Annotated in this window: 208 protein-coding genes, 1 tRNA gene and 1 other RNA gene (2 of these 210 only partly in view); 111 read left to right on the forward strand and 99 right to left on the reverse strand. The window is 61.8% G+C overall.

The features are described 5' to 3' along the window. On the forward strand, positions 1–1,264 hold the 3' portion of the coding sequence (locus EFB14_RS16120) for an esterase-like activity of phytase family protein (RefSeq protein ID WP_126826970.1). The gene continues 224 nt to the left of window position 1, outside the view; 1,264 of the gene's 1,488 nt are visible here — the last part of the coding sequence; the start codon falls outside the window, past its left edge; its stop codon occupies positions 1,262–1,264. An 80-nt stretch (positions 1,265–1,344) separates the two neighbouring features. Here the strand turns inward: EFB14_RS16120 and ssrS are convergent. The 3 genes from ssrS to EFB14_RS16135 form a co-directional block, all read right to left on the reverse strand. After that, a non-coding RNA gene (gene ssrS, locus EFB14_RS16125) (6S RNA) lies at positions 1,345–1,503 on the reverse strand. Between the two features lie 59 nt (positions 1,504–1,562). Further along, complete coding sequence (locus EFB14_RS16130; protein WP_125847082.1) at positions 1,563–1,940, reverse strand: cell division protein ZapA; 378 nt, start codon at positions 1,938–1,940, stop codon at positions 1,563–1,565. A 15-nt stretch (positions 1,941–1,955) separates the two neighbouring features. Further along, positions 1,956–2,231 (reverse strand): DUF4164 domain-containing protein, encoded by a 276-nt coding sequence (locus EFB14_RS16135; protein WP_125847080.1) that lies wholly within the window; start codon positions 2,229–2,231, stop codon positions 1,956–1,958. 333 nt (positions 2,232–2,564) lie between these two features. On the opposite strand from EFB14_RS16135, the gene tkt reads away from it, so the two are divergent. The 8 genes from tkt to EFB14_RS16170 all read left to right on the forward strand — a co-directional run bounded on the left by tkt (position 2,565) and on the right by EFB14_RS16170 (position 12,373). Then, positions 2,565–4,538, forward strand: coding sequence for a transketolase (gene tkt, locus EFB14_RS16140; RefSeq protein WP_126826973.1), 1,974 nt, complete (start codon positions 2,565–2,567; stop codon positions 4,536–4,538). 82 nt (positions 4,539–4,620) lie between these two features. After that, positions 4,621–5,631, forward strand: coding sequence for a type I glyceraldehyde-3-phosphate dehydrogenase (gene gap / locus EFB14_RS16145; RefSeq protein WP_126826976.1), 1,011 nt, complete (start codon positions 4,621–4,623; stop codon positions 5,629–5,631). Between the two features lie 224 nt (positions 5,632–5,855). After that, entirely contained in the window at positions 5,856–6,170 is a 315-nt protein-coding gene (locus EFB14_RS16150) for a hypothetical protein (RefSeq protein ID WP_126826980.1), read from the forward strand. Positions 6,171–6,337: 167 nt separating this feature from the next. Further along, the gene (locus EFB14_RS32925) at positions 6,338–6,514 is read left to right on the forward strand and encodes a hypothetical protein (RefSeq protein WP_164737539.1); all 177 of its coding nucleotides are present in this window, start codon (positions 6,338–6,340) and stop codon (positions 6,512–6,514) included. Positions 6,515–6,906: 392 nt separating this feature from the next. After that, positions 6,907–8,781, forward strand: a complete 1,875-nt coding sequence (locus EFB14_RS16155; protein WP_126826983.1) for a potassium/proton antiporter — start codon at positions 6,907–6,909, stop codon at positions 8,779–8,781. 70 nt (positions 8,782–8,851) lie between these two features. Further along, entirely contained in the window at positions 8,852–10,054 is a 1,203-nt protein-coding gene (locus EFB14_RS16160; protein ID WP_183604864.1) for a phosphoglycerate kinase, read from the forward strand. A 224-nt stretch (positions 10,055–10,278) separates the two neighbouring features. Then, positions 10,279–11,304 (forward strand): class I fructose-bisphosphate aldolase, encoded by a 1,026-nt coding sequence (locus tag EFB14_RS16165; RefSeq protein ID WP_125847068.1) that lies wholly within the window; start codon positions 10,279–10,281, stop codon positions 11,302–11,304. Positions 11,305–11,449: 145 nt separating this feature from the next. After that, entirely contained in the window at positions 11,450–12,373 is a 924-nt protein-coding gene (locus EFB14_RS16170) for a PhzF family phenazine biosynthesis protein (protein ID WP_126826989.1), read from the forward strand. A gap of 28 nt (positions 12,374–12,401) precedes the next feature. On the opposite strand, the gene EFB14_RS32930 is transcribed toward EFB14_RS16170, so the two are convergent. Further along, positions 12,402–12,566: a hypothetical protein gene (locus EFB14_RS32930; RefSeq protein WP_164737540.1), complete on the reverse strand. Its 165-nt coding sequence runs from the start codon at positions 12,564–12,566 to the stop codon at positions 12,402–12,404. Between the two features lie 173 nt (positions 12,567–12,739). On the opposite strand from EFB14_RS32930, the gene EFB14_RS16175 reads away from it, so the two are divergent. From EFB14_RS16175 to rcdA, 3 genes are all read left to right on the forward strand, one after another. Further along, the gene (locus EFB14_RS16175; RefSeq protein ID WP_126826992.1) at positions 12,740–14,038 is read left to right on the forward strand and encodes an MFS transporter; all 1,299 of its coding nucleotides are present in this window, start codon (positions 12,740–12,742) and stop codon (positions 14,036–14,038) included. A 192-nt stretch (positions 14,039–14,230) separates the two neighbouring features. Then, positions 14,231–14,422: a DUF1192 domain-containing protein gene (locus EFB14_RS16180; protein ID WP_008533098.1), complete on the forward strand. Its 192-nt coding sequence runs from the start codon at positions 14,231–14,233 to the stop codon at positions 14,420–14,422. Positions 14,423–14,813: 391 nt separating this feature from the next. Beyond that, on the forward strand, positions 14,814–15,329 hold the full coding sequence (gene rcdA / locus EFB14_RS16185; RefSeq protein WP_126826995.1) for a protease adaptor protein RcdA: 516 nt from the start codon (positions 14,814–14,816) through the stop codon (positions 15,327–15,329). Positions 15,330–15,469: 140 nt separating this feature from the next. On the opposite strand, the gene rpmE is transcribed toward rcdA, so the two are convergent. Next, complete coding sequence (gene rpmE, locus EFB14_RS16190; protein ID WP_008533100.1) at positions 15,470–15,691, reverse strand: 50S ribosomal protein L31; 222 nt, start codon at positions 15,689–15,691, stop codon at positions 15,470–15,472. A gap of 193 nt (positions 15,692–15,884) precedes the next feature. On the opposite strand from rpmE, the gene EFB14_RS16195 reads away from it, so the two are divergent. From EFB14_RS16195 to EFB14_RS16210, 4 genes are all read left to right on the forward strand, one after another. Next, entirely contained in the window at positions 15,885–17,687 is a 1,803-nt protein-coding gene (locus EFB14_RS16195; RefSeq protein WP_126826998.1) for an ABC transporter transmembrane domain-containing protein, read from the forward strand. Positions 17,688–18,098: 411 nt separating this feature from the next. Next, a complete protein-coding gene (locus tag EFB14_RS16200; RefSeq protein ID WP_027683183.1) occupies positions 18,099–18,287 on the forward strand; it encodes a YegP family protein in 189 nt (62 codons plus the stop codon). A gap of 271 nt (positions 18,288–18,558) precedes the next feature. Continuing rightward, a complete protein-coding gene (locus tag EFB14_RS16205; protein ID WP_126827002.1) occupies positions 18,559–18,897 on the forward strand; it encodes a YciI family protein in 339 nt (112 codons plus the stop codon). Positions 18,898–18,904: 7 nt separating this feature from the next. Next, positions 18,905–20,155, forward strand: coding sequence for an RNA polymerase sigma factor (locus EFB14_RS16210; protein ID WP_126827005.1), 1,251 nt, complete (start codon positions 18,905–18,907; stop codon positions 20,153–20,155). Here EFB14_RS16210 and EFB14_RS16215 read toward each other — a convergent pair whose 3' ends face one another. The 13 genes from EFB14_RS16215 to EFB14_RS16280 form a co-directional block, all read right to left on the reverse strand. After that, positions 20,156–21,187, reverse strand: coding sequence for a peptidoglycan -binding protein (locus EFB14_RS16215; RefSeq protein WP_126827008.1), 1,032 nt, complete (start codon positions 21,185–21,187; stop codon positions 20,156–20,158). Between the two features lie 3 nt (positions 21,188–21,190). Continuing rightward, entirely contained in the window at positions 21,191–22,294 is a 1,104-nt protein-coding gene (locus EFB14_RS16220; protein ID WP_126827010.1) for a MotA/TolQ/ExbB proton channel family protein, read from the reverse strand. 112 nt (positions 22,295–22,406) lie between these two features. Beyond that, a complete protein-coding gene (locus EFB14_RS16225; RefSeq protein WP_126827013.1) occupies positions 22,407–23,207 on the reverse strand; it encodes an inositol monophosphatase family protein in 801 nt (266 codons plus the stop codon). Positions 23,208–23,405: 198 nt separating this feature from the next. After that, complete coding sequence (locus tag EFB14_RS16235; RefSeq protein ID WP_126827016.1) at positions 23,406–24,503, reverse strand: protein-glutamate methylesterase/protein-glutamine glutaminase; 1,098 nt, start codon at positions 24,501–24,503, stop codon at positions 23,406–23,408. Positions 24,504–24,636: 133 nt separating this feature from the next. Further along, complete coding sequence (locus tag EFB14_RS16240) at positions 24,637–25,491, reverse strand: CheR family methyltransferase (RefSeq protein WP_126827018.1); 855 nt, start codon at positions 25,489–25,491, stop codon at positions 24,637–24,639. Between the two features lie 31 nt (positions 25,492–25,522). Next, positions 25,523–26,005 carry a chemotaxis protein CheW gene (locus tag EFB14_RS16245; protein ID WP_008533121.1) on the reverse strand — a complete coding sequence of 161 codons (483 nt, stop codon included), beginning with the start codon at positions 26,003–26,005 and terminating at the stop codon, positions 25,523–25,525. Next, a complete protein-coding gene (locus EFB14_RS16250; RefSeq protein ID WP_126827021.1) occupies positions 26,002–27,819 on the reverse strand; it encodes a methyl-accepting chemotaxis protein in 1,818 nt (605 codons plus the stop codon). The genes EFB14_RS16245 and EFB14_RS16250 overlap by 4 nt, the downstream gene beginning before the upstream one ends. Before the next feature lie 167 nt (positions 27,820–27,986). After that, positions 27,987–30,044, reverse strand: a complete 2,058-nt coding sequence (locus EFB14_RS16255) for a HAMP domain-containing methyl-accepting chemotaxis protein (RefSeq protein WP_126827023.1) — start codon at positions 30,042–30,044, stop codon at positions 27,987–27,989. 340 nt (positions 30,045–30,384) lie between these two features. Next, positions 30,385–32,091: a methyl-accepting chemotaxis protein gene (locus EFB14_RS16260; protein WP_126827026.1), complete on the reverse strand. Its 1,707-nt coding sequence runs from the start codon at positions 32,089–32,091 to the stop codon at positions 30,385–30,387. Positions 32,092–32,122: 31 nt separating this feature from the next. Continuing rightward, a complete protein-coding gene (locus tag EFB14_RS16265; protein ID WP_126827030.1) occupies positions 32,123–32,635 on the reverse strand; it encodes a chemotaxis protein CheW in 513 nt (170 codons plus the stop codon). Continuing rightward, the gene (locus EFB14_RS16270) at positions 32,632–34,683 is read right to left on the reverse strand and encodes a chemotaxis protein CheA (protein ID WP_126827032.1); all 2,052 of its coding nucleotides are present in this window, start codon (positions 34,681–34,683) and stop codon (positions 32,632–32,634) included. Before EFB14_RS16270 ends, EFB14_RS16265 begins: the two co-directional genes overlap by 4 nt. Beyond that, a complete protein-coding gene (locus tag EFB14_RS16275; protein WP_126827035.1) occupies positions 34,680–35,048 on the reverse strand; it encodes a response regulator in 369 nt (122 codons plus the stop codon). The genes EFB14_RS16270 and EFB14_RS16275 overlap by 4 nt, the downstream gene beginning before the upstream one ends. After that, entirely contained in the window at positions 35,045–35,374 is a 330-nt protein-coding gene (locus EFB14_RS16280; RefSeq protein WP_126827038.1) for an STAS domain-containing protein, read from the reverse strand. The genes EFB14_RS16275 and EFB14_RS16280 overlap by 4 nt, the downstream gene beginning before the upstream one ends. Positions 35,375–35,715: 341 nt before the next feature. On the opposite strand from EFB14_RS16280, the gene EFB14_RS16285 reads away from it, so the two are divergent. Beyond that, positions 35,716–37,458 carry a chemotaxis protein gene (locus EFB14_RS16285; RefSeq protein ID WP_126827041.1) on the forward strand — a complete coding sequence of 581 codons (1,743 nt, stop codon included), beginning with the start codon at positions 35,716–35,718 and terminating at the stop codon, positions 37,456–37,458. 52 nt (positions 37,459–37,510) lie between these two features. On the opposite strand, the gene EFB14_RS16290 is transcribed toward EFB14_RS16285, so the two are convergent. Together EFB14_RS16290 and EFB14_RS16295 are read right to left on the reverse strand one after the other, a co-directional pair. Next, a complete protein-coding gene (locus EFB14_RS16290) occupies positions 37,511–38,593 on the reverse strand; it encodes a tetratricopeptide repeat protein (RefSeq protein ID WP_125847023.1) in 1,083 nt (360 codons plus the stop codon). A gap of 10 nt (positions 38,594–38,603) precedes the next feature. After that, positions 38,604–39,257, reverse strand: a complete 654-nt coding sequence (locus tag EFB14_RS16295) for a thiamine phosphate synthase (protein ID WP_125847021.1) — start codon at positions 39,255–39,257, stop codon at positions 38,604–38,606. Positions 39,258–39,364: 107 nt separating this feature from the next. Between EFB14_RS16295 and EFB14_RS16300 the strand changes: the two genes are divergently transcribed. Together EFB14_RS16300 and EFB14_RS16305 are read left to right on the forward strand one after the other, a co-directional pair. Further along, entirely contained in the window at positions 39,365–40,129 is a 765-nt protein-coding gene (locus EFB14_RS16300) for a sulfite exporter TauE/SafE family protein (RefSeq protein WP_125847019.1), read from the forward strand. Positions 40,130–40,237: 108 nt separating this feature from the next. Beyond that, on the forward strand, positions 40,238–40,498 hold the full coding sequence (locus tag EFB14_RS16305; RefSeq protein ID WP_125847017.1) for an ArsR/SmtB family transcription factor: 261 nt from the start codon (positions 40,238–40,240) through the stop codon (positions 40,496–40,498). 203 nt (positions 40,499–40,701) lie between these two features. Here EFB14_RS16305 and EFB14_RS16310 read toward each other — a convergent pair whose 3' ends face one another. Beyond that, complete coding sequence (locus tag EFB14_RS16310; RefSeq protein ID WP_009996782.1) at positions 40,702–40,875, reverse strand: YdcH family protein; 174 nt, start codon at positions 40,873–40,875, stop codon at positions 40,702–40,704. Positions 40,876–41,103: 228 nt separating this feature from the next. Between EFB14_RS16310 and EFB14_RS16315 the strand changes: the two genes are divergently transcribed. The 6 genes from EFB14_RS16315 (at position 41,104) to EFB14_RS16340 (ending at position 45,080) form a co-directional block, all read left to right on the forward strand. After that, positions 41,104–41,307, forward strand: a complete 204-nt coding sequence (locus EFB14_RS16315) for a YdcH family protein (protein ID WP_125847015.1) — start codon at positions 41,104–41,106, stop codon at positions 41,305–41,307. Between the two features lie 17 nt (positions 41,308–41,324). Beyond that, the gene (purE, locus tag EFB14_RS16320) at positions 41,325–41,819 is read left to right on the forward strand and encodes a 5-(carboxyamino)imidazole ribonucleotide mutase (RefSeq protein WP_126827043.1); all 495 of its coding nucleotides are present in this window, start codon (positions 41,325–41,327) and stop codon (positions 41,817–41,819) included. Further along, positions 41,816–42,892 (forward strand): 5-(carboxyamino)imidazole ribonucleotide synthase, encoded by a 1,077-nt coding sequence (locus EFB14_RS16325; RefSeq protein ID WP_126827046.1) that lies wholly within the window; start codon positions 41,816–41,818, stop codon positions 42,890–42,892. Before purE ends, EFB14_RS16325 begins: the two co-directional genes overlap by 4 nt. Positions 42,893–43,056: 164 nt before the next feature. Further along, on the forward strand, positions 43,057–43,182 hold the full coding sequence (ykgO, locus tag EFB14_RS16330; protein WP_003582204.1) for a type B 50S ribosomal protein L36: 126 nt from the start codon (positions 43,057–43,059) through the stop codon (positions 43,180–43,182). A gap of 111 nt (positions 43,183–43,293) precedes the next feature. Further along, complete coding sequence (locus EFB14_RS16335) at positions 43,294–43,908, forward strand: tetratricopeptide repeat protein (RefSeq protein WP_126827049.1); 615 nt, start codon at positions 43,294–43,296, stop codon at positions 43,906–43,908. Between the two features lie 116 nt (positions 43,909–44,024). Next, positions 44,025–45,080, forward strand: coding sequence for an alpha/beta fold hydrolase (locus EFB14_RS16340; protein ID WP_126827052.1), 1,056 nt, complete (start codon positions 44,025–44,027; stop codon positions 45,078–45,080). Positions 45,081–45,134: 54 nt separating this feature from the next. On the opposite strand, the gene EFB14_RS16345 is transcribed toward EFB14_RS16340, so the two are convergent. Next, on the reverse strand, positions 45,135–45,851 hold the full coding sequence (locus EFB14_RS16345) for an SDR family oxidoreductase (RefSeq protein WP_126827055.1): 717 nt from the start codon (positions 45,849–45,851) through the stop codon (positions 45,135–45,137). A 116-nt stretch (positions 45,852–45,967) separates the two neighbouring features. Between EFB14_RS16345 and EFB14_RS16350 the strand changes: the two genes are divergently transcribed. The 3 genes from EFB14_RS16350 to EFB14_RS16360 all read left to right on the forward strand — a co-directional run bounded on the left by EFB14_RS16350 (position 45,968) and on the right by EFB14_RS16360 (position 49,719). Further along, positions 45,968–46,822 (forward strand): helix-turn-helix transcriptional regulator, encoded by an 855-nt coding sequence (locus EFB14_RS16350; protein WP_126827058.1) that lies wholly within the window; start codon positions 45,968–45,970, stop codon positions 46,820–46,822. A 75-nt stretch (positions 46,823–46,897) separates the two neighbouring features. Further along, a complete protein-coding gene (gene ggt / locus EFB14_RS16355; protein ID WP_126827061.1) occupies positions 46,898–48,634 on the forward strand; it encodes a gamma-glutamyltransferase in 1,737 nt (578 codons plus the stop codon). 110 nt (positions 48,635–48,744) lie between these two features. After that, positions 48,745–49,719 carry a threonine ammonia-lyase gene (locus tag EFB14_RS16360; protein ID WP_126827065.1) on the forward strand — a complete coding sequence of 325 codons (975 nt, stop codon included), beginning with the start codon at positions 48,745–48,747 and terminating at the stop codon, positions 49,717–49,719. Between the two features lie 57 nt (positions 49,720–49,776). Here the strand turns inward: EFB14_RS16360 and EFB14_RS16365 are convergent, their stop codons facing one another. Then, positions 49,777–50,574 carry an SDR family NAD(P)-dependent oxidoreductase gene (locus EFB14_RS16365; RefSeq protein WP_126827068.1) on the reverse strand — a complete coding sequence of 266 codons (798 nt, stop codon included), beginning with the start codon at positions 50,572–50,574 and terminating at the stop codon, positions 49,777–49,779. Between the two features lie 116 nt (positions 50,575–50,690). Here EFB14_RS16365 and EFB14_RS16370 point away from each other — a divergent pair, with 116 nt between their 5' ends. Beyond that, on the forward strand, positions 50,691–51,626 hold the full coding sequence (locus EFB14_RS16370; RefSeq protein WP_126827070.1) for a GlxA family transcriptional regulator: 936 nt from the start codon (positions 50,691–50,693) through the stop codon (positions 51,624–51,626). A gap of 36 nt (positions 51,627–51,662) precedes the next feature. On the opposite strand, the gene EFB14_RS16375 is transcribed toward EFB14_RS16370, so the two are convergent. Continuing rightward, positions 51,663–52,466, reverse strand: a complete 804-nt coding sequence (locus EFB14_RS16375; RefSeq protein ID WP_126827073.1) for a phytanoyl-CoA dioxygenase family protein — start codon at positions 52,464–52,466, stop codon at positions 51,663–51,665. A gap of 230 nt (positions 52,467–52,696) precedes the next feature. Continuing rightward, positions 52,697–53,587, reverse strand: coding sequence for a LysR substrate-binding domain-containing protein (locus tag EFB14_RS16380; protein WP_126827076.1), 891 nt, complete (start codon positions 53,585–53,587; stop codon positions 52,697–52,699). A 116-nt stretch (positions 53,588–53,703) separates the two neighbouring features. Between EFB14_RS16380 and EFB14_RS16385 the strand changes: the two genes are divergently transcribed. Genes EFB14_RS16385 through EFB14_RS16395 form a run of 3 tightly spaced genes read left to right on the forward strand, consistent with a single transcriptional unit; the run spans position 53,704 to position 55,069 of the window. Next, entirely contained in the window at positions 53,704–54,123 is a 420-nt protein-coding gene (locus EFB14_RS16385; RefSeq protein WP_126827079.1) for a tautomerase family protein, read from the forward strand. Continuing rightward, positions 54,120–54,521, forward strand: a complete 402-nt coding sequence (locus EFB14_RS16390) for a cupin domain-containing protein (protein ID WP_126827082.1) — start codon at positions 54,120–54,122, stop codon at positions 54,519–54,521. The genes EFB14_RS16385 and EFB14_RS16390 overlap by 4 nt, the downstream gene beginning before the upstream one ends. Then, entirely contained in the window at positions 54,518–55,069 is a 552-nt protein-coding gene (locus tag EFB14_RS16395) for a DUF4865 family protein (RefSeq protein WP_126827085.1), read from the forward strand. The genes EFB14_RS16390 and EFB14_RS16395 overlap by 4 nt, the downstream gene beginning before the upstream one ends. Positions 55,070–55,077: 8 nt before the next feature. Here EFB14_RS16395 and EFB14_RS16400 read toward each other — a convergent pair whose 3' ends face one another. The 3 genes from EFB14_RS16400 to EFB14_RS16410 form a co-directional block, all read right to left on the reverse strand. Further along, positions 55,078–55,713 (reverse strand): LysE family translocator, encoded by a 636-nt coding sequence (locus EFB14_RS16400; protein WP_126827088.1) that lies wholly within the window; start codon positions 55,711–55,713, stop codon positions 55,078–55,080. Between the two features lie 180 nt (positions 55,714–55,893). Further along, entirely contained in the window at positions 55,894–57,333 is a 1,440-nt protein-coding gene (pyk, locus tag EFB14_RS16405) for a pyruvate kinase (RefSeq protein WP_126827091.1), read from the reverse strand. Next, the gene (locus EFB14_RS16410) at positions 57,333–57,818 is read right to left on the reverse strand and encodes a DUF1036 domain-containing protein (protein WP_088683157.1); all 486 of its coding nucleotides are present in this window, start codon (positions 57,816–57,818) and stop codon (positions 57,333–57,335) included. Before EFB14_RS16410 ends, pyk begins: the two co-directional genes overlap by 1 nt. Positions 57,819–58,020: 202 nt before the next feature. On the opposite strand from EFB14_RS16410, the gene EFB14_RS16415 reads away from it, so the two are divergent. The 3 genes from EFB14_RS16415 (at position 58,021) to EFB14_RS16425 (ending at position 59,484) form a co-directional block, all read left to right on the forward strand. Then, on the forward strand, positions 58,021–58,809 hold the full coding sequence (locus tag EFB14_RS16415) for an N-formylglutamate amidohydrolase (protein WP_126827410.1): 789 nt from the start codon (positions 58,021–58,023) through the stop codon (positions 58,807–58,809). A gap of 15 nt (positions 58,810–58,824) precedes the next feature. Next, a complete protein-coding gene (locus tag EFB14_RS16420) occupies positions 58,825–59,130 on the forward strand; it encodes a DUF1244 domain-containing protein (protein WP_126827094.1) in 306 nt (101 codons plus the stop codon). 90 nt (positions 59,131–59,220) lie between these two features. Continuing rightward, positions 59,221–59,484, forward strand: a complete 264-nt coding sequence (locus EFB14_RS16425; RefSeq protein ID WP_008533181.1) for a DUF2312 domain-containing protein — start codon at positions 59,221–59,223, stop codon at positions 59,482–59,484. A gap of 57 nt (positions 59,485–59,541) precedes the next feature. Here EFB14_RS16425 and EFB14_RS16430 read toward each other — a convergent pair whose 3' ends face one another. The 3 genes from EFB14_RS16430 to EFB14_RS16440 form a co-directional block, all read right to left on the reverse strand. After that, positions 59,542–60,024: a GNAT family N-acetyltransferase gene (locus EFB14_RS16430; protein WP_245438250.1), complete on the reverse strand. Its 483-nt coding sequence runs from the start codon at positions 60,022–60,024 to the stop codon at positions 59,542–59,544. 255 nt (positions 60,025–60,279) lie between these two features. Continuing rightward, on the reverse strand, positions 60,280–62,124 hold the full coding sequence (locus tag EFB14_RS16435) for a peptidoglycan L,D-endopeptidase MepK (RefSeq protein ID WP_126827097.1): 1,845 nt from the start codon (positions 62,122–62,124) through the stop codon (positions 60,280–60,282). 178 nt (positions 62,125–62,302) lie between these two features. Continuing rightward, positions 62,303–63,847, reverse strand: a complete 1,545-nt coding sequence (locus EFB14_RS16440; RefSeq protein ID WP_126827100.1) for a sigma-54-dependent transcriptional regulator — start codon at positions 63,845–63,847, stop codon at positions 62,303–62,305. Positions 63,848–64,055: 208 nt separating this feature from the next. Between EFB14_RS16440 and EFB14_RS16445 the strand changes: the two genes are divergently transcribed. From EFB14_RS16445 to EFB14_RS16500, 12 genes are all read left to right on the forward strand, one after another. Beyond that, positions 64,056–65,909, forward strand: coding sequence for a M3 family oligoendopeptidase (locus tag EFB14_RS16445; protein WP_126827103.1), 1,854 nt, complete (start codon positions 64,056–64,058; stop codon positions 65,907–65,909). Positions 65,910–66,087: 178 nt separating this feature from the next. Further along, a complete protein-coding gene (locus EFB14_RS16450; protein WP_210302846.1) occupies positions 66,088–67,194 on the forward strand; it encodes an aminodeoxychorismate synthase component I in 1,107 nt (368 codons plus the stop codon). Then, complete coding sequence (locus tag EFB14_RS16455) at positions 67,191–67,820, forward strand: aminotransferase class IV family protein (RefSeq protein WP_126827108.1); 630 nt, start codon at positions 67,191–67,193, stop codon at positions 67,818–67,820. Before EFB14_RS16450 ends, EFB14_RS16455 begins: the two co-directional genes overlap by 4 nt. 2 nt (positions 67,821–67,822) lie before the next feature. Next, positions 67,823–68,107, forward strand: coding sequence for a YciI family protein (locus tag EFB14_RS16460; protein ID WP_126827111.1), 285 nt, complete (start codon positions 67,823–67,825; stop codon positions 68,105–68,107). A gap of 17 nt (positions 68,108–68,124) precedes the next feature. After that, the gene (locus EFB14_RS16465; protein ID WP_126827114.1) at positions 68,125–68,490 is read left to right on the forward strand and encodes a nuclear transport factor 2 family protein; all 366 of its coding nucleotides are present in this window, start codon (positions 68,125–68,127) and stop codon (positions 68,488–68,490) included. 154 nt (positions 68,491–68,644) lie between these two features. Continuing rightward, positions 68,645–70,096: a homospermidine synthase gene (locus EFB14_RS16470; RefSeq protein WP_126827117.1), complete on the forward strand. Its 1,452-nt coding sequence runs from the start codon at positions 68,645–68,647 to the stop codon at positions 70,094–70,096. 170 nt (positions 70,097–70,266) lie between these two features. After that, a complete protein-coding gene (gene omp10, locus EFB14_RS16475) occupies positions 70,267–70,635 on the forward strand; it encodes an outer membrane lipoprotein Omp10 (RefSeq protein ID WP_126827120.1) in 369 nt (122 codons plus the stop codon). A gap of 36 nt (positions 70,636–70,671) precedes the next feature. Next, on the forward strand, positions 70,672–70,992 hold the full coding sequence (locus tag EFB14_RS16480; RefSeq protein WP_125847239.1) for a hypothetical protein: 321 nt from the start codon (positions 70,672–70,674) through the stop codon (positions 70,990–70,992). Between the two features lie 171 nt (positions 70,993–71,163). Next, positions 71,164–73,113, forward strand: coding sequence for a bifunctional metallophosphatase/5'-nucleotidase (locus tag EFB14_RS16485; RefSeq protein ID WP_126827123.1), 1,950 nt, complete (start codon positions 71,164–71,166; stop codon positions 73,111–73,113). Positions 73,114–73,236: 123 nt separating this feature from the next. After that, positions 73,237–74,271: a ferrochelatase gene (gene hemH, locus EFB14_RS16490; protein WP_126827126.1), complete on the forward strand. Its 1,035-nt coding sequence runs from the start codon at positions 73,237–73,239 to the stop codon at positions 74,269–74,271. A 175-nt stretch (positions 74,272–74,446) separates the two neighbouring features. Further along, on the forward strand, positions 74,447–75,478 hold the full coding sequence (locus EFB14_RS16495) for an SPFH domain-containing protein (protein WP_126827128.1): 1,032 nt from the start codon (positions 74,447–74,449) through the stop codon (positions 75,476–75,478). A gap of 3 nt (positions 75,479–75,481) precedes the next feature. Then, on the forward strand, positions 75,482–75,937 hold the full coding sequence (locus EFB14_RS16500) for an NfeD family protein (protein WP_126827131.1): 456 nt from the start codon (positions 75,482–75,484) through the stop codon (positions 75,935–75,937). A 14-nt stretch (positions 75,938–75,951) separates the two neighbouring features. On the opposite strand, the gene EFB14_RS16505 is transcribed toward EFB14_RS16500, so the two are convergent. Then, the gene (locus EFB14_RS16505; RefSeq protein WP_126827134.1) at positions 75,952–76,947 is read right to left on the reverse strand and encodes a KpsF/GutQ family sugar-phosphate isomerase; all 996 of its coding nucleotides are present in this window, start codon (positions 76,945–76,947) and stop codon (positions 75,952–75,954) included. Positions 76,948–77,093: 146 nt separating this feature from the next. On the opposite strand from EFB14_RS16505, the gene EFB14_RS16510 reads away from it, so the two are divergent. Continuing rightward, a complete protein-coding gene (locus tag EFB14_RS16510; RefSeq protein WP_126827137.1) occupies positions 77,094–78,629 on the forward strand; it encodes an outer membrane beta-barrel protein in 1,536 nt (511 codons plus the stop codon). Between the two features lie 114 nt (positions 78,630–78,743). Here EFB14_RS16510 and galU read toward each other — a convergent pair whose 3' ends face one another. Then, complete coding sequence (galU, locus tag EFB14_RS16515) at positions 78,744–79,634, reverse strand: UTP--glucose-1-phosphate uridylyltransferase GalU (RefSeq protein WP_126827140.1); 891 nt, start codon at positions 79,632–79,634, stop codon at positions 78,744–78,746. A 203-nt stretch (positions 79,635–79,837) separates the two neighbouring features. Between galU and EFB14_RS16520 the strand changes: the two genes are divergently transcribed. Then, positions 79,838–81,061: a lytic murein transglycosylase gene (locus tag EFB14_RS16520; RefSeq protein WP_126827142.1), complete on the forward strand. Its 1,224-nt coding sequence runs from the start codon at positions 79,838–79,840 to the stop codon at positions 81,059–81,061. 159 nt (positions 81,062–81,220) lie between these two features. Then, positions 81,221–82,462: an SGNH/GDSL hydrolase family protein gene (locus EFB14_RS16525; RefSeq protein ID WP_183604863.1), complete on the forward strand. Its 1,242-nt coding sequence runs from the start codon at positions 81,221–81,223 to the stop codon at positions 82,460–82,462. Between the two features lie 40 nt (positions 82,463–82,502). Here EFB14_RS16525 and EFB14_RS16530 read toward each other — a convergent pair whose 3' ends face one another. The 3 genes from EFB14_RS16530 to gltB all read right to left on the reverse strand — a co-directional run bounded on the left by EFB14_RS16530 (position 82,503) and on the right by gltB (position 89,815). Beyond that, entirely contained in the window at positions 82,503–83,132 is a 630-nt protein-coding gene (locus EFB14_RS16530) for a hypothetical protein (RefSeq protein ID WP_126827146.1), read from the reverse strand. Positions 83,133–83,421: 289 nt separating this feature from the next. Continuing rightward, positions 83,422–84,876: a glutamate synthase subunit beta gene (locus EFB14_RS16535; protein ID WP_126827414.1), complete on the reverse strand. Its 1,455-nt coding sequence runs from the start codon at positions 84,874–84,876 to the stop codon at positions 83,422–83,424. A gap of 217 nt (positions 84,877–85,093) precedes the next feature. Further along, on the reverse strand, positions 85,094–89,815 hold the full coding sequence (gltB, locus tag EFB14_RS16540) for a glutamate synthase large subunit (RefSeq protein WP_126827148.1): 4,722 nt from the start codon (positions 89,813–89,815) through the stop codon (positions 85,094–85,096). A gap of 541 nt (positions 89,816–90,356) precedes the next feature. Between gltB and EFB14_RS16545 the strand changes: the two genes are divergently transcribed. After that, positions 90,357–91,409, forward strand: a complete 1,053-nt coding sequence (locus EFB14_RS16545) for a threonine aldolase family protein (protein WP_126827150.1) — start codon at positions 90,357–90,359, stop codon at positions 91,407–91,409. A 53-nt stretch (positions 91,410–91,462) separates the two neighbouring features. Here EFB14_RS16545 and EFB14_RS16550 read toward each other — a convergent pair whose 3' ends face one another. After that, positions 91,463–92,317 (reverse strand): LysR family transcriptional regulator, encoded by an 855-nt coding sequence (locus tag EFB14_RS16550; protein WP_126827153.1) that lies wholly within the window; start codon positions 92,315–92,317, stop codon positions 91,463–91,465. Positions 92,318–92,410: 93 nt separating this feature from the next. Between EFB14_RS16550 and EFB14_RS16555 the strand changes: the two genes are divergently transcribed. Further along, entirely contained in the window at positions 92,411–93,415 is a 1,005-nt protein-coding gene (locus EFB14_RS16555; RefSeq protein WP_126827155.1) for a bile acid:sodium symporter family protein, read from the forward strand. A gap of 81 nt (positions 93,416–93,496) precedes the next feature. On the opposite strand, the gene EFB14_RS16560 is transcribed toward EFB14_RS16555, so the two are convergent. Further along, positions 93,497–93,967, reverse strand: coding sequence for an Hsp20 family protein (locus tag EFB14_RS16560; RefSeq protein WP_126827157.1), 471 nt, complete (start codon positions 93,965–93,967; stop codon positions 93,497–93,499). 517 nt (positions 93,968–94,484) lie between these two features. On the opposite strand from EFB14_RS16560, the gene EFB14_RS16565 reads away from it, so the two are divergent. Beyond that, the gene (locus EFB14_RS16565) at positions 94,485–95,459 is read left to right on the forward strand and encodes an alpha/beta fold hydrolase (protein ID WP_126827159.1); all 975 of its coding nucleotides are present in this window, start codon (positions 94,485–94,487) and stop codon (positions 95,457–95,459) included. A gap of 6 nt (positions 95,460–95,465) precedes the next feature. On the opposite strand, the gene hisN is transcribed toward EFB14_RS16565, so the two are convergent. Together hisN and EFB14_RS16575 are read right to left on the reverse strand one after the other, a co-directional pair. Then, entirely contained in the window at positions 95,466–96,239 is a 774-nt protein-coding gene (gene hisN / locus EFB14_RS16570) for a histidinol-phosphatase (protein ID WP_126827161.1), read from the reverse strand. Positions 96,240–96,490: 251 nt separating this feature from the next. Next, a complete protein-coding gene (locus tag EFB14_RS16575; RefSeq protein ID WP_126827163.1) occupies positions 96,491–97,372 on the reverse strand; it encodes an N-formylglutamate amidohydrolase in 882 nt (293 codons plus the stop codon). Between the two features lie 188 nt (positions 97,373–97,560). On the opposite strand from EFB14_RS16575, the gene cpdR1 reads away from it, so the two are divergent. The 5 genes from cpdR1 to EFB14_RS16600 all read left to right on the forward strand — a co-directional run bounded on the left by cpdR1 (position 97,561) and on the right by EFB14_RS16600 (position 101,082). After that, a complete protein-coding gene (gene cpdR1 / locus EFB14_RS16580) occupies positions 97,561–97,923 on the forward strand; it encodes a response regulator CpdR1 (protein ID WP_003542883.1) in 363 nt (120 codons plus the stop codon). 84 nt (positions 97,924–98,007) lie between these two features. Beyond that, positions 98,008–98,082, forward strand: a tRNA-Val gene (locus EFB14_RS16585). 100 nt (positions 98,083–98,182) lie between these two features. After that, complete coding sequence (locus EFB14_RS16590) at positions 98,183–98,464, forward strand: hypothetical protein (protein ID WP_126827165.1); 282 nt, start codon at positions 98,183–98,185, stop codon at positions 98,462–98,464. 675 nt (positions 98,465–99,139) lie between these two features. Beyond that, positions 99,140–100,183 carry a porin gene (locus tag EFB14_RS16595; RefSeq protein ID WP_126827167.1) on the forward strand — a complete coding sequence of 348 codons (1,044 nt, stop codon included), beginning with the start codon at positions 99,140–99,142 and terminating at the stop codon, positions 100,181–100,183. Positions 100,184–100,587: 404 nt separating this feature from the next. After that, complete coding sequence (locus EFB14_RS16600) at positions 100,588–101,082, forward strand: hypothetical protein (RefSeq protein WP_245438251.1); 495 nt, start codon at positions 100,588–100,590, stop codon at positions 101,080–101,082. Positions 101,083–101,158: 76 nt separating this feature from the next. On the opposite strand, the gene EFB14_RS16605 is transcribed toward EFB14_RS16600, so the two are convergent. The 3 genes from EFB14_RS16605 to EFB14_RS16615 all read right to left on the reverse strand — a co-directional run bounded on the left by EFB14_RS16605 (position 101,159) and on the right by EFB14_RS16615 (position 102,474). Then, on the reverse strand, positions 101,159–101,875 hold the full coding sequence (locus EFB14_RS16605; protein ID WP_126827172.1) for a hypothetical protein: 717 nt from the start codon (positions 101,873–101,875) through the stop codon (positions 101,159–101,161). A 156-nt stretch (positions 101,876–102,031) separates the two neighbouring features. Then, entirely contained in the window at positions 102,032–102,211 is a 180-nt protein-coding gene (locus tag EFB14_RS16610; protein WP_125848657.1) for a hypothetical protein, read from the reverse strand. 44 nt (positions 102,212–102,255) lie between these two features. Then, positions 102,256–102,474, reverse strand: a complete 219-nt coding sequence (locus tag EFB14_RS16615; protein ID WP_125848655.1) for a hypothetical protein — start codon at positions 102,472–102,474, stop codon at positions 102,256–102,258. A gap of 351 nt (positions 102,475–102,825) precedes the next feature. Between EFB14_RS16615 and EFB14_RS16620 the strand changes: the two genes are divergently transcribed. After that, positions 102,826–103,917: a DUF475 domain-containing protein gene (locus EFB14_RS16620; protein ID WP_126827174.1), complete on the forward strand. Its 1,092-nt coding sequence runs from the start codon at positions 102,826–102,828 to the stop codon at positions 103,915–103,917. Positions 103,918–104,023: 106 nt separating this feature from the next. Here the strand turns inward: EFB14_RS16620 and EFB14_RS32935 are convergent, their stop codons facing one another. From EFB14_RS32935 to EFB14_RS16660, 9 genes are all read right to left on the reverse strand, one after another. Next, positions 104,024–104,194 carry a hypothetical protein gene (locus EFB14_RS32935; protein ID WP_164737541.1) on the reverse strand — a complete coding sequence of 57 codons (171 nt, stop codon included), beginning with the start codon at positions 104,192–104,194 and terminating at the stop codon, positions 104,024–104,026. 152 nt (positions 104,195–104,346) lie between these two features. Continuing rightward, positions 104,347–105,864: a tripartite tricarboxylate transporter permease gene (locus tag EFB14_RS16625; RefSeq protein WP_125848651.1), complete on the reverse strand. Its 1,518-nt coding sequence runs from the start codon at positions 105,862–105,864 to the stop codon at positions 104,347–104,349. 92 nt (positions 105,865–105,956) lie between these two features. After that, positions 105,957–106,448: a tripartite tricarboxylate transporter TctB family protein gene (locus EFB14_RS16630; RefSeq protein ID WP_126827176.1), complete on the reverse strand. Its 492-nt coding sequence runs from the start codon at positions 106,446–106,448 to the stop codon at positions 105,957–105,959. Next, the gene (locus EFB14_RS16635; RefSeq protein WP_126827179.1) at positions 106,445–107,389 is read right to left on the reverse strand and encodes a Bug family tripartite tricarboxylate transporter substrate binding protein; all 945 of its coding nucleotides are present in this window, start codon (positions 107,387–107,389) and stop codon (positions 106,445–106,447) included. Before EFB14_RS16635 ends, EFB14_RS16630 begins: the two co-directional genes overlap by 4 nt. A 304-nt stretch (positions 107,390–107,693) precedes the next feature. Further along, positions 107,694–108,740 (reverse strand): ABC transporter substrate-binding protein, encoded by a 1,047-nt coding sequence (locus EFB14_RS16640; RefSeq protein WP_126827416.1) that lies wholly within the window; start codon positions 108,738–108,740, stop codon positions 107,694–107,696. Between the two features lie 104 nt (positions 108,741–108,844). Further along, positions 108,845–109,321: a chemotaxis protein CheW gene (locus tag EFB14_RS16645; protein WP_126827181.1), complete on the reverse strand. Its 477-nt coding sequence runs from the start codon at positions 109,319–109,321 to the stop codon at positions 108,845–108,847. Further along, a complete protein-coding gene (locus tag EFB14_RS16650; protein WP_126827183.1) occupies positions 109,321–111,282 on the reverse strand; it encodes a methyl-accepting chemotaxis protein in 1,962 nt (653 codons plus the stop codon). Before EFB14_RS16650 ends, EFB14_RS16645 begins: the two co-directional genes overlap by 1 nt. 339 nt (positions 111,283–111,621) lie before the next feature. Continuing rightward, positions 111,622–112,506 (reverse strand): ornithine carbamoyltransferase, encoded by an 885-nt coding sequence (locus EFB14_RS16655; protein ID WP_126827185.1) that lies wholly within the window; start codon positions 112,504–112,506, stop codon positions 111,622–111,624. Positions 112,507–112,557: 51 nt separating this feature from the next. Then, a complete protein-coding gene (locus EFB14_RS16660; RefSeq protein ID WP_126827187.1) occupies positions 112,558–113,643 on the reverse strand; it encodes a MerR family transcriptional regulator in 1,086 nt (361 codons plus the stop codon). A 338-nt stretch (positions 113,644–113,981) separates the two neighbouring features. Between EFB14_RS16660 and EFB14_RS16665 the strand changes: the two genes are divergently transcribed. The 14 genes from EFB14_RS16665 to EFB14_RS16730 all read left to right on the forward strand — a co-directional run bounded on the left by EFB14_RS16665 (position 113,982) and on the right by EFB14_RS16730 (position 137,998). Continuing rightward, complete coding sequence (locus tag EFB14_RS16665) at positions 113,982–115,850, forward strand: adenylate/guanylate cyclase domain-containing protein (RefSeq protein ID WP_126827189.1); 1,869 nt, start codon at positions 113,982–113,984, stop codon at positions 115,848–115,850. A gap of 95 nt (positions 115,851–115,945) precedes the next feature. Then, positions 115,946–116,623 (forward strand): response regulator, encoded by a 678-nt coding sequence (locus EFB14_RS16670; RefSeq protein WP_126827191.1) that lies wholly within the window; start codon positions 115,946–115,948, stop codon positions 116,621–116,623. Continuing rightward, positions 116,620–118,002 (forward strand): sensor histidine kinase, encoded by a 1,383-nt coding sequence (locus EFB14_RS16675; protein WP_126827193.1) that lies wholly within the window; start codon positions 116,620–116,622, stop codon positions 118,000–118,002. Before EFB14_RS16670 ends, EFB14_RS16675 begins: the two co-directional genes overlap by 4 nt. Before the next feature lie 102 nt (positions 118,003–118,104). Then, positions 118,105–121,431: a transglutaminase family protein gene (locus tag EFB14_RS16680; protein WP_126827195.1), complete on the forward strand. Its 3,327-nt coding sequence runs from the start codon at positions 118,105–118,107 to the stop codon at positions 121,429–121,431. A gap of 38 nt (positions 121,432–121,469) precedes the next feature. Further along, on the forward strand, positions 121,470–123,890 hold the full coding sequence (locus EFB14_RS16685) for a circularly permuted type 2 ATP-grasp protein (protein ID WP_126827197.1): 2,421 nt from the start codon (positions 121,470–121,472) through the stop codon (positions 123,888–123,890). Positions 123,891–123,895: 5 nt separating this feature from the next. Next, positions 123,896–124,774: a transglutaminase family protein gene (locus tag EFB14_RS16690; protein ID WP_126827199.1), complete on the forward strand. Its 879-nt coding sequence runs from the start codon at positions 123,896–123,898 to the stop codon at positions 124,772–124,774. Between the two features lie 113 nt (positions 124,775–124,887). Further along, positions 124,888–126,117 carry a TadE/TadG family type IV pilus assembly protein gene (locus EFB14_RS16695; RefSeq protein ID WP_126827201.1) on the forward strand — a complete coding sequence of 410 codons (1,230 nt, stop codon included), beginning with the start codon at positions 124,888–124,890 and terminating at the stop codon, positions 126,115–126,117. Between the two features lie 277 nt (positions 126,118–126,394). Then, positions 126,395–128,857: a glycogen/starch/alpha-glucan phosphorylase gene (locus EFB14_RS16700; RefSeq protein ID WP_126827203.1), complete on the forward strand. Its 2,463-nt coding sequence runs from the start codon at positions 126,395–126,397 to the stop codon at positions 128,855–128,857. Further along, positions 128,854–131,061 carry a 1,4-alpha-glucan branching protein GlgB gene (gene glgB / locus EFB14_RS16705; RefSeq protein ID WP_126827205.1) on the forward strand — a complete coding sequence of 736 codons (2,208 nt, stop codon included), beginning with the start codon at positions 128,854–128,856 and terminating at the stop codon, positions 131,059–131,061. Before EFB14_RS16700 ends, glgB begins: the two co-directional genes overlap by 4 nt. A gap of 18 nt (positions 131,062–131,079) precedes the next feature. Then, positions 131,080–132,342, forward strand: coding sequence for a glucose-1-phosphate adenylyltransferase (gene glgC, locus EFB14_RS16710; RefSeq protein ID WP_126827207.1), 1,263 nt, complete (start codon positions 131,080–131,082; stop codon positions 132,340–132,342). Positions 132,343–132,345: 3 nt separating this feature from the next. Beyond that, positions 132,346–133,788 (forward strand): glycogen synthase GlgA, encoded by a 1,443-nt coding sequence (glgA, locus tag EFB14_RS16715; RefSeq protein ID WP_126827209.1) that lies wholly within the window; start codon positions 132,346–132,348, stop codon positions 133,786–133,788. 6 nt (positions 133,789–133,794) lie between these two features. Further along, positions 133,795–135,426 (forward strand): alpha-D-glucose phosphate-specific phosphoglucomutase, encoded by a 1,632-nt coding sequence (locus EFB14_RS16720; RefSeq protein WP_126827211.1) that lies wholly within the window; start codon positions 133,795–133,797, stop codon positions 135,424–135,426. 12 nt (positions 135,427–135,438) lie between these two features. Continuing rightward, positions 135,439–137,418 carry a glycogen debranching protein GlgX gene (gene glgX, locus EFB14_RS16725; protein WP_126827213.1) on the forward strand — a complete coding sequence of 660 codons (1,980 nt, stop codon included), beginning with the start codon at positions 135,439–135,441 and terminating at the stop codon, positions 137,416–137,418. Positions 137,419–137,509: 91 nt separating this feature from the next. Continuing rightward, positions 137,510–137,998, forward strand: coding sequence for a MaoC family dehydratase (locus EFB14_RS16730; RefSeq protein WP_125848609.1), 489 nt, complete (start codon positions 137,510–137,512; stop codon positions 137,996–137,998). Between the two features lie 17 nt (positions 137,999–138,015). Here EFB14_RS16730 and EFB14_RS16735 read toward each other — a convergent pair whose 3' ends face one another. From EFB14_RS16735 to EFB14_RS16755, 5 genes are all read right to left on the reverse strand, one after another. Further along, entirely contained in the window at positions 138,016–138,414 is a 399-nt protein-coding gene (locus EFB14_RS16735; RefSeq protein ID WP_126827215.1) for a VOC family protein, read from the reverse strand. A gap of 48 nt (positions 138,415–138,462) precedes the next feature. Next, positions 138,463–139,011, reverse strand: coding sequence for a sarcosine oxidase subunit gamma family protein (soxG, locus tag EFB14_RS16740; protein WP_126827217.1), 549 nt, complete (start codon positions 139,009–139,011; stop codon positions 138,463–138,465). Then, positions 139,004–141,997, reverse strand: coding sequence for a sarcosine oxidase subunit alpha (locus EFB14_RS16745; protein WP_126827219.1), 2,994 nt, complete (start codon positions 141,995–141,997; stop codon positions 139,004–139,006). Before EFB14_RS16745 ends, soxG begins: the two co-directional genes overlap by 8 nt. Continuing rightward, positions 141,994–142,335, reverse strand: a complete 342-nt coding sequence (locus EFB14_RS16750; protein ID WP_126827221.1) for a sarcosine oxidase subunit delta — start codon at positions 142,333–142,335, stop codon at positions 141,994–141,996. The genes EFB14_RS16745 and EFB14_RS16750 overlap by 4 nt, the downstream gene beginning before the upstream one ends. A gap of 109 nt (positions 142,336–142,444) precedes the next feature. Further along, entirely contained in the window at positions 142,445–143,698 is a 1,254-nt protein-coding gene (locus EFB14_RS16755) for a sarcosine oxidase subunit beta family protein (RefSeq protein ID WP_126827223.1), read from the reverse strand. 308 nt (positions 143,699–144,006) lie between these two features. Between EFB14_RS16755 and EFB14_RS16760 the strand changes: the two genes are divergently transcribed. Further along, positions 144,007–145,059 carry a FecR family protein gene (locus tag EFB14_RS16760; RefSeq protein WP_126827225.1) on the forward strand — a complete coding sequence of 351 codons (1,053 nt, stop codon included), beginning with the start codon at positions 144,007–144,009 and terminating at the stop codon, positions 145,057–145,059. A 5-nt stretch (positions 145,060–145,064) separates the two neighbouring features. Here EFB14_RS16760 and EFB14_RS16765 read toward each other — a convergent pair whose 3' ends face one another. Then, on the reverse strand, positions 145,065–147,236 hold the full coding sequence (locus EFB14_RS16765; protein ID WP_126827227.1) for a CHASE2 domain-containing protein: 2,172 nt from the start codon (positions 147,234–147,236) through the stop codon (positions 145,065–145,067). Between the two features lie 247 nt (positions 147,237–147,483). Between EFB14_RS16765 and EFB14_RS16770 the strand changes: the two genes are divergently transcribed. From EFB14_RS16770 to EFB14_RS16790, 5 genes are all read left to right on the forward strand, one after another. Further along, complete coding sequence (locus EFB14_RS16770) at positions 147,484–149,094, forward strand: adenylate/guanylate cyclase domain-containing protein (protein ID WP_126827229.1); 1,611 nt, start codon at positions 147,484–147,486, stop codon at positions 149,092–149,094. Positions 149,095–149,250: 156 nt separating this feature from the next. Continuing rightward, a complete protein-coding gene (gene rpsU / locus EFB14_RS16775; RefSeq protein ID WP_003585885.1) occupies positions 149,251–149,463 on the forward strand; it encodes a 30S ribosomal protein S21 in 213 nt (70 codons plus the stop codon). Between the two features lie 135 nt (positions 149,464–149,598). Further along, positions 149,599–150,465: a tetratricopeptide repeat protein gene (locus EFB14_RS16780; protein WP_126827231.1), complete on the forward strand. Its 867-nt coding sequence runs from the start codon at positions 149,599–149,601 to the stop codon at positions 150,463–150,465. A gap of 399 nt (positions 150,466–150,864) precedes the next feature. Continuing rightward, complete coding sequence (locus tag EFB14_RS16785; RefSeq protein WP_126827233.1) at positions 150,865–152,517, forward strand: sensor histidine kinase; 1,653 nt, start codon at positions 150,865–150,867, stop codon at positions 152,515–152,517. 159 nt (positions 152,518–152,676) lie between these two features. Beyond that, the gene (locus EFB14_RS16790) at positions 152,677–153,159 is read left to right on the forward strand and encodes a DUF992 domain-containing protein (protein WP_126827235.1); all 483 of its coding nucleotides are present in this window, start codon (positions 152,677–152,679) and stop codon (positions 153,157–153,159) included. Positions 153,160–153,223: 64 nt separating this feature from the next. Here the strand turns inward: EFB14_RS16790 and EFB14_RS16795 are convergent, their stop codons facing one another. From EFB14_RS16795 to EFB14_RS16820, 6 genes are all read right to left on the reverse strand, one after another. Then, positions 153,224–154,618, reverse strand: coding sequence for an NAD(P)(+) transhydrogenase (Re/Si-specific) subunit beta (locus tag EFB14_RS16795; protein ID WP_126827237.1), 1,395 nt, complete (start codon positions 154,616–154,618; stop codon positions 153,224–153,226). 7 nt (positions 154,619–154,625) lie between these two features. Further along, the gene (locus EFB14_RS16800) at positions 154,626–155,024 is read right to left on the reverse strand and encodes a proton-translocating transhydrogenase family protein (protein WP_126827240.1); all 399 of its coding nucleotides are present in this window, start codon (positions 155,022–155,024) and stop codon (positions 154,626–154,628) included. Beyond that, positions 155,024–156,172: a Re/Si-specific NAD(P)(+) transhydrogenase subunit alpha gene (locus EFB14_RS16805; RefSeq protein WP_126827242.1), complete on the reverse strand. Its 1,149-nt coding sequence runs from the start codon at positions 156,170–156,172 to the stop codon at positions 155,024–155,026. Before EFB14_RS16805 ends, EFB14_RS16800 begins: the two co-directional genes overlap by 1 nt. Before the next feature lie 155 nt (positions 156,173–156,327). Further along, positions 156,328–156,552: an aa3-type cytochrome c oxidase subunit IV gene (locus EFB14_RS16810; RefSeq protein ID WP_126827244.1), complete on the reverse strand. Its 225-nt coding sequence runs from the start codon at positions 156,550–156,552 to the stop codon at positions 156,328–156,330. Positions 156,553–156,785: 233 nt separating this feature from the next. After that, positions 156,786–157,538: an N-acyl amino acid synthase FeeM domain-containing protein gene (locus EFB14_RS16815; RefSeq protein ID WP_126827246.1), complete on the reverse strand. Its 753-nt coding sequence runs from the start codon at positions 157,536–157,538 to the stop codon at positions 156,786–156,788. A 145-nt stretch (positions 157,539–157,683) separates the two neighbouring features. Next, positions 157,684–159,987, reverse strand: coding sequence for a putative bifunctional diguanylate cyclase/phosphodiesterase (locus tag EFB14_RS16820; RefSeq protein WP_126827248.1), 2,304 nt, complete (start codon positions 159,985–159,987; stop codon positions 157,684–157,686). A 328-nt stretch (positions 159,988–160,315) separates the two neighbouring features. Here EFB14_RS16820 and EFB14_RS16825 point away from each other — a divergent pair, with 328 nt between their 5' ends. Together EFB14_RS16825 and EFB14_RS16830 are read left to right on the forward strand one after the other, a co-directional pair. Continuing rightward, the gene (locus EFB14_RS16825; protein ID WP_126827251.1) at positions 160,316–160,855 is read left to right on the forward strand and encodes a TRAP transporter small permease subunit; all 540 of its coding nucleotides are present in this window, start codon (positions 160,316–160,318) and stop codon (positions 160,853–160,855) included. Positions 160,856–160,876: 21 nt separating this feature from the next. Next, the gene (locus tag EFB14_RS16830) at positions 160,877–162,367 is read left to right on the forward strand and encodes a TRAP transporter large permease (RefSeq protein WP_125848572.1); all 1,491 of its coding nucleotides are present in this window, start codon (positions 160,877–160,879) and stop codon (positions 162,365–162,367) included. An 87-nt stretch (positions 162,368–162,454) separates the two neighbouring features. Here the strand turns inward: EFB14_RS16830 and EFB14_RS16835 are convergent, their stop codons facing one another. Further along, positions 162,455–163,561 (reverse strand): TRAP transporter substrate-binding protein, encoded by a 1,107-nt coding sequence (locus tag EFB14_RS16835; RefSeq protein WP_126827253.1) that lies wholly within the window; start codon positions 163,559–163,561, stop codon positions 162,455–162,457. Positions 163,562–163,853: 292 nt separating this feature from the next. On the opposite strand from EFB14_RS16835, the gene EFB14_RS16840 reads away from it, so the two are divergent. After that, positions 163,854–164,633, forward strand: a complete 780-nt coding sequence (locus tag EFB14_RS16840) for a gamma-glutamyl-gamma-aminobutyrate hydrolase family protein (protein WP_126827255.1) — start codon at positions 163,854–163,856, stop codon at positions 164,631–164,633. Positions 164,634–164,706: 73 nt separating this feature from the next. Here EFB14_RS16840 and EFB14_RS16845 read toward each other — a convergent pair whose 3' ends face one another. The 7 genes from EFB14_RS16845 to EFB14_RS16875 form a co-directional block, all read right to left on the reverse strand. Then, positions 164,707–165,486 carry a VWA domain-containing protein gene (locus EFB14_RS16845; protein ID WP_126827257.1) on the reverse strand — a complete coding sequence of 260 codons (780 nt, stop codon included), beginning with the start codon at positions 165,484–165,486 and terminating at the stop codon, positions 164,707–164,709. 2 nt (positions 165,487–165,488) lie between these two features. Further along, positions 165,489–166,520: a hypothetical protein gene (locus tag EFB14_RS16850; RefSeq protein ID WP_126827259.1), complete on the reverse strand. Its 1,032-nt coding sequence runs from the start codon at positions 166,518–166,520 to the stop codon at positions 165,489–165,491. A 16-nt stretch (positions 166,521–166,536) separates the two neighbouring features. Beyond that, positions 166,537–167,247, reverse strand: coding sequence for a TerD family protein (locus EFB14_RS16855; protein ID WP_126827261.1), 711 nt, complete (start codon positions 167,245–167,247; stop codon positions 166,537–166,539). A 23-nt stretch (positions 167,248–167,270) separates the two neighbouring features. Continuing rightward, positions 167,271–168,446, reverse strand: a complete 1,176-nt coding sequence (locus EFB14_RS16860) for a toxic anion resistance protein (RefSeq protein WP_126827263.1) — start codon at positions 168,444–168,446, stop codon at positions 167,271–167,273. A gap of 204 nt (positions 168,447–168,650) precedes the next feature. Beyond that, positions 168,651–169,607 carry a 2-hydroxyacid dehydrogenase gene (locus tag EFB14_RS16865; RefSeq protein WP_126827265.1) on the reverse strand — a complete coding sequence of 319 codons (957 nt, stop codon included), beginning with the start codon at positions 169,605–169,607 and terminating at the stop codon, positions 168,651–168,653. Between the two features lie 28 nt (positions 169,608–169,635). Continuing rightward, positions 169,636–170,658: a LacI family DNA-binding transcriptional regulator gene (locus EFB14_RS16870; protein ID WP_126827267.1), complete on the reverse strand. Its 1,023-nt coding sequence runs from the start codon at positions 170,656–170,658 to the stop codon at positions 169,636–169,638. A 119-nt stretch (positions 170,659–170,777) separates the two neighbouring features. Next, positions 170,778–171,290 carry a MarR family winged helix-turn-helix transcriptional regulator gene (locus tag EFB14_RS16875; RefSeq protein ID WP_126827418.1) on the reverse strand — a complete coding sequence of 171 codons (513 nt, stop codon included), beginning with the start codon at positions 171,288–171,290 and terminating at the stop codon, positions 170,778–170,780. A gap of 85 nt (positions 171,291–171,375) precedes the next feature. Here EFB14_RS16875 and EFB14_RS16880 point away from each other — a divergent pair, with 85 nt between their 5' ends. The 5 genes from EFB14_RS16880 (at position 171,376) to cysE (ending at position 175,841) form a co-directional block, all read left to right on the forward strand. Next, on the forward strand, positions 171,376–172,164 hold the full coding sequence (locus tag EFB14_RS16880; protein ID WP_126827269.1) for a creatininase family protein: 789 nt from the start codon (positions 171,376–171,378) through the stop codon (positions 172,162–172,164). A 148-nt stretch (positions 172,165–172,312) separates the two neighbouring features. After that, a complete protein-coding gene (locus EFB14_RS16885) occupies positions 172,313–173,401 on the forward strand; it encodes a CobW family GTP-binding protein (protein WP_126827271.1) in 1,089 nt (362 codons plus the stop codon). After that, a complete protein-coding gene (locus tag EFB14_RS16890) occupies positions 173,401–174,390 on the forward strand; it encodes a WD40 repeat domain-containing protein (protein ID WP_126827273.1) in 990 nt (329 codons plus the stop codon). The genes EFB14_RS16885 and EFB14_RS16890 overlap by 1 nt, the downstream gene beginning before the upstream one ends. Before the next feature lie 16 nt (positions 174,391–174,406). Further along, entirely contained in the window at positions 174,407–174,904 is a 498-nt protein-coding gene (locus EFB14_RS16895) for a GNAT family N-acetyltransferase (protein ID WP_126827420.1), read from the forward strand. 118 nt (positions 174,905–175,022) lie between these two features. After that, the gene (cysE, locus tag EFB14_RS16900; RefSeq protein WP_126827275.1) at positions 175,023–175,841 is read left to right on the forward strand and encodes a serine O-acetyltransferase; all 819 of its coding nucleotides are present in this window, start codon (positions 175,023–175,025) and stop codon (positions 175,839–175,841) included. A gap of 206 nt (positions 175,842–176,047) precedes the next feature. On the opposite strand, the gene EFB14_RS16905 is transcribed toward cysE, so the two are convergent. Beyond that, entirely contained in the window at positions 176,048–176,638 is a 591-nt protein-coding gene (locus tag EFB14_RS16905) for a GNAT family N-acetyltransferase (protein ID WP_126827277.1), read from the reverse strand. Positions 176,639–176,732: 94 nt separating this feature from the next. Next, on the reverse strand, positions 176,733–177,866 hold the full coding sequence (gene odc2 / locus EFB14_RS16910; protein WP_126827279.1) for an ornithine/lysine decarboxylase: 1,134 nt from the start codon (positions 177,864–177,866) through the stop codon (positions 176,733–176,735). Positions 177,867–178,397: 531 nt separating this feature from the next. Here odc2 and EFB14_RS16915 point away from each other — a divergent pair. The 3 genes from EFB14_RS16915 to EFB14_RS16925 all read left to right on the forward strand — a co-directional run bounded on the left by EFB14_RS16915 (position 178,398) and on the right by EFB14_RS16925 (position 181,128). After that, entirely contained in the window at positions 178,398–179,291 is an 894-nt protein-coding gene (locus tag EFB14_RS16915) for a LysR family transcriptional regulator (protein ID WP_126827281.1), read from the forward strand. A gap of 125 nt (positions 179,292–179,416) precedes the next feature. Further along, positions 179,417–180,058 (forward strand): DUF1007 family protein, encoded by a 642-nt coding sequence (locus EFB14_RS16920; RefSeq protein WP_126827283.1) that lies wholly within the window; start codon positions 179,417–179,419, stop codon positions 180,056–180,058. Beyond that, positions 180,052–181,128, forward strand: coding sequence for a nickel/cobalt transporter (locus tag EFB14_RS16925; protein WP_126827285.1), 1,077 nt, complete (start codon positions 180,052–180,054; stop codon positions 181,126–181,128). Before EFB14_RS16920 ends, EFB14_RS16925 begins: the two co-directional genes overlap by 7 nt. A 2-nt stretch (positions 181,129–181,130) precedes the next feature. Here the strand turns inward: EFB14_RS16925 and EFB14_RS16930 are convergent, their stop codons facing one another. The 4 genes from EFB14_RS16930 to EFB14_RS16945 all read right to left on the reverse strand — a co-directional run bounded on the left by EFB14_RS16930 (position 181,131) and on the right by EFB14_RS16945 (position 183,560). Next, positions 181,131–181,337 (reverse strand): hypothetical protein, encoded by a 207-nt coding sequence (locus EFB14_RS16930; RefSeq protein WP_126827287.1) that lies wholly within the window; start codon positions 181,335–181,337, stop codon positions 181,131–181,133. After that, a complete protein-coding gene (locus tag EFB14_RS16935; RefSeq protein WP_126827289.1) occupies positions 181,334–182,029 on the reverse strand; it encodes a GNAT family N-acetyltransferase in 696 nt (231 codons plus the stop codon). The genes EFB14_RS16930 and EFB14_RS16935 overlap by 4 nt, the downstream gene beginning before the upstream one ends. A gap of 63 nt (positions 182,030–182,092) precedes the next feature. Beyond that, a complete protein-coding gene (locus EFB14_RS16940) occupies positions 182,093–182,812 on the reverse strand; it encodes a tellurite resistance TerB family protein (RefSeq protein WP_126827292.1) in 720 nt (239 codons plus the stop codon). A 109-nt stretch (positions 182,813–182,921) separates the two neighbouring features. After that, positions 182,922–183,560 (reverse strand): 2-dehydro-3-deoxy-phosphogluconate aldolase, encoded by a 639-nt coding sequence (locus EFB14_RS16945; protein ID WP_126827294.1) that lies wholly within the window; start codon positions 183,558–183,560, stop codon positions 182,922–182,924. Positions 183,561–183,714: 154 nt separating this feature from the next. Here EFB14_RS16945 and EFB14_RS16950 point away from each other — a divergent pair, with 154 nt between their 5' ends. Genes EFB14_RS16950 through trhO form a run of 3 tightly spaced genes read left to right on the forward strand, consistent with a single transcriptional unit; the run spans position 183,715 to position 186,079 of the window. Next, positions 183,715–184,203, forward strand: a complete 489-nt coding sequence (locus tag EFB14_RS16950; protein WP_126827296.1) for a CYTH domain-containing protein — start codon at positions 183,715–183,717, stop codon at positions 184,201–184,203. Further along, entirely contained in the window at positions 184,181–185,089 is a 909-nt protein-coding gene (locus EFB14_RS16955) for a CHAD domain-containing protein (RefSeq protein WP_126827298.1), read from the forward strand. Before EFB14_RS16950 ends, EFB14_RS16955 begins: the two co-directional genes overlap by 23 nt. Before the next feature lie 60 nt (positions 185,090–185,149). After that, positions 185,150–186,079, forward strand: coding sequence for an oxygen-dependent tRNA uridine(34) hydroxylase TrhO (gene trhO, locus EFB14_RS16960; protein ID WP_125848679.1), 930 nt, complete (start codon positions 185,150–185,152; stop codon positions 186,077–186,079). A gap of 47 nt (positions 186,080–186,126) precedes the next feature. Here trhO and EFB14_RS16965 read toward each other — a convergent pair whose 3' ends face one another. The 7 genes from EFB14_RS16965 to EFB14_RS16995 form a co-directional block, all read right to left on the reverse strand. Next, a complete protein-coding gene (locus EFB14_RS16965; RefSeq protein ID WP_126827300.1) occupies positions 186,127–188,340 on the reverse strand; it encodes a putative bifunctional diguanylate cyclase/phosphodiesterase in 2,214 nt (737 codons plus the stop codon). Between the two features lie 151 nt (positions 188,341–188,491). Then, entirely contained in the window at positions 188,492–189,865 is a 1,374-nt protein-coding gene (locus EFB14_RS16970; RefSeq protein WP_126827302.1) for a GH1 family beta-glucosidase, read from the reverse strand. Positions 189,866–190,266: 401 nt separating this feature from the next. After that, complete coding sequence (locus EFB14_RS16975; protein ID WP_126827304.1) at positions 190,267–191,454, reverse strand: Gfo/Idh/MocA family protein; 1,188 nt, start codon at positions 191,452–191,454, stop codon at positions 190,267–190,269. A gap of 231 nt (positions 191,455–191,685) precedes the next feature. Continuing rightward, positions 191,686–192,741 (reverse strand): sugar phosphate isomerase/epimerase family protein, encoded by a 1,056-nt coding sequence (locus EFB14_RS16980; RefSeq protein ID WP_126827306.1) that lies wholly within the window; start codon positions 192,739–192,741, stop codon positions 191,686–191,688. Between the two features lie 249 nt (positions 192,742–192,990). Next, on the reverse strand, positions 192,991–193,938 hold the full coding sequence (locus EFB14_RS16985; RefSeq protein WP_126827308.1) for a substrate-binding domain-containing protein: 948 nt from the start codon (positions 193,936–193,938) through the stop codon (positions 192,991–192,993). A gap of 85 nt (positions 193,939–194,023) precedes the next feature. Next, complete coding sequence (locus EFB14_RS16990; protein ID WP_125848521.1) at positions 194,024–195,028, reverse strand: ABC transporter permease; 1,005 nt, start codon at positions 195,026–195,028, stop codon at positions 194,024–194,026. 73 nt (positions 195,029–195,101) lie between these two features. Beyond that, positions 195,102–196,628, reverse strand: coding sequence for a sugar ABC transporter ATP-binding protein (locus EFB14_RS16995; protein ID WP_126827310.1), 1,527 nt, complete (start codon positions 196,626–196,628; stop codon positions 195,102–195,104). 270 nt (positions 196,629–196,898) lie between these two features. Here EFB14_RS16995 and EFB14_RS17000 point away from each other — a divergent pair, with 270 nt between their 5' ends. Beyond that, positions 196,899–197,930, forward strand: coding sequence for a LacI family DNA-binding transcriptional regulator (locus EFB14_RS17000; RefSeq protein WP_008533377.1), 1,032 nt, complete (start codon positions 196,899–196,901; stop codon positions 197,928–197,930). A gap of 67 nt (positions 197,931–197,997) precedes the next feature. Here the strand turns inward: EFB14_RS17000 and xylA are convergent, their stop codons facing one another. The 5 genes from xylA to EFB14_RS17025 all read right to left on the reverse strand — a co-directional run bounded on the left by xylA (position 197,998) and on the right by EFB14_RS17025 (position 205,037). Next, on the reverse strand, positions 197,998–199,308 hold the full coding sequence (xylA, locus tag EFB14_RS17005; RefSeq protein ID WP_126827312.1) for a xylose isomerase: 1,311 nt from the start codon (positions 199,306–199,308) through the stop codon (positions 197,998–198,000). Between the two features lie 180 nt (positions 199,309–199,488). Continuing rightward, positions 199,489–200,943, reverse strand: a complete 1,455-nt coding sequence (xylB, locus tag EFB14_RS17010; protein WP_126827314.1) for a xylulokinase — start codon at positions 200,941–200,943, stop codon at positions 199,489–199,491. A 19-nt stretch (positions 200,944–200,962) separates the two neighbouring features. Then, complete coding sequence (locus tag EFB14_RS17015) at positions 200,963–201,988, reverse strand: LacI family DNA-binding transcriptional regulator (protein ID WP_126827422.1); 1,026 nt, start codon at positions 201,986–201,988, stop codon at positions 200,963–200,965. Positions 201,989–202,196: 208 nt separating this feature from the next. Continuing rightward, complete coding sequence (locus EFB14_RS17020; RefSeq protein WP_126827317.1) at positions 202,197–203,798, reverse strand: DHA2 family efflux MFS transporter permease subunit; 1,602 nt, start codon at positions 203,796–203,798, stop codon at positions 202,197–202,199. A gap of 24 nt (positions 203,799–203,822) precedes the next feature. After that, positions 203,823–205,037, reverse strand: a complete 1,215-nt coding sequence (locus tag EFB14_RS17025; protein ID WP_126827319.1) for an HlyD family secretion protein — start codon at positions 205,035–205,037, stop codon at positions 203,823–203,825. A 153-nt stretch (positions 205,038–205,190) separates the two neighbouring features. Here EFB14_RS17025 and EFB14_RS17030 point away from each other — a divergent pair, with 153 nt between their 5' ends. From EFB14_RS17030 to lysS, 5 genes are all read left to right on the forward strand, one after another. After that, a complete protein-coding gene (locus EFB14_RS17030; RefSeq protein WP_126827321.1) occupies positions 205,191–205,871 on the forward strand; it encodes a TetR/AcrR family transcriptional regulator in 681 nt (226 codons plus the stop codon). A gap of 110 nt (positions 205,872–205,981) precedes the next feature. After that, positions 205,982–206,821, forward strand: a complete 840-nt coding sequence (locus EFB14_RS17035) for an AraC family transcriptional regulator (RefSeq protein ID WP_126827323.1) — start codon at positions 205,982–205,984, stop codon at positions 206,819–206,821. Positions 206,822–207,040: 219 nt separating this feature from the next. Continuing rightward, positions 207,041–207,796 (forward strand): TerC family protein, encoded by a 756-nt coding sequence (locus EFB14_RS17040; RefSeq protein WP_126827325.1) that lies wholly within the window; start codon positions 207,041–207,043, stop codon positions 207,794–207,796. Positions 207,797–208,041: 245 nt separating this feature from the next. Further along, positions 208,042–209,496, forward strand: coding sequence for a glutamate--tRNA ligase (gltX, locus tag EFB14_RS17045; RefSeq protein WP_126827327.1), 1,455 nt, complete (start codon positions 208,042–208,044; stop codon positions 209,494–209,496). A 22-nt stretch (positions 209,497–209,518) separates the two neighbouring features. Beyond that, entirely contained in the window at positions 209,519–211,015 is a 1,497-nt protein-coding gene (gene lysS, locus EFB14_RS17050) for a lysine--tRNA ligase (protein WP_126827329.1), read from the forward strand. Between the two features lie 62 nt (positions 211,016–211,077). Here the strand turns inward: lysS and EFB14_RS17055 are convergent, their stop codons facing one another. Beyond that, a complete protein-coding gene (locus EFB14_RS17055) occupies positions 211,078–211,815 on the reverse strand; it encodes a hypothetical protein (protein ID WP_126827331.1) in 738 nt (245 codons plus the stop codon). 179 nt (positions 211,816–211,994) lie between these two features. On the opposite strand from EFB14_RS17055, the gene EFB14_RS17060 reads away from it, so the two are divergent. The 7 genes from EFB14_RS17060 to EFB14_RS17090 all read left to right on the forward strand — a co-directional run bounded on the left by EFB14_RS17060 (position 211,995) and on the right by EFB14_RS17090 (position 218,998). Next, on the forward strand, positions 211,995–212,903 hold the full coding sequence (locus tag EFB14_RS17060; RefSeq protein ID WP_125850057.1) for a LysR family transcriptional regulator: 909 nt from the start codon (positions 211,995–211,997) through the stop codon (positions 212,901–212,903). Between the two features lie 117 nt (positions 212,904–213,020). Then, positions 213,021–214,181, forward strand: a complete 1,161-nt coding sequence (locus tag EFB14_RS17065) for an ABC transporter substrate-binding protein (RefSeq protein WP_126827424.1) — start codon at positions 213,021–213,023, stop codon at positions 214,179–214,181. A 214-nt stretch (positions 214,182–214,395) separates the two neighbouring features. After that, positions 214,396–215,382, forward strand: a complete 987-nt coding sequence (locus EFB14_RS17070) for an ABC transporter ATP-binding protein (protein ID WP_125850061.1) — start codon at positions 214,396–214,398, stop codon at positions 215,380–215,382. Next, positions 215,379–216,341 (forward strand): ABC transporter permease, encoded by a 963-nt coding sequence (locus EFB14_RS17075; protein WP_125850063.1) that lies wholly within the window; start codon positions 215,379–215,381, stop codon positions 216,339–216,341. The genes EFB14_RS17070 and EFB14_RS17075 overlap by 4 nt, the downstream gene beginning before the upstream one ends. Next, positions 216,331–217,143, forward strand: a complete 813-nt coding sequence (locus EFB14_RS17080; RefSeq protein WP_125850065.1) for an ABC transporter permease — start codon at positions 216,331–216,333, stop codon at positions 217,141–217,143. Before EFB14_RS17075 ends, EFB14_RS17080 begins: the two co-directional genes overlap by 11 nt. A gap of 13 nt (positions 217,144–217,156) precedes the next feature. After that, complete coding sequence (locus tag EFB14_RS17085) at positions 217,157–218,584, forward strand: gamma-aminobutyraldehyde dehydrogenase (protein WP_125850067.1); 1,428 nt, start codon at positions 217,157–217,159, stop codon at positions 218,582–218,584. Positions 218,585–218,824: 240 nt separating this feature from the next. Further along, positions 218,825–218,998 carry a DUF1328 domain-containing protein gene (locus EFB14_RS17090; protein WP_003582429.1) on the forward strand — a complete coding sequence of 58 codons (174 nt, stop codon included), beginning with the start codon at positions 218,825–218,827 and terminating at the stop codon, positions 218,996–218,998. Positions 218,999–219,059: 61 nt separating this feature from the next. On the opposite strand, the gene EFB14_RS17095 is transcribed toward EFB14_RS17090, so the two are convergent. From EFB14_RS17095 to EFB14_RS17105, 3 genes are read right to left on the reverse strand one after another with little or no spacing between them, the layout of a single operon-like run. Beyond that, positions 219,060–219,506: a DoxX family protein gene (locus tag EFB14_RS17095; protein WP_183604868.1), complete on the reverse strand. Its 447-nt coding sequence runs from the start codon at positions 219,504–219,506 to the stop codon at positions 219,060–219,062. Positions 219,507–219,564: 58 nt separating this feature from the next. Then, positions 219,565–220,029: a tetratricopeptide repeat protein gene (locus tag EFB14_RS17100; protein ID WP_183604861.1), complete on the reverse strand. Its 465-nt coding sequence runs from the start codon at positions 220,027–220,029 to the stop codon at positions 219,565–219,567. Positions 220,030–220,041: 12 nt separating this feature from the next. Further along, on the reverse strand, positions 220,042–221,016 hold the full coding sequence (locus EFB14_RS17105) for an MBL fold metallo-hydrolase (RefSeq protein ID WP_126827333.1): 975 nt from the start codon (positions 221,014–221,016) through the stop codon (positions 220,042–220,044). A gap of 299 nt (positions 221,017–221,315) precedes the next feature. Here EFB14_RS17105 and EFB14_RS17110 point away from each other — a divergent pair, with 299 nt between their 5' ends. Together EFB14_RS17110 and EFB14_RS17115 are read left to right on the forward strand one after the other, a co-directional pair. Then, the gene (locus tag EFB14_RS17110; protein WP_183604867.1) at positions 221,316–222,068 is read left to right on the forward strand and encodes a sigma-70 family RNA polymerase sigma factor; all 753 of its coding nucleotides are present in this window, start codon (positions 221,316–221,318) and stop codon (positions 222,066–222,068) included. After that, the gene (locus EFB14_RS17115) at positions 222,065–222,859 is read left to right on the forward strand and encodes an anti-sigma factor family protein (protein WP_126827337.1); all 795 of its coding nucleotides are present in this window, start codon (positions 222,065–222,067) and stop codon (positions 222,857–222,859) included. Before EFB14_RS17110 ends, EFB14_RS17115 begins: the two co-directional genes overlap by 4 nt. A gap of 4 nt (positions 222,860–222,863) precedes the next feature. Here EFB14_RS17115 and EFB14_RS17120 read toward each other — a convergent pair whose 3' ends face one another. Both EFB14_RS17120 and tal read right to left on the reverse strand, forming a co-directional pair. After that, positions 222,864–223,532, reverse strand: coding sequence for a DUF1345 domain-containing protein (locus EFB14_RS17120; protein WP_126827339.1), 669 nt, complete (start codon positions 223,530–223,532; stop codon positions 222,864–222,866). A gap of 93 nt (positions 223,533–223,625) precedes the next feature. Continuing rightward, positions 223,626–224,591, reverse strand: coding sequence for a transaldolase (tal, locus tag EFB14_RS17125; RefSeq protein ID WP_126827341.1), 966 nt, complete (start codon positions 224,589–224,591; stop codon positions 223,626–223,628). A 425-nt stretch (positions 224,592–225,016) separates the two neighbouring features. Here tal and EFB14_RS17130 point away from each other — a divergent pair, with 425 nt between their 5' ends. Further along, positions 225,017–226,042: a sugar-binding transcriptional regulator gene (locus EFB14_RS17130; RefSeq protein ID WP_126827343.1), complete on the forward strand. Its 1,026-nt coding sequence runs from the start codon at positions 225,017–225,019 to the stop codon at positions 226,040–226,042. A gap of 82 nt (positions 226,043–226,124) precedes the next feature. Here the strand turns inward: EFB14_RS17130 and EFB14_RS17135 are convergent, their stop codons facing one another. Both EFB14_RS17135 and EFB14_RS17140 read right to left on the reverse strand, forming a co-directional pair. Next, positions 226,125–226,997, reverse strand: coding sequence for a methylated-DNA--[protein]-cysteine S-methyltransferase (locus tag EFB14_RS17135; protein WP_125850083.1), 873 nt, complete (start codon positions 226,995–226,997; stop codon positions 226,125–226,127). Between the two features lie 84 nt (positions 226,998–227,081). Further along, positions 227,082–227,579 carry a DUF2244 domain-containing protein gene (locus EFB14_RS17140; RefSeq protein ID WP_126827430.1) on the reverse strand — a complete coding sequence of 166 codons (498 nt, stop codon included), beginning with the start codon at positions 227,577–227,579 and terminating at the stop codon, positions 227,082–227,084. 22 nt (positions 227,580–227,601) lie between these two features. Between EFB14_RS17140 and nth the strand changes: the two genes are divergently transcribed. Beyond that, positions 227,602–228,384: an endonuclease III gene (gene nth / locus EFB14_RS17145; protein WP_126827345.1), complete on the forward strand. Its 783-nt coding sequence runs from the start codon at positions 227,602–227,604 to the stop codon at positions 228,382–228,384. On the opposite strand, the gene EFB14_RS17150 is transcribed toward nth, so the two are convergent. Further along, complete coding sequence (locus EFB14_RS17150; protein ID WP_126827347.1) at positions 228,349–228,927, reverse strand: TetR/AcrR family transcriptional regulator; 579 nt, start codon at positions 228,925–228,927, stop codon at positions 228,349–228,351. The genes nth and EFB14_RS17150 overlap by 36 nt on opposite strands. 84 nt (positions 228,928–229,011) lie before the next feature. On the opposite strand from EFB14_RS17150, the gene EFB14_RS17155 reads away from it, so the two are divergent. After that, a protein-coding gene (locus EFB14_RS17155; RefSeq protein WP_126827349.1) for a VOC family protein crosses the window boundary here: on the forward strand, positions 229,012–229,310 show its 5' portion. It continues 127 nt past the right edge of the window; only the first 299 of its 426 coding nucleotides appear in the window; the start codon lies at positions 229,012–229,014; the stop codon falls past the right edge of the window.

Below are 229,310 nucleotides of genomic sequence, written 5' to 3' on the forward strand. Positions count from 1 at the left end.
GAGCCGCGACGGCGCCAGCTACAAGGGCACGCTCTACCTGCTGCCCGACCGCGGTTACAACGTCGCCGGCACCGTCGATTATCGCCCTCGCCTGAACACCATCTCGATTGGCCTGACCCCGACCGCTCCGGGTGCAGCACCCGAGGCCGGCAAGGAACAGTCGGGCGTCGACGCAAAGCTTGCCGATTCCATGCTCTTCCTCGATGACAAGGGTGGGGACATGACTGGTCTCGATCCGGAATCCGGTGTCCGCCCCGCTGCCGGCAGCTTCCCGCCGCTGCCGCAGGCGGTGAACGGCAAGATCGCGCTCGACAACGAGGCAATCATCCGCATGGCCGACGGCACCATGTTCGTCAGCGACGAATACGGCCCCTACATCTATCGCTTCTCGGCCGACGGTCATCTGCTCTCGGCCACCCAGCCGCCGAAGTCGCTTTTGCCGATGCGCAAGGGCGCACTGAGCTTTGCCTCCAACAATCCTGGCCCCGGCGCCTCCGCGCCCGATCCGAAGGACCCGGAGACCGGCCGCCAGAACAATCAGGGTCTCGAAGGCATGGAGATGACGCCTGATGGTAGGTTCATCATCGCTGTACTTCAGTCGGCGGCCCGCCAGGACGGCGGCGATTCCAGCTCGACCCGCCAGAACACCCGCGCCATGGTCTATGACGCCGCCGACCCCGATCATCTGAAGCTGGTGCACGAATATGTCGTGCCGCTGCCGGTCTTCAAGGATGCCAAGGACAAGACGACGGTCGCCGCAGAGAGCGAAATCGTCGCCCTTTCCGACAAGACCTTCCTGATGCTCTCCCGCGACAGCGGCAACGGCCAGGGCGTGAAGGGTGACACCTCGCTCTACCGCAAGATCAACGTCGTCGATCTTTCCGCCGCAACTGATATCGCCGGCAGCGATTTCGACGCCGGCAAGCCGATCGCGCCGAAGGGCGCCATCGATCCCTCGCTGACGCCGGCAACGCTGACGCCCTTCATCGACCTCAACGACAAGGCTGATCTTGCCCGTTTCGGCCTCCACAATGGCGCACCGAACGACAAAAACAATTTGTCGGAAAAATGGGAAGCCATGGGTCTCGCAAGCGTTCTCGATCCGAACCTGCCGGACGACTATTTCCTGTTCGTCGCCAATGACAACGACTTCCTGACGCAGGACGGCTTCCAGGTGGGCGCAGCCTACAAGGCGGAGGGCGGCGCCAACGTCGATACAATGTTCCAGGTCTTCCAGGTCACGCTTCCGGGCCTGAAGAAGTAATAGACGCGTTGAAAGGGGCGGACGCGCAAGCCGCGTTCGCCCGCCACATCAGGCGTATTTGCCGACGATAAAAGGGAAGGGTGCGATCCACGACCACCGGTGGATGTTTACGATCCTGGGTGCCTACAAACGTAGGTGGGCGCCGTGTGTCCAGGCCCACAGGCCTGGCCAGGGACAGCTCCCTTTGGATCGAGTATGGCCCCAGGGATTGTGGTTCCTGTCGAGAGGCGCAGACCGCATCGCGATATATAAGGTCGTTTGCGCTGACGCGCCAGTGGCGACGGCAGGCCGTCCCTATTTAATTGAGTTCGGGCGCCGCGCGGCCATTCAGCTTGTCGGTGATGCCGCGGATTCGGCTTGACACTTCGCTCAACGCCGCAGCCAGGTTTTCCTCCGTGCGTGCTGTCGCGGCAAGCACGGTGTCGCGATTGCCGCGCAGCGACTCGAGTTCGGATTCCAGCCCGGCAACGCGGCGCGTCAGCTCGGAAATCTCGTCCATGATCATGATGCCGGCCATGACGGTGATCCTGAGATCGCCGATTTCGCCGAACTGACCCTTGAGATGGGCGACATAGTGGTCGAAGCGGATGGCGAGATCGGTCAGGTGTTCCTCCTGCCCTTCCTCGCAGGCCATGCGATAGGCCTTGCCGTCGATCGTTACCGTCACCTGCGCCATGCCATACTCTTTCTATCAGCGATCCAGAACAGCGCGGATCGTTTCCATCGCCGTCACCAGCCGCCGCGACACCTCGCGGTTGACCTCCTCCAGCCGGTTGGCACGGAATTCAGCCTGGTCGAGCTCCTGCGCCAGCCGCGAACGGTCGGCATGCACGCGCCGAACCTCGCCCTCGATCTCGCCCTGCTCACGCTGCCGCTCGATGCGCATGTCGACGGCATTTTCGAGGTTCGAAATCGCCTGTCTCAGCTCGTTGAGCGCTGCTTCCATGGTTTTGCCCGTGGGCGTCATGCCTTTTCGATTCCCGTGCAGGATCTGCGAATCGGCCCTCTGCGCCGATCCTGTCATATCAAGAGGATATGCAGCTCGCCGACGGCCCGTCAATAAATCCCGTCATCTGCCCACCGGCCTATCTTGTGGATGAATGCTTTCCGCACGTCCGCGACGCAAGATTCGACTTTTGTGCAACCGCGCGATCAAATGTCAAAAAACACTGCGGGCCACCCGGATTTGGCCCGCCATTTATTGACTTGCCAGCCCCAACTGCTATGTCTCAGCCGCTTTCACTCGATGGTCTTGGAGGCTCGAGGCCATCCCCCGACACCCGGAGTTTGCAGAAAAGCCATGACCTCTCTCCAACAAAATGACCGGATGGCGAATGCGATCCGCTTCCTCGCCATGGATGCCGTTGAAAAGGCGAATTCCGGCCACCCTGGCATGCCGATGGGCATGGCTGACGTGGCAACGGTCCTTTTCACCAAGTATCTGCGCTTCGACCCCAAGAAGCCGCATTGGCCGAACCGCGACCGCTTCGTTCTTTCCGCCGGTCACGGCTCGATGCTGCTCTACTCGCTGCTGTATTTGACCGGTTACCCCGACATGACGGTCGAGGATCTGAAGCAGTTTCGTCAGCTCGGCTCGAAGACCGCCGGCCATCCGGAATACGGTCATGCCACGGGCATCGAAACCACCACAGGCCCGCTCGGCCAGGGCATTGCCAATGCCGTCGGCATGGCGATCGCTGAGCGTAAGCTGCGCGAGGAATTCGGCGCGGAGCTGCAGGATCACTATACCTACGTCATCAATGGCGACGGCTGCCTGATGGAAGGCATCAGCCATGAGGCGATCGCGCTTGCCGGCCATCTGAAGCTGAACAAGCTGATCCTCTTCTGGGATAACAACTCGATCACCATCGACGGCGCCGTCTCGCTGTCGGACTCCACCGACCAGATCGCCCGCTTCAAGGCTGTTCACTGGAATACGATCGAGATCGACGGTCACGACCAGGCCGCCATCGCCGCTGCGATCGAAGCCGCCCACAACTCCGACCGCCCGACCTTCATCGCCTGCAAGACGATCATCGGCTTCGGTGCTCCGAACAAGCAGGGCTCCCACAAGGTGCACGGCAACCCGCTCGGCGCCGAGGAAATCGCCGCCGCCCGCAAGGCGCTGAACTGGGATTACGAGCCCTTCGTCATCCCCTCCGATCTTCTTGAGGAATGGCGCGCAGCCGGCACTCGTTCCGACAATATCGTCAAGGCATGGGAAGAGACGCTTGCCAAGTCGCCTGCCAAGGCCGAGTTCAGCCGCCGTTTTGCCGGAGACCTGCCTGAAGGCTTCGACAAGGCCATCGACGACTACAAGAAGAAGCTTGCCGAAACCAAGCCGACGATCGCCTCCCGCAAGGCATCCGAAGACGCACTTGAAGTCATCAACGGCTTCGTGCCGGAAACGCTCGGCGGCTCCGCCGACCTGACGCCGTCGAACAATACCAAGACCAGCCAGATGCACTCGATCACGCCGACGGATTTCGCCGGTCGTTACATGCATTGGGGTATCCGCGAGCACGGCATGGCCTCGGCCATGAACGGCATCGCTCTGCACGGTGGTCTCATTCCCTACGGCGGCGGCTTCCTGATCTTCTCCGATTATTGCCGTCCGCCGATCCGCCTCGCCTCGCTCATGGGCATCCGTGTCATCCACGTGCTGACCCACGACTCGATCGGCGTCGGCGAGGACGGGCCGACCCATCAGCCGGTCGAACAGATCGCCGGCCTGCGTGCGGTGCCTAATCTGCGCGTCTTCCGCCCGGCCGACGCAGTCGAAACCGCGGAATGCTGGCAGATCGCCATGAAAAGCAAGGATCATCCGTCCGCTCTGGCTCTGACACGTCAGAACCTGACGACCGTCCGCACCGAGTACAATGAGAAGAACCTCTGCGAACTCGGCGCCTATACGCTCGCGGGTCACGCCGACGCCAAGGTCACGATCTTCGCATCCGGTTCGGAAGTGGAACTCGCCGTTGCCGCCCGCGCAACGCTGGAAGGCAAGGGTGTCAGCACCCGTGTCGTATCCGTTCCCTGCACCGAACTGTTCTTCGATCAGCCGGAAGCCTATCGCAAGGAAGTCCTCGGCAACTCGCCGGTGAAGATCGCCGTCGAAGCCGCCGTCCGCGAAGGCTGGGATGCCTTCATCGGTCCGGAAGGCAACTTTGTCGGCATGAAGGGCTTCGGCGCTTCCGGCCCTGCGAAGGATGTCTTCAAGCATTTCGGCATCACCGCCGACGCCGTCGTTGCGGCTGCCGAAGCAAAGCTTTAATGAGAGCGCCTTGAGGCGCTCTCCATCTCCTCAATTCCAGGCCCTGCTCTATCGGGCCCTACTCTATCGGGAGTGAATGAACATGACAGTCAAGGTTGCCATCAACGGTTTCGGCCGCATCGGCCGCAACGTCCTCCGCGCTATTGTCGAATCCGGCCGCACCGACATCGAAGTCGTCGCCATCAACGACCTCGGCCCGGTCGAGACCAACGCCCATCTGCTGCGCTACGACTCCATCCACGGCCGCTTCCCGGCAGAGGTGAAGGTCGAGGGTGACACGATCATCGTCGGCAACGGCAAGCCGATCAAGGTCACCGCGGTCAAGGATCCGGCAACGCTGCCGCACCGCGAACTCGGTGTCGACATCGCCATGGAATGCACCGGCATCTTCACCGCCCGCGACAAGGCCGCCGCTCACCTCACGGCCGGCGCCAAGCGCGTCATCGTCTCGGCTCCTGCCGACGGCGCTGACCTGACGGTCGTCTTCGGCGTCAACCATGACCAGCTCACCAAGGAGCATCTGGTCATCTCCAACGCGTCCTGCACCACCAACTGCCTGGTGCCGGTCGTGAAGGTTCTCGACGACGCCGTCGGCATCGACCACGGCTTCATGACGACGATCCACTCCTACACCGGCGACCAGCCGACGCTCGACACGATGCACAAGGATCTGTATCGCGCCCGCGCTGCCGCTCTCTCGATGATCCCGACCTCGACGGGCGCTGCCAAGGCCGTCGGCCTCGTTCTGCCGCACCTCAAAGGCAAGCTCGACGGCACCTCGATCCGCGTTCCGACGCCGAACGTTTCCGTCGTCGACTTCAAGTTCGTTGCCAAGAAGGCCACCTCCGTCGGCGAAATCAACGAAGCGATCAAGGCTGCTGCAAACGGCAAGCTGAAGGGCATCCTCGGCTACACCGATGAGCCGCTCGTCTCCCGTGACTTCAACCACGACAGCCACTCCTCGATCTTCGCAACCGATCAGACCAAGGTCATGGAAGGCAACTTCGTGCGCGTGCTGTCCTGGTACGACAACGAGTGGGGCTTCTCCAGCCGCATGTCCGATACGGCAGTCGCGTTTGCCAAGCTGATCTGATAGCGCTTGAAGCATCGATATGCGGGCGGCCCGGGAAACCGGGCCGCTTTCTTTTGCCGCACCAAGGCAAAAACAGGCCGATCTTGCGCACCCCATCTTTTCGCCCATTGTCGGGCCGGGATCTGGTAGGATAGGTCACCTTGAAGCATCGCGTCGAACAACCGATGTGGCCACGCCAATATCCTGCGGCAGCGCTGTCGCCCGCATGAAGATGAGAGAGATGGATGGACTATTTTACCGTTGAAATCGCCGGCCGTGCCGTTGCCAGTTTTCGCTCGCGAAACCATGAGGAAGCGACGCACTTCTTCGAGGCGGAAGATTTTCGCGACGACCTGACCATTCTCGAATCCGAGGGCAAACCCCTGTGGGACCGCAAGGCGACGCTCAGCCTGCGCAAGGCAACCGCTGAGGAAGCAAGCGAAGTCGAGCACGCCTATGAATTCGACGACGATCCTGAAAGGACCATCGACGACGAGTTCGTCGTTTTCCTGGTCCCGGTCGAAGATCTGACCGACGAGGGCGAGGACACCGAAGGCTGACAGTCGATCCGCATCGGTCTTCCGGTTTTAGAGGCCATCTCGAAACGACGGGTTCGGTGTGGCCACAAGGATGGAATCACGGTTGGCAATCCGTTGGCCAGCCGTGATAAACTGAGGAAATACATAGCGCTGTACAACGGCTGAAATGATCCAGGCGGAGGCGATAAATGGCAGAGGCGCAAAAACGCTTGTCCCACACCACCCTCAAGCGGCGGCAGCGGTTTCACCCCAAGCGGGATGTGAGACCTGCCGTGTTGGCAAAGGCCAATCGTCTGGTCATCTCGGTTGCCGCGTTCATCGGTCTTTCGTTTCTCGCCGTCGTCATCCTTCAGGCAGTGTTCTGATAGCGGAGCAATGGCCGGCCACTTCCGGCACAAAGCTGCATCTGGCTTCATCGCCGGGCAGACGGCCTGTCTTTCTTGCCCGATATCGAAAAATCTCCGCGTTGGCAGATACCGTCAGTAAAAATCGATCTTCCTGCCTTTCGCCCTGCTCTTGCCTGATTTGCCCATACATTCTTTATAGTGAATTTCTCCCGTAGCATTTCCGTGTCGGTGGCCGTCCGGCAGCCGTTCAGCAGCATGATGCAGCACGAGACGAGGTTAAGCCGCAAGGCCTACCCTTCTCTGCCTTTTTGCCGTTTACTGATGGATCGTCGCGTTTGGCGGAGGGGTTGAGAGGGCGGATCGGCCGGGGATGGCCGTATCCGCGAAGCAGTCGATGGAAAGGGGTGGGCATGGAAGCGTTCTATATCGTGGTGCTGGTCTCGACGGCGCTCGTGCTTCTTGCCGCTTTTTCGAGCCTGCTCGCTTTCCGCTTCGGCGCCCCCTTGTTGCTGCTTTTCCTGATGATCGGCCTTGCCGCCGGCGTCGATGGCCTCGGCATCGAGTTCAGCAACAATTACCTCGCCTATATTCTCGGCTCCATTGCGCTTGCCGTCATCCTGTTCGATTCCGGCTTCGGCACGCCGATGCAGGCCTTCCGGCTCGCAGCCGTGCCCTCGCTCGCGCTCGCCTCGGTCGGCGTGCTGATCACCGCCTCGCTCTTTGCCGTCGCAGCCATGTGGCTTTTGAACTTCACCTGGCTCGAAGGCCTGCTGCTCGGCTCGATCGTCGCATCGACCGATGCCGCCGCCGTCTTCTTCCTGCTGCGCATCGGCGGCATCAATATCCGCGACAAGGTACGCTCGACCCTGGAAGTCGAATCCGGCACCAACGACCCGATGGCGATCTTCCTCACCATCGCGCTCGTCGAGGTGCTGGCGAGCGGCGAGCGTTACGCCGGCATCAATATCGGCATGCTGGCGATGTTCGTGCAGCAGATGGGCCTCGGCGTCATTCTCGGCCTGCTCGGCGGCATGATGATCGTGCTGATCGTCAGCAAGCTCGATACCGAGCGCGGCCTGACGCCGATCTTCGTGCTGGCGCTCGCCCTCCTCGTCTTCTCGTTCACCGGCGCGGTCGGCGGCAGCGGCTTCCTTGCCGTCTATGTCGCCGGCATCTATGCCGGAAACCGCAAGATGCAGGCGATCGGCACCATCAAGCGTTTCCAGGACGGCATGACCTGGCTGGCGCAGATCATCATGTTCCTGGTGCTCGGCCTGCTGGCGACGCCCTCGCAATTTCCCGTCATCATCGTGCCTGCCATCCTGCTGGCCCTCTTCCTGATCTTCGTTGCCCGCCCATTGGCGGTCTGGCTGTCGCTGCTTCCCTTCGATTACACGCAGCAGGAGATCGGCTTCGTCGCCTGGGTCGGCCTGCGCGGCGCCGTCTCCATCCTGCTTGCGATCATGCCGATCCTCGGCAAGTTGGAAAATGGCCAGATCTATTTCAATACCGCCTTCATCATCGTGCTGGTCTCTCTGCTCGTCCAAGGCTGGACGATCAAGCCGGTCGCCAAGAAGCTCGGCCTGATCATTCCGCCCCGCATCGGCGCCGTCGACAAGGTCGAGGTCGACCTGCCGGGTGCCGCCAACCATGAACTGCTCTCCTACCGCGTCATCAAGGACAGCCCAGTCCTGCGCGGCGAGCGCATTCCGCGCTGGGCCACGCCCTCGCTTGTCATTCGCGACGGCAAGTCGATGCGCTATCAATATGCCGGGCGGCTTCGTGAGAACGATCTCGTCTATCTCTTCATCGTGCCGAGCTATTCCCGCCTGCTCGACCGGCTCTTTGCCAGCCGCGCGCCGGTGGATGAGGACGATGCCGAATTCTTCGGAGCCTTCGCGCTCTCCCCCGCCCGGCCCGCCGCCGACCTCGACGCCGCCTATGGCCCAGGGCTTCTCAACGAGTCGGAAAAGGGTCTGACGATCGCCGAATTGATGCGGCAGCGCCTCGGCGGCAAGGCCGATTATGCCGACCGCGTCCGCCTCGGCTCGATCATTCTCATCGTCCGCGACCTCGACGAGCACGATCACGTCACCTCCGTAGGCATGTCGCTGGAAGCGGTCGAGCCGGCAATCACGCTGCCGATCTTCATCAATCTCAAGGACATCATCCAGCGCATCCGCGGCCGGCTGAAAGGACGCAGGAACCGCGAAGCCGCCGCCTCTGAAAGCGCTGAGAAAGCGCCGGCCGGACGCGACGAAGCCACACGCGAAAACGGCCATTGAGCGCCTTGCGTCTCGGATGATCCTTGCTATGGTCGGCGCGATTTCCGCCAACCAAGACTGGATCCTCCCCATGCCTTCTTTCAAGACCCTCGACGATCTCACTGACATCAGCGGCAAGCGCGTTCTCGTCCGTGTCGACCTCAACGTCCCGGTCAAGGACGGCAAGGTCACCGATACGACGCGCATCGAGCGTGTGGCGCCGACGATCCTCGAATTGTCCAATAAGGGCGCCAAGGTCATCCTGCTTGCCCATTTCGGCCGGCCGAAGGACGGCCCGTCGCCTGATCTCTCGCTGTCGCTGATCGCCCCTTCCGTCGAGGAAGTGCTCGATCACGCCGTGCTGACGGCCGGCGATTGCATCGGCGAGGCCGCCGCCTCCGCCGTCGCGGCGATGAATGATGGCGATATTCTGCTTCTGGAAAACACCCGCTTCCACAAGGGCGAGGAAAAGAACGACGCAGACTTCATCAAGGCGCTTGCCGCCAACGGGGATATCTATGTCAACGACGCCTTCTCCGCCGCCCACCGCGCCCATGCCTCGACGGAAGGCCTCGCTCACCACCTTCCGGCCCATGCCGGCCGCACCATGCAGGCCGAACTGGAGGCACTGGAAAAGGGTCTTGGCGATCCGGCCCGCCCGGTCGTTGCAATCGTCGGCGGCGCCAAGGTTTCCACCAAGATCGACCTCCTGATGAACCTCGTGAAAAAGGTCGATGCGCTCGTCATCGGCGGCGGCATGGCCAATACTTTCATCGCCGCCCGCGGCACCAATGTCGGCAAGTCGCTCTGCGAGCATGACCTCGCCGAAACCGCCAAGCAGATCATGATCGAGGCCGCGACCGCCGGCTGCGCCATCATCCTGCCGGAAGACGGCGTCGTCGCCCGCGAGTTCAAGGCCGGTGCGGCCAATGAGATCGTCGACATCAACGCCATTCCCGCCGATGCCATGGTGCTCGACGTCGGCCCGAAATCCGTCGAGGCCATCAAGGCCTGGATCGAGCGTGCCTCGACGCTGGTGTGGAACGGCCCGCTCGGCGCTTTCGAGATCGAGCCCTTCGATGCTGCAACGGTCGCCGCCGCAAAATATGCCGCCGAGCGCACCGTGGCCGGCAAGCTGACCTCCGTTGCCGGCGGCGGCGACACCGTCTCGGCGCTCAACCATGCCGGCGTCACCGACGATTTTTCCTATGTCTCGACCGCCGGCGGCGCCTTCCTCGAATGGATGGAAGGCAAGGAACTCCCCGGCGTCGCGGTGCTGAACGCCGGCAAATAACCCAAACCCGATTTGACAGGTTTTACATGTGGATAGACCGCGGGTGGCGAGGAGCTTTCCGCGGTCTTTTGCTCAGAGCGCGGAAAAAATCCCATCTTTTCAAACGATTGAATTGATTTCAATCGTTTCAATGACTTAGCCTTCCATTTTCCTCTCTATAAACTTCTGTTATCGCCGTCCTATATCCTTAAACTGCCGATGTTTAATGCTGTGGAGAGAACGAGATGAGCGAACGACTGGAAGACATTGCAGTGCAGATGGTTGCAGGCGGCCGGGGACTGCTTGCGGCTGATGAATCGACCTCCACCATCAAGAAGCGTTTCGACACGATCAATCTCGAATCGACCGAAACCAGCCGTCGCGACTACCGGGAAATGCTCTTCCGCTCCGACGAAGCGATGAAGAAATACATCTCCGGCGTCATCCTCTATGAAGAGACACTCTTCCAGAAGGCCGCCGACGGCACGCCCTTCGTCGACATCATCCGCGCCGCCGGCTCCATCCCCGGCATCAAGGTCGATACCGGCGCCAAGCCGATGGCCAAATATCCCAACGAAACCATCACCGAAGGCCTCGATGGCCTCGGCGAGCGCCTTGCCCGATATTACGAAGCCGGCGCCCGCTTCGCCAAGTGGCGCGGCGTCATTGCCATCTCGTCGACGCTGCCGACCCGCGGTTCGGTCCGGGCCAATGCTCAGGCGCTCGCCCGCTATGCGGCTCTCTGCCAGGAAGCCAAGATCGTTCCGATCGTCGAGCCGGAATGCCTGATGGACGGCAAACCGGGCGACCATAATATCGACCGTTGCGCTGAGGTGACCGAATCCACGCTGCGCATCGTTTTCGAGGAACTGGCCGATGCCCGCGTCAGCCTCGAGGGCATGATCCTGAAGCCGAATATGGTCATTGACGGCAAGAATGCCCGCAAGGCCTCGGTCGCCGAAGTCGCCGAACGCACCGTGCAGGTGCTGAAGCGCACGGTTCCGTCAGCCGTCCCGGGCATTGCCTTCCTCTCTGGCGGCCAGACGACCGAAGAAGCGACGGCGCACCTTTCCGCCATCAATTCCACGGCCGATCTACCCTGGCTCGTCACCTTCTCCTACGGCCGCGCCCTGCAGGACAGCGCGCTCAAGGCCTGGAACGGCAAGCAGGAAAACGTTGCCGCAGGCCAGCGCGAATTCACCCACCGCGCCGAGATGAACAGCCTCGCCGCCAAGGGCAGCTGGAAAAAAGACTTGGAAAAGGCCGCCTGATCTTTCCCACTTGAGATTTGGGCAGGACGCGGCAACTGCAGCGTCCTGCCCTTTCTGTTTCTCTCATTGTCTCGGCGACAAGAAACCGCTTCGTCCCGCGAAAAATCGTGATTATTCATAACGGCCCGCTGCAACAGGAGCCGCTATGCACACCATCTCCTACGTCACCGTCGATGTCTTCACGTCCACGCGTTTCGAGGGCAATCCGCTTGCCGTCATCTCCGATGCGCGCGGCCTCACCGATGCGGCGATGCAGAAGATCGCCACCGAGTTCAACTATTCCGAAGTCACCTTCGTCCTGCCGCCGGATGATCCCGAGAATTCGGCCCGTGTGCGCATCTTCACCCCGACGATGGAAATACCCTTCGCCGGCCATCCGAATGTCGGCACCGCCTATGTGCTCGGCCAGCGGGCGGAGATCTTCGGCAAGCCGGTCGGCGACGGGCTGCGCTTCGAGGAAAAGGCCGGCATTGTCGAAATCAGCCTGAAACGCAGCGGCGGAAGGGTTACGGCAGCAGCGATCCGCGCGCCGCAGCCGCTGACGATCGGCGATGCCATCGCCGAAGAAACCATCGCCCGCTGCGTAACACTCGATCCGGGCGTCATTGTCACGACCACCCACGCCCCGGTCTTTGCTTCCGTCGGCCTCAACTTCGCCATCGCCGAATTGAACGGGCTTGAAGCGCTGGCCGCCGCCCGCCCGAACCTTGCCGGCTTCCACGCGGCAGCCGGCCGCCAGGCGACGAGCGGCCACGACTTCTCGCTCTTCCTCTATGTCAGAGCCTCCGAAGACCCGTGGCATATCCGCGCCCGCATGTTCGCGCCGCTCGATAACGTGCCTGAGGACCCGGCGACCGGCAGCGCTTCGGCCGCACTTGCCGCCTATCTCGTCTCGCTGGCGCCGGACGCCGATATGAATATCCGCATCACGATCGAACAGGGTGTGGAAATGGGCCGCCGCAGCGTCATCGCCCTCGATGTTGCGAAATCCGCCGGCATCGTCACCGACGTCGTCATCTCCGGCAGCTGCGTTCCCGTCATGCGCGGAGAAATCTTGCTTCAGGACTGAACTCGCGGATCGGGGCGACGCGGTCCGTCTACATCAGGAAATCGCGCGAAAGCAGTGCCACCGCCCAGATACCGAAAGCGATCAGCGCGATCCTCCAGAAATCCATGCGTCGTCTCAGGCCGGGAAGCCCGAGCGGCTTGATCACCTGTATCGCCATGGCAAGGATGAGCAGCAAGGCTATCAGCTTTGTCATGCTTTATTTTTTCCGTTTTTCGGAATGTCACAGGACGGACATTTTTCCGCGCGAACAAGGGATCTCGACACGCCGTAAAGACATTCCGGGGCACAATCAATCATCTTGAGGCTAGGCAGACGCAGGTCTTGCCTTATGTCCATTTTTAAATCGCTGAGACCGAGTCTGGGGAAATGAAGAGAAATCTGCTGTCCGTCGCCGCGCTGCTCTTTGGCACGCTCTTCCTTTTCATGGGCAACGGCCTGCAGGGCATCCTGCTTCCGGTGCGGGGCAATCTCGAAGGTTACGCAACCACGACGCTCGGCCTGCTCGGCACCTCATGGGCCGGGGGCTTCGTCATCGGCTGCCTGGTGGCGCCGAAGCTGGTGCGCCGTGTCGGCCATATCAGAGCCTTTTCCGGCTTCATCTCGATCATCGCCATCATCGCGCTGGTCAGCGGCATCATTATCGATCCGTTCTGGTGGGTGGTGCTGCGCGCCGTCACCGGCTTCTCTACAGCCGGAACCTCGATGATCATCGAAAGCTGGCTGAACGAACGCGCCAGCAACGAGAGCCGTGGCGCGATCTTCTCGCTCTATATCGGCATCACCCTGCTCGGCGTCGTCGGCGGCCAGATGATGATCCCGCTGGAAGACGTGCGCACGCCGGTGCTCTTCATGATCTGCGGCATCTTCTACTGCATCGCCATGCTGCCGACGACGCTGTCGACCGCTGCATCACCACAGCCGCTGAAGGCGGTCCGCCTCGACCTGCCGGCGCTCTACCGCAACTCGCCGGTTTCCTGCCTCGGCATTCTGCTCGTCGGCATCGCCAACGGCGCTTACGGTACGCTCGGCGCCGTCTTCGGCGCCGGCGCGGGCCTCTCCGACGCCAGCATCGCCATCATGATGAGCGCCACCATCTTCGCTGGCGCGGTGATGCAGCTGCCGGCCGGCCGGCTTTCCGATCGTATCGACCGGCGCTACGTGCTCGCCGCCATGTCGGCGATCGCCGCCGTTGCCGGACTGCTGATCTTCCTGCTCCACCCGACCTCACCCACCTTCCTGATCGGCCTCGTCATCCTCTATGGCGCAGTGGCGAACACGCTCTATCCGATCGCCGTCGCCCATGCGAACGACTTCGCGACCTCAGAGGATTTCGTCAAGGTCTCCGGAGGCCTGTTGCTGCTCTATGGCATCGGCACGGTCATCGGCCCGACGATCGGCGGCCCCGTCATGTCGATGATCAGCCCACATGCGCTCTTCCTCGTCACCGCCGTCGCCCATGTGCTGATCACCGGTTACGCCATCATCAGAAGCCGCATCCGCGCCGCCGTTCCGGTCGGCGACCGCGATGCCTACACGACGATCCCGACCGGCACCTCGCAGATGCTGACGCCGCAGAGCATGTCGCTTGCCGACCGCGGCACCGGCAAATCTGCTGAAACCGCGAAGTCTCCCGAAAGCGGTGATCCTGCCGTAAAGTTCGGCTGAGCAATTCCAGGAAAACTGCGAAGCGGTTTTACAAGGCAAAGCACGAAGCGCTTTTGCCGGGAGTTGCGTAAAACAAGACGTGAGAGCGATTTTACGCTTCCATGAAAAGCTGAACCGCTCTAGCGCATCGGCCCTAAAATCGGAATCGATTTTGGGAAGTACGATGCCCTGGGCAGCAACGGAGGACGAACCATGAGCTTCATCGATGACGACCGGCCGCAGAAGAAGGCCGTCCATGAGATCGGCGCCGATCTCTCCATGCTTTCGGTGGACGAGCTGAAAGCGCGGGTGGAATTGCTGAAGGCGGAGATCGCTCGCCTCGAAGCCGAGGCCACCCGCAAGGCCTCCGGACGGCAGGCGGCTGAGAGCTTCTTCCGCTCGTAATCGCCGAAATCCCTAAAAAACAAGAGTCTAGGCGAGAAAATGAGGCGGCCTCAAGTCTTAATCCGGCACAATGTTAATAAAATATTAAGCTTTATAAGGTATTACTGTACTCATCCGGATCTTTTCTGGATCTCAGACAGTTTTCCATGCGGTGAATTGGTCTGATTTTTCTCCCTGTTTTACCTTGAGAGCCGCTTTTGCGGCTCTTCTTTTTACTTGCAGCCGGCACACTTCCACGAAACTGTGGAGATTAACCCTTTCTTAAGAAACGGCTTGCGCATTTGCGCTAATGATACCATCTTAAAGTCATAAAGACCGGGCTTGGAAACTTTTCCGTCGGCGCCGGCGTTACCTGACCATTAAGTAGCTGCGTGCAACAGGGACTATTGCGATGTCGGAAGTTGGATTGAACACGATCAGTTTTGCGGGCCGCGCGGCTGCATCCTCGCAGTTCAAGGCGCTTTACGCGGAAGGCATGTCACTGGTCGAAGAGACCGCAGCCTATCTCGACGGCCAGGGCCGCACCGCCTCCAAGGTTTTGCCGCGGATGGCCTCGGTCCTCTACGCAGCGGAATCCATGCGCCTCACCACCCGCCTCATGCAGATGGCCTCCTGGCTGCTGCTGCAGCGCGCAGTCAACAACGGCGAAATGTCCCGCGACCAGGTCCTGGCGGAGAAGAACAAGGTTCGCCTCGACGGCTTCAACGTCGACCGCGCCGCACCCGGCTGGGGCGACCTGCCGGAATCCTTCCGTGACCTCGTCGAGCGTTCGCTGCGCCTGCAGAACCGTATCGCCCTGCTGGACCGCGAAATCTACCGCCCGTCTGAAGCTGTGATCGTCCACGACAACCAGAACAGCGTCCAGGCCCAGCTTTCCCTGCTGCAGACCGCCTTCGGCAACAACTGATCCGGATTTAGAGAATTCCACATGAAACCGGCTGCGCTCCGCGCAGCCGGTTTTTTGTTTACCTGTGACCGCTGGCATCCCACAAACGCAAAAAGCCCGGCAAAACCGGGCTCTTTTCAAATTCCGTCGAGCAGAAGCGATTAGAGGCCGAGGCCGCCGAAACGCTTGTTGAACTTGGAGACGCGGCCACCGCGATCCATGAGCTGCTGGTTGCCGCCGGTCCAGGCCGGATGCGACTTGGAATCGATTTCGAGGTTCATGACAGCGCCTTCCGAACCCCAGGTCGAGCGGGTTTCGTATTCGGTGCCGTCGGTCATGACAACCTTGATCACGTGATAGTCGGGATGGATGCCTGCCTTCATAACAATCTTCCTGCGATACCGGAGTTCAATTTGCCGCATGCAGTTGCGGGCAACGAACCGATTGAATAAATGAAGCCGCAGTCGTGATGGCTACGGCTTCCCATTAGGATGCGGTGCCTATACATGAAGGACGCCGGGATAACAAGAGCCTACAGGCCGCATTGCGCGGGTCTTGCAGGCGATCGGAGACGATTTGGCAGAGCAGGCACAGGCAGAAGAAAAGAAGAGACGATCGCTGCGGCCGCTCGGCAGGCTGACGCCCTATGTCATGCGGTATCGCGGCATGGTGGCGGGCGCGCTGATTTCGCTATCGCTTGCCGCCGTCACCTCGCTGGCGCTGCCGCTCGCCGTGCGCCGCATGATCGATCACGGATTTACCCACTCCGACGGCCGCTTCATCAACAGCTACTTCGCCATGCTGATGGTCATGGCGGTGGTCCTCGCGATGGCAAGCGCGCTGCGCTATTATTTCGTCATCACCATCGGCGAGCGCATCGTCGCCGATCTTCGTCGCGACGTCTTCGCCCATGTGACGCGGCTGTCGCCCTCTTTCTTCGACGTCAACCAGTCCGGTGAGATCGTCTCGCGCCTGACCGCCGATACGACGCAGATCAAATCCGCCGTCGGCGCCACAGCTTCGGTGGCGCTCAGGAACCTCATCCTCTGTCTCGGCGCAATGGGCATGATGATCGTCACCTCGCCGAAGCTCTCGAGCCTCGTCATCGGCGCGATCCCGCTGATCGTCTTCCCGCTTGTTGGCTTCGGCCGCTCGGTGCGCAAGCGTTCCCGCGCCGCCCAGGATACACTCGCCGAGGCTTCCGCCTTTGCCAACGAGACGGTCGCCGCCACCCGCACGGTACAGGCCTTCAACGGTGAGGATGCCGCAGCGGCACGTTATGGCGCCGCCGTCGAATCCGCCTATGAGGCGGCCCGCGCCGCCATCCGCTCCCGCGCCCTGCTGACGGGCATCGCCATCACGCTGATCTTCGGCAGCGTCGTCGCCGTGCTCTGGGTTGGCGCGCACAGCGTGCTTGCCGGCACGCTCTCTGCCGGAACGCTCGGCCAGTTCCTGCTTTATGCCGTCATCTCCGCCGGCTCGCTGGGCGCGCTCTCGGAGGTCTGGGGCGAACTCTCCCAGGCAGCGGGCGCTGCCGACCGCCTGACCGAGCTTCTCGACGAGGTCTCGCCGATCGCAGCCCCGGCCAACCCGCAGGCCCTCCCTTCGCCCGGCCGCGGCCGCGTCGAATTTTCCGGCGTGCATTTCGCCTATCCCTCGCGCCCCGGCAAATCGGCGCTGCACGGCTTAAGCTTCGCGATCGCGCCGGGTGAGACGGTCGCCATCGTCGGCCCTTCCGGCGCCGGCAAGAGCACCGTCTTCTCGCTGCTGCTGCGTTTCTACGATCCGCAGCAGGGCAGCGTAAAGATCGACGAGGTCGACGCGCGGCTGACGACGCCGGACGAACTGCGCCAGCGCATCGCCATCGTGCCGCAGGACGTCACCATCTTTGCCGCCTCGATCCACGACAACATCGCCTTCGGCCGCCCCGGCGCTTCGCGCGAGGAGGTCCGCGCCGCAGCGCTTGCCGCCCAGGCCGACGAATTCGTCTCCCGCCTGGACAAGGGCTATGAAACCGAGGTCGGCGAGCGCGGCGTGACGCTTTCCGGCGGCCAGCGCCAGCGCATCGCCATTGCCCGCGCCATCCTGAAGAACGCCCCTGTCTTGTTGCTCGACGAGGCGACCTCAGCGCTGGATGCCGAAAGCGAGACGCTGGTGCAGAAGGCGCTCGACGGCCTGGTGGACGGCCGCACAACGCTCGTGATCGCCCATCGGCTGGCAACCGTGCTGAAGGCCGACCGCATCCTCGTCATGGACCAGGGCCGCGTCGTCGAGGAAGGCACCCATCAGAGCCTGATCCGCCAGGGCGGCATCTATGCGCGACTAGCGCGTCTGCAATTCGACGCCGCCAACGAAGATGTGCTCGCTACCGCCAAATAGCCGGCAAGCGCTTATTCGTCGACACGACGAAAGCCTGACCTTGACCGCACCTCCCTGCGGTTGTCTTTCGCGCGCCCTGCCCTAAGCTCCTTATGCCCTGGGTGGGATATTGCTGTTGAAATCCTCGGGAGGAGATAGGAATGGCGCTTTCCGATATCACCCGACGCGCGGGCCTTGCGCTCGTTCTCGGCCTGACTGCGACGCTCGGTCTCGGCGCGATGTCCGCTGCGGCGGACTTTCCCGATCGTCCGTCACCATGAGAACAGGCCCCGCATTCGCTTGCGCCCAATGGAAATGGTGACAATTGGACGCTAAGCAACCGAATTCTAATTAAGGCAGTGGAAAAGCTCGTCATTTTGATCTAGCCTCCACTAAGCTGATGGTTGCAATTCAGCGTTTCGGGAGACATCCATGTATAAATTCGAAGTTTATAAGGATAAGGCGGGCGAGTTCCGCTTCCGCTTCAAGGCATCGAACGGCGAAGCCATGTTCTCGTCCGAGGGCTACAAGGCGAAGGCGTCCGCCATGAGCGCCATTGAATCCATCAAGAAGAACACGCCCGGTGCCGAAGTCGTCGATCAGACGAAGGCCGAATCCTGAATCCGATCGGCAGGGGCGGTGTCAATGCCACCCCTGCCCTTTCGCGCCCTTGAGCAGCGCCGGTGCCGTTGAGCCCGGCCCGCTTGCTCCTGATTTTCGGCGCCATTTTTTCTTTTTCGCATATTTTTTGAAAGCCATGTCGAAACGATCGGTGGCCGCGCCTCATTGTATCGGAACGGCTCGCCGCTCCGCCGGGCTTCACAGCTTTCGGATATCGGTCCCCGATATCGGCATGCCCGGATCAACGCCAACACGAGATCAGGAGTTTTCCATGCAATATGCCCTCATCATCCGCGAAGGCGCCGAGGATTTTGCTCGGCGCAGCGACCCTGCCTATCGCGACGGCTGGATCGCCTATAGCAAGGCGCTTGCCCAGGCAGGGATCATGACCGGCGGCGCCGGGCTGACTGGCCCGGAAACCGGCACGATCGTGCGCCGCAAAGGCGAGGACCACGATGTTCAGGACGGCCCCTATCCGGAGGGCAAGGAACTGCTCGGCGGCTTTTATCTGATCGAAGTTCCCGACATGGATACCGCGCTCGAATGGGCGACACGCGTTCCGATCTCCGACAAGGGTTCGGTCGAGGTACGCCCGCGCCTGCAGATGTGAAACGACGATGCCGCCCGATGCCGGACGCGCTGCCGAACAGGTGGCGCGTCAATCCTATGGCAAACTGATCGCCTTTCTCGCCGCTCGCTCGCGCGACGTGCCGGCGGCGGAAGACGCATTGTCGGAAGCGCTGGCTGCGGCCCTTCGTGTCTGGCCAGACCGCGGCGTTCCCGGCAATCCGGAAGCCTGGCTGCTGGTCGCCGCACGCCGCAACCTCATGCAGGCGGCCCGCCACCGCACCGTCCAGGCCAACGCGCAAGCGACGCTATCGCTCGCCTTTGAGGAGGCCGAGGAACGCATGAACGAACCCGACAAATCCGTCTTTCCCGATGAGCGGCTGAAGCTGCTTTTCGCCTGCACCCATCCCGCCATCGACAGCTCCGTGCATACCCCGCTGATGCTGCAGACCGTTCTCGGCATCGAGGCGAAGACCATCGCGCGAGCCTTCGTCGTTTCACCGGAAGCGATGAGCCAGCGGCTGGTACGGGCCAAGATGAAGATCCGCGATGCCGGCATTCCCTTCGCCGTTCCCCCTCGCCCCGCCCTATCAGGTCGGCTTGCCGCCGTTCTTTTGGCGATCTACGCCGCCTATGGCCTCGGCTGGGACGGCCTCGACGGCGAGGAGGAGCGTCATTCGCTTGCCGGCGAGGCGATCTGGCTCGGCCGCGCGCTTCTCGCCGTCTTGCCCGACGAACCGGAAGCGATCGGTCTCCTCTCGCTGATGCTTCACTGTGAAGCCCGCCGCAGCGCCCGGCGCGACGACAGCGGCCGATATGTGCCGCTGGACGAACAGGATACGGCGATCTGGAACGCGATCATGATCGCGGAAGCCGATGCGCTGCTGCGCAAGGCCGGAGGTTTCGATCGTTTCGGCCCGTTCCAGTGCCAGGCGGCGATCCAGTCCGTGCACGCGGCGCGCCGGTTCTCAGGAGCGACCGACTGGCAGGCGCTGGCGACACTCTACGCCGCGCTTGTGACAATGAAGCCCGCGCTCGGCGCGCGCGTCAGCCAGGCTGCGGTGATCGGCAGGGCGTTGGGTCCGGCCGCGGGCCTGGAGCAACTCGACAGGCTCGATCCGCGCGACATCGCCGCTTATCAGCCTTACTGGGCAGTGCGGGCCTTTCTTCTGGCAAGCGCCGGCGACGACACCGCCGCAACCGACGCCTACATGGCGGCAATCGGCCTCAGCGACAGTCCCGCCGTGCGCGACTTTCTCACCCGCCGGCTGGAGCAGGCGCGCCGGGTGCCCTCAGGCTGATCATTTCTCGGTCAGCTTCAGCTCGATACGGCGGTTGGTGGCGCGCGCGTCCGGCGTATCGCCCGGTGCAATCGGCTGGAATTCACCGAAGCCGGCGGCAACGAGCCGGTCAGCCGGCACGCCCTGCGCGATCAGGAACTTGACGACCGAAATCGCACGCGCCGAGGAAAGCTCCCAGTTGTCGCGATAGCGGCCCGTTCCGGCAAGCGGCACATTGTCGGTGTGGCCGTCGACGCGCAGCACCCAGTTGATCTCCGGCGGAATTTCCTTGGCGAGATCGAGAAGGGCTGCGGCAAGCTTTGCCATCTCCGTCTGGCCATCCGGATTGAGATCGGCACTACCCGAGGGAAACAGCACTTCCGACTGGAACACGAAACGGTCACCGACGATGCGGATATTCTCGCGGTCCGAGAGGATTTCGCGCAGCCGGCCGAAGAAGTCGGAGCGGTAACGGTTCAGCTCCTGCACGCGCGCGGCAAGCGCCACGTTGAGGCGGCTGCCGAGATCGGCGATCTTCGTCTGCGAGACCCGGTCTTTCTCTTCCGACGCCTGAAGCGCTGCTTCGACGGCGGCGATCTGGCTGCGAAGCGCTGCGATCTGCTGGTTCAAGAGTTCGACCTGGCTGAGCGCCCGTTCGCTCACCTGCTTCTGCTCGTCGAGCTCCTGCGTCATCGTGCCGATCCGCTTTTGCGCCGCATCCTGGCCGCCCGAACCGGCGTTCAGCAGCGCCTGCAGCCGCGAACGCTCGCCTTCGGCATTGGAAAGCGATGCCTGCAGGTTGGCGACCGAATCCTGGAGATCCTGGTTGCTGCCCTTTTCGAGCGCCAGAAGCTGGGTCAGCTCGTTGATCTGGCTGTTGAGGCGATTCAGCACCTCGTCACGGCCCGTGATTTCGCGGCTGAGAATGAACTGTCCGACGACGAAGACCGTCAGCAGGAACATGATCGAGATGAGCAGCGTCGACAGGGCATCAACGAAGCCCGGCCAGTAATCCACCGTGCGTTCGCGGCGGCGGTTGCGGGCAAGAGCCATGGCTTATTTGCCCTCGCTCTTCTCTGTGTGGCTCGCCCGGTCGCGCGGGCGTTCGGTCCTGTCGCCCCCGCGCTCCTGCAGACCGATGCGTTCCGCCAGCCGGTCGAGCGTGCGGCGCATCGCCTTCGCTTCGTCCTGTTGCGCCTCGATCCAGTCGCGCAGCATCTGCTGCTCGTTGCGCATGTTCTTGACGAGCCCCTGAATGCCTTCGGCAAGGCTCGCCATGGCGGCGACCGAGCGCTGGCTACCGACGCCGCCCTCTTCGGAGACCTTGCGCAGATAGTCGGAAAGCGCGCGCATGTCTTCCGAGGATGCGCCGGAAACGGCTTCGAGGGCCGGCGCAAGATCGGAGCCGACATCGGTGACGGAGGAGAGCCAGTTTTCCAGCTCCATATAGAAGCGGTTCTGCGCGCGGCCGGCCTGCAGGTCGAGGAAGCCGAGAATGAGCGAACCGGAAAGGCCGAGCAGCGAGGAGGAGAAGGCCTGGCCCATGCCCGAAAGCGGCGTGGAAAGCCCTTCCTTCAGCGCCGAGAGCACATCCCCCGTGCCGTTCGAGCTGGCATCGAGCGACTGGATGACGATGCTGATCGAGCCGATGGTGCCGATGAGGCCCCAGAACGTGCCGAGCAGGCCGAGGAAGACCAGGAGGCCGATCAGGTAGCGCGAAACGTCGCGCGATTCGTCGAGGCGGCTGGCGACGGAATCGAGGATGGAGCGCAGCGCCGTCGTCGACAGCGCCATGGACGTTTTACGGCTGCCGATCAGCGCCCGCATCGGCGCGAGCAGCTTCGGATTGCGGCTGACCTTGTCGGCGCTGCCGGCGGCGCGGAACGAATTGAACCAGCGCACCTCGGGGCGAAGTGCCAGCACATGATTGAAAACAAGGATGATTCCGACCGCGAGAACGCCGAGGATCAGGCCGTTGAGGCCCGGATTATGCATGAAGGCGGTCTGCGTTTGCCGGAAGAGGATGGCGGCGATGAAACCGACGATGACGAGGAAAAGCAGCATCGTCCAGAGGAAGGGCATGGGGCTCGAAAGCCTGTAGGCATAACCACCGGGCGCCTTTTCGGTGGAGCCGATCTCCGCCACATTCACATTTTCCATAGGTGCAGCAGCCTCCGAACTCATTGCTGGCGGAGACTAGATCAACATTGTGCCGAATTGAAGTATGCCGGGGCGAAAACCGTGACTTTACAACAGCCGGTTTTCCGTTCGGTCACTTGGCGGGGATCGGCCGCTTGATGACCTCGAGCAGCGCCTTGTGGATGGCTTCGTTGCCGGCGACGATCGCACCGCTCTCCAGAATGGTCGCTCCGCCGTCCCAGTCGGTGGCAAAACCGCCGGCTTCGCGGATGAGCAGGATGCCGGCCGCCATGTCCCACGGCGCAAGCTCGGCTTCCCAGAAACCGTCGAAACGACCGGCGGCGACATAGGCGAGATCAAGCGTCGGCGAACCGAGGCGGCGGATGCCGGCCACTTCGCCCATCACGTGGCGAAGCTCGACCAGGAACTTGCCATGGTTGCGTTTGCCAAGCGCCGGCACGCCGCAGCCGATGACGCAATCCGACAGCGCGCGACGCGCGGCGACGCGCAGGCGCCGGTCGTTGAGGAAGGCGCCGCCGCCGCGCTCGGCGGTATAAAGCTCGTCGGTCGCCGGATTGAAGACCACGGCGGCGACGATCTCGCCGTTGCGTTCGAGCGCGATCGAGACTGCGAAAGCCGGAATGCCGTGCAGGAAGTTCGTCGTGCCGTCGAGCGGGTCGACGATCCAGCGATGCGCGCCGTCCGTGCCCTTGATCTCTTCGCTTTCCTCGCCGAGGAAGCCGTAAGTCGGACGGGCTTTCATCAGCTCCTCCCGGACGATCTTCTCAGCCTTGCGGTCGGCGGTGGAAACGAAATCGCCCGGTCCCTTCACGGAAACCTGCAGGTTCTGCACTTCGCCGAAATCACGCCCCAGCGATTTTCCTGCCTTGAGGGCAGCCTGAACCATGACATTGAGAAGAGCTGAACGGGCCATCTGCGCATTTTTCCTTGGGACTGATATGGGGCGCGCGCTGCCAGGGGCGGGAAATGTCCCTGAACATGCATGACAGGCAGCGCTGCAAAGATTGGCGGCCTCAAGACCACAAAATCACGGAAATTTCAAGGGGAGGCGCGCATGGCTGCCCTGCGGCGCCGGAAACCGCTCGCTTTGCCCAGCCCGTTGGGGTCGGCCTCAGAATTTCTGCTGTGTCATCAGCACTTCGCGGGCGATCTGATCGAGCGGCAGGACACGGTCGACACCGCCCTTGGCGATCGCTTCCTTCGGCATGCCGAAAACGACGGAACTCGCTTCGTCCTGCGCCACCGTGTAGGCCCCGACCTCGTGCATTTCCAGCATGCCGCGCGCGCCGTCGTCGCCCATGCCGGTCATGATGATCCCCATCGCGTTCGAGCCGGCCGAACGCGCCGCCGAACGGAAGAGCACATCGACGGAAGGCCGGTGGCGGGAGACCAGCGGCCCGGTCTTCACGCTCACATAATAGCGCGCTCCCTGGCGTTCGAGCAGCATGTGCTTATCGCCGGGAGCGATCAGCACATGGCCGCGCAGCACCGGGTCACCGTCGGCGGCTTCCTTGACCTCGACCTCGCAGAGCCCGTTCAAACGCTTCGCGAAGGCAGCAGTGAATTTCTCCGGCATATGCTGGACGATCACCACGCCTGGAGCATTGGCCGGCAGTTCTTCCAGGAATTCGCGCAGCGCCTCGGTGCCGCCGGTGGAGGCGCCGACGCAGACGACCATCTCCGTCGTCTTTGCCATCGCCCGTCCCGTCGGCGGCGGCAGCATCGCATCCGCCGTCAGCTTCTTGGTCGGCCCCTCGGCGGAAGCGGAGCGAATGGTTCCGGCGGCGCGGCGCACGGTGGAGAGCCGCGCGTATGAAGCGCTCTTGACGACTTCGCGAATGCGTATGGCGTCATCGGCAAGGCTGTCGGCGGCTCCGATCTTCGATTTCAGAATGACATCGACGGCGCCTGCCTCCAGCGCCTGAAGCAGCGTTTCCGAACCCGCCTCCGTCAGCGACGAGCACATCACGACGGGGATCGGCCGCTGCGACATCAGCTTGCGAAGGAAGGTGATGCCGTCCATGCGCGGCATCTCCACGTCGAGCGTGATGACATCGGGGATTTCCTCCTGCAGCTTCCGCGCCGCCACAAAAGGATCGGATGCGACCCCCATGATCTCGATATCGGGATCCTGCTCCAGCACATGGCTCAGCGTCTGTCGGATGCTGGCGGAATCGTCGATGATAAGAACGCGGATTTTCTTACGCATGGATGCCTCCAGAGCAATTCCAGCAAAAGTGTGTAACGGTTTTGCCAGGCAAAGCGTGAAACGCTTTTGCCGGGAATTGCGTGAAAACAGAGAGATAGTGCATTTTCGCGATTCGGAGAAAAGCGGAAATGCTCTAGATACGCTGAAACACCGTATTCGAAACCTGTTTCAACGGCAGGTCGAAGCCGGTGATCGACTCGGAATGGCCGATGAACATGTAGCCGCCCTTCGCCAGGCAATTGCAGAGACGGTTGAGCACACCGGCCTGGGTTTGCTTGTCGAAGTAGATCAGCACGTTGCGGCAGAAGATGATGTTCATCAAGTCGCCGACCGGGTATTTATCGTCCATCAGGTTCATTCGGGCAAAACCTACCCTGCTGCGCAGTTTCGGTGTGATGCGCACCTCTTTGCGGCCCGGCTGTTTGGCGACCAGCACGTATTTGCGCTGCAGGTCTCGCGGCACAGGCGCGATGATGTCTTCCGTATAGATGCCCCGGCGCGCCGTCTGCAGCACGTCGGTGGAAAGATCGGTGGCAAGCACGCTGTAGGAGACGTCATTGCGGCTTTCGGCAAATTCCGCCAGCACCATCGCCATCGTGTAGGGTTCGGCCCCCGTCGAGCAGGCCGAGCTCCAGGTGCGGACGGTGCGCACGCCGCTGTTGGCGATCGCCGGCAGTGCCACCGTCTGCATGTAGTCGAAATGCTTGGCTTCCCGGAAAAAATCCGTCTTGTTCGTCGTCACCACGTCGATGAGATAGACGGTTTCCTGGGCGAGGCCGTCATGATTGAACAGGAAGTCGCAATAATCGTCGAAGGTCGAATGATTGGTCGCGCGAAGACGGCGCCTCAACCGCCCTTCGAGCATCGTCAGCTTGGTCGGCGGCATCTTGATGCCGCTATAATCGTAGATGAACCGGGCAAGCTTGTCGAAATTGCGCTTGCTGATCCGGTCGCCGGGCAATTGGGTTTCCACCGCTGCCATACTCATAGAACGCAGTACTCCAGATTTGACTTGGGCGTCAGGCCGCCGATTGCAGTGCCGAGGCATCCTCGCGTGACAGCAGCCGTGCAAGATCGATGATGACGACGAAGCCGTTTTCGCGGCGAACGACGCCGGCGATATAATCCGAGCGCCAGCGCACGCCGATGTCGGGCGCCGCCTCGATCTGGTCACGCCGGAACGGCGTGACCTCGAAGACGCGGTCGGCGACGAGGCCGAGGGTGAGCAGCCGGCTTTCCATCGGCACGTCGAGGACGAGCACCCGCGTGTGCGGCGTCGGCACGGTCTTCGTCATGCCGAGCTTCAATCGAAGATCGATCGTCGGCACGCCCTGCCCGCGCACGTCGCGCAGGCCGAGCAGATAGTCGGGACCGTTCGGAATCTTGAAAGCTTCCGCATAGTCGAGGATTTCCCGCACTACCTCAACCGGCACGGCGAAAATTTCGTCGCCCAGGCTGAAGGTCACGAATTGCGCTTCCAGAGATGTCGTGGCCATGATCATGCACTTTCCTTGAATTCGGCGTCCCCGTCATCTGGGCCGCCCATGGAGAGATCGAGAGCGAAACCTTTCACCCGCGCCTGTTGAGCAGCGACGGCGTTGGCGGCCGGTTTCTTGGTTGCAGGCTTGCGGATGGCGGCCGGAGCGGGGCTCCGCACCGTCATCCTGGCAGCCGGCGCGCGCTCGCGAGGCCCACCGGCCATATCGACCTTGAAGAAGGCGATCGAGGTCTGCAGCTCTTCCGCCTGCGAGGCAAGTTCCTCGGAGGTGGCCGACATCTGCTCGGAAGCGCCGGCATTCTGTTGCGTCACCTTGTCGAGCTGCTGGATCGCCTCGTTGATCTGCGAGGCACCGATATCCTGTTCGCGGCAGGCGGCGCTGATCTCGGAGACCAGTTCCGCCGTCTTGCGGATGTCGGGCACCAGGCGGCCGAGCATGTCGCCGGCTTCCTGGGCGGCGGTCACGGTATCGCTCGACATGGCGCTGATTTCGGCTGCCGCCGACTGGCTGCGTTCGGCAAGCTTGCGCACTTCCGATGCGACCACCGCAAAACCCTTGCCATGCTCACCCGCACGAGCGGCTTCGACAGCGGCATTCAGGGCGAGAAGGTCAGTCTGGCGAGCGATTTCCTGAACGATGCCGATCTTCTGGGCGATCGTCCGCATTGCCTGCACGGCGCGTGTCACCGCGTCCCCACTGGCTTCCGCATCCTTGGCCGATTGACGCGCAATCTTCTCGGTCTGGGCCGCATTGTCGGCGTTCTGCTTGATGTTGGCTGCCATCTCTTCCATCGCGGCGGAGGCTTCTTCTGCGGAAGCCGCCTGCTCCGTGGCGCCCTGCGACACCTGCTCAGAACTTGCCGAAAGCTGCTGGCTGCCGGCCGAAACATTTTCGGCAGCCGAGATCGCGTCGGCGACGACGCCGCGCAGGCGCTCGACCATCTGCTCGAGCGCAATGCCGAGCATATCCTTTTCCGAGAGCGGCTTCGGAGAGACCATCAGGTCGCCGTTGGAGATCTGGTTGGCAATCGTCGCGGTATTGCGCAGGTTCGCGGTCATCCGGCTCATCGAAACGACGAGATCACGGATTTCGTCGTTGCTCTTGTGCTCGATATTCTGTTCGAGGTCGCCGATGCTGACGGCATCGGCAAGGTTGACGGCGCGCTTCAGGCCTCGGGAGATATTGAGCAGGATCCAGATGGCAGCCGCCGACGAGACGATGATCAGGCCGATCGTCATCATGACAAGCATATTGCGGGACTGCGCATACTGGTCGTTGGTGGCGGCATCCGTTTCGGCGACGTTGCCGGTCACGGTGTCGTTGAGCTTGGCAAGGATGCCGAGAAGCTGGGTCGTCACCTGCTGGCCGTCGCCCATCGAGATGACGCCGGCCTGCGCGTTGGTTTCCGTCGTGTTCTGCGTTGCGAGATCGGCAATATGATCCTGCAGCGCCGTCCATTTGCCGTAGAGATCGCCGAACTGCGCCATCGCCGTCTTGATCTCCGGATCGTCGGAGGCGGAAAGGCGGCCATGGAGCGTTTTGATCAGGTCACGCTGCTGCGAGATCTCATCGACATAGCCGCCGATCTTGCTGGCATCGGTATTGATGATCGCGTCCTTTTCGGCGCGGATGGAACGCATCACGGCATCGGAAAGATCGCCGGAATCGCGCAGGTTGGCGACCGGACCGGCGACCATGATCGAGATGTCGCTGTTCAGCGACGAGAGATTGTAGATCGAAAGACCTGCCATGGCGCAGGTCAGGAGAACGATGAAACCGAACACCAGGCTCAGTTTGAGTTTGATCGTGAAACGCATTCTAACACCCCTTAGAATTGCTGTGGATTTCCTGCGAATTTCAAATTGCGCAGTGGTGAAGACGCGTCATGCGTTCACGACTCTGCCGGCATTCCCCGGCGCATCTTTGCGTCGGTCATATTCGAGAGGCCGCCGTAACAGCTCCCCGTTCTGCACCGGGGAAAGCGCTATGCGCTCTCCCGGAATTCGTCGTCCGACGTATCGGGGCCGCCCATCGACATATCGAGAGCAAACCCCTTCGCCCGAGCCTGCTGGCTGGCAACGCTGTTGGCGGCTGCCCCCTTGCCTGCCGGTTTGCGCGCCGCGGCCGGGCTTCGCGTGGTCATTTTGACCGCCGCGCCGCGGCCCTGCCGACCGCTCGTCGCCGCCTTGCCGTTGTCTGCCATCTCGATCTTGAAGAAAGCGATCGAGGCCTGCAGCTCTTCCGCTTGGGCGGCGAGTTCTTCCGAAGTCGCAGACATCTGCTCGGAGGCTCCCGCATTCTGCTGCGTCACCTTGTCGAGCTGCTGGATCGCCTCGTTGATCTGGGCAGCCCCGATATCCTGCTCACGGCAGGCGGCACTGATCTCGGAAATCAGTTCCGCCGTCTTGCGGATGTCGGGCACCAGGCGGCCGAGCATGTCGCCGGCTTCCTGGGCAGCCGTCACGGTATCGCTCGACATAGCCCCGATTTCGGCAGCGGCCGACTGGCTGCGTTCGGCGAGCTTGCGCACTTCCGATGCGACGACCGCAAAACCCTTGCCATGCTCACCCGCACGCGCGGCTTCGACGGCGGCATTAAGAGCCAGCAAATCGGTCTGGCGAGCGATTTCCTGAACGATGCTGATCTTCTGGGCGATCGTGCGCATCGCGTCGACGGCCCGGGCAACGGCGCTTCCGCTCATCTCCGCATCCTTGGCGGACTGACGGGCGATCTTTTCGGTCTGGGCGGCGTTGTCGGCATTCTGCTTGATGTTGGAAGCCATCTGCTCCATCGAGGCGGAGGCCTCTTCGGCAGAAGCCGCCTGTTCGCTGGCGCCCTGCGAGACCTGTTCCGAGCTCGCCGACAATTCCTGGCTGCCGGCCGATACGCTCTCGGCAGCGGCAATCGCATCAGCGACGACATCGCGCAGGCGCTCGACCATCTGTGCGAGCGCAATACCGAGCGTGTCCTTGGCCGAAAGCGGCTTGGGAGACACCATCAAATCGCCGTTTGCGATCTGCGTGGCAATCTCGGCGGTGACGCGAAGATTGGCAACCATGCTCTGCATGGCGATGCCGAGCGTATCCTTGGCCGAGAGCGGCTTGACGTCGACGGAAAGGTCGCCTTCGGCAATCTGGTTGGCGACATTGGCGGTGGCGCGCAGATTGTTCACCATGCCGAGCATGGCGATGCCGAGCGTATCCTTGTCGGAAAGCGGCTTCGGGGTGACACTGAGGTCGCCATTGGAAATCTCGTTTGCGATCTCCGCGGTAGTGCGGAGATTGTCGGTCATCACGTTGATCGTGTTCACGAGATCCTTGATCTCGTCGTTGCTCCTGATCTCGACCTTCTGGTTCAGGTCACCGATGGCAACGGCGCTGGCGACGTCCATGATCTTGCGCAGACCGCTGCTGACACCGAGGGCGATCCAAAGCGCCGCGGCGAAAGCGATCAAGGACGCGCCGATCGCGATGCCGATCAGCATGTTCTTCGTGGAACTATAGAGGACGTCGTTATCGTTATCGGCTTGCGTCATCGCCTTCTGTTGAAGCGCGACGAGCGTCTCGAAAACGTCTTCCAGTTCCATGACCAGGGCGCGAACCTCTCCCGACGAAAGGGCGGCGGCACCTGCCCTGTCGCCGCTCTCCTGCAAGGAGGCGACCTTGTTTGAGTCTTCAGTGAAGCGTTTGGAAAGCTCTACCAGCCGGTCCCAGGTGGGCTTGCCTTCGGCGGTTGCGAGCTGCTGGCCGCCCGTCGCAAAGGCGAGCATGTCTTCCATGCTTTTTGCCGAGTTCTGGTAGTCCTTCGTGACCACTTCGGGATTCATTTCCAGAAGGGCGTTCTTCTGCCAGCGAACGGCATTAAGCTCTGCAGCCTTGGCTTCGAGAGCCAGTTCCAGCCTTTTTGCAGGCCCCGATACAAGGTTGCCGACGGCGTCGTTCAATGAGCCCAGGCTGAGGATTCCGTAGACGGCGCTACCCACCAATAACAATATGACAAAGCCAAATGCGGCTGCGAGTTTAAGTTTAATCGTAATACGCATCTCAATATTCCTCTGTGAGAGCGAGGTAATCAATTTGGACCGGGGGCGCGGCATCATGCAGCAATAAATTCCGTGGGCGAAAACATGCCACGGATAGAAATTCGAGGACTTCTGTGCGCGGCATCGGCGGCCGCCCGGAAGCTTGCGAGACGTCCCGTCCACGGAGCGTCATGTGTCTGAAGGGGGGAAAGCGACTACATTCACTTCCCGGCAGCCGGACATCTATCGGTCGCAGCGCCAACGCCTACACGCGTTGGGGATATTTCAGCCTCGGGCCGCCGAAGCAGCCCGAGGGATCGCATGAGGGCAAAGGCGCTCGGACGCCCCGCCGGGGGAGCGCTTAGGCGCTCTCCCTGAAGTCGTCGTCGCCGGCATCAGGACCGCCCATCGACATGTCGAGAGCAAAGCCCTTGAGACGCTGCTGCTGAGCCGAAACCGTCTGGCCCCGACCCTGTCCGTGGGCCGGCGGAGCGGATTTGCGAACAACAGCCGGGGCCTTCACTTTGGACGCACCTTTCGGCTGCGTCTTCTGGGCGACGGTCCGTATGCTGCCTGCCGTATCGACCTTGAAGAAGGCGATCGAGGTCTGCAGCTCTTCCGCCTGCGAGGCAAGTTCTTCGGAGGTGGCCGACATCTGCTCGGAAGCGCCGGCATTCTGTTGCGTTACCTTGTCGAGCTGCTGGATCGCCTCGTTGATCTGCGAGGCGCCGATATCCTGTTCGCGGCAGGCGGCGCTGATCTCGGAGACCAGTTCCGCCGTCTTGCGGATATCGGGCACCAGGCGGCCGAGCATATCGCCCGCATCGGCAGCAGCCTTGACCGTATCGCTCGACATGGCGCTGATTTCGGCAGCGGCAGACTGGCTGCGTTCGGCAAGCTTGCGCACTTCGGAAGCCACGACCGCAAAACCTTTGCCATGCTCGCCGGCGCGTGCTGCTTCGACGGCAGCGTTAAGAGCCAGCAGATCGGTCTGGCGGGCGATTTCCTGCACAATGCTGATCTTCTGGGCGATCGTGCGCATGGCGTCGACGGCACGCGTCACCGCTTCGCCGCTGGCTTCCGCATCCTTGGCCGACTGGCGGGCGATCTTCTCCGTCTGGGCGGCATTGTCGGCATTCTGCTTGATGTTGGCTGCCATCTCTTCCATCGAGGCGGAGGCCTCTTCGGCGGAAGCGGCCTGCTCCGTGGCGCCCTGCGACACCTGCTCGGAACTCGCCGAAAGCTGCTGGCTGCCGGAAGAGACGTTTTCGGCGGCCGACAGCGCGTCGGCGACGACGCCGCGCAGGCGCTCGATCATAATGTTGACGTTCCCCAGAAGTTCGCCGATTTCGTCATGGCCGGTGATCTCGGCCATCTTCGTCAGATCGCCTTCAGACACTTCGCGAACCACGGTGTTGGCCCGATTGAGACCCTTGCTGATCGTGCCGGCGATCCAGAAAGCCGTGAGGGCAGCGATCACCAGGGCGACGGCGGCGACGGCAACCATCATCGTGCGCGTCGTCTCGTACTGTGTTTGGGCGCCATCATCAGCAGTCTTCATGCGCTGCTTTTCGAGCGCCAGGATTTCGGAGAGCGTCGAGTCGATACTATTGGCGGCAGCGCGCGCCGTCGTGATGGAGATATCGTTTGCACCATCGGTATTGCCGGCCTTCACATAGGCGCGGATCTGATCGTCGGCGGCAACGAAGGTCTTGGAAAGTTCGGCGATACGCGCCCAGCGCGCCTTGCCCTCTTCGGTCGCAAGCGCCTGTACCTGATTGAAGGCGTCGTCGAATTCCTTGCGGGCCAGATTGCCCTTCTCGATCGCGCCGGCCATATCATCGGCGTTACGCGCCGTGAGCAGGTTCTTCTGCTGGCGGATCGCTTCCAGCTGGGCGATGTTGATCTGCTGAGCCAAATCGAGACGAGCTGCCGGGCCGGAAAGGAGCCTGTCGATCGTGTCGTTCAGCGATCCAAGGCTGAGGATGCCGTAAGCGGCGGTGCCCACGAGCATCAGAATAGTGAAGGTGAACGCGGTCACCAATTTCGTCTTGATTGTCAATCGCATCGGTCTAACCCCAATTTGAATTCATCCGGCGTCAATTGACGGCGCCCGCCGCATCATGTCGCGATGAAAAGATCGCCTGCAGATTCGGGAGAATGATGAACTCTCCGCCCCTCTTCACCAGGCAGTTGATGTAGTCGGCGCGCCAGCGCATGCCGACGCTGGGCGGTGCCTCGCTTGCGGTCTTGGCGAGCGTCGTCACCTCGTTCACCTTGTCGGTGCGCAGACCGACGAGCGTCTGTTCGCCCTGTAGGTCGATCTCGATGACGATGAAGCGGCTGTCGATCGTGGCCTCCGCCGCCTCCATCCCGAAGGCGAGACGCAGGTCGGCGAGCGGAATGACCTTGCCGCGAAAATTGATGACGCTTGCGACGAAGGGCTGGCTGCCCGGCACCGCGGTCTCCGGAAGCAGGTCCAGGATTTCCTGGACGATGACCGCTTCCAGCGCGAAGGTTTCACCGTTGAGATCGAAGGTCAGCACTTCGACTTCCTCGGCATAGCTCCAGTGATTGTCGAACCGTTCGACGGTTGCTGCCGTTGCACTCATCCTGCTACCCGCAATTGCGCCTCCTGTTGCTGACCCGCGGCAACCAGGTGCCCGACGTCGAGAATGAGAGCGACGCTACCGTCGCCGAGAATGGTCGCACCCGAGAAGGTCGCCACATCGTTGTGGAGTTTCGACATCGACTTGATGACCGTCTGGTGGTCGCCGATGATCTGGTCGACGACGAGGCCGACCCGCTCCGTGCCGGTCGAGATCACCACGACCTTCTGGTGCACGTCGGGTTTCGTGCCGGTGCGGAAAAGATCGCGCAGGCGCAGGAACGGCACCAGGCTGTCGCGCAGCGAGATGAAGCTGCGGCCGCGCGAGCGGAGATCTTCCTCGAGCGATAGTTCGAGGCATTCCTCGACCGCCGAGAGCGGAATGACGTAGCGGCCGGAGCCGACGCGCACCAGCAGGCCGTCGATGATGGCAAGCGTCAGCGGGATGCGCAGCGATACTTCCGAACCCTGTCCGGGCACGCTGACGATATCGATTGCGCCACGGAGCGCTTCGACCGTCTTCTTGACGACGTCCATGCCGACGCCGCGGCCGGACAGATTGGTGATCGCCGCCGCCGTCGAAAAGCCGGGAGCGAAGATCAGCTGCAAGAGCTCGGAGTCGGAAAGCGGCTGGCCGGGATGGATGAGGCCGGAGGATTCCGCCTTGGCGCGAACCCGTTCACGATTGATGCCCCGGCCGTCGTCCTTGATCGAGATGATCACCTCGCCGCCGGCCTGGCGAGCTGACAGCGTCACCGTGCCGGCTTCGGTCTTGCCGGCGGCAAGGCGGTCGGCAGGTGTTTCCAAGCCGTGGTCGATCGAGTTGCGCACCAGATGCACCAGCGGATCGGCCAGGCGCTCGATGACTGTCTTGTCGACTTCGGTGCTCTCTCCCTCGGTCACCAGCTCGATCACCTTGCCGGTCTCGCGGGCGAGATCATGGACAAGACGGCGGAAGCGGGAGAAGAGAGTTGCGACCGGCACCATGCGCAACACCATCATCGTGTCGCGGAGTTCGCCGGAGAGCCGTTCGATTTCTTCCGAGACGGAGCGCAGCGCGATATCGGTGCTGGCGCTGGCGAGCTGGCTGAGGCGCGATTGCGCAATGACGAGTTCGCCGACCCGGTCCATCAGCTCGTCCAGGCGTTCGGCCGGAACGCGCACATTCTCGGCAGCCTTCGCCTGGCTGGCGGCGGCTGGCGCCTCGCGTTTGGCCGGAACCGCCTCGACAGGGCGGAACTCCGGCACGGCAGCCGGCGGAACGGGCGCGGGCGAAGCCGCTGCGGCAGGGGCAGGTGCCGCCTTTGCCTCGACGGGAGCGGCGGTCGCCGCTGCCGCGGCATCGATCTCCTCGACGCTGAGTTCCATGTCGTCGAGCACGAAGATGAAGACGTCGTCGATCGCCGAGCGGTCCTGCTCGCTGGTCAACGTCACATCCCAGGAAATGTACAATTCCGTCGGAGCGAGCTCGTCGAGAGACGGAATGTCTGATGTGTTGGCGCGCACGGTGCATTCGCCGAGATCGCGCAACTCGTCCAGCAGGCCGAGCGGATTGGTGCCGTTCGCCATCGCATTGGCCGGCAGGCTGAAGCGGATGCGCCAGCTGTTCTTCTTTTTCGCCGGAGCTTCGCGCACGACGGCGGGTGCGGAAACAGCGACCGCCGCTGGGGCAGGCGACTTGCCGCCGACGGCAGCCTGCAACTGCGCCAGAAGCTTATGCCCGGTGTCGCCGTGATCGGCGTCCGGCTGGTCGACGAGGGCACGCATATGGTCCTGGGCTGCGAGGACGGCGGCGACGAGTTCGCTGGTCGCCGCGACCTCGCCCTTGCGGACCCGGTCGAAGGCGGTTTCGCAATGATGGGTGAAGGCGGCGAGCGCCTCGAAACCGAACATCGCGCCCGAACCCTTGAGCGTGTGGAGCCCGCGGAACACGGCGTCGACGAGATCCTTGTTGTCGAGCTGGTGCGTCAGGTCGAGAAGACCGGCCTCGATCGCTTCGAGGCATTCGGCAGCTTCCATGCGGAATACGGCAACGGGATCGAGCGTGTTCATCTTCCTAAGACCTTCTTGACGATCTTCACGAGGTTCTCGGGGTCGAACGGCTTGGTCAGCCATCCCGTCGCGCCGGCGGCCTTGGCGCGGGCCTTGAGATCGGCATCCGATTCCGTCGTCAGGAAGATGATCGGAACACCGGCCTGCGCCGGCAGCTTGCGCAGCTCTTCGATCATCGTCAGCCCGTCCATGACAGGCATGTTGAGATCGGTCACGATCAGATCGAAGCTGCTGCCCTTGGCTGCCGCGAGGCCCTCTGCCCCGTTGACCGCCTCGGTCACACTGTAGCCGGCATTGGTCAGCGTGACCTTGGTGGTCAGGCGAATGCTGGCGGAATCGTCAACGGTCAGGATATTTGCAGTCATAACTTCACCTCTTTATGCAACCAGAACTTTGCGTCTTCTTGATCAAATGATTCAATGAAACCTGCGCGTTCAAGTACCTTCAGGACCGAGCCGCTGGCTGGCGAAGAAAGCTTGAACGTCTTCCCCTTGGCTTTTGCTTGAAGGCGCGAGGATTCGATGAGTTGAACGAAACTCAGATCCGCTTCTGCGCCTTCGGGAATGCTGATGATGATTGTATCACGGTTATGAAATTCGTCGGTAATCTTGGAATATAATTCGGACACATGGCGAATACTCAGCGCATCAGGCAAATTTATAGATTCGCAATATTGTTTCGGAGTATCCAATGCAGCCTCCTGGGCCAGAGAAATACTTGATGACCCTTAAAGGACTCTCACGACAGCGTTAATGGCGGGTAAACAGCGGTTGTAGAAAGCTGCTGCACAGCCAATCCCGCGACTCCCATTTCTCATCCAGGAAAAGTTGTATTTCCCTCTCAGAATTTGAAGATAAATCGAGAGAAAACAGTATGTTGGATAATAATCGCCAGCTATGCAGCTTCTGCCGGCACCGCCTCCACATCTTTCGTTAATCACAACGTAGGCGAGTCTGGCGCGTTTACCGGTCGTTTCCATCCTGCCCGTAAAAATAGAGTCAAATTGCCTGCGTTTGAAGAAAAGGTATAAAATTGGCACACGCTCGGGTATCACCGCACGCTGCAACCTACACGTCAGGGCGGGACATCAGTCAGACCCTGGAATCCGCCCGCAGCCAGGTCGAGGAACGGTTCCTCGAAGGCGGAACGGTGCTGCTCTCGGTGATGGATGTCCTCAACCGGCTGCTGAACTCGCTCGAAAGCGTGACCAAGGCGCTCGACAACAAGGAGTCGAGTGACACCAGCGCCGATCTCCACGCCACGGTCGAGAGCCTGACGGCGCTGCCGGTCACCGAGGAAAACCGTCAGCAGGCGCTGGTCTCGCTGGCGCATACAGGCAAGGAACTGCGCAAGCATGTCGCCGACATGCAGGAGACGATGCGCTACCTCAGAACCTTCGCCGTGACCGTGAAGATCACCGGCGCCGGGCTAGCCGAATTCGCCGGCTTCGCCCAGGAAATCCTGGAGCGCATCTATTCCGGCACGGATGAAGTCAACCGTTTCGCCGCCCATCTCGACAGCCTCGAAAAGGAGGTCAAACTTGCGGCTTCCCTCGGCGCCAGCGTCTCCAGGGGATATGCCGATACCGTCCCGGCCGTTGCGGCAGCGCTCCGCGATGATGCTGCAAAGATCGCCGGGCACCGCAAGGATCTGGGCGTCATCGCCCGCGAGGTCGGTGCGATTGCCCGCGGCGTCCAGGGCAAGGTCGCCTCGACATTGTCCGCCCTGCAGATCGGCGATATCACCCGCCAGCGCATCGAGCATGTGCAGGCCACCTTTTCGTTGCTCGAAGATTTCCTTGCGGGCGAGGATGGCGCCCGGCTCGACGCGGGCGCGCGCCAGCGCCTCCAGAACGTCATTCATCATCTGACCGCGGCGCAGATGAGCGAGATGTGCGCCGATTTCCAGCGGGATTCGGAGAGCGTCGTCAAGACGATCGCAAGTTTCGACCACGACACGAGAGATATCCTCAAGCTGCGCGATCAGATGAGCGGCGAGAACGGCGAGGCCGGCGGCAACTTCATGCGCGCGCTGGAATCCAGCGTTTCGGCCGCCCACGAAATCGTCAAGCAGGTCGATACGGCAAGCCGACAGGCCGACCAGGTGAGCCAGTCGACGATCGGCACGGCCGCCAAGCTCTTCGAGGCGATCGGCAACATCCGCGCCGTCAAGACCGACATCCATTACATGGCCTTGAATACCAACCTGCGCTGCAGCCGTTTGGGCGAGGAAGGCAAGTCGATCAACGTCGTCACCGCCGAGTTGCGCATATTCGCCGGCAAGCTCGACGATTCCGCCGACGCGATCGTCAACGGCCTGCCTACGCTCGAAGCCGCAGCCGGCCGTGTCGCCCCGGCAACCGATGCCGGAGCTGGCGGCCTGGGAGAGAGCCTGACATCGGCCGTCGGCAACATTCGCTTAGCCGCCAACGTGATGGAAAACGAACTCAAGGTGCTTGCCGAAAATGGCCGCGAGGTCGCCACCAAGATCAACCTGTTGATCGGCAAGCTCGATTTCCAGCATGATCTCGGCGACGTGCTCGCCCGCTGCGCCGATGTGCTCGACGGCGTTGCCGGAGCCGAGGTTGCCGACATCTCCGATCTCACGGAGACGATCGCACCGCTCGACCGCAAGATCTTCAAACTCTACACGATGGTCCAGGAGCGCAATACCCATCGCGATATCATCCCGGCGAGCGAGGGGAGCACAGCTCCTCCCGCCGAAACGCCGAAAGCCGAAAACGACGAGGATCTTTTCGCCGACGCGCTTTTCTGATGCGCGGCGGCGCGAGCGTCGGGCAGCCTCAAGCCCGTAGGCGAGCCACGGCCTATCGCCGCCGGAACTTGTTGGCGGCGTCGATCGCAGCCTTCTGCTGATTGTCTTCGATGCCGAGATAGAAATCCTCGAGCGACGGATCGGCAAGCCCGGCACGGCGCGACAGCACATACCATTTCGCCGCCTCGATCGGGTTCGGCGGCGTGCCGATGGCATTGATGTAGAGATGGGCGAGCTTGTTCTGCGCGACGACATTGCCGCCGTTGGCGGCAAGTTTCAGCCACTCGAAACCCTTGACGTAATCCTTCGGCCCGCCGACGCCGTTGACGAGCCAGATGCCGAGATCGAGCTGGGCGGTATCGAAACCGGCGCGCGCGGCGCGCACCATCCACTCGCGGGCAAGCTGCTTCTTTTCCTCCGGCAGGTCCTTCAGTGACGCATAGATCTGCGCCACGGCATACTGCGAGTCGGCAACACCCTGCTCGGCCGATTTCTCGTAGAAGGGCAGCGCAAGCTTCAGGCCCTTCTCGCCGGGATTGTCGGCAACGAGAATCTGCGCCCAGTTGAATTCCGCCGACGAATTGCCGGCTTCGGCCGCCTTGCGCATGTAGTCGTCGGCCTTGACCTTGTCACGCTGGACGCCCTCGCCCTCCATCAGCATCAGCGCATATTTGAACATTGCCGCCGCATCGCCGCCATCGGCAGCCTTGCCGTACCAGAAGGCGGCGTTCTTCACGTCCTTCTTGACCCCCAGTCCCTGCGATAGGATTTCGCCGATCAGCGTCTGCGCTGCGGGATCGCCGAGCTGGGCGCGCGGCAGCGCCTTGTCCATGGCGGTCAGATAATAGCCGCGCTGGTAGGCGCCGTAAGCTTCGTCGATCGGCCCCTTGTAATCCTTCTCCGGCGGCAGATCCGGTAGCTTCGCTCCCATGCGGTCGAACACGCCGACACCGTCGGAGGGTTTAACACCCGGACCGGTCGGCCGGTCGGTCCGGAAGGTGGAAGCCGGCGCCGTACCCGGCTGGCTGATGACGCTGTCGGGCGCCTGTGCCAGGACGGTCTCCGGACCGGCCACAGTCAGGACCGCCATGCTGGCGAGGAAATATTTCAAAAGACGGGCGGGCGGGATCGGCATGAGCGCGATTTCAATCCTCAAACCGTGGCGCTTTTTCGTCAAGCATCGCGTTGATTTCGGCAACGACGGCGGGCGCCCGGCCGGGCTCGCCGAAGACTGCCAGCCGCAGCGCCACGAACTCCGCCCCGGTCTCCGCGACGGCAAGCGCCGACGACGGATCGGTGCCGCCCATGACAATGCACGGGATCTCGATCATCGAGGCCCACCATTCGCCGAGCGCAAGGTTCTTCGGATGAGCCTCCGGCTTGATATCGCCGTCGAGCTTGCCGAAGAAGATATAGTCCGGCCGGGCTTCGCCGATCTCCAGCGCATGATGCCGGTCAGCGGCGTTGCCGCCGCCGACGATCAGCTTCGGCGCGTGTTTCTCGATCGCTTCCGAAAGCGCCTCCGCATTGCCGGAAAGGTGCAGGCCATCGGCCTTCGCCCGGCCCGCTACTCGGCTGTCGCCGGCAATCAGTGCCGCCGCTCCGGCATCCTGGATCAGCGGCACCAGCTTCTCGGCATGTTTCTGGAAGGCGCCGTCGTCGAGCCCGTATTGCGGCACGATCACGGAGGCGACGTCGCCGCCCTTCAGTGCGTCGGCGACGATCTTTGCCCGCTCATCGGCATCGGCGATATCGGGTACGATGAGCACAAGGCGGCAGCGGTTTTCCGGTTCGGTCATGGGGTCTTTCCGTTTCCTGCGAATTCCCCCGCGAAATGGCGGATCCGCACTCGTTTTGTGTGAGTAGTTCCGTTAGAGGAGGCTTGCAAGAGGAGGACGTCGAAAGCATGCCGCAGGACTTATCATTCTATTACGCTGCCGTGCCTGCCGTTCTGCTGGTGGGCCTTGCGAAAGGCGGCATGGGCGACGCTTTGTCGCTGATCGGCCTGCCCTTCCTCGCCCTTGTCGTCTCGCCGGTCGAAGCGGCGGCTATCCTGTTGCCGATCCTGGTTTTCATGGACATGATCTCGCTCGTCATCTGGCGCAAGCATGGCGACTGGGCGACGCTGAAGATCATGCTGCCGGGCGCGATCTTCGGCATCGGGCTCGGCTGGGCGACCTCGGCGCTCGTTCCGGGCAATATGCTGCGCATCGTCATCGGCGCGGTGACCATCCTCTTCTGCCTGCGCTATTTCTGGAACAATTTCGGTCCCGGCGCGGGAAAGGTAATCCCGCCGCGCGGCCAGCGGCCGGTGGCCGCCAGCCTCTGGGGCACGTTCTCAGGCTATGGCAGCTTCGTCGCCCATGCCGGTGGTGCCCCGTTCCAGATCTATGCCCTGCCGCTCAAACTGCAGCCGCGCGAATATACCGGCACCAGCGCGCGCTTCTTCGCGATCCTCAACGCCATCAAGCTTATCCCTTATTTCGCGCTCGGCCAGCTCGACACGCAGAATCTTGCGACGTCGGCGACGCTCCTGCCCTTCGCCCCGCTCGCGACCATCGCCGGCGCCTGGTGCGTGCGCCGCATGAAGCCGGAAATATTCTATCCCTTCATGTATGCGATGGCCTTGATCGCCGCTTTCCTGATCGTGCGCGAAGGCCTTGGCTGGTAGAAGCCCTGCAGTGCCGCGTCTTTTCAGGCGCGCAAAGGACATTGCAGCAATACGCTGCAATGCACAATTTCCTTGCTGGAACGGCCGGTTTGACGTAGCGTTCCCGCCATGTCGACCACGGACCCCTTCTCTGCGATTTCCGACCCGAACCGGCGGTTTCTGCTGGAGGAATTGCGTCGCGCTCCAAGGACGGTCAACGAACTCGCCGAAGGCCTGCCCATCAGCCGTCCGGCTGTGTCGCAACACCTGAAGGCGCTGCTCGACAGCAACCTCGTCTCGGTGACCTCGGAAGGCACGAGGCGCATCTACACGGTCAACAACCGCGGCTTCGACAAGCTCAATCTATGGCTGGATCAATTCTGGGCCTGATGCATCTTCCCTAAGACCGTGGGAAGCGATGCGGATCATATGATATTTTTGAAGAGTGATGCTGCAAAAACGCCAGCCGCGATGCCGCATGCATCGGACTGGCGCATATCTGGTGTAGATCACCGGTTCTTGCTAATTCTCGGCGGAATGGATGGATTTACCTCTTCTAACGCAAGATGATCGGCCGGCGACCCTTGGGAAGATCAGTGGACGGATGACTTGAGACGCTGGATCTCGTCCTTGATGCGCAACTTGCGGCGCTTGCATTCGGCAATTTCAGTATCGGAGATTGAGGGAGCTGTTCTGAGCGCGTGCAACTCCTCCTCGAGTGCTACATGCTTTTTCTGGAGTGATTCAAGATGAGCTTGAACTGTCATTTGACCCTTCCTTCCTCTTACCCTTCCCCGGCCATCGTCGTCGGGGAACAAGGTGTCAACCGGCGGACTGTGACACATTTTTGAAGGCTTGTCGAAGGCCAAAAGATGAAGACTAGATGGCAAATTCATGATCAAGACTAACTAGCCGTTACCTGTATTTGGTGATAGGAGCTTGCGGAAATCATCGGCAGATCGGACAAGATCCGAGGACGATAACGGGGAATGCATATGGCCGATCAGGAACAGGCGGATGTCAGGCTCATGGTGGCGCGTCTGCGCCAGGAGCACGAGGATTTCGACGCCGCGATCAATGCCATGATCCAGATGGGATGCGATGCTCTGCGGATCCAGCGCATGAAGAAGAAGAAGCTCGTCATCAAGGACAAGCTCTCCAAGCTGGAAGATCAGATCATCCCTGACATCATCGCCTGAGAGGGACCGCAGCAACGATGACAGACAGACCACCCGTCGCCATCATCATGGGCAGCCAGTCCGACTGGGAGACCATGAAGAACGCCGCCGACACGCTGGAGGCGCTGGAAATTCCCTATGACGCGCGCATCATCTCGGCGCACCGCACAGTCGACCGGCTGGTCAATTTCGCCAAGGGCGCACGCGCGGAGGGCTTCAAGGTCATCATCGCCGGCGCCGGCGGCGCTGCCCACCTGCCTGGAATGACCGCCGCGCTGACGCCGCTGCCGGTGTTCGGCGTGCCGGTCCAGTCGAAAGCCCTGTCCGGCCAGGACAGCCTGCTTTCCATCGTGCAGATGCCGGCAGGCATTCCTGTGGGAACGCTCGCCATCGGCAAGGCGGGCGCGGTAAACGCCGCCCTTCTCGCCGCCGCCGTGCTCGCCCTTTCCGACGAGGAAATCGCCGACCGGCTCGATGAATGGCGCGAGCGCCAGAGTGCCAGCGTCGCCGAATACCCGATGGACGACCTATGACAGCAGCAACGATCGGCATTATCGGCGGCGGCCAGCTCGGCCGCATGCTGGCCATTGCCGCCGCCAGATTGAATTTCCGCACGATCATCCTCGAGCCGCAGGCCGACTGCCCCGCCGCCCAGCTCGCCAACCGGCAGATCGTCGCCGCCTATGACGATCCGGCGGCGCTGGCCGAACTCGCGACCGCCTGCGATCTCGTCACCTACGAATTCGAGAATGTGCCCGTCTCGGCCGCCGAGACGCTCGCCGCGCGCGTCCCCGTCTATCCGCCTGCGAAGGCGCTGGAGGCCGCCCAGGACCGGCTCGTCGAAAAACGCTTCCTCAATGGCTGCGGCATATCAACAGCCCGCTTCCATGCGGTCGACAGCCAGGCCGATCTCGAAGCCGCACTTCAGGATTTCGGCGGTCAGGGCGTGCTGAAGACCCGCCGCCTCGGCTATGACGGCAAGGGACAGAAGGTTTTCCGATCGGCAGCCGACAGTCCTGACGGCGCCTATGCTGCGCTCGGCGCCGTGCCGCTCATCCTTGAAAGCTTCGTCGCCTTCGAACGCGAAATCTCGATCATCGCCGCGCGCGCCACCGACGGTGCCGTCGTCTGTTTCGATCCTGCCGAGAATGTCCATCGCGACGGCATCCTCCACACCTCGACGGTTCCAGCCGCGATCCCCGCGGCGACGGCCGGCGCCGCGCGCCGATCGGCCGAAAAGATCCTCGCCGCGTTGAACTATGTCGGCGTCATCGGCATCGAATTCTTCGTGCTCGCTGATGGCAGCCTCATCGCCAACGAGATGGCTCCGCGCGTGCACAATTCCGGCCACTGGACGGAAGCCGCCTGCGTCGTCAGCCAGTTCGAACAGCATATCCGGGCCGTCGCCGGCCTGCCGCTCGGCAATGCCGAGCGCCACTCCGACTGCGTCATGCAGAACCTGATCGGCGACGACATCCTTGCCGTTCCCGACTGGCTGCGACGCGCCGACACGCTGGTTCATCTCTACGGCAAGAGCGAATGGCGCCCCGGCCGCAAGATGGGCCATGTCACCACTTTGACGCCGAAATCGCCGATTTCACCGTGAGAAAACGCGGCCAAGCCCCGGGAAAAACACCTTCATGCGGTTGACATGATGGAGGTGACGGGGTATCTGCTCCCCCACCTAAGAGCGCGCCCCGACGGCGCGCTTTTGATTGTTAAAGATACGGGCGAATGTGAATTCCCCCATAGAGATCGCGGATCAGAAAAATGAAGATCAAGAATTCGCTCAAGTCGCTCAAGGCTCGTCACCGTGACAACCGTCTGGTTCGCCGCAAGGGCCGCATCTACATCATCAACAAGCTGAACCCGCGCTACAAGGCTCGTCAGGGCTGATTTCGCGTATCCGGATTGCCTTGCCGCGCAAGCTGCGCATGCAACCATATCCGGTGGGTCGCTGCGGTGATCACGTCAAATTCGTTTGATCTTCGGCACTGGCGGGCTAATATGTCCGCCATGCGCATTTTTGCTTTGACGTCAGCGGCACTGCCGCTCGCTCTGATCCTGCTCACCTCCGCCGTTCCGGCCGCTGCCGCGGAAAAGGACGTCATCGTCGAGCAGACGAATGTCGACACTTCGCCGAAGCAGCGCCTCGACCAGCTCTTCAGCCAGTTGAAGCGCGAGCGTGATCCGGAAAAAGCCAGCGGCATCGCCAACGAAATCCGTCTGGAATGGAACGATTCCGGCAGTGCCACCATCAATCTGCTGATGCAGTGGGCCGATAAGGCGATCGAAGAAAAGCGCAATCCCGCCGCGCTCGACTTCCTCGACGAGGCGATCACGCTGAAGCCGGATTACGCCGAGAGCTGGAACCGCCGCGCCACGCTGAATTTCATCATGGGCAACTACCGCAAGTCGATGTCCGACATCGAACACGTGCTGGATCTCGAGCCGCGCCATTTCGGCGCGCTCTCCGGCATGGCGGCGATCCTCAGCAATGCCGGCAACGATCAGCTGGCCTTGAAGGCCTGGGAGCAGTTCCTCAGCATCTATCCGGCCGAACGCACGGCGCAGGAACAGGTCAACACGCTGTCGGAAAAACTCGCGGGCAACCGCACCTGATTCCGGTTCGCCGATCTTGACGAGCCGCCTGTCCGCGCAATTTTAGAATGTTGGGGAAACGACGCAACGCTTCGTCCACCCCGCAGGAGCCGCCGCAATTATCGCCTGTTAAGATCATGTTTGCAGAAGTTTCCGCTCTTCTCGCCCCGCTCGCCGCCGCCATCGGCTATTCTTCCTATAAGGCGCGGCAATTCGAACAGGCATATCCGAATATCGGCGAACTGACGGATGTCGGCGGCTACCGCATGAACGCCGTCCATGTCCCCCGCCCCGAAAATGCGGATCTGCCGGCACTCGTCTTCATTCACGGCGCCAGCGGTAATCTGCTCGATCAGCTCCTCGCTTTCCGCGCAGCGCTCGAAGGCCGGGCCGAAATGCTGTTCGTCGATCGCCCCGGCCACGGTTATTCCGAACGCGGCGGCCCTGAAAACGCCGTTCCCTCCGGCCAGGCCGATGCGATCGCCCGATTGATGGAGAAGCGCGGCATCGAGAAGGCTGTTATCGTCGGCCATTCCTTCGGCGGCGCGATCACCGCCGCCTTCGGTCTTCGCCATCCTGATAAGACCGCCGGCCTGCTCTTCCTCGCACCCGCCACCCATCCCTGGCCGGGCGGCATCGACTGGTATTATCATGTGGCGACGACGCCTGTTATCGGCTGGCTCTTCAATCATGCGGTCGTCGTGCCGCTCGGGCTGCGCAGGCTGGAGCGCGGTACCCTGAACGTCTTCCGCCCCAATCCACGCCCGGCCGACTACATCGAAAAAACCGGTCCGTCATTGGTGCTGCGACCCAACGCTTTCCACAACAACGCAGCCGATTTCAAAAGGCTGCTCGCCTATGTGAAGGAACAGTCGCCGCTTTATTCACAGATCACCGCGCCGACCGTCATCATCACAGGCGACCGCGACGAGATCGTCTGGGAGCACCTGCATTCGCGCGGCCTTGCCCGCGACATAGCAGGCTCCGAACTCATCACCGTTCGCGGCGTCGGCCATAAGCCGGATTATCTCGCAACCGATGTCGCCACCGCCGCGATGGAGAAGATATCAGGCAAGCCACGCGACCTGCAGGCGGCAGCTCGCCGGGCCGAGGAGAGGCTCGCCGCCGCTTCGCGCGATCGGACGGTCGCAACCGCACCGTCGCTGGCGCCGGGCGCATTGCACGGCGCCTGACCTCCGCGGTCTGGAATTTTCCGCCGACGATCGGCAGCCCGCCGGAAATCTACCTCAGGCGCTGAGACGCACACCGCCGTCGCAGGTCACGACATGGCCGCTCATAAAGCCGTTTCCGATCAGGAAGGCAATCGCCTGCGAGATATCCTCCGGCCTGCCGACACGGCCGACCGGCGTACGGCCGGCGAAATCCGCAAAGACGTTGCCGCGCTGCTCCGGCGGCAGGAAATTCCACCAGGGCGTATCGATAACTCCGGGTGAAACGCCGTTAACACGCAGCGGCTTCAGCTCGGCGGCAAGCACCGGCACCATCGCCTCGATGCCGGCATTGATCGCCGCAAGCCCCGCCGTGCCGGGCATCGCGGCCTGCGCGCTGACCGCAGAAACGAAGGTGATGCTGCCGCCCGGTTGGAGAAACGGCAGCGCTGCCTGGGCCGCCGCCGCATGCGGAATGAGCTTGGTTTGGAATCCGGCAAGCAGATCCGCCATGCCGAGTGTCGCGAAGGGTCCGGCGCCGTGGCCGCTGCCCATCGCCAGCACGAGATGACCGAACGCGCCGATGCCGGCGAAAGCCTCCCCGAGACTGGAAAGCTGCGTCGCATCGAGCACGAGGCTGCGCGCATCACCGTCGAGCGAGGCCTTCGCCGCCGCAAGCTTTTCACCGTCGCGGCCCGTAATGGTGACCGTATATCCCTGTTTCAAAAGTAATTTCGCCGTGGCAAGGCCGATGCCGGAAGAACCGCCGATGACGACCACATGCTGTAATGACATGATGCTGCTCCTTGAATTGATCGAGCCGCAGGCGATGGGACCACCTGCGGCATCTCCATCATGTGCGGCCTGAAAACGGCAAACAGTTCCAGTTTTATCCTGGTATCGATACTGATATGATCGGCTCCATGGACCAGAGAACCGACGCATTCGAAGCACGCCGCCGCGAATTCGCGGCCTTCCTGCGCTCCCGCCGCGAGCGGCTGGCGCCCTCCGATGTCGGCCTGCCCGAGGGCTTTCGTCGGCGCACGCCGGGTCTGAGGCGCGAGGAACTCGCCATGCTCGCCGGAGTTGGCACCACCTGGTACACATGGCTGGAGCAGGGCCGCGACATAAGACCCTCCGCACAGGTACTCAACGCTCTTGCCGGTGCACTGCGCCTCGATGAAGCCGAGCGGCAGCATCTCTTTACTCTCAGCAACCGTCACGCACTGCAGGCAATATCCTCAGCACCCGAATGCGTCGACGAGCCGCTGCAGCGCATGCTCGCCAACCTGACCCAACAGCCGGCCTATGTGCTCGGCCGCCGATGGGATGTGCTTGCCTGGAATCGTGCCGCCGAGGTGCTTTTCGGTGGTTACGACACGCTCGACCGCGACGAGCGCAACATCATGCATCGCCTCTTCGCCGATCCGGCGCATCGCAAGTTGCTCGTCGATTGGGAGACGGTTGCCCGCGTGTCGCTGGCGATGTTCCGCGCCGACAGTGCGCGTTATGCCGGCGATCCGGATTTCGAGCGGCTGATCGCGCTGCTGAAGAAGGTAAGCGACGAGTTTCGGGATTGGTGGCAGCGCCACGAGGTCGTCAGCCCGCTATCCGGCATCAAACGCATCGATCATCCGGCAAAAGGCCGCATGTCCTTCGAGCATACCGGACTGACCGTGACGAACCGGCCGGAGATGAAGCTCATCGTCTATACCCCGCTCGATGACGACGGCACCAAGAGGAAACTCGCCGAGCTCCTCGCATAAAAGCAAATCCTTTGCATTGCCTCGGGCTCACGCGGCCCCATATGTTTTCCATCATTGTCCATAGGAGGGGAAATCATGGGCCGCCTGCATATCGGGACGATCTCCGTCATTGCAGCACTGTCGCTGAGCCTGACTTCGGCCTTCGCTGCTTCGCCGGCGCCTGTTGAGGCCGAGCACGGCATGGTCGTCACGGCTCAGCACCTGGCGACCGATGTCGGCGTCGAGGTGCTGAAGGGCGGCGGCAATGCGGTCGATGCGGCGGTCGCTGTCGGTTATGCGCTGGCGGTCGTCTATCCCTCGGCCGGCAATCTCGGCGGCGGCGGCTTCATGACCATCCGCCTGAAAGACGGCACGAAGACCTTTTTCGATTTCCGCGAACGCGCGCCGCTCGCCGCGACGAAAACCATGTATCTCGATGCCAAGGGCGATATCGTGCCGCGCGCCAGCCTCGACGGTTATCTCGCCGTCGGTGTGCCGGGCTCCGTCATGGGCTTTGAGACTGCGCGCGAAAAATATGGCACCAAATCCCGTCAGGACCTGATCGCACCGGCGCTCCACTTCGCCAAGGAGGGCTTCACGCTGGAACAGGGCGACGCCGCCAGTTTCGCCGAGAGCGCCAAGCGTCTCGCCAAGGATGAAGAAGCGGCAAAGATCTTTCTGAAGCCGGATGGCAAACCCTATCTATCCGGCGAGAAACTTGAGCAGCCGGATCTTGCCGCGGTGCTTTCAGCCATCTCCGAAAAAGGCCCCGACGCCTTCTACAAGGCCGCGCCCGCCGAGGCGATCGTCAAGGCCAGCCAGGCCAAGGGCGGCATCCTCGCCAAGGAGGACTTCGAGCAATATGCGGTGCGCGAACTGAAGCCGATCGAGTGTAATTACCGCGGCTACGACATCATCTCGTCGCCGCCACCCTCCTCCGGAGGCGTCATCATCTGCGAGATCCTCAATGTTCTGGAGGGATACCCGCTCTCCTATCTCGGCTACAACTCGGCCGAAACGGTCCACGTCATGGTCGAGGCGATGCGCTACGCCTATGTCGACCGCAACGCTGCGCTCGGCGATCCCGATTTCGTCAAGAACCCGGTCGAAAAACTGCTCGACAAGGCCTATGCCAAAGAGATCGCAGCGAAGATCGACCCCTACAAGGCCGGCACCTCGGCAAACCTGAAGCCGCTCGGCGGCAAGGAAAGCACCGAGACGACGCACTATTCGATCATCGACGACGAGGGTAATGCCGTTGCCGTCACCTATACGCTGAACGGCTCTTTCGGCGCGGCCGTCGTGGCGCCGGGCACCGGCGTGCTGCTCAACAACGAGATGGACGATTTCACCTCCAAGCCTGGCGTGCCGAACCTCTATGGCCTCGTGCAGGGTGAGGCGAACGCCATCGCGCCGAAGAAGACCCCGCTCTCCTCAATGAGCCCGACGATCGTCACCCGCGACGGCAAGCCCTTCATGGTGATCGGCAGCCCCGGAGGTTCGCGCATCATCACCATCACGCTGGAGGCGATCCTCAATGTCGTCGATTTCGGCATGGATATCAGCCAGGCGGTCAATGCCCCGCGTTTCCACCACCAATGGCAGCCCGACAAGATCTATCTCGAGCCCTACGCGCTTTCGCCGGACACGGAAAAGACGCTCGCAGCCATGGGCTACAGCTTCGACGGCGGCAATGACGCGCCGGCCTGGGGCCGGGCGGCCGGCATCCTCGTTGGCGGCAAGAGCCTCGCCGCCATCGAAAAGGGCGGCGGCGCCCGCTATAATGGCGCCATGGACAGCCGTGCGGCGGAAGGTTCTGCCAACGGCTATTAACGCCGGCAACGGGCGTAACACCATTCGTGTCACGGTGACAAAGTCGCCGTTCACAAACAGCTTGCCCCGCCCTATGCATGATTGAATTCCGCAAGCAGGACGATTCCCGAATGGCCAGCATTGAAATGATCGTTGCCGCCCGCGCCCGCCTGCGCGGTCACGCACGCCGCACACCGCTTCTCTCTTCCCCCTTCCTGAACGAAATCGCCGGCCGGCGCCTGTTCGTGAAGGCGGAATGCCTGCAGCATTCCGGTTCGTTCAAGTTCCGCGGCGGCTGGTCCGCGGTCTCCGGCCTCGATCCGGCCGTGCGCATGCGAGGCGTCATCGCCTTTTCCTCCGGCAACCATGCCCAGGGCGTTGCCCTTGCCGCCAAGCTGCACGGGGTGCCCTCCGTCATCATCATGCCGAGCGATGCGCCGAAGCTGAAGATCGCCAATACCCTCGCCTTCGGCGCCGAAGTCGTGCTTTACGACCGCGCCAACGAGGATCGCGACGAGATCGGCGCAAGGCTTTCGGCAGAACGCGGCCTGACGCTGATCAAACCTTTCGACGAGCCGCTGGTCATTGCCGGCCAGGGCACGACCGGCCTCGAAATCTCCGAACAGGCCGAAGAGGAAGGCGTTACTTCTGCGGAGGTCCTGGTTCCCTGCGGCGGCGGCGGACTGACCTCGGGCATCGCACTCGCCCTCGAAGCCAGCGCCCCCGGCTTCCGCGTTCGGCCCTGTGAGCCCAGGGACTTCGACGATACCACCCGCTCGCTCGCCTCCGGCAGGATCGAACGCAACGCCTCGATGTCGGGTTCGATCTGCGACGCGATCCTCACGCCGCAGCCTGGCAATATCACCTTTCCAATCCTGAAGCGCCTCGCCGGCGCCGGCATCGTCGTTACCGACGAGGAAGCGCTTCGCGCCATGGCGCTCGCTTTCGTCAGGCTGAAGATCGTCGTCGAGCCTGGTGCTGCAGTGGCGCTTGCCGCCGCCCTCTTCCATGGCAAGGATCTGGAAAGCGACACAATCGTCGCCGTCACCTCGGGCGGCAATGTCGATCCCGATATTTTCACCACCGCCCTGGAACGCTTCGGTTGAGAGAAGTGCTCCCGCCATCCGCAGCATATGCCGCGGATGGTCTTCGCCGGCAAACCGTCATGCCAGCTCATAACGTTTGGCCGGCGTGCTGCGAGACAGGTTCGGCATCAATGCCTGGCGCGCCTGCTCGTAGGCCGAAAGCAAGCCGGCATCTTCAAGCGCCGGAATGGTTGCGAATTCACCCTGCTCAAGGCCGGCGAGCGATGCATCGACCATGTCTTCCGCCGACATCACGATCTCGTTCGGCAGATGCTCGATCGGCGTGCCGGCAATGCCCCAGAATTCCGTCGCCGTGGCGCCAGGCAGCACGGCCTGGATTCGGATGTTCTTTTCCGTCAGTTCATGCTTCAGCGACTGGCTGAAGGCGAGCACGAAGGCTTTCGTGGCGCCGTAGACGCCGTTCAGGCGCTCGGGCGCGATCGCGACGATGGAAGCAATGTTGATGATCGTGCCGCCGCCGCGGGCAACGAAACCGGGAACGGCGGCATAGGTCAGCCGCATCAGCGCCGTGACGTTGAGGTCGATCATCTTCTGCATCTTGTCGACATCGGCGGCGAGCAGCGGCGCCGTTCCGCCGACGCCGGCATTGTTGACCAGAAGCGTGATGCTCCGGTCCTGCTTCAGCACGGCTTCGACACGGGCGAGGTCAGCCGCGTTGCCAAGGTCGGCCACGACGGTCTCGACCGTCCTGCCCGTCTCCTCGGTCAGCCCACTCGCCAGGGCCTTCAGCCGCTCGCCGTTGCGGGCGACGATGATCAGGTCGTAACCCTGCTTGGCCAGCCTGTGCGCATAGACTGCGCCGATGCCCGAGGATGCGCCGGTGACAAGCGCAGTACCCTTGTATTCCTGTGTCATGATCCATCTCCTTCAATTACGCCGGCCTCTGCCCTGCGCCTGAAGAGAGTCATACTCCTGATTGTAAGCGTCCTGAATGTCATATATACCACCTTTTAGGACATTGGAGCTTAGCTATGCAGACCGTCGCTTTCCTGCTCTACCCCGGCTTCCAGATCATGGGCCTGGCCGCCGTGTCGGCCTTCGAATTCACCAATCTGCATTTTCGCGAGAAGGTTTACGACATCTGCTACCTCTCGGAAGCCGGCGGCTCGCTGTGCACCTCGCTCGGCATGACGATCGAGACCGAACCCTTCGGTGATCCCGGATTCGATACGCTGATCGTCACCGGCGCGCCCGGCATTGCGTTGCCAAGCCCCGGTGAAAGCGACTTCGTTCGCGCGGCTCTCGGCGCCTCTCGCCGCGTCGCTTCGATTTGCACCGGCACCTTCTTCCTCGCCGAAGCCGGCATTCTCGACGGCCGGCGCGCGACGACACACTGGTGTCTCGCCCGCGAAATGAAGGCGCGTTATCCAAAGATCAAGGTGGAAGAGGACCGCATCTTCATCATCGACGGTTCGGTCTGGACATCGGCCGGCATGACGGCCGGGATCGACCTGGCACTCGCCATGGTCGAGAAGGACCACGGCATCGAGGTCGCCCGCGCCGTGGCCCGAATGCTTGTCGTCTATCACCGCCGGTCCGGCGGCCAGTCGCAATTTTCCGCGCTGCTGGAGCTGGAGCCGAAATCCGACCGTATCCAGAAGGCGCTCGACTTTGCCCGCGGCAATCTGAAATCGCAGCTTTCGGTCGAAGAACTGGCGGAGGCCGCCCATCTCAGCCCCCGCCAGTTCAGCCGGGCCTTCCGCGCCGAAACCGGGCAGTCGCCTGCCAAGGCCGTGGAAAATCTGAGACTCGAAGCCGCCCGGCTGATGATGGAGCAGAGCCGCCATCCGATCGACGTCGTCGCCGATGAGACCGGCTTTGCCGACCGCGAGCGCATGCGCCGCGCCTTCCTGCGCGCTTTCGGCCAGCCGCCGCAGGCCATCCGCCGCAACGCCCAGCAGATGTAAGCACCCGGCCTGCGACGGCCGGGTGCTTTCTGTTCGCTACCGCTGAAGTGCCCGGCGGATTGCGATCTCGACCGGCGAATAGGCGCCGTCCTCCCGTTCGAGCCGAAGAGGTTCGGAAGGCGCAAGGCCTGGCTGCGCCATGAAGCGCGGCTCCGTGCCGCGGTGCATCTGCGCTGCATGGATGAGGAACGGATGGCATAGATATACCGTGCCTGCCGGACCTGTCGCCAACGCCACCGGTCGGTCCTCCCCCACATGCTCCAGCCAGAGATGCGCCATTCCCGCCTCGCCCGCCGGTGCCAGCAGGCGTGCGATATCCTTGTGCGAACCGACGCGGATGCGGGTCGGTGCATCCTCCTGCCCGACATCCGAGAATAGAAAGAGCATCAGGAGCGCCCGTCCGCGCGAGGTGATGTTCACTCGCCAGGCGGAAAAGTCCCGTTGCTCATTCGGATCGGAATGCTCGCCGGGAAAGCTCACATCGACATGCCAACCGGCATCGCCCGGATCATCGGGATGGGGAAAGCGGACTGGAAAACTGCCGAGCCCATTGCGCGGCTCCCAGCGCCCGGCGCCAACGAGCTGGTCGAAAGCGGAATGCAGAACGGGTGTATTCACGGCCTTCTCGAAAGGCCCACCGCCATAGCCGGCAAGCCGCACGACCGGCTGCGTCCAGGTCTTTGGATCATTCGCATCAAAGGGAATGTCGCGCCACATGATGGCGCGGGCTTCTTCGACCAGTGTGCTGGAAAACGCATCATCGATCCTGACGAAACCATTCTCGATGAATTGCTCGATCTGCACAGCGCTCAGCGCCGGCGGATAAACAGCTGATGTCATGAAAATATCTCTCTATTGCCAAACCTGCGGGGCTCTTCTTTGGCCGGATGCAGGTGGTTACAGTCCACGGCAATACACCAGCCGTGAAGGCTGGATGCGGCCGCGTCTTCCATACGCCCGAAGGCAGCGCCGTTAGCGGCTCAAGAAGAAGACCGAAGCGATATTGAGAGTGAGCATCGTCATAGTGCTTCGAGGCTATAGGCATGCGTCCGAAGGGTCAATGCCGGGAATCAACTTGCCTCTCGCACGGCGCCCTGCACCGATTGCAGCACGAGCGCGGCGAGACGCGCTGCGGCCGGCTGCGGTTCGGCTTCCGCCCGATGCAGGACCAGGCCGAGCTTCGGCAGATCAGGCAAGCCGATAGCCTCGGGTTCCAGCGGCCGGACCTTCGCCGGCAGGCCGATCGGCGTGCGGATGGTGAGACCGAGGCCTGCGGCCGTCGCGGCCCAGAGGCCGCCGAGGCTGGGACTGACGAAAGCGAGCCGCCAGGAAATGCCTGCCTCATCAAGTGCCCGGGTCGCGGCACTGCGCAGCAGGCACGGCGCCTCCAGCGAGGCGAGCGGCATCGGTTCGCCACTTGCGGCGTGCCAGCCGGGGCCCTCGGCAGGCCCGATCCAGCGCATCGGCACCTCGCCGATCGTCTCGCAATGCGCCGTCAACGTGCCATCGCTCCAGGCGAGCGCCAGATCGAGCTTGCCCGAGGTCACGCGTTCGAGCAGTTCGGCATTGCGCACCACCCGCGCCTCGATGCGCACCTTCGGATGGGCGCGCGCGAAACGGCCGAGCACTTCGGGCAGCAGGGTCTCGCCGAAATCCTCCTGCAGGCCGAGCCGCACCCAGCCCTCCAGTTCGACGCTGTGCACGGCCGCCGCCGCCTCATCGTTGAGTTCCAGCAGCCGTCTGGCATAGCCAAGCATCGTCTCGCCGGCATCGGTCAGCGTCAGCCCACGCCCCGCCTTGCGGAAGATTGGTGTGCCGGCCTGCTCCTCCAGCTTCTTCAACTGTGCGCTGACCGCGGAGGTCGACCGCCCGAGCTTTTCTGCGGCCTTGGCAAAATTGCCGAGCTCCATGCCGGTGGAAAAAGTTCGAAGCACATCGAGGTCGAAGATCGTCCGTCGCATCACACAGTCCTGATTTTCAGGATCGTCTATCCACAAAATTCTGATTTTCAGCATTATCGTGCTGTGCAATGGTTTCATTGTCAAGGCCGGTGAACGGCTAGAACATGGAGATCCCGATGCCCTTCGTTCGCATTTCTCTTCGCAAAGGCAAGTCGCCGGACTATCTTGTGGCCCTCGCCGACAATATCCAGCGCGCCCTGGTCGAGACTTTCGACGTTCCCGAAAACGATCGCTTCCAGGCCATCCACCAGCATGACGAGAACGAGCTGATCTTCGACCGCAGCTATCTCGCCGGCCCGCGCTCCGACGATTTCGTCTACATCTCGATCACCATAGGCAGACCTCGCCCGGCAGAGATGAAGGCGGCGCTCTATCGGCGGCTCACCGATCTCCTGGCGGTCTCGCCGGGCCTCCGGCCGGAAGACGTCATGATCGTCATCAGCACCAGCGCGCCTGATGACTGGTCCTTCGGCAACGGCATCGCCCAGATGACCGATCCGGATTGGCGGCTTCAGGCGGTCGGAGGCCGGCAATGAGCCCTTCGAACCCGAAGACGATGACCGTGAGCCATCCCGGCAAGGCGGTCCGCTCGCCGGAGGGCGTGGCAACGGCGCCCTTTTGGGTGGAGATGCTGCTCGAAGGCGGCGACGGCGAGAACACTGCAATGCGCGCCACGCTCGATCCCGGCACGATCACCCGCTGGCATACGCACCCCAAGGGCCAGTTGCTCTATGTGCTTTCGGGACGGGGACTTGCGCAGAACGAGGGCGGTCCCGTCGAAAACTTGCGAGCCGGCGACGCGGTTTGGTTCGCACCCGGCGAGCGCCACTGGCATGGCGCGGCCAATGACAGCCCGTTCAGCTATGTCAGCATCCAGCCTAGTGAAAACGGCAGCGCCGTCGAATGGCTGGATCATGTGGAGAGACGGCCATGATCGCCATGCAATACGGCTTCACACTGCCCGCCGATTACGACATGTCGATCATCGACCGCCGCATCCGCGACAAGGGACCGCTCCTCGACGGCTTCCCCAATCTCGGCTTCAAGGCCTATCTCAGCGCCCGCAGGAACGAATTCGGCAGCCGCGACAATCTCTATGCGCCCTTCTATCTCTGGCAAAAGCCGGAAGGGGCAAGCGACTTTCTCTGCAGTCCCGGATTCCAAGCGCTCACCGGCGCCTTCGGCTGGCCGCAGGTCAGAACCTGGATCGTCTGGCGGGCTGATATCTCGCCCGAGATCGCTGCGGCCAGGTTCGCGACCTGCACTATTCTGCGAACGGAGGCCTACGCGCCGCTCGCCGAGATCCGTCATGCCGAGAGCGCTGAGGCCGAAGCCGATCTCGCGACAGGCAGAGCGCTCGCCTTCGTCTCCGGTTTCGAACCGACGACATGGACGCGAGTGCGCTTCAGGCTATGGAAAGATATGCCCGAAATCGACGAGCGCATGCAGGCCTATCGCGTCGGCCATCTGTCCCTGCCTTGATTCTGAGCTCAGGCGGTCGCGCGGCGATAGAAGGCGAGCGAGCCGGCAAGCGCCAGCAGCGCGCCGCCGCAGGCCCGTTCCAGCCACAAGGCGCCCGACGTCTTCAGGAAGCGCACCGCCTGCGAGCCGAAGAAGGCGTAGCCGAACATGATGATGAAATCGAGCGCGGCAAAGACGAGCGCGAGCAGCGCATATTGCCTCGCCTGCGGTTGGGTCGGATCGATGAACTGCGGCAGGAAGGCCGAGAAGAACAGATAACCTTTCGGGTTCGTCGCCGCCACCATGAAGCTCTTGAGCCCGATCGAAAAGGTCGATCTCGCGCCCACCGACGCACCGGCGTTCAGCGCCGCATCGATCGTGCCCTTCGAGCGCAGCAGCATGATGCCGAGAAAGGCGAGATAGGCAGCGCCGGCCCATTTCAGCATCGAGAACCAGAATTCCGATGCCGCAAGCAGCGCGCCGAGCCCGATCGCCACGGCGCCAATCAGCACGAAATCGGAAAGCACCGCGCCGATCATGCCGGCAACCGCCCGGCGCAGGCCATGCCGCGAACCGTTGGTCAGCGCCAGCAGCACCGTCGGCCCCGGTGTGGCGATGCCGACGAAGGAAACGGCTGCAAAAGCCAGAAGCGTGACGATATCCATATGCCCCTCCCAACCGGAGCACGATACCGAAAAGTGTGAGCGGTTTTCGGTCTCGTGCTCTATTTCTTTGATCTGGGAATCGAAACTTGCACGCTCCGCAGTTCCTGGCAATGCCGATCCCATGAACAAAAAAGCCCGCCGCCTCTTCAGGCAGCGGGCTTCCCAAGGGATGCGGTCGAATCAGATGCCGCTCTGGCCGTCGGAACCGATATAGGCGATGCGGATCATATTGGTGGCGCCGGGCGTGCCGAGCGGCACACCGGCCGAGATGATGATGCGGTCGCCCGGCTTGCCGAAGCCTTCGTCCGCGACGATGCGGCAGGCGCGGTTGACCATGTCGTCGAGATCGGTCGCATCATGAGTGACGACGCAATGCAGGCCCCAGACGATGGCAAGGCGGCGCGCCGTCTTGATGATCGGCGACAGCGCCAGGATCGGAACCTGCGGGCGTTCGCGCGAGGCGCGAAGGCCCGTTGTGCCCGACGAAGTGTAGCAGACGATCGCCGACAGCTTCAGCGTCTCGGCAATCTGGCGGGCGGCGAGGGAGATCGCATCGGCGCCGGTCGCTTCCGGCTGGGCACGCTGGGCATAGATGATGCCGGGATAATGCGGCTCGCGCTCGATGGCGCTGGCAATCGAGGCCATGGTCGCGACGGCCTCGACGGGATAGTCCCCCGAGGCCGATTCAGCCGAGAGCATGACGGCGTCAGCACCTTCGAAGACGGCGGTGGCAACGTCGGAGACTTCGGCACGTGTCGGCACCGGCGCGGAGATCATCGATTCCAGCATCTGCGTGGCGACGACCACCGGCTTGCCCGAACGGCGGCAGGCGCGGATCAGCTGCTTCTGGATACCGGGAACGGATTCGAGCGGCATTTCGACGCCGAGATCACCGCGGGCGACCATCAAGGCGTCGGAAAGCTCAATGATCTCTTCGATGCGCTCGAGAGCCTGCGGCTTTTCGATCTTCGACATCAGGCCGACGCGGCCGCGGGCGATCTTGCGGACTTCGGCAAGGTCGTCGGGACGCTGGACGAAGGAAAGCGCCACCCAGTCAACATCGTCGGTGGCGAGCACGGCGTCGAGGTCGGCACGGTCCTTGTCCGTCAGCGCGCCGACGCCGAGCAGGGTGTCGGGAAGGCTGACGCCCTTGCGGTCGGAGATGCGCGTGCCCGAAATGACGGTGGTGACGATGCTCTTGCCGTCGCACTTTTCGGCACGCAGCGCGAGCTTGCCGTCGTCGATCAGCAGGCGATGGCCCGGCTGCACCGATTCCAGGATCTCGGGATGCGGCAGATAGACGCGCGTGGCGTCGCCGAGCGCTTCGTTGTTGTCGAGCGTAAAGGTCTGGCCGGGTTTCAGATCGACCTTGCTGTCGGCGAATTTGCCGACGCGCAGTTTCGGTCCCTGCAGGTCGGCCAGAATGCCAATCGGCCGGCCGGAGCGCGCTTCGACCGAGCGGATGCGCTGGATGAGCGTACGCATCAGGTCGTGGCTCGCATGGCTCATATTGATGCGGAAGACATCGGCACCGGCCTGGTGCAGCTTCTCGATCATCGATTCCTCGGAGGAGGCGGGCCCGAGGGTGGCGAGGATTTTAATTTTGCGATTACGCTTCATCAATTCTGGCTTTCTTGCGTCCCTGGGGTGTCGGAGAGTTGAACCATCCAGCTACCCTGGCGGCCCGTATCGTATTCCTTGAATCCCATCTTCTGGTAACCCCGGGCATAACAATCCTGCACGCCCGTGATCTTGAATTCGTTTTCCGCCACGCACATCTGCACGTCACCCGTCCATCGTCCTCCCCGGGCGGCGTCCTCTGCGTAGAGGTAATAATAGCGCGACTGCAACTCTCCCTCGATCAGCGTGGCGCAGGTGGTGGCCGGCACCTGCCACCAGCCTTCCGTTATCCAGCCGTCCTTGGCCCGGTATCCGATCGCGACGCCGACGAGATTCTGCGTTCCGTTGCAGACGCGGAAATCCGCGCGCGCAGCATCTGCGATGAAGAACGGCATGGCGGCTGCAAGAGCGAACAAAGCGAGACGGACCAGCGGCCCGGACCGCGTGAGGAAACTTGGCGCGGCTTGGATCAACACGGCTCCCAAATAGCTCCACGGTTATTCGTATCCGTGTCTTCTTGCGCCGCCATCAGGCGAAAGTCAACGCAATGCTAATCGATTATATTTCCTTTCATAACACTGTTCGCTGACGGTTCATATCCGCCTCACGCCGCCGCCGCGCTTGAACCTGCCGCAGGCACATGCGATCACTGAGCCCGACTGCGCAATGACGAACGGCAATTCCTTCATGGACGACTTCCAATCCTTCGAAATCCTATCCGGAAAACATGACAAAGGCATGGTGATCCTCGCCGATCACGCGATGAACCGTCTTCCCGCCCGATATGAAAGGCTCGGCCTGCCGGAACAGGCCTTCACCCGCCACATCGCCTATGACATCGGCATCGAGGGGCTGACGCGACAGCTTTCGGAAAGGCTCGGCGTGCCCGCCGTGCTCGGCGGCTTCTCGCGGCTGCTGATCGACCCGAACCGCGGCGAGGACGATCCGACGCTGATCATGAAAATATCAGACGGCGCCGTCATATCAGGCAACCATCCGATCACCCCGCAGGAATGGGATTACCGCATCGAAACCTTCCATCGCCCCTATCACGGCGCCGTGGCCGAAACGATCGACAAGGTGGCGAACGCCACCGGCCGGGCGCCGCTGGTGTTGTCGCTGCATTCCTTCACGCCGGCCTGGAAGAGCGTCCCCCGCCCCTGGCACGCTGCGGTCCTCTGGGATAGCGACCGGCGCGCCGTCGGCCCTTTGCTCGACATGCTGCGCGCCGATCCTGATCTCGTCGTCGGCGACAATGAACCCTATGACGGCGCGCTGAAGGGCGATACCATGTACCGTCACTGCATGATCACAGGCATTCCGCACGCGCTGCTCGAGGTGCGCCAGGACCTGATCTCGGACGAGGCCGGCATATCGGCATGGGCTGAGCGCCTGGCGCCGATCTTTGCGGCGATGAATGCCGATCCCGCCTTGCACGCATATGACGTGCACCTGTCGCGCACCGGCCCCTATTGATCGAAAGGAAGCGAGATGACAGCGCTCAGCAAGGAACAGCAGACCGAATTCGAGGCCGCCGCCTTTCGCCGTCTCGTCGCACATCTTCGTGAACGCAGCGACGTCCAGAACATCGACCTGATGAATCTGGCCGGCTTCTGCCGCAACTGCCTGTCGAACTGGTACCGCGAAGCCGCCGAGGCCGAAGACGTCGCGATCAGCAGGGACGAATCACGCGAGATGGTCTACGGCATGCCTTACGAGGACTGGAAAAAACTCCACCAGAACGAGGCCTCGCCTGTGCAAAAGGCTGCTTTTGAACTGAACAACCCACACAAATAGCTCAGGCGGCCGCGAACAGGCTTGACCGGGACGCCGCTTTCGCGGCAGTCACTGGCATCCAAAAATTGATCATCCAATCAGGAGAACACGATGTCTGATGCTCATGGCGTCGCCCGCGATCAGCTTCGCGCTTTCATCGAGCGCATTGAACGCCTGGAAGAAGAAAAGAAGACCATCGCCGACGACATCAAGGACGTCTACGGCGAAGCCAAGGGAATGGGCTTCGATACCAAGATCCTGAAGAAGGTCGTGGCACTGCGCAAGAAGGACGAGCAGGAGCGTATGGAAGAGGAAGCGATCCTCGACACCTACCTGCACGCGCTCGGCATGATCGAGGCGCCGCCGGAAGGCTGATCCGCCGACACTGCAGATGTCGACAAGCCGCTGGAGCGATCCAGCGGCTTTTCTTTCTCAGGCTGAACCACCGTTAAGCTGCTTGCTCAAGTCCAATTGCATCACCACGTCAGTCTGCGGGTCCTCGCCAACCATGAATGTGGTGCTGCCTATCGCAGCAAATCCGGCCCGCTTGTAGAACGCCAAGGCTCGGCTGTTCCGTTCGAATACCGTCAGTTCCAAATGCGTTGCGCCACGCTGCCCGGCCTCGCCGACAACGGCGTCGAGAAGACCGCTGGCCAATCCGCTCCCCCTCCACTCGGCGTCGACGTAAATTCGATTGAGACGAGCAGAGCGTCCATCGCCCGAGCGCGCGACGACATGCGCATATCCAATGATCAGATCATCGGCCATCGCGACAAAAACGGCGGCTGAGGGGTCGGCGATCTCGTCCTCCTGGCGTTCCGCGCTGAAATTCTTGCCGATATAGGATTCGAGATCGGACGCTTCCGTGCTGCTGTCGTAGGTGTCTCGGAATAGTCGCGCTGCGAAGCTGGACAAGGCTCTAGCGTCGGATCGGCGCGCGCGTCTAATCATCGATGCGGCTGGCATGGCACACTCTGTCACAACGTTCTCTCCCGTTGATCCCCAAGAGGCTTGAGCGCGCAGAATGCTTCAGGAAGGTATTTTCGGCAAGGATAATGGCTGCGGCGTTCCAGCTCGAGCGGGCCACGCGCTATTGCGTCCATGGAACCGGCAATTGGCTAGAAGCTGCCGATCGCCTCGGCAGCTTCTATACTTCAATGATCGGCAAGCTCAATTGGTGTTGAACTTGCGTACTTCCATGAAATTGACGGCCGTGCCGCTGAAGCGGGCTGGATCGACCGAGGCGGTCTTGACGTTGAAGCCCTCGGCATAAACGGCGGTCGGCTGGGCACGCATCGTCTGGCTGACGAAGCGCGGCGCCTTGACCTGCTTGGAAGCCATTTCGAGGCGGGCATTGGTCAGCGCCCACTGCGAGATCATCTTCTGCGTCAGTTTCGGCTCGGTACGAACAGTCGCGCGGCTGGCATCCGCTACGGCGGCTTCCTTCTGCGTCGGGCGGCCACCCTTGGTCGGGAGGCCCTGCGCTGCGGCGCCTTCGGCAGCCGGCGCGTCAAAGCCGTCGCCAAAGCTTGCCGATTTCGTCACCGGCGCCAACGCAGCGACCTGCAGTGTCGGCTTTGCGGCGGGCGCCTTTTGCGGCATCGCGGCGGCGATTGCCTGCTCCACGCTCATCTGCGGCTGATGCGAGGCAACTTCGCTTTGCGCAGCCTTGTTGTTCTGCTGCTCAAGCGCATCTGCGACAGCAGGAGAGAGCTCATCCTGATCGGCCTCGTCGGCCTCCGCTTCCGGGTCGGCATTGGCGGCGGCAAGCAGGTTCTCAGCAACGGCGGGGCGTTCAACCGGCGTCGGAACCGGCAGTCCGTTCTGCATGTTCGGATCGATCGACGCGACCTCGGCGTCGCCAGGCGCGCGGCGCTGACCAAGCAGCGAAGGAACCGGAATGCTATAGGCGCTGAGATCGGCAAACTGCTGCGGTTGAGCATCGGTGGGAAGCGCTGCGGCAAGGGCCTGCTGGGCGGCATTACCCGACGACGGCGCTACGAGCGCGCTCGCCACTTCGCTGCCGGCCGGCTGGTTGCTGAATGCCGGGCGAACCTGCGGCACCGGTGCGTTCAGATCGGCGACCTCGGTCTGCTGCGGTTCCGCAGGGACGGGAGCGGGTTCGGCCTTCGGCGGCGTCGCCTTGGCGACGGCCACGGGAGCGGAATCATCCGAATCGTCTTCCTGCTCGTCCGCCCCACCGCCAAAGAGCGCTTCAAACAGCGTCTTGTGCTTCGGCGACGATTCTGAAGCGCTGGCGATCTCGATCTGCGTACCGCTGACGCGGCGCTTATAGTCGGCCATCGCCTGCTGGTAGCCCGGCAGCGGCTTGCCGTCGGCCGGAATATGAATCGTGTTGCCGTTCGGGAAAAGCTGGACGAGTTCGTCGCGGCTCATGCGCGGCCAGGCGCGAACGCCGCCGACATCCATATGCACGAAAGGAGAGCCCGATTTCGGATAGAAGCCGACGCCGCCGACCTGCATTTTCATGCCGATGCCGCGCAGCGTCGCGAGTTTGACGTCGGGAATGAAGAAGTCCATCGCCTTGCCGAGCATGTGCTGGCTCTTTTCGGCGACGCCCGAGTTGCGCGAGCGGCCGCGCAGCATCTCGTTGGTCGCCGGCGAACGGAAGCCGCAGACGACGTTGATGTAGTCCCTCGAACCGCTCTGGCGATAGACTTCCCAGATCAGGTCGAACAGGCGCGGATCCATCTTCGTCGGCTGGTTCTTTCGCCAGTCACGCAGGAATCGGTTCAGCTGCTCCAGACCCTTGGGGTCGAACTTGCCGTTGCGCTTGTAAGTGATGACGGCCTTTTCGCCGGTATGGATGAAATAGAGCTTGAGGCTGCGGGTGTCGCCCGCTGCCTGCGAAGGCGTACCAACGAATACTGGTGAGGAAACTGCAAGCGCAAGAAGGGCGGCCGCTGCCGTCCTCATTGCCTTTCCGCAGATGTCGGCGCACAAAGAACGCCAGCTCAAGCGCGAAGGCTTGGAATTCCCATTCAGATTCGGCAACTCGATCCCCGTCAGACAGACAATGTCCCGTACTGTCCCAGATGACTGTCAAATGCGGTCACACGATGGCAAAAATGCCACACATGATCAACCTTTTCTTTACATAGTGAACGAGCCACTAACAAGTGGTTTATGATCAGTAACAAATCGTGGTTGCCTTAGTCTTAACAAAAAGCGCTTAAGCCGCATCTTTCTGGGGATTGTCGGGGTCTATACCGTAATCCTTGAGCTTGCGATAAAGCGTGGACCGACCGATGCCAAGTTTGCGCGCCACTTGACTCATCTGGCCACGATAGAATTTGAGTGCGAATCGGATGAGTTCCTCCTCGACATCGGCAAGCTTGCGCACGTCGCCCGAGGGATTGACGCTGGCGATCGCATTTCCGGAGGGCTCAGGCAGGCGGTGGTGCACCTCCCCCTGCATAGACGCCCTGTAGTCCTCCCCATAGGCCTCCTCTGGATCGAGACCGGTATTGTCGGCAACGAGTGCCAGGTGATCCACCACGTCATATTCCGGAAGCTGGGCGGCAATCTGCGGGAAATCGGCCTCCGTCAGTTCCGGCCCTTCGGCCAGAACGACCGCGCGGAAGATCGCGTTTTCGAGCTGGCGGATATTGCCCGGCCAGTCATAGGCGGTCAGCAGCGCCAGCGCGCCGGCGTTGACCGTCATGCGGCGGCCGTTCTTCTGCTCGCTGGAGAAACGGTCGGCGAAAACGCGAACCAGATGCGGAATGTCTTCCTTGCGCTTGCGCAGCGCCGGAATGGTGATCGGGAAGACGTTGAGGCGATAATAGAGATCCTCACGGAAATGACCGTTCTTGACCTCCTCGATCAGATCCTTGTTGGTCGCCGAAATCAACCGGACATTAACCTTGTGCGCGGTGCGCGCGCCGACGGTCTCGATCTCGCCCTGCTGCACGGCGCGCAGAAGCTTCACCTGAACCTCGAGCGGCAGGTCGCCGATTTCGTCGAGGAAGATGGTGCCGCCGTCGGCTTCCATGAATTTGCCGATATGACGCTCGGTCGCGCCGGTAAACGCACCCTTCTCGTGGCCGAAGAGGATGCTCTCGACGAGATTATGCGGGATGGCACCGCAATTGACGGTGACGAACGGCTTGTTCGAACGGTCGCCGCCGGACTGGATGGCGCGCGCCACCAGCTCCTTGCCGACGCCGGATTCGCCTTCGAGCACGACGGGAATGTTGGATTGGGCCGCCCGCTGGGCGAGATCGATGACGCGGAGCATCGCCGGGCTTGCCGAAACGATATCGTCGAAGCCGACGGAGCCCGAGCGTGACCGGCGTCCGGCCCGCGCTTTCACCTCGCGCTGGTCGAGCTTCATTGCATTCGAGATCGAGGTGGCGATCCGTTCGGGCGAGACCGGCTTGACGACGAAATCGAAAGCGCCGGCGCGCATCGCCTGCACCACGGTTTCGATACCGCCCTGTCCCGTCTGCACGATGACGGGGATCTGCGTGCCGAATTCATGGAGCGCGTCGAGGAATTCGAGGCCCGTCATCTCGGGCATCATCAGGTCGAGCACGATGACGTTGAACAGGCCGCTGTCTCGTTTGACCATTTCAAGGCCGATACGGCCGTTTTCCGCCTGGTGCACGACATGGCCGTGACGCTCGATTGCGTTCTTGAGCAGGCGGCGCTGCACGGGGTCGTCCTCGACCACGAGGATTTGTCCTGCTCCCTTGAGCTCATTGTAACCGGTCATTGTCGCCTCACTTCATGCGAAACCATGAAGCGCACTCTGACAGGAAGGCTTGAACATCCAGTTTTGAGAAATAATTGCATTTTAACGATCATAACGGGTCGTTTTCGTGCCGAAGCGAGGCCTTTCATGCTTCGAAAGCCCCTTGATGCCGGGCCTTTGCGCGCTTAGACAAACAGACCTGTTATAAAAGTGGAGAGGAATTGCGCCCATGAAAATCAAGCTCCCGCACGCCGGCCTTCTCTTGTCGGCAGCAGTGCCAGCTGGGGCCGCCGATCCCGCGCTTGGCGACCTGCCGGTCTGGAAGCTGCAGGATCTCTATCCCTCCGCCACCTCCACCGCCTTCGTCGCCGACATGGAAAAAGCCGGCAAGGCGGCAACCGCCTTTGAAGAAAAGTGGAAGGGCAGGCTCGCCGAAGCGGCGACGAAAACCGGCGACGACGGCATCGGCGCCGCACTGAAGGAATATGAGGCGCTTGATGATCTGATGGGCCGCCTCGGCTCCTTTGCCGGCCTCACCTATTTCTCCGACACCACCAACCCGGCAAACGGCAAGCTCTACGGCGACGTGCAGACCAAGATTACCGAATTTTCCGGCCATCTGCTGTTCTTCGCGCTGGAACTGAACCGCGTCGACGACGCCGTGATCGACGCCTGCATGGCCAATGACCCCGCCGCCGGCCATTATCGCCCATGGCTGGTCGATCTCAGGAAAGACAAGCCCTACCAGCTCGACGACAGGCTGGAGCAGCTCTTCCTCGAAAAGTCGATGACCTCGGCCGCCGCCTTCAACCGGCTCTTCGACGAAACCATGGCGGAACTTCGTTACGAGATCGATGGCGAAAAACTGCCGCTCGAAGTGGTTCTCAACATGCTGCAGGAGAAAGATCCCGAGGTGCGCCGCCAGGCGGCCATGGCGCTCGCCGAAACCTTCAAGGCCAATATCCGCGTCTTCACGCTGATCACCAACACGCTCGCCAAGGACAAGGATATCTCCGACCGCTGGCGCGGCTTCGAGGATATCGCCGACTCCAGGCATCTCGCAAATCGCGTCGAGCGCGAGGTCGTCGATGCACTGGCTGCGGCCGTCCGCGAAGCCTATCCCCGCCTTTCGCACCGCTATTACAAGATGAAGGCGAAATGGCTCGGCATGGAGCAGATGAATTTCTGGGACCGCAACGCGCCTCTTCCGGAAACCTCAACCGCCGTCATCTCCTGGCCCGAGGCGAAAGACACCGTGCTTTCCGCCTACGGCAATTTCGCCCCCGAGATGGCTGATATCGCCAGGCGCTTCTTCGACGAGCAGTGGATCGACGCGCCCGTCCGCCCCGGCAAGGCACCCGGCGCCTTCGCCCATCCGACGGTTCCCTCGGCCCATCCCTATGTGCTCGTCAATTACATGGGCAAGCCGCGCGACGTAATGACACTCGCCCATGAACTCGGCCACGGCGTCCACCAGGTTTTGGCCGGCGCGCAGGGCGCATTGATGTGCCAGACGCCGCTGACGCTTGCCGAAACCGCTTCCGTCTTCGGTGAGATGCTGACCTTCCGCGCGCTCCTGGAAAAGACCACCGACAAGCGCGAGCGCAAGGCGATGCTCGCCCAGAAGGTCGAGGACATGATCAATACGGTCGTGCGCCAGATCGCCTTCTACGAATTCGAGCGCAAACTGCACACCGCCCGCAAAGCAGGCGAACTGACTGCCGACGACATCGGCGAACTCTGGCTCTCCGTCCAATCGGAAAGCCTCGGGCCGGCGATCAACATTTCGGAAGGATATGAGACCTACTGGGCCTATATCCCCCACTTCATCCACTCGCCCTTCTATGTCTATGCCTATGCCTTCGGCGATTGCTTGGTGAATTCGCTCTATGCCGTCTACCAGAAGGCCGAGAAGGGCTTTCAGGAAAAGTATTTCGAGCTGCTGAAGGCCGGCGGCACCAAGCATCACTCGGAACTCTTGAAGCCTTTCGGCCTCGACGCCACCGATCCGTCGTTCTGGAGCCAGGGCTTGTCGATGATCGAAGGGCTGATCGACGAACTGGAAGCTTTGGATAAGAGCTGAAATTCTCTTCGCCAAGAGCGGAAAGGGCAGCTGCGAGTCTCTTCTCCCCTCGGGGAGAAGAGAGAAAATGTCTCACGCTCCCAATCGCATTTTGGGCAATGAGAGCAGAACAAACTGAAAGCGTTGCGTGGCTGACCAACCCTATATTCTCTTCCGCGACGACGCGACCGGCCAGGTGATGCTTTTCGCCGAGCCGGCTGAGATCATCATCGCCAGGACGCGCGCTGAATTCTTTGCAGGCCTTGTCAGGATGGAAGAGGCCAAGACCGAGGGCAAATGGCTTGCGGGCTACATGGCCTACGAGGCCGGATACTTCTTCGAAGAAAAACTCGCTCCCTTCGCCGAGCAGGATCGCGAAACGCCGCTGCTTTGTTTCGGCGTCTTTGACGCCCCGCAGCCGAGTACGCATCCTCTTGCTCAGCCCAAACAGCGTTTGGAAAACGAGGAATTCCTCACCGCGCCGAAAGCCGCCTGGGATTTCACTATATATAAAGAGCGCTTCGACCGCCTCCACGAACACCTGCGGCTCGGCGACGCCTATCAGGCGAACCTCACCATGCCGGTCGAGGCTCGGTGGAATGGCGATCCCCGCGCCGCCTTCTGGTCGCTGATCGAACGCCAGCCGGTCAAATACGGCGCGCTCGTCGATCTCGGCGGCCCGGTCATCCTGTCGCGGTCACCCGAACTCTTCTTCCGCATCGACGAAGAGGGCTGGATCGAAACCCACCCGATGAAGGGAACGGCAAAACGCGGCGCCACCCCCGCCGAGGATGCCGAAATCATCGCGGCCATGCGTGCCGATATCAAGACGCAGGCCGAAAATCGCATGATCGTCGATCTCCTGCGCAACGATATCTCCCGCATCACCGAAGTCGGCACGCTCGACGTCCCGAAGCTCTTCGAAGTCGAGACTTATCCAACCGTCCACCAGATGGTGAGCCATGTGCAGGCAAGGCTGCGCCCCGGGCTTTCGATCCGCGATATCTTTGCCGCCCTCTTTCCCTGCGGTTCGATCACCGGCGCGCCGAAGATCCGGGCAATGGAAATTCTCCACGCCCTCGAAGATGCCCCGCGCGACGCCTATTGCGGCGCGATCGGCATGATCTCGCCAAGCGGCGCCATGCGTTTTTCCGTCGCCATCCGCACCGTCACGCTTTTTGCAGGCGGTAGGGCGGTCTTCAATGTCGGCGGCGGCATTGTCTTCGATTCGACCGCCGAGGCCGAATATGACGAATGCCTGCTCAAGGCCCGCTTCGCCGTCGGAGACCAATGGATCGCTCGATGACCGATTTTTCGCTGATCGAAACGCTGCGCTGGCAACCTGACGAAGGCTTCATCCGCCTGCACCTGCATCTCGCCCGGCTGTCCCGCTCCGCCCGCCGCCTCGGCTTCCCGCAGCCGATCGATGCGGCAGCAAAGCTCGATGAAGCCGTAGCAGAGGCGGTGGCTCCGCTGCGCGTCCGCATGACTTTCGACCAGCAAGGCCGCATCGCGGTGACGAGCGCCCCCTTCGTCCCGCTGGCGCCGGAGGCCGTTTGGACCGTCCGTATCGCCAGGACCCGCCTTGATTCCTCTGATAAGCTGCTGCGCGTCAAGACCACGCGCCGCGCCATCTATGAAAGCGCCCGCGCTGAATATACGGCACCCGAAGCCGATGAGGTCATCCTTTTGAATGAGCGCGGCGAAGTCTGCGAGGGCACCATCACTTCCATCTTCCTGGACAACGGTAGCGGCATTCTGCGCACGCCGCCCATCTCCTGCGGTCTACTCGCTGGCGTGCTGCGCACCGAACTCATCTGTGGGCGCAAGGCTCGTGTCGGCCGATTGACACCTGCCGATCTCGATGACGGCGGGCTTTATGTCGGAAACTCGTTGCGCGGCTTGATCCGTGCAAATCTCATCAGGAGCTGATCATGTTCATCCTCTCCCTCACCTATCTCAAATCCAACGACGAAGCCGACAGGCACATGGATACTCACATGGCATGGGTAAGAGAAGGATACGACAAGGGCTGGTTTCTCGCCTCCGGCCGCAAGGTGCCCCGCACCGGCGGCGTGGTCCTGGCGATCGGCGAGCGCGCCGCGATCGAAGCCTATGTCGCCGCCGACCCCTTTACCATCCACGGCGTCGCTGAATACGAGATCACAGAGCTCGCCGTGACGACGGCGGTCGAAGGGCTGGAGATCTTGAAGCGCTGAATTGACCGGAGCCGATCATGGACGCCCTTACCGCCCATCTGAAGGAACTCGAAGAAAAACTCTTCGAGCCCTCCGTTCGCGCCTCACGCGAGATGTTGACGGCACTGCTCTCGCGCGACTTCCGTGAAATCGGCAGCTCGGGACGACTCTATACCTTCGACGTCATCGTATCAGCGCTTCTGGCCGAGAAACGAACGGGTACGTCACGCGGCGAGCACTTCGAAACCCAAAGACTCGCCGAGCACATTGTGCTCCTTACCTATCGCGCCATCTACACCGATGCCGACGGAAGCGAAAGACGAACGCTGCGCAGTTCGATCTGGCGGCTGGAGGAGGACGGGCACTGGCGCATGCTTTTCCATCAGGGCACGGTGATAGCATAGCGTCTCACCCGCCCGATATTTGACCCTTTCCCCGTCAACGCCCTTTATTGTGACGCCGTTTTGTGGTTAGAGCCGGTCACCTCGCAATTTCTGCGGCAATTTCAAAAGAATTCTTCAGGCTGAACGCCTTCGTCCCCTTCCACAGGAGAAAAGAATGACGGAACACAACTATCCGGTATATGCCGAAATTACCGGTCCGATCGTGATGATCGGCTTTGGCTCCATCGGCCGCGGCACCCTGCCCCTGATCGAGCGCCACTTCAAATTCGACAAGAGCCGGATGGTCGTCATCGACCCGCGCGAAGAGCCCTCCGACATGGAGATCCTGAAAAAGCACGGCGTCCGCCACATCAAGGAATATGTCACCAAGGAAAATTACAAGGAACTGCTGAAGCCGCTGCTGACGGAAGGCGAAGGCCAGGGTTTCTGCGTCAACCTCTCGGTCGATACCTCCTCGCTCGACCTCATCAAGCTCTGCCGCAAGCATGACGTGCTCTACGTCGACACCGTCGTCGAGCCCTGGCTCGGCTTCTATTTCGACAAGGGCATGAGCAACGCCGACCGTACCAACTACGCGCTGCGCGAAACCGTGCGCAAGGAAAAGGCGAAGAACCCGGGCGGCGCCACGGCTGTCTCCACCTGCGGCGCCAATCCGGGCATGGTCTCCTGGTTCGTCAAGCAGGCGCTCGTCAACCTCGCCAACGATACCGGCCTGAAGTTCGACGAGCCGGACCAGCACGATCGCGAGGGCTGGGCCAAGCTGATGAAGAAGCTCGGCGTCAAGGGCGTCCATATCGCCGAACGCGACACCCAGCGCACCAAGCACCCGAAGCCGCTCAACGTCTTCTGGAACACTTGGTCCGTCGAAGGCTTCATCTCCGAAGGCCTGCAGCCGGCCGAACTCGGTTGGGGCACGCATGAAGAGTGGATGCCGAAGAACGCCAAGAAGCACAAGAAGGGCAACAAGGCGGCGATCTACCTGGAGCAGCCGGGCGCCAACACCCGCGTGCGCACCTGGTGCCCGACCCCCGGCCCGCAATACGGCTTCCTCGTTACCCATAACGAGTCGATCTCGATCGCCGACTACTTCACGGTCCGCGACAAGGACGGCGAAGTGACCTTCCGCCCGACCTGCCACTACGCCTATCATCCGGCCAACGACGCCGTGCTCTCGCTGCACGAGATGTTCGGCAACGGCGGCACGCCGCAGCCGGTCCATCACGTTCTCGATGAGGACGAGCTGGAAGACGGCATCGACGAACTCGGCGTCCTGCTCTACGGCCATGAGAAGAATGCCTATTGGTATGGCTCGCGCTTGTCGCTGGAAGAAACCCGCCGCATCGCTCCTTACCAGAACGCCACCGGCCTGCAGGTGACCTCCGCCGTTCTCGCCGGCATGGTCTGGGCGCTTGAGAACCCGACCGCCGGCATCGTCGAAGCCGACGAGATCGATTACAAGCGCTGCCTCGAAGTGCAGATGCCCTATCTCGGTCCAGTCGAAGGCCACTACACCGACTGGACCCCGCTCGACGGCCGTCCGGGCCTCTTCCCCGAGGATATCGACACCAAGGATCCCTGGCAGTTCAAGAACATCCTCGTTCGCTGAGACTGTCAGTGCAACTTTGACGATGCCCGCCGCAAGGCGGGCATTTTTGTAACGCCGGCTGTATAAATGCCGGCCGCCACCTTCCAAGACTTGCCATCCGGGCGGGCGCACGCCATGTTTTGCCCGAACTGAAGCGGGGTCCGCCGCGACGATTCGCCGGGAGAAGCCTTATGAAAATCAGAACTGGTCTCGTTCTTGTCGGTGCAACTGCAGCCCTTGCCGCCTGCGTTGGGCCAGGACCACGCCCCCTGCCGGTTGCAACTGCGCCCGCTCCCAGCGGCGTCGAAGGCAGCTGGAGCGACCCGAACGGCATCGTCTCCACCTTCCAGGGCGGTAGCTTCACCACCCGCACCACCGACAGCAACCAGCTTCTCGCCTCCGGCACCTATATCAACACCTCGCCGACGTTGGTGGAGATCAATATGACCTCACTGGTGCGCAAGACCCAATCCAAGGTGAACTGCGCCCTGGTCAATCCGAGCCAGCTTAACTGCACCTCGGATTCCGGCGCGCAGTTCACGCTTTCCCGTCGCGGCTGAGGAAGAGACGAGGCGATAGGCTTGCGGGGTAGCACCATCCAAGCCTTCGCCGGTTACCTCGTGCTTCTGATCGCAATGCCGCTTGCGGCCCTCGCGGTCGTTTTGCCGGCCAATGTCTATCGCGCCCAGGGTATCGCCGCTCCCGATTGCGATGGTCCGCTGCAAGTCTTGATCTTCGCCCTGCCGGCCGTCCTGATCTATGGCGCAGGCGCATTCCTCGCCTATCGAGCGGGCGGGCGCCTTCATCGCGCCGTTTCCCTGATCTGCCTCATCGTCGCACTCGCCACACTTCCCAATATCGCCGAGGCGGCACATGAACTCTACCGAAACGCCGCCGACGGCGAATGCCTGGGATAACCCGCCTGCTTTTTTGCCCCGCCCCTCTTGGAAAGCACCGCTTCTGGCCCAGCTTTTCCTTGCGGCCATACACCGTCTGGTGGAACATCCGCACGCTGGGTATCGCTCCGGCGGATTATGGAAGGGATCGGCGAGGATCAGGGGGATTTTCGCCTCAATAGGAGAACAGGGATGACGAAGTCTTTCAGCTTCGGTCTTTTGACCGCGTCCATGCTGACGCTGAGCGCGGGTGCCGCCTTTGCGGATTACGAACTCAATATTCTTCATATCAACGATTTCCATTCACGCATCGAATCGATCAACAAGTTCGACTCGACCTGCTCGGCCGAGGAGGAGGGCAAGAAGGAATGCTTCGGGGGTGCTGCCCGTCTGAAGACCGCGATCGACCAACGCCGTCAGGCGCTGTCGGGCAAGAACGTCCTTCTCCTGAATGCCGGCGATAATTTCCAGGGCTCGCTCTTTTACACGACCTACAAGGGCGCGGCCGAAGCCGAATTCCTCAACCTGATGAAGTTCGACGCCATGACCGTCGGCAACCATGAATTCGACGACAGCGAGGACGGGCTTGCGACCTTCCTCGACAAGGTGCAATTCCCGGTCGTGACGGCGAACGTCAAGGCCGCGGCGGCCTCCAAGCTCGGCGACCGGATCAAGCCTTCGCTGGTTCTCGATGTCGGCGGCCAGAAGATCGGCATCGTCGGCGCCGTCACCAACGATACACCCGAACTGTCCTCCCCCGGCCCGAACGTTACGATTGCCGACGACGTCCAGAGCATCACCGCCGCCGTTCAGGATCTGAAAGGCCAGGGCGTCAACAAGATCATCGCGCTGACCCATGTCGGTTATCCCCGCGATCTCGCTCAGATCGCCAAGATCCCGGATGTCGATGTCGTTGTCGGCGGCCATTCCCACAGCCTGCTCTCCAATACCGACCCGAAGGCCGAAGGTCCTTACCCGACGATGGTCGACAATCCCGGCGGCTATAAGGTGCCGGTTGTCCAGGCTGCCTCCTACAGCAAGTATCTCGGCGATCTCGTCGTCAATTTCGACGACAATGGCGTCGTCAAGGACGCCAAGGGCGACCCGATCCTGATCGATTCCACCTTCACGCCCGATCCGGCTGTCATTGCCCGTGTTGCCGAACTGGCAAAGCCGATCGAGGAACTGCGCAAGAAGGTGATCGGCTCCTCCGAAGGCCCGATCGAGGGCGACCGCAAGGTCTGCCGCGTCAAGGAATGCTCGATGGGCAATCTGGTGGCCGATGCCATGCTCGACCGCACCAAGAACCAGGGCATCACCATCGCCTTCCAGAATGGCGGCGGCCTGCGCGCCTCGATTGACGGCGGCGACGTCACCCAGGGCGAGGTGATCACCGTCCTGCCTTTCCAGAATACGCTCGCCACTTTTGAGGCGACCGGCGCTGATATCGTCAAGGCGCTTGAAAATGGTGTCAGTCAGATCGACCAGGGCGCCGGACGTTTCCCGCAAGTCGCCGGCCTGAAATTCTCCTTCGACCAGTCGAAGGCCGTCGGCAGCCGTGTCAGCGATGTCCAGGTGAAGGAAGGCGACAACTTCGCTCCAATCGATCCGGCCAAGACCTACAAGGTCGCCACCAACAACTTCATGCGCGGCGGCGGCGACGGCTATTCGATCTTCAAGGAAGGCAAGAATGCCTATGATTACGGTCCGGATCTTGCCGATGTGACCGCCGAATATCTGGCGGCCCACTCGCCCTATAAGCCCTACACCGACGGCCGCGTCACCGAAATTGCCGCAGCTGCGGCGCCGGCGCCCGCTACCGAACCGGCTGCTCCCGCCCCCGCGCCGGCGGCACCTGCACCAACCGCCGCGCCCGCTCCCGCACCAACTGCACCCGCACCGTACACCGAGCCTGCGCCTGCGGCACCAGCAGCATCCGCGCCCACTGTGGCTCCGGCAGCCTCCGCGCCTGCCGCAACGACGCCGTCCACCCATGTCATTGCTGCCGGCGATACCTTCTGGGATCTCGCCGTCACCTTCTATGGCGATGGCACGCTGTGGCGGAAGCTTTCGGATGCCAACGGCAAGCCGAACCCGCATCATCTGACGATCGGCAAGGAGATCGAGGTTCCTGCCAAGTAAGACGATTTGTCCCGATGACATCGGCCGGTCCGGGGTTTCCCGGGCCGGCTTTTCTTTCTATAGGGTGAACCATGATCCCGAGGCTGCGTATGAGCCGATGGGACAAAGAGCGTTGGGGCCAGAATGACAGCAGATATTTCACTCCGTCCTGCCGACCATCCGACCGTCAAATCAGGCAAGGTCGGTGTCCTGCTGGTCAATCTCGGCACGCCTGACGGGACCGATTACAAGTCTATGCGCCGTTATCTCAGGGAATTCCTGACTGATCGCCGCGTCATCGAATGGTCGCCATGGAAGTGGTATCCGATCCTGTTCGGCATCGTGCTCAACAGGCGCCCGCAGAAGGTCGGAAAGGCCTATGAGCTGATCTGGAACAAGGACAAGAACGAAAGTTATCTGCGCACCTACACGCGCAACCAGTCGGAACTGATGGCCGAGCGCCTGAAAGATCTTCCCAACGTCAAGGTCGACTGGGCGATGCGTTACGGCACGCCGTCGATCGCCTCGCGCGTCGAGGTGCTGAAGGAAGCGGGCTGCGACCGCATCGTGCTTTTCCCCCTCTATCCGCAATATGCGGCGGCAACGACAGCGACTGTCAACGACAAGGCCTTCCAGAAGCTGCTGACCATGCGCTGGCAGCCGGCGCTGCGCACCGTGCCCGACTATCATGACGACGAGACCTATATCGAGGCGCTCGCCCGATCCGTGGAAAGCCACCTTTCAACGCTCGACTGGAAGCCGGAGATGCTGCTCGCCTCCTTCCACGGCATTCCGATGTCCTATTTCAAACAGGGCGACCCCTATTACTGTCAGTGCCAGAAGACCGGCCGGCTGCTGCGCGAACGGCTCGGGCTGACCAAGGAAAGCTTCATGGTCACCTTCCAGTCCCGCTTCGGGCCGGAGGAATGGCTGCAGCCCTATACCGACAAGACGGTGGAGAAGCTCGCCAAGGACGGCGTCAAGCGCATCGCCGTCATCAACCCTGGCTTCGTCTCAGACTGTCTGGAGACGCTGGAGGAGATCGCCGAACAGGCCGCCCATTCCTTTCACGAGAACGGCGGCGAGAAGTTCGCGCATATTCCCTGCCTCAATGACGGCGAGGACGGCATGAAAGTGCTGGAAAAGGTCGTCCGCCGCGAATTGCAGGGCTGGGCCTGAGAGCCTTCCTTCAGAAAGCAGCGCGGCTGGCAACAGCCCAATGATCTTGCCGAAACGGAAGCTCCTTTTTGCTTGGAGCCCGGACGGTTGCGCCCGCATTTCTTCCTCGCAAATAACGTGCTAACTCACCACATGAGTTGGGCGGGCGCGCATGCGCCGATAGGAGGAATTCTTCATGCTGTTCGGCGGCTTCGACATCGTCGTGATCGTGCTTGTTATCTTCGTCATCATGGTACTCTTCGCCGGGATCAAGACCGTGCCGCAGGGCTATCGTTATACGATCGAGCGCTTCGGCCGTTATACCCGCACGCTGGAGCCCGGCCTGAACCTGATCACCCCCTTCATCGAGCGTGTCGGCGCCAAGATGAATGTGATGGAGCAGGTGCTGAACGTGCCGACCCAGGAGGTGATCACCAAGGACAACGCCTCGGTCTCGGCCGATGCGGTCTCCTTCTATCAGGTGCTAAATGCCGCCCAGGCCGCCTATCAGGTTTCCAACCTCGAAAACGCCATCCTCAATCTCACCATGACCAATATCCGCTCTGTCATGGGCTCGATGGATCTCGACGAACTGCTCTCCAATCGCGATGCGATCAACGACCGGCTGCTGCGCGTCGTCGACGAGGCCGTGCATCCCTGGGGCATCAAGGTCACCCGTGTCGAGATCAAGGACATCCAGCCGCCGCGTGACCTCGTCGATGCGATGGCCCGCCAGATGAAGGCCGAGCGCGAGAAGCGCGCCCAGGTGCTGGAAGCCGAAGGCTCGCGCAACGCGCAGATCTTGAGAGCCGAAGGCGCCAAGCAGTCCGCCATCCTGCAGGCCGAAGGCCAGCGTGAAGCCGCCTTCCGCAACGCCGAAGCCCGCGAACGTCTTGCCGAGGCCGAAGCCAAGGCGACGAAGATGGTCTCCGAAGCGATCGCCGCCGGCGACATCCAGGCGATCAACTATTTCGTCGCCCAGAAATACACCGAGGCTCTCGCCTCGATCGGTTCGGCGCCCAATTCCAAGATCGTGATGATGCCGATGGAAGCCTCTTCGATCCTGAGCTCGCTCGGCGGCATCGGCGCCATTGCCCGCGAGGTCTTCGGCGATGCCGGCAATCCGCCGCCGCCCCCCGCGCCGCGTCCGCGTCCCGCGCCGGTCCGCTCGACACCGCCGATCAATCCGCCGAGCCCCAATCCTTTCAACCCCGATCCGGAGCGATAAGCCATGCTGGCGAAGATCATCGCGGAACTCGGTCCGTGGAGCTGGTGGGTCGCCGGCCTCGTGCTGCTCGCCGCGGAAATGATCGTTCCCGGCTTTTTCCTGGTCTGGATCGGCCTTGCCGCGCTGATCGTCGGCGCCCTGTCACTGCTCTTCTGGGACAGCGCTTTCTGGGTCTGGGAGCTACAGGCGATCCTCTTTGCGCTGCTCGCCGTCGCCACGACCTTCGCCGGCCGCCGCTTGACGCTGCGCAACGCCGAAACCGACGAGCCTTTCCTCAATCAGCGCGGCGAGAGCCTCGTCGGCCGCACGGCAACGCTGCACGAGCCGATCCGCGAGGGCCGCGGCCGCATCCGCCTCGACGATACGCTGTGGCAGGTGATGGGGCCTGATCTTCCCGTGGGAACGCAGGTGAAGGTGGTTTCGTGTCACGGCCGTGACCTGAGGGTCGAGCCAATCTGATCAAAGAAGCCTGATCAGGCGACGCCGATCCGCAGCAGATCGTGGAAATGCACCAGCCCGAGCGGCCGGTTGTCGTCATCGACAACGATCAGCGCGCCGATGTGGTGCTGGTTAAGCAACGCCAGTGCGGCGGTCGCCAGCACCGTCGGCTTCACCGTCTTCGGCGTCCTGGTCATGATGTCGTCGACGGCGAGCTCGGCAAGATTGCGCGTCAGGTTGCGCGCCATGTCGCCTTCGGTGACGATGCCGCAGAGCCGCCCATCCTCATCAAGCACGCCGACGCAGCCGAAATGCTTGCGCGACAGCACCGTGATCGCCTCCGGCATCGGCGTTCCCCTGGCAACAAGCGGCAGCCGCTCGCCGATATGCATGATATCAGCAACATGCATCAGGCTCGCACCCAGCTTGCCGCCGGGATGGAAGACGTGGAAGTCCGTCGCGGTAAAGCCGCGCGCCTCCAGGAGCGCCACAGCCAACGCGTCGCCGAGCGCAAGCTGCATCAGCGTCGAAGTCGTCGGCGCCAGCCCATTGGGGCAGGCCTCCTGCTCGTTCGGCACCAGAAGAACGATATCGGCGGCGGTCGCCAGCGAAGACCGTTCGCTGCAGGTAATCGCAATCAGCGGGATGGAGAAGCGCCGCGTGAAGGAGATGATGCTCTTGAGCTCCGCGCTCTCGCCGCCTTTGGAAATCGCCAGGACAACGTCGTCGCGCGCGATCATGCCGAGATCGCCGTGATTGGCTTCGGCCGCATGCACGAAAAAGGCAGGCGTGCCTGTTGAGGCGAAGGTGGCCGCCAGCTTGGCGCCAATATGGCCACTCTTACCGACACCGGTGACGATGACGCGTCCGGAGATGTCGCCGATGACTTCGACGGCCCGTGCGAAGGGACCGGCCAATCCATCGTCAAAAGCCCGCTCGAGCGCTTCAAGACCGCGTTTCTCGGTTTCTATCGTGCGTTTTGCCGATTCGAGAACGCTGTTTTCGATGAGTTTTATCGCTCTTCTGTTCATGGAAATGCGTTAGACCTTTTCACTTTCCGAGTCCACCCTGCACAATTTCCGAATTATGAACAGCACCTGCCTGCGGCAACGAATGATTAACCACAAGGCTTTACCTTTGGGTAAGAACCGAAGAGCATGTCAGGCACGAATTGTATATGGGCCAGCGAAATCAGACGAGCAGTGTGACGCCGCTCCGCGCCATGAGCCGTGCCATGTCTGTCGTCGCGCTCGGAGGCCTGCTTTTCGGCCAGGCGGCGTTCGCGCAGTCCGCCTCGTCACAGTCTTCAAGCAGCAGCTCCTCGGCCTCGCAGGGCGATCGCACCACGAATAATGCTGCGTCCTCAAGTTTCGACGACGAGACCGACGATTCCACCATCCCCTCCGCAACAGGCACAAGCACTGGGAATACGGAGGATGCCCAGCAGAAGGCCATACCGGATGCGCAATCCGACGGTGACGTTACCGGCTCCATTCTCGACGACGACATACGCCGGCTAAACACCCGCGAAGCGCCGCTCGACGAGGCGCTGCCGCGCCGTAAGGGCGCCGAAAGCGCCTCGACGGCGCAAACGCCGGGCATTCCGATCGGTACTTTCGTGCTCCGCCCGAGCGTTACCCAGAGCATCAACACCGAGACCACCAAGGACGGCAATAACAGGCAACGGCGCGCCTTTCTCGAAACCGATGCCGCCGCGACCTTGACTTCCGACTGGGGCCGGCACCAGCTGAGCGTCACCTCGGAAGGCGCCTGGCAGAGGAATATCAGCGGCGAGGGCGAGGAGCAGCCGTCCTTCAAGATCAATGGCGACCTCAGGCTGGATCTTTCGAGCGATACGGTCGCGCACCTCACCGGCGGTTACAATTTCTACCGCGAGGATACGGACGATCCCGACGCCATTGCCGGCGCGACGCAGCAGTCCGACGTACAGGAATTTTCGGCCGGCGCCTCCATCCAGCGCGATTTCGGCATTCTGCGCGGCACGACGGCGCTGGCGCTGACCCGCTCGGTCTATTCGGATGCCACGCTCGCAAACGGCACCACCGTCGCCCTCAGCGATCGCAACCAGACGACGGGCACGCTGCGCGGCCGCATCGGCTACGAGCTGTCTCCTGCACTCATCCCCTTCATCGAAGCCACAATCGGCCGCACGCTCTATGATGAGACGCGTGATTCCGCGGGCTACGAGCGTTCGGGCCATAGCTACGGAGCCAAGGCAGGTGTCGAGGTCGATCTCGGCGAGAAGCTCAAGGGTGAAGTCGGCGTCGGCTACGAGATGGCGGACTTCGAGGACAGCCGGCTCTCCTCGATCGATGCGGCCACGCTGGATGCGAGCCTGCTCTGGTCGCCGATCCGCGGCACCGATGTCAATCTCGACCTGCAGACGAGCATTCAGCCTTCGACGACAACGGGCGAGAGCGGCTACGTCTCGCATGCGCTGACGACGACGGTCACCCAGCAGCTGCGCGACAATCTGGTGGGGACGATGATCGGCGGGGTGACCTGGCGCGACTATCCCTCGGACAGCACCATCAACGATGAGCTCGTCTATACCGCTGCGACCGGCCTGACCTGGAACATCAACCGCTATCTCGATTTGACCAGCACGCTCGGCTACGAGCTGACGGCACGCAAGGAAGGCACCGACTCGCAGCAATGGCGCGCCGGCGTCGGGCTCAAGCTGAAACGCTGATGCATGTCGTCTGAAAGATGTGCAGCGGTTTGGGACAACGACATCCATAAAATAAAAACGCCGCGCCTCCGATGGGAGGCGCGGCGCACTATCACTGATCGCTAAGCGAAAGCCTTACCTCAGGCCGGCAAGCAGTTCCTTGAAACCGCCCTCGACGGAGGGGCGGATATCGGCACGCTCGAGTGCGAAGGCAACGTTGGCCAGGATGAAGCCGTCCTTGGCGCCGCAGTCGTAGGTCGCGCCGCGGAAGTGGTAGCCGGCGAAATCCTGTTCCTTCAGCAGCTTCAGCATGCCGTCGGTGAGCTGGATCTCGTTGCCGGCGCCGCGCTCCTGGGTTTCGAGGATCTTGAAGATCTCTGGCTGCAGGATGTAGCGGCCGTTGATGAAGAAGTTGGAAGGCGCCGTGCCCTTGGCAGGCTTTTCCACCATGCCTGTGATGCGGAAGCCTTCGCCGATCGCCTCGCCGACACCGACGATGCCGTACTTATGCGCCTGGTCTGGAGCACATTCCTCGACGGCGATGATATTGCCGCCACTCTGGCCGTAAAGGTCGATCATGCCCTTCATGCAGCCCTTGCCGTCGCCCTTCATGATCATGTCGGGCAGCAGCAGCGCAAAGGGCTCGTCGCCGACGATCTCGCGGGCACACCACACGGCATGACCGAGGCCGAGCGGCTCCTGCTGGCGGGTGAAGCTCACCGTGCCGGCCTTCGGCAGCTGCTGGGCGAGAAGGGTGATTTCAGCCTTCTTGGCGCGCTCGCGCAGCGTCTGCTCCAGCTCGAAATGAATGTCGAAATAATCTTCGATGACGTGCTTATTGCGTCCCGTGACGAAGACCAGATGTTCGATCCCGGCCTCGATCGCCTCATCGACGACATATTGAATGATTGGTTTGTCGACGACGGTCAACATTTCCTTCGGAACAGCCTTTGTCGCCGGAAGGAATCGTGTCCCCAAACCGGCAACCGGGAATACTGCTTTACGAACTTTGCTGTGTTGAGCCACACCGGCCTCCTGCTTCGATCATATCGCTTTGGAAATAGAGCTTTTTAGCTTCACCTAGTATAGAATTGCTACTGTTTTGCAAATGGTGACCGCAGCGGATCGCCATGGTAAAGAATTTGTTGACTCCGTTCCTGTAGTCTCGGGTTTGGGCGGACATGATGCCCCGCTGCACCGGAAACTGAAGACGTGGGATACGACTGTCGATGACCCAGAATCACAAATACTCCCTTCGTGGTCTTGCTCTCGCACTCATTGTCGCAGCCCAGGTGGGGCTGGTCCCCGACAATGCGAAAGCTGATTCCCGCTTCCAGAAATGGATCGCGGATTTCTATCAGACTGCCGCTCAGAGTGGCATCAGTAAGGCAACCTATCAAAAGGCTTTTTCCGGGGTGAGCGAGCCCGATCCGACCGTGCTCGAAAAGGCGGCTTACCAACCGGAATTCACCTCGAAGATCTGGGACTATGTCGATTCCCGCGTCAACCCCTATACGGTCAAGATCGGCCGCGAGATGGCCATCAAGCATGCAAAGACGCTCGATGCAATCGAGCGTCGTTTCGGCGTCGACAAGACGATTCTGCTCGCCATCTGGTCGATGGAATCGAATTACGGCGCGATCCTCAATAAGGACGACCGGCTGCACTACGTGCCGCGTGCGCTGGCAACGCTTGCCTATGCCGATCCGAGCCGCGCCAAATTCGCCAAGAAGCAGCTGGTCGCCGCGCTGAAGATCCTGCAGAACGGCGATGTGCCGGCACGCGAAATGACCGGCTCCTGGGCCGGCGCGATGGGCCACACCCAGTTCATCCCGACGAGCTACCTGCTCTATGCGGTCGATGCCGACGGCAACGGCCATCGCGACATCTGGAACTCGGTGCCGGATGCGCTGGCGACCTCGGCCAATCTCTTGATGAAAAACGGCTGGGACACCGGCAAGACCTGGGGCTACGAGGTCGTCGTTCCCGCAGCCGTCGCCAAGCAGGTGGGCAAGACCCATACACTGGCCCAATGGGCGGCGCTCGGTCTGACACGCCCGAACGGCAAAGCCTTCCGCGACGGCGGGACAAAAGCCATGCTGAAGATGCCGGCTGGAGCCGGCGGCCCGGGCTTCCTGATGACCGGCAACTTCTTCACCATCAAGAACTACAATGCTGCGGACAGCTACGCGCTTGCCGTCGGCCTGCTGGCCGATCAGATCGCCGGCTATGGCGGCTTGCAGCAGCGCTGGCCACGCCCGGACGGCGCGCTCGACATCACCGAGAAATTCGAGCTGCAGACCCGTCTCAAGACGCTCGGCTATTACAATGGCGAGGTCGACGGCAATTTCGGCTCCGGTTCGAAAGCGGCGATATCGGCCGTGCAGGAGCGCATCGGCATGCAGCCGGACGGCGAACCCTCGCTGCCACTTCTAAACGCGCTTCGCCGCTAGTTTTCCGCCCCGGCTTGGAATCATGCAGGACGCTTCAGGTCTGTGTCTCATGCGGCTCGCCCAGAATCGCCGCATGGTTTTAGGCGACTTGCAATGGAAGCGGCAGAACCGTGACCTAGATATGAGTGGGAGTGGACGCTGGCCTACCCAGAGTGCAAGATGCCGGCAGATGCGGAACTGCCCATGACGAAGAAAACTGATCGGACTCGTAAACTCCGTTGGCTGATGCTCGCCCTGACGGCGGCTTCGTTGTGCCTCGGCGTGGCTGCCCCGGTACATGTCGCCGAAGCCCAGGAGCAGCATTACCAGCGCCGCTCGATCCTCGATTTCTTCCTGGGCCGGCGCTATCTCGACGATTCCCCGCAACCACCTGACGTCCAGCAGCCGCGGCGCCAGCAGCACAAGCGCCCGCCGGCGCAGAAAGCCATCGTCAATACCCGCACCGCCCCTCCGGCCCGCGCCCCCATGCAGGATGAGGAGCCGGCCGTGCAGAAGCTTGCCGACGCGCGCAAGATCCTGATCGTCGGCGATTTCCTTGCCAGCGGCCTCGGCGACGGCCTCACCGCCGCCTTCGAGACTTCGCCGGGCGTCGTCGTCGAAGCCCGCGGCAACGTCTCCTCGGGTCTCGTCCGCGACGACTATTACGACTGGCCGGAACAACTGCCGAAGATGATCGACGAGATGAAGCCGGCCATGGTCGTCGTCATGATCGGCGCCAACGACCGCCAGCAGATGGTGACCGACACCGCCAAGGAGAAGTTCCACACCGATGGCTGGTTCGCCGAATACCGCCGCCGCGTCCTTTCTTTCGGTAAGGAGGTCACCGACCGCAAGATTCCACTGCTCTGGGTCGGTCTTCCCGCCTTCGAATCGGATTCGATGACGGCCGATGCCGTCCAGATGAACCAGCTCTACCGCAACCAGGTCGAAAGCATCGGCGGCGAATTCGTCGATATCTGGGATGCTTTCGTCGATGAAAATGGCTCGTTCATTGTCACCGGTTCGGATGTGAACGGCCAGCAGGTGCGCCTGCGTACTTCCGACGGCATCAACCTGACCCAGGCTGGCCGGCGCAAAATTGCCTTCTATGTGGAAAAGCCGGCCCGGCGCATTCTCGGCACCCAGGCAAGCCCTGATCTGGTCCGCCTCGACTCCAGCAATCTGCCCGGTCTCGGCCTCCCCGCCAATCCCGTCGAGCACACCGTGCCGATCAGTCTCTCCGACCCCAATCTCGATGGCGGCGCCGAGTTGCTCGGCGCAAGACCGCCGCCTGTGACGCTGGCGAAATCGCCGCGCGACCTTCTGGTCGAGCAGGGGGAAATGACGCCCGCCCCATCCGGCCGCGTCGACGACTACCGCCTGTCGGCGACAAAGGCGCCGGCGGAAGTCTCGGTCAAATGATGAAGGCCGCCCGAGGCGCGCCCCTTTTGCTTCATGCAGCTTATGCCGCTGCCTGCGGCCAGCTCAGATAATAGTAGTTCGAGCCGATCAGACCGAAGTAGGCGTTGCTGTTGTTCGTCTGGTCGACATAGCTGCCATTCTGCTTGACGAAGGTGCCGCCGGCGCCGCGCTCCAGATGCGCGTCGAGGAAGTCGCTCCAGCCGCTGACGTCGATCGCCTTACCGGTCTTGCTGTCCGTATTGGCTTCGTCGGGATCGTCGACGTCCCAGGCGGTGATCGATACGCCCTGCGTCGGATCGGAGATGGTGAGCGTGCCGGCCTCCAACGCAGCCAGCATGTCGTGAGCCTTGCCGCTCTCGCCTTCGGCTGCAGCTGCATCCTGCAACTGCTTCTTCAGCATCGACATGAAGGAGGCGCTGGTTACCTCGGCGCTGTCGCCGGTCGCGTTGGCCTCATCAGACGTGTCGCCCTTGGCCGACAGCGTGTCGAGCAGCCCCGACAGGGCCTGGTTGGAAAGAAGCGAGGCCGAACTCGAATCGAGCCCGTAGCTGCTCAGGATGTTGGCCACCGACGAACTTTGCGCATCCTGCGAGCTGTCGTCGGAGCTGCGAAGGTTCTTCAGGGCATATTGGGCCGAAACCATCCTGGTATTATCAAGTGCGGAAACCATTTGAAAAATCCTTGTCGATCCTTCGCGGCGGCTAGCCGCGGCCGATGGTGAAATGCTTGCGCAACAGAAACGGCGGGGCACGTCCGCTCCGGTCGCCGCCGGCTCTTCCTGAGCCTGCGTCCGATGGAAAGTCTTGTCTCCCGGCATTGCTTGAGGCTTGCGGCGCAGCCTGGCGCGTCAAGCGGTCGCACCAGCAATAGGGCGCCCTGTCGGACGCCGACGCTCGATAAAAAAACTCCGCCGGAGAGGCGGAGTTCTTGTCTTATAGGGAACGTGTGTTCGGCCGCGATCAGGTCGGCAGGACGGTCGAGCCCATCAATGCCTCATCGATGGCGCGCGCCGCCTGGCGGCCTTCACGGATCGCCCAGACTACCAGCGACTGGCCGCGGCGCACGTCGCCCGCCGTCCAGAACTTATCGATGGAGGTCTTGTAGTCGCGGTCGTTGGCGACGACATTGGTCGAGCCGCGCTTGTCGGTGTTGAGCGTCAGCTTGCCCTCGAGTTCCTTCAGCACGCTTGTTGTGAACGGGCCGCGGAAGCCGATGGCGATGAAGGCAAGATCGGCGCGGATCACGAATTCGGTGCCCGGAACCGGCCGCCGGCGCTCATCGACTTCGCAGCACTTGACGCCGGTCAGCACGCCGTCTTCGCCGACGAATTCGAGCGTCGCCACCTGGAATTCGCGCACGGCGCCCTCGGCCTGCGAGGAGGAGGTGCGCATCTTCGTCGCCCAGAAGGGCCAGACGGCCAGCTTGTCTTCCTTCTCCGGCGGTTGCGGCCGAATGTCGAGCTGGGTGACCTTGACGGCCCCCTGGCGGAACGCCGTGCCGACGCAGTCCGAAGCCGTATCGCCGCCGCCGACGACGACGATATGCTTGGCGCCGGCAAGGATCGGGTCCGACGGCCAGCCGACGCTGTCGATGTTCTCGCGCCCGACACGACGGTTCTGCTGTACGAGATAGGGCATCGCATCATGCACGCCGGCAAGATCCGTGCCCGGAATGCCCGCCTCGCGCGGCGTCTCGGAGCCGCCGCAGTAAAGAACGGCGTCGTGATCTGCGAGCAGCTGCTCGACCTTGACGTCGACGCCGACATTGACGCCGCAATGGAAGGTGACACCCTCGCCCTTCATCTGCTCGACGCGGCGGTCGATGAAGTTCTTCTCCATCTTGAAATCGGGAATGCCGTAGCGCAGCAGGCCGCCGGGCTTCGTCTCGCGCTCATAGACATGAACGTCGTGGCCGGCGCGCCCGAGCTGCTGGGCAGCCGCCATGCCGGCGGGGCCGGAACCGATGACGGCAACCTTCTTGCCGGTATGGACCGTGGCCGGCTGCGGCCGGATAAAACCGAGCTCATAGGCCTTGTCGGCAATCGCCTGTTCGACCGTCTTGATGGCAACGGGCGCATCTTCGAGGTTCAGCGTGCAGGCTTCCTCGCAGGGCGCCGGGCAGACGCGGCCGGTGAACTCAGGGAAGTTGTTGGTCGAATGCAGGTTCTGGATCGCCGCTTCCCAGTTGTTGTTGTAGACGAGGTCGTTCCAGTCGGGAATCTGGTTATGCACCGGGCAGCCGGTGGGGCCGTGGCAATAGGGGATGCCACAGTCCATGCAGCGCGCGGCCTGTTTCTGCACTTCCGGGTCCGACATCGGGATCGTGAACTCACGGAAATGTCGGATACGATCCGACGCCGGCTGATACTTCGCCACCTGCCGGTCGATTTCCAGAAACCCTGTTACCTTACCCATATCTTCGTCCCTTACCCTCATGACCGCCTCGCCCGCGGCCAGTTGTCTGTCATCAGTCCCGGTATCCCGGGCGGGTTGCTTTCTCTCGACCGTCATTGGCGCATATCCCCTGAAGGATCCCGCGTGATCTGGATGGCTTTCCGCCATCGTCACGGGTCATCGAGATATTCGCCATCCGTCACACCAGCTCAGCAGGTGACGGATGGCACCGTGCAAATCACTCCGCCGCAATGCCCATCCGGCTGCGTTCCATTTCCTCGAGCGCACGCCGGTATTCGACCGGCATGACCTTGCGGAACTTCGGACGGTAGTCGGCCCAGTTGTCGAGGATCTGCTTGGCGCGGGCGGAGTCCGTGTAGTGCAGATGGTTGGAGATCAGCTGGTAGAGGCGCTCTTCATCATGGCGGGTCATGTCACCGGAGACGTCGACACGCCCCTTGTGCATGAGATCGCCGCCGTGATGATGCAGCTTCTCCAGCATATCATCCTCCTCGGGAACCGGTTCGAGCTCGACCATCGCCATGTTGCAGCGGCTGGCGAAATCGCCGGTTTCATCGAGCACATAGGCGACACCACCGGACATGCCGGCCGCGAAATTGCGGCCCGTGGCACCGAGCACGACGACGACGCCGCCGGTCATGTATTCGCAGCCATGGTCACCGACACCTTCGACGATGGCGATCGCGCCCGAATTGCGCACGGCGAAACGTTCGCCCGCCACGCCGCGGAAATAGCATTCGCCCTCGGTCGCACCGTAAAGCACGGTGTTGCCGACGATGATCGAGTTCTCGGCCACGATCCTCGAATTCTCCGGCGGCCGGATGATGATCTTGCCGCCCGAAAGCCCCTTGCCGACATAGTCGTTGCCGTCGCCGATCAGGTTGAAAGTGACGCCGCGCGCCAGGAAGGCGCCGAAGCTCTGCCCCGCCGTGCCACGAAGCGTCACATTGATCGTGTCTTCCTTCAGCCCGCGATGATTGAAGCGCTTGGCGACCTCGCCGGAAAGCATCGCGCCCGCCGAACGGTCGACGTTCCTGATGCCGACCTCGAAGGCAACGGGGGTCTTGGCGGTCAGCGCCGGCTGAGCCTGCTCGATCAGCACACGGTCGAGAATATCGTCGATCGGATGCTGCTGCCGGCTCGTCCAGAACGTCTCCTGCTTCGGAGCATCGACCTTGTGGAAGATGCGGCTGAAGTCGAGGCCCTTTGCCTTCCAGTGCGCCAGCATCTCGTCCTTCTCCAGGAGCTCCGAGGCGCCGATGATGTCGTCAAGCCGGGTGAACCCGAGCGAGGCGAGGATTTCGCGCACTTCGTTGGCGACGAAGAAGAAGTAGTTGATGACGTGCTCCGGCGTGCCCTTGAAGCGCTTGCGCAGCACAGGGTCCTGCGTCGCCACACCCACCGGACAGGTGTTGAGATGGCACTTGCGCATCATGATGCAGCCGGCCGCGATCAGCGGCGCGGTGGCGAAGCCGAACTCGTCGGCGCCGAGCAACGCCCCGATGATGACGTCGCGGCCGGTCTTCAGGCCGCCGTCTACCTGCAGCGCGACGCGCGAACGCAGGCCGTTCAGCACCAGCGTCTGCTGGGTTTCGGCAAGGCCAATCTCCCAGGGACTGCCGGCATGCTTCAGCGAGGTCAGCGGCGAGGCACCCGTGCCGCCGTCGAAGCCGGCAACGGTGATATGGTCGGCGCGCGCCTTGGCGACACCAGCTGCAACCGTGCCGACGCCGACTTCCGAGACGAGCTTGACCGAAACGTCAGCGGTCGGGTTGACGTTCTTCAGGTCGTAGATCAGCTGCGCCAGATCTTCGATCGAATAGATGTCGTGGTGCGGCGGCGGCGAAATCAGGCCGACGCCCGGCGTCGAGTGGCGGGTCTTGGCAACGGTCGCGTCGACCTTGTGGCCCGGCAGCTGGCCGCCTTCGCCCGGCTTTGCGCCCTGCGCCACCTTGATCTGAAGCACATCGGCATTGACGAGATATTCGGTGGTGACGCCGAAGCGGCCCGACGCGATCTGCTTGATCGCCGAGCGTTCCGGGTTCATCGAACCGTCGTGCAACGGCATATAGCGGTCGGATTCCTCGCCGCCCTCGCCGGTGTTCGACTTGCCGCCGATCCGGTTCATGGCGATCGCCAGCGTCGTATGCGCCTCCCTCGAGATCGAGCCGAAGGACATCGCCCCCGTCGAGAAACGCTTGACGATATCGACCGCCGGCTCGACCTCGTCGATCGATACTGGCTTGCGGCCGAGCGCCTCGGCGCTCTTGATGTTGAACAGCCCGCGGATCGTGTTCATGCGCAGCGCCGAGTTGTTCACCATGTCGGCGAATTCGCGGTAGCGGTCCTCGGCATTGCCGCGCACGGCATGCTGGAGGGCGGCAACCGCATCCGGCGTCCAGGCGTGGCTTTCGCCGCGCATGCGGTAGGCATATTCACCGCCGATATCGAGCGTCGTCGCAAGCAGCGGATCCTTGCCGAAGGCTGCGGTATGACGGGCGACGGTCTCTGCGGCGATCGCTTCAAGGCCGATGCCTTCGATCATCGTCGCAGTTCCGAAGAAATACTTGTCGACGAGTTCCGATGCGAGGCCGATCGCATCGAAGATCTGCGCGCCGCAATAGGACTGATAGGTCGAGATGCCCATCTTCGACATGACCTTGAGGATACCTTTGCCGACCGCCTTGATGTAGCGGTAGACGACCTCGGAGGCATCCACTTCCTTCGGGAATTCGCCCTTGGCATGCATGTCGAGCAGCGTGTCAAAGGCGAGATAAGGGTTGATCGCCTCGGCGCCGTAGCCGGCAAGCAAGCAGAAATGATGCACTTCGCGCGGCTCGCCGGTCTCAACCACGAGACCGACCGAGGTGCGAAGCCCCTTGCGGATCAGGTGGTGGTGCACGGCAGCGGTCGCCAGCAGCGCCGGAATGGCGATCCGGTCAGGCCCGATCTGACGGTCGGAAAGCACGATGATGTTGTAGCCGCCCTTGACCGCCGCCTCCGCACGCTCGCAGAGCCGGTCGAGCATCTCAGGCATGCCTTCGGCGCCACGCTCGATATCATAGGTGAAATCGAGCGTCTTGGTGTCGAAACGGTCTTCCGTATGGCCGATCGAGCGAATCTTTTCGAGATCGCCGTTGGTCAGGATCGGCTGGCGCACCTCGAGGCGCTTGGCGTTCGCCATGCCTTCATGGTCGAGAATGTTCGGACGCGGGCCGATGAAGGAGACAAGGCTCATCACCAGTTCCTCGCGGATCGGATCGATCGGCGGGTTGGTCACCTGCGCGAAGTTCTGCTTGAAATAGGTGTAAAGCAGCTTCGGCTTTTCCGACATCGCCGAGATCGGCGTGTCTGTGCCCATCGAGCCGATCGCCTCCTGCCCCGTCGTCGCCATCGGCGACATCAGGATGCGGGTATCCTCGGTCGTGTAGCCGAAGGCCTGCTGACGGTCGAGCAGCGACACGTCGCGGCGCAGCGCCCGCGGCTCCACCGGCTTCAGCTCTTCGAGGATGAGCTGGGTGCGATCGAGCCAGCTGCGATAGGGATGCGCCGTCGCAAGCTGCGACTTCACCTCGTCGTCGGAGATGATGCGGCCTTCTTCCATGTCGATCAGCAGCATCTTGCCCGGCTGCAGGCGCCACTTCTGGATGATTTTTTCTTCCGGAACGGGCAGCACGCCGGCCTCGGACGCCATGATGACACGGTCGTCGTCGGTGACGAGGTAGCGCGCCGGCCGCAGGCCGTTGCGGTCGAGAGTAGCACCAATCTGCCGGCCGTCGGTGAAGGCGACGGCAGCCGGGCCGTCCCACGGCTCCATCAGCGCAGCGTGATATTCGTAGAAAGCCTTGCGTTCGGCGGCCATCGACTGGTTGCCGGCCCAGGCCTCCGGGATCAGCATCATCACCGCATGCGCCAGCGAATAACCGCCGCGCACCAGGAATTCGAGCGCATTGTCGAAGCAGGCCGTGTCCGACTGTCCTTCGTAGGAAATCGGCCAGAGCTTGGAGATATCCTCGCCGAACAGCGGCGAGGAGACCGACGCCTGCCGCGCCGCCATCCAGTTGACGTTGCCGCGCAGCGTGTTGATCTCGCCGTTGTGAGCGACCATGCGATAGGGATGCGCAAGCTTCCACGATGGGAAGGTGTTGGTCGAGAAGCGCTGGTGCACGAGAGCGACCGCGCTTTGGAAACGCGGATCCGAGAGGTCCTTATAATAGGCGCCGACCTGATAGGCCAGGAACATGCCCTTGTAGACCACCGTCGCCGACGACAGCGATACCGGATAAAAGTTGCTCTCCTCGCCGTCGAACTCATCATAGATGCGATTGGAGATCACTTTGCGCAGCGTGAACAGCCGGCGCTCGAACTCGTCGTTGTTTTCGGCATCCTCACCGGCGCCGATGAAGACCTGCACGTGGTGCGGCTCGGTCGCGGCGATGTCAGGCGCCTTGGAAAGCGAGGAGTTATCAACAGGCACATCGCGGAAACCGATGAAGACTTGGCCTTCTTCGACGATGACGTCCTTGATCACCTTCTTGAAGTGCTCGATCTGCTTTTCGTCGCGCGGCATGAAGATATGGCCGACGCCATATTCGCCGACCGGCGGCAAGGTGATGCCCTGCGCGGCCATCTCCTCGCGGAAGAACCCGTCGGGGATCTGCACCAGAATGCCGGCGCCGTCACCCATCAGCGGATCGGCGCCGACGGCGCCGCGATGCGTCAGGTTCTCGAGGATGAAGAGACCGTCCTTGACGATCTGATGCGACTTCTCACCCTTCAGATGCGCGACGAAGCCGACACCGCAGGCATCATGTTCGTTGCGCGGATCATAGAGGCCTTGTTTCTTCGGCAGGCCGGAGGCGGATTTGGACATATTGGCCGTCGCGCGCACCTTGGCAGCAGCGAACCGGTCAAATTCCATGGATGGCGTCTTCGTCATCGTCTTTCCTCCTGTCGAAGCCCGCGGGGCTGCGGGCGGCTTTTCGTCCCGCGCCGCAACCCGAAAATAGGTCCGGCGCATGACAGCGCTGTTGCATTGTGAAGATCGGTCGCAGACATCTGCTTGGGAAAGCAAACCGTCGCGTTCCGCGCCTGCCATTCGCCTCCGCGCGCCGCCCGTCCATGGGGTTTGGCGCTCGGAAGAACTATAGCGTGAAAGCCGTTCTGTTCCAGGGCTTTCGGCGCTTCTTCGGCCGCAAAGGCCAAAATAGGACAGCAACACTGTCCTAATTCATCTGTTCTATGCCAGAAAGCATCCGGCTCCGCAAGAGCGCGCCATCAAAAAACGTCAATTTGCGACGGAAGATTACCGCAGCAGCATGTCAGGCGAAATAAAATTACGAAAAGCATGATCATTTTGTTTTTTGATTGCGTAGTTCAATTTCTGTGATGTGTCTGGAGAGACGACCTTGATCCTGTGAAGCTTTCGCTTAATCTCCGCTCCCGAACCCGCCCGACCCTTCCTTTCCACGGTTTCCCCCATGTTCTTTGCTTCCGATAATTGGGCCGGCGCCCACAGATCCATTGCCGAACGCCTGCTGACGGAATCGAGCGGCTTTGCCCCAGCCTATGGCGCCGGTGACCTCGACAAGAAGGTCGAAGCCCGCTTTTCCGAAATCTTCGAGCGTGAGGTTTCCGTTTTCTTCGTCGCCACCGGCACCGCCGCCAATTCCCTGTCGCTGGCAAGTGTCCAGCGCCCCGGCGGGATCACTTTCTGCCATGCGGAATCTCATGTGATCGAGGATGAATGCGGCGCACCGGAGTTCTTCTCCGGCTCCGCCCGCCTCGTTGCCGTCGATGGCGAAGCCGGCAAGATCGATCCGGCCAAGCTTTCCGCAAGGATCGCGAACTTTCCCGAGGACGCCCTCCGCCATGGCCGCGCCAGCGCGGTGACGATCACCCAGGCGACCGAGATCGGCACCGTCTATTCGCTGCCGGAGATCGGCGAGATCGCCGCCATATCAAGAAAGCGCAATCTGCCGCTCCACATGGACGGCGCCCGCTTCGCCAATGCGCTGGTGGCGCTTGGCGCAACGCCGGCCGAGATGACCTGGAAGCGCGGCGTCGACATGCTTTCTTTCGGCGGCACCAAGAACGGCTGCTGGTGCGCGGAGGCGATTGTCTTCTTCAATCCGGATCAGGCAAAGGAAATGCCCTTCATCCGCAAGCGTGCCGCCCAGCTCTTCTCCAAGTCCCGCTTCATCGCCGCCCAGTTCGATGCCTATTTTGAAAACGGCCTCTGGCTCGATCTCGCCCGCCATTCGAACGGCATGGCCGACCGGTTGCGCGCCGGCATCGGCGCAAGCAGTGCCGCCCGCCTTGCCTGGCCGACCGCATCCAACGAAGTCTTTGCCATCGTCAGCAAAAGCGCTGCAAAGACCGCGGAGGAAAGGGGTGCCAAATTCTATGAATGGCCCATCCCCGCAGCAATGCCGGAACTCGCTTCCAAAAGCGAGGCTCTGATCCGCCTCGTCACCAGCTTCGCGACGACGGAAGCCGATGTGGACAGCTTCCTGAAGTGCCTCTCCGCCTGAGCGCCAGTCGAAATGGCCTGCCGGCGCGGCGAGTGTTTCGGTGACGGCAAGGGTCACCCTGACTTCAATCTTCGCACCTTCTGCAGGATATCTTCCGAAAGCGCCGAGACCAGCGCCTGATCGGCTCCCTTGCGCGGCACCAGCACGAATTCCACATCCTCCAGCAGCGGCAACTTTCCCGCGGCGATCTCCTTCAGCCCTGACGGCGCCATGCTGCGTGGCTGCACCAGCACGCCCATGCCGGCTCGTGCCGCCGCCGTCAGCCCGCTCAGGCTGCCGCAGGTGCAGACGATCCGCCACGCCACGCCATTTCGTCCGAGCGCCTCCAGCGCGATCGCCCGTGTGACGCTTGGCGGCGGAAAGGCGATGAGCGGCAGGAGACCGGAGGCGAGCACATGCTCCGGATCGCGCGCCAGCCAGACGAGCGGCTCGCGATAGACCAGTTTTCCCCGCGCATCGCCAAGCCGGCGCTTGGCGAGCACCAGATCGATCTCGCCATTGTCCTGCATCTCGTAAAGGACGCCGGAAAGCGCCACGGTCAGCTCCAGGTCGACGGAAGGATGTGAACGAACGAAATCCTCCAGCACTGCCGGCAGCTGGCTGGTGACGAAATCCTCCGACACGCCGAGCCGCAGGCTGCCGCGCAGGCTGTTGCTCCTGAACAGCGACTGGACCTGGCCCTCGATCTGAAGCATGGCGCGCGCATGCGAAAGCAGCGCCTCGCCGTCACCGGTCAGCATTACCTTGTGTGTGTCGCGCGCGAGAAGCCTGCGCCCGAGCGTGGTCTCCAGCCGCTGGATGTGCTGGCTGACCGTCGATTGCCCGAGGCCCAGCCTTTCTGCGGCGAGCGTGAAACTGCCCATCTGTTCGACGGCGATGAAACTGCGAAGTTGCGAAAGATCCAGCATAGAAAATCCAGTTTCTCGATAACTGTTATTCCTTGCATCCTGGATCATAATGGACGACAGAACAATGACTATTTACTATGCCGCGAGACCGCCATGCGCCGCTTTCTGCCCGATACCTTCACGATCCTGCTCGTCTGCACCGTCATTCTTGCTTCGCTGCTTCCGGCGCGCGGCAGTTTTGCAGGCTATTTCGGCATCGCCACCGATCTTGCCATTGCGGCACTGTTCTTCCTGCATGGCGCGCGCCTGTCGCGTGACGTCGTCATTGCTGGCCTCCTGCACTGGCGCCTGCATCTCGTCATCCTGCTGACGACCTTCGGCATTTTCCCGCTGCTCGGCCTGGCGCTCGGATTGGTCCCCGATACGATCCTGCCGCAGCCGCTTTATCTCGGCATCCTCTTCCTCTGCGTGCTGCCGTCGACGGTGCAGTCGTCCATCGCCTTCACCTCGATGGCGGGCGGCAACGTGCCTGCGGCCATCTGCTCCGCCTCGGCCTCCAACATCTTTGGCATGTTCCTGACGCCGTTGCTCGTCGGCCTGCTCTTTTCCGTCGGCGGCCATGGCGGCTTCTCCTTCGATGCGCTGCAGCAGATCCTGCTGCAGCTGCTTGCGCCCTTCATCGTCGGCCAGATCCTGCAGCCCTGGATCGGCGACTGGATCCGCGCCAAGAAGAAGATCCTGATGCCGGTCGACCGCGGCTCGATCCTGATGGTCGTCTATCTCGCCTTCAGCACCGCCGTCGTCGAAGGGCTGTGGCACACCTTCTCGATCGCCGACATCGCTGTCGTCATCGTTGCCGACATCGTCCTTCTGGCGTTTGTCCTTGCTTTGACGATGTTCGGCAGCCGCTGGCTGGGCTTCAACAAGGCTGACGAAATCACCATCACCTTCTGCGGCTCGAAGAAAAGCCTTGCGAGCGGCGTACCGATGGCCAACGTCATCTTTGCCGGCCAGTCGATCGGCGCAATCGTTCTTCCCCTGATGCTCTTCCACCAGATCCAGCTCATGGCCTGCGCCGTCATCGCCCAGAAATATGCCGCCGCCGCGGCCCGGCGCGCAACCGAACAGCAGATGACGGATGCCGCCAGCCCGGCCTGAACGACTAGGCCCGCTGCAGCGACAAGAAAAAACGGCGCCCCGATGGGAGCGCCGTTCGTTTTACCCGTAAGGGAACGATGATCAGCCGTTGATGACCTGCGCCTCGATGGCCTTCGGAGCCTCGACAGGCTCGGCGGCAATCGCGATCTTGCGGGGCTTCATGGCCTCGGGAATATTGCGCAGAAGGTCGATGTGAAGCAGGCCGTTCTTCAGCGAAGCGGCGATCACCTCGACATGATCGGCAAGCTGGAAACGGCGCTCGAATGCGCGCTTGGCAATGCCGCGATAGAGGAATTCGCCACCTTCCGGGGTTTCCTCGTTCTTTTCACCCTTCACCGCCAGCACATGGGCATGAGCCTCGATCGAGAGTTCGGTCTCGTCGAAACCGGCAACAGCCATGGTGATGCGATAGGTGTTTTCACCGGTGCGCTCGATATTGTAGGGCGGATAGGTCTGCGCCTGCTCCGGCTGGGCAAGGCTGTCGAGCATGGTGAAGAGCCGGTCGAAACCGACGGTAGAGCGATAAAGGGGAGAGAAGTCTACGTGACGCATGATGTCCTCCTGTGGAAGCGACGTGTTGCGATAAAATGCCCCTGAAACCCCATTTTTGGCGGCCTCGGGACGGCTGAACGGGCCCTTTTGGCACCCGCAGGATGGAGATGGTGATGGGATTTGACGAGTTCAAGACCTTCGCGAAATTGCCGCCTTCGGCCCGGTGAACCCGGCATGAACAATCGGTTCGGAAGGCGTTCAGGCGCATTCGCCTAGGAATCTGGCGTCGGGGAAATCTGGTCCCGATGGCTGAAGTGCATCGTCCCTTCTTCTTCAGTCTTAAACTCGGCCGGCTGCGGGCACCCTCATGCTCCTGCCGGCCCTTTTCCCCCGCGCGTCCGAAAGGACGCGCAAAGGACGCTGCAACACTTTGAAATACTGCATAATTTTATCCTCAAATCGATCCCGATTTGAGGAATTATGCAGTCGGCCGCGCCGGCGCCACCGCTTTCCAAGCCGGATGCCATGCGCTATCCCTGATAAGCGAAGCAGTCAGCAGCGGCGCATTGGCAAAGTCATGGATCAGGTTCTTTATTCGACGCCCGACAATCCCGCCCCGGAAAACCGCACGGAGGGGTTCTTCGAAACCCATGACGGCTACCGGCTGCGTTACGCGGTTTTCCGTTCCAGTGCGCAGGTCGCTAAGGGCACGGTCGTCATCCTCCAAGGACGCAACGAATATATCGAGAAATATTTCGAGACGATTCGCGACTTGACCGCCAGGGGTCTCTGGGTCGCGACCTTCGATCTGCGCGGCCAGGGCGGTTCGTCGCGGCTCCTCAAGCGCCGCAACCACGGCCACATCCGCCACTTCACCGACTACGAGCGCGATCTCGACACCTTCCTCGAAAAAGTGGTGCTGCCGGATACCCGCCTGCCCTTCTATCTGCTCGGTCACTCGACGGGCGGGCTGATCGCGCTGTCGGCGGCTCCCTATCTCACCACCCGTATCGATCGCATGGTACTATCCGCTCCCTTCATCGGCCTGACGAGACAAGCGGCCTCGCCCCGCGTCATCCGCACGCTCGCCGGCACGCTGACGGCCGTCGGGCTCGGCTTCATGCCGCTGACATCGAAACTGAAGGAACCGGATTTCCGCGACAACCCGCTGACCTCGGACGAAGCCCGCTTCGAGCGCAATGTCGCGATGATGAAGGCCCATCCCGAGCTGACGGTCGGGCCACCCACAGCCCGCTGGCTGACCGAGGCCTTCCGCACGCAAGAGCGCGTCACCTCGCCCTACCATCTCTTCTCGATCACCATCCCCACCGTCGTCATCGCCCCGACGCGCGACGGCGTCGTGCCCTATACGGCGCAGGAGCGGCTCTCTCGCTATTTCCGCGCCGGCCAGCTGGTGCCGATCAACGGCGCCCGCCACGAGATCTTCCAGGAACGGGATGTTTACCGCGCGGCAGCGCTCGCCGCCTTCCACGCCTTCATTCCCGGCAGCGATGCCGAAGAGAACCAGGATGTCGCCGCCCTCGGCACGTAAACGGCCTCAGCGCTGCAGGATGGCAATCGCCTGCTCGTAGACCGCCCGGCTGCCGGCAGCGATGATCGAGCCACCATTTTCCGGCCGTCCGCCGTCCCAGGTGGTGATGATGCCCCCCGCCCCTTCGATGACGGGAATGATGCCGCCGACGTCATAGGGTTTGAGACTGTTTTCCACGACGAGATCGATATGGCCGGCGGCCAGCAGCGCATAGGCATAGCAGTCGCATCCGTAGCGGAAGAGCCGCACCTGGCTCTCGATCTCCCGGTATTTCTCCATCTCCTGCCCGGTGAAGAGATGCGGCGACGTCGTGAAGAGAATGGCGTTGGAAAGTGAATCGCACCGGCGCGTCGCCAGCCGCCGCTCGCCTTCCGGCCCGGAATAGATTGAGCCGTTCTGGTCGGCGAAATATCGTTCGCCGGTAAACGGCTGCTCGATCATGCCCATGATCGCCCGGCCTTGCTTCTGTAGGCCGATCAGCGTCCCCCATACCGGCACGCCCGATATGAAGGCGCGCGTGCCGTCGATCGGATCGATCACCCAGACATATTCGCGATCGAGCCCGACATTGCCGTGCTCTTCGCCGAGAATGCCGTGGTCCGGAAAATTCTCCTCGATCAGCGCCCGGATGGCGAGTTCGGCCGCCCTGTCGCCCTCCGTCACCGGATCGAAACCCGAGGAAAGCTTGTTCGTGACATCGAGGCCGGAGCGGAAGCGCGGTAGCGTCTCGGCCTTGGCGGCCTCCGCCAGGCGGTTGAAGAACGAGCGGTCAGGAAGCATGGTGGCACCGTTTGGCTGGCGGGAGTATCGCCTTCATAGCGAAAAGCAGCAGGAATGCAATTATGGCCCAAATGCCCAAAGATATCGCAGCGCAATATATTGCTTGACATTTGTGCAATGCAATAGTAGCCTCTTCAGTACAGTCTTCTGACTGTAAATACCCTCCTTGGGTGTTTCCTCCCTAGACTAGCCGCGCTCACAAGCGCGGTTTTTTTTGACCAGGGGAAACGAAGTCGTAGGGATAAGCGGCTTTATTCGGCGGCCAGCGCCCGATCGCCGGCGAATTTCTCGACATATTCCGCCATCTGCCGCATGAAGCTGGTGACTGCCTCGGCCACCGCAGCAAAATCCTCGCGCTTCTCCAGCGTCACCTCATCGACATAGATCGCCCGGTTCACTTCGATCTGCAGCGCATGCAGTCCGCGTGAAGGCCGGCCGTAATGCTCGGTGATGAAGCCGCCGGCATAGGGCTTGTTGCGGATCGCCGCGAAACCCATTTCCTCGAGGATGGCGATCGCAGCGCGCGAAAGCTCAGCCGAAGCGCTGGTGCCGTAACGATCACCGATGATGAAATCGGGCCGCGCGGTGCAACCGGCGACTCGCACATTGCCGGGCATCGAGTGGCAGTCGATCAGCACGCCGAAGCCGAACTGCACGTGGGTTCGCGCAATCAGCCGGCGCAGCGCCGCATGATAGGGCTTGTAGACCGCCTCGACCCGATCGAGGCCCTCCTGCACCGGCAGGCGCCGCGCATAGATTTCCATGTTCTCCGCGACGATGCGTGGAATGGTGCCGAGCCCGCCGGCGACCCGCAACGAATTGATGTTGGCATAGGGCGGCAGCAGCCCGTCGAACATGCGCGGATCAAGCTCGTAGGGCTCGCGGTTGACGTCGAGATAGGCGCGCGGAAAGTTGGCCGCAAGCAGCGGTGCGCCAAGCGCTACCGCCGAGCCGAAGAGCTCGTCGACGTAATGATCCTCGGAACGGCGAATCGCGATGCCCTCGAGCCTGGACTGGGCGATGAATTCCGGTGGATAAATCCGGCCGCTATGGGGAGAGTTGTAGACGAAGGGAATGGTCTGCGACACGGGCTCATGAACCTCAAAAAGCTCGTATTCCCGTATTTCCGGCACTTTCGGCCCTCTTTACCATGTCATGAACTGACTGCTTCGCCCATGTTGCCAGTTGCCTCGCCTCAAGTCCATACTATGTAGAAGGGATGGCGGTCGCAGACAGGCAATTCACCGGTTGTTTACCGGGTAAAGACTAGTGTAAACGGCTGGCAGCCCACCCAAAACCTATTCATCAGCGGTCTGGATTAATGACTCAGAAGATACTTCTCGCCGAAGACGACAACGACATGCGCCGTTTCCTGGTGAAAGCGCTCGAAAAGGCCGGTTACAAGGTCCTTTCGTACGACAACGGCGCCAGCGCCTACGACCGGTTGCGCGAGGAGCCGTTTTCCCTGCTGCTGACCGATATCGTCATGCCCGAAATGGACGGCATCGAGCTGGCGCGCCGCGCCACCGAACTCGACCCGGACCTGAAGGTGATGTTCATCACCGGCTTTGCCGCCGTGGCGCTGAACCCTGATTCGAAGGCGCCGAAGGATGCCAAGGTCCTTTCCAAGCCTTTCCACCTGCGCGACCTCGTCGACGAGGTCAACAAAATGCTTGCCGCATAAGGCTTGCCGGGCGGTGCGTCACAAAACTGAAAAAAGCCTATTGACGGCTCCGAAGGTTTTGTGATCTATGCGCCGCCATCGGATGGGCGTGTAGCTCAGCGGGAGAGCACTACGTTGACATCGTAGGGGTCACAGGTTCAATCCCTGTCACGCCCACCATCCAGTTTGCTTGATCTACAAGGCCTTTCGAGAAATCGAGAGGCCTTTTCACATCGTGGTTCACAGGTTTGATAAACCTGTCCGATAGGAGTTCTTCAGCGTGGCGCAGGTCATCAAACGGCGTAAGACTCTTGTAGTTTCCAGCGACAAGATTTCCCTGGCAAAAGGTATCAGCCTTCCGCAGGGACGTTACTCCGTCACCACCGAATATGTCGTATCCCACATGCGGGGCAGGCCGGTCGAGCAAGCCGGCCGTGTCATGCTCCACCTGACGCGACAGAACCTCATTGACTATGGCGTCGATCTAACCGGCAACACGATGCTCGGTATCGACATCGACGTGAGCGGCAATATTGCGCGCAAGGAAGCCATCCTGGAGTAATTCCTGGAGCAGGTCGCACGAAAGTGTGTAGCCGCTTGCGATCACGACATGCCTAGAAACAAAGACCTGAAGCGTGAGGAGCGAATCTGAAAGATTGCGACGCGCTTTAGGGCACAGGCAGTTGCGGCCACTGCCCTATCACCGGGATGCGCTCCCTGCCGGCGAAAGTGCCAAGCTCGTCGTCGTCAGGTCGACGCCACCAAGGGACGAGCTTGCGGGCGCCACGCCGGTCAACGGCTCGGTCCCTTTCATCTTCACTTCGACTGTAATGCTCGTCTGCCGCTAAACCTCACAACCGGGGGACCGGCGCCTTCCTCGATTCATGCGGATCGCGGTGATGGCGCTTTCGCGTATGAGGATATGCTCATGCGAGCATCGATTGCATACCGCCGCGAAGGTTCAGCCCCTCATTGTTCAAGCATCCAGGAGCGCGGCTTTTGGGAAGGCCAGATGACAGTTTTGTGACAAAAATTGTGTTGTTTCAGCAACATAGCGAGTGCGGCCCAATGTCACAATCGATTATGCCGTTGCAGTGCAGCATCCCCTATGTAACTTCCGCAGCGAGGCAGGCGCCGAGCCAAAAAGGTGCCGCTTCGATCACACGGGGTGAAGATACGTAGGGACTGCCATTGGCAACGGTCTTCATCCTATTGCATTTGAACTGGAGGTTATTCCATGAACATCAAGAGCCTTCTTCTCGGCTCCGCTGCTGCACTTGCAGCAGTATCCGGCGCTCAGGCTGCTGACGCTATCGTTGCTGCCGAACCGGAACCGGTTGAATACGTTCGCGTCTGCGATGCTTACGGCACCGGCTACTTCTACATCCCGGGCACCGAAACCTGCCTCAAGATCAACGGCTACATCCGTTTCCAGGTTGACGTTGCTCCGCACGCCAGCTCGATCGGCGCTGGCGGTGGTGGTTCAGTCGCCAACGACTCGGACTGGGACGCACGCACGCGTGGTCAGGTTCAGTTCACGGCCAAGAGCGACACCGAATACGGTCCGCTGACCGGCGTTATCGTCATGCAGTTCAATGCTGACAACGCTTCGGCCCAGAAGGCCCAGCTGGACTCGGCCTATCTCGATATCGCCGGCTTCCGCGCTGGTCTCTTCTACAGCTGGTGGGACGATGGTCTTTCGGGCGAAACCGACGACATCGGCTCTCCGGTAACGCTGCATAACTCCATCCGTTATCAGTACGAAACCGACGCCTTCTACGCTGGCATCAGCGTTGACGAGCTGGAAGACAGCCCGTTGTACAATGGCGAAAAGGCTAACAACTTCGGCGTTGCCGTTGGTCTCGGCGGCAAGGCTGGTATCTTCAGCTACCAGATCACTGCCGGCTACGATGTAGACAACGAAGAAGGCGCCATCCGCGCTATGGGTACGGCTGCTGTCGGCCCGGGCACGCTCGGCCTCGCAGTTGTCTACGCGACCAACCCGAACGCCTACTACAACAAGGCTGAATGGGCTGTTGCTGCTGAATACGCCATCAAGGCGACCGACAAGCTGAAGATCACCCCGGCTGTTCAGTACTACGACAACTACGGTGTCACCGCTGGCGAGTTCAACGACGACGTCAACGCCTGGAAGGCCGGCGTCACGATCGACTACCAGATCGTCGAGAACCTCTCGGCAAAGGTTTCGGTTCAGTACCTCGATGCGGACAATGCCGACGACGTAACCTCGGGCTACTTCCGCCTGCAGCGCGCATTCTGATAAAGGGCTGCCGGTCACTTTGCGCGTCTGAAAAGACGCGCGGCGCTGTAGACCGGCAGCGACCAATTCCTGATCTGACTTGACCTCCGATCGGGAAAGAATGGGCCTGGACTTCCCTGCCTGGGCCCATTCCCCTTGACGAGAAGTGCATCCGAGACGGCAGGCGCTCGACGAGCGCCTTGCCACTGTCGTGCGCATCGGTTCGTTGCCGATATATGCAGAATTTGCCGTTGCAGGACCTTGCAACCAGCTCATCCGCGGCCGATCGCCGAGCCCGCTTGGCTGCCGGCGAAATCTTTGTCCCACAGGAATAACGAAACCAAATTCGGACACAGAGCCATGCCATGGCGAACTGGGGGCGAGGTAGCGATTCGCCTCGCTAGGACATGGGGTTTGAGATCGAAATGAAGTTATCCGCGCTTGTTGCAGCCGCAATTTTTTCCGCCGCCTTCGCCTTGCCGGCCTCTGCCGCGCCGGCGCCTGCCCCCGAGACATTTCCCGGTGCGCCCGGCGTCATTACGCTTTCCGGCAAGTGCGCCAAGCTCGTCGTCGCCAAGTTCGATGCCACCAAGGGCTGCAAGAGCGAGCTTGCCAGCGTCACGCTGGCCAACGGCACGGTGACCTTCATCTTCACCTCGGACGGCAAGGCGCTCGGCTTCCAGGGTGACGGCAGCGGTATCAAGCCCGCCTCCAACGGCAATGCCCGCCTGCCGCTGAGCCTCGTCACCACTGGTGTTGGCAACAAGATGACCGGCCAGGTCAAAGTCGCCGGTTTCTGCACCTTCGGCAATCCTTATGCCGGCAAGCCGTTCGCCATCGAATGCACCGCTGAAAGCAAGGATTCCGCCTTCACCGGCAGCTTCCGCAGCGGCGGCAAGCTGGTGAAGAAGGACAAGTAAGCAGGGCTATTCCGGCAAAAGCGCGGGAATGAAGAGGGCGTTTCCTCCGCATTTGCGAACCGGAAACGCTCCAGCGTCAGGCGCACCAGGCGCCGCCGGCAGCCCCGGGCTTGCGCGCCAGCCCCTCGTTGATCAGTTGCGTGCCGAACGAGCGCCCGTCGCGCGAGACGACGCGCGGCGCGCCGGAGGGCTCGGTCTTGCCCGCCGCATTCATGGTGAAGGGTCCGGCGTTCAAAAGCGCCAGCAGACGCGCCTTGGCGGCAAAGGCGACCCTGCGCTCGTCATCGCAGCGCGCCCGGTCGACGATCGGGCTTGCCATGTCGGCGATCACGATCTTTTCGCCCTTATACCAGAAGACGCCGCCGTCACCGACGCAGTTGATATGGGCACCCTGCCCACAATAGCCGAAAGCGGCTGTCCCTGTCTCCGGCGAGGCGGGAGAGGAAAGGGACGGCGTCGCCTTGACCGGCTGGACGGTCGGTGTGGGAATGGCAGCCGGTGGCAGCGGCCCCGCCGTCGCCGGCGCGACCTTTGGCGCCGGCGCGGCGAGCGCGACCTGCTTCGGCGGCGCATCCTTCCTGACGGCGGACTTCTCCTCCGCCATTTCCCGAATCACCGCAGCGGGTTGCCTGGCGAGCATCGGCTTGATGCTCTTCCAATTGTCGAAGGCGGCGATGCCGGCAATCGCGGCAACGCCGATCACCGTCCATGGCAGCAGCCCGCTGCCGCTGCGCGCCCTGCTCTTTCCTCTCGCCGGCGCCTTGCGGCGGCTTCGTGTCGCTGTCTTGGCCATCTGTCCGATTCCCGTGAGGCCGGGATTATCGCCGCCCAATCCTTTCCGAAAGGTTGGCGTGGCCCATCATCTTTGAGGGCGATCGGCATGAACCTCGATAGAAAAGCAAAACGCCCGGCACTATGTCGGGCGCCCATATCATTAACTGCCTGTTGCTCATTCGGTGCGTGCGGCCGAAATTTCGCTTTTCCCAACCGACGCCGGGAGACCAATCGAGGAAGCAGGCTGCTTTGGACGCTGGCCGATATCGATGCGTTCGTCCGCCGCCTCACGGACAGCCTTCCATTCATTCTCGTGCCGGATGAAGATCTCGCGGGGCACAAAATTCACGGTCATATGTTTCTCACCCTGTTTCAAATCTGGAGACTTGCGAAAACCTGTTATTTCTTGCCCTTGATGTCGGGACCGCCCTTGGAAAGATCCGCGCCGGTGACATGGGCCGGCACATGAATGTCGTGGTAGACGCCGGGCGTAAGCGTCAGGTCGACATGATGTGGCGGCAGCACCTGCGCCTTCTGCATCCGGTTCGGTCTCGCCCGCTTCATGCGGTCGGATGCCTCGGTGCGTTTGTCGGGAAGATGGGTCGAAGTGTGCATCATCGGCCTCCTTTTTTAAGCTCAACCGATGCCTAACGGGCGGGCTGCCGGATGGTTCCCCAAAAAATGCCAATTTCCGTGTGGTGGGCGGCCTTGACTGGCCCGGGAAGTTGATTACCTAGAGCCTGTCCCGCAGCCTTCCAGACATCGGCTGCGGGAAACTTTGGTGCCGGGCCCCTCTGGCGAGAGTTTTTACGGCGCTCTCGTGATGTCGGTACCGCCTGCAGCCTAGCCGGCGGATTTTTCATCGATGAAACAGCTCACCATGCTTTGTCAGCATGCCCGTTGTGGCATGCCGCATTTTTCCACCCTATCGATCATCTCCAACCCGCTTTGCGGCCGCGAGGTGCGGTCATGAACCAGCCTCAGACCTCCAAATCCTCGCTCGGCTATTTCCGCTGGGCTTTCATCGTCACGGCCCTTGGCCTTGTTCTTGGCGCCGTGCTCGGCTGGCAGACGACAGGCACGATCGGCGGCATGGCGACCGTCTTCTTCATCTGCACCGTGCTTGCGGTACTGGAGATCTCGCTCTCCTTCGACAATGCCATCGTCAATGCCAACAAGCTAAAGGAGATGACGCCGGTCTGGCAGAAACGCTTCCTCACCTGGGGCATCGTCATCGCGGTCTTCGGGATGCGTATCGTCTTCCCGCTGGCAATCGTCGCGATCGCGGCGCAGATCGGTCCCTGGGACGCGCTTGTTCTGGCCGCCCGCGAACCCGATGAATATGCCCGCATCATGAACGATGCACATCTGCCGATCGCAGCCTTCGGCGGCACCTTCCTGATGATGGTCGGCCTCAGCTATTTCTTCGACCATAAGAAGGAAATCCATTGGCTTCCCGGCCTGGAAAGGGTGATGGCGCGCTCCGCCACCATCAAGGGCATCGAGATCGCCTTCGTGCTGGCGCTGATGCTGGTTTTCTCCTGGCTGATCAGCGGCGAGGAAGCCACCGTCTTCGTCCACTGCGCCATCTACGGCCTGCTCACCTTCCTCGCGGTCGAGGTGGTCGGCGGGCTGCTCGATGCTTCGCAGCAGACGATGAGCGCTGCCGTTAAGGGCGGTCTCGGCGCCTTCATCTATCTGGAGGTCCTGGACGCCAGCTTCTCTTTCGACGGGGTCATCGGCGCCTTTGCGCTGACGCAGAACCTCTTCGTCATTGCGATCGGCCTCGGCATCGGCGCCATGTACGTGCGCTCGATGACGATCATGCTGGTGGAGAAGGGAACGCTTGCCGAATACCGCTACCTCGAACACGGCGCCTTCTACGCCATCCTGATCCTCTCGGTGATCATGTATGCGCAGACCTTGGTGCATATCCCCGAGGTGATCACCGGCCTCGGCGGCGCAGCCTTGATCGGCCTGTCCCTCTGGTCGTCCATCCGCCACAACAAGCGTGAACGGATGGAAGATCAGGTCGAACGGCGCGAAGAGCTTCACGCCTGACGATTCCATGCCGCAGCGCCCGGCGTTGCGGCACCACCGCCCAGACAAAAATAAAGCCCGCGAACATCCGGTTGCGGGCTGCTTCGTTCAGGCATGCCTGAAGGTCTTAGCGGATGACCTGGCCGAAGGAGATCGGGTCGATGCCGAGTTCCTTGAGGTCACGGGCTCGCGGACGGCGGCCGGCTTCGACAGCGGCACTGACGGCATTTGCGGCGCCGAGCGCGGCGAATGCACGACCAAGGAAACCGGTATGGATGGCACTGCGGATAGCGGACATTGTCTTTTTCTTTCGCTCTGTGATTGATCTCCTACAGGTGGGAACGCCTGGAGACCTCGACAACGCACGGAACATCACCTCAGCCATGCAAAAAAGAAGAGGCCGGCCCATGTTTCCATGGCCGGCCCTGAGGGAGGGGTCGGTTGGTCTTTTTAGTCTTCGTTTGCGGCCAGCTGCGACAGCACCTGGCCACGGCCGCGAAGCCGCAGGATCAGCGGGATGAGGAAGGCGGCAGCTGCAACGATGAGCAGGCCCGCCGCAATCGGCGACATCACAAGCGTCGTGACGTCGCCCTGGCTGATCGCCAATGCCCGGCGCAGCTGCTGCTCGGCGAGCGGGCCGAGGATCAGGCCGACAACGGTGGGCGCGATCGGATAGCCGAAGAGCCGCATCCCATAACCGAGCAGGCCGAAGGCCAGCAGCATGCCGAGTTCGAACACCGACGGGTTGGCACCGATCGTCCCGAGCGTGGCAAACAGCAGGATACCGGCATAGAGCCAGTGCTTCGGGATCGTCAACAGACGAACCCAAAGGCCGATCATCGGCAGATTCAGCACCAGCAGCATCGCGTTGGCGATGAGCAGGCTGGCGATCAGGCCCCAGACGAGCTGCGGATTGGTGGCGAAAAGCAGCGGCCCCGGCTGCAGCCCATATTGCTGGAAGCCGGCAAGCATGATCGCCGCCGTTGCGGATGTCGGCAGGCCGAGCGTCAGCAGCGGCACCAGCGTGCCGGCAGCCGAAGCATTGTTGGCAGCCTCGGGTCCGGCAACGCCTTCAATCGCACCGCGACCGAATTCCTCAGGGTTCTTCGACAGCCGCTTTTCGGCGGCATAGGAAAGGAACGTGCCGATTTCCGCGCCGCCTGCCGGCATGGCGCCGATCGGAAAGCCGATAAGCGTGCCGCGCAGCCACGGCTTCCATGAACGCGCCCAATCCTCGGCAGTCATCCAAAGCGAACCCCTGACGGCTTCCACCTTGTCCTCGCCGCGTTTGCCTTGGGCGGCGATATAAAGCGTCTCGCCGATTGCGAACATGGCGACGGCCAGCGTCGTCACCTCGATACCGTCGAGCAGATCGGGGATGCCGAAGGAAAGCCGGGCCTGACCCGTCTGCTGGTCGATGCCGACCATGGCGAGCGCAAAGCCGATGAAGAGCGAGGTGAGACCACGCAGCGCCGAATCCCCGAACGCCGAGGAGACGGTGACGAAGGCGAGCACCATCAGCGCGAAATATTCACGCGGTCCGAAAATCAGCGCCAGCTTGACGATATAGGGCGCGATGAAGGCCAGCCCGAGCGTTGCGATCAGGCCAGCCACGAACGAGCCGATGGCCGCCGTCGCCAGCGCCGGTCCACCGCGGCCCGCACGCGCCATCTTGTTACCTTCGAGCGCAGTGACGATCGAGGCGCTTTCACCCGGTGTGTTCAGGAGGATCGAGGTGGTCGAACCGCCATACATGCCGCCGTAATAGATACCGGCGAACATGATGAGCGAACCGCCCGGATCGAGCTTGTAGGTGGCGGGCAGCAGCAACGCCACGGTCAGCGCCGGGCCGATGCCCGGCAGCACGCCGACGGCGGTGCCGAGAGTAACGCCAACGAGGGCGTAGAGCAGGTTGATCGGTTGCGCCGCAACCAGAATGCCCTGCCAGAGGAATTCGAATGTGTTCATGTCTTCGTCCCAAGCGGAGGTTCCTGCGGGGGAACAGACCGTCCGCGCAAAAAGCAAAGGAGCCGAAAGCGCCCGACCCGTTGAGGGCGCTATCAGAAGAACAGGTGTTCGAGCGGACCAGCCGGCAGCGTAAGCTGCAGGAGCTGCGAGAAAATCGCCCAGACGACGAAGCTCAGCACGATGCCGATCGGCAACGAGATCCAGATCTGGCGCTTTCCGAAGCCGCGTGCGGTCAGCGCGAAGAGCACGCCGGTGGCAATCGAGAAGCCCGCGATGCGCAACAGCAGCATCTGTCCGGCAAGGCCCGCGACAATCCAGATGACCGGTGCGACTTCCTGTTGCTCACGCTCGGGAAAATCGCCGCGCCAGGCCTCGAAAGCCGTCCAGATACCAAGACAGAAGAGGCCGAATGCAACGACTTTCGGCACCGTCGAGGGGCCGATCCGATCATACTGCGCGATCGTCTTCAGGTGCGACGCGTCCCAGAACACCACGGCTGCGACGGCGAGAAGGAAAATGGCAATAATCAGCGCCGCCCAATCAGGGCGGCGCTTCGTTGCCGATGATGTATCGGCTTCACTCATTGAACGAGACCGATATCTTTGAGAATGCCTTCAGTCGCGGAGACATCCTTTTCGAGCTGCGCCTTGAAGGCATCGCCGGACAGGTAGGTGTCGGCCCAGCCCTTGGTCTTCAAGGTCTCCTGCCAGGCGGCGGAGCTGTGCAGCTTCTCGAAATCCGCGGTGACGGCTGCGACCTGCTCAGCCGACAGGCCGGGTGCTGCGGCAACCATGCGCCAGTTCTGGATGCTGACGTCGGTGCCGGCTTCCTTGAGCGTCGGGGCATCGATGCCGTCGACGCGCTTGTCGCTGGATATGGCGAGAAGACGGAGCGTGCCGGATTTCACCTGCGATTCGAACTCGCTGTAGCTCGAGACGCCGGCCGTGACCTGGCCGCCGAGAATGGCGGCGAGCGCTTCACCGCCGCCGGAGAAGGCGACATAGTTGATCTTGGTGGGGTCGACGCCGGAGGCCTTAGCGATCAGGCCGACAGCAATGTGGTCGGTGCCGCCGGCGGAACCGCCGCCCCAGGAAACCGCGCCCGGATCCTTCTTCAAAGCCGCGACCAGATCGGCCATGGTCTTGATCTCGGACGAGGACGGAACGACCACCGCCTCATACTCGCCGGTCAGACGGGCGATCGGCGTGACATCCTTGAGCGTGACCGGCGACTTGTTGGTGAGGATCGCGCCGACCATGACATAGCCGCCGACGATCAGCGAGTTCGGATTGCCGGCAGCCTGGCTGCTGAATTGGGCAAGGCCAATGGTGCCGCCGGCGCCTGGGACGTTCTGGACCTGAACGCTGCCGGAGATTTTCTCCTGCTGCAGCACGGTCTGCAGCGAGCGGGCCGTCTGGTCCCAGCCGCCGCCGGGTGCTGCAGGCGCGATGATGGTGTAGTCGGCCGCATAGGCCGGCAGCGCGATGGCGGCTGCGAAAAGGGTTGCGATGAACGTATGCTTCACGATGTCCTCCGGGGGCGGCTGAGCGACCGCCTGTTGTTCTCTGGGAATCGGGAAGGATGGCCGGCCAGCGGACATGGTTGTCCAGAGTGACGAGCGGAACTCCTCCCAAGGCTTCAGCTCTCCGCCTCCACGGAGAAGAAGTAGCCAAAGCCACCACAACAACCTGTCATTTAGCTGACATCGGCGAGATATCCAGAAGGGAAGGCCACTTTTTTGCCGTAATTGGGAGACGCCGCTCTGAATTCGGCTCTTCGCAGCTGCTTGGAGTGTAGGTTATCCCGTATCAGCCGAAAGCTGACGCCCTTCACTGCGCCCGCAGCACTTCGTTCCAATGCGCGATCAGCCGCGCCCGCTTCACCTGGTCGAGATAGACCATCAGCCCGGGGCTAACCGGCACCGGCCGAAGCTGCGCACCAAGCAGTTCCTGCAACGTATTTGCGGTATTCTCCCCTGCCACCTCGGGGCTGACGGCTGGAATCTGCAACTCGCGCGCCATGATCGTCTGGCCCTCCTTCGACATGAAGAAGGCGAGATAGCGACGCCCGAGCTCCGGTTCGGCGGCGGCCTGCGGCACCAACCCGATCCGCGACATCACCACCGTATAATCCTTCGGCAGCACGATGCCGACATCGGGGTCGCGTGAAGCCCAGTCGGCCGCATAGGAGCCGAGAATATTGTAGCCGAGCACGAAGCGTCCGTCGGCGACGCGTTCGAGGATCGCCGAGCTCGTCGAATAAAGCTTGACGCCCGCAGCCCCCATCGCCCCGATCACCGACCAGATGTCGCCGAACTGCTCCTGATCGCGCGCCATGAAGAGAAAGCCGACACCGGAGCGCTCGATATCGTAGGTGCTGATCCGGCCATAGACCGCATTACCCTTGCGCTTCAGATAATCCACGAATTCGGCCCGTGAGCTCGGCACCGGTTCATGCGCGAAGCTCGGCTTGTGATAGACGAATACTGCCGGCTCGAAGGTCAGCGCATAGGCGGTGTTGCGCCAGTTTGCCCATTTCGGCCATGCGGCACTCATCGGCAGATTGCTGACCTGCGCGTATCCGTCGTTGGAAAGCTTCACCTGCAGGTCCATCGCCGAAGAGAAGGCAAAATCCGCCGTCTTTCCGCCGGCATCCGTCTCCCTGACGATCCGGTCGTAGATATCGCCGGTCAGCATGTCCTCATATTTGACCGCGACATCGGGATTGGCCTCCTGGAAGCCTCGGATCATCGGCTGTGCCAACGGCTCGTCGAGCGAGGAATAAACGGTCAGCACCGGCGCATCGGCATTGCCCGATTTCGCCGGATAGAAGGCCTGATCGGCCAGGGCGCAGCCCGGCCAGAGCGCCAGCAGCAAGATGAAAATTCTCCTCATGCCGCAACAATGCCCGAGCGGGCAGAGAGGAGCAAGGGCGGCGGCCGAAGACGGCCGCCGCCTGTTTTACAGGATCAGGGTAAGCTTTACGCGGCCGATGCGTATTCGATGGCGGCAAACATGTGGTCGAGGTTGAGAAAACAGACCATTCCCTGATCGAAAGGAATGATCCCATAGGAGAAGGCCGGGTCGAAGCCGCTGCCTAAATCCGGCACCGGCTGAATTCGATCCCCACTGACCGACAGGATATCGGATACACGGTCAACCACGAGGCCGATGATGTTTTTTCTCACCTCGGCCACGACGATAGCGCTGCGGTTGGCATCGATGGCGCTGCGCACGCCCAGCTTCGCGGCAAGGTCGATCACCGGTATGACCGTGCCGCGCAGGTTCATCACGCCGAGGACGTGCGGCGGTGCATGGGGCAGCGGCGTCGCCGCTGCCCATCCCCGGATTTCCCGGATCGAGGTGGTCTTGATGCAGAACTGCTGGTCGCCGAGATGGAAGGCAATGATCTCAAGTGCTGCATCCGAAAGATTCTCGTATTGTGCGACGTCAGCCATCAGAACTCGTCCCATTCATTGGCAGCGACAGCGGTCGCCGTTGCCCCTTTGCCACCAAAGGCGCCGGCGAGTTTCTGGCCGAGCGCACGGGCGGGCGAAGATACCGGCCTGTTGCCGGGCGCGGCCGAGCGCACCGGCTGGCGAACCGTCGAAGACCCTGCCCCGACTATGCCATCGAGCTTGAACTGGCCGATGAGATTGCGAAGCTTGACGGCTTCCTGCGCCAGGGTGCTGGAGGCAGCGGTCGACTGTTCCACCATCGCGGCATTCTGCTGCGTCGTCTGGTCCATGGCATTCACGGCGGTATTGACCTCCGCAAGCCCGGTCGATTGCTCCTTGGCCGAGACCGCAATCGATTCCATATGGCTGTTGATCTCGATGATGAAGCCGCCGATCGTCTTCAATGCTTCGCCGGTGTCGCGCACAAGCTTCACGCCGCTCTCGACCTCGGCGGAGGAGTTCTGAATGAGACCTTTGATTTCCTTGGCGGCCTGAGCCGAACGCTGGGCAAGTTCGCGCACCTCCTGTGCGACGACGGCAAAGCCCTTGCCGGCATCGCCGGCGCGGGCCGCTTCCACGCCTGCGTTGAGCGCGAGAAGGTTCGTCTGGAAGGCGATCTCATCGATGACGCCGATAATATTGGAAATCTGCTGGGAGGAATCCTCGATCTTCGTCATCGCCTCTTCGGCGTGGCTGACGACCGCCGCCGATTGGACCGCCGATTGGTTAGCGCGGCCTGCGACGATGCGTGCTTCCTCGGTACGCTTGGTGGAATTGGAAACGTTGGCGGTGATCTGATCGAGCGCGGCCGCGGTTTCCTCCAGCGAGGCCGCCTGCTGCTCGGTGCGCCTCGAGAGATCCTGGGCGCCCGAAGAAATTTCGCGGGTGCCGTTATCCATGCTCGAGACGGATTCGGAGATTTCCGCAAGCGTGGTTGCCAATTGGCGGATGGACTGGTTGAAGTCGTTGCGCAGCGGCTCGAAATTCGGTGCGAAAGCATCATCGAGCTGGAAGGCCAGATCGCCTGCAGCCAACCGTTTCAGGCCAGTGGCGAGATTGCTGGTGACGAAAGCGACCTGCCCTGCCTCGGTTTCCTTGACCCGGTTGATTTCGTCCTGCTCCCTCGCCTGACGCTCCCGGTTTGCCTGGGCGTCCGCTTCGAGTTGGCGATTGGTCACCGCTGCCTGGCGGAAAACGTCGACGGCGCCGGCGATTGCGCCGATCTCGTCCCGCCGGCCGGAGCCGCTTACGGTGATGGATGTATCGCCCTCGGCGAGCCTGCGCATGAGGGCCGTCATGCCGGCGAGCGGTCGGATCATGGCTCCGTTCAGGACGAACAGCATAAGGAGGCCGAAAACAATCATGGCGACGGAGCCGGTTATGATCGCATAACGCGCCTTGACGGCTGCCTCGGCCGCCTCAGCCGAACGTGTCTTCAGGAGAGCCTGTTCGACGCCCGAGATTTCAGCCGCTTTGGCGCGGATCTGATCCATCCATTTCTTGCCGACGCCCGACACTTCCAGATCGCGCGCCCGCTGCACCGTCTCCTTGGTGGCCATCAGCTTCGTTTCCTGGACGACGACATCCTTCGTCCAGCCGTCCACCAGGGAAGCCAGTTCGTTGAGCCTTGACTGCTGGGCCGGATTATCCGCTGTGAGGTTGCGTACCCTCTCCATGTTGTCTGCGTAGGACTTGGCGCCGGCCTTCTGCGGCGCGAGGAAATTTTCGTCTCCCGACAGGAGGTAGCCGCGCATGCCGGTTTCCTGATCGACCATCGCCGCGACGATGTTGCTCAGGGTTCCCAGCACCGTATAGGTGTGTTCGGTCCAGCCTGCGGCCTTCTCCTGTGTCGCCAGTGAACTGTAGCTTAAGAAGTTGATGATGGTACTGAGGGCAAGCAACAGCGAAAAGACGAGCGCCATCTTGCCCAGAATTCTAATGTTATTGAAAAAAGTAAACATGATCGTTCCGCTTCAAATTCGGCGAATGAAGGATATCAGGGTGGAGAAAGCCATATCGAGTCATTCGAGCGGCGTAGGGGACTTTGAAAAGGCAGTGCGCGCCCCTGAAAACAATTACTCGTCGGCAATGGCTAACAAGATTCTACTTTTGTGCGATCACGTGATTTCCGCTGCGCGTTTTGGCTATCGGTTGCAAAAAATGGATAGTTTTCGACGAAACTTTCCCGCCTGCGGCTGCAGGTATCTCCGCAATGCAATTTATCCGGTCAAGTCGACGACGCACGATATGCCTTCGACGCGAAGACTGATCGAATCATCATCTTGCTGGTCGAGGCCCGTTCATGCGTTTACGGTGGGGGCGACAATCCATTCCATCAGGGCGTTCTGCGCGTGCAGTAAAAAGGCTTTCGCGGCACGGCTTTGACAAAGCGGATGCTCCATCGCCTCTCCCGTCACCTCTCGGCCACGCGTAACCGGCGGACACGGCAGGAAGATCGCATCCTTCCGCAACCGATCGAGCACATCGGTGCCGATCCGGTAACTGGCAAGCGTGTCCCCGGCGACATCGCCCGGCCATGAATCGGTGACGATGACGTCGGCACCCAAGAGTTCGCCCATGTCAGTGCCTGCGCGAAAGCGACCAGTGAACAACTCGCTGTCTCGAAAGTGCCAGCGCTGGGGGTAGATCTGGATCATCTCGATCGGCAGCGCGATCGACGCTTCAACCCAGGAACGGAGGATATTCGCGTCCGCCACCACGCCAACGACCTTCAACCCGTCGATCGAGCCGCGCCGGCTCTTGATATAGGCAAGGTCGCCGAGCGTCTCGCAAGGGTGGTTGGAGCGCGTCCGCGCGTTGATGACAGGCACCGGCGAGGCCGCAGCGACCGTCTTCAGCGTTGCAAGCGCCTTCTTACGGATCACCAGCATGTCGAACCAGTTGCCGAGATAACCCGCGAGATCGCCGGCTTCCTCCCTGGCATTGAAGCCGATCGGCACCTGCGCGCAGATGCCGCCCATCGCCTGGATGCCAAGATCGAAGGCGGTCGTGTTGCGCCAACCGCCGTCGTCAGCGATCAATGCGACGCGTTTGCCCGCAAGGCTCTGCGGCATGGCCCGCTCATCCCAAGCTTTGGCAAGCTCGCCCGCGCGAGCAATGATCAATCGAAGTCCTGCTTCCGGAATATCATGAAACTGCAGGAAATTCCGGGCCGAGCCTGTCATCCAAATCCCCGTTGCGCATGAAAACCGCCGCCACAATAACCCGCGCCGGCCTCACGGCAACCGCCGAAAGAACAACCCGCTGAACCTGCCGTCCGCAGCAAGTGCAAATCGCCATTCCATCACGGCGTTTTCGAAGGCGACATCATAAACGTCCCATCCGTCGGACGACACACCCTTGAAGGAGATCGACCTCAACGCACCTGCCCGTTCCAGGTCCGCACGGATCATCGACACCTGCTCCCGCCCTGCATCGGCAAGCGCGGGAACCATCCTGTCATAGTCGACCTCGCCACTCTGATGTTCGGCAATCACGCTGCGCAGCAGCACTTCGCTGTTGTCGACCGGCCGCCTGTTTTTCGTCCGGTTCTCCAGGTCTGCGGCCAGCCTCGCAGCCTCTGCTACGTCAATCCGCGGCGCCAATTGCTCATATCCGTCTTGGTGCAACACAAGGCTATCCACCCGCCCGTCCTGCCCGCGGTGGAAGCTGATCTGCGCTGTAACCACGCGATAGAAGAATTCGTCTTCCTTCTCCGGGTAAATATCGATAGCCTCCTGCCCGAGCACCTGCGCCGTTAATCCGCCCTCGCGCCGGGCAATCGTGATGCTGCTGCCCCAGTCGAAGAGATAAGCGCCGAGATAATGATCATGGAGTTCGGGCGCGATCTCGCCTTCCGTGCGCGGTCGTGCCTGCTCGTAGCGCCGCCACGCGACGGCATCAGCGGATTGATCGTTCATGCTAGTCTCCTTCGCTATGCTGACGAGTTCGTTGATCGAGATGGGTTCTCCCGCAGCGATCCGCTGCCGCAAGGCATTGATCCGTGAGAGACTGTCTTCCACACGGCTACGCAGCGAGAGCAATTGCGTTTGCTGCATGACAAGCGTCCGGTCGAGATCGGTCGCCTGACCGGCCAGCAGTTCAGTGATCCTGGCCAGACTGAGTCCCAGTCGCTTGAGCGCCAGGATCTCATTCAGCCGCGTGATGTCCTCGACACCATAGAGCCGCCAGGTCTTGCCGGTTCGCCGCGGATTGATCAGCCCGCGTTTCTCATAGAGGCGAAGGGCCTTTACCGTCAGCCCAATCCGCTCGGCGCATTCGGCCGCCGTCAACCAGAGATTATCGTTCATTCGCTCGTTCATGATGCCCTCGCGAATCGTCTTCTAGGCTATGCTCCTGGGTCCGGCTCAAGCCCTAAATCGATCGGAGACCGATTTTTGTGATGACGAGCCTGGAAGCATCTATCGATGCAAAAACACTCCAGCTCTCCAATTAGAATCCGATTTTCATCAAAAAGGATTAGCGCCGACCGTCATCCTTTACCCTTTTAGAGTATTGATGAAGATCGGCGACGTTATATGGTCGCGCTGCTGCGTCAAAACGTCGAGACCGCCCGAATTTTTCATTCGGGGGGACGACTCTACGCGACAAAAACTCTATAAAAAGCTAGATTAATCTGGGAAGATCCATGGGAGGGGTCATGGAACGACGACTGAGCGCTATTCTCGCTGCGGATGTCGTCGGCTACAGCCGGCTGATGGGCATCGATGAGTCAGGCACGCTGCAGGCATTGAACCGCCATCGCTGCGAGCTGGTCGATATTCGTATTTCGGACTACAAGGGCAGGATCGTCAAACTCACCGGCGACGGCATCCTTGCCGAGTTCCAGAGCGTGGTGAATGCGGTCGCCTGCGCCGCCGAAATCCAGCGCAGCATGTCGGCCCGCAACGAGAACGTGCCCAAGGACGAGCGCGTCGAATTCCGCATCGGAATCAATCTAGGCGACGTCGTGGTCGAGAACGGCGACATATTCGGCGATGGCGTCAATCTTGCTGCCAGGCTTGAACGCATCGCCCCGCCGGGAGGCATCGCCGTGTCAGCTTCGGTGCGCGATCAGGTCGGTTCGCGCCTCAATCTCGGCTTCGAATTCATCGGCGAGCACTCGTTGAAGAACATCCGGCAGCCGGTTCAGGTCTATACCGTCACCTTCGTGCCGCCGACGTCCGCCAGATTGGTCGCGCAGAACCGCAATACCTGCTTCATCGCCGTGCTGCCCTTCACCAATATGAGCGGTGACGCTGATCAGGATTATTTCTCCGACGGCATCACCGAAGACATCATCACCGATCTCTCCAAGATCTCCAGCCTGCACGTCGTGCCGCGCAACACCATCTTCACCTACAAGGGCACATCGGTGAAGGTGAAGCCGCTCGCCCAGGAACTTGGCGTGCGCTATGTGCTCGAGGGAAGTGTCCGCATCGTCGGCAAGCGCGTGCGCATCTCCGGCCAGTTGATCGACACCGCCAACGGCGATCACCTGTGGGCCGAGCGCTACGATCGCGACATGACCGATATCTTTGCGATCCAGGACGAGATCACCCATGCGATCGTCGGCCAGTTGAAGGTGCGCCTGCTGCCGGAGGAGAAGAAGGCGATCGCCAACGAGCCGACCGCCAATGTCGAGGCCTATACCTATTATCTCAGAGGCCGACAGCTCTCCCACACCTGGACGAAATCCTACCTTCAGCTCGCAAGGCGGATGTTCTACAAGGCGGTCGAACTTGATCCCGACTATGCCCGCGCCTATGCCGGCATTGCCGATTGCGACGCCGCGATCCGCGATTGGTCGCCGGATGACGTGCCGCTGAGACGCATCCTCGACATGAGCGCCCGCGCCCTCGAGCTCGATCCGGATCTGCCTGAAGCCCACGCCTCGCGCGGCCTCGCCCTGCATCAGAGCGGCCAGGACGACAAGGCGATCGCCGCCTTCGAACGCGCGCTGGCGCTCGATCCGAACCTCTATGAGGCGAATTTCCACTATGCCCGCTTCTTCTTCATGCGCGGCAACTTCGCCGATGCCGTTCAATACTTCACCCGCGCCGCCGATATCCGCCCTGACGACTACGTCTCGCCTATACATCTGATGACCGCCTATCGGTCGCTCGGCCGCATGGTGGATACGGAAAACTGGGCGCGCCTCGGCCTGCAGCGCGCCGAACGCGCGCTGAACCTCAACCCGGAAAATTCAGGTCCTGCCCATCGCGGCGCGCTGGCGCTTGCCCATCTCGGCGATGCGGCAAGGGCGCGAGACTGGGCCGCACGCGCGCTCGCCATCGACCCTGACGACATCGTCGCCCAGTATAATCTCGCCTGCGTTCACTCCGTCCTCGGCGACGTCGACAAGGCGATCGACCTCCTGGAGCGGCTGCTCCCGAACAGCTCGGTCTATCATATCAAATGGTTCAACAATGATTCCGATCTCGACAACATCCGCCACGATCCCCGCTTCCAGAAGCTCCTCGCCGCCGCGATGACGCAGCGCGAACGCATCGAGAAGACCGGGAGCTGAGGTCGAGCTTTTCCCGGCCGTTCACCCAATCTGAAAATCACTGTGACATCCCTACGTCACCTCTGTAATCTCCCTTGAAAAATCGGGGGACATCCGTGCGCATCCTGCTCACCGAAGACAATATCGCGCTGGCCGACGGCCTGTCGGCGATCTTGCGCGGCACGGGCCATGCCGTCGATGTCGTCCATGACGGGGCATCTGCCAATGCCGTCATTGCGGCGGAAAACTTCGATCTTGTCATTCTCGACCTCAACTTGCCCGAGATGGACGGGCTCGACGTGCTGCGCGCCATGCGCGCGCGGCAGAACCAGGCGGCCGTCCTCATCCTGACGGCGCGCGGCACGCCGGAAGAGCGGGTGAAGGGTCTTGATCTCGGCGCCGACGACTATCTGATCAAACCTTTCGATATCGCCGAGTTCGAGGCGCGTGTGCGCGTGTTGCTGCGCCGCCAGGCGGGCTTGCGTTCGGCGACCGTCGGCTTCGGCGGCATTTCCTTCGATCTCACCTCCCGCACCTTTTCATCAGGCGCGACACCGCTCGATATTCCCGCCCGCGAGCTCGGCCTGCTCGAAATTCTCTTCATGCGGGCCGGCAAGGTCGTCGCCAAGGAAGCGATCATTCAGTCGCTGACAGCCTTCGACGACGACATTTCCGCAAATGCCATCGAGCAATATGTCAGCCGTCTGAGGAAACGCCTCTCGCCGCACGGCCTGACGGTCAAAACCGCCCGCGGAATCGGCTATTATCTCGACAAGCTGCCAGAGACCCCATGAAATCAGCCTATTCCCTCAGGCGCCGGCTGCTCTTCTGGCTTCTCGTCTCGACAGCCGTCATCGGCACGCTGGCGCTCGCCGACACCTATCGCGAGGCCGTCCAGACCTCGAACATCGTTTCCGACCGTGTGCTTGCCGGCTCGGCACTGGCAATCGCCGAACGCGTCGTCGTCGCCGAGGATGGGACATTGCAAGTCGACATCCCCTATGTCGCGCTTGAAATGCTGACCTCGGCGGCGCAGGACCGCGTCTTCTACCGTGTTGACGGCCCGCCGGGCCAATTCATCACAGGCTATCAGTCCCTGCCGGTCCTGAAGAAGGCGCCGGGCGATGCCGCCGCCTTCGCCGACGACACCTTCCGCGGCGAACCGATCCGTGTGGCGACGCTCGAACGCTCCGCCTCGACCGGCATCCGCTCCGTGCCCTTCGTCGTCACCGTCGCCGAAACCACCATCGCCCGCCGGCAGCTGGCGCAGGCGATCCTCGTCCGCTCGGCGCTGCGCCTCGCCTTCATGATCGTGGGCGCGGCCGTCATCGTCTGGATCTCGGTCACCGTGGCTCTGCGCCCGCTCTACAAGCTCGGCGACGCCATCGGCGAGCGCAGCCCCGACGATCTGCATCCGATCGAGGAGACCGTGCCGAGCGAAGTCGAGCCGCTGGTCGGGACGGTGAATTCCTTCATGGTCCGCCTGCAATCGGCGCTCGATGCGCTGCGCCATTTCACCGGCAATGCCAGCCATCAGCTGCGCACGCCGCTCGCGATCATCCGCACACAACTCGCCCTTTCCGCCCGCGCCGGCTCACTTGATGAGGCCCAGGCTGCGGCGCTGAAGGGCGACCAGGCCGTAGCCCATGCCGAGCGCATCCTTGCCCAGCTTCTGCTGATGGCGAAGATCGACGCCGCCACCGCCAAGGAGGCGCTGACCGCCACATCAATCGATCTAGCCGCCATCGCCCAGGAAATCACCGGCGAGCAGATCCCGACGGCCGCCGTCGCCGGCATCGATCTCGGCTTCGAGGCCGAGAGCCCGGCGATGATCCGCGCCGAACCGCTGCTGATCGGCGAAATGCTCCGAAATTTGGCCGGCAATGCCATCGCCTATGCCGGCAAGGGGGCGGAGGTCACCGTCCGCATCGTCGCGGCACCCGAGACGATCCGCCTCGAAGTCGAGGACAACGGCCCCGGCATTCCGCACGAGAAGCTGGAGGCCGTGCGCGGGCGTTTTTCGCGCGGCAATGAATCCGGCGCGCCAGGCGCCGGTCTTGGCCTGCCGATCGTCGAAGAAATCGCCAACCTTTTCAATGCCGCCCTGACGCTGGAGCCTGGAACGGGCGGCAGAGGCCTGAAGGCCACCGTCACCTTTGCCAAGGCGGCATAAAAGCCGGAGACCTTTCCACCTTGCTTTCTTTCGCTGCATTGCACACACTGAATTCGGGAACAGCAAGCCGCACAACGATGCGCGCCGGATAAAAAGAGAAATATGTCGATCAAAGCCAGCATCTATCACCTGACGCACTATACCTACGACAAACCGGTCCGCCTCGGCCCACAGATCATCCGGTTGAAACCGGCCTCGCATTCGAAGACACGGGTGCTCAGCCACTCGCTGAAGGTCACGCCCTCCAATCACTTCGTCAATCTGCAGCAGGATCCCTACGGCAACTACCTTGCCCGCTACGTCTTCCCGGACCCGGTGACGGAGTTCAAGATCGAGGTCGACCTCGTCGCCGATATGACGGTCTACAATCCCTTCGACTTCTTCGTCGAAGAGGAAGCGACCAAATGGCCCTTCGACTATCCTGAAACGATCCGCGAGGATCTGTCGATCTATATGACACCGGAGCCGGCCGGCCCGCGCCTCAAGGCGCTGCTGCCGACGCTCGACTGGTCGCCGGGCCAGCCGACGGTCGATATGATCGTCGGTTTGAATGCCCGCCTGCAGCGGCAGATCGGCTATGTCATCCGCATGGAAGCCGGCGTCCAGACGCCGGAAGAGACGCTGGAAACCGCCAAGGGCTCCTGCCGCGATACCAGCTGGCTGCTCGTCCAGATCCTGCGCCATCTCGGCCTTGCCGCCCGCTTCGTCTCCGGCTACCTGATCCAGCTGACGCCCGATCTGAAAGCACTCGATGGCCCTTCCGGCACCGAAGTCGATTTCACCGACCTGCATGCCTGGGCGGAGGTCTATCTGCCCGGCGCCGGCTGGGTTGGCCTCGATCCGACCTCGGGTCTCTTGACCGGCGAAAGCCATATCCCGCTTGCCGCCACGCCGCATTACCGCAACGCCGCCCCGATTTCCGGCGGTTATTTCGGCGAGGCCGAAACCGAATTCGCCTTCGACATGAAGGTCTCGCGCGTCGCCGAACACCCGCGCATCACCAAGCCCTTCTCCGATGAGAGCTGGGACGAGCTCAACGAACTCGGCGAGAAGGTCGACCGCGTCCTCGAAGCCGAGAACGTGCATCTGACGATGGGCGGCGAACCGACCTTCGTTTCGATCGACGATTTCCAGTCGGAAGAGTGGAACACCGCCGCTGTCGGCCCGACCAAGCGCGAAAAGGCCGACAGCCTGATCCGCAGGCTGCAGGAACGCTTCGCCCCCGGTGGCTTCCTGCATTACGGCCAGGGCAAATGGTATCCGGGCGAAAGCCTGCCGCGCTGGACCTTTTCGCTCTACTGGCGCCGCGACGGAAAGCCGGTCTGGCAGAACCTCGATCTGGTCGCCGCCGAAGGCAGGGATACCGGTGTTGCGGCCGAGGATGCCGAGAAGCTCTTGACGGCGATCGCCAGGGAATTGGCGATCAAGCCCGACATGGTGCAGCCGGCCTATGAGGATACTGCCGACTGGATCATCAAGGAAGGCAGTCTCCCTGAAAACGTCGATCCGTCGAATTCGAAATTGAAAGACCCCGAGGAGCGCAACCGTATCGCCCGCGTCTTTGCCCGCGGCCTCACCATCCCCACAGGTTACCTCCTTCCCGTCCAGGCATGGAACGCCAAGGCAGCTGAAGCCCGAGTCTGGATCAGCGAGAAATGGCGCACCCGCCGCGGCAAGATCTTCCTTGTCCCCGGCGACAGCCCCATCGGTTATCGCCTGCCGCTCGGCACATTGCCCTATGTTCCGCCGGCTCGTTATCCCTATATCCACCCGGCCGATCCGACCATTCCGCGCCAACCGCTGCCTGACGTTTTCGTGCCGGCCGGCCGCGCCATGCCGGAAGCCTCCTTCCATGCCGACGAGAGCAATCGCGGACGGATTGAACAGACGCTCGGCGAAATCGGCGGGGCCGTGCGCACCGCCATGTCCGTCGAGCCGCGCGACGGCAGGCTCTGCGTCTTCATGCCGCCGGTCGAACGCATCGAGGATTATCTCGAGCTGATCGCCGCGGCCGAAAACGCCGCCACCGAACTCAAGCTTCCCGTCCACATCGAAGGTTATCCGCCGCCGCAGGACGAGCGCATCAACGTCATTCGCGTCGCCCCGGATCCCGGCGTCATCGAGGTCAATATCCATCCGGCCTCGAACTGGAAGGAATGCGTCGATATCACCACGGCGATCTACGAAGAGGCGCGCGCCACCCGCCTCGGCGCCGACAAGTTTATGATCGACGGCCGCCACACCGGCACCGGCGGCGGCAACCATGTCGTCGTGGGCAGCGCCAACCCGAACAACAGCCCCTTCCTGCGCCGTCCCGATCTCTTGAAGAGCGTCGTCCTCCACTGGCAGCGCCACCCGTCGCTCTCCTACCTCTTCTCCGGCATGTTCATCGGTCCGACCAGCCAGGCGCCGCGCATCGACGAGGCCCGCCACGACAGCCTCTACGAGCTGGAGATCGCCATGGCGCAGGTCGGAGCACCTGGCCGCGGGCAGCAGCCTTTGCCCTGGCTCGTCGACCGCCTGTTCCGCAATCTTCTGACCGACGTCACCGGCAATACCCACCGCGCCGAGATCTGCATCGACAAGCTGTTTTCGCCCGACGGCCCCACAGGACGCCTCGGCCTCATCGAGTTCCGCGGTTTCGAGATGCCGCCGAACGCGCGCATGTCGCTTGCCCAGCAATTGCTGGTTCGCGCGCTCATCGCCCGTTTCTGGGTCAACCCTGTCGACGGCACGTTCGTCCGCTGGGGCACCACCCTGCACGACCGTTTCATGCTGCCGCATTTCGTCTGGGTCGATTTCCTCGACGTGCTCGCCGATCTCCGCGAAAACGGTTTCGACCTCAGCCCGGAATGGTTCAAGGCTCAGCTCGAATTCCGCTTCCCCTTCTGCGGCGAGGTCGAATACGAAGGCTCGAAACTGGAACTGCGCCAGGCGCTGGAGCCCTGGCATGTCATGGGCGAGGAAGGCGCGCCGGGCGGCACCGTCCGCTATGTCGACAGCTCCGTCGAGCGCCTTCAGGTACGGCTCGAAACCAGCAATACCGCGCGCTACACCGTCACCTGCAACGGCCGCACCCTGCCGCTGACGCCCACCGGCACGTCGGGCGTCTCGGTCGCCGGTGTCCGTTACAAAGCTTGGCAGCCGGCCTCCGGCCTTCATCCGGTGCTTCCGATCAACACGCCTTTGACTTTTGACATTTATGATACATGGTCGAAGCGTTCGATCGGCGGCTGCATCTATCATGTTGCCCATCCGGGCGGCCGGACTTATGACACCTTCCCGGTCAACGGCAACGAGGCGGAAGCAAGGCGGCTTGCCAGGTTCGAGCCGTGGGGACATACGGCAGGCGGATATATCCCGCGCGCCGAGGCGGTTTCGCCGGAATTCCCGCTGACGTTGGATCTGAGGCGGCCCGCCGGAATTTGAGGCCGGGGGCAAAGGCCGAAGGTTGAGGTTGGGTTTAGATGGGCAGTAAGAGACCGGCAGTGGAGCGCAAAGAGGAGGCTGAGCGCAGCATCGGCAAGGATGCGGCCTTCGACTATGCGCCGCTCGCCGGCTCGGCCGACGAAATGGTCGACAACAAAGGCGCGGTCCGCCCCGTCTGGCAGCGTTTCCTCTCCCATCTCGGCGCAATGCCGGAGAAGGATCTCGCCGAGCGTTTCGCCCGCGCCGACCGTTATCTCAGGGATGCCGGCGTCTTCTATCGCGCCTATGGCAGCAAGGGCACCGGCGAACGCGCCTGGCCGCTTTCGCATATTCCCGTGCTGATCGACGAGCGCGAATGGCAGGCGCTGTCGGCGGGCCTCGTCCAGCGCGCCGACCTCCTGGAAGCAATCGTCGCCGATATTTACGGCGAGAACCGGCTGGTCCAGGAAGGACTCCTGCCGCCGGCGCTGATCGCCGCCAATCCCGAATTCCAGCGCCCGCTTGCAGGCATCCGGCCGGCATCCGGCCACTATCTGCATTTCTGCGCCTTCGAAATCGGCCGCGGCCCCGACGGCAACTGGTGGGTGCTGGCCGACCGGACGCAGGCCCCGTCCGGCGCCGGTTTCGCGCTGGAAAATCGCGTCGCGACGACCCGCGCCTTTTCCGATATCTATGCCGAAACCCCGGTCCACCGTCTTGCCTCCTTCTTCGGCGCTTTCCGCGACGCGCTGCAGGGCATGAAACATTCGGGCGACGACCGCATCGCCGTGTTGACGCCCGGCCCCGCCAACGAAACCTATTACGAACACGCCTACATCGCCCGCTATCTCGGCTTCATGCTGCTCGAGGGCGAGGATCTCACCGTCGTCAAGGGCCGCATCATGGTGCGCACGGTCGCCGGCCTCAAGCCGATCGGTGTGCTCTGGCGCCGTCTCGATTCGGCTTTCGCCGATCCGCTGGAACTGAACCAGAATTCGCATATCGGCACGCCAGGCCTGGTCGAAGCGCTGCGCGCCGAAAGCGTCACCATCGTCAACGCGCTTGGCACCGGCATTCTCGAAACCCGGGCGCTTCTCGCCTTCATGCCGACCATCTGTCGGCATCTCCTGGGGACGGATTTGCAGCTGCCGTCGATTGCCACATGGTGGTGCGGCCAGCAGGATGAGCGCGAGCACGTCGCCGAGAACATCGAGAAGATGGTGATCGGCCCGGCCTATTCCCGCGCCCCCTTCTTCGACGACAACGGCGAATCCGTGCTCGGCTCGTCGTTGCGTGCGACTGCCAAGGATTCGATTACCGACTGGCTGAGTTCTGACGGCCCGAAACTCGTCGGCCAGGAGGTCGTCACGCTCTCGACGACGCCGGCCTGGGTCGACGGCAAGCTCGTGCCGCGGCCGATGTCGCTGCGCGTTTTCGCCGCTCGCACGGCAAACGGCTGGCAGATCATGCCCGGCGGTTTCGCCCGTATTGGCTCCGGCGCCGACGTTGCGGCAATCGCCATGCAATCGGGCGGAGCGGCCGCCGACGTCTGGATCGTCAGCGACAAGCCGGTCGAGCGCCACACGCTGCTGCCGGCCGAAGGCAGCTTCACCCGCAACATGCCGGGCAGCCTGCCGAGCCGGGCCGCCGACAATCTGTTCTGGCTCGGCCGCTACATCGAGCGCGCAGAAGGGGCGCTGCGCATCCTGCGTGCCTGGCATGCGCGGTTTGCCGAAGCCGCCGATCCGAGCCAACCGCTGCTTGCCGACGTCTCCGCCTATCTCGCGGCCGTCGATATCGACACCGCCGAGCCCGTGCCGGAAACGCTGCTGCGCAATATCGACAGCGCCGTTTATTCGGCCAGCAACATCCGCGACCGTTTCTCGCCCGACGGCTGGCTGGCGCTCAACGATCTCGCCAAGACCGCCCACCGCTTCCACGTCACCGTCTCCGCCGGCGATGACGCCAGCCATGCGATGACCATCCTTCTGCGTAAGCTCGCGGGCTTCGCCGGTCTCGTGCATGAGAACATGTACCGCTTCACCGGCTGGCGCTTCCTCTCGCTCGGCCGCTATATCGAGCGCGGCCTGCACATGACGCGCCTGCTCGGCCACATGTCCGGTCCGGAAGCGCCCGACGGCGCGCTCGACATGCTGCTCGAGATCGGCGACAGCGTTATGACCCACCGCCGCCGCTACAACGTCAACACGGCGCGGCTGACGGTCACCGACCTGCTGGCGCTCGACCCCCTCAACCCGCGCTCGGTCCTCTTCCAGGTCAACGAGATCCACCACGAGGTCGAGCAACTGCCGAACGCCCTGATCAACGGCCAAATGTCGCCCTTCTACCGTGAGGCGATGCGGCTTCATTCCGGCCTGGCGGTGATGACGCCTGAAGGCATGGGGGTCGAGGTCTATCAGCGGCTGGAACGCGAATTGGAGCAGCTTTCCGATCTGCTCGCCCAGACCTATCTCGGGTGATGGCGATGCTCTACGATCTCACTCTCCGCATGGGTTACAGCTACGACGTGCCGGCCTCCGGCGCCCGTCACATCATGCGCCTGATGCCGCTGTCGCTGGCGAACCGCCAGCGCTTGGTCGCCGGGTCGATCACCATCTCGCCGACGCCGGACGAACAATCGCATTTCGTCGATTTCTTCGATCATCCCGCCACCTCCTTCATGCTGCGGGCACCACACGAGGCGCTTGATATTCGCATGCAAGCCCGCGTGCAGGTGGAAAGCCAGCCGATCGCTGCCGATTTCTCGCCACTGCTTGCCGACCTGCCGGAGGAGATATCGGGAATCTGGTCGCTGGCACCGGATTCGCCGCACCACTTCCTCGGCGACAGCCCGCGCCTGACGCAAGCGCGCGAAATCTCCGACTATGCGCGAAGCTGCGCCAGGCCGGAGCTGACGGCGATGCAGATCGCCCATGCGCTTTGTGCTCGCGTCAACAAGGATTTCACCTACGATCCCGAGGCGACGACCGTCGACACGACGCCGCTTGAGGCTTTCAGGCTAAAGCGCGGCGTCTGCCAGGACTTCACCCACATCATGATCGTAGCGCTTCGAAGCCTCGGCATTCCGGCAGGCTACGTCTCCGGTTTCCTGCGCACCATCCCGCCGCCCGGCAAGGAACGGCTGGAAGGGGCGGACGCCATGCATGCCTGGGTGCGGATCTGGTGCGGCGAAACGATCGGCTGGATCGAACTCGACCCGACCAACAACATCCCGGCCGGCATGGACCACATCGTCGTCGCCTACGGCCGGGACTATTCCGACGTCGTCCCCGTCATCGGCGTGTTGAAAAGCTATGGCGGCCAGCGCGCCGTGCAGTCAGTCGACGTGATCCCGCTGAAATAATCCCAAAACTGGAAAAAATCGCCGATTCGTTAAGATTGTCTTGACGCCGTAAGGACGGCGTAAACAACCAGCGTGCCTAATGTCACCCACAGGGTCTATTTCGGGTGAACATGATGAGCACCTCCTTGCATCCCTGCCTGCGTCGCATGTTCAGCGACCGTGGCGGCAATTTTGGCCTCATGACGGCGATCATGATGCCCGTTCTTCTCGGCGTCGCCGGTATGGCGATTCAGGTTGGCGATATGCTGCTCGCCAAACAGCAGCTCCAGGAAGCGGCCGATTCGGCCGCGCTCGCGACCGCTACCGCACTGGCGAACGGCACGATCCAAACCTCGCAGGCCGAAGCCTTCGCGCGGAATTTCGTTGCCGGGCAGATGGCGAACTACCTGCAGAGCGGTATCGACATCAAGAGCGCGACCGGCGTCAATGTGCAGACGACTACGTCGGGCAAGTCGACATCCTACCAGATAACGGTCTCACCGAGTTACGACCTCACGGTCAACCCGCTTATGCAGGCGGTGGGCTTCAGGACGCAGCATCTTTCGACGTCGGGCACGACGACCAGCGGCCATTCGCAAAGCCAGGGCTCGATCTCCATGTTCCTCGCGCTCGATAAATCAGGATCGATGGGAGACGCTACCGCGACCGTCAATGAGGACGATCCGACGGAATCATACACCTATGACTGCAACGGCCACTACAACAAGAAGGACAAGTGGGTTTACGACACCTGCACCGGCAGCCGCACGAAATACTATACGAAAATAGAGGCGCTGAAGATCGCCGCCGGCAATCTCTTCGGCCAACTCAACAGCGCCGATCCCAATGCGGAATATGTGCGCACCGGCGCAGTATCCTACGATATCGTTCAATACTCACCCAGCAGTCTTGCCTGGGGGACTGCTGGTGTCTCGAGCTATGTCAACGCGCTACAGGCCAATGGAGGCACGAATTCGAGCGGCGCAATGAGCACGGCCTACTCGTCACTGACTGCCAAGAACGCTGCTGGGAATGACGCCGAGGACGCCGCCCACAAGCAGAAAACCGGACAGGTGCCCAAAAAGTACATCGTCTTCATGACGGACGGCGACAATAACGACGATAGCCGTGGCGGCCGTTCATACGACACCTTGACGAAATCGACATGTGATACCGCGAAGTCCAAGGGCATCGAAATCTATACGATCGCTTTCATGGCGCCCGAGGGCGGACAGGCGCTGCTGCATTATTGTGCCTCCGATGACGCCCATTATTTCCAGGCGGAAAAAATGGAAGACCTGCTTGCCGCGTTCAAGGCGATTGGAGCAAAAGCCTCTGCGCAGGTGACGCGCCTGACGAACTGACGATACATCAGGCGAAAAAGCCGAACTAAAAAGCCGCGCCGGAACAAACCGGCGCGGCTTTTCGTTATCGCTATTCCACGCATCAGATCGGGAAAACCGATTGAAATCAAGCCCATCGCACGACGTGAATATGAAGGTTTCGCAAATTTTTCGTTTGTCCAAATCCCTTGTTGCAAGTGCTTAGTAACGATGCATAAACTGTCGTTGGCGCAAACGACAAATTGATTGAATCAGGCATAACATCCTGAAACCAAATTAAAATTGGCGAGATCTGACGATGAACAATGTTTCCAAGCCGGTTATCCCCTCCCCAGCCCCCCGCAGCTCAAAGCCGGAAATTCTCGCCGAAGAAATTATCGAACGTCTGACCTACCGCATCGGCAAGGATGCCAAGGTGGCAAAGCCGCATGACTGGCTGACCGCGACGATCCTGGTGGTGCGCGACCGCATCATCGACAAGTGGATGGCTTCCACCCGCGAGGTTTATGCTACCGGCGCCAAGCGCGTCTATTATCTATCCCTCGAATTCCTGATCGGCCGCCTGATGCGCGACGCCGTCTCGAACCTCGGCCTGATGGAGGAGGTGCGCGATGCGCTCGCTTCGCTCGGCGTCGATGTCAACGTCATCGCCGGTCTTGAGCCGGATGCCGCACTCGGCAACGGCGGCCTCGGCCGTCTGGCCGCCTGTTTCATGGAAAGCATGGCAACTGTGAACGTGCCCGCCTATGGCTACGGCATCCGCTATGTCCACGGCCTCTTCCGCCAGCAGATGGCCGACGGCTGGCAGGTAGAACTGCCGGAAAACTGGCTCGCTCACGGCAATCCCTGGGAATTCGAGCGCCGCGAGAGTTCCTACGAAATCGGCTTCGGCGGCGCGGTCGAATTCATCACCACCCATGACGACCAGCCGCGCTATGTCTGGAAACCGGCCGAGCGCGTCATTGCCGCCGCCTTCGACACGCCGGCGGTCGGCTGGCGCGGCAAGCGCGTCAACACGCTGCGCCTTTGGTCGGCGCAGCCGATCGACCCGATCCTGCTCGACGCCTTCAACGCCGGCGACCACATCGGGGCGCTACGCGAAAGCAACAAGGCCGAAAGCCTGACCCGCGTCCTCTACCCGGCCGACGCCACGCCCGCCGGCCAGGAGCTGCGCCTGCGGCAGGAATTCTTCTTCTCGTCCGCCTCGCTACAGGACATCCTGCGCCGCCACCTGCAGCAATATGACGATTTCACTTCGCTGCCGGACAAGGTGGCGATCCAGCTGAACGACACCCATCCCGCCGTCTCGGTGGCCGAACTCGTGCGCCTCCTCTGCGACGTGCACGGCATGGATTTCGAGCAGGCCTGGGATATCACCCGCCGCACCTTCTCCTACACCAATCACACGCTTCTGCCCGAAGCGCTGGAAAGCTGGCCGGTGCCGCTGTTCGAGCGACTGCTGCCACGCCACATGCAGATCGTCTATGCGATCAACGCCAAGATCCTGCTCGACGCCCGCAAGGGCAAGAACTTCTCCGATGGGGAAATCCGCTCGATCTCACTGATCGAGGAGAGTGGTGACCGCCGCGTGCGCATGGGCAATCTCGCTTTCGTCGGCTCGCATTCGATCAACGGCGTCTCGGCCCTGCACACCGACCTGATGAAGGTGACTGTCTTCGCCGACCTGCACAAGCTCTATCCCGATCGGATCAACAACAAGACCAATGGCATCACGCCGCGCCGCTGGCTGCAGCAGTGCAATCCTGGCCTCACCGGATTGATCCGCGAGGCGATCGGCGACGAATTCCTCGATGATGCCGAAAAGCTGCGCGCTCTCGACGTGCATTCATCCGATCCGGCTTTCCAGCAGAAATTCGCGGCGGTAAAGCGCGCCAACAAGGTGGCGCTTTCCAACCTCGTCGCCAGCCGCATGGGCGTGAAGCTTGATCCGTCGGCAATGTTCGACATCCAGATCAAGCGCATCCATGAATACAAGCGCCAGCTGCTGAACATCATCGAGGCCGTCGCCCTCTACGATCAGATCCGCTCGCATCCCGAACTCGACTGGGTGCCGCGCGTGAAACTCTTCGCCGGCAAGGCGGCGCCGAGTTATTACAACGCCAAGCTCATCATCAAGCTGATCAATGACGTCGCTCGTACGATCAACAACGATCCGTCGGTACGCGGCCTGCTGAAGGTCGTCTTCGTACCGAACTACAATGTGTCGCTTGCCGAAGTCATGGTTCCGGCCGCCGATCTCTCCGAGCAGATCTCGACCGCAGGCATGGAAGCATCCGGCACCGGCAACATGAAGTTCGGCCTCAACGGCGCGCTGACGATCGGCACACTCGACGGCGCCAATGTCGAGATGCGCGACAATGTCGGCGCAGACAACATCGTCATCTTTGGCCTTACGGCCGATGAAGTGTCGAAGGTCCGCAGTGATGGCCACAATCCCCGCGCCATCATCGAGGGCTCGCGCGAACTCGCGCAGGCGCTTTCCGCCATCGGTTCCGGCGTCTTCTCGCCGGATGACCGCAACCGATACACCGCACTAATCGACGGCATCTATTCGCACGATTGGTTCATGGTCGCCGCCGATTTCGACGCCTATGCCCAGGCCCAGCGCGAAGTCGACCAGATCTGGACCAACCAGTCCGCCTGGTACACCAAGACGATCAACAATACGGCGCGGATGGGCTGGTTCTCTTCCGACCGTACGATCAGGCAATATGCAGACGAAATCTGGAGAGCCGGATGAAAACGCCGAAAGCAGTCCCTGAAGTAAAGCTTTCCTGGGAAATTTCGGCAGATGAAATCAAGGCGATCCTTGCCGGCTCGCATTCCAATCCCTTTGCCGTCCTAGGCGTGCACCCGGCCGGCGACGCTTTCGTCGCCCGGTGCTTCATTCCGGGCGCGGAGGAAGTGACCGCCATGACGCTCGACGGCGGCGTCATCGGCGAACTGAAACAGCTCCATGCCGACGGCTTCTTCGCCGGCCCGGTTACGCTCACCAAGCTGCAGCCGGTGCGTTACCGCGCCCGGCGCGGCGATGCCGAATGGGCCGTAACCGACCCCTACAGCTTCGGTCCGGTGCTCGGGCCGATGGACGATTATTTCGCCCGCGAAGGCTCGCATCTGCGCCTGTTCGACAAGATGGGCGCCCATCTCATCAAACATGACGGCGCCCAGGGCATCCACTTCGCCGTTTGGGCGCCGAATGCGCAGCGCGTCTCCGTCGTCGGCGATTTCAACAATTGGGATGGTCGCCGCCATGTCATGCGCTTTCGCGCCGACAGCGGCATCTGGGAAATCTTTGCCCCCGACGTCCCGCTCGGCGTTGCCTACAAGTTCGAGATCCGCGGCCAGGACGGAGTATTGCTGCCGCTGAAAGCCGACCCCTTCGCCCGCCGCAGTGAGCTCAGGCCGAAGACCGCCTCCATCGCCGCCGCCGAGCTGGAGCAGGTCTGGGAGGACGAAGCACATCTGAAGCACTGGCGCGAGACCGACAAGCGCCGCCAGCCGATCTCGATCTACGAAGTACACGCCGCCTCCTGGCAGCGTCGGCTGGACGGCACCATGCCCTCCTGGGACGAACTCGCCTCCAGCCTCATCCCCTACTGCGTCGACATGGGCTTCACCCATATCGAATTCCTGCCGATCACCGAGCATCCCTACGACCCTTCCTGGGGCTATCAGACGACAGGCCTTTACGCGCCGACGGCCCGCTTCGGCGAGCCGGAGGGTTTTGCCCGTTTCGTCAACGGCTGCCATAAGGTCGGCATCGGCGTCATCCTCGACTGGGTGCCCGCGCATTTCCCGACGGACGAGCACGGCCTCGGCTGGTTCGACGGCACGGCGCTCTACGAACACGAAGACCCGCGCAAGGGCTTCCATCCTGACTGGAACACGGCGATCTATAATTTCGGCCGCACCGAGGTCGTCTCCTATCTCGTCAACAATGCCCTCTACTGGGCCGAGAAGTTCCATCTCGACGGCCTGCGCGTCGATGCCGTCGCCTCGATGCTCTACCTCGATTATTCGCGCAAGCACGGCGAATGGATCCCGAACGAATACGGCGGCAACGAGAACCTCGAAGCCGTCCGCTTCCTGCAGGATCTCAATATCCGCATCTACGGCCAGCACCCAAACGTCATGACCATCGCCGAGGAATCGACCTCCTGGCCGAAGGTCTCGCAGCCGGTGCATGAAGGCGGCCTCGGCTTCGGCTTCAAGTGGAACATGGGCTTCATGCACGACACGCTGAGCTACATGAGCCGCGATCCGATACACCGCAGGCACCATCATAACGAACTCACCTTCGGCCTGCTCTACGCCTATTCGGAAAATTTCGTGCTGCCGCTGTCACATGACGAAGTCGTCCACGGAAAAGGCTCCCTCATTGCCAAGATGCCGGGCGACGACTGGCAGAAATTCGCCAATCTGCGCGCCTACTACGCCTATATGTGGGGCTATCCCGGCAAGAAGCTCTTGTTCATGGGCCAGGAATTCGCCCAGTGGAGCGAGTGGAGCGAGGAGAAGTCGCTCGACTGGAACCTGCTTCAGTACCGGATGCACGAGGGCATGCGCCGCCTGGTGCGCGACCTCAACTTCACCTACCGCAGCAAACCGGCGCTGCATGAGCGTGACTGCGAGGGCGACGGTTTCGAATGGCTGGTCGCCGACGACAGCGAGAATTCCGTCTTTGCCTGGCTGCGCAAGGCCCCCGGCCAGAAGCCCGTCGCCGTCATCACCAACTTCACTCCTGTCTATCGCGAGAACTACTCGATCCGCCTGCCGTCTGCAGGCCGCTGGCGGGAGATCCTGAACACCGATGCCGACATCTATGGCGGCAGCGGCAAGGGCAATGGCGGGCGCGTGCAGGCCGTCAATGCCGGCGGCGACATCACCTGCTCGATCACGCTGCCGCCTTTGGCAACAATCATGCTTGAACCTGAAAATTAAGACTGGTGGGAGGAGAAAATGGTAGAAAAGCGTATTCAGCCACTTGCCCGCGATGCAATGGCCTATGTTCTGGCGGGCGGCAGGGGGAGCCGTCTCAAGGAACTCACCGACCGGCGTGCCAAGCCCGCCGTCTATTTCGGCGGCAAGGCCCGCATCATCGATTTCGCTTTGTCGAACGCGTTGAACTCAGGCATCCGCCGCATCGGCGTCGCCACGCAGTACAAGGCGCATTCGCTGATTCGGCACATGCAGCGCGGCTGGAACTTCTTCCGCCCGGAGCGCAATGAGAGCTTCGACATCCTGCCCGCCAGCCAGCGCGTCTCCGAGACGCAATGGTACGAAGGCACCGCCGATGCCGTCTATCAGAACATCGATATTATCGAGGACTACGGCGTCGAATACATGGTCATCCTCGCTGGCGACCATGTCTACAAGATGGACTACGAGTGGATGCTGCAGCAGCACGTCGACTCCGGTGCCGACGTCACCATCGGCTGCCTGGAAGTGCCGCGCATGGAAGCGACCGGCTTCGGCGTCATGCATGTCGACCAAAAGGATAATATCATCGCCTTCGTCGAGAAGCCCGCCGACCCGCCGCCCATTCCCGACAAGCCCGATTTCGCGCTCGCCTCGATGGGCATCTACGTCTTCCACACCAAGTTCCTGCTCGACGCGTTGCGCCGCGACGCCGCCGATCCGAACTCGAGCCGCGACTTCGGCAAGGACATCATCCCCTATATCGTCAAGAACGGTAAGGCGGTCGCCCACCGCTTCGCCAAATCCTGTGTCCGCTCCGATTTCGAACACGAGCCCTATTGGCGCGACGTCGGCACGATCGATGCCTACTGGCAGGCCAATATCGACCTGACCGCGATTGTGCCGGAGCTCGACATCTACGACAAGTCCTGGCCGATCTGGACCTATGCCGAGATCACCCCGCCGGCGAAATTCGTCCATGACGACGAAGACCGCCGCGGCTCGGCCACCTCCTCCGTTGTATCAGGCGACTGCATCATCTCGGGCGCCAGCCTCAACAAGAGCCTGCTCTTCACCGGTGTCAGGGCCAATTCCTTTTCCAAGCTGGAAGGGGCGGTCATCCTACCGAACGTGAAGATCGGACGGCGCGCCCAGCTCAAGAACGTGGTGATCGACCATGGTGTCGTCATTCCGGAAGGCCTTGTCGTCGGCGAGGATCCCGAGCTCGATGCTAAACGCTTTCGTCGGACGGAAAGCGGCATCTGCCTGATCACGCAACCGATGATCGACAAGCTGGATATCTGACTTATGAAAGTTCTTTCGGTTTCGTCCGAAGTCTTCCCTTTGATCAAGACAGGGGGCCTGGCAGATGTGTCCGGCGCCCTACCCATCGCTCTGAATGCTTTCGGGATCGAGACCAAGACCCTTCTGCCCGGCTATCCCGCCGTCATGAAGGTCATTCGCGATCCCGTCGTAAGACTTGAATTTCCCGACCTGCTCGGTGAGCGGGCAACCGTTCTGGAAGTTCAGCACGAGGGCCTGGACCTGCTGGTCCTCGATGCGCCCGCCTATTACGACAGGCCGGGCGGCCCCTATCTCGATCCGCTCGGCAAGGATTTTCCGGACAACTGGCGTCGTTTCGCAGCGCTTTCGCTCGCCGCATCCGAGATCGCCGCCGGCCTGCTGCCCGGCTGGCAGCCGGATCTCGTCCACACTCATGACTGGCAGGCAGCGCTGACGTCGGTCTATATGCGCTACTATCCGACGCCGGAACTGCCGAGCGTGCTGACCATCCACAACATCGCCTTTCAGGGCCAATTCGGCCGCGAAATCTTTCCCGGCCTGCGGCTGCCCGCTCACGCCTTCGCCCTAGACGGCATCGAATACTACGGCACTATCGGCTTCCTCAAGGGCGGCCTGCAGACCGCCCATGCGGTCACGACAGTCAGCCCCTCCTATGCCGATGAAATCCTGACACCTGAATTCGGCATGGGGCTCGAAGGCGTCATCGCCAGCCGCATCGACAATCTCTCCGGTATCGTCAACGGCATCGACACCGATATCTGGAACCCGGCGACCGATCCCGTCGTCCACACCCATTATGGCCCAACGACACTGAAGAACCGCGAAGAGAACCGCCGGTCGATCGCCGAATTCTTCCACCTCGATAATGACGATGCCCCGATCTTCTGCGTCATCAGCCGGCTCACCTGGCAGAAGGGCATGGATCTCGTCGCAAACGTCGCCGACGAGATCGTCGCCATGGGCGGCAAGCTCGTCGTGCTCGGCTCCGGCGAAGCGGCCCTTGAAGGCGCGCTGCTTGCCTCCGCCACCCGTCATCCCGGCCGCATCGGCGTCTCTATCGGCTATAACGAGCCGATGTCGCACTTGATGCAGGCCGGCTGCGACGCGATCATCATTCCCTCGCGCTTCGAACCCTGCGGTCTCACGCAGCTTTACGGCCTGCGCTACGGCTGCGTGCCGATCGTCGCGCGTACCGGCGGGCTCAACGACACCGTCATCGACGCCAATCACGCCGCACTTGCAGCGAAAGTGGCAACGGGCATACAATTTGCGCCCATAACCGAAGCGGGCATGCTACAGGCAATCCGCCGTGCGATGCATCTTTATGCGGACCGAAAACTCTGGACCCAATTGCAAAAGCAAGGCATGAAATCGGATGTCTCCTGGGAGAAGAGCGCCGAACGCTACGCTGCCCTCTATTCAAGCCTCGTCTCGAAAGGCATGTGACCTAAAATGAACAAGTCCGTACCCACCACGCCCTATCTCGATCAGAAACCCGGCACGTCGGGTCTGCGCAAGAAGGTTCCGGTCTTCCAGCAGCCGAACTATGCGGAGAACTTCATCCAGTCGATCTTCGATTCGCTGGAAGGCTATCAGGGCAAGTGCCTCGTCATCGGCGGCGACGGACGTTACTACAATCGCGAAGTCATCCAGAAGGCAGTCAAGATGGCTGCCGCCAACGGCTTCGGCAAGGTGATGGTCGGCAAGGGCGGCATTCTGTCGACGCCGGCCGCATCCCACATCATCCGCAAATACAAGGCCTTCGGCGGCATCATTCTCTCGGCCAGCCACAATCCCGGCGGCCCGACCGAAGATTTCGGCATCAAATACAACATCAACAATGGCGGCCCGGCACCGGAAAAGATCACCGACGCGATCTATGCGCGCTCCAAGACGATCGACAGCTACAAGATCGCCGATTTCGCCGACGTCAATCTCGACCGCATCGGCAAGGACGAGCTTCCCGGTGGCATGATCCTGTCGGTCATCGATCCGGTCGAGGACTATGCCGCGCTGATGGAAGAGCTGTTCGATTTCGGCGCCATCCGCAATCTGATCAGCCTCGGCTTCCGCATCGCCTTCGACGGCATGAGCGCCGTCACTGGGCCTTACGCGAAGGAAATCTTCGAAAATCGCCTCGGCGCTCCCTCGGGATCGGTGCGCAACTTCATGCCTCTGCCGGATTTCGGCGGCCATCATCCCGATCCGAACCCGGTTCACTGCAAGGAACTCTTCGATGAGATGATGGGCGACGACGCGCCCGATTTCGGCGCCGCCTCCGACGGCGACGGCGACCGCAACCTCATCATCGGCCGCGGCATCTTCGTGACGCCCTCCGACAGCCTGGCGATCCTTGCCGCCAATGCCAATCTCGTCCCCGGCTATTCCGGCGGCCTCGCCGGCATCGCCCGCTCGATGCCGACATCGGGTGCGGCCGACCGTGTCGCCGAAAAGCGCGGCATCGGCATGTACGAGACGCCGACTGGCTGGAAATTCTTCGGCAATCTGCTCGACGCCGGCATGGCGACGATCTGCGGCGAGGAGAGCTCCGGCACGGGCTCCAATCACGTGCGCGAAAAGGACGGCCTCTGGGCCGTGCTGCTTTGGCTGAACATCCTTGCCGTGCGCGGCGAGAGCGTCGCCGATATCGTCACCCAGCACTGGCAGACCTATGGCCGCAACTACTATTCGCGCCACGACTACGAAGGTCTCGATACCGATGCAGCGAACGGCCTGATGGACAATCTCCGCAGCCAGCTTTCCACCCTGCCCGGCAGGACCATCGGCAATCTGAAGGTCGAGAAGGCTGACGATTTCGCCTATCACGATCCGGTCGACAAGTCTGTGAGCGAGCATCAGGGCATCCGTGTGCTCTTCGAGGGCGGCTCCCGCGTCGTCTTCCGCCTGTCCGGCACCGGCACGTCTGGCGCAACCTTGCGTGTCTATATCGAGCGCTACGAGCCGGATTCGACTCGTCACAACATCGAAACGCAGGAAGCGCTCGCCGATCTCATCGCGGCCGCCGAAAGCATTGCCAGCATTCGTGAGCGCACGGGACGCGATGAGCCAACCGTGATCACCTGATCCGGGGGGGACATGCGGGGTCACAATTCGGCGCAAGGCGGCGCAATCGTCTTCGAGACCGGCGTCGAATTTGCCGTGTGGTCGCATCACGCCGCACAGATCGAACTCTGCCTCTTCGAGGATGACGGCAACAGGGAATTTGCGCGCCTGCCGATGGCGCGCGACAGCAATCACATCCATCGCCTTTTCGTCGACGGCCTCAGGCAAGGCGCCCGCTACGGCTATCGCGCCGACGGCATCTATGCGCCCGACAACGGCCTCTGGTTCGATCCTTCCAAACTGCTGCTCGACCCTTACGCCAAGGAAATCGACCGGCCGTTCCGCTACGATCCCCGCCTCGGCATCTATGGCGAGGACAGCCGGGATCTGATGCCGAAGGCGATCGTCACCACCGATACCCCAGCCGCAATCAGCAAGCCGCTCTTCAAACCGGGCGGCTTTATCTACGAGGTGGCGGTGCGGCCATTCACCATTCTCCACCCGGATGTTCCGGAAGCCGAGCGCGGCACGGTTGCAGCCCTTGCCCATCCCTCCATCATCGCGCATCTGAAGCGGATCGGTGTCGATGCCGTCGAATTGATGCCGATTACCGCCTGGATCGACGAACGCCACCTGCCGCCGCTCGGCCTGACCAACGGCTGGGGCTACAATCCCGTTGGCCTGATGGCGCTCGACCCACGGCTTGTTCCGGGCGGCATGGCGGAATTGCGGCAGACAGTCGCGGCTCTCCACGCCGAAGGCATCGCGGTCATTCTCGACCTCGTCTTTAATCATACTGGCGAGAGCGACCGCTACGGCGCGACGCTGTCGCTGCGCGGTCTCGATAACCTGCACTATTACCGCCACGCCGAGAACAGTCCCGGCGAACTCGTCAACGACACCGGCACAGGCAATACGATTGCCTGCGATCATCCGGAGGTCCGGCGCCTCGTTATCGACAGCCTGCGCCACTTCGTGCTCAACGCCGGCGTCGACGGTTTTCGCTTCGATCTCGCTCCCGTGCTCGGCCGCACCGCGACGGGCTTCCAGCGCGACGGGGGAACGCTTGCCGCGATCGTGGCGGACGATGTGCTTGCCGATCGGATCATGATCGCCGAACCCTGGGATATCGGTCCCGGCGGTTACCAGCTCGGCAATTTCCCCCCATCCTTCCTCGAATGGAACGACCGGGTTCGTGACGACCTGCGCTGCTATTGGCGCGGCGACCAGTGGAAAACCGGCTCTCTCGCGACGGCGCTTGCCGGTTCCTCCGACATCTTCTCCCGCAACGACGGCAAAGGGACGCGCAGCGTCAATTTCCTCGCCGCCCATGACGGGTTCACGCTGATCGACCTCGTCTCCTACGCCGGAAAGCATAATGACGCCAACGGCGAGCACAATCGCGACGGTCACAACGAGAACCATTCCTGGAACAACGGCGTCGAAGGCGAAACCCTTTATCCCACAATCCGCAAGCGCCGGATAAACGACGTGATGGCGCTGATATCAACGCTCTTTGCCACTCGCGGCAGCATCATGCTGACGGCGGGCGATGAGGGCGGCCGCAGCCAGCGCGGCAATAACAACGCCTATTGCCAGGACAACGAGATCACCTGGCTGGACTGGAAGGCGCTGAACGAGGACCTCGTCGCCCACACCGCCTTCGTGTCGGAACTGCGCCGCCGCTTCACCGTCTTTTCGGAAACAGGCTTCCTCTCTGGAGATGGCGACGTCGAATGGATTTCGCTCTCCGGCGAAACGATGACCGTCGCTGAATGGGAGACGCCGTCGCTCTCGACCCTCGGCATGCTGCTTGCGACCGGCGACCGCTCCTCTCGGGGCAGACAGACCAGGCTTGCAGTGCTCTTCAACCGGTCGGACAGCCGCCAGCTCTTCATGCTTCCCTCGGACGGCGAGGCGGCCTGGCGCCAGCTGGCACCGGAGGGGACGAAAAAAGCCGGTGCCGGCGTTACCGTCGAGCCACGCTCCGTCGCCTTTTTCGTGGAAAAATGACCCCCTTGGTCCGCCTGGGCAAATCCTTGTCGCAATCGTCATAAATGCACGATAAGGCTTTGAAGCGGCGCGCTTATCTCACGAGGAATGCATGGGCACGGAAATTTCACTCTCCGACGTGCGGGGATTGATCGGCATGGAAACGGGCCTTTCGGATTGGATCACCGTCGATCAGACGATGATCGACGCGTTTGCGGGAGCGACCAACGATCACCAGTTCATTCATGTCGATCCGGAGCGCGCGGCAGCCGAGAGCCCCTTCGGCGGCACCATTGCCCATGGCTTCCTGACACTGTCTCTGCTGTCGGCGATGAACTACAACTGCCTGCCGAAAGTGCGCGAGCAGACCATGGGCATCAATTACGGCTTCGATCGCGTCCGCTTCATGACGCCGGTGAAGAGCGGCGCCCGCGTCCGCGGCCGCTTCCTGCTCTCCGAGGCGCGCTTTCGCGGCGGCGGCATGCTGATGACCACCTATGACGTGACCATCGAAATCGAAAACGAGAAGAAGCCGGCGCTGACGGCAAAATGGATCACCATCATCCAGTTCGACCCAAAGGATCGCCCTGAGGACGTCTGAGCGAAACGTCGCTCTTGTTACACTGGCGAATTGATCACCGCTTCGAGGGCATGCCCATCCGGGTCCACGACGAACGCGGCATAGTAGTGTTCGCCGTAATCGGGACGCAGGCCGGGACGGCCATTGTCACGGCCGCCATGCGCGATTGCCGCCGCATGAAACTCATCGACCGCCTGCCGGCCCGGAGCGGCAAAAGCCAGATGAAAACCCGGGCCGGGCGGGCGCTGACCGTCAGGACGATGTTTGATCGCCAGCTTGTCCCCGCCGCCCGGAAGACCGTAGCCGATTGCCTGCCCCGTCTGCCCGGGCCTGATGTCGTCCCAGACCCTGACATACCCGAGCGCGGCAAGGGCGGCATCGTAAAATGCCGCCGACCGTTCGATATCGGCAACGCCGAGAGAGGCATGGTGCAGCATCCGACTATCCCCTGAACAAGCGTCTATGTAGCCAGGCTCGACCTGGGCTCAATGCCCGGCATCTCCCGACGCCTCGGCCAAAAGCCCGAAGACGTAATCGGAAAACGACCGCCAGCACTCCACCCGGAACGTATCTTCTTCCGTGCGGAGAAGCACGATCTCCGCCTTGCCGAAAATGGTGCGCGATGCGGCGCCGACCGGAAAGGAAGACAGCGACAGATCCTGCGGGCAGCCGCCCGCAAGCGTGGTTTCGGCGCCCGGTCCTGAAACGATGACCGCGACATTGCGGTGGGAAACGTCAGTCGCCGAATGCAGCGCACCCGCCCCCGAGAACACCGCCATCAGGTCGGCGCCGGCTTCGTCGATCACCAGCCACTCGTCCGGCCCGAGCCAGAGCGCCGATCGTGCGCCAACTCGGCTGGATGTTTTCGGAGCCGTCGGCACGGTAAGGCCAAGAGCCGAAGACAATGCTGCGAGCGATTGCGCCGGCGCGCGCAGCGCCACGCGGGTCGCAGCCGGCGCGACGGCCAGCCGTACGGTTGCGGAGCCGCCGAGGCGGCCGGCAAGCGCCGGTTTGCGAATTGCGGCATCAGCCATGGATACGGCCTCCTTCCTTGTCAAAGAACACCAGATCCGTCACTTCGACGGCGATCGTCCGATCCGGCATCGGCACATAGAGCGTCTCGCCCGTCCGCGCCCGTCCGCCGGCGACAAGCGCAAAGGCGATCGATCTGCCGCAATTTTCCGACCAATAGGCCGATGTGACGTGACCGAGCATGGTCATCGGCTTCGGCTCGTTCGGATTGGCAACGACCTGCGCGCCCTCCTCGAGCACCAGCTTCGGATCCTTGGTGACGAGACCGACAAGCTGCTTGCGCCCATCCTTGACGAGATCCGTGCGCTTCAGACCGCGAATGCCGACGAAGTCCTTCTTTTTCTTCGAAACCGCCCAGGAAAGTCCGGCGTCATCGGGCGTCACGGTCCCGTCGGTATCCTGCCCGACGATGATGTAACCCTTTTCGGCGCGAAGGACGTGCATCGTCTCAGTGCCGTAGACGCAGGCGCCGAGCGGCTCGGCATTGGCCCAGATCGCTTCGAGCACCGACTGGCCGTAATCGGCCGGCACGTTGATTTCAAAGCCGACTTCGCCGGTAAAGGAGACGCGGAAGAGCCGCGCCGGCACACCGCAGACCTTGCACTCGGCAACGCTCATATGCGGGAAGGCTTCGTTCGAAAGATCGAGCCCTTCGACCAGCGGCGCGACGATGTCGCGCGCCTTCGGTCCCTGCACCGCGATGACGGCCCATTGTTCAGTCACCGAGGTCAGCCACACTTTCATGTGCGGGAATTCGGTCTGTAGATAATCTTCCATATGATGGAGAACGCGCGGCGCGCCGCCGGTCGTCGTCGTCACATGGAAACGATCCTCCGCCAGGCGCCCGACGACGCCGTCGTCGTAAACGAAGCCGTCCTCGCGCGTCATGATGCCGTAGCGTGCCTTGCCGGGCTTCAGCGTATCCCAGGCGTTGGTGTAGATGAGGTTGAGGAATTCCGCCGCATCCGGCCCCACCACCTCGATCTTGCCGAGCGTCGAGGCGTCGAAGATACCTGCCGACTCGCGTGCCGTCCGGCATTCGCGCGCGACCGCCTGATGCATGTCCTCACCGGCCCGCGGATAGAACCAGGCACGCTTCCAGTTGCCGACGTCCTCGAAGACCGCCCCTTGAGCTTCTTCCCAGGCGTGCAGCGGCGTCTTGCGTGTCGGATCGAACAGCTCTCCGCGCGAATGGCCGATCAGCGTGCCGTAGCTGACAGGCGTATAGGGCGCGCGGAAGGTGGTAAGCCCGACCTTCGGGATTTCCTTGCCGAGCATTTCGGCGGCAATTGCCAGGCCATGCATGTTGGAAAGCTTGCCCTGATCGGAAGCCATGCCGTTGGTCGTGAAGCGCTTGATATGCTCGATCGAATGCATGCCCTCGCGCACGGCAAGGCGGATATCCTTGGCGCAGACATCGTGCTGGAAATCGATAAAGGCCTTGGCATTGGTTTTCGGCCCGGCGCCTTCGGCCGCGCCGATCATGCCGCCCGTCCACTCATAGGCCTGCTCGGCCGAAAGCGCGATCTTCTCGCCGCCGCTTTTGCCGGTGGCCTGCGCCATCAGTTCGCCGGCTGCAAGCGATTCCTCGATCGTCCGCTGCAGGTCGTCGGTGCCGTTGCAGGCGCCGACCGACAGGCAGTCCTGTGCGTAAGTGCCGGGCAGGAAGCGTTGGCTTTCGGCATCGAAGGCCACCTTGCCGCGCGACTGCGAGAAGAGATGGACCGATGGCGTCCAGCCGGCCGAAACCAGCAGAGCATCGACCGCGATCTTGCGCTGCGAACCGCCGCCGTTGCGCGCCACCGTCATCGATGAGATGCGCAACCGCCCCGCCGTATTGACGACCGACTGGCCAGTCAGAACATCGATGCCGAGCGCACGCGCCTCTGCCAGCACTGCCGCGCCAGGCGCCTGTCTGCAGTCGACGATGGCAGCGATCGAAACGCCTGCCCGCTTCAGGTCGAAAGCCGCCTCATAGGCCGAATCGTGTGCCGCATAGATGCCGACATTGGCCCCGACGGCGACGCCGTATTGATTGAGATACATCCGTCCCGCCGAGGCCAGCATGATGCCCGGCCGGTCATTGTTCGGAAATACCATGTGCCGCTCGATCGCGCCGGTGGCGAGGATCACCCGCTTGGCCCGGACCTGCCACAGCCGCTCGCGCGGCAGATCGTGGGAAGGCTTGGCGATATGATCGGTGACGCGTTCGCAAAGGCCGACGAAATTATGGTTGTAATAGCCGAAGGCGGTCGTGCGGATCAGCACTTCGACATTGTCCATCGCCTTCAGCCGCACCACCGCCTTCTGCGCCCAGGCATAGCCGTCCTGGCCGTCGATGGTTACGCCGGCATCATAGCGCAACGCTCCACCGGCGTCCGCCTGCTCGTCGCAGAGGATTACCTTTGCGCCGGTTTCGGCGGCGGCCAAAGCAGCCGACAGCCCGGCCACGCCGGCGCCGACCACCAGCACGTCGCAATGGGCATAGCGGCTGGCATAATGGTCGGGATCCTCTTCCGTCGGCGCGACGCCGAGGCCGGCGGCGCGACGGATGAGCGGTTCGTAGACGTGCTTCCAGGCGGCGCGCGGCCACATGAATGTCTTATAGTAGAAGCCGGCCGCGAAGAACGGCGACATCAGATTGTTGACGGCGCCGACGTCATAGGCAAGCGAGGGCCAGCGGTTCTGCGACTGGACGATCATGCCGTCGAAGACTTCCTGTACCGTGGCGCGCACGTTCGGCTGTTTGCGCGCCGTATCGCGGGCGACGTCGATCAGCGCATTCGGTTCCTCGGCCCCTGCCGACAGAATGCCACGGGCCCGGTGATATTTGAACGAACGTCCCACAAGATGAATGCCGTTGGCGATCAGCGCCGAAGCGACAGTATCGCCTTCAAGCGCGATGTAGCTCTTGCCGTCGAAGCTGAAGCGCGCGGTCTTGGCCGGCGTCAGGCGCCCCTTCCCGGCGATACGGTTTGCGCCGCTCATTGCGCCTCTCCTTCCACGGCTTCATATGTCTCGACAGGCTCACGCTGTTCGGCTTCCGCACCGATCCTCGGCCTCGGCTCACCCGCCTTGTAGGTCGTGATGAACTTGTCGCTCACCGTATCGCGCGCCGCGTTGAAGAAGCGCCCGCAGCCGTGAATATGCCGCCAGCGTTCGAAGATCAGCCCTTTCGGGTTGTCGCGCAGAAAGAAATAGGCCTCGAATTCCTCGTCCGAGATCGAAGCGATATCGGCGGGCCGCACGATATGCGCGTCACCGGCGCCGCGGAATTCGAGTTCGGAGCGCTCTTCCTGGCAATAAGGGCAATGGATCAGCAGCATGTGGAAATTCCTTCTCCTCCCCTTCTCCCCAGCGGAGAGAAGGTGCCTGCAAGGCGGATGAGGGGGTGAGCAACGAAAGGAGCAAGCATCTGAGCGGAAGCACTCATCATCAGTGCGCCACCGCCGCTGCAGCCGCCTCGTCGATCAGCCGGCCGCTGCGGAAGCGTTCCAGCGTCAGGCCGGCGTTGAATTTATGCGGCTCGTCGCGAGCGATCAGGTGCGCGAAGAGATTGGCCGAGCCCGGCGTCGCCTTGAAGCCGCCGGTGCCCCAGCCGCAATTGACGTAAAGCCCGGGAACCGGTGTCTTCGACTGGATCGCCGAACGGTCCGGCGTATTGTCGACGATGCCGCCCCATTGCCGCATCATCTTGACGCGCCGGAACATCGGGAAAAGTTCGCAGATGGCATCGAGCGTATGGGTGATGATCTGCAGCCCGCCGGTCTGCGAGTAGGAATTGTACTGGTCGGTACCGGCGCCGATGACGAGCTCTCCCTTGTCGGACTGGGAGATATAGGCATGCACCGTGTTCGACATGACGACGCAGGGGAAGATCGGTTTCAGCGGTTCGGAAACCAGCGCCTGCAGCGGGCTCGATTGCAGCGGTACACGCACATCAGCCATCTTCATGACCGTCGTCGTATGGCCGGCCGCCGACACACCGATCTTTCTGGCGCCGATGAAGCCGCGCGAGGTCTCGACCCCGGTCACCCGTCCATCAGGACCGCGACGGATGCCCGTCACTTCGCAATTCTGGATGATATGGACCCCGCGGTCCGATGCCGCCCGCGCATAACCCCAGGCAACCGCGTCATGACGCGCCGTGCCGCCGCGCCGCTGCAGCGCTGCGCCATTGATCGGGTAGCGCGCGCTGGCCGAGATGTCGAGCGGCGGGCAGTAGGCTTTCGCCTGTTCCGGCGTCAGCCATTCGTTGTCGATGCCATAGAGCCGGTTGGCATGGATATGCCGCTTGAAGGACTGCTGGTCGTGAATATTGTGCGAGAGCATCATCACGCCGCGCGGCGAATACATCACATTGTAGTTGAGCTCCTGAGAAAGCCCTTCCCAGAGCTTCATCGAGTGCTCGTAGATGTGCATGCTCTCTTCGTAGAGATAGTTCGAGCGGATGATCGTGGTGTTGCGCCCGGTATTGCCACCGCCGAGCCAGCCTTTCTCGATCACCGCCACATTGGTGATGCCGTGCTCCTTGGCAAGATAATAGGCGGCTCCGAGACCATGGCCGCCGGCGCCGATGATGACGACGTCGTATTCGGCGCGTGGCTCGGGTGAAGTCCACTGCTTCTCCCAGCCTCTGTGGCCACGCAGGGCCTCCCGCGCCACGGCAAAAACCGAATATTTCCGCATCCGCCTACTTCTCCTTCGGGAAAGGGCTGTTCTCCGCGCCAATACAAATCGCAAATCCAAATGCGGCACAACGGTTCTTTTGCGACGCGCGAGAGCCCTGCTTTTGACACTGAACGACATGACGTCGAAAACTGCACGGTTTCGGCCGGCGCCATGCTCGGCCTGCGGATCTCGGGCGATACCGCTCGTAAGAAGAACGCAAAAGCCGGTGCGCCGGCTCGACCGCCGATCCCGCGTAGCCCAACTGGGCGAGAAGACAAGCAGTTACTAAAATGTTAATTCTCCCTATGTTCCGGGGTACGTGTATCATGTCGGGTCGGCGTTCATTCATCGCGGCGCTTTCCATCGCGCTCGCCAGTGCGCAGCCCGCGCCCGCCGCTGAGCCAGTCGGCCAGGCCGTCGTCATCAAGACCGAAGTGACGGGACAAGACGGCCCGATCGAGGTCAACACGAGCGTTCACCGCGACGAGCGCATCCGGACATCGCAATCCGGCCTCGGCCAGTTCCTGTTTCGCGACGGCACCAAGCTGGCCGTCGGCTGGGGTTCTTCGGTCGTCATCGACAAATATGTCTTTGACGATTCACAATCCGTCAGGAAGCTCACCATCAGGGCCGCGAAGGGAACCTTCCGCTGGGTCAGCGGCAATTCGCAATCCTCCGCCTACCAGATCCTCACTCCAGCCGGCACGATCGGTGTGCGCGGCACCGCATTCGATTTCTATGTCGACCCGGACGGCACCACCGCCGTCGTGCTGCTGAACGGCGCGGCCAGCTTCTGTGGCCCGGGCGGCTGCCGGCAGCTGCAGCAACGCTGCGATTGCGTCATCGCCAAGCCGAACGGCAATATGACGGCGACCCGCCCCGCCGATCACCGCGTTCTCGCGGCGCTCGGAAATCAGCGCGCCCTGCCCTTCCTTTCCGGCAACCAGCGGCTTTCGGGCCGTCTCGGCCTGCTCGGCGGCTGCAACATGGCTTCGGCCGCGCCGGAAAGAAGCGACAGACGTGCACCAGATCCGGCCCCCACACCCAGCCCACCGAGGCAGGACCCGCCGCAAGAACGCGTCGAGCCGCAGAAGGAACGGCAGGACAAGCCTGACAGACCGCATCACGACAAGCCGGATAAACCCGACAGGGATGACGGGCATGATAAGCCGGACGGCCACGGAGACCACGATCATCACGACAGGCCGGGCGGCCACGACGATGGTGACCATGGTAACTACGGAGACCGCGGGGATGACGGGGGTCGCGACCACAATCACGACCATGATGGAGATCATCATCACGGCGGAGACCATGATGGCGATCGGGGCGGAAACCACGACCGCGACAGGGGTCGGAATTTCGGTCACAATCGCTAAGACCGTCAATCGGCGGCGCTCTTTTCGACCTCGTCCGGCACTTCCCGGAAATGATCGGTCCTGCCCGATATTCGCTGGTAGAATTCCGCCAGACCGCCGATCACCTGTGCCGCCCTGAGCTTTGCCGTAGCGACAAGCTTCCTGCTGTTCCGCGAATGCGAATGCAGGGCCTGCGTCAGTTGGCGGTGAACGACCTCAAGTGCCGCGAAATTAGGAGATGCCGCGACACGCTCGTCGCCGACGACGGCAAGGATTTGCGTTCGGCTGCTCTTGCCCTTGAGCGGCAGGGCGCCGGCCTCGATCAGCGCCATTCCCTGCACCGACCGCGCCGTGCTGTCGGATATCAGGATATCAAAACCGACTTCCTTGCAGCATGACTCGATGCGCGCCGCGACATTGACGGCATCGCCGACCGCCGAATAGTTGAAGCGGGTCTTGGCGCCCATGTTGCCGACGCAGGCAAGACCGGTATGAATGCCGATGCCGATGCCGACCTGCTGCCCCGGCCCGAAGCCGAAGGCGTCGCTGGCGTTCAACTCGGCCAGCGTCTCACGCATGGCAAGCGCTGCGCGAACGGCTTTGCTTTCATGATCCGCCACATCGACGGGCGCATTCCAGAACGCCATGATCGAATCGCCGATGAACTTGTCGAGCGTGCCTTCATTGGCCACCACATGGCGGCTCAGCGCATCGAGCAAGGTATTCAGGAAGGCGACGACATCGGTCGGCGCCAGCCGCTCGCTGATCTCGGTAAAGCTTCTGACATCGACGAACATGACCGTCAGCTCGCGGTCGTCTCCGCCGAGGCGCAATGCATCGCGGTTATGTTCGATGCGGTGGAGCAGCGACGGGGAGAGATAATGGCCGAAGGCGCGCCGCACCTCGCGCCGCTCCCGGTCGATCACCAGGATCCGGAACGAGGTCGCGGCAAAATGGGTGATCGATCCGCTGATGATCGGAGCCAGCGGATCGAAGAGAAGCCCCGCATAGAGAAACGAGAACCAGGACGCCACAAGCGCCATTGCCGTGATCAACAGTCCGCAGATCAGAGCGACGGCAGGGCTGACAAAGGTTGTCACCAGCACAAGCAGGCATCCGAGTATCGCGATCACCATGATTTCCAGCCCGTCGGCCCAATCGGGCCGTGACAGGAAACGGCCGGAAAGGATCTGCTCGACGACCTGCGCATGCAAAGAAACGCCGGGAACGTTCTCGCCGAGCGCGGTGACGCGGATGTCCTGCAGGCCAGTCGCCGATGTCCCGACAAAGACGATGCTGCCGTCGATAGCGGCCGCCACCGCTGGAGAGGCCCCCTCCGGCGCGAGCACCTGCTTGGCGGATATATATCGCTCGGCCCGGTCGGGAGTGACGTAGAGCCAGAGTTCGCCCGCCGCCGTCAGCGGCACGATGAACTCTCCAATCTTTGCCGATGTCATGATGCCGGCGCGACCGCGCGCTCCGGAGACCACATAGGTCGACACTCCCTGCGCGACACGCAGCGCCTCGATCGCGAGATTGGGATAGAGCTGCTCGCCGTCTGTCAGGAACAAGGGAACCGCCCGCACCACCGGGGACGGATTGCCGGGGTTGAGGCTGATATGGCCGAGCCCCGCCGCATTGGCCTCCAACTGCGGTCTGAGCGGTGTCGAAGCGCCGAGATAAGGCGGGGCCGAAACAGGGCTTTCGTCCCTGAAGGCGAAGTGAGCCTTTACGGACGGCCGGTAATTGCCCTTATTGGAAAGGCCGAAACCGAGCACGACGGGCTTTCCGGCAATCGAGCGGGCGAATATCTCGTCATTGTCGGGCAGTTTCTCGGAGAGAGAAGGATCGATCCCCGCGACCTCGCGGACAACATTGCGCGGCGACAGCCGGTCCGGCTCGGAGAAGAGAACATCGAAGGCGATGGCCGAGGCCCCCATGTCCGAAAGCCGGTCCACCAGCAGGGCCAGCCGGTCCCGCGGCCAGGGCCATTGGCCGAATTCCTGCAACGAAGCCTCGTCGATGTCGATCACGCGGACCGGCATCGGCTCGAAGGTCCGGGGAACCAGCCGCTGATACTCGTCGAACGTCACGCCGCGGATCAGCTTGAAGATCCCGGGATCGCCAGCCCGCAGCATCGTGAGGAGAGCCACGATCGCCAAGCCGATAACGACACCGATTTGCTGCGCACGCGTCATGATTTTACCGGCAGTCCCCTCCGCGGCCGGCGGGGCGATCCGCTCCTGCCGGCAGACAGGCTACGCTGCTTTCGCTTCAAATGCCATTCGCAGATGCGTCCCGATCCTCTCTTTCGGCTTGCCGTGCGACACTTCCGATTTTGGCCGCCCTTTTGCCGGGATGACAAGGCTTCGATCTTGCCGGGCACGCGGCGAAATGTTCTTGTAGCGATCGAAAATCGGATGTTTTCCAGAGAGGAGGGTCGCCTTGATTTCCGAATCCGCTGCGCGCCGGAGCGGCTACTGGCTGATTGTCGTCGTGCTGGCAATGCTCGCAGGGCTGCCGCTGGCCGTCTGGCTCGATATCAGCGATCTCTCGGGAAATACGCTGCGGCATCAGGCGCGCGACATGAGCTCGCTGATATCGAGCATCCGCTCTTATTATTCCGCGAATGTCGTGGGACGCGTTCTGGCCGCGCATGCCAGCGGCGCCATCGAAGGCACGGTCGTCTCCCACAACTACGCGAACATACCAGGCGCCATCCCGCTGCCGGCCACGCTTTCCCTGGAACTCGGCGATGTCATCAAGGAGCAGCAGGCCAATATCGCCTACCGCTTCGTCTCCGACCTTCCCTTCAAGAGCCGCGCATCCCACGAACTCGACGACTTCGAGAGACAGGCGCTCGCAGCCCTGCGCGCCAATCCGCAGCAGACGCTGAGCGACCTCACCCGCGTCGGATTGACCGACACCCTGCGCTTCATCACCCCTGTCGTCATGGGCCAGGCCTGCGTCGCCTGCCACAATACCCATCCCGAAAGCCCGAAGACCGACTGGAAAGTCGGCGATGTACGCGGCATTCAGGAAGTCATTATCAGGCAGCCCTATGCGAGCAATGTCTTCGCCTTCAAATACCTGCTCTGCTATTTCCTTTTCGTCGCCGTCATCGGTATCAGCTTCATCGCGCTCCAGCGGCAGCAGACGCGCGCAATCCATAGCGCCAACCGGGATCTGGAAGCGGCGAACGAGTTCCTCGCCAGCGTTTCCCTGAAGATTTCGCGCTATCTCTCACCGCAGATCTACAAGAGCATCTTCAGCGGCCAGAAGGACGTCGTCGTCCATACCGAGCGCAAGCGCCTGGCGATCTTCTTCTCCGACATCAAGGATTTCACGGCGACCACCGAGCGCCTGCAGCCCGAAGCCCTGACGGAGATGCTCAACGAATATCTGACCGAGATGTCGAACATTGCGCTGGAGCACGGCGGCACGGTGGACAAGTTTATCGGCGACGCGATGCTGGTCTTCTTCGGCGACCCGGAAACCAAGGGACCGGAGGAGGATGCGAAAGCATGCCTGCGCATGGCCGTCGACATGCAGCGCCGTCTCGGCGAACTCAAGGACAGATGGCGCAGGAACGGCACCGAAGAGCCTTTCGTCGTGCGCATGGGAATCAACAGCGGCTATTGCAACGTCGGCAATTTCGGCAGCAACGACCGGATGGACTATACGATCATCGGAGCGGAGGCCAATCTCGCCGCGCGTCTGCAATCAATCGCCCAGGGCGGAGAAATCGTCATCAGCTACGAAACCTATGCGCTGGTGAACGAAATCGTCGAAGCCCATCCCCTGCCTCCGATCACGATGAAGGGTATTCAGCGCGAGATCGTGCCTTATGCCGTTGATGGGCTGACGCTCGGCGCCGACCACAAGAGCCGCGTTCTCAGCGAGCATCTCTCCGGGCTCGACCTGCATCTGGATGTGAGCCGGCTGGAGCCTGCCGACCGTCTGCGGATCCGGACGGCGCTCAAGGAGGCGATTGCCGCGCTGGATGAAACCCAGCCCGAAACCCCGGAACGCAACCGGATATCGGGCGAAGCGTGATTTTTCCGGCCGCCTTCCCATATCCATCTGGACTTCCCATACCTGATCTGCTATCCCGCATCACCAATCGCAAGGCTGCGGCCGCGCGAACGTTATTTTTTTGCCCCTGGCGCTGCGCCGCCTCAGGCATCAACCAACCAAAGGAACGTGATTCTCGTGCAGGTACTTGTCCGCGATAATAATGTCGATCAGGCTCTCCGCGCTCTCAAGAAGAAGATGCAGCGCGAAGGCATTTTCCGCGAAATGAAGATGCGCGACTACTACGAGAAGCCGTCGCAGAAGCGTGCTCGCGAAAAGGCTGAAGCTGTTCGCCGCGTTCGCAAGCTGGCCCGCAAGCGCGCCCAGCGTGAAGGTCTGGTCGCACGCTGAGCGTTGCCGTCGTTTTTTCGACGTTTTCAGATGCATTGTGGCGGGGGCGATAGGTTCGCCGCCGCCTTTTTAGTTTTGCCGCTGAAGATCGCATATCCGCGAACCGGATATGCCGCATGGGGAAAGCGAGCCCGAATGGCTGTTACCACCTTCAATCCGTCCCGCGCGTCGCGCTTGCAGAAAACCGCATTCCTGCCCGCTTTGGCGCTGGCTGCGATGTTCGGTCTCGCCGGCTGCGACACGACTTCCACCTCGGATGCCGTGATCCACATCGACAAGGCGCAGGGTTCGGAAGAGAACATTGCTTCGCTGACGGCCGTTATCAACGCCAATCCGAAAGATCCGGAAGGGTATAACGTCCGCGGTTCCGCCTATGGCCGCGGCGGCCAATTCCGCCAGGCGCTGAACGATTTCAACACGGCGTTGCAGATCAATCCGCGTTTCTTCCAGGCCTATGCCAACCGCGCCCTGGTCTATCGCAATATGGGCCAGCAGCAGCAGGCGATTGCCGATTACAACGCCGCCCTGCAGATCAATCCGAGCTATGACGTCGCCTATATCGGCCGCGGCAATGTCTATCGCATGGCCGGCCAGGACGATCCGGCTTTCAACGATTTCAGCAAGGCGATCCAGCTCGGCACCACTGATGGCCGCGCCTATCACAATCGCGGTCTGATCTACCAGAAGCGCAATCAGCAGGATAAGGCGATCGACGATTTCTCGAAGGCGATCTCGCTCGCGCCGAATTCGCCCGAACCTTATAATGGCCGCGGCATTTCCTATATCGCGCTGAACGACGACGACAACGCCTTCGCCGATTTCAACCACGCGATCGAGCTCAACGGCAACATCGCCGAATCCTGGGCCAACCAGGCGCTTGTCTACGAACGCCGCGGCGACAAGGCGAAGGCCGCCCGCTCCTATCGCCACGCCGTCGGCCTCGACCCCAAATACCAGCCGGCTCGCGACGGCCTGGCCCGTGTCGGCGCCTCAGCCGGCTAGGGATATCGTAGGGCGGCCCGGAGCACCGGCCGCCCACGACAGCCGCTTACAACAACGGCTGTCCTTCGGAACGCCGCTCAATATCCTGTTAAATCAACGCATTCTCCTGGCAGCGCCCTTCGAAGCATGCTCGATCCTGTGCCGTCCTGAGGCTCCCGTCTTGCCGCGAAGGCAGGCCGGCCGCGTTAAAAGGCGAGCCGAAAACGACCGCCGACCTCAGCAACATGTCATAGTATGTTGCAACCAGCTCTTGCTCCCCCTAACATAAGCCCGCTTCGATAGCCTGCTATCGGGCGTCCGAGAACCTGTTGAGGGCGGTTGCGAGAGATGCGGATCTTTGCTTTCCCAACCGCAAACGAAAACTGTTGCGGGCTGCGCGCATTCGATATGGCGCAATAGATGAAGATCGTCGCGCTGTTCTTTCCAAAGGCCTCGATCGGCACCTATCTCGTCGCCATGGCGGTGGCCATCGCACTGCCGATCTTCGCCTTCGTGGCGCTGCTTCTGCTGCAGCTGGAGGACAATCAGCGTTCGACACTGAAGCGCGAGACGGCACAGGATGCGCTTGCCCTTTCACGCATCATCGACCGCCAGCTTCAGGATATGGCAACGACGCTGCGGCTGCTGTCGAGCTCGCCGGAGCTGGAAAACGGCAACCTCGCGGCCTTCCACGAGCGCACGGAAACTGCCCTGCGCGACAATACCATGTTCGTCATCGCCGTTGACCGCAGCGGGCAACAACTCCTGAACACACGCCGGGCATTCGGCACACCGCTCGAGAAGGTGGCCAACATACCTGCCCTTGAGTCGGCCATGGCCTCCGGCCGCATCGAGGCTTCCGACGTCTTCCGCGGCCGGATCAGCGGCGACTGGGTCTACAACGTCACCCTGCCGCGAGCCGACGATCGGGTCGCCGCCCTGATCATCACGCAGGACGCCAGGGATCTGGGCAAACTCGTGACAACCGAAGGCCTTGCAGCAGGCTGGTCGGCCGCCGTCGTCGACCAGAGCGGACACATCGTCGCCTCCACAGGTCCCACCCATCTTGAGCCCGGCACGCCCTTCGACCCGCGCATCCTCCCGGCGCTGACCGCTTCCCGCGGCGTCTTCCAGGACGAGGCGATCATGCCGCATATGCTGCTTGGTTATGCCAAGATCCCCGGCTGGTCGTGGAAGACGGTGATCTGGGGACCAATCGCCCAGGCTTCGATCCTCAGCACCTGGCGCTTCCTCATCATCGGTGGCGTCGCACTGGTGCTCGTCGCCGTGCTGGGCGCCTATGCCGTCGCAAGGCAGGTACGCACCACCATCCGCGAGATTGCCGACATGGCGAACCGCATGGGCGAGGGCCACATTGTCTCGCCGGTCGAGACCAGCGTCATCGAGGCGAACCAGGTGGCGATCGCCCTTTCGAACGCTTCCTTCGATCGCAGCCAGACCGAGGATCGGCTGCGCTTCGTCATGCACGAACTCGTTCACCGCACGAAGAATCTCCTGACACTCGCCCAGGCAATGATGCGCCAGCTCGCCAAGCAGGCCGACAGCGTCGAGAGCTTCAGCGCCGCCGTCTCCGATCGCCTCCAGGGGCTTGTACGTTCGATCGAGCTCCTGACCAGCGAGCAATGGGGAGGTGTGTCGCTGCGGCGGGTCGTCGACATCCATCTGCAGGCCTTCCCGCAATCACGCGAACAGATAGAAATCAGCGGCGAAGATTTCGTGCTGAAACCGGATGCGGTGCAGAATCTTGGCCTCGCCTTGCACGAACTCGCCACCAACTCGGTCAAATACGGCGCGCTCTCCGTGCCGCAGGGCCGTGTCCGCTTCCAATGGCAAGATGTCAGGGAGGAAGACAAGCCGGAGGCGCTGCTTCGCTTCAGCTGGGAGGAGAGCGGCGGCCCGCCGGTCGTGGAGCCATCGCGTTCGGGCTTCGGCACAACCGTTATCAAGGCTCATGCCGCCGCCGCCTTTCGCGGCACGGTAGAGGTCGATTTCCGACCCGAAGGCCTGTTGTGGGTGCTGACGGCGCAGCGCAACACGCTGGAGCGGGAGTAACTCAAGCGCGCCGCGATCCTTCAGGTTCGCTTGCCGCGCTTTAAGTTTTTGTTTTTCGCATGTCTTTGGGCAAAACCGCCGCACAGTTTGCGCGACATGCTTCAGGAACAATCGCCATCTCCACTCGTTTCGGACAGGTCATTCCAAAGGAGAAAGACCATGTTCAAGCAAAGTGTGATCGCAGCCGTGGCCCTGGCGGCCGCAGCCTGGGCAGGCCCGGCGGGCGCGGAAGACTATGTCACGCTTGGCCGTCTCGTCTGCGGATCGGATGGCGGCCAAGGCTTGATCGTCACCTCGCAGAAGAACCTCATCTGCACCTATACGCCGGCCGCCGGCGGCGCAAAGGCGGTTTATGCCGGCAAGATCGAGAAGTTCGGCCTTGATATCGGCCAGACCGGCAAGAGCGTGATGATCTGGCAGGTGCTGGCAAAGACCGGCACAAATGTTCCGCAATTCGCCCTTGCCGGCGAATATTACGGGATCGGCGCCGATGCGAGTTTCGGCGCGGGCGCCGGCGCCAAGGTGATCGCCGGCGGCACCGACAAGGCTTTCATGCTTCAGCCGTTAAACGTCCAGGCCCAGGAAGGTCTTAACCTGGCGATCGGCGTCGAGAAGATGACGCTCGTGCCGGGCGAGATATAATAGACGCCGACCAGCACCCGACCTGAATCGAACAGCCGCCCGAGGGCGGCTGTATCTGCGTCGATCAATGGGCAATCGCCTTGTTGATATCCTCGGTCATCTTCTTCGCGTCGCCGAGCAGCATCATCGTGCCGTCCTTGTAGAACAGCGTATTGTCGATGCCGGCATAACCCGAGCCGAGCGAGCGTTTGACGAAGAGGCAGGTCTTTGCCCGGTCGACATCGAGGATCGGCATGCCGTAGATCGGTGAGGTCTTGTCGTCGCGTGCCGCGGGATTGGTGACGTCGTTTGCGCCGATAACATAGGCGACGTCGGCCTGAGCGAATTCAGAATTGATGTCCTCGAGCTCGAAGACCTCGTCATAGGGAACATTGGCTTCGGCGAGCAGCACGTTCATGTGGCCGGGCATGCGGCCTGCGACCGGATGGATCGCATATTTCACTTCGACGCCGTTCTTCTTCAGATTGTCGGCGAGTTCACGCAGCGCATGCTGAGCCTGGGCGACCGCCATGCCGTATCCGGGCACGATGATGACCTTGGACGCATTCGCCATCAGATAGGCCGCATCCTCCGCCGAGCCGAGCTTGACCGTCCTGTCCGACGTGTCGGGTCCGCCGGACGCCGTCTCGCCGCCGAAACCGCCGAGGATGACGGAGACAAAGGAACGGTTCATGCCCTTGCACATGATGTAGGAGAGGATCGCGCCCGAAGAACCGACGAGCGCACCAGTGATGATCAGCGCCAGATTGCCGAGCGTAAAGCCGATGCCGGCCGCAGCCCAGCCGGAATAGGAATTCAGCATCGAGACGACCACTGGCATATCGGCTCCGCCGATCGGCACGATCAGCAGAACGCCGAGCGCCAGCGACAACGCCACCACCGCCCAGAAGTCGAAATGGCTTTCCGTGGCAGCAAGACCGATGATGAAGAGCACGATCAGCACCAGCAGGCTCGCATTGATCAGGTGCCGATAGGGCAGCAGGATCGGCTTGCCGGACATGCGACCGTCGAGCTTCAGGAAGGCAATGATCGATCCGGTAAAGGTCAGCGCGCCGATCGCGACGCCGAGCGCCATCTCGATGCGAGCCTCGGTGTGAATATGCCCGACCTCGCCGATGCCGAAGGAACCCGGGGTGTAGAGCGCAGACGCCGCGACCAGCACGGCGGCAAGACCGACCAGCGAATGGAAGCCCGCGACGAGCTGCGGCATCGAGGTCATGGGAATGGTGCGGGCGACATAGGCGCCAACACTGCCGCCGATGGCAAGACCCAGAATGATCAGCACAAAGCCGCCGAAACTGGGCGTCGCCAGCACCAGCGTGGTCAGGATGGCGATTCCCATGCCGACCATGCCGTAGAGATTGCCCTTGCGGCTGGTGGCCGGATGCGACAGGCCGCGCAGCGCCAAGATGAAAAGAACGCCGGAGACGAGGTAGAGGAAGGCTGCGATATTGGTCATCAGTCCCTCACCTGTCCTTCTTGCGGTACATCGCAAGCATTCGCTGCGTGACCAGGAAACCGCCGAAGATGTTTACCGAGACGAGCACCAAGGCGACGAAACCGAAGCCGGTCGCAAGCCCGCTTGTGGAGATGCCGACCGCCAGAAGCGCGCCGACGACGATGACAGAGGAGATCGCATTGGTGACGGCCATCAGCGGCGTATGCAGAGCCGGCGTCACAGACCATACGACGTAATAGCCGACGAAGATCGACAATACGAAGATCGCGAGCTGGAAGACGAAGGGATCGATCGCTCCGCCGGTCGCGGCACTTGCGGCTTCCGGCGCCTGCGCCGCTGCCGTGATCACGGCGGTCACGGCCTGATCGAGCTGCTGCAGCGCTTTGTCCATTGCTTCACTGGCCATCAGTTGTCTCCCTTCTTCGCGCCGCCGAAGGCGGGATGAACAACGTCGCCGGCATAGGTCAGCATCGTTGCCTTGACGAGCTCATCGTCGAGATTGACGACGACGCTCCGGCTTTCCTTGTTGACCATGGTCTCGAGGAAGGTGACGAGGTTCTTGGCGTAGAGCGCCGACGCGCTGGCCGCGACCCGGCCCGGCATATTGGCGAAACCGATCACCCTGACGCCGTCGACATCGGCGATCTCGCCGGCGACGACGCCTTCGATATTGCCGCCGCGTTCGACCGCGAGATCGACGGCGACCGCACCCGGCTTCATCGAGGCCAGCATGGCGCGCGAAACGAGCCGCGGCGCGGCGCGACCGGGAATGAGAGCGGTGGTGATAACGATGTCCTGCTTGGCGATATGTTCAGCCACGAGGGCTGCCTGCTTCGCCTGATAGTCGGCAGACATCTCCTTGGCATAACCACCGGCCGTTTCCGCGGCCTTGAACTCCTCGTCTTCGACGGCGATGAACTTGGCGCCCAGCGAGGCGACCTGTTCCTTGGCGGCCGGGCGGACGTCGGTGGCCGACACCGCCGCGCCGAGGCGACGCGCAGTCGCGATCGCCTGAAGGCCCGCGACGCCGGCGCCCATGACGAAGACCTTGGCCGCCGGCACGGTGCCTGCCGCCGTCATCATCATCGGCATGGCGCGGTCATAGACACCAGCCGCCTCGATGACGGCCTGGTAGCCGGCGAGATTGGCCTGGGACGAAAGCACATCCATGGACTGGGCGCGGGTGATGCGCGGCATCAACTCCATGGCGAAAGCCGAAAGCCCGGCACTTGCCAAGGCCGCGATCGCTTCGTCATTGCCATAAGGGTCCATGACGGCGATGACCACGGCGCCGCTCTTATAGCCCGAGATCTCCGATGCGCTTGGACGGCGCACCTTCAGCACCACGTCGGCGGAGATCGCGTCGGCAAAACTGCCGATTCTGGCGCCCGCGGCCTCGAACTCGGCGTCGGGAATGCGTGACAGCACACCGGCGCCGGCTTCGACGACGACGTCGAAGCCAAAGCTCTTCATCTTCTTCACGGTCTCGGGAGAGGCGGCGACACGTGTCTCCCCGTCCGTGAGTTCCCTCGCAACGAAAACAATATTGCCCAACTGCCCCCTCCTCCGGGTCAGCCAGACCGCCGCAGGCTCCCCCGCGCAGGCCAAGCACCTTATTCACAAAGCTTCGGAGAAGCTTCTCCTCCCCTCAGAGCGCCGTGCGTCCTTTCGGACGCGCAAAGGACGCTCTGACCCTCTGATCTACGCGATCAGCGGAACAGGGCGATGCCGACGGCGAGAAGAACGATGAAGACGAAAAGGCCGCCGAGAAGACCGGCGCCGCCGAAGAAACCGGCGGTCATGGCAAGCAGGAGGACGATGAGAAGCATCGAGCCGTATTTCGTGCCGGCAATGAACATGTTGTAGGTCTGCTCATGTTCCTTGTAATCCATCGGCGCGCCGGTCTCGACCGGTCCGGTATGATGTTCGGCCATAAATATCGTCTCCCTGAAATGCCTTTGCGCTGCCTGATTCCCTCGCTCGGGGCGAAGGAAATCCCTCTCGCAGGAATTACACAATGACAGGCGAAAGCGCAATGCATGAGAATGCCGCATGCGCGGGTCAAAAACACCTTCTCCCAGGCTGAAAAATTGTGAGGGACGCCGACGGCTCGTCTCCGCTCGTCGTCGCCCCACAAGTGTCCTCTCTCCACCGGAAAGAGGAGAAATCACAGCGGCAGATCGGTGCCGAGTTCGCCTGGTGGCACGAAACGCGCCGTCGGAATGATGGTGAGCGGCGGCAGCGTATCGTTGGGATTGCGCGAAAACATCATGCGCTGCTCGCTGGCGCTGGAGATGAAGAAGGGATAGCGCGTCAAGAGCTTGCGCCCGACCTCGATCACATTCGTCGCCATCAGCGTCACGTCAACCCCGTAACTCTCCGCCAATCGGCCGGGCACGATGGTATCGGCATAGAAAACCCGCTTGTAGAAGGCGGCGTGCGGGGGCCGGACGGACTGAATAACGCGGTCAGCCCGGAAATACGCTGCCGCAACGATGGCGGGTCTCAGCGTCAGATAGGGAACCCATGGCATGTCGGCGGTGAGTTCGGGATCGGCCGCGAAACGCGCCGGGTCGATCAAGGTCAGCCCGGCGTCCAAAAGCTCATCCATCGCCTCGGGAAAGGCCTCTCCGGAACGGCTGACACGATGCTCCGGCGTCACATAGTGAAGTCGGATCGTACTGACCAGTTCGCCATAATAGTACAGACCGAAGATATAGGCATGGCTGTCGAAATCGACATCGTCCAACAGGCCTTCCGGGGCAAGCGACAGCGCGTCGTGGGCCTTGTAGGCCTTGTAGCGCAGCCGCTCCACGTCCTCCATGTCTTCGCTGCTTTCGACACGGCGATATTCGACGTGATCCAGAATTTCCAGGATTTTCTTGCTGAAATCGCTACGCGTAAAAAGTGTGTCTGACATTCTCTCGATCCGCTCGTTAACGGATCATTAATCATACGCCAGCGACACGTAGGCAAGAAAATCTAAGAATTTGCGTTGAATTTAAATTATTAAGGTTAACGGCGCGCAAGATTTTCGGCTGGATAACCAGTCACTTGCAGGCGGTTCAGGCGACCTTGTTGCGGCGGCGCTGGACGGTGCGGCGGCCGATGCCCTCTTGCAGCAGCCTGATGTTCTGGGAAGGCACCGGCGGCGAGAAAACGTAGCCCTGTACCAGATCGGCACTGCGGTGCTTGTTGAGCAGCGTCAGCTGCTCCTCGGTCTCCACACCCTCGATGACGATCTTCAGACCCAGTTCGCGGGCGAGATTGACCGTGCCGCGCAAGAGCTTGAGGCGACGCGCATCCTCGACGATATTGCGCACGAAGGAGCGGTCGATCTTGACGATATCGAGCGGCAGCGTGTCGAGATAGCTGAGGCTGGAGAAGCCGGTGCCGAAATCGTCGATGGCGATGGTGATGCCGCGGGATCTGAGTTCCGCAAGGATAGCGCGCACCGCCGCAGGCTCGTCGATCAGGCAGCTCTCGGTGACTTCGAGATGCAGCCGCGCCGCGTCGAGGCCGGAATGGGCAAGCGCGTCGGCGACCACGGACAGGATGTCGGCATTGCGCAGATCCCGTGCAGAAAGGTTGACCGAGACGGCGATATGCTCCGGCCAGGTCATGCATTCGCTGCAGGCCTTGAACAGCACGAAACGGGTGATGTCGGAGATGATGCCCATATCCTCGGCGAGCCGGATAAAGACGTCGGGCGGGATCGAGCCTTTTTCCGGATGCACCCAGCGCGCCAGCGCCTCGGCGCATTCGATCCGTGCGCCGTCAGCCCGGAACATCGGCTGGAAGGCGAGATGCAGCGCCTGCGCCGAGACCGCTTCGCGCAGATCCGCCTTCAGCTTCTGCTGCTCGATATAGCGCCCGTCCATCTCGCGCTCGAAGCCTGATATACCGCCCTTGAAGCGCGACTTGCTCTCGAACAGCGCGAGATCCGCCTTGACGCTCCATTCGTCCAGCGCAAATGCGTCACTTTCGAGGATCGCATAACCAGCGCTGAGCGAAACGAGGAAAGTCAACTCGTCGACCTCGTAGTTACCCTGAATTGCGGCGTGCACACGGCGAATCTCGAGGTCGAGCGAGGTTGGTTGCTTCGCATGCGGGAAGAACAGGATGAACTGGTCTCCCATCAGGCGGCCGAGGATAGCGTTGCCGGAGGCTTGCTTGATGCGGGCGGCGATTGCACAGAGCAGATGGTCGCCGGTGACATGGCCGCGCATGTCGTTGACATGTTTGAACTCGTCGATATCGAGAACCATGAAGCCGAGCGGCCCGGACTTCCGCGGATGTTTGGCGAGATATTCCTGCACGAGCTGGCCGAAATATTGGCGGTTCGGCAAGCCGGTCAGCGCATCGAAGCGGACCATATGCATGATCTTCTGTTCCGCCTTCACCCGGCTCGACACATCTTCGAAGATCAGTACGGCGCCGCCGTCGGCCCTGCGGCTGGCGGAGAATTCGAGCGACAGGCTCTCGGGAAAGTGAATGAGCGTGCGCGACAGGCTGCCCTCGGCGACCTGGGTGAGCTGGCGCAGGATGAGCTCCGGCTGCGAGGCATCCATGAAGCTGTGACGCGCGCCGTAGCGCAGCACGGCGCCGAGATCGCGGTCCTTCAGCCGCTCCGGCGCACCGATCTTCAGAAGCTCGCAGGCCTTGCGGTTGATGACCTGGACGCGGTTTTCGGCATCGACCATGACGAGGCCGTGCGGCATGTTGTTGAGCGCCGTATCGAAACGGTCGGCGATGATGGTGATTTCCCGGCGCGCAATGACGTTCTCATAGAGAAACTCGCGCACTCCGTTCGCCATGGCCCGCGTCGTCAGCCAGAAAGGAATGAGGAAAATCGACAGCACGCCGCGATAAAAATCCATCGCCAGCAGGCTGCAGATGATCATCGGCAGGCAGCAGAAGAATGTCTGGAGGTCGACTGCAAAGCGCGAGCCGTAGTTGCGGCCGACGACGGAAACCATGGTCGCCATGGTGACCGAGATACAGGCAAGTTCTGCAAAGGAATCGTGCACGACGAAGATGGCGTAGCCGCTGGCGAAGCCGAGAAGCGCGGTGGTGCAGGCTCCGCTGGCAACGAGAATCCGCTCCCAACGCTCGATTCCGGCGTGCGACAGGCTCTGCTTGTCGACACGATCGAACTGCCGGAAGATGGCCATGCGAGCGCCGAAGACCAGAAGGAAGGCGACCGACAGCAGGATGTAGATGGAGTATTGCGTCTTGGCAGCCACGGCAAGGCACGTCGCAACGTGCACAATCACGCCGACAAGAAGCGTCATGCGATTCCCGGACAGGGAACTCACAAACGACAGATACACATCTAAAGGGACCCTGTTCGGGTTATCTGGCTTCATCCACACTTTCCCTGTGCGCGGGAATTCTAAGGCCAACCCTTTAAAAATTGATTTCAATGGAATCAAACATTTGGTCAAATTTTCTAAAACCAGAGCGTGAACCCTACATCCTACGCGAGATAATGCAGCCTACTCGCGAGATTACTGAAATAATTTATCCACGCCTGGGTTGTCCGAATATTCGGCGATCGCGCCGCCTGCCTGCTGCGCCTAAGACTATACTCCAACGCGGGGCATTTATCCTTCCAATTTCAAGGGCCGTGGTCTACATCGATTGCAAAGAGGGAAAGCTGCCGGAAACCGGCAGAACAAGAACAAGGGGAGGCGAATGTCGGCACTTCTGGCCGCAAGCCGGCTGATCGACGCGATCAGCCGCTTCATGGGCAAACTTTCCGAATATATGGTGCTGTTTTGCTGCCTGATCAGCGCCGGGAACGCCATCGTCCGCTATGCCTTCAACTACAGTTCGAACGGCTGGCTTGAGATCCAATGGTATCTCTTCGCCTTCGTCGTCTTGCTCGGCGCCTCGCATGCGCTGCGCAACAACGAGCATGTCCGCGTCGATCTGATCTACGGCGCGGTTTCAGATAAGGCGAAGATCTGGATCGACATCATCGGCCTCATCCTCTTCCTCATCCCCGTCTGCGTCTTCCTCACCTGGCTTTGCTGGCCCTTCTTCGCGATCTCCTATCAGCAGCGGGAAATATCCGGCAATGCAGGCGGGCTGATCCGCTGGCCGGTCAAGCTGATCCTCGTCGCCGGCTTCGCGCTGCTTTCACTTCAAGGCGTTTCCGAACTGATCAAACGGATAGCAGCGCTGACCGGCACCATCCAGATCGACACGAAATACGAAAAGCCGCTGCAGTAAAGCGGACCGAGGGGAACGGATTTGTTTGATTTCGGTATCATCCCGCCGGCGATGTTCCTGGGCATGGTCATCTTCATGCTCTACGGCTTTCCGGTCGCCTTTTCGCTGGCCGCCGTCGGCCTGTTCTTCGGCATTATCGGCATTGCCACGGGCCATTTCGGTGAGGTCTTCCTGCAAGCCTTGCCACTGCGCTTCTTCGGCATCGTTTCCAACGACCTCCTGCTTGCCATCCCCTTCTTCACCTTCATGGGGGCGATATTAGAGCGTTGCGGACTTGCCGAAGACCTGCTCGAAGGCACCGGCAAGCTCTTCGGCGCCGTTCCCGGCGGCCTTGCCTATGCCGTCATCCTCGTCGGGGCCGTGCTTGGCGCGATTACCGGCACGGTGGCTGCCTCTGTCATCACCATGGGGGTGATCTCGCTGCCGATCATGCTGCGCTACGGCTACAGTCCGCGCCTCGCCACCGGCGTCATCGCCGCCTCGGGCACGATCACCCAGGTGATTCCGCCCTCGCTCGTGCTTGTCGTTCTCGCCGACCAGCTCGGCCGTTCGGTCGGCGACATGTATCTCGGCGCGATCGGACCGTCGATCCTGCAGGTGGCGATCTTCGTGCTCTTCATCCTGGTGATGTCGATCATCCGACCGAAGTCGATGCCGCCGCTGCCGAAAGAGGTGCGAGGCGACTTCAACTGGGCGCTGCTCGTGAAGGTGCTGATGGGCATGGTACCCTCGATCGTGCTCATCTTCCTCGTGCTCGGCACGATCTTCATGGGCTTAGCGACACCGACGGAAGCAGGCGCGCTCGGCGTCGTCGGCGCCATGCTGCTTGCCGCCATGAATCGCCGCCTCACCTGGCCGCTTGTCCGCGAGGCGATGACATCGACCACGCATATCACGTCCATGGTGGTGATGATCCTGGTCGGTTCCACCTGTTTCAGCCTGGTCTTCCAGGGCATGGACGGCTCGCGCTGGATCGAGCACATGCTGTCGGGTATTCCCGGCGGCCCGGTCGGTTTCCTGATCTTCGTCAACATCTTCATCTTCGTGCTCGCCTTCTTTCTCGATTTCTTCGAGATCGCCTTCATCGTCATCCCGATGCTCGCCCCCGTCGCCTCCAATCTCGGCATCGACCTGATCTGGTTCGGCGTCCTGATCTGCGTCAACATGCAGACGAGCTTCATGCATCCGCCCTTCGGCTTCGCGCTCTTCTACCTGCGCTCGATCGCCAGCAAGGACGTCAAGACCTCGGATATCTATATGGGCGCGCTGCCCTGGGTCGGCATGCAGCTCATTCTGGTCGCGATCGTGATCTTCTGGCCGCAATCGGTGACCTACTGGCTGGACCACGGCCCGAAGGTGGATCCGAACTCCATCAAGATCGAAGTGCCGGGCTTCGGCGGCCAGCTCGGTCTGCCGCCCATGGGTGGCGGCAATGGCTCGCCGCAGATCCCGGGCCTCACCCTGCCGCCCCTGAACGGCCTGCCCGGAGCCCCGCCGGCACCCGCCAAATAGCGTGAAAAAGAAAATCCCCCGGACCGAAATCCGGGGGATTTGTTATCAGCGGACACGAAGCCTCGGCGAACGACGCCGGCGAAAAGCTTAAAGCTTGCCGGCCCGTTGCTGGATCATCATGAACGTATCGAAGGTATATTCCGACAGCTGCATCCAGAGATAAGCGTCCCGCTTGAAGGCGGTCTGGTCGTCGTAGATCTTCTTGAAATACTGGTTCGTGCCGGAGATCTCGCTGTAGATGCCGGTCGCCGCCTGGAAGCAGGCTTCCATGATCTCCTGGCTGAACGGGCGCAGCGTCGCGCCTTCCGCGACGAGCTGCTTCAGCGCCGTCGGGTTCTTCATGTCGTATTTCGCCAGCATGTTGGTGTTGGCGAAGGCGCAGGCATCAGTGAGCGCTGCCTGATAGTGCTTCGGCAGGCTGCTCCACTTTTCGAGATTGAAGAAGGCATGCACCGTCGGGCCGCCTTCCCACCAGCCGGGATAGTAGTAGTACTTCGCCACCTTGTGGAAACCGAGCTTCAGATCGTCATAGGGACCGACGAATTCCGCCGCATCGATCGTGCCCTTTTCGAGCGCCGGGTAGATGTCGCCGCCGGCGATCTGCTGCGGGATGACGCCGACCTTCTCCATGACGCGGCCGGCAAGGCCGGCGATGCGCATCTTGACGCCCTTGAGGTCGTCGAGCGTGTTGATTTCCTTGCGGAACCAGCCGCCCATCTGCGCACCGGTATTGCCAGCCGGCAGCGCATACATGCCCTGTGTGGCATAGAATTCATTCATCAGCTTGTTGCCGTTGCCCTCGAAAAACCAGGCATTGGTCAGGCGGCTGTTCAGCCCGAACGGAATGGCCGTTCCGATGGCATAGGTGGGGTCCTTGCCGACGAAATAATAGGAGGTGGTGTGTGCTGCCTCGACCGTGCCGGCTGCCACCGCGTCGACGGCCTGCAGGCCGGGCACGATTTCACCGGCCGCGAATGGCTGGATCGTGAAATTACCGTCCGTCGCGGCGGCAACATGCTTGGCGATGTCCTCGGCGCCGCCATAGATCGTGTCCAGGCTCTTCGGAAACGACGACGTCATGCGCCATGCGATCTTCGGATTCTCCTGCGCGATCGCAGGCGCTGCCAATGCCGATGCGGCAACCGCTCCGGCGCCGGCGGTCCCCGCCTTCTTGAAAAACGAACGACGATCCATCAAAAACCTCCCGTATAGATGGCACTGCGCGGCCAATCTTCACCCCTACCCGCAGCGAGGGCAGAGCTAAGCATGGCGAAGGCCGCGATTCAAGCTTTAGTCTATTAGCCTTTGGCATCAAGACGACAATAAGACAATACGAGCGCGCCTATCAAAATCAGCAGCTTAGCAGCAAACCGGGTGGCCATACCGCCGCCTCCGCCGCAATTTGGTCATCGGACACAGCCAACCGTTGACTTGGCGTCCATTCTGGCGGCAAAACGACAGGCAGAAAGATTTTACCGGGGCAAACATGACGAAACCGATCGTTGCCATTCCTGCCGATATCCGCAGTTTCGACGGCGCGACCTGGCACGCCGTGCAGCATCAATATCTCAGCGCCGCGCTGAATACGGCCGGCGTCATGGCCTTCATCATCCCCGCATTCGAGCAAGGCTACGATACCGATGCGATCCTTGATCACGTCGACGGCCTCTTGGTTTCCGGCTCGGCCAGCAACGTGCATCCCTCGCTCTACGGTGCCGAGGCGACTGAACGGGACGGTCCCTTCGATCCCGCCCGCGACGCTACCAGCCTGCCGCTCATCCGCCGCGCCATCGACCGCGCCATCCCGCTGCTCGCCATCTGCCGCGGCATTCAGGAACTGAACGTCGCTCTCGGCGGTTCGCTCGCCACCGAGATCCAGGAGCAGCCCGGCATCTGGGACCACCGCCGGCCGGAAGGCGTCGATCGCGACGGCATGTACGCCATCCGCCAGACCGTCCACGTCAAGGAAGGTTCCTGCATTGCAGGCATTCTCGGCCCGGGCGAAGTCCTCGTGAATTCCCTGCATCGCCAGGCGATCGCCAGGACCGCGCCGCGCCTGCAGGTGGAAGCCATCGCCGAAGACGGCACGGTGGAGGCCGTCTCCGTCATCGACGCCAAGGCCTTTGCCGTCGGCGTGCAATGGCATCCGGAATATTGGGCGGAAACCGACAAGCCCTCGAACAAGCTTTTTGCCGCCTTCGGCGACGCGGTGCGCAATCATGCCGCCGGCAAGCTACCGGCCGTCCCCGCGCAGGCGATCGCCTGACCGCGGGGCGCGGGCGAGCCATCAGGTTCGCCCGGCCGCTGTGCAGCAGCAAGTCTTCCAGAGACTTTCCCGGTCAGTGGTGATCGTCGTCCTCGTCGTCATGCTCGTGCTTGAGCCAGGCGCAGAGTTCACTCGGCAGCAGTTTCTGGTAGGCGTCGTCGCTACCGACGAATTCGCCAAGATCCTTGACGCTGACGAAGCCGACATTCGGAAATTGCTCGGCCGCTTCGCGCAGGAAGTCGAAACGTTCGTCGCCGATACCGACCATAACGTAGTAGATTTGGGATTCGGCGTGCTCAGCCTTCTCCAGCAGAGCCCAGGCCGCATCTCGGTCGGCATTCTCGCCGTCTGTGAGGAAATAGTTGATCGCGGGAACGCCGGAACGTGTCTCCTCGCCGAATCGATCACGCCGCATGCCAAAGATCATGCCGAGCAAGCCGCCAGCCGCATTTTCCTCCACCAGGCCGTAAGTCATCAGGTTCGACCGGATCACCGGGCCGTAATCGGTGCCGCCCCAGAGCACGCTTTGAAGCTCGGGATTGGTGATGATCTCGCGCGCGACATAACCTTCATAGTTTTTCGCTGTCGCCGGGGAGATCGATGCCATCCTCTCCTGATTGGAAAACACCCAGGTGTCGATACGCCCGTCATCATCGAAATAAAGAGCGACGGGAAGAATCCGCTCAAGCGCCGCCTGGACCGCGCCGGATTTAAAAAGATCGGTCATCGAGCCGGAGACATCGATATTGAGCCCGACCTGTGCGGGAATGCGCTCGTGAATGCCCTGTTTCTGAAGGACGAAGCCGACGCGGCGAACTTCTTCCTCGGGCTTGTGCAGCTTGAATGTCGTCATAGTCATCCCTCCGGTCTGAGTTTTGCAAGAATCCGTGTGTGAATGTCGCGAAGCAGTGATCTGGCACTTGCCTGCGCTGGCGGTTGCGCGGTCCGAGCCGCTGTCAGCGCCGCCGAATAGGCGGCATGCCAGGCCGGCAGCTCCTCATGCAGCAGGCCGTCAGCGGCGTGTCCCAGCGCATCGACGTGCCGTGCAATTCCGGCGACGGTGCGCATGCTCATGTCGATCGTCGCCTTCGTAGCCGAGAGGCTGACGATCCTCGTCTCGATTGCTTCGGCTTGCGAGGCGTAATGCGCCTGCCGCTCGCGATCGGAAAGCTGAACGCCGCCGACATAATCGACCAGGAAACGCCCCGCCAGGATATGAGCACAAAGATCGCGGTCGAGCGCCGCATAGGCTTTGCCGACCGCGCGAAGCCGCTTGGCGATCGCAACGATGTCGGGCGCGAGCGCATCGAGCTCTTTCGCCGAGGCCTGCACTTCGGGATAAAGCCGAAAAAAGAGATCGTCGGCATCGCGCGGCGCCGCCAGCGCCTTGATCGCCTTGAGGACACCGCCGCGAACGGCAAACACGCGGTCGGGGTCCAGATCGCCAAGGCGCTGGAGCAACTCGGCGCCGAGACGTCTCCCCTTTGCCAACGCCTCACTGTCGGCAAGGACGAGTTCTCTTTCGGCAAGCTTGCCGTGCTCCGTCTGCAGGCGGGCGCCGAAGCGCACCACATCGTCGAAATAATGGTCGTCGAGATTGGTCCCGTCGATGATGTGCAGCGCTGCCGCCGCAACCGATGTATCGGCGCTGGCGTCGAGCTTCAGAAGCGCCTCCACGCTGCAGGGAATACGCCTGCGAATTTCCCCTGCAGCAAGAACCCGCGGCTTGTCGCCTTTCGGTGTCGGCGGGCGCGGCGAACCGAACAGCACTTTCGGCTCGACGGGGTGTCGGGAAGGATCGGCACAGTCAGGCGATGCGCTCTCCGGAAAAAGCACCCTGGGCACCCGGCCCGGCTCCTTTTCCGGCGGTCCATCTACCTTGCCCATCGAATGAGGCTCCCGTTCAGCCCAAATAAGCCTGGATGACGTCGCCAAGCCCGGCGTTCGAACCTGCGCCGACAGCGTGGAATCTCCAGGATCCATCCGGCTGCTTCAGGAAGGATGCCACCTGTATCGTCGTCTTGCCGGCAAACTCGGCCGTGAGCTGGTAGCGGCAAAGCTCATCGTCCATCGCATCGCAAACCTCGATATAGGCGTTCTTGACCTTGCCGAAGTCCTGTTTCTTGCGCTCCGCATCATGGATCGTCGCCCAGACGGCAAGCTCCGAAACCTCTGCCGGCAGCTTTGCCAGCACGATCTTGAATTCCTCGCGGAACCCCTCGTCATGATGACCGCCGCCGTGATGATCGTCATCATCATCGTCCTCGTCAGGCTCCGGCCTTTTGACCGGGCCGCCGCGTCCGGTCCGGTCGTCGCGTTCGTGCCACATCGAGCCGTCGTCGGTCTGAAAGGAGCCATCGGCGTTCTTGGTGAGCGACCCTTCCGGATTGCCGGAACTGCGCACGAAAGCATAGCAGAGCGCATGCGAGCCTTCATTGTAGAGCCGCGCCCGGTTCGCATCGCCGCCGGGGTGGACAAGCGCAAAACAATGCACGTCGAGATCGAAGGCCGGCCCCGAACCCTCCGGCGGATCCCAGACAAGTCCCGAATGAACGAGCTGGATCTCCTTCTGGATCTGGAATGACTGACCTTTGTTGAGCTTGAACGTTGCCATGCGCTGTCTTTCTCCTGCAATCTTCAGATCGGGCGATCGGTCACGATTTGCCGTGCTTGTTCGAGTTTGGCGCGGGCGGCGGCATAACGTTCCTTATTCCGCTCGCCTTCGGCAACCACCTTGTCGGCGATAGCACGCAGCCTCTGCCCGGTGCTGAGCACCAGCTCGGCATCGGCAAGCCGGGTCTCCCCGGAAGCCTTGACTGCATTGACCGAGACCTCCTCAAGCACCTGCGATCCATATTGCTGGAGCGACGCCCGCAATTCGCGCCGCATGGCATTCATCTGCTGGATCGACTGCATCTGGAAAAGCGCGTGAAGCCGGATCAGGATCGATTTGATGTCGTTGAATTCGGCATTCGCCGAGGTGACCGTATCCGCAAGGGTCGCAAGCGCCGCACCCCGGGCAATTCCGATCGAATCGAGATCGGCAGGCGCCTTGGCATAGGCGGTTTCGAGAACCAGGACCCGGTTCTGGAAGATATCCAGCTTCTGTGAGAAATCGCGGGCTTCCTGTACCTTGAGCGGATCGCCGGAGGCCGCCTCCCCTGTCAGCCGGTCGAGCTCGCGGGCCGCATCGGCGAGGATGCGCCGGCCGGCCTCGACGAATACGCCGAGAGAAACGATCGCATCGCGATATCCCTGCGCCAGCGTGCTCATGCGCGATACTTCGAGAATGAGCTTGCCGCTCTCCTCGTCAATCTGCGTCTCCATCGGCTTGACGAGATCGCCGAGGGACTTGGCCTTGCTCTGCAGCATGCCGCGCACCTCGTCAGTCACCGTCTTGAGGCGCTTGGCCGGGTCGCCAAGGCCGACGGCCATGAGCAGGCGCTCAAGGAAGCTGCCCTTCAGCTTCTCGCGGATGTTTGCTTCGAGCCCTTTGAGATCGGCGTCATTGATGCCGTCCCGGATCGTCCGGAACAACTCGAACAGCACCGGCGACTGCGCATTGGTGATCTGCGAGAGGATGGCATCGAGCTTGGCGCCGAAGCCGCCGATGGCTTCCTGGCCGAAGGTGATCAAACTATGCGGCTCTACCGTTGCAATCCTGTACCGCTCCGCCAGATCGGTGACCTCGCCGGCTTTTTCCGGGGGAAGAATGACCGTCACGACGGCGGGAAGGCTGCTGGTCGAAAGCGCCGGCATTAGACCCTGGCTGGTCTCGAGGGTCGTCGTATTCGATGCGCTCGGCTCAGACATGCCGCCAGTCCCCTTTTTGGCTGCCCCATGGATACGGCCTCTACCGCACGGAGAGGTTGCGAATCTGGTTGTAAAAATCGACAGGAATGTAACCGAAGGTATCGCGCCCGGCAACATATCGCGCAGGAATAACAGTCGATTGACAGGGTCGCCATCGGCATCGAAGATCGGAACTGCGTCCGATGAATCAACTTCTATGCGCGCCTAGAGCTTTTGCGGCGTCTCCGGCACCGGCGTCAGCGCCGCCCCCTTTTCGAACCAGGCAATCAGATTGTCGGCGACGAGATCGGCCATGGCATTGCGCGTCGGCACGGATGCCGAAGCGACATGCGGCAGCAGCACGGCATTCTCAGGTGTCAGCAGGCCGGCAGGAACGGTCGGCTCGTCGTAGAAGACGTCGAGGCCAGCCGCTCCAAGCGCGCCTGATGCAAGGGCAGCACTCAACGCTTCCTCGTCCACCGTCCAGCCGCGGCCGACATTGACGAGAATGCCGCCAGGACCGAGAGCGGCGAGAATATCGGCATCGATCGTCTTGTGTGTCTGCGGCGTCTTCGGAACGATGGCAATCAGCGTATCCACCGCTTCCGCCAGCGCCTTCAGCGTCGGGTGATAATCGTAGGGCGCGTCAGCGTGGCGCGAACGCGTATGATAACTGATCTTCACCTTGAACGGCTCCAGCCGCTTGGCGATTTCGAGCCCGATGCGGCCAAGACCGTAGAGCCCGACATGGCGTCCCTTGAGCGAGAAGCGCGACAGCGGATAGGCTGTGCCCGGTTTCCAGTTGCCGGCGCGCAGCCAGGCTTCCGCCCGCGGCAACTCGCGGATCGTGTTCAGGAGCAGGCCCATTGCCGTATCGGCGACCTCGTCGTTCAAAACATCGGGTGTATTGGTGACGACGATGCCCTTTTCGGTGGCACGCTTCACATCCATGCCGTCATAGCCGACGCCGAAACTGGCGATCACTTCCACATGCGGCAGCTGATCCATCCAGGCGCCGGAGAAGGCGCCCGAGACGGCTACGCCGCGGATGCGGCCGGCGGTTTCGCCGTCCAGCGCAAGCCTTTCCTCGCGCGCGACGGCGATAATCTCAAAACGATCCTCCAGCCTTTCGAGAACACGGTCGTGTATCTTCCCAGGAACGAGAATGGCGATGCGGGACATGGCTTTTCCTCTTGGATGGGGTCTTGATTCAGGCGCGGGGCCGATGGGGACTGGTGGACTGGCGGATGCGCATTTCCGGTTTGATGAGGTGCATGCCGTCGGGCTCGTGGCTGCCGGCAAGACGATCGAGAAGCGCCCGGGCGGCAAGCCGCCCCACCTCGGTCTGGCCGTTCCACACGGTCGTCAGCGCCGGGGTTGCGATCGAAGCTTCCTCGAGATCGTCATAACCGGTGACGGAAATGTCGCGTCCCGGCACCAGGCCGGCGCGCGCAATGCCGTTCATCAGGCCGATCGCGACGAGATCGTTCCAGCAGACAGCCGCCGTCGGCTTCTGCGGCAGCGAGAGGAAATGTACTGCCGCTTCGAAACCGCCCTGCTTCGAGCGCGGGCCGGGGATGCGCAGGTTCGGATCGACCTCGATGCCGGCCTTGCGTAGCGCGTTGACATAGCCCTGGTAGCGGTCGCGGCCGGTGGATGTCTGGTCCGTGCCGCCGATCATGGCGATCGAGCGATGACCGAGGCCGATCAGGTGGTTGGTGGCGAGCGAGATGCCGTAGCTGTCGTCGCCGCGATAGGTCGGCAGGTCCTGCCCTTCCATCGAACGGGCGACAAGGATTGCCGGCATGCCGTTGTCTTCCGCCAGTTGCACGTCTTCGGGCGGAGTGCCGATCGCCGGCGACATGATGACGCCGTCACCGCCGAGTTGCAGCAGCGTCTCGATGAAGGTGCGCTGCTTTTCGACATTGTCGTAGTGGTTGGACAGGATGAAGGTATGGCGACTGCGATCGAGTTCGCTTTCGATCGCTTTCAGGATCTCTCCGTAGAAAGGGTTCATGATGTCGTGCACGACGACGCCGATGATGCCGGAGCGCGAGGTGCGCAGACTGGCGGCGCGGCGATTGTAGATATAGCCGAGAGCGCGGGCCTGTTCCTTGATCTTCTCCCTTGTGTTGCCGGCGACGAGCGGACTGTCGCGTAAGGCAAGCGACACGGTCGCCGTTGAAATGCCGAGCGTTTCGGCAATCGTCGAAAGCTTGATCTTCTGAACCACGCGTCCTCCTCCAGGCAGCATGCGAGACAGCAAGAGCCTGCCGGCGAACCGACACGGCCCTTAAAATGTTTAATTAAAAGATTTAACCGCCGTAAGCAATTCGTCTTTCAACGGAAATTTCAGTCTTCGTCCGGTTCTTCGATATGAAGCGCTTCGGCCTGCAGATTGGCGTCGATCGCTTTCAGCAGGCGAACAAGATTGCGGATTTCCTTTTCGGAGAATTCCAGCGTCGCCAGCCGGTCGCAGGCCGAAGCCGCCATCTCGATCGCCTGCACGCTGCCGCGGCCGAGTTCGGTGAGATAGACCTTGGTGAGGCGTGCATCCTCCGCATCGGGCTTGCGCTCGAGGAAGCCCTGCGCCTCCATGCGGCCGATGGTCCGCGTCATCGTCGGCGCCTTGACGCCAAGCTTCTGGGCAAGGCCGCCGGCCGTCATACCGTCGCTCTCGGCCAGCGAGAGGATGACGCCGTCCTGGCCAGCATAGAGTCCGCTTTCGAGCAGGTTGCGCGAGAGCACGGTGCGCATGGAACGAGCCGCCTGGGTGAGTGCCGGAGAAAGATCAATGAGCGTATACTCGGTCTGGTCCTTCTTCTTGAACTTACTCTTTTTGCCGTCCTTGTGCTTCTTTCCCATAGCCATCCCTTTGATCTTTAAGCCCCGGCGCCACTGCGATATGACATTGCCCAGGATCTCGTCATAAACAAGAGGCAACCACCGGATGATGACGCCTTCGCCCCGCTTCGAAGACAGCGATCCGGCTTTTGCGCCTAATGGACGCCGCCCGATCGTCGTTCTGCCGCTCGGCGCTCATGAGCAACACGGCCCTCACCTGCCCTTCGAAACCGACACCCTGATTGCCGAAGGCATCGTCGGACGATTGAAGATGGCCCTGCCCGCCGGCCTGCCGGTTACCTTCCTGCCCGCCGAATCGGTCGGCTATTCCATAGAGCATATGGATGTTGAAGGAACGAAGACGCTTGCCTTCGACGAAGCGGTAAACCGCTGGCTCGGCATCGCCGAAGGGCTAGCGAAGCAGGGAATTCGTAAATTCGTGATGCTGAACGCCCATGGCGGCAATTCGCCTGTTATATCAATCGTCGCGACCGAAGCGCGGGTCCGCTTCGCCATGCTGGCGGTGGCGACGAGCTGGACGCGCTTCGGCGTGCCGGATGGCGTCACCACGCCGGAGGAAAAGGCGATCGGCATCCACGGCGGCGATATCGAGACCTCGGTGATGCTGGCGCTTCATCCCCACAAGGTTGATATGGCGAAGGCGGCGGATTTCCCCTCGCGGCAGGCGGACTTCGCTGGCCGCTTCAAGCACCTGCGTGCCTACGGGCCGCATGCTTTCGGCTGGAAGATGTCGGATCTCAACGCGCAGGGCGTGGCAGGCAATGCCGCGGCCGCGACGGCTGAAAAGGGTGAGGCGCTGATTGCACACGCGGTGAAGGGGCTGGTGGAGCTACTGGAAGATATCGACGCGTTCGACGTCGCGGAACTCCGGTGAATAGGGGTCGCCTATGGTGAACAGGCGATGTGATCTTATAACATTATAAAACCCTTTGAACTGCCGTGCCCAAGCCATTATATGAGACCAACTGTTCAAGCGGCCGATCCCAAGCCCCTCGGCCGCATGCTTCATCCTAGAGGTTCTCATGACCGACGCGATTTCCACTCAGAAGCCCATTCCCGTCACCGTGCTCACCGGTTATCTCGGCGCCGGCAAGACGACGCTGCTCAACCGCATCCTCTCCGAAAATCACGGCAAGAAATATGCGGTCATCGTCAATGAGTTCGGCGAAATCGGCATCGACAACGACCTGATCGTCGAGTCCGATGAGGAAATCTACGAGATGAACAACGGCTGCGTCTGCTGCACCGTGCGCGGCGACCTGATCCGCGTCGTCGAAGGCCTGATGCGCCGTCCGGGCCGTTTCGACGGCATCATTGTCGAAACAACAGGCCTTGCCGATCCGGTGCCGGTCGCCCAGACATTCTTCATGGACGACGACGTGCGCGCCAAGACCGAGCTCGATGCCGTCGTCGCGCTGGTGGACGCCAAGCACCTGCCGCTGCGCCTGAAGGACAGCCGTGAGGCCGAGGACCAGATCGCTTTCGCCGACGTCGTCGTCATCAATAAGAGCGACCTCGTTACCCCGGAAGAGCTTGATGTCATCGAGGACATCGTCCGCGCCATCAATCCGGCCGCCCGCGTCTACAAGACCAGCCGCTCCGGCGTCGACCTTGCCCGCGTGCTCGATCAGGGCGCCTTCAACCTGGAACGCGCGCTCGAGAACGATCCGCATTTCCTGGAGCACGGCCATGACGACCACGTCTGCGGTCCGGATTGCGATCACGATCATCACCATCATGACCATGATCACGATCACCACGGCCATGACCATGACCATCATCACCACGGCGCAATGTCGGCGATCCACGATGTGACTGTGCAGTCTGTGTCGCTGCGCGGCGGCGAGATGAACGCCGAACGCTTCTTCCCCTGGATCCAGAAGGTCACCCAGACGCAGGGACCGAACATCCTCCGCCTCAAGGGCATCATCGCCTTCAAGGACGATCCCGAGCGTTATGTCGTCCAGGGCGTGCACATGATCATCGAGGGCGATCACCAGCGGCCATGGAAGGACGGCGAGAAGCATGAAAGCCGTCTCGTCTTCATCGGCCGCGATCTCGACCGCGAAAAACTCGAGGCCTCCTTCAAGGCTTGCGAGGCAGCAGCCTGATGCCAACAGTTGCACCGCTTGATCTCGACGGCCACGTTCTGGCCGTCGAATTTTTAGGTGATGTTCCCTTCTTCGCAAGTGCAGCCGGCACGTTTCACCGGCTGGACGGCGGCGCGAGGGTTTCAGAAGCCCACCAGGGCATGCTCACCGCGATCCGCGATCCCTATAGCGAAAGCCTGATTTCCGGCGGCGAGGACGGCAAGGTTCTGCGCATTGCCGCCGACGGCAGTGTGAGCGAGCTCGCGACTGCCCCGCGCAAATGGATCGCGCAAGTCGCGGCCGGCCCCCAGGGCGCCATTGCCTATTCCTACGGCAAGAGTGCGCTCGTGCGCCTTGCCGACGGCACGACCAAGGAATTTCCCGAGGAACGTACGGTCGAAGGCCTCGCCTTCGCGCCGAAGGGCCTGCGCATTGCCGCCGCGCGATACAACGGCGTGTCGCTGCACTGGGTCGGCATGAGCGCCAAGCCGATCGATCTCGAATGGAAGGGCGCGCATACCGCCGTCACCTTCTCGCCGGATGGTAATTTCCTCGTTACCTCGATGCAGGAAAACGCCCTGCACGGCTGGAAGCTCGACACCAAGCCCGGTGCTGAAGCCCGCCACATGCGCATGACCGGCTATCCCGCCAAGGTGAAATCGCTCTCCTGGTCGGTCAAGGGCAAATGGCTCGCCTCCTCGGGCGCGCCGGCTGCCATCGTCTGGCCTTTCCAGGGCAAGGACGGGCCGATGGGCAAGGCGCCGCTTGAACTCGGCACCCGCGCCAATATCATGGCGACTTCGGTGAAGTTCCATCCGCTGGAGGACATACTCGCCATCGGCTTCATCGACGGCATGATTCTGGCCGTGCGAATCTCCGACAGTAAGGAAGCGCTGCTGCGCCGCCCCGGCAAGGGCGCGATCACGGCAATGAGCTGGAGCGGCAACGGCAAGCTGCTCGCCTTCGCCTCCGAAGCGGGCGACTGCGGCGTCATCGATATCTCGGCTTGAGGCCACCTTGCCTGGTATGGACGACGCCTTGACGGAACCCGAAATCGTAGCGCTTGGCGCCGATCACATGCAGGCCGCAGCGAAGATCAGGCGTGAAGCGCTTTGGCAGCGGCTGCCCTGGCTGCCGGATCTGCATACGCCCGAGGAAGAAGAGCAGTATTGGCGTATGCATCTGCTGCCGAACTGCACGATCCTCGGTGCAGCCATCGGAACCCGTCTCGTCGGCGTCATCGCCTATGGCGACGACTGGATAGAACAGCTTTACGTTCTCCCCGATTTCCAGGCCATGGGCATCGGCTCCCTCCTTCTCGGCTGCGCCAAGGAGGAAATGGACGAGATCCGGCTCTGGACGTTCCAGCGCAATATCGGCGCACGCGCTTTCTACGAGCGGCATGGCTTTGCTGCCGAGGAAGAGACCGACGGCCTCGACAACGAGGAAAAGGAGCCTGACGTGCTCTATTATTGGCGCCGGCTTCCGGAGCTGACCCTCAATCTGCAACCATCCAGCACTTAGAACATCGGATCACGCCCCAAAAGCACAGCTTGTCGGGGCTTGCCAAACGCCTTGCCGGGGCGAAACATGAACTGCGCGCAGAAATCGTCTTGCGCCGCGCCTGACGGAGGAACGGGAAATGCCGAAATCGACTGGCCTCGGTTCGGCCGAGCAACCGCCGCAGCCCCTGGGCGACGCATCCGTCTGGGTGGCAATCCGCGCCGAGGCGGCCGAGCTTGCCGCGCGTGAGCCGATATTGCAGCGGCGGCTTGCCGCGGAGGTAATGGACACCGCCGGCAACGATGAGATCATCGCCCGCGTGCTGGCCTCGCGGCTCCGCGCAGTACAGGTGGACACGGGCGACCTGTTCGATCTCATCCTGTCCACGCTGAACGACGATATCATGCGCAAGATCGAGGCCGATCTGCTGGCCGTGCGCGAACGCGATCCGGCCTGCACGACATTTCTGCACGCCCTCCTCAATCTGAAGGGCTTTCATGCGCTGCAGACGCACCGCATCGCCCACGCGCTCTGGAGCGCCGGCCGGCCGGAGATTGCCAGCTGGCTCGCCAACCTCGCGTCGCTGATCTTCGGGCCTGATATCCATCCGGCAGCAAGGATCGGCGCGTCCATCATGCTCGACCATGGCTCAGGCATCGTCATTGGCGAAACCGCGGTGATCGAGGATGAAGTGTCGATCCTGCAGAACGTTACGCTCGGCGGCACCGGCAAGGAGACCGGCGACCGCCATCCGAAGATCCGCCACGGCGTGATGATCGGCGCGGGCGCCAAGATCCTCGGCAACATCGAAATCGGCGCCTTCAGCAAAATCGCCGCCGGCAGCGTCGTGCTGAAGGCAGTTCCTCCGCATTGCACGGTCGCCGGCGTGCCTGCAGCCGTCGTGCGCATCCACCGCGCCGACGAAATCCCGGCCGAGACGATGGACCAGAATATCTAGCCCACTTTGGAATGGGGCGCCGCCCGTACGCTCTGCGGCCCGCTTGCCCAAAAAGCAATCCGCGCCGCAACCACGGCAGGCCCGCCTGCCTCCATGGTCAAGCGGCGCGGACGTGCTGGCCAAGGGGAAGGATTCCCAACCCCGACCGGCCGGTCGGCATTACGCATAACCTTCCAGCGCCTGAAGAGACGCACGGCGCATTCGCTTCAGGCTGCGCGGCGAACCGGCGCGCTAGCCAGCATGCGTCCCGAAGGGACGATCATGCCAGCCGCGCCGTCAAGCCAGCCTTCCGTGAGCTCGAGCGCAAGAAAGCGCGAGCGTTCGAACGGACCCGGCATGACAAGATGGCGAGCCTTTTCGGCAAAGAAGCCGAAACGCTCGTAATAGGCCGCATCGCCGACGAGCAGGACGGCGCCGTGCCCACGATTTTTCGCTTCGAGGATCGCTGCGCGCATCAGCGCCGAGCCGATGCCCTTGCCGCCGTGATGAGGCGCGACGGCGAGCGGACCGAGCAGCAGCGCGTTGATCGGCGTGCCTTCATCGTTGACGCCGGCCTCAATGTTCCAGAGCCGCACCGAGCCGATGACATGGCCGTCGCGATCGCGCGCGACGAGCGCAAGGCCCTCAGCCGGAACGCGGTTGCGGCGGATCTTCTCGGACGACTTCTTGCGGCGATCCGAACCCATGACGCGGTCGAGCAGGTTCTCGCGAGCAACGACATCCGAGGGATTTTCGGCGTCGATGGTGAAAGTGGTGGGCGCAAAGAATGCGCGGACAGAATCAAGAACAGCGGCCATCTTGGCCTCCCGTACCCAATACCGTTATCAGCGGCGATGAAGGAAAATTGTGAAGTTGCCGCCCCGGCTGGTTACGGGGCCGGCGGAAACGACCTTAGATGACGTAGGCCTTCAGCGGCTCGAAACCGTTGAAAGCGACCGCCGAATAGGTCGTCGTGTAGGCGCCAGTGCCTTCGATCAGGACCTCGTCGCCGATCGAAAGAGAGATCGGCAGCGGATAAAGGTTCTTCTCGTAAAGCACGTCGGCCGAATCGCAGGTCGGGCCGGCGATGACGCAAGGCTCCATCTCGTCGCCGTCGCGATCCGTGCGGATCGGGTAGCGGATGGCTTCGTCCATCGTCTCGGCGAGGCCGCCGAACTTGCCGATGTCGAGGAATACCCAGCGCGCATCGTCATTGTCCGACTTCTTCGAGATCAGCACGACTTCAGCCTTGATGACACCGGCATTGCCGACCATGCCGCGACCCGGCTCGATGATCGTCTGCGGGATCTGGTTGCCGAAATGCGTACGCAGCGCCTGGTAGATCGACTTGCCGTAAGCTTCCGCGGACGGAACGTCGCGCAGGTACTTGGTCGGGAAGCCGCCGCCCATGTTGACCATCTGCAGGTGGATGCCCTGCTTGGCAAGCGATACGAAGACGCGCTTGGCATCGGCGAGTGCGGAATCCCAGGCATCGACCTTGGTCATCTGCGAACCGACGTGGAACGAGACGCCATAGGACTGCAGGCCGAGCTGATGAGCGTAGACGAGAACGTCGACGGCCATCTGCGGCACGCAGCCAAACTTGCGCGACAGCGGCCATTCGGCGCCTTCGCCGTCCGTCAGGACGCGGCAGAAGACACGGGCGCCGGGAGCGGCGCGCGAGATCTTCTCGACTTCCTCGTGGCTGTCGACCGCAAAGAGGCTGACGCCGAGCGCATGAGCGCGAGCGACATCACGCTCCTTCTTGATCGTGTTGCCAAAGGAGATGCGGGCGGCGGTCGCACCGGCTTCGAGCGCCATTTCGATTTCGGCAACGGATGCGCAATCGAAATTGGAGCCGAGGCCTGCGAGCAGCTTCAGCACTTCGGGAGCCGGGTTGGCCTTGACGGCGTAGTAGATGGCGCTGTCCGGCATGGCGTGACGGAAGGCGTGGAAATTGTCGCTGATGACGTCGAGGTCAACCACGAGGCAGGGACCGTCGGGACGTCGGGTTGCGAGAAAGTCGCGGATGCGCTGGGTGGTCATATCGATTCCCTCTTCCAATTCCAGAGCTCCGGTATCAACCGGAGGACAAAGGGCATACGAGAACTCGCATTGGAACCAGCCGGTGGAGACCCCGGAACCATAGCAAGCGCTCGATGCGCGGATAGTGAACCAACGCCGCGGACGCGGTGTAAGTTCGGCTTTGTCTGCCATGGATTGGAGGGAGAATCCCAACCGCACTTCCGGCAATGATGGTGTGCCTCTTCAGTAACCCCCGCTGATGGAAAGCAGGGAGAGAACAAAAAGGCCCGCACCGTCGTTGCTTCAGGCGTCCTCGCATTTTCCGGTTGGCCGGAATAGCGACTGGAGGGGTTAATTCCAGGTACCTTACCGATTTCCTCACCAATTCGAGGGTTCGGCGGACACCCATGGGCACGTGCGACTTTGGGCTGAGTGGGAAATAAGAATATTCGCCTTCATAATCAAGCGTTTTTTTGGTCCCGCCGCCAAAAAAATAATTGAACAAAACGCGCCGATTTGTTCAATATTCTAAAACGGCCTTTGAGGATTTCCATGGATACCTTGACCCGCATACGCGCCTTCATCGATGTCGTCGAGGCAGAAGGCTTTTCCGCCGCGGCGCGCCGCACCGGTCGCTCCAAGGCGCTGCTCTCCAAATATGTGCGCGAGCTGGAGGACGAGCTCGGCGCCCTGCTGCTCAACCGCACCACCCGGCAGTTCTCCATGACCGAAGCCGGCCACACCTATTACCGCACCGCCTCCGATATTCTGAAGGAGATTGACAACCTTGCCGATCTCGTCCGCGAGAATAACGCGCAGCTGAAGGGGCGCCTTCGCATTTCGGTGCCGCGAACCTTCGTCGATGCCGATGTCGGCCAGTCGCTGATCGATTTCGCCAAGGAGAACCCTGACCTTTCCCTGGAGATCGCCGCCGACGATCGATTCGTCGACCTGATCGAGGAGGGCTTCGACGTGGCGATCCGCGTCACCAAACTCGAAGACTCAGGCATGATCGCCCGCAAGATCTCCGACTTCCGCGTCCATATCTGCGCGACCCCAGAATTCCTCGAGCGCTATCCCAATATCGAGCACCCCAGTGATATTTCCAACGTACCCTTCATCATCGATACCAATGCCCGCACCCAGGCGAGCATCCGCTTCCACAATCCCGACAACACCTCGTTTTCCGTTGCCGTTTCCGGGCCGATAGAGGTGAACAGCCCGCATGCGACATTACGCGCGGCCCTTTCCGGCATCGGTATCGCCGTCGTCCCGGATTTCATAGCGCGCAAGCCGATCGAGAGCGGCGAGCTTGTGACGTTGTTCAACGATTATATCCCGACCGACCGCGGCATCTACGCCGTCTATCCGCATCGGCGCTATCTTCCGGCCAAGGTGAGGATCTTCGTCGACTACCTGCACAACTGGTTCAAGAAGCATCCTTGACGCGGGTCTTTGCGCAGGGTGCGACATCGCTGCCTGAGACCAACGAATCCAAGGCGGGAGCCGGTCCCAATTCCGTCCCAATTTCTGGCAAGAAGTCACGGTCACCGAACAGGGCAGCGGGATAGATGAAACATTCGACACTTATGATGGCCGCGCTTCTGTCGCTGGCGCCGGCCGCCGCCTTTGCCCATCCGCACATCTTCGTGGAAGCGCGCCTTGAAGTCGTCGCCGGCAAGGATGGCAGCGTCGAGGAGCTGCGCAATGTCTGGCGCTTCGACGAAGTCTTCTCCTCCTCAGTCGTCATGGATTTCGACAAGAACACCGATCTGAAGCTGGAGCCGAACGAGCTCGCGGAGGTCGGAAAAACGGTGAAGCAATCGCTTGCCGACTATGATTACTACATGAACCTGACGATCAACGGGAAAAACATCACCGTCCAGAAGCCCGATATCATCCATGTCGACTACAAGGACGGTCAGCTGCTGATGTTTTTTGCGGTGAAACCGGCGGAAAAGATGCCCCTCAAGGGCAGGCTCACCTTCGGCGTCTACGACCCGTCGCTTTATACCTCGATCGATTTCCCGACAGACAACGAACTTTCAATGGTTGGCGACGGTTTCAAGGCCTGCAAGCATCAGGTGGTGCGGCCGGATGCCGACGAGGTGATCTCGCAAAACAAGCAGTCGCTGACGGACGCCTTCTTCAACGATCCCACCGGCACCAACATGTCCAAGCTCTTCGCCACCCGGCTGGAGGTCACATGCTGACGAAGCGCCTGCCCCTCGCCCTTTCGGCGGCGATCCTCGCGCTCCTGACGGCGGCAAGTCTCGCCCATGCGCAATCGCCGCTCGGCATCGGCACGGCGGAGCCGAGCTTCCAGCCGACCGGCGGGCCGCTTGCACCGCTTTTGCTCTATGTGAACTACGAGCAGCAGGCCTTCTACCGGGCACTGACCGGCGCCTTGAAGGCGATGCGCCAGGACCCGTGGCAGCTGGCGTCGCTGATCGGCCTCTCCTTCGCCTACGGCGTCTTCCATGCCGCCGGCCCGGGTCACGGCAAGGCGGTCATCTCTTCCTATATGATCGCCAACGAGATCGAGCTGAGGCGCGGCGTGGTGATCTCCTTCATCTCGGCCTTCGTGCAGGGCGTGGTCGCGGTGGCGCTCGTCGGCGGCGCCTGGCTGGTGCTGCGGGGCACCGGCATCACACTGACGGCGGCGACCCATGCGATGGAGATCGCAAGCTTCGTCATGGTCATTCTCTTCGGCGGTTGGCTGCTGTTCCGAAAACTGCGCTCGATGGTGGGCAATTTCCCGCGCCGCCGGCTTATGGCCACATCAGCCGGTCCGGTCTCCATGATGCTCGATTGGAAAGACAATGCGGCCGAACGCCAGGCCTATTCCTTCAACGGCAGCGCGCAGCCGGTGGAAGCCGGCCATACCTTCGTTCCCGGCATGGCCTGCGAGACCTGCGGCAATGCCCATGTGCCTGATCCGGCCCTGCTCGGTGGTGACAATTTCAGCGCCCGCGAAGCCTGGTCGGCCATCGCAGCCGTCGGCCTTCGCCCCTGCTCCGGCGCATTGCTTGTTATGACCTTTTCGCTGCTGAACGGGCTCTATCTCGGCGGCGTGCTTTCGGTCGCCGCCATGTCGCTCGGCACGGCGATCACAGTTTCGGTGCTTGCAACCCTTGCCGTCACCGCCAAGGGTGCTGCCGTCCGCCTCTCCGGGCGCGGCTCGACTGCCTCGGTCTGGGTCGGCAATGCGATCGAAATCCTCGGCGCCCTTCTCGTCATCCTGATGGGCGCCTTGCTGCTCGGCGCTTCGTTGCAGGGATAGGCCTACTTCTCTCTGCTTCTTTGGTAGCGCGCCCGCAGCCAGAAGACGGCGAAAAACGCCATGATCAGGCAGACGCCGACGATGATCGCCAGCACCGGCGAAAAATTGCCGATCCACAAAACGATGGTCGGCAGGAAATAGAGGACGAGGCCGGCACCGAACAGAATAATGGCGGCGGCGATCGCCTGCGAGCGGCTCTCCTGGTTCACGCGAGCCTTTCCTTTTCCAGATCGGCGCGGATATCCTGCAGGCGGCGCTTCTGGTCACCGGCGGCGTGGAAATTCTCCGGCGAAAGCCAGGCTTCGAAGGCATCGTTGATCAACGGCCATTCGGCATCGATCATCGAGAACCAGGCGGTGTCGCGGTTGCGGCGCTTGGAGATCATATGCTGGCGGAAAACGCCCTCGAAGCTGAAGCCGTAACGGACAGCCGTTGTCTTGCTCGCCTCGTTCTTGTTGTCGCATTTCCATTCGTAGCGGCGGTAGCCGAGCTCTTCGAAAACGTGCTTGGCCATCAGATAGTGCGCTTCGGTCGAAAGCGGCGACCGCTTCATCTCGGGGCCATGCGCCACCCCGCCGATTTCGACGACACCGTTTGCCGGGTCGGCGCGCATGTAGTTCGCCATGCCGACAATCTTGCCGGTGGCGTTGTCACGGAAGATATGGGTGAGCCAGCCGGACTTGGTGTAGACGGTCTCCAGCCAGTTGGCGAAATCCTCGATCCCGGAGAAATCGTCCTGCGCGAAATAAAGAAGCAGCGGATTGATGCCCATGCCGCCGAGCCCGTCCCACAGCGCCTCGAGGTGTTCCTCGCGGCGATAAGGCTCGACGGTGACAAAACGGCCCTTCAGCGTGACCGGCTTCGGCGCCGGGCAGCCCTTGAAATTTGCAAGATCGCGCATGTTCACTCCCCTTGTCTAGGAGTGGATAGGCCAGCCGCCCGGCAAAGGCAACCGGCCTGCTTGTTACTGTGACAAGGTAACCTTGGCGGAGGAGACCGTCGCCTCGATATGATCGACCAGCTGGTCGGCAAGGCCGAGCCGGCCGGCAAGTAGATCGAGGTAACCCCGCTCGGCGCGCGAATCCGGCTCGATGGTCAGCCGCGAGGCGGTGTAGAGTTCGACACGCTGTTCTTCCGTCGTCGCGGCGGCGACGAGCGCATCGATATCCGTCGGCGAAGCGAGCTCCCGTTCGATGAAGGCCGCAGCCTCACCACTGACATCGGCCGCCTTGATCTTGTCCATGATGAGGGCGCGTTCGGCATCATCGATATGACCGTCGGCCTTGGCGGCGGCGATCATTGCGCGGATCAGCACCAGCACGAATTCATTGCTGCCGGCAGGCGACGCCGGCCCGAAGCCGGATTCGGCAGGTGGCGGCAGGAGGATCGGATTGTTGGCCGAGGGTGCATCGGAGGGAGCGGCGGGCGCTTGGCCCGCCTGGTAATTCTTGTAGGCCTGGTAACCGAGGCCGGCAATGGCGGCAAGACCGCCGATCGCCAGCGCGTTTCCGGCAATGCCGCGGCCGGTCTTGGTGCCGAGAAGCACGGCTGCGATCGCGCCCGTCGCCAGCGGATTGTCCCTGGCCGTCTGCACGGAGTCACCCGCCCTGTCGCGGACCGTACCGCCGAGACCCGGCACCTGCGAACCCAAGAACTGGTCGAGAAGCTTCTTTGCGTCGAACATTCCTCGTCATCTCCCTGTTTGAGGCAGGAGGAGAACATAGGTTTGCGACGGCTGAAATACAAATTGGAGGCTCGCCGAGAAGCTTACCCCCTATCTCAGAAATACGCCCTCAAGCCTTCAGCGCCGCGGCCTCTGCCGCAAGCTTGGTAATGCCGGCCCAATCGCCGGCTGCGACCAGTTCCTTCGGCGCTACCCACGAACCGCCGACGCAGATGACGTTCGGCAGCGAGAGGTAGTCATTGGCGTTCTTCAGCGAAATGCCGCCGGTCGGGCAGAACAGCGTGCCTGCCAACGGCGAGGAGAGCGCCTTGAGATAGGCCGCACCGCCAGCCTGCTCGGCCGGGAAGAACTTCAGAACCTGGTAGCCTTCTTCGCGCAACGCCATAACTTCGCTGGCGGTGGCGGCGCCGGGAAGCAGCGGCACCTCGGAATCGGCTGCCGCGTCGAGCAGTTCTTGCGTCGTGCCGGGGCTGACGATGAATTTCGAGCCGGCCTCGACGGCGGCTTTCCAATGGGCGACATTAAGGATCGTGCCGGCGCCGACTTCGGCGCCCTCGACCTCGTTGGCGACGGCACGCACGGCATCGAGTGCCGCCGGCGTGCGCATGGTGATCTCGATCGCCTTCAGGCCACCTGCGACGAGCGCACGTGCCAGCAGCACGGCCGACTTCGCATCGTCGACGATAAGCACCGGAACGACGGGCTGGAGTTTCAGGATGGAAAGGAGCTTGTCTGTTTTCTCGCCCATGGCCGTACGGTTTCCTTGAAACGATTGAAATCCGGCTTCCGAATAACGCTCCGGCGTGACCTTGTCGAGATAAAACCAGACTCGCAACATGATGGGTAGGAAATGCGTGGAAATTGGTCTACCGTGCCTGGATCGTCACAAAAGGTTCACCGGTATGGCGAAAGAGATCGAGCGGAAGTTTCTCGTGCGCAGCGACGGATGGCGTTCTGCGGTGGAGACGAAGTCGAGCCTGAGACAGGGTTACATCGCCTCGATGGACGACCGTTCCGTCCGCGTGCGCATCCTGGACGGCAAAAAGGCGAGACTGACGATCAAGATCGGCCGCAGCGCCATCACCCGTGATGAATTCGAATATGACATTCCGGTCGCCGATGCCGAAGAATTGTTGCAGGCCGCAATCGGCATCGTCATCGAGAAGACGCGCTACCGCGTTCCCCATGAGGGCTTCGTCTGGGAGGTCGACGTCTTTGCCGGCGAACATCGCGGATTGGTGATTGCCGAAGTAGAAATGACGTCGGAAACCGACAAGCCGGCCCTGCCCAGCTGGCTTGGCCGCGAAGTGACCGGCGATTTCCGCTATTCCAACCAGGCCCTCGCTACAGAATACGAGCACGACAGGCATGGGCTATCGCATACGGCCTGAGGCCGATTTCACCGAGGAATTCCGCAGCGTCGCCACGGACCAGCTTTCCCGTGCCATCACTGTTCTCGACGAGCGACCGGGTGGCGTCGACGAGGCGATCCATTCCTTCCGCAAGAACCTGAAGCGGCTGCGCTCGCTCTACCGGCTCGTCGCCCGCGAGGTGCCGGATTTCCAGAAACGTGAAAATGCAAGGCTGCGCGAGACGGCGCGGTCGCTGTCGGCAATCCGCGACGCGGCCGCACTCATCGGCACCGTGGAGTATCTGCGGCACACCGCCCGCAGCCCCGACGAGAATGAAGCACTCGGCCGCATCATCACCGTTCTGGAAGGGCGCCGGGACTGGATGGCAGAGGCCGAACGCGGGCTGGAACAGCGGCTGAAGGAGGCCGCCGGCACGCTGAAGGAGGCGATCGCCTCGCTCGACACGATCGCCTTCGACGGCAACCACCGCAAGAATGCCCGCATGCTGGGCAAGAGCTGGCGCCGCACGAGCCTGAAGGCGAAGGCGGCGCTGATGGCCTGCCATGACGAGGGAACGGCCGAAGATTTCCATGATCTTCGCAAGCGCACCTATGACTACCGGCTCTACCATTCCCTTTTGAGCGATGTCTGGCCGGGCGCCATGAAGGCCAAGCGCGATGCGGCCAAGACGCTCGTCGAGGATCTCGGCCATATCCATGATCTCGTCGTGCTCTCCGAACTCGTCGAAGCCGAACCGCAGCTCTTCACCCGCAACGACGACCTGACGCATCTGCTCGACGCCATCATCTTCCGCCAGCAGGAAGACCGTCGTCAGGCGCTCGTCAAGGCCGAAGCCGTCTTCGCCGATCACCCGGACGAGGAAGCGCAGCGCATCGAGCTTCTCTGGCTGGCGACCGGGAACTGAGAAAAGGCGCCATTGGCGAAGGCAATTGCGCGGCTCGCCGATTTTCTGTATTTCCGGCCCATGACCGACAGCCTGACACACACCAGCCCGTTCCTCGTGGCGGCGCTCTACCATTTCGTTTCCGTGCCGCGCTTTCAGAGCCTGCAAGGCCCGCTGCAGGCGCTCTGTGAGGAGAACGGCGTCAAGGGAACGCTGCTTCTGGCACATGAGGGCATCAACGGTACGATCGCGGGGCCGGATGCCGGCATTGTCGCCGTACTCTCCTTCCTGCGCGCCCAGCCGGAATTTTCAGGCCTAGAGCACAAGGAGAGCCGCGCTTCGAAAATGCCCTTCCTGCGCATGAAGGTGAAGCTGAAGAAGGAAATCGTCACCATGGGCGTTGAAGACATCGACCCCAACAAGGTTGTCGGCACCTATGTGGCGCCCAAGGACTGGAACGCGCTGATATCGGATCCCGATACGATCGTCATCGATACCCGCAACGACTACGAGACGGCGATCGGCACCTTTCGCGGCGCTCTCGACCCGAAGACGAAGACGTTCCGCGAGTTTCCCGATTGGGTGCGCCAGAATCCCGGTCTGCACAACAAGCCGAAGGTCGCCATGTACTGCACCGGCGGCATACGCTGTGAGAAGGCCACCGCCTTCATGAAGGCGCAGGGCTTCGACGAGGTCTATCATCTCAAAGGCGGCATCCTGAAATATCTGGAGGAAGTGCCGCAGGAGGAAAGCCTCTGGGATGGCGCCTGCTTCGTCTTCGACGAGCGCGTCTCCGTCGAGCACGGGCTTAGGGAAGGCGAACACAGGCTCTGCCACGCCTGCCGCAACCCGATCACCGCCGAGGAAATCACCTCGCCGCTCTACGAGGAAGGCGTTTCCTGCAGCCACTGCTATCACACGCGCACGGAAGAAGATCGGCTGCGCTACCGTCAGCGGCAGCACCAGATCGCACTCGCGAAAAAGCGCGGCCAGCGGCATATCGGCAGCTGAATCCGGATTCTTTTTGAGTCCGGCCTGCCGAAGCCCCCCGTAGCCGGTCAGGCAGCGCCGAGACGACGCCGGGCTTCTGGCTCCGCCGCCTGCCGCTCGTCCAGCATCTCCGTGATGAGATCGGCCGTCATCGGCTTTCCGAACAAATAGCCCTGCAGGCAATCGCATCCGAACAGGCGCATCGCCACCGCTTGCGCCTCGGTCTCGATGCCTTCAGCCGTGACGGGAATATCGAGCGAGCGGGCAAGCGCCACCGTCGCCTGCAGCATCTCGCGCTGCCGTTTGTCCTCGTTGATATCAATGACCAGCGAGCGGTCGATCTTGATGCGGTCGAAGCCGAACTGTCTGAGATAACCGATCGAGGAGAAGCCGGAACCGAAGTCGTCGAGCGCCACCTTCACCCCCAGCCCCTTCAGACGCTCGATCGACTGACGGGTGCGCTGCGGATTCTGGATCATGTAGCCTTCGGTGATTTCGAGCGTGACGCGGCCGGCCCCGATCTCCGTCTGCTTCAGCACGTATCGCACATAATCGGTGAAAGCAGGATTGCGGAACTGGCCGGGTGAGACGTTGACGGAGATGCCGAGGCCTGGCCATTGCTTGGCCGTCTCGCAGGCCTTGCGCAGCACGAACAGCCCAAGCGATTCGATGAGGCCGCTGGTCTCGGCGATCGGAATGAAAACTTCGGGTGAAACCGGCCCGTGGCCCGGACGATTCCAGCGCACCAGCGCCTCGACGCCGGTGAGCGCATGCGTCGTCGCATCGACCAGCGGCTGATAGGCGAGCGTCAGGTCGCCGCTTTCGATGGCGACCCTGAGGTCGATCTCCAGCGCATTGCGCTGCTCTCGATCGGTATCCATCGACGGGTCGTAGAGCGTCATCCGCGCGCGGCCGGCCTCCTTGGCCTTGTACATGGCAAGGTCGGAGCGACGCACCAGTTCCTCGCGTTCGATGGCGCCCACCGGCGACATGGCAATGCCGATGCTTGCCCCGACGACGACGACGCGGCGACCGATCTCCAGCGGCTCGGCCAGAAAATCGAGGATCTGTTCGGAAAGCTGGAGAGCCGCGGCGTTTTCGCCGTCGGAAAGAAAAGCGATGGCAAATTCATCGCCGCCGATGCGGGCGAGAACCGCGCCTTGCGGAATGAGCACGGCGAGGCCGGCTGCGACCGCGCGGATCAACTGATCGCCGGTGCCGTGGCCGTAACTGTCGTTGACTTCCTTGAAGCCGTCGAGGTCGAGATAGAGGAGCAGAACGTTGCGCTTGGTCTGGCGTGCTTCCACGACGAAACGGTCGACCGCGAGCCCGAGACCATCGCGATTGGAAAGGCCGCTCAACCGGTCGCGCAACGCGTCCTCGCGGGCATTGTTTTCCTCGCTCTTCAGCCGGCGGCCGGCAAGCCAGCCGATGACCAGCAGCACTATGAAGAACAGCCCGACCAGTCCGAGCGCCTGGATGACCATCGGCCGCACCTGTGCATAGCCGACATCGCCGGGCGAACGCGAGGTCCAGACGAGTTTGGCGAGCATGGTTCCCGCAGGATCGGCGATCGGCACGAAATAATCGGCTTCAAGGGCCGGCGGCGCCAACTTCAGCCCGCCGATGACATAAGTCTGGCCGAGCCCGGCCACCCTATCGTCATCGAGATGACGGGCGAAAATGAGATAGCGGTGCTGACCGGCCGGCACATCCAGCGCACCGGATTTTTTCCGCACCAATGCGACGCCGACTGCGGCAATGCCGCGCTTGGTGGCGACGAAACCGACCGCCTGGGGACGATCGGCAGGACCGGCCGCCTTGACCGTGTCGAGAAGGGTCCAGAGCGACGGTTGAAAGAAATCCGCCAGCGGCTCCTCCATCGGCTGCCCGTCGCGATAGGCGAGGATCGCCTTCTTCTGATCGTCAATGACGATTGCCATATCGAAAAGCGAACTGTTGAGCGACATCTCGCCGTAGTTGCTCACCGTCCATGCCATGCCCTCGGGCGCATAGACGTTGACGGCGGCGTCGTCCCAGGCGGCGTAGTCGTCGAGTGTCGCGCCGAGCTGATCCTCGAAAGTCTTCAACGCGCCGATCGTCGTTTCGCGCGAGCGCTCGTCATCGAGAAGATTGGCATTTTCAGCTACGCGTTCGAGCGCCGTCAGCACCATGATGGTGACGACGGCGACGATGACGGCGAAGGAGAAAAGCACGCCTGTGACGGTGATGTGACGGCCTATTCCCGATCCCTTGCTCTGCGACTTTGCGACTGTCTGCATTACGGCTCCCTGACGGTCGAATTCTGCCAGTCAAGGGTTCAAAAACGTTTAAGCAACCGCCTGTTGAAGATTTTACGGCGGTCTATTTTTGCTTTTGCCGTTGATGCAAAGCTTCAGCCAAGCAATGTCAGCCACTTAACGGGGATGAGGCCTAACCTGCTTTGTGGTTTCCCTTCGGGAATTGCGCCGCCAAGTCGCTGTACCACTTGCCGCTCTTCTTCACCGTGCGCACTTGTGTCCCATAATCGACATGGACGAGGCCAAAGCGCATGCGATAGCCTTCCGCCCATTCGAAATTGTCCATCAGGCTCCAGGCGAAATAACCGCGCAGGGGATAGCCGTCCTTGATGAGGTCGGCCACGACATTGAGATGATCGCCGACATAGTCGAGGCGCATTGTGTCGTCCACTTCGCCATCGACGACGTCGGTGTTGTCGCAGGCGCCGTTCTCCGTGATGTAGCATTCCGGCAGTTGGTAGCGGCGGTAGAGATCTTCGACCAGGAGCTTCAGTCCCGGCGCATAGATTTCCCAGCCGATATCGGTCTTGACGTCGCTTACCGGCGGCGCTTCCAGCGTCCAGGGGAAATCGCCCTTGCGGTCGGCATCGTCGAAAACACGCTCGGGCTTGTAGTAGTTCAGACCCCACCAATCGAGCTTCTGGCTGATGAGTTTGAGGTCGCCGTCCTCGATGACAGGCATGCGGTCGCCGAGCGCCTCGACGAACTCCCTCGGATATTCGCCCTTGAAGACGGGATCGAAGAAGGCGCCATTGTGGAACTGGTGCGCCCGCTCGCCGGCGGCAAGATCGGCCGGGCTGTCGGAGCCGGGAATGATCGAGGCGGCGTTGAGCACGAGCCCGACCGGCACATTGGGGGCTTCGGAGCGGATCGCCTCGACGCCGAGGCCATGGGCAAGATTCATGTAGTGCATGGCGTGAAGGGCGGCCTGCATGTTGCGCTCGCCGGGAGCATGGATGCCGTAGAGGTGGCTCAACCAGACGATGCACCAGGGCTCATTGAAGGTGGCGACCCTGTCGAGGCGGTCGCCAAGGCGGTTCATGACAGTCTTGGCATAACGCTGAAAGGCATAGGCAGTCGAGCGCGCCGTCCAGCCACCATCGCCGGCAAGCAACAGAGGCAGATCCCAATGGTAGAGCGTCGCGAAGGTCTTGATCCCACGCGCCTTGCAGCCGTCGACCAGCCGATCGTAGAAATCGAGACCGGCCTCGTTTACCGGACCGGTACCGTCAGGGATGATGCGCGGCCAGGCGATGGAAAACCGGTAGGCTTCGACACCCATATCCTTGATGAGATCGAGATCCTGCTCCAACCGGTTATAGTGATCGCAGGCGACGTCGCCATTGTCGCGATTGTAGACACGGCCGGGCATATTGCAGAAAGCGTCCCAGATCGACGGCTTGCGGCCATCGGCCCTGCTGGCGCCTTCGATCTGGAAGGCGGCGGTGGCCACGCCGAAGGTGAAGTCGCCAGGAAAGCGCTCTGCGAGCTTTTTCGGATCGATCATCTCTAAAATCCTGTCTCTAAAGCATGTCGCGCAAAAGCGTGCAGCGGTTTTGCGAACGACGACATGCGGAAAATCAAAGATCTCAAGTGTGGCAGGCGAATCTGACAGACCGTGCCACGCTTTGGGTTGAGGCCGTTATGCGGGATTTAGCCAAGCCCGAAGGCAAAGTATAGGGCGACGGCGAGAAAAACTGCAACGTTGCAGGAGGGCCTTTCTTCCAGTCCTTCGCACGCTCATAACGACAATGTCAGCAGTCGTGAGTTGCTCTCGGGGGCACGATCTTTACGCGGGAAATAGCATCATCGCTGCTGCCTGACCGAGAGCAAAACAAAACGCCGAGGTGGCCCGGAGCCGCCTCGGCGTTTTTCAATAGGCGCCGCTCACGGCGCGGATCGGTAAGATCAGACCTTGACCCATGCGCCGTTCTTCTTGGAAGACGCGACACAGGCTTCGACAAAGGCGACGCCTTTCACGCCATCATCGACTGTGGGGTAGACCACCGCCTTGTCGACGGTCTTGCCCTTCTTGCGGGCATTGATCGCATGCGCGGCTTCCGTATAGATCGTCGCAAACGCCTCAAGATAACCCTCCGGATGCCCTGACGGTACGCGTGTGACGCGGCCGGCAGCCGCGCCTGCGCCGGCGCCGCCGCGGGTGATCAGCCGCTTCGGCTCGCCGAAAGGCGTGTACCAGAGATAGTTCGGATCCTTCTGGGTCCACTCCAGCCCGCCCTTGGTGCCGTAGATACGCACCATCAGGCCGTTCTCATGGCCGGGCGCCACCTGGCTGCACCAGAGCATGCCCTTGGCCGGCTTCTCCGAGTCCTTCGCCTTGAAGCGAAGCAAGACATGGGCGTTATCATCCAGCCGGCGGCCCGGAACGAAGCTGTCGAGATCGGCGGCCAGGCTGTCGAGTTCAAGGCCCGACATGAAGGACGCAAGGTTATAGGCATGCGTGCCGATATCGCCGGTCGAGCCGCCGACGCCGGACTGCGCCGGATCGGTGCGCCAGGCGGCCTGTTTCTGGCCGGTCTGCTCGACCGCTTCCGTCAGCCAGTCCTGCGGATATTCGGCCTGGACGACTCTTATATCGCCGAGTTCGCCGTTCGCGATCATCTCGCGCGCCTGGCGGACCATCGGATAACCGGTGTAGTTATGCGTCAGCACGAAAAGAGCGCCGCTCTCATCGGCGACCTTCTTGAGTTTCTTGGCATCCGCAAGATTAGATGTCAGCGGCTTGTCGCAGATGACATGGATGCCACGCTTCAGGAATTCCTTGGCAGCATCGTAGTGCACGTGGTTCGGCGTAACGATCGCCACCGCCTCGATGCCGTTCTTCAGCTTCGCCTCGCGGATCGCCATCTCGCGATAGCTGGAATAGGTTCGCGACGGGTCGAGGCCGAGGTCGCGGCCGGATGCGATCGCCTTGTCGGGCGTCGACGACAATGCGCCGGCGACGAGGTCGTACTGGTCGTCGATACGGGCTGCGATACGGTGTACTGCGCCGATGAACGCGCCCGCGCCGCCGCCCACCATGCCGAGCCGGATGCGCGGCTCGCGGGTCTGTTCGGATGATGCTTCGATTGCCATTCTTGTCCTCCTGGAATTCAAACTTGGTGCGGATGCGGCCCCTCATCCGGCTGCCGCCACCGACCGGGGTCGAGCCACGGGTCTCGACCCGTCCTTCGGACCCCCGCCAGCGGGGCGAAGGGATATGCCGCGATGTCTACGCCCAACTCTACGGTTGGTGCGGCAAGTCCCCTCTCCCCGTCAGAACGGGGAGAGGGTTAGGGTGAGGGGCAACAAACCGGTGTGCGCTGATTAGGAAAGCCCCAGCATCCGCCGGTTCGCCGCCTGGTCCGTGCCGCTGCCGGCGAAATCGTCGAAGGCTTTTTCGGTGACGCGGATGATATGGGCAGCCACGAATTCGGCTCCTTCGCGGGCGCCGTCTTCTGGATGCTTCAGCGCGCATTCCCATTCGACCACGGCCCAGCCGTCGAAATTATTGGCCGTCATCTTCGAGAACACCGCGCCGAAATCGACCTGGCCGTCGCCAAGCGAGCGGAAGCGGCCGGCGCGTTCCACCCAGCCCTGATAGCCGCCGTAGACGCCCTGGCGCCCGGTCGGATTGAACTCCGCATCCTTGACGTGGAACATCTTGATGCGGTCCTTGTAGATGTCGATGTTCTCGAGATAATCGAGGCACTGCAGGATGTAGTGCGAGGGATCGTAGAGCATGTTGGCGCGCGGATGATTCTTCACGCGCTCCAGGAACATCTCGAAGGTGATGCCGTCATGCAGGTCTTCACCCGGGTGGATCTCGTAGCAGACGTCGATGCCGTTTTCGTCGGCATGGTTGAGGATCGGCGTCCAGCGGCGGGCAAGTTCGTCGAAGGCGGTCTCCACGAGGCCGGCCGGACGCTGTGGCCAGGGATAGATGAAAGGCCAGGCAAGCGCGCCGGAAAAGGTCGCATGCGCCTTAAGGCCAAGGTTTTTCGATGCGGTCAGCGCCATCTTGACCTGCTCGACCGCCCATTCCTGGCGAGCTTTCGGATTGCCGCGCACCTCGGGTGCCGCAAACCCGTCGAAAGCTTCGTCATAGGCCGGGTGAACGGCGACCAGCTGGCCTTGCAGATGGGTCGAGAGTTCGGTGATCTCGATGCCGTTTTCGCGGGCCTTGCCGGCGAATTCGTCGCAATAGTCCTTGGACGTGGCAGCCTTCTTCAGATCGATCAGCTGGCTCGCCCAGGTCGGCACCTGGACGCCCTTGTAACCGATATCGGCCGCCCATTTGGTAATCGCGTCCCATGAATTGAAAGGAGCGGTATCGCCCGCGAACTGGCCAAGGAAAAGGCCGGGGCCTTTGATCGTCTTCATGTCAGATTCCTCCCTGAATATCGACCGTAAACGTTTCTGAAAACTTGTAGCACGCAATTTGGCGGGCGCAAGGCGCTTCCCGCCCTTGATTCACGGATTTGGCGCGAGGCCGGATACGATGTGGCTGCGAGCTAATCATGATGGGCATTGGCGGGCAAGAAGTACGTCAAGCATTTTCAACCACATGTCGCATGCGGGCATAAAAAATGCGCCCATCCTTGCGAATGGGCGCATCGTCCGGTCAGCGGATCAGAACGGAGAATCCGGGAAGTAGAAATCCTTGGCGTTCTCCTTGGTGACGAGCGTCGCGTCAAGAATGTAGCTGCCGTGGACCGGAACCTGGTCGTAGAGCGCAGCAGCCGTCAGTTCCATCGCCGTGCCGACCATTGCCGGCGGATAGAGAACGTCGACCGGAATCAGCTTGTCGCCGTCCATGACCTTCTTGACCATGTCCTTGGAGCCGGCGCCGGCGACGACATACTTGATGTCGGTGCGCTTGGCCTGCTCGATCGCCTGGAGAACGCCGACGGCCATGTCGTCGTCCTGGCACCATACGACGTCGATCTTCTTGTACTTCGTCAGGTAGTCCTGCATGACCTTGAAGGCATCGTCGCGGTTCCAGTTGCCGTACTGGCGGTCGAGAACCTTGACGTTCGATCCGGCAATGCCCTTGTCGAAACCATCCTGGCGCTGCTGGTCGATCGGGATCGGCAGACCGCGAATGACGACGACTTCGGCATCAGGCGTGTTTTCCTTGATGTACTTGCCGGCGACTTCGCCGAGAGCCGGGTTGTTGCCGGCGACATAGAGGTCGCGCACAGAGTTGTCGTTGTTGCTCGGCGCACGGTCGACGAGGGCGACGAACTTGCCCTTGCCCTTGACTTCCTTGATGGCGTTGACGAGCGGATCCGGATCCGACGGCAGGATGACGAGGGCGTCGATGCCCTGCGTATCGAGATCCTGCACGGCGTTTGCCTGGCTGGCAGCGTCCGGCGAGGTCTTGACGATGACGTTGAGGCCGGGATGTTCGGCCATCAGCAGCTTGGCGACACGTTCGGCATGGAACACGACGCCCGAGGTCCAACCATGGTCGGCGGCCGGAATGGACACGCCGATCGTGAATTTCTTGTCCTGGGCGTAGGCGGCGCCGGCGAACGTCACCGCCGCAACCGCGAGACCCAACATCAATTTCCGCATGCTATTTCCTCCCAATGACTTCAGGGACTTTTCCATACCGGGACCGGACGCCCTGTAAACCCGGTCAAAATGCAAGCCGATCAGATCATGATTTGCGCACCAGCGAGCGCTGGACGAACATCGCGATGATGATGATCGCACCCTGGATGGCGCCGATCAGATATTCGCTGATGAAATTCGAAAGCAGCATGATGTTGCCGACGAGTTCGAGAATGAAAGCGCCGCAGATCGTGCCCCAGACCCTGCCGGCGCCGCCCTTGAGCGCCGTGCCGCCGACGACGACGGCGGTGATCGCCTGCAGCTCCCACAGGATGCCGGTCGTTGCCGACGTCGAGCCGAGACGCGGAACGTAGAGCAGCACGGCGATCGCCACGCAAAGCCCCTGGATCACGAAGGCGATCGTCCGCACGCGGTTGACCGCGATCCCCGAATAGCGGGCGACATCGCTGTTTGATCCGACAGCGACGACATGGCGCCCGTATCGGGTGCGATAGAGGATGAAGGCCGCAACCGCCGTCACCGCCAGGATCACCACGATCGGCACCGGTACGCCGGCGATATTGCCGAAATAGGCGGGACGATAGAGCGTCTGGATATCGGGGGAGCGAAGCGTGATCGCGCCGCCTTGCGACAGCCATGTCGTCAGGCCGCGATAGATGCCCATCGTGCCGAGCGTCGCGATGAAGGGCTCGATCTTGCCCACCGTGGTGATCAGGCCGTTCGCCAGACCGCAGAGCGCGCCGGCGACGACCGTGAAGACGGCCGCGACCGTCAGCATCAGGGCTGGGTCTGCGATGGCCCCCGAATTCATCAGCAGAATCATCAGGCTGGCAACGAAGGCCACCATGGACCCCACCGATAAGTCGAGGTCTCCCGCCGATATCACGAAGGTCGCGCCGACCGCGATGATGGCGATGAAGGCGCTGCGCGTCGCGACATTGGCGAGGTTGGTGATGCCGATGAAGTTGGGATTGACCAAGGCTCCGACGATCAGCAGCAGGGCCAGGGCGACGAAGGGCGCAACCGCGCGCAAGTCGACATCCCGCCAGGACCGACGCCGGATTTGCCTGGTCTCCTCGTTGACGCTCATTTCCAAAACCAACCTCCCGTCCCGTCTCTGGGCATCTTATGTATCGTCCACACCTGCGGACCTGCTTGCGCTCTCAGGCGGCCGCCTTCTTCTTGAGCCCGGCGGCGTAGCGCATGATCTCCTGTTCGGAGATCTCCTCTCCCTCGAGCATGCCGACGATACGCCCCTCGCGCATCACCGCCACCCGCGTGCAGAGGCCGATGACCTCGGGCATCTCGGATGACACGACGATAATCGACCGGCCGTCCCGGGCGAGCGCCGAGATGAAATGATAGATCTGCTGCTTGGTGCCGACATCGATGCCGCGTGTCGGCTCGTCGATGATGATGATGTCGGGCTCGGTCTCCATGACCTTGGCCAAGAGCAGCTTCTGCTGGTTCCCGCCCGACATGCGGCCGGCGACGATATTGCTGTCGCGAACCCTGATATCGAAACGACGCTTGGCCTTCGCAAGCGCCGCCGCTTCGCTGCCCGGGCTGAGATAGCCGTGACGAGAATGTCTTCCGAGCGATTGCAGCGTCAGATTGGTCATCATGCCGGACCGCAGCAGCAGCCCCTTCGACTTGCGGTCCTTGGTCATATAGGCGAGACCGCAACGATTGGCAGCGTGCACATCGCCTGAAGGAACCGTTTCGCCCTTGATTACCACTTCGCCTTCGAGACGGGTCCGCAACCCGGCGATTGCCTCCATCAGCTCGGTCCGGCCGGAACCGATGAGCCCGGAGAAGCCGATGATCTCGCCCTTGCGGACCTCGAAGCTCGCATCCCTGACATAGCCGGTCGATACTGAGGAAACGCTGAGGACGACCTCCTCGTCGATATCGGGCTCGACCTTGGCGGGATAGAGGCTGGAAAGTTCGCGGCCGACCATCAGCTGCGCGATCGATTCCCCGTCCAGAATTGAGGTCGGCGAGGTCTTGATCCACTGGCCGTCGCGCAGGACCGTAACTCGGTCAGTCAGCTCCATCACCTCGTCGAGCTTGTGGGAGACGAAGACGAAGCTCGTGCCCTGGTCGCGCAGCTTGCGAACCTGCTTGAAGAGCATGCTGATCTCTTCCCGCGACAGCACCGCGGTCGGCTCATCCATGAAGACCACGCGCGCATCGCGGCTGATCGCCTTGGCGATCTCGACCATCTGCTTGTCGGCGATGGAAAGCGTGCTGATCAGCGCATTCTCATCGACATGCGAACCGAGCACATCGAGAGCCTTGCGTGTCTCGGAACGCATGTATTTACGGTCGAGCACACCGAAACGCGTGACCTCGCGCCCCAGGAAAAGGCTCTCCGTCACGGTCAGATGTTCGGCCAGGTTGAATTCCTGGTGGATGATGACGATGCCGAGCGCTTCCGCAGCACCATTGGGCGGCAGCACGACCTGCTTGCCATCGAGCAGGATCTCGCCGGAACTCGGCTGTTCGAAGCCCGACAGCACCTTGACGAGCGTGGATTTGCCGGCGCCATTTTCGCCCATGAGCGCATGGATTTCGCCGGCGCGGAGATCGAAATTCACGCTGAAGAGGACCTGCACGCCGCTGAAGGATTTGCATATGCGCCTAGCGGACAGCACCACGGGTGCGGCGTCGGCGATCTCCACGGTCATTATGCTCTCCCCCTAGAGCGATTCACGTCCGGCAGGCGCACCGACAACGCTCCATCACCTTGAACTAGCGCACATTTCGCTTCTGGAAACCGCTTGGGTTTTCAGGGCTGCGCGCTCGCGGCTCCCATCCGCTTTGGACTTTATGTAAACCTTTACATCAGCCATGTAAAGGTTTACATCGTTGACTTACACAGATCAGTTGAAGCTTGCCTTTGACCTCTCGGCCAGTCTGTGTAGTGTCGCGGCGAAGACAGCCCCAAGGCAGAACCAGTGTCGAATTCTACGCCCGCAACAATCGAAGACGTCGCCCGGATCGCCGAGGTCTCCATCGCGACGGTTTCCCGGGCAATCCATATGCCCGAGAAGGTCGCCAACTCCACGCGCCTCAAGGTCAACCAGGCGATCGCCATCACCGGCTATACGACCAATGCCATGGCGCGCAGCCTGAGGCTCGGCCGCTCCAACATGATCCTCGTGGTGGCGCCCGATATCGGCGACCCCAATTTCTCCAACATTCTTGTCGGGCTTGAGAACGAAGCGCGCGCCCACGGCTACGGCATCCTGATCGGCCACACCCAGAACGATGCCCAGCGGGGCCTCGAATATCTAAAGTTCTTCAATTCCAATCAGGCCGCCGGCCTGATCCTCTTCACCGGCATCCTGCCCTTCGGCCATCAGACCATGACCGCCCGGCTGCCGCCGAGTGTCGGCGTTTTCGAGCCGGTCTTCAATGGCGGCATTCCCTATGTGGGCGTGGACGACACCGAGGGCGCCCGAAAGGCCGTGGACCTGCTGCTGGCCGAGGGACATCGCAAGATCGCCTTCATCGGCGATTCCCGTACCCGGCTCGCCTATACCAGGCGCCGCATGGGCTACGATGCCGGTCTCGATGCCGCCGGCGTCCCCCCCGACACCAGGATCGTGCTCGAAGGCGACGGCACGATTGAAAGCGGACGACATGCGGTCGAGCAACTTTTCATGCGCGACACGCTTCCGACGGCCTTCATGTGCGTCAACGACCAGACCGCAATCGGCGTCATGGTCGGGCTCGGAGCACGAGGCTACGATATTCCGCGGGATTTCTCGGTGACCGGCTTCGACGACGTGCCGCAGGCCGTCTTCATATCGCCGTCGCTGACCACGATCAGACAGCCCAGAACGGCGATCGGCAAGCAGGCGATGGCGCTGTTATTGGAACTTCTGTCCGACGGCCGGCCGGCCGAGACGGAAATTCTGCTGAGACCGGATCTGGTAGTCCGCAACTCCGTCTCGGCGCCGTCACGCAATTGGTTGAAGCGCTGAATCGACAGAGGCGCTCCCTTGCCCGGGAAGAATAGCGCCGGCGACCAATGGCCGCCGGCGCATGTCATCAGACGTAACGATTGACGACGTTCTCGAGCAATTCCTGCTTGCCGGATCTCGGCTGCGGATTGACGTCCTTGGTCTCAACCCAGTTCGTGATCTCATCCAGCGAATACTCGCCGCGGAAGAGCTTCTGCGCCTCGGCGGATTCCCAGCCTGCATAACGATCGGCGAGCGGCTGCGACAGAGCCTTGTCCTCGATCATCTTGGCAGCAGCCTTGAGACCACGGGCGCAGCAATCCATGCCGCCGATATGGCCGATCAGCAGATCCGCCGGGTCGAGCGACTGGCGGCGAAGCTTCGAGTCGAAGTTGGTGCCGCCGGTCTTGAAGCCGCCGCCTGCCAGGACGTGGTAATAGGCAAGCGCCATTTCCGGAACATTGTTCGGGAACTGGTCGGTGTCCCAGCCGGACTGATAGTCGTTGCGGTTCATGTCGATCGAGCCGAAAATGCCGAGCGCATTGGCGAGCGCCAGTTCGTGCTCGAAGGAATGGCCGGCGAGGATCGCGTGGCCCTGCTCGATGTTGACCTTCACCTCGTTTTCGAGGCCATGCTTCTTGAGGAAGCCGTAGACGGTCGCAACGTCGTAATCATACTGGTGCTTGGTCGGCTCCTGCGGCTTCGGCTCGATCAGGATCGTGCCCTTGTAGCCGATCTTGTGCTTGTATTCGACGACGAGGTTGAGGAAGCGGCCGAGCTGGTCGAGCTCACGCTTGAGATCGGTGTTGAGCAGCGTCTCGTAGCCTTCGCGACCGCCCCAGAGCACGTAGTTCTCACCGCCGAGCTTCTGCGTGGCATCGATGCAGGTCTTCACCGTCGCAGCTGCGAAAGCGAAGACATCGGGATCCGGATTGGTCGCGGCACCCGACATATAGCGGCGGTTGGAGAAGAGGTTCGCCGTGCCCCAGAGCAGCTTGGTGCCGGTGGCAGCCTGCTTTTCGACGAAATAGTCGACGATCTCGTTGAGGTTCTTGGTGTTTTCGGCGAAATTCTTGCCTTCCGGGCGCACGTCGGCGTCATGGAAGCAGTAATAGGGCGCGCCGAGCAGCGAGAAGAATTCGAAAGCGACATCGGCCTTGAGCTTGGCGGCCTTCATCGTGTCTTCGAACCAGGGACGCAGGAAGGTCTGGCCGCCGAAGGGATCGCCGCCCGGCCAGGTGAAGGTGTGCCAATAGGCCACGGCAAAACGCAGATGGTCTTCCATGCGCTTGCCGAGGACGATCTCGTCCGGCTGGTAATAGCGGAAGGCCAGCGGATTGGTGCTGTCGGGGCCTTCGTATTTTATCTTCTGGATATCGCCGAAAAATCCGGTGCTCATGTCAGGTCTCCTTGGGTTTCTATGTGATGTACGGCCGGCCAAAGCCCCTCATCCGCCTGCCGGCACCTTCTCCCCGAGGGGAGAAGGGACTTGCTGCAACGTTCCAGCTCTTTCGAAGCCGCCGCTGCCGGCTCCCCCTCTCCCCTCGGGGAGAGGGTAGGGTGAGGGGGCCGCCCGATCTCAGTGCGCCAGCGATTTGATCGCCGGATAGAGCGCACGGTAGCGCTTGTAGGCATCCTCATAGGCGCTGCTCAGCGCCGAAACCGGCTCGATGGTGCCTGCCGTCACCGGCGGCGTGCAGACGGCAATGGGGTTCGCCCCCGTTGCCGCGATCAGGCCGAGGCGGGCCGCACCGAAGGCTGCGCCGAAATCGCCGTCGGCGGGCAGATCAACCGGAACGCCGAGCGCGGTCGCGATCGAGGCCAGCCAGTAACGCGAGCGCGAACCGCCGCCGATCGCCGTGACGCGGGAGATGCCGGTGCCGGCCGAACGCAGCGCTTCGAGATTGTCGCGGATGGCGAAGGCCACGCCTTCGAGCACGGCCTGAGTCAACACGACGCGGCTGCTCTCGTGTTCGAGACCGATGAAGGCGCCGCGGATGACGGCATCATTATGCGGCGTGCGCTCCCCCGAGAGATAAGGCAGGAAGGTGACGCCCGAGGGCGCCTTCAGCGTCTCGCCAAGCTCGCCGGTAAGATCGGCGGCCGATTTGCCGGTGACGCCGGAGTGCCAGTTGAGCGCATCGGTGGCCGACAGGATGACGCCCATCTGATGCCAGGTGTTCGGCAGCGCGTGGCAGAAGGCATGCACAGCGCTTTCCGGTTTCGGCAGGTAGGAGCCGTTAGCGGCAAAAAGCACGCCTGAAGTGCCGAGCGAGACGAAGGCGGCGCCATCGCTGACCGTGCCCATGCCGCAGGCCGAGGCCGCATTGTCGCCCGCGCCGCCGGCAACGACGACATCACCCGAAATTCCCCACTGCGCCGCCAATTCGGACCGCAGTTTGCCGGCCTGTTCGGTGCCTTCGACAAGCGCCGGCATCTGCTCTTCTGAAAGGCTGGTGGCGGCAAGCAATTCGGAGGACCATGCGCGTTTGCCAGTGTCGAGCCAGGAGGTGCCAGCCGAATCTGACATTTCGGAAATATATTCACCGGTCAGCCAGAGACGCAGATAGTCCTTCGGCAGCAACACCTTGGCGATCTTTGCAAAGACATCCGGCTCATGCTTCTTGACCCAGGCGAGCTTGGGCGCCGTGAAGCCGGGGAAGACGATGTTGCCGGTGAGCGCACGAAAGCGCGGATCGGCATCGAGCGCAGCGGCCTCGACATAGCTGCGCGTATCGTTCCAGAGGATGCAGGGGCGCAGGACCTTGTCGGCAGCATCGATGAGCGTCGCGCCGTGCATCTGCCCGGAGAGGCCGATGCCCTTGACCGCGGCGAACTCCTTCGGATGTTTTGCCCTGAGGCCGGCAACGGCCTCTTCCGTGGCGCGCACCCAGTGGGCCGGCTCCTGCTCCGACCAGCCGGAATGCGGGCGCGAGACGTCGAGCGAACCATTGGCAGAGCCGACGATCTTCTGATCGCCGTCGATCAGCATCGCCTTGACGCCGGAGGTTCCGAGATCGAGACCGAGATACATCTGGTATTCTCCTTTGCCGTTACGGCAGATTGTCTTTCAGGAATATGTCGAGGCGGATGCGTTCCTGCGCTTCGATGACGGCAAGCCCGTCCGCCTTGGCTTTCAGCACGCGGACCGCACTGCGCACCTCATGTCCGGCGTCCTGGTTGAGGATCGCATCGATCGTGTGGTCGAGCAGCGCCGCGCGCGTATGGGCAGTCAGTTCGTGGGCAACAACGGTCAGTGTCCGGTCGACGGCCTTCTCTTTCAACGCCCGGATAAGTCCGCGGTTGCCGGCGCCGAGGCTGTAGATGCCGATGATGCCGGCATTTCTCGACAGCGCATCGGCAACGAGCATATGCGCGATCTCGGGATCGTCGCGGCCTTCAAGAACCGGCAGGATCGCAAGATCGGGAAATTCCTCCGCCATCACAGAGGTAAACCCCTCCAGCCGCTCGCGATGGTCGCGCACCAGCATGGAGCCGGCAAGCACTGCGATCTCACCTTTTCGCGGCCCGAGAAACCGGCCGAGCAGGCGCGCGGCGGTGCGTCCGGCAGCAATGTTGTCGACGCCGGCATAGTGATGGCGAAGCGACCCGGTGAGGTCGGAAACCAGGGTGACGATGGGAAAGCCTGCGCGCACCAGCCTGTCGACGACGGCGCGCACTTCGGGCGCATCGGTCGCAACCATCGCAATGCCGCAAGGCTTTTCCCGGGAAAGTTCTTCGAGCACGGAGACGAGGGCAGCGGGATCGAAGGCCGGCACCTCGATGGTGCGGATGTCGGTGCGCTCCGCCGGCGACCGGAGGATCGCCTGCCGGATCTCGGCATTGAGCCCGTACATGAAGGAATTGTCGCTGGCAGGCAAGATGAAGACCAGCGAATAGGTGCGCCCCTTGGCGAGATTGGCGGCGGCGACGTCCCTGATATAACCGAGCTCACGGATTGCGGCCTCGACCTTTTCCCGCGTGACGTGGCGCACGCCGGGGCGCTGGTTGAGAACCCGGTCGACAGTCGCGAGACTGACACCCGCTGCAGCGGCGATATCGTGAACAGTTGGCCTCATCATTCCTCCTGACGAGACCATTAGCGCCAATTCTGATGTACGTAAATCAAAAAATCGAAGGAGACGGTTTCCACGTCATTTTTTCGGCCTTGCCAGCCGGTTAAGCTGAGTTGACAAGCAATCATACGCTGATGACACAACTGCCGGAAAGCGGCAAACAAAAAGGCCCTCCGGAGAGGGCCTTTTCAAGGGGCGACGGGGCCGGAGGTCAGTGGCCGCCGCCACCTCCTCCCCCGCCTTGGGGCGCGGGTTTCTTGATCATGGCGACGCCGAGGATCATCGCAACGAAAAGGCCGGTCAGTATCAGGAACACATCGCTGAAGGAGAGGATGACCGCCTGCCTGGTGGCAAGACCGACCATCTGCTTGATTGCGACCGAGGCGCCGTCCATGCCAAAGGTGTTGAAATTGGCGGTCATGTTGTTCATCTGGTCGATCGCCGCCGGATTGCCCCAGTCCATATTCTCCCGCAGCCGCTCATAGTGCACGTCCTGCCGGTTGGTGAGCACGGTGTTGATCACGGCAAGGCCGACGGCGCCGCCGAGATTCCTCGTCAGGTTGAACAGACCGGACGCGCCGCGGATGCGCGAAGGTGGCATCGTGCCGAGCGCGATGTTGTTGATCGGCACCATGCACATCATCAGGCCGAAACCGCGCAGGATCTGCGGGATGAAGAGCTCGTAGAAATCCCAATCCGCCGTCAGGTGCACCATGATGAACGTGCCGGCGGCGAAACTGACAAAGCCGATTACCATCATCAGGCGCAGGTCCATCTTGGTCGACAGCCGCCCGGCAATCGGCGCGGTGAAGAACATCGCGAGCCCGGAGACGAACATCGTTTCTCCGATCATCAGCGAATCATAGCCGCGGATACGCCCGAGATAGACTGGATAGATATAAGTGAGGCCGTAAAGGCCGATACCCATGACGAATGAAAACACTGAACCGAAGGAGAAATTCCGGTTCGAGAATGCCCTGAGGTCGACGACGGGGAAATCCACCGTGAAGGCCCGATAGAAGAAGACGATGCCTGCAACACCGGAGGCCACGGCCGCAATAGTAATGGACTGGTCGTTGAACCAGTCGTTCGAATTGCCCTCTTCGAGCACATATTCCATCGCGCCGAGGAAGACGCCCATCGAGATCAGCCCCCACCAGTCGAACTTCTTGAAGAGCGACAGTTCAGGCTTGTCGAAATCGATAAAGTTCCAGGTGACGAGCGTGACGATGATGCCGGGAACGATATTGACGAGGAACAGCCAGTGCCAGGAGAAGGCGTGGCTGAGATAGCCGCCGACGGTCGGGCCGATGGTCGGCGCCAGCGTCGCGATCAGGCCGATGATCGGCGAGACGATGCTGCGCTTCGACGGCGGAAAGATGGTGAAGGCAGCCGCAAAGACCGAGGGGATCATGCCGCCACCGATGAAACCCTGGATGGCGCGGTAGACGATCATCTGGTCGATATTCGTCGCCGTCGCCGCGAGCGCGCTCGCCATGGTGAAGCCGGCGGCCGAGATCGCGAAGAGATAACGCGTCGAGATAATGCGGGCCAACGTGCCCGAAAGCGGGATCATGATCACTTCGGCGATCAGATAGGCCGTCTGCACCCAGCCGATCTCGTCGGAGCCTGCCGACAGGCCAGCCTGAATTTCGGCAAGCGAGGCCGAGACGATCTGGATGTCGAGGATCGACATGAACATGCCGAGCACCATCGCGAAGAAAGCGATGAGCTTCTTCGGATCCATACGATCCCCGGCATGGGCAGGCGCTGCCGGAATCGTTCCTGCTGTTGCTGTCGCGCTCCCGGCCATCGGACCACCTCCGCCTTTTGAAGGCTACTTGTTCGGCGCCGTACGCGTATCAACGTCGACGACGACGCTGAGACCGGCGCGCAGGCGCCCACTGTCGAGGGCATCCTGCGGCAAAGCGATGCGCACCGGTACGCGCTGGATCACCTTGGTGAAGTTGCCCGTGGCATTTTCAGGCGGCAGCAGCGAAAAGACCGAACCGGACGCCGGCGAGATCGATTCGACGGTGCCGACAACAGGGTGGTCGCTATAGGCATCGACGTGAACGTTGACCTTCGAGCCCGGAACGAGATGCTGGATCTGCGTTTCCTTGAAATTGGCGTCGATATAGAGCTCATGCACCGGAACGAGCGCCATCAGGCGCTGACCGGGCGAGACGAGATCGCCCTCCTGAACCGAGCGGTTGCCGACAATGCCGTCATAAGGCGCCTTGAGCACGGTGAAGGAGAGATCGCGGGCAGCCTTGTCCCGGGAGATCTCCAGCGAACGGACCGAACCTTCGGCCTCCTTGCGCTGAGCTTCAAGGATGGCAATATTGGCCTGCGCAGCCACGATATTGGCATCGCCGCCGGCGAGATTGGCCTTGGCCTGATCGAGTGCAGTATTGGCATCATCGAGATCTGCGGTGGTGCCGACCGACTTTGCCTGCAGGTCGCTCTGGCGCTTCTGCTTGATTTCCGCGCCGCGAACCGTGGCTTCGAGGGCAGTCTTCTGGGCCTGCGCCTGCACGAGGCTGGCCCTGGCACCTTCGATCTGCGCGTCGATACGGCTTAGCGAAAGCTGCTCGGTCACGATCTGGGCATTCGCCTGATCGAGGGCATTCTGGTAGTCGCCGTTATCAAGGGTAGCGAGAACATCTCCTGCCTTGACTTCCTGGTTGGCAACAACATTCACCTTCGCGACATAGCCGGTAACCTTCGGCGAGATGGTCGCGATATCGCCTTCGATGTAGGCGTCGTCGGTCGACACCATGAACCGGCCGTTCGTCCACCATTCGTATCCATACCAGCCCCCGCCCGCGAGCAAGGCGAGCACGACGATCGGCAGCACCGGGCTGCGGCGCTTCTTCGCAGCTGCAGGAGCAGCAACCGGAGCCTGGGCCGGTGCCGGCTGCGCGGGAGCAGGCGGCTTTTCCAGGGCTTCCGCTGTCGGAGCCTCCGCAACAGCCGCGACCTCTACCTCTTCGGCTTCGGCGTTTTCACTGACGATCCGCGCGACGTTGCTCTTCTGGTTGCTCGACATGGCCACTTTACCGATCTTGGAGTAAAATAATCGAACTGAACGGTTCGGTTCAGTTGACTTAAACCTGTTTTATCGTCATATCAAGATGTATAGAACCAATCGGTTCGATTTCTTTTAAAGAAAATGCCAAAACATGAAGACGGTTAAGGAGATATGACGCTGAAACCCGACCATGCCGCAGCATTCAGCCCTCCTGCTGCAGGGGGGAGATTTGCTGCGGGCGAAGATCCGGCAAAGCGCCAGCAGATCCTCGCCGGCGCCAAGCGCGTCTTCATGAAGATGGGCTTCGACGCCGCCAGCATGAACGACGTGACGCGTGAGGCCGGAGTCTCCAAGGGAACGCTCTACGTCTACTTCACCAACAAGGAAGAGCTGTTTTCGGCGATGATCGAGGCCGAGCGCGCCACCTTCCTGGCGACCATGCGCACGGCGCTTGCCGAACACGATGATCCCGAAACCGGCCTGTACGAATTCGGTATCAGCTTCGTCACCCATATGACCGACGAAAAGGTCATCAGTGCGATGCGCACCGTTCTTGGAGTTCGCGATCGCATGCCGGTCCTCTGTCAGCGCTTCTTCAAGGGACCTGAAAACCTGCGCACCGTCCTGCGCGACTTCCTGGAACGGCGCATCGCCGAGGGCGCGCTCGAGATCGACGACATCGATCTGGCCGCAGGCCAGTTTCTCGATCTCGCCAGCGGCAGCTTCTTCAAGCTCCGCCTGTTCGGAAGCATGGAAGAGCCACCACCGCGCGATGAAATCGAGCGCGTCATCCGCGGCGCGATCCGGGTCTTCATGGCCGCCTACGGCGCGCGCCGGCACGAGACTACCTGACCTATATCTATCCTTGACTGCCGCCCTCCGTCGGCCAGAATCCCGCAATAGCGATCAAACCCGGCTGCTGGTTTTTCTCTAGAAAGGAAGCCGCAACCAAGGGAGTTGAGATGAGCGCCGTCGCACGGGCGATCTGGTTCATAGAGAGCCACTTCGAACATGATCTATCGCTGGAAGAGATATCCGAAGCCGCCGGATTGTCGCGTTACCATCTGTCGCGCGTCTTCGGGCTCGTCACCGGCCACTCGATCAGCAGCTATATCAGAGGGCGGCGCCTCAGCCGCGCCGTGCCCGCGCTCGTCGGCGGTTCATCCAGCATTCTCGAGGTTGCGCTTAGCGCGGGCTACGGCTCGCACGAGGCCTTCACACGTGCCTTCCGCGATCAGTTCGGCATGACGCCGGATGCGGTGCGGAGACAAGGGCACGCCCGCAACCTTGTTTTACTGGAGCCGATCAGAATGGACCCCGCCCGCCTCAACGACCTCGAACCACCGCGCTTCGAGACCCTTCAACCGATGCTCTTTGCCGGCCTGCAGGAGATCTACCCCTATGGCGGCAATGCCGCCATCCCTTCCCTCTGGCAGAAGTTCAATGCTTATTTCGGCCATATCTCAGGCCAGAAAGGCAATGTCGCCTACGGCATCTGTACGCATATCGACGGCGAAGCGGAGAAATTCCGCTATATGGCCGCGGCCGAAATCTCCGATGCCGGCGACCTGCCGCCGGATTTTGCGACGCTCAAGCTTCCGGGACAGCGCTACGTCGTCTTCAGTCATCGCGGCCATGTTTCCGGCATTCCGCTGACCATGCATCGAATTTTCGACACGTGGTGGCCGACATCCGGCCTCGAGCATGGTGACATGCCTGACATGTTCGAACGCTACGACGAGCGCTTCGATCCTTATACCGGCATGGGCGTCACGGAAATCTGGTTGCCGATCAGACCATGATGCCGAAAAGTGCGAGCGGCTTTCGGACGACATCATGCTCTAACTCTTTAATTTAGAACAGGATTCAAATTTTAGGCCGACCCGGCCTTAAATCATCCTGTTCTAGGGAATAAAAGTTACATCGGTTTCGTATACCCCCTTGCGGCGCTTGTCGGGCAGACAGGCGACATTACATTGCACGCGTCGTTTCATCATGTGACGCAAAGAGGGTATATGCCGATGCAGGAAATCACGACGCTCATTCAGGATCCGGCCGCCTGGGTGGCGCTCATCACGCTGGTGGTGATGGAAGTCGTTCTCGGTATCGACAACCTGATTTTCATTTCGATTCTGACGAACAAGCTGCCGCCCGAGCACCGCGAGAAGGCCCGCAAGATCGGTATCGGCCTCGCCCTCGTCATGCGCCTGGCTCTCCTCGGCACCGTCGCCTGGATCGTGCAACTGACCGAACCGTTGTTCGAGGCCTTCGGTCACGGCTTCTCCTGGAAGGACCTGATCCTGATCGCCGGCGGCCTGTTCCTCGTCTGGAAGGCCACCAAGGAAATTCACCACAGCGTCGACCCCGTGGACCATCAGGAAGATTTCATCGCCACCTCGGCAACGACAGGCTTTGCATCGGCCATCGGCCAGATCCTGCTGCTCGACCTGGTCTTCTCCGTCGACAGCATCATCACCGCCGTCGGCATGACGCCGCATCTGCCGATCATGGTAGTCGCCGTCATCGCTGCCGTCACGGTCATGCTTGTTGCCGCAACCCCGCTTGCCAACTTCATCGAGAGGAACCCGACGATCGTCATGCTGGCGCTCGCCTTCCTGCTGATGATCGGCACGACACTGATCGCCGAAGGCATGGGCTTCCACGTGCCGAAGGGCTACGTCTATGCCGCCATGGCTTTCTCCGCGCTTGTGGAGGTGCTGAACATGTTCGCGCGCAACGCCCGCAAGCGCAAGCGCAAACGCGAAGGCGCGCATTGAGACTGACGAGGGAGGGCCTGGCATAACCGGCGCGCCCTCCCGCAGCGCCATGAAGCCCCTGCGGACGCGGTTTTTCTTGACGCGCCCGGTTGAATATGGCCTAAGGCCAGCCGAACGGACGATCGGCGGATGGTGCGGGCGAATGCCCTTTTTCGGTCGGTTTGCCGATGAAGATATCTGCATCCTTCCGGCCGAACGTCGCCTTCCAGCGAGAACCGTCCGGCATTCATTGACGGGCACATAAAATGACAGTTTCCGGCGTCCGCGTCCGCATCGCTCCCTCGCCGACCGGCGAGCCGCATGTCGGCACTGCTTACATCGCTCTCTTCAACTATCTTTTCGCCAAGAAGCACGGCGGCGAGTTCATCCTGCGCATCGAAGATACCGATGCGACGCGCTCGACCCCGGAATTCGAGACGAAGGTGTTGGATGCACTGAAATGGTGCGGGCTGGACTGGAAGGAAGGCCCCGATATCGGCGGCCCCTACGGCCCCTATCGCCAGTCCGACCGCAAGGACATGTACCAGCCCTACGCACAGGAACTGCTGGACAAGGGCCATGCCTTCCGCTGTTTCTGCACGCCGGAACGGCTGGAGCAGATGCGCGAGGCGCAGCGCGCCGCCGGCAAGCCGCCGAAATATGATGGCCTCTGCCTGACGCTCAAGGCCGAGGAAGTCACCTCGCGCATGGCGGCCGGCGAAACGACGGTCATCCGCATGAAGATCCCGACCGAGGGCTCGTGCGACTTCACGGACGGCGTCTACGGCGACGTTTCCATCCCGTGGGATTCCGTCGACATGCAGGTCCTCATCAAGGCCGACGGCATGCCGACCTATCATATGGCCAACGTCATCGACGACCATCTGATGAAGATCACCCATGTCGCGCGTGGTGAGGAATGGCTGGCTTCGGTGCCGAAGCACATCCTGCTTTATCGCTATTTCGGCTGGGACCAGCCGGTGTTCATGCATCTGTCGCTGATGCGCAATGCCGACAAATCCAAGCTGTCTAAGCGCAAGAACCCGACCTCGATCTCCTATTACTCCGCGCTCGGCTACATCCCCGAAGCGCTGATGAACTTCCTTGGCCTGTTCTTCATCCAGATCGCCGAAGGCGAAGAGCTGTTGACGATGGACGAACTCTCCGAGAAGTTCGATCCCGACAACCTTTCCAAGGCCGGCGCGATCTTCGACATCCAGAAGCTCGACTGGCTGAACGGCCGCTGGATTCGCGAAAAGTTGTCCGAAGAGGAATTCCAGGCACGCGTGCTGACCTGGGCGATGGAAAACGATCGTCTGAAGGCTGGCCTGCGCCTGTCGCAGACGCGCATCTCCAAACTCGGCGAACTGCCCGATCTTGCCGGCTTCCTGCTGAAATCCGATCTCGGCCTGCAGCCTTCCGATTTCGCCAAGATCAAATCGCCGCCGGAAGAGATCCTGGAGATCCTCAACACTGTCCAGCCGGATCTCGAAAAGATCCTGGAATGGAATGTCGAGACGATCGAGGCCGAGTTGCGCGCAATCGCCGACCGCATGGGCAAGAAGCTGAAGGTCGTGGTCTCGCCGCTCTTCGTGGCCGTTTCCGGCTCGTCGCGCTCGCTGCCGCTCTTCGATTCCATGGCGATTCTCGGCCGCTCCGTCGTGCGCCAGCGCCTGAAGCTCGCCGCGCAGGCCGTCGCCGCCCTCGTCGGCTCGAAGTAAGAACAGTCAGAGGAATTCGACAATGGCTGACAACAAGACCGAAAACACCCTTTCCTCCGACGCAACTGAGGTGCGCGCCCAGAAGCTGAAGCTGCTGCGCGAGCAGATCGGCGACGTCTATCCGGCGCATTTCCACCGGACGCTAACCAATGCCGAATTGGCGGCTAAATACGAAGGCCTGGAACCCGACACCGAGACGCAAGATGTCGTCACTGTTGCGGGCCGTGTCTATTCCTCGCGCAACTCCGGCATGTTCATGGACATCCACGATGCGGGCGGCAAAATCCAGATCTTCAGTCACAAGGACACGACTCCGGAAGAAGCCCGCGCCCTGCTGCCGATGATCGATATCGGCGACATCATCGGTGTCACGGGCGTCGTGCGCCGCACCAAGCGCGGCGAACTGACGATCAACGCGCAGAAGATCGAAATGCTGACCAAGTCGCTGCTGCCGATGCCCGAGAAATGGCACGGCCTCTCCGACATCGAGCTGCGTTACCGCAAGCGCCATCTCGACATCATGACCAACGAGGATTCGAAGCTGCGCTTCCAGCAGCGTTCGAAGATCCTTTCGGGCATCCGCCGCTTCATGGAAGATGACGGCTTCATGGAAGTCGAGACGCCGATGCTGCATTCGGTCTATGGCGGCGCCACCGCCGAGCCGTTCAAGACGCATCACAATACGCTGAAGCTCGACATGTACCTGCGCATCGCGCCGGAATTGTTCCTGAAGCGCACCCTGGTTTCGGGACTGACCGACAAGGTGTTCGAGATCAACCGCAACTTCCGCAACGAAGGCGTCTCCACCCGGCACAATCCCGAATTCACCATGATGGAGTGCTACTGGGCCTATGCCGACTACGAGGACATCATGGATCTCGTCGAGCGGCTGTTCGAGAGCCTGGCGCTCTCAATCCACGGCACGACCGAATTCCCGTTCGGTGACAAGACCATGTCGTTCAAGGGACCGTTCAAGCGCGTGCCGATGCCCGATGCCGTCAAGGAAGTGACGGGCATCGACTTCCTGGCGATCAAAACCGACGAGGAAGCCCGTGCCGCCGCCAAGGCTGCCGGCTTCGCGGTCGAGAAGGATTGGACCTGGGGCGAATGCCTCGCCTTCATCTTCGAGGAAAAGGTCGAAGCCACGCTGATCCAGCCGTCCCACGTCACGCATTTCCCGAAGGACATTTCCCCCTTCGCCAAGGAAGTGCCGGGCGAGCCGCGCCTCGTCGAACGTTTCGAGACCTATTGCAACGCCTGGGAACTCGGCAACGCCTTCTCGGAGCTGAACGACCCAGAAGAGCAGCGCCGCCGCATGGTCGAGCAGCTCGAGCAGGCGCATGCCCGCGGCGAGAAGGAAAAGCAGCTCGACGAGGAATTCCTTGATGCGATCGACCAGGGCATGCCGCCGGCCGGCGGCCTTGGCATCGGCGTCGATCGTCTGATCATGCTTCTGACCAACGCACCGTCGATCCGCGACGTCATTCTCTTCCCGGCTCGCCGCAACAAGGCCGACTGACGGGAAGAGACATCGAAAAACGAAGCGGAGTGCCGGCGGCCCTCCGCTTTTTTTATGCCGTTTCAGTGGGTCTTCGGAGGCGGCTCTTCGGCCGGCGCCTCGGCGACCATATCGGCGCCGGCGCTTTCTGCGGCAGGCGCGACTTTGCTCTCGATCGCCGGCGCGGCGCCATGTCCGCCGCCTGCGGGTTTCTTTTCCTTGCCCTTCTCTTCGTTCTTGGTCGAAGCGACGGCAACAGGATCGACGCAATCCTCCGGGTCTTTGAAGCCGGCGCTGATCATCGCGATCTCGTCCGCCGGCAGGTCGATTCGCTCGCCGAAGAACAACCCGCTTTCATTGGCCTTGCCGTCGTAATAGCGCGCCGTATAGGGCTTGTCGTCGAGGCCGGGAACGGCCTTGTCGGGATGCGGGATATAGACGACGTCGGCGCCGATCGCCCGGCCGCGAATATCTGCGCGCAGCGTCGGGCCATTCTCGTCGAGCACCACAACCTGCACCAGATCCGGCTTCTGCGCGGCATAGACGGCCTGAGCGACGCGAAGCGCTGTCTTGACGCGCGTCATCCCGTCGGTCGGCTCGGTCTTGATGTATTTCCGGACCCAGATGTGATCCTGCTTCTTGATCGTCACCAGATTGACGTCGCTGCATTCGAGGCCGTAGACGCCATCCGAGGAACCGATCAGCCGGCCCTTGCCGACATAGACCGCCGCGCCGCCGGAAACGCCCGCCAGAAGAGCGACTCCGCCGATGATGATTGTCAATTTCCGGGAGGGCCGGAATATGCGCAGTAAGGCCTTCACGCCAACTGCTCCGCCATCTGAAACTCCAACGCAGGACTGGTGTTGAGAACGCTAGAGAAATGACGTTTCGGAAAGTTTAAGTGGGCGCGCCAAGCCAGCCCCATTTTAGGAAAATACCAAAAAAGGTCCGCTTTTTTCGGCCGCTTGCCACGGCGCATTCCGCCATGCTCTAAACGTCCATGGCCTTCACCCTTCGCCAGATCCAGTATTTTGTCGCCGTCGCCGAACAAGGTTCGGTGACACGGGCAGCACAGAACCTTTCGATCTCGCAATCCTCGGTGACGGAAGCGCTGAAGGAGCTCGAAACCGACCTTGGCGTCGAACTCTTCGAGCGCCATCCGCGCGGCCTGACGATCACGCACAATGGACACCAGTTCCTGCGCCACGCGACGAAGATTCTCGCCTCCGTTTCCGATGCACGCACCAGCTTTTCCGGCCAGCAAAGCGCGCTTTCCGGCACATTGAACATCGGCGTCACATCGCTTGTCGCCGGCTACGTGCTTTCCGACCTCCTGGCGCGATACCGGCGCGCCTGCCCGGGCATCGATGTCAGCGCGATCGAAGACAATGGCGGCTATCTCGAGCATCTCCTGGTCGGCGGCGAACTCGATGTCGCCGTTATGGTGATATCGAACCTGCGCGACCGCATGGCGCTGCAGGCGGAAATCCTCGAAACCTCGCCCTATCGGCTATGGCTGCCGATGGGCCATCCGCTGGTGTCAGCCGATATCATCTCGGTTGCCGATATCGCCCGCGAACCGCTGATCATGCTGACGGTCGACGAAATCGAGGAGAACACCGGCAAGCTGCTTTCGGCACTTGGCGCCCGCCCGCATGTCGCCTTCCGCACCCGCTCGGTGGAAGCGGTGCGCAGCCTGGTTGCGACGGGAGCCGGCGTGGCGCTGCTTCCCGATCTCGTCTACCGGCCGTGGTCGCTGGAAGGCGACCGCATCGAGAGCCGCGACGTCTCCGGTTCGCTGCCGGTCGTCCAGGTGGGTATGGTCTGGCGCAAAGGCTCCAGCCTGCCGCAGGCGGCGCGCGATTTCGTCGGCATTGCTGAAAGCATGCGCTCCGGCCGCATCCGGTGATATCGGAATTTCCGATATCACCCTTCTGATAAATGAATTTGCGAAAGCGGCCTTTTCGCGTCACCTTTTCATCCGGGAACGAACCGCCACAAAAGTGGCACCACTGGGAGACGGATGATGAGGAATCTCTTGAAATCCTGCACGGCAGCGCTCGCCTGCCTGGGCTTTGCGACGCAGGTGATCGCCGCAGAACCGCTCAAAGCGCTCGGCAAGGGTGAAGGCGCAGTCAGCATCGTCGCCTGGGCCGGCTATATCGAGCGCGGCGAAACCGACAAGAATTACGACTGGGTCACCGATTTCGAAAAGGAGACCGGCTGCAAGGTTTCCGTCAAGACCGCAGCCACCTCGGATGAAATGGTGTCGCTGATGAACGAGGGCGGCTTCGATCTCGTCACCGCATCCGGCGACGCCTCGCTGCGTCTCATCGCCGGCAAGCGTGTGCAGCCGATCAACACCGATCTGATCCCGAGCTTCAAGAATGTCGACGAGCGCCTGCAGAAAGGCCCATGGTATACGGTCGGCGGCGTGCATTACGGCGTCCCCTATCTCTGGGGGCCGAATGTGCTGATGTACAATACCGATACTTTCAAGGACAAGGCGCCGACCAGCTGGGGCGTCGTCTTCGACGAGCAGACCCTTCCTGACGGCAAGTCCAACAAGGGCCGCGTCCAGGCCTATGACGGCGCTATCTACATCGCCGATGCCGCCATGTATCTGATGGCCCACAAGCCGGATCTCGGCATCAAGGACCCCTACGAGCTGAACGAGGACCAGTACAAGGCCGCCCTCGACCTCTTGCGCGGCCAACGCAAACTCGTCTCACGCTACTGGCACGACGCGATGATCCAGATCGACGACTTCAAGAACGAAGGCGTCGTCGCTTCCGGTTCCTGGCCCTTCCAGGTGAACTTGCTGCAGGCCGACAAGCAAAAGATCGCCTCCACCTTCCCCGAGGAAGGGGTCACCGGCTGGGCCGACACGACAATGCTGCATGCCGACAGCGAACATCCGAACTGCGCCTATATGTGGATGGAGCATTCGCTGAAGGCCAAGGTCCAAGGTGATGCCGCCGCCTGGTTCGGCGCCGTGCCCTCCGTTCCCGCCGCCTGCAAGGGCAACGAACTGATGGGCGATACCGGCTGCGCCACCAACGGCTTCGATCACTTCGACAAGATCAAGTTCTGGAAAACCCCGGTCGCCAAATGCGCCACGCAGAGCGAATGCGTTCCGTACCATCGCTGGGTGTCGGACTATATTGGCGTGATCGGCGGGCGATAAGCCGCGATCTGTGTCGGTAAAATCCCCTCCCCAACCCCTCCCCACAAGGGGGAGGGACTCGGAGTGGCACCGCGAGTTCCTGCCGAAACGCCAAGGTATTTGCGAAGGGGTACGGCAGGTTAAACCCCTCCCCATTGTGGGGAGGGGTTTGGGGCGGGGTCTTCAATAGACAAGACCGAGCCCTCTCTAAACACGCAAGACCTGGAGCCCTCAAATGACGTCAGCCGTCCGCTTCCAACAGGTATCGCGCCACTTCGGCCAGGTTCGCGCTGTCGACGGCGTCGATCTCGAAATCGCGCCCGGCGAATTCTTCGCCATGCTCGGGCCATCCGGCTCCGGCAAGACGACCTGCCTGAGATTGATAGCCGGCTTCGAGCAGCCGACCGCAGGCCATATCCAGATTTTCGGCGAGACGGCCGAGGGCATTCCGCCCTATCGCCGCAACGTCAACACCGTGTTCCAGGACTACGCGCTCTTCCCGCATCTCAACATCCTCGACAACGTCGCCTATGGGCTGATGGTCAAGGGCGTCGGCAAGGCGGAGCGGATGAAGGCCGCGGGCGATGCTCTCGAGCTCGTCAAGCTGCCGGGCTACGGCGCCCGCCGCCCCGGCCAGCTGTCGGGCGGCCAGCGGCAGCGCGTGGCGCTCGCCCGCGCGCTGGTCAACAAGCCGAAGGTCCTGCTGCTCGACGAGCCGCTCGGCGCGCTGGACCTGAAGCTGCGCGAGCAGATGCAGGAGGAATTGAAGAGCCTGCAGCGCGCGCTCGGCATCACCTTCGTCTTCGTGACGCATGATCAGGGCGAGGCGCTGTCCATGGCCGATCGCGTCGCCGTCTTCAACAATGGCAACATCGTCCAGGAGGGCACGCCGCAGGATATCTACCGCTCCCCGAAGACCCGCTTCGTCGCCGATTTCGTCGGCTCGTCGAACGTGATCGCGCCGGATCTGATGGCATCGCTCGGTGGCGAGAAGCGCTGGGCAAGCCTCCGTCCCGAAGCGATCCGGCTGGCAAGCGACGGCGTCGAGGCGAAAGTCGAAAACGCAAGCTTCCTCGGCGCAGCCACGCGCCTCAGCGTCGATCTCAAGGGCAGCCGGTTGCATGTCATGCTGCCGGCCGGCGCGTCCGTGCCTGTGATCGGCGCCGGCATCCGCCTCGCCTGGCAGCCTGCCGATATCCACTATATGGACGACGCGGCATGACGGCGATCACCATGTCAGGCGGCAAGACATCGATCCTTCCGCGACGCGGCGGGTTCTTCGGCCTGATGTCAGATGCTTTCTGGCGACACCCGAAGCTGCTGCTTTTCGTGATGCTGACGCCGCCGCTGCTCTGGCTCGGCATCATCTATATCGGCTCGCTGATCGCTCTTCTGCTGCAGAGCTTCTTCTCGATCGACGATTTCTCAGGCCTGGTGAATTACGAATTCACGCTCGCGACCTATGCCCAGCTTCTCAGCCCGACGAATTTCGACATCATCATCCGCACCGTCATCATGGCGGCGCTGGTGACCGTCGCTGCCGCCCTGATCGCCTTCCCGATCGCCTATTATGCGGCGCGTTATGCGCAGGGCAGATGGAAGGCGCTCTTCTATCTCGGCGTCATGCTGCCGCTCTGGTCGAGCTATCTCGTCAAGATCTACGCCTGGAAGCTGATCCTCGCCAAGGAAGGCATCCTCACCTGGATCTTCGAAAAGCTCTCGCTCTCCTGGCTGCTCGACGGCATCCTGACCCTTCCCGTCATCGGCGGCAATTCGCTCTCGGTGAGCTATCTCGGCACCTTCATCGTCTTCGTCTATATCTGGCTGCCCTATATGATCCTGCCGACGCAGGCGGCGTTGGAGCGCGTGCCCGGCAACCTGATCGAGGCCTCCGCGGATCTCGGCGCCACGCCGCGCCAGACCTTCCGCACCGTGCTGCTGCCCTTGGCGCTCCCCGGCATCGTCGCCGGTTCGATCTTCACCTTCTCGCTGACACTGGGCGATTACATCATCCCGCAGATCATCGGCTCTTCCAGGCTCTTCATCGGTCAGGCCGTCTATGCCCAGCAGGGAACGGCCGGCAATGTGCCGCTCGCCGCCGCCTTCTCGGTCGTGCCGATCGTCATCATGGCGCTCTATCTCTGGATCGCCAAGAAACAGGGAGCCTTCGATGCGCTCTGACCAGAAGACGTCACCGCTTCCCCTGAAGATCGCCGCTGCGGGTGGCCTGCTCTTCCTGCATCTGCCGATCCTGCTGATCTTCGTCTATGCCTTCACGACAGAGGAGAAGAGCTATCAATGGCCCCCGCCCGGCCTGACGCTGCAATGGTTCACCATCGCCTGGAACCGGCCTGATGTCTGGTCGGCCCTCGGGCTCTCCGTGCAGGTTGCCGTCATCGCCACCGCGATCGCGCTGGTTCTCGGCACACTCTGCGCGGCAGCCGTCAGCCAGACGAAGTTCTTCGGCCGCGAGGCGATCTCGCTGCTCGTCATCCTGCCGATCGCGCTGCCCGGTATCATCACCGGCATTGCGCTGCGCTCCGCCTTCAGCCTGTTCGACATCCCGTTTTCGGTCTGGACCATCGTGCTCGGCCACGCCACTTTCTGCGTGGTCGTCGTCTATAACAATGCCGTCGCCCGCTTCCGCCGCACATCCGGCTCACTGATCGAGGCCTCGATGGATCTCGGCGCCGACGGCTTCCAGACCTTCCGCCATGTCATCCTGCCGAACATCGGCACTGCCCTGCTTGCCGGTGGCATGCTCGCTTTCGCGCTTTCCTTCGACGAAGTCATCGTCACCACCTTCACCGGCGGCCAGCAATCGACCTTGCCGATCTGGATGCTCGAAGAACTCATCCGCCCGCGCCAGCGCCCCGTCACCAACGTGGTCGCCATGGTCGTGGTGCTCGTCACCTTCCTGCCGATCCTGGCAGCCTATTACCTCACCCGCGACGGCGACCAGATCGCCGGCGCCGGCAAATAACAGGGAGAACATCATGGATACCCAAATGCTGATCGGTTCCCGCTTCGAAAAGGGCACGGAGACGGACGAACACATCCTGAACCCCAGAACGGGCGAGACGGTGATTGACCTTCCCGAAGCCTCGCTTTCCCAGGTCGACGCTGCCGTCGATGCCGCCGAAAAGGCCTTCGCAAGCTGGTCGCAGACGACGCCTTCCGAGCGTTCCGGCTATCTCCTGAAGATCGCCGATGCCATCGAAAGGGATGCCGCGGGTTTTGCCACGCTGGAGGCGCTGAATTGCGGCAAACCGATCAATTCAGTGCTGAACGACGAAATCCCGGCGATCGTTGATTGTTATCGCTTCTTTGCAGGCGCCGTGCGCAACTTGCACGGACCGGCCGCCGGCGAATACCTGCCCGGCCACACCTCGATGATCCGCCGCGATCCGATCGGCATCGTCGGCTCGATCGCGCCGTGGAACTATCCGCTGATGATGATGGCCTGGAAGCTGGCGCCGGCGATCGCCGGCGGCAACACCGTCGTCTTCAAACCTTCGGAGCAGACGCCGCTGACGGCGCTGAAGATGGCGAAACTGCTTTCCGAAATCCTTCCCGAAGGCGTCGTCAACGTCATCCTTGGCCGCGGTGAAAGCGTCGGCAACGCCCTCATCAACAATGCCAAGATCGGGATGATTTCGATCACCGGCGATATCGCCACCGGCAAGAAGGTGCTGCAGGCCGCCGCCAAGACGGTCAAGCGTACCCATCTCGAACTCGGCGGCAAAGCCCCCGTCATCGTTTTCGACGATGCCGATATCGACGCCGTCGTCGCCGGAATCCGCACTTTCGGCTATTACAATGCCGGCCAGGACTGCACCGCCGCCTGCCGCATCTATGCCGATGCCAAGGTCTACGACAATTTCGTCGCCGATCTCTCCTCGGCGGTCTCGAGCATCCGCTTCAATCAGGCCGACGATACCGAAAACGAGATCGGGCCGCTGATTTCCAAACGCCAGCGCGATCGCGTCGAAAGCTTCGTCGCTCGCGCATCCGAGCACAAGCACATGGAGATCACCACCGGTGGCAAGGTCTCCGGCGACAAAGGCTTCTACTTCACCCCGACCGTTATATCAGGCGCCCTTCAGGACGACGAGATCGTCCGCCGCGAAGTCTTTGGCCCGGTCGTGTCTGTCACTCGCTTTTCCCAAACCGATGATGCCATTGCCTGGGCAAACGACAGCGACTACGGCCTCGCCTCCTCCGTCTGGACCAAGGATATCGGCCGCGGCATGAAGACCGCCGCCCGCCTGCAATATGGCTGCACCTGGATCAACACGCATTTCATGCTCACCAACGAGATGCCGCATGGCGGTCTCAAACAGTCGGGCTACGGCAAGGACCTGTCGGTCTACGCGCTGGAGGACTACACCGCCGTCCGCCACGTGATGATCAATCACGGCTGATCAGCGGGAAAGGCAGGGTGTTGCTCATAATGCGCGCCCTGCCTCTGCCGGCCTTTTATTGATCACGATCACTCGAAATAGGCTGAAATCGCGTGCTGATCCCGAAGAGCTGGCATGATGAGGAGCTTTCATCGATCGGCTAACCGATAACCCGTTGAAATAGATCGTGCCGGCTGTGAAAGCGCCGGAACAATTTGCCGGCTGCAGCGTCTTTCCCATGCAAACGCAAAGGATGACGCCATGCTGAAATGGGCTCTCATATTTTTCGTGATTTCGATCATCGCCGGCTTCTTCGGCTTTTCCGGCGTATCCGCAGCCACCGCAACGATCGCACGCGTTCTCTTCGGCATCGCGCTGGTAATCTTCCTGATCTTCCTGGTCCTCGCCCTGCTGGCCGGCCAGGCGATCCTCTGATCAGGCGCCGGGCTTCTTGAAAACGGCGTAGCGTCGAAGTGAAGTTCGCTTGGCCGCGGTGCTACATCACTGCCCTCAGCCAGGCAGGTATGCCGCGCACTCGCCGTTTCAGCAGATTGTCGATCGATATCGGTCCCGCACCCGAGACCGCCAGCACGAACATGCCGCCGGCAATGGCCAGGTCCTTTTCGAAATGCAGCAACTCGTTCTGGCTGGCAAAATTGGTGTGGAAGAGAAAGGCCGTAGCCAGGCAAAATAGGCCTAATGCCAGAGCGCCAAGCCGGCTGAGGAAACCCACTGCCACGGAAAACCCGGCGCCGATCTGAAGGGCAATCACGGCAAGCGCCACCGGCGCCGACAGGCCGAGCGTTGCGAAAGTGTCGATGGTCGCGGCGATATCGGCCGCGAGTGTCGAACCTTCATGCAAGAAGATCAGCGCCAGCAGAAGCCTGCCCAGGAGAAGAATGAGATCGGCCAATCGGGGCCGGCTTGGGGCGTTTTCCATCATATCCTCCGTTTGCAGCGAGCAGGCGGTTCTGCCGCCTGCCCTAGCGTTCATATGCACGTCAATTTCCGCCCTTGGCCGCAATGGCCTTTTGCAGGTCTTCCAATTCCTCGCAGCCGCTTGGGCAAAGTTGCTTCAGCGAAGCCACCTGCTCCTCGGCCTTCGCCATCTCGCCTGTTTCGACATAGAGTTCGCCGAGATATTCACGCGCTGCCTTGTGACCGGGCTGAAGCTCCAGCGCCTTGGTGTAGTAAGTCAGCGACGTCTTGTAGTCGCCGGTCTTGCGGAGCGTATATCCCATCAGATTATAGACATCTGCCTGCTGGTTGTCTTCGGCAAGGCCGCGAAGCTCCACCAGAGCGCCGGCATAATCCTTCGCATCGATCTTGGCGCGCACCGACGTCAGGTCGGGAGCATCCGTCGATTGCATGTTGTCGACGGCAAAGGCGGGCAGCGCGCTCACCGCGGAAAAGCCCGCAAATATGGCGCAAAGCCAGACGAATCCGAGAATTGCATATTTCATCATGGTGATCTCCTTTCAGGCCTGAATTGTCGGTGTGAACCCATAGGCGCTTCCGTCCTTGACGAAAGTGCCCGAGCCGGGGAAGGGGAAGTGCGAGCCGCAGATCGCGATATTGTCGGCGATGACGCGGTCGATCAGGCGCCGGCGCGTGTCGATAGCCATCGGCCCATCCTGGTCGTAGCTGCCTTGCCACTCGGGATGCGGCGCAAGCAGGGCCGGCACATACATGATGTCGGCCGAGACGAGCAGTTGCTTGCTGCCCGAGGTGACGAGATAGATGGAATGCCCTGGCGTATGGCCGGGCGCCGCGAGAAGCCGAACTCCCGGAGCAACCTCGGCCCCGTCATCCACCAGCTTCCAGTTCTTCCATTTCGGAAAGACGTCGGCGATACGCTTGCCTGCCGGTTTGCGGCCTTCGGCAAGCTTCTCGACCCGGCCGGGCTCCGTCCACCAGTTATATTCGACGGCGTTGACGATGAGTTCGGCATTCGGAAAGACGGGATCGTTCGTTCCCTTTTCCATCAAGCCCCAGACGTGGTCCGGGTGGAAATGCGAGAGCATGATCGTGTCGATCTTCTTGTAGTCGATGCCGGCGGCCGCCATGTTCGCCGGCAGGTGCGTGGCATTCGCCTGCCACTGACCGACGCCCGAGCCGGCGTCCATCATGATCAGGCGATCGCCGAGCTTCAGGACGACCACGGTCAGCGGGATCGGCATGAATTCGGTCGTCAGCCCCGCTTTGGAAAGCGCCTCCTTGGTGTCTTCGATCGAGGCGTTCTTGAGGAAGGTCGGGTCATGCGGCTTTTTCCAGATGCCGTCGTAGATCGCTGTGACCTCGACATCCCCGACCTTGTATTTGTAGAAGCCGACCATCGGCTCCAGCGGCGTTGCGGCGAACGCCGGCATGACGAATTCGAGCTTCGACGACAGGCCGAAAGCGGCCGCTGCGGCAGCCGATCCCAGCACGGCGCGACGTGACATGGTAAACATGAATATGCCTCCTCTTGTTGATGGCATTTCCGGGTGGCGAAGACAGCGATTGCTCGGATGACCTCGCTGAAGAACTAGATCGCCGGCAGAGAGCGCTTATTCCCGATCCCTGGCGCTTTTCCTTCAAGCAATTGAAAATGCTTCATTATTTCCTTTGCATGCGACCAATATCCCGCTGCGTGCGAAGAAATTGGCGTCGACATGGAATAAAACCGCGTGCCGACCGGTCTAGAGGCAAGGGACCGCATTGCAGACTGCGGGTCTCACGCCTAAATTCGGCTGCTGTTGAGGCAGGGAGGATCATGACAAGCGCTCAGATCGCCTATCCCGTCGGATCGAACGACTGGTTGCTGCCGGCCCGGTTGAGGTCGCAGATTCGCATTCGACCCTCGCTTCTGACCGTGCTTCTCGGCGGCGCGGCGCGGCTGTTCCACCTCATGGTCTCGGAAAAAACGAACAGCGATCGGGTCGCTCCTGCAGCCGATGCGACGGCGCAGGACGAGTTCATGCGGCGCTTTCAGCACATGATCGTTCCGCATCTTGACGCCGCCTATAACTTTGCCCGGTTCCTCAGCCGCGACGCCGATGCCGCGCAGGACATCGTCCAGGAAGCGTTCCTGCGCGCCTACCGCAATTTCGAAACCTATCGTGGTGGCGACCCCCGAGCTTGGCTCTTTGCCATCGTCAGGAACTGCTGCCATGCCTGGCGCCAGCAGGATCGCCGCAAAGCGCGCTTCGAGCGACATTTCGGCAATGACGGCGAGGACGATCTCGACGAAGGCGCAGAATATCAGATCGCCTCGGAGGAGGATTCGCCGGAAACGGCGACGATCCGGCGAAGCGAGCAGCAGCGCGTGCGCGCTGTTATCAGCCGGCTTCCGGAAGCGATGCGGGAAATCCTCGTCTTGCGCGAACTCGAGGATCTTTCCTATCGGCAGATCGCCGAGATCATCGATGCGCCGATCGGCACCGTCATGTCGCGGCTTGCCAGGGCGCGGCGAGAATTTGGCGAAGCCTGGGATGCATGCAGCAAAAGCGAGGCGGCGGGATGAGTGAAGCTCAACAGAAAGGCTGCCCCGAATGGCGCGTCATGTTGCATGGCTTTGTCGATGGCGAACTCGATTCCGTCCATGCCGCGCAATTCGAGGATCATCTTGCCACCTGCGCGAATTGCAGGGCGGAGATGGAAGGGGTCCGAGCGGTGAAAGAGATCATCGATCAGGATGGCGTCAAGTGGCGACCGCCGGAGGCTCTGCGGTCGCAAGTCCTGTCGATGCTGTCTTTCGAACAGATGGCAGCGGCATCCAGCCTGCCGCGCCAGGCGCCGATCTGGCGCCGTGCGCTGGATTTCATAAGACAATGGAGCTTCGTGCCTTCGCTCGCGGTTCTGGCAACAGGCGCCATCTTGTTCGCCAACGCGCCGACACAGACCCTGTTTTTGCAGGACCAGATCATGGCAAGCCATGTCAGGTCGATGATGGCCGATCATCTCACAGACGTGCTGACCTCAGATCAGCATACGGTCAAACCCTGGTTCAACGGCAAGATCGATTTTTCCCCACCGGTGAGCGATCTCGCCAAGGACGGCTTTCCGCTAGTCGGCGGGCGTGTCGACTATATCGGCGGTCGCGCCGTCGCCGCGCTCGTCTACCGGCGCCACGGACATGTCATCAACCTGTTCATCTGGCCCTCGGCATCAGCCGCAGAGGTGACCACGGTGCATGACGGCTACAACATGAGGCAATGGTCGGATGGCGGGCTGGTATTCTGGGCGATTTCCGATGTCGCCTCGGGCGACCTCGCCGAGTTCGAGTCCTTCTTCAGGGCGGCGGCGAGAGCATGATGATCTAAAGCAGGCTCGCCCCGACATTGATCGCAAGTGCCAGGATCGTCGTGTTGAACAGGAACGACAGCACGGCATGCAGCAGTGTCAGCTTGCGCATGCTGGTCGAGCTGACCGCGACATCCGCCGTTTGCGCTGCAACGCCGATCGTGAAGGAGTAGTAGAGGAAATCCCAATAGCCGGGCTCCGTGATCCCGTCGGGAAATTTGAGCCCGCCCTCCTCGTCCGCCCCGCCATAGAAATAATGGGCATAGTGGATGGTGAAGAGCGTGTGCAGGAAGACCCAGGAGATCAGGATCGTCAGAATCGCCGCACCTGCCCGCGCCAGCGCGACGTCAGGCGCCGCTTCCTTGATCGAATGAAGCTCGAGGCCGATGCCGGCGATGCTGGCAAGCGCTGCACCGATCGAAAGAGCCAGCAGAACCGTGTCGGAGAAGTCTAGATCCGCGGAGCGTTTCCGGATGCTTTCCACCGTCGCCCGCAGCATCTTGCGCCAACTCAGCGCGACAAAAACGCCGGCGCTGACATTCCAGCCGAACAGGATGTTGCCGGCGCTGACCTCACGCGAGGTCAGAAGCAGAAAGACCACCAGTCCGGCAACAGCGGCGACGATGAAGCTCGCATGCTTGGTGGCAAATGCCGCAACCGAATTTGCCCGTTCTTCATCCGCCATATCGGTCCCCGACAGCATATGCCCTTGATAACAGCACGAAAAAGGCGCGCCTGCCAGCCGGCAGCCGCGCCTCCGATTGCATTGCCGTGCCTATCAGGCGGCGGCGAGCTGCAGTTCTTTCTGCACCATGGTGCGCAACGTTCCCAGATCCTTGGCGAAGGCGCGGATGCCTTCGGCGAGTTTTTCCGTCGCCATTGCGTCTTCGTTCATCATCCAGCGGAAGGTCTTCTCGTCGACCGAAACCTTCGGATCCGGCTTGCGGCTATCCGGCGAGAGCTTGCGCTCCAGCTTGCCTTCGTCCTTGGCGAGTTCGTCGAGCAGGTTCGGGCTGATCGTCAGACGGTCGCAGCCGGCAAGAGCTTCGATTTCGCCGGCGCTGCGGAAGGAGGCGCCCATGACGATCGTCTTGATGTCGTTCGCCTTGTAGTAGTTGTAGATTTCACGGACGGAGATGACGCCCGGATCTTCCTCGGGGCCGAATTCCTTGCCGGTCGATTTCTTGTACCAGTCGAGGATGCGGCCGACGAAGGGCGAGATCAGGAACACCTTGGCGTCTGCGCAGGCGATCGCCTGGGCCTTGCTGAAGAGAAGTGTCAGGTTGCAGTCGATGCCTTCCTTCTGCAGCACTTCCGCGGCGCGGATGCCTTCCCAGGTGGAAGCGAGCTTGATCAGGATGCGGTCCTGGCCGATGCCCCGATCCTTGTAGGCGGCGATGATCGCGCGCGCCTTGGCAAGCGAAGCCTCGGTATCGAAGGAAAGATCGGCGTCGACCTCGGTCGAGACGCGGCCCGGGACGAGCTTCACAAGTGCTGCGCCGACGGAGATGGCGAGGCGATCGGCAACCGCCGACGAAACGGCTTCGGGATTGCCGCCCTGCTTCTTGCCCCAGGCCACGGCTTCCTTGATGGCGTCGGCGAACATCGGCGTGCCGAGCGCCTTGAGCACGATGCTCGGGTTCGTCGTGCAATCCACAGGCTTCAGGCGGGCGACGGCTTCGATGTCGCCGGTATCGGCGACGACGGTGGTAATCTCGCGGAGTTGGTCAAGCTTGGATGTCATGGTCAATAATCCTTGTTGAATTTGGGATGCGGACCGGCGCGCGTTCCGCCCGGCGAAGAGGTGATCTAGGGACCGATGCCTTGCATGCTGCAGGTAAAGATACGCGCATCCGTCACGGATGATTCATAAACGTGGAGGACAGTGGCCATGTTCCGGCGAACAAGCGGCTGCCCGAACGCAAGCGGCGCCGCCTGCGGCTCAAAGGCCGGTCGTGACTTTCGGCATGCCCGCACTGTGTCCTCCTCGGACGGACAAGAACGACTTGTATCGTGAGGACTATCGCCGTTCGGCCAAGGAAAAGTCAAGGACATTTGTGCATTTCAATTGACATAAGTGTCACACCCGTCATTATCCCGGCAACAAGCGCATCGTTGCGCACCTTCACCCTGTGAGGGATCTAGGGCGGGAATCGTGCGGGAGGAGATGTGGTCAAGCTCAAACGCGGCACGCATACGGCCTATTCCGAGGCGTCCTCGCTGCGGCTAAGGGCAGCATGGCTCTATTATAACGGGGGCCTGACCCAGAAGGACGTTGCCGAACAGCTCGGCATCAGCCGCACCACCGTAATCCGCCTGCTCGACGAGGCGATGAAACGCAGTGAAGTCCAGATCTGGATCAACGATTCGATCGGCGACTGCGTCGAGCTTTCGGTGAAGCTTGAGCGCGCCTACGGCCTCGACGAGGCGATCGTCGTGCCGGCGCCAGTCAGCTGTGACGTCAATTCGCTGGCGAAAAATGTCGGCCTGGCGCTTGGCCAGTTCCTCTCCGAGGCCATACCCGACGATTACACCATCGGCGTCGGCTGGGGCCGCACCATGACGGCCTCGCTTGCAAGCTTCCGCCCGCCGCGCCGCGACAATTGCAAGATCGTCTCGCTGCTTGGCGGCATCGTCGCCGTCCACCAGACGAATCCGATCGACTACACTTGGCGGCTGGCAAACCAACTCGGCGCCGAATGTTACATGTTCCTGGCGCCGCTTCTCGTCGATTCCATCGAGACCAAGCGCAATCTGATCGAGAAATGCGGGCTGGACACGATCTACCGGCTGGCGGAAAACCTCGATCTCGCGATCGTCAGTTGCGGCGATATCGGACCGCATTCGACTTCGCTATCTGAAGGCTGGATATCGAAAGCCGAGCTGCAGGAGCTGATCGATGCCGGCTGCGTCTGCGACACCATGTTCAACTTCCTCGACAAGGACGGCAATTCGGTCGATCACTCGATCAATCGGCGCGTTATGTCCGTCGATCTCGACACGCTGAAGGAGGCGAGGCACATCGTGCTTTCCTCCGGGGGCGCCCACCGCGCCGTCGCCATCCGCGCCACGATCAAACGCATCGGCTGCAACACGCTGATCACGGACGAAAGTGCGGCGCGAGCGTTGCTGGAACTGGCGGAGACATCTCCGCTTGCTTCTTCTCCCCAGCGGGAAGAAGTGCAGGAACGATAGCAGCGACGAGAGAGTGAGCGGTCAGAGCGGCAAGCGATGAGTGACTTGCCGCCCTATCTTCGACGGAGAGAATGGAACCCTATCAGGCGTGCCCCGACTCCCAGCCGAGCATGGCCCGCTTGCGGGTCAGGCCCCAATGGTATCCGGTCAACGCTCCGTTCTTGCCGAGCGCGCGATGGCAGGGCACGACGAAGGAAATCGGGTTGGCGCCGACGGCAGCACCCACGGCGCGCATCGCGGTCGGCCGGCCGATATCCTTGGCGATATCGCTATACGTCACGGCCTTGCCGAACGGGATCTTCAGCAGGCTCTGCCAGACGCTGACCTGGAAATCCGTGCCGATCAGCACGACCCGCAACGGCTGGTCCGACGTCCAGCGACCCGGCTGGAAGATGCGTTCCGCATAGGGCGCCGTCGCCTGCCGGTCTTCGATATATTCCGCATTCGGCCAGCGGCAGCTCATGTCCTCAAGGCAGGCCTTCTCGTCACCCGCATCACTGAAGGCAAGGCCTGCAAGGCCGCGATCGGTGACCATGACGAGTGCCGCTCCGAAGGGGCAGTTGTGAAACCCGTAGCGGATCGTCAGTCCACCGCCCTTGGCCTTCCATTCCCCTGGAGACATCGCCTCATGAGTCACGAATAGGTCGTGCAAGCGGCTGGGGCCGGAAAGACCGACCTCGATGGAGGTTTCGAGCAGCGGCATCTCTTCCCTGCGCAGCAGCCGCTTCGCATGGTCGAGCGTGACGGCCTGCAGGAACGCCTTGGGCGAAAGGCCGGCCCAACGGGTAAAGGTCTTTTGAAGCTGCGTCGGCGACTGGTTCAGCCGCGCCGCGATCGCTTCCAGCGAAGGCTGGTCACGATATTCTTCGCTGATGAGTTCGATGACCTGGCGGACCGTATCGTAGTCCGGCCCATCCGGGGTGATATCTGTGTCGAGCTTGGCGATCATATTCATCGTTTTTCTCCTTTAGACAGGAGATAATCAAGGGTAGTCCGCCAAACCACCCGATTCTTGCGCCCCCGATCGAAATGCAATGCCTCAAATCCGCTGCTTGACCGTGGCGAGCGCCCCCTTGAAGGCCTTGGCGAAACTTTCGCGATCATCGGGATTGAGAAAGGAGCCGATATCGGTGCGCCGCCCCTCGCCGAAAATATGCATGGAGAGAATGCCGATCTCCTGATGCCGGCGCACGAGGAAGCGGGCCCAGAACGGATTGAAATGATGCTCCACCATCCGTCCCGATGGCGTGAACTTGCGCACCGAAACATCCGTGCGCGACACCGTCACCTCTTCGCGCGCCCTTCCGGAGCGATAGCTCAGCCAGAAGGCGCCGTAGAGCAGCACGAAATCCAGCCCGAAGAAGAAGCCGATCGGCCAGGCGCCGGTGGCGACGAAGAACATGCCGTAGAGAAAACAGATGGCGCCGGAGAGGGCGAGCAATATCTTGAATCCCCTGCGTCCGAGCGAGCGGTGGGGGAAAAGCTCGGCTGCAAAAACAGGCTGCTCGTTGAAGTTCTCGACGTTGCTTTCCTTCATGGCCGTTGAGTATAGATTCTCCATGGCGAATCCGAAACTCAAATCAATCAGCGAACCGTCGCAAAACTCGAATGTGATCGCCCGCCGCAAGCCGGCGGCCGCGGTGAAGACCGCCTATTCGCTGGCCGAGCGCGAGGAGATTTTCCGCCGCTTTTCGGTGCAGCGGCCGGAACCGCGGGGCGAACTCGAGCACACCAACCCCTTCACCCTTGTCGTGGCGGTGGCGCTCTCCGCCCAGGCGACCGATGCCGGCGTCAACAAGGCGACGCGGGCGCTGTTCAAGGTTGCCGATACGCCGCAGAAAATGCTTGATCTCGGCGAAGAGAAGGTCCGCGATTACATCAAGACGATCGGTCTTTATCGCAACAAGGCAAAGAACGTCATTGCGCTGTCGCAGATGCTGGTCGACGAATTCGCAGGCAAAGTGCCGGAAACGCGCGAGGAGCTGGTTCGCCTGCCGGGCGTCGGCCGCAAGACCGCCAACGTCGTGCTGTCCATGGCCTTCGGACAGGCGACCATGGCCGTCGACACCCACATCTTCCGCATCGCCAATCGCATCAAGCTCGCGCCTGGCAAGACGCCGGACGAAGTGGAAGAGCGGCTGATGAAGGTCGTGCCGAAACATTACCTCTATCACGCCCATCACTGGCTGATCCTGCATGGCCGCTATACCTGCAAGGCGCGGCGTCCGGAATGCGAGCGTTGCGTCATTGCCGATATCTGCAAGTCTCCGGAAAAGAGCTGCGACATCCCGGCGCTGCTGGTCGAGCTACCGCCGCAGGTGATCGGCGAGGCCGTCGAGTAGGGCCGCAATCGCCTGCTCGTAATCCCGCCGCTCCCCACCCGCTTCGATCGCGATCGCCGCGCGGTCGAAGGCTGCCGACAGCAGCGAGGTCAGCGGGCAGAGCACGGCGCCGGCGTCCGGAAGCATGGCTGCAAGTCCCGTCCGCAGCGTCGCTTCCGCATTCTCTGCATCGATCGCCGCGGCCGCTGACGTGCCGAGAACGGCAGGCGCCTCGATCAGCAGCAGCCGTGTGCGCCCTTGCACCCTCATCGCATCGAAATAGGCCGAGGTACCGGCGATCAGCGCGGCACGCGGCGCGTCGTGCGACGCCGAGCGCTCCTCGATCGCCTCGGCCACCTCTTGCGCCTCGCATTCAATAACCACGCGAAAGAGCGCCCTCTTATCTTCAAAATGATGATAGAGCGCGCCCCGCGTCACGCCCGCCGCCGCCACGATCTCCGGCGTCGACGTTTCGGCATAACCCTTCTCGACGAAAAGACGCCGTCCGGCATCGATCAACGCCTGTCTCGTCTGTTCCGTTCTCTCACGATTGCTGCGGCTCATGCACATCCCTTTACATACAAACCGAATGTATGTTAATAGAAAAAACATACAGATTGCATGTAAATTGGAAGAGGAGGGAAACAGATGAAATCGACGAGCTACTATCCCGTCATCATGACCGGCGACGTTGCCGGTACCGCCGGCTTCTATTGCGCGCATTTCGGCTTCAAGGCGCTGTTCGAGAGCAATTGGTATGTGCACCTGCAATCGGCCGAGGAGGAGCATATCGCGCTTGCCATCCTCGACGGCAGCCATGAGACCATCCCGGCCATAGCCCGCGGCAAGGTCTCTGGCCTGCTCCTCAATTTCGAGGTCGCCGATGTCGATGCGATCTATGCGGCCTGCAGGAACGCCGGCCTGCCGATTTTGAGGGAGATCCGCGA

This window comes from Rhizobium fabae (assembly GCF_003985135.1).
Classification (GTDB): domain Bacteria; phylum Pseudomonadota; class Alphaproteobacteria; order Rhizobiales; family Rhizobiaceae; genus Rhizobium; species Rhizobium pisi.

Excerpts from the sequence above, each read along its gene's own strand:
- EFB14_RS16130 (WP_125847082.1), bottom strand. The coding sequence starts at position 1,940 with ATGGCGCAGGTGACGGTAACGATCGACGGCAAGGCCTATCGCATGGCC.
- EFB14_RS16135 (WP_125847080.1), bottom strand. The coding sequence starts at position 2,231 with ATGACGCCCACGGGCAAAACCATGGAAGCAGCGCTCAACGAGCTGAGA.
- tkt (WP_126826973.1), top strand. The coding sequence starts at position 2,565 with ATGACCTCTCTCCAACAAAATGACCGGATGGCGAATGCGATCCGCTTC.
- gap (WP_126826976.1), top strand. The coding sequence starts at position 4,621 with ATGACAGTCAAGGTTGCCATCAACGGTTTCGGCCGCATCGGCCGCAAC.
- EFB14_RS16150 (WP_126826980.1), top strand. The coding sequence starts at position 5,856 with ATGGACTATTTTACCGTTGAAATCGCCGGCCGTGCCGTTGCCAGTTTT.
- EFB14_RS32925 (WP_164737539.1), top strand. The coding sequence starts at position 6,338 with ATGGCAGAGGCGCAAAAACGCTTGTCCCACACCACCCTCAAGCGGCGG.
- EFB14_RS16155 (WP_126826983.1), top strand. The coding sequence starts at position 6,907 with ATGGAAGCGTTCTATATCGTGGTGCTGGTCTCGACGGCGCTCGTGCTT.
- EFB14_RS16160 (WP_183604864.1), top strand. The coding sequence starts at position 8,852 with ATGCCTTCTTTCAAGACCCTCGACGATCTCACTGACATCAGCGGCAAG.
- EFB14_RS16165 (WP_125847068.1), top strand. The coding sequence starts at position 10,279 with ATGAGCGAACGACTGGAAGACATTGCAGTGCAGATGGTTGCAGGCGGC.
- EFB14_RS16170 (WP_126826989.1), top strand. The coding sequence starts at position 11,450 with ATGCACACCATCTCCTACGTCACCGTCGATGTCTTCACGTCCACGCGT.
- EFB14_RS32930 (WP_164737540.1), bottom strand. The coding sequence starts at position 12,566 with ATGACAAAGCTGATAGCCTTGCTGCTCATCCTTGCCATGGCGATACAG.
- EFB14_RS16175 (WP_126826992.1), top strand. The coding sequence starts at position 12,740 with ATGAAGAGAAATCTGCTGTCCGTCGCCGCGCTGCTCTTTGGCACGCTC.
- EFB14_RS16180 (WP_008533098.1), top strand. The coding sequence starts at position 14,231 with ATGAGCTTCATCGATGACGACCGGCCGCAGAAGAAGGCCGTCCATGAG.
- rcdA (WP_126826995.1), top strand. The coding sequence starts at position 14,814 with ATGTCGGAAGTTGGATTGAACACGATCAGTTTTGCGGGCCGCGCGGCT.
- rpmE (WP_008533100.1), bottom strand. The coding sequence starts at position 15,691 with ATGAAGGCAGGCATCCATCCCGACTATCACGTGATCAAGGTTGTCATG.
- EFB14_RS16200 (WP_027683183.1), top strand. The coding sequence starts at position 18,099 with ATGTATAAATTCGAAGTTTATAAGGATAAGGCGGGCGAGTTCCGCTTC.
- EFB14_RS16205 (WP_126827002.1), top strand. The coding sequence starts at position 18,559 with ATGCAATATGCCCTCATCATCCGCGAAGGCGCCGAGGATTTTGCTCGG.
- EFB14_RS16210 (WP_126827005.1), top strand. The coding sequence starts at position 18,905 with ATGCCGCCCGATGCCGGACGCGCTGCCGAACAGGTGGCGCGTCAATCC.
- EFB14_RS16215 (WP_126827008.1), bottom strand. The coding sequence starts at position 21,187 with ATGGCTCTTGCCCGCAACCGCCGCCGCGAACGCACGGTGGATTACTGG.
- EFB14_RS16220 (WP_126827010.1), bottom strand. The coding sequence starts at position 22,294 with ATGGAAAATGTGAATGTGGCGGAGATCGGCTCCACCGAAAAGGCGCCC.
- EFB14_RS16225 (WP_126827013.1), bottom strand. The coding sequence starts at position 23,207 with ATGGCCCGTTCAGCTCTTCTCAATGTCATGGTTCAGGCTGCCCTCAAG.
- EFB14_RS16235 (WP_126827016.1), bottom strand. The coding sequence starts at position 24,503 with ATGCGTAAGAAAATCCGCGTTCTTATCATCGACGATTCCGCCAGCATC.
- EFB14_RS16240 (WP_126827018.1), bottom strand. The coding sequence starts at position 25,491 with ATGAGTATGGCAGCGGTGGAAACCCAATTGCCCGGCGACCGGATCAGC.
- EFB14_RS16245 (WP_008533121.1), bottom strand. The coding sequence starts at position 26,005 with ATGATCATGGCCACGACATCTCTGGAAGCGCAATTCGTGACCTTCAGC.
- EFB14_RS16250 (WP_126827021.1), bottom strand. The coding sequence starts at position 27,819 with ATGCGTTTCACGATCAAACTCAAACTGAGCCTGGTGTTCGGTTTCATC.
- EFB14_RS16255 (WP_126827023.1), bottom strand. The coding sequence starts at position 30,044 with ATGCGTATTACGATTAAACTTAAACTCGCAGCCGCATTTGGCTTTGTC.
- EFB14_RS16260 (WP_126827026.1), bottom strand. The coding sequence starts at position 32,091 with ATGCGATTGACAATCAAGACGAAATTGGTGACCGCGTTCACCTTCACT.
- EFB14_RS16265 (WP_126827030.1), bottom strand. The coding sequence starts at position 32,635 with ATGAGTGCAACGGCAGCAACCGTCGAACGGTTCGACAATCACTGGAGC.
- EFB14_RS16270 (WP_126827032.1), bottom strand. The coding sequence starts at position 34,683 with ATGAACACGCTCGATCCCGTTGCCGTATTCCGCATGGAAGCTGCCGAA.
- EFB14_RS16275 (WP_126827035.1), bottom strand. The coding sequence starts at position 35,048 with ATGACTGCAAATATCCTGACCGTTGACGATTCCGCCAGCATTCGCCTG.
- EFB14_RS16290 (WP_125847023.1), bottom strand. The coding sequence starts at position 38,593 with ATGCCGATCCCGCCCGCCCGTCTTTTGAAATATTTCCTCGCCAGCATG.
- EFB14_RS16295 (WP_125847021.1), bottom strand. The coding sequence starts at position 39,257 with ATGACCGAACCGGAAAACCGCTGCCGCCTTGTGCTCATCGTACCCGAT.
- EFB14_RS16300 (WP_125847019.1), top strand. The coding sequence starts at position 39,365 with ATGCCGCAGGACTTATCATTCTATTACGCTGCCGTGCCTGCCGTTCTG.
- EFB14_RS16305 (WP_125847017.1), top strand. The coding sequence starts at position 40,238 with ATGTCGACCACGGACCCCTTCTCTGCGATTTCCGACCCGAACCGGCGG.
- EFB14_RS16310 (WP_009996782.1), bottom strand. The coding sequence starts at position 40,875 with ATGACAGTTCAAGCTCATCTTGAATCACTCCAGAAAAAGCATGTAGCA.
- EFB14_RS16315 (WP_125847015.1), top strand. The coding sequence starts at position 41,104 with ATGGCCGATCAGGAACAGGCGGATGTCAGGCTCATGGTGGCGCGTCTG.
- purE (WP_126827043.1), top strand. The coding sequence starts at position 41,325 with ATGACAGACAGACCACCCGTCGCCATCATCATGGGCAGCCAGTCCGAC.
- EFB14_RS16325 (WP_126827046.1), top strand. The coding sequence starts at position 41,816 with ATGACAGCAGCAACGATCGGCATTATCGGCGGCGGCCAGCTCGGCCGC.
- ykgO (WP_003582204.1), top strand. The coding sequence starts at position 43,057 with ATGAAGATCAAGAATTCGCTCAAGTCGCTCAAGGCTCGTCACCGTGAC.
- EFB14_RS16335 (WP_126827049.1), top strand. The coding sequence starts at position 43,294 with ATGTCCGCCATGCGCATTTTTGCTTTGACGTCAGCGGCACTGCCGCTC.
- EFB14_RS16340 (WP_126827052.1), top strand. The coding sequence starts at position 44,025 with ATGTTTGCAGAAGTTTCCGCTCTTCTCGCCCCGCTCGCCGCCGCCATC.
- EFB14_RS16345 (WP_126827055.1), bottom strand. The coding sequence starts at position 45,851 with ATGTCATTACAGCATGTGGTCGTCATCGGCGGTTCTTCCGGCATCGGC.
- EFB14_RS16350 (WP_126827058.1), top strand. The coding sequence starts at position 45,968 with ATGATCGGCTCCATGGACCAGAGAACCGACGCATTCGAAGCACGCCGC.
- ggt (WP_126827061.1), top strand. The coding sequence starts at position 46,898 with ATGGGCCGCCTGCATATCGGGACGATCTCCGTCATTGCAGCACTGTCG.
- EFB14_RS16360 (WP_126827065.1), top strand. The coding sequence starts at position 48,745 with ATGGCCAGCATTGAAATGATCGTTGCCGCCCGCGCCCGCCTGCGCGGT.
- EFB14_RS16365 (WP_126827068.1), bottom strand. The coding sequence starts at position 50,574 with ATGACACAGGAATACAAGGGTACTGCGCTTGTCACCGGCGCATCCTCG.
- EFB14_RS16370 (WP_126827070.1), top strand. The coding sequence starts at position 50,691 with ATGCAGACCGTCGCTTTCCTGCTCTACCCCGGCTTCCAGATCATGGGC.
- EFB14_RS16375 (WP_126827073.1), bottom strand. The coding sequence starts at position 52,466 with ATGACATCAGCTGTTTATCCGCCGGCGCTGAGCGCTGTGCAGATCGAG.
- EFB14_RS16380 (WP_126827076.1), bottom strand. The coding sequence starts at position 53,587 with ATGCGACGGACGATCTTCGACCTCGATGTGCTTCGAACTTTTTCCACC.
- EFB14_RS16385 (WP_126827079.1), top strand. The coding sequence starts at position 53,704 with ATGCCCTTCGTTCGCATTTCTCTTCGCAAAGGCAAGTCGCCGGACTAT.
- EFB14_RS16390 (WP_126827082.1), top strand. The coding sequence starts at position 54,120 with ATGAGCCCTTCGAACCCGAAGACGATGACCGTGAGCCATCCCGGCAAG.
- EFB14_RS16395 (WP_126827085.1), top strand. The coding sequence starts at position 54,518 with ATGATCGCCATGCAATACGGCTTCACACTGCCCGCCGATTACGACATG.
- EFB14_RS16400 (WP_126827088.1), bottom strand. The coding sequence starts at position 55,713 with ATGGATATCGTCACGCTTCTGGCTTTTGCAGCCGTTTCCTTCGTCGGC.
- pyk (WP_126827091.1), bottom strand. The coding sequence starts at position 57,333 with ATGAAGCGTAATCGCAAAATTAAAATCCTCGCCACCCTCGGGCCCGCC.
- EFB14_RS16415 (WP_126827410.1), top strand. The coding sequence starts at position 58,021 with ATGGACGACTTCCAATCCTTCGAAATCCTATCCGGAAAACATGACAAA.
- EFB14_RS16420 (WP_126827094.1), top strand. The coding sequence starts at position 58,825 with ATGACAGCGCTCAGCAAGGAACAGCAGACCGAATTCGAGGCCGCCGCC.
- EFB14_RS16425 (WP_008533181.1), top strand. The coding sequence starts at position 59,221 with ATGTCTGATGCTCATGGCGTCGCCCGCGATCAGCTTCGCGCTTTCATC.
- EFB14_RS16440 (WP_126827100.1), bottom strand. The coding sequence starts at position 63,847 with ATGACCGGTTACAATGAGCTCAAGGGAGCAGGACAAATCCTCGTGGTC.
- EFB14_RS16445 (WP_126827103.1), top strand. The coding sequence starts at position 64,056 with ATGAAAATCAAGCTCCCGCACGCCGGCCTTCTCTTGTCGGCAGCAGTG.
- EFB14_RS16450 (WP_210302846.1), top strand. The coding sequence starts at position 66,088 with ATGCTTTTCGCCGAGCCGGCTGAGATCATCATCGCCAGGACGCGCGCT.
- EFB14_RS16455 (WP_126827108.1), top strand. The coding sequence starts at position 67,191 with ATGACCGATTTTTCGCTGATCGAAACGCTGCGCTGGCAACCTGACGAA.
- EFB14_RS16460 (WP_126827111.1), top strand. The coding sequence starts at position 67,823 with ATGTTCATCCTCTCCCTCACCTATCTCAAATCCAACGACGAAGCCGAC.
- EFB14_RS16465 (WP_126827114.1), top strand. The coding sequence starts at position 68,125 with ATGGACGCCCTTACCGCCCATCTGAAGGAACTCGAAGAAAAACTCTTC.
- EFB14_RS16470 (WP_126827117.1), top strand. The coding sequence starts at position 68,645 with ATGACGGAACACAACTATCCGGTATATGCCGAAATTACCGGTCCGATC.
- omp10 (WP_126827120.1), top strand. The coding sequence starts at position 70,267 with ATGAAAATCAGAACTGGTCTCGTTCTTGTCGGTGCAACTGCAGCCCTT.
- EFB14_RS16485 (WP_126827123.1), top strand. The coding sequence starts at position 71,164 with ATGACGAAGTCTTTCAGCTTCGGTCTTTTGACCGCGTCCATGCTGACG.
- hemH (WP_126827126.1), top strand. The coding sequence starts at position 73,237 with ATGACAGCAGATATTTCACTCCGTCCTGCCGACCATCCGACCGTCAAA.
- EFB14_RS16495 (WP_126827128.1), top strand. The coding sequence starts at position 74,447 with ATGCTGTTCGGCGGCTTCGACATCGTCGTGATCGTGCTTGTTATCTTC.
- EFB14_RS16500 (WP_126827131.1), top strand. The coding sequence starts at position 75,482 with ATGCTGGCGAAGATCATCGCGGAACTCGGTCCGTGGAGCTGGTGGGTC.
- EFB14_RS16505 (WP_126827134.1), bottom strand. The coding sequence starts at position 76,947 with ATGAACAGAAGAGCGATAAAACTCATCGAAAACAGCGTTCTCGAATCG.
- EFB14_RS16510 (WP_126827137.1), top strand. The coding sequence starts at position 77,094 with ATGGGCCAGCGAAATCAGACGAGCAGTGTGACGCCGCTCCGCGCCATG.
- EFB14_RS16520 (WP_126827142.1), top strand. The coding sequence starts at position 79,838 with ATGACCCAGAATCACAAATACTCCCTTCGTGGTCTTGCTCTCGCACTC.
- EFB14_RS16525 (WP_183604863.1), top strand. The coding sequence starts at position 81,221 with ATGCCGGCAGATGCGGAACTGCCCATGACGAAGAAAACTGATCGGACT.
- EFB14_RS16530 (WP_126827146.1), bottom strand. The coding sequence starts at position 83,132 with ATGGTTTCCGCACTTGATAATACCAGGATGGTTTCGGCCCAATATGCC.
- EFB14_RS16535 (WP_126827414.1), bottom strand. The coding sequence starts at position 84,876 with ATGGGTAAGGTAACAGGGTTTCTGGAAATCGACCGGCAGGTGGCGAAG.
- gltB (WP_126827148.1), bottom strand. The coding sequence starts at position 89,815 with ATGACGAAGACGCCATCCATGGAATTTGACCGGTTCGCTGCTGCCAAG.
- EFB14_RS16545 (WP_126827150.1), top strand. The coding sequence starts at position 90,357 with ATGTTCTTTGCTTCCGATAATTGGGCCGGCGCCCACAGATCCATTGCC.
- EFB14_RS16550 (WP_126827153.1), bottom strand. The coding sequence starts at position 92,317 with ATGCTGGATCTTTCGCAACTTCGCAGTTTCATCGCCGTCGAACAGATG.
- EFB14_RS16555 (WP_126827155.1), top strand. The coding sequence starts at position 92,411 with ATGCGCCGCTTTCTGCCCGATACCTTCACGATCCTGCTCGTCTGCACC.
- EFB14_RS16560 (WP_126827157.1), bottom strand. The coding sequence starts at position 93,967 with ATGCGTCACGTAGACTTCTCTCCCCTTTATCGCTCTACCGTCGGTTTC.
- EFB14_RS16565 (WP_126827159.1), top strand. The coding sequence starts at position 94,485 with ATGGATCAGGTTCTTTATTCGACGCCCGACAATCCCGCCCCGGAAAAC.
- hisN (WP_126827161.1), bottom strand. The coding sequence starts at position 96,239 with ATGCTTCCTGACCGCTCGTTCTTCAACCGCCTGGCGGAGGCCGCCAAG.
- cpdR1 (WP_003542883.1), top strand. The coding sequence starts at position 97,561 with ATGACTCAGAAGATACTTCTCGCCGAAGACGACAACGACATGCGCCGT.
- EFB14_RS16595 (WP_126827167.1), top strand. The coding sequence starts at position 99,140 with ATGAACATCAAGAGCCTTCTTCTCGGCTCCGCTGCTGCACTTGCAGCA.
- EFB14_RS16600 (WP_245438251.1), top strand. The coding sequence starts at position 100,588 with ATGAAGTTATCCGCGCTTGTTGCAGCCGCAATTTTTTCCGCCGCCTTC.
- EFB14_RS16605 (WP_126827172.1), bottom strand. The coding sequence starts at position 101,875 with ATGGCCAAGACAGCGACACGAAGCCGCCGCAAGGCGCCGGCGAGAGGA.
- EFB14_RS16610 (WP_125848657.1), bottom strand. The coding sequence starts at position 102,211 with ATGACCGTGAATTTTGTGCCCCGCGAGATCTTCATCCGGCACGAGAAT.
- EFB14_RS16615 (WP_125848655.1), bottom strand. The coding sequence starts at position 102,474 with ATGATGCACACTTCGACCCATCTTCCCGACAAACGCACCGAGGCATCC.
- EFB14_RS16620 (WP_126827174.1), top strand. The coding sequence starts at position 102,826 with ATGAACCAGCCTCAGACCTCCAAATCCTCGCTCGGCTATTTCCGCTGG.
- EFB14_RS32935 (WP_164737541.1), bottom strand. The coding sequence starts at position 104,194 with ATGTCCGCTATCCGCAGTGCCATCCATACCGGTTTCCTTGGTCGTGCA.
- EFB14_RS16625 (WP_125848651.1), bottom strand. The coding sequence starts at position 105,864 with ATGAACACATTCGAATTCCTCTGGCAGGGCATTCTGGTTGCGGCGCAA.
- EFB14_RS16630 (WP_126827176.1), bottom strand. The coding sequence starts at position 106,448 with ATGAGTGAAGCCGATACATCATCGGCAACGAAGCGCCGCCCTGATTGG.
- EFB14_RS16645 (WP_126827181.1), bottom strand. The coding sequence starts at position 109,321 with ATGGCTGACGTCGCACAATACGAGAATCTTTCGGATGCAGCACTTGAG.
- EFB14_RS16650 (WP_126827183.1), bottom strand. The coding sequence starts at position 111,282 with ATGTTTACTTTTTTCAATAACATTAGAATTCTGGGCAAGATGGCGCTC.
- EFB14_RS16655 (WP_126827185.1), bottom strand. The coding sequence starts at position 112,506 with ATGACAGGCTCGGCCCGGAATTTCCTGCAGTTTCATGATATTCCGGAA.
- EFB14_RS16660 (WP_126827187.1), bottom strand. The coding sequence starts at position 113,643 with ATGAACGAGCGAATGAACGATAATCTCTGGTTGACGGCGGCCGAATGC.
- EFB14_RS16665 (WP_126827189.1), top strand. The coding sequence starts at position 113,982 with ATGGAACGACGACTGAGCGCTATTCTCGCTGCGGATGTCGTCGGCTAC.
- EFB14_RS16675 (WP_126827193.1), top strand. The coding sequence starts at position 116,620 with ATGAAATCAGCCTATTCCCTCAGGCGCCGGCTGCTCTTCTGGCTTCTC.
- EFB14_RS16680 (WP_126827195.1), top strand. The coding sequence starts at position 118,105 with ATGTCGATCAAAGCCAGCATCTATCACCTGACGCACTATACCTACGAC.
- EFB14_RS16685 (WP_126827197.1), top strand. The coding sequence starts at position 121,470 with ATGGGCAGTAAGAGACCGGCAGTGGAGCGCAAAGAGGAGGCTGAGCGC.
- EFB14_RS16690 (WP_126827199.1), top strand. The coding sequence starts at position 123,896 with ATGCTCTACGATCTCACTCTCCGCATGGGTTACAGCTACGACGTGCCG.
- EFB14_RS16695 (WP_126827201.1), top strand. The coding sequence starts at position 124,888 with ATGAGCACCTCCTTGCATCCCTGCCTGCGTCGCATGTTCAGCGACCGT.
- EFB14_RS16700 (WP_126827203.1), top strand. The coding sequence starts at position 126,395 with ATGAACAATGTTTCCAAGCCGGTTATCCCCTCCCCAGCCCCCCGCAGC.
- glgB (WP_126827205.1), top strand. The coding sequence starts at position 128,854 with ATGAAAACGCCGAAAGCAGTCCCTGAAGTAAAGCTTTCCTGGGAAATT.
- glgC (WP_126827207.1), top strand. The coding sequence starts at position 131,080 with ATGGTAGAAAAGCGTATTCAGCCACTTGCCCGCGATGCAATGGCCTAT.
- glgA (WP_126827209.1), top strand. The coding sequence starts at position 132,346 with ATGAAAGTTCTTTCGGTTTCGTCCGAAGTCTTCCCTTTGATCAAGACA.
- EFB14_RS16720 (WP_126827211.1), top strand. The coding sequence starts at position 133,795 with ATGAACAAGTCCGTACCCACCACGCCCTATCTCGATCAGAAACCCGGC.
- glgX (WP_126827213.1), top strand. The coding sequence starts at position 135,439 with ATGCGGGGTCACAATTCGGCGCAAGGCGGCGCAATCGTCTTCGAGACC.
- EFB14_RS16730 (WP_125848609.1), top strand. The coding sequence starts at position 137,510 with ATGGGCACGGAAATTTCACTCTCCGACGTGCGGGGATTGATCGGCATG.
- EFB14_RS16735 (WP_126827215.1), bottom strand. The coding sequence starts at position 138,414 with ATGCTGCACCATGCCTCTCTCGGCGTTGCCGATATCGAACGGTCGGCG.
- soxG (WP_126827217.1), bottom strand. The coding sequence starts at position 139,011 with ATGGCTGATGCCGCAATTCGCAAACCGGCGCTTGCCGGCCGCCTCGGC.
- EFB14_RS16745 (WP_126827219.1), bottom strand. The coding sequence starts at position 141,997 with ATGAGCGGCGCAAACCGTATCGCCGGGAAGGGGCGCCTGACGCCGGCC.
- EFB14_RS16750 (WP_126827221.1), bottom strand. The coding sequence starts at position 142,335 with ATGCTGCTGATCCATTGCCCTTATTGCCAGGAAGAGCGCTCCGAACTC.
- EFB14_RS16755 (WP_126827223.1), bottom strand. The coding sequence starts at position 143,698 with ATGCGGAAATATTCGGTTTTTGCCGTGGCGCGGGAGGCCCTGCGTGGC.
- EFB14_RS16760 (WP_126827225.1), top strand. The coding sequence starts at position 144,007 with ATGTCGGGTCGGCGTTCATTCATCGCGGCGCTTTCCATCGCGCTCGCC.
- EFB14_RS16765 (WP_126827227.1), bottom strand. The coding sequence starts at position 147,236 with ATGACGCGTGCGCAGCAAATCGGTGTCGTTATCGGCTTGGCGATCGTG.
- EFB14_RS16780 (WP_126827231.1), top strand. The coding sequence starts at position 149,599 with ATGGCTGTTACCACCTTCAATCCGTCCCGCGCGTCGCGCTTGCAGAAA.
- EFB14_RS16785 (WP_126827233.1), top strand. The coding sequence starts at position 150,865 with ATGAAGATCGTCGCGCTGTTCTTTCCAAAGGCCTCGATCGGCACCTAT.
- EFB14_RS16790 (WP_126827235.1), top strand. The coding sequence starts at position 152,677 with ATGTTCAAGCAAAGTGTGATCGCAGCCGTGGCCCTGGCGGCCGCAGCC.
- EFB14_RS16795 (WP_126827237.1), bottom strand. The coding sequence starts at position 154,618 with ATGACCAATATCGCAGCCTTCCTCTACCTCGTCTCCGGCGTTCTTTTC.
- EFB14_RS16800 (WP_126827240.1), bottom strand. The coding sequence starts at position 155,024 with ATGGCCAGTGAAGCAATGGACAAAGCGCTGCAGCAGCTCGATCAGGCC.
- EFB14_RS16810 (WP_126827244.1), bottom strand. The coding sequence starts at position 156,552 with ATGGCCGAACATCATACCGGACCGGTCGAGACCGGCGCGCCGATGGAT.
- EFB14_RS16815 (WP_126827246.1), bottom strand. The coding sequence starts at position 157,538 with ATGTCAGACACACTTTTTACGCGTAGCGATTTCAGCAAGAAAATCCTG.
- EFB14_RS16820 (WP_126827248.1), bottom strand. The coding sequence starts at position 159,987 with ATGAAGCCAGATAACCCGAACAGGGTCCCTTTAGATGTGTATCTGTCG.
- EFB14_RS16825 (WP_126827251.1), top strand. The coding sequence starts at position 160,316 with ATGTCGGCACTTCTGGCCGCAAGCCGGCTGATCGACGCGATCAGCCGC.
- EFB14_RS16835 (WP_126827253.1), bottom strand. The coding sequence starts at position 163,561 with ATGGATCGTCGTTCGTTTTTCAAGAAGGCGGGGACCGCCGGCGCCGGA.
- EFB14_RS16840 (WP_126827255.1), top strand. The coding sequence starts at position 163,854 with ATGACGAAACCGATCGTTGCCATTCCTGCCGATATCCGCAGTTTCGAC.
- EFB14_RS16845 (WP_126827257.1), bottom strand. The coding sequence starts at position 165,486 with ATGACGACATTCAAGCTGCACAAGCCCGAGGAAGAAGTTCGCCGCGTC.
- EFB14_RS16850 (WP_126827259.1), bottom strand. The coding sequence starts at position 166,520 with ATGGGCAAGGTAGATGGACCGCCGGAAAAGGAGCCGGGCCGGGTGCCC.
- EFB14_RS16855 (WP_126827261.1), bottom strand. The coding sequence starts at position 167,247 with ATGGCAACGTTCAAGCTCAACAAAGGTCAGTCATTCCAGATCCAGAAG.
- EFB14_RS16860 (WP_126827263.1), bottom strand. The coding sequence starts at position 168,446 with ATGTCTGAGCCGAGCGCATCGAATACGACGACCCTCGAGACCAGCCAG.
- EFB14_RS16865 (WP_126827265.1), bottom strand. The coding sequence starts at position 169,607 with ATGTCCCGCATCGCCATTCTCGTTCCTGGGAAGATACACGACCGTGTT.
- EFB14_RS16875 (WP_126827418.1), bottom strand. The coding sequence starts at position 171,290 with ATGGGAAAGAAGCACAAGGACGGCAAAAAGAGTAAGTTCAAGAAGAAG.
- EFB14_RS16880 (WP_126827269.1), top strand. The coding sequence starts at position 171,376 with ATGATGACGCCTTCGCCCCGCTTCGAAGACAGCGATCCGGCTTTTGCG.
- EFB14_RS16885 (WP_126827271.1), top strand. The coding sequence starts at position 172,313 with ATGACCGACGCGATTTCCACTCAGAAGCCCATTCCCGTCACCGTGCTC.
- EFB14_RS16890 (WP_126827273.1), top strand. The coding sequence starts at position 173,401 with ATGCCAACAGTTGCACCGCTTGATCTCGACGGCCACGTTCTGGCCGTC.
- EFB14_RS16895 (WP_126827420.1), top strand. The coding sequence starts at position 174,407 with ATGGACGACGCCTTGACGGAACCCGAAATCGTAGCGCTTGGCGCCGAT.
- cysE (WP_126827275.1), top strand. The coding sequence starts at position 175,023 with ATGCCGAAATCGACTGGCCTCGGTTCGGCCGAGCAACCGCCGCAGCCC.
- EFB14_RS16905 (WP_126827277.1), bottom strand. The coding sequence starts at position 176,638 with ATGGCCGCTGTTCTTGATTCTGTCCGCGCATTCTTTGCGCCCACCACT.
- odc2 (WP_126827279.1), bottom strand. The coding sequence starts at position 177,866 with ATGACCACCCAGCGCATCCGCGACTTTCTCGCAACCCGACGTCCCGAC.
- EFB14_RS16915 (WP_126827281.1), top strand. The coding sequence starts at position 178,398 with ATGGATACCTTGACCCGCATACGCGCCTTCATCGATGTCGTCGAGGCA.
- EFB14_RS16920 (WP_126827283.1), top strand. The coding sequence starts at position 179,417 with ATGAAACATTCGACACTTATGATGGCCGCGCTTCTGTCGCTGGCGCCG.
- EFB14_RS16925 (WP_126827285.1), top strand. The coding sequence starts at position 180,052 with ATGCTGACGAAGCGCCTGCCCCTCGCCCTTTCGGCGGCGATCCTCGCG.
- EFB14_RS16935 (WP_126827289.1), bottom strand. The coding sequence starts at position 182,029 with ATGCGCGATCTTGCAAATTTCAAGGGCTGCCCGGCGCCGAAGCCGGTC.
- EFB14_RS16940 (WP_126827292.1), bottom strand. The coding sequence starts at position 182,812 with ATGTTCGACGCAAAGAAGCTTCTCGACCAGTTCTTGGGTTCGCAGGTG.
- EFB14_RS16945 (WP_126827294.1), bottom strand. The coding sequence starts at position 183,560 with ATGGGCGAGAAAACAGACAAGCTCCTTTCCATCCTGAAACTCCAGCCC.
- EFB14_RS16950 (WP_126827296.1), top strand. The coding sequence starts at position 183,715 with ATGGCGAAAGAGATCGAGCGGAAGTTTCTCGTGCGCAGCGACGGATGG.
- EFB14_RS16955 (WP_126827298.1), top strand. The coding sequence starts at position 184,181 with ATGGGCTATCGCATACGGCCTGAGGCCGATTTCACCGAGGAATTCCGC.
- trhO (WP_125848679.1), top strand. The coding sequence starts at position 185,150 with ATGACCGACAGCCTGACACACACCAGCCCGTTCCTCGTGGCGGCGCTC.
- EFB14_RS16965 (WP_126827300.1), bottom strand. The coding sequence starts at position 188,340 with ATGCAGACAGTCGCAAAGTCGCAGAGCAAGGGATCGGGAATAGGCCGT.
- EFB14_RS16970 (WP_126827302.1), bottom strand. The coding sequence starts at position 189,865 with ATGATCGATCCGAAAAAGCTCGCAGAGCGCTTTCCTGGCGACTTCACC.
- EFB14_RS16975 (WP_126827304.1), bottom strand. The coding sequence starts at position 191,454 with ATGGCAATCGAAGCATCATCCGAACAGACCCGCGAGCCGCGCATCCGG.
- EFB14_RS16980 (WP_126827306.1), bottom strand. The coding sequence starts at position 192,741 with ATGAAGACGATCAAAGGCCCCGGCCTTTTCCTTGGCCAGTTCGCGGGC.
- EFB14_RS16985 (WP_126827308.1), bottom strand. The coding sequence starts at position 193,938 with ATGCGGAAATTGATGTTGGGTCTCGCGGTTGCGGCGGTGACGTTCGCC.
- EFB14_RS16990 (WP_125848521.1), bottom strand. The coding sequence starts at position 195,028 with ATGAGCGTCAACGAGGAGACCAGGCAAATCCGGCGTCGGTCCTGGCGG.
- EFB14_RS16995 (WP_126827310.1), bottom strand. The coding sequence starts at position 196,628 with ATGACCGTGGAGATCGCCGACGCCGCACCCGTGGTGCTGTCCGCTAGG.
- xylA (WP_126827312.1), bottom strand. The coding sequence starts at position 199,308 with ATGAGCACCGGATTTTTCGGCGATATCCAGAAGATAAAATACGAAGGC.
- xylB (WP_126827314.1), bottom strand. The coding sequence starts at position 200,943 with ATGTATCTCGGTCTCGATCTCGGAACCTCCGGCGTCAAGGCGATGCTG.
- EFB14_RS17015 (WP_126827422.1), bottom strand. The coding sequence starts at position 201,988 with ATGAGGCCAACTGTTCACGATATCGCCGCTGCAGCGGGTGTCAGTCTC.
- EFB14_RS17020 (WP_126827317.1), bottom strand. The coding sequence starts at position 203,798 with ATGGCCGGGAGCGCGACAGCAACAGCAGGAACGATTCCGGCAGCGCCT.
- EFB14_RS17025 (WP_126827319.1), bottom strand. The coding sequence starts at position 205,037 with ATGTCGAGCAACCAGAAGAGCAACGTCGCGCGGATCGTCAGTGAAAAC.
- EFB14_RS17030 (WP_126827321.1), top strand. The coding sequence starts at position 205,191 with ATGACGCTGAAACCCGACCATGCCGCAGCATTCAGCCCTCCTGCTGCA.
- EFB14_RS17035 (WP_126827323.1), top strand. The coding sequence starts at position 205,982 with ATGAGCGCCGTCGCACGGGCGATCTGGTTCATAGAGAGCCACTTCGAA.
- EFB14_RS17040 (WP_126827325.1), top strand. The coding sequence starts at position 207,041 with ATGCAGGAAATCACGACGCTCATTCAGGATCCGGCCGCCTGGGTGGCG.
- gltX (WP_126827327.1), top strand. The coding sequence starts at position 208,042 with ATGACAGTTTCCGGCGTCCGCGTCCGCATCGCTCCCTCGCCGACCGGC.
- lysS (WP_126827329.1), top strand. The coding sequence starts at position 209,519 with ATGGCTGACAACAAGACCGAAAACACCCTTTCCTCCGACGCAACTGAG.
- EFB14_RS17060 (WP_125850057.1), top strand. The coding sequence starts at position 211,995 with ATGGCCTTCACCCTTCGCCAGATCCAGTATTTTGTCGCCGTCGCCGAA.
- EFB14_RS17065 (WP_126827424.1), top strand. The coding sequence starts at position 213,021 with ATGAGGAATCTCTTGAAATCCTGCACGGCAGCGCTCGCCTGCCTGGGC.
- EFB14_RS17070 (WP_125850061.1), top strand. The coding sequence starts at position 214,396 with ATGACGTCAGCCGTCCGCTTCCAACAGGTATCGCGCCACTTCGGCCAG.
- EFB14_RS17075 (WP_125850063.1), top strand. The coding sequence starts at position 215,379 with ATGACGGCGATCACCATGTCAGGCGGCAAGACATCGATCCTTCCGCGA.
- EFB14_RS17080 (WP_125850065.1), top strand. The coding sequence starts at position 216,331 with ATGCGCTCTGACCAGAAGACGTCACCGCTTCCCCTGAAGATCGCCGCT.
- EFB14_RS17085 (WP_125850067.1), top strand. The coding sequence starts at position 217,157 with ATGGATACCCAAATGCTGATCGGTTCCCGCTTCGAAAAGGGCACGGAG.
- EFB14_RS17090 (WP_003582429.1), top strand. The coding sequence starts at position 218,825 with ATGCTGAAATGGGCTCTCATATTTTTCGTGATTTCGATCATCGCCGGC.
- EFB14_RS17095 (WP_183604868.1), bottom strand. The coding sequence starts at position 219,506 with ATGATGGAAAACGCCCCAAGCCGGCCCCGATTGGCCGATCTCATTCTT.
- EFB14_RS17100 (WP_183604861.1), bottom strand. The coding sequence starts at position 220,029 with ATGATGAAATATGCAATTCTCGGATTCGTCTGGCTTTGCGCCATATTT.
- EFB14_RS17105 (WP_126827333.1), bottom strand. The coding sequence starts at position 221,016 with ATGTTTACCATGTCACGTCGCGCCGTGCTGGGATCGGCTGCCGCAGCG.
- EFB14_RS17115 (WP_126827337.1), top strand. The coding sequence starts at position 222,065 with ATGAGTGAAGCTCAACAGAAAGGCTGCCCCGAATGGCGCGTCATGTTG.
- EFB14_RS17120 (WP_126827339.1), bottom strand. The coding sequence starts at position 223,532 with ATGGCGGATGAAGAACGGGCAAATTCGGTTGCGGCATTTGCCACCAAG.
- tal (WP_126827341.1), bottom strand. The coding sequence starts at position 224,591 with ATGACATCCAAGCTTGACCAACTCCGCGAGATTACCACCGTCGTCGCC.
- EFB14_RS17135 (WP_125850083.1), bottom strand. The coding sequence starts at position 226,997 with ATGAATATGATCGCCAAGCTCGACACAGATATCACCCCGGATGGGCCG.
- EFB14_RS17140 (WP_126827430.1), bottom strand. The coding sequence starts at position 227,579 with ATGAAGGAAAGCAACGTCGAGAACTTCAACGAGCAGCCTGTTTTTGCA.
- nth (WP_126827345.1), top strand. The coding sequence starts at position 227,602 with ATGGCGAATCCGAAACTCAAATCAATCAGCGAACCGTCGCAAAACTCG.
- EFB14_RS17150 (WP_126827347.1), bottom strand. The coding sequence starts at position 228,927 with ATGAGCCGCAGCAATCGTGAGAGAACGGAACAGACGAGACAGGCGTTG.